This window comes from Sanguibacter sp. Z1732 (genome assembly GCF_051020515.1).
Classification (GTDB): domain Bacteria; phylum Actinomycetota; class Actinomycetes; order Actinomycetales; family Beutenbergiaceae; genus CALKWS01.
On the sequence record NZ_CP194857.1, the window covers coordinates 3,666,857 to 3,896,027 of the forward strand.

Consider the following 229,171-nt stretch of genomic DNA (forward strand, 5'->3'; position numbering starts at 1 on the left):
GGAGGTGGGGGTCTACGGTTTACCGACGGCGTTTCGCGCCGGCGCCGGCACGTCCGGCCCTAAGGTGGCGATCCTGGCCGAGTACGACGCCCTGCCCGAGATCGGGCATGCCTGCGGACACAACCTGATCGCCGCAATGTCGACCGGGGCGTTCGTAGTGGCCCGGGACCTGCTGTCTGATGCCCACGACGGCGCCCCTGCGTCGGGTGCCGGCACCGTGGAACTCATCGGCTCCCCGGCCGAGGAGGGCGGTGGCGGCAAGGAACTCATCCTGCGGGCCGGCGGCTTCGACGACGTCGACGCCGCCCTGATGGTCCATCCCGGCAACACCGACCGACTCGACGGGATGTTCCTGGGCATGCGGCATGTGGAGGTCACCTACACCGGGACAGCGGCCCACGCCGCGGCGGCCCCGGAGCGCGGGTACAACGCCCTGGATGCCGTGGTCACCGCCTACCAGTCGGTGGCCCAGGTGCGCCAGCACATCCTGCCGACCGACCGGGTGCACGGCATCATCACCGACGGCGGTCAGGCGCCCAACATCGTCCCGCACCGAGCGGCGGCGCACTTCTACGTACGCTCCGCCGGTGTGGACAGCCTACGTCACCTGTCCGCCCGGGTGGACGCGGCCCTTCGCGGTGCGGCGACGGCCACCGGCACCACCGCCGAGATCGTCTGGGACCGCCAGCCGGCCTACCTGCCGGTCCGCACCAACTCGGTCCTGACCCGGAGCTTCGCGGGTGTGCTCTCCGGTCGGCGCGACCTGGCCGCCAGATCCGGCGGCGGTGCCTCCACGGACATGGGGAACGTGAGCCAGGTGGTCCCGGCGATCCATCCCAGTCTCGACACCACCGGCGCCGACATCCCCGCCCACACCGCCGAGTTCGCCGCCTCCACCCGCACTCCCCCCGCCCGGGACGCCCTGTTGGAGGGGGTGATCGGGATCGCGGGCACCGTGCTGGACGTGCTCAGTGATCCCCAGGTGCTGGCAGCCGCCCGGGCCGAGTTCGCCGAGACCGGCGGGCCCGTGCGCTGGCAGGACTGATCAGTCCACCTCCAAGGAGTCCACCAGTTGTGCGCAGCCGGCCTCGATCACCTCGCGCTCGCTGGTCCACTGGCAGTACAGGTGCAGGAGCTGGTCCTGGGAGAAGAGCCAGTAGCCGAGGTAGTCGTAGTTGCTCAGACTCACCGACTGGGTGATCGCGGGGTGGCCGGCCAGCAGCGTCATCTCCGCCTCAGAGATCTCCTCGGCCCCGATCTGGTCGCGGTAGTCCGCCAGCCGGTCCTCCACGGCCGCCAACGGCACCCGGTTGCACCCGTCGGCGGCGCCATCCCAGTCCAGGCCGTCGTAGATCGCGACATTGACCACGTTCAAGATCACCGGATCCTCCACCGGCTCGGCCACCCACAGGTCCACCAGGTTCTCCACCGGATTGTCCTCGTAATAGGAGAACGTCTCCACGAACCCCTCCGGGGTGGCCCACTGGGCACCGGCCAGGTCCAATGACGCCAGCATCAACCCCTCGTCCTCATCCAGGGCGTCCGGATCCCCGCACTCCAGGAACTCCGGGGGCAGGGTGACGCGATCACGATCGCCGCTGTCATCGCCGTCGGGCTTCTTGGCCTGGTCGGCTCCCGGAGCAGCCCCACCCGGGTCCTGGACCTCATCCTCGGGGGTGCACCCCAGGAGCATCCCGGTCAGCGCTGCCGCAGCAAGCGCCGCTGCCCAGCGGTTCGCGCGCATCACGACGTCCTCCTGTCGACCGATCTCACCGGGCCCTCGGCCCCGCCGATCAGATTAACTCAGTGTCCACCGGAGGATCTGCGGCCCTGGTGAAATGTGTGTCGTGGCACACACGGGTAACCAAGCACCGCTATGGTGGTGCATCTGGCAAACCGTTGACCATCCCCGGCCGCGGTTGTCAGGACACCGACGTCCAGTGCCACGCTGATCAGGAGGCCGAACGAATTATGACCCACGGACGAGGAATGTGGCGCAGAATCGCCGCCACCGCGGGGGCGATCGCCGTAGGAGCGGCCCTCACGGTCCCGGCGGCCCATGCCGCCGGTGAGGAGGAGGTCGAGGACGACCTCGACGAACAGGGCGAGTACGAGGAGTTCGCCGGTGACGACGTCCTGACCATCGCCACCGGCCAGTCCATCGAGAACTGGAACCCCTTCATCCAGATCTACGTGATCGAGCACCAGTTCCGGCAATTGCAGTACGAGCCCTTGGTGCGGATGAGCGCGGAGGACTACAGCCCCACTGAGGGACTGGCCGAAGACTGGGAGGAGTCCGAGGACGGGCTCACCTGGACCTTCCACCTGCGCGAGGCCACCTGGCACGACGGAGAGGAGTTCACCGCCGACGACGTGGTGTACACCTACCACATCATCGAGAACGACCCGGTGATCAGTGCCCGCAATGCCGACGTGGTGGAGTTGATCGAGAACGTCGAGGCGATCGATGACCGGACCGTGGAGTTCACCCTGAGCAGCCCTTCGGTGAACCTGGAGGGCAGCGACCAGGTGATCGTGCCCGAACACATCTGGTCCGAGTACGAGGGTGAGTGGAACGAGTACGGAAACGACGACTTCCCGATCGTCGGGATCGGTCCGTACCAGATGGTCGACTTCTCCACCGACGCCTTCATCCGGTACGAGGCCTTCGATGACTACTGGCAGGGCGCGCCCGGTTTCAGTGAACTGGTCTACCAGTACTACACCGAGCCGGACACCGCGGTCGCAGCCCTGGAGGCCGGTGAGGTCGACCTGGTCGGCGGGTTGAACGAGGCCCAACTGGGCCGGGTCGAGGGCCTGGACCACATCACCACGAACGTGGCCCCGGACCGGCGCTGGCTGGCGTTCCGGTTCAACACCGGTGCCGTCACCCGCGATGGTGAGGAGTTCGGCAGCGGGCACCCCGCCCTGGCCGACCCGCAGGTGCGCCGCGCGCTGCACCACGCGGTGGACAAACAGGAACTGATCGAACGAGTCCGCGGCGGCTACGGCGAGGTGGCCCACTCCATCGTGCCGAACGTGTTCAGCACGATCCACTGGGAGCCCAGCGACGACGAACGGATGGACTTCGACCTCGATGAGGCCGGCCGCTTGTTGGATGAGGCCGGCTATGAGATGGGCGACGACGGCGTGCGTGTCGGTCCCGACGGCGAACCGTTGTCGCTGGTGTTCGGCGTGGACGCCGGCAACGCCGAGCGCGAAGGCACGGCCCAGTTCATCGCCGAGTGGTTCAACGAGATCGGCGTGGAGACCGAACAGCGCATCTCCGAGGACGTCCAGGACGAGTTCGACGAGGGCAACATCGACCTGGCCTTCACCGGCTGGGGCATCAACCCGAACCCGACCTACAACCTGAACCGGCAGAGCTGTGGGCAGTTGCCCGCCGCACCCGGCGACGGCACCACGGACACCTTCTACTGCAACGAGGAGTTCGACTCGCTGGTGCGGGACCAGGAGTCCGAGACCGACCCGGACGCCCGGGCGGAGTTGTTGTTCGAGGCCCAGCGGATCCTGTACGAGGACTCCCCGATCATCTTCCTCTGGTACCCCACGGTGATGGAGGCCTACAACAGCACCGCTGTCGGGGACTTCACCACCCAGCCGGCCGATGAGGGCATGATCATGGGCCAGATCGGCTCCTGGGCCTACCACTCCGCGAGCCCGACCGGCGAGAGCGTCGGCGGGGCGAGCACCGCCGTGCTCATCGGTGTCGGTGTGGTGGTGCTGCTCGGGGTGGCCGTCCTGGTGGTGGTCCTGGTGCGTCGTCGTCAAACCGCCGAGGAACGCGAGTAGATGACGTCCGATGCAACGACCGCGCTGCCGGCCGGGTCCGAGGACGACCCGGCCGGTGGCGCGCCGGACGACGGCGCCCGATCGGGCGCGGGCACGGGGCTGGCGAAGTATCTGCTGAACCGGGTCAGCGGCGCGATCGTGTCGCTGCTGGCGGTGCTGTTCACTGCGTTCTTCATCTTCCGGATCCTGCCCGGGGACCCCATCCAGAACCTGATGACGGACATGCAGTCGGCCTCTCCGGAACTGGAGCGGGCACTGCGGGCCGAGTGGGGTCTGGACGACCCCCTGCACATCCAGTTCTGGTCCTACCTGACCGGAACCCTCAGCGGGGACTTCGGCACCTCGATCCAGTACCAGGTCCCGGTTCTGCAACTGTTCGCCGACCGGGTGTTGCCCACGGTGCTGCTGGGTGGGGTGGCGCTCATCCTGTCTGTGCTGATCGGGTTCTCGCTCGGCGCGAAGTCGGCCTGGCTGAACGGCTCGAAGTTCGACCGGCGCAACGTCAACATCGCGCTGATCTTCTTCTCCGCTCCCACCTTCTGGGTGGCGATGATCGCCATCATCATCTTCTCCCGGGAACTGCGCCTGTTCCCGACCGGGCGGATGGTCTCGGCGCACACTCCGGACCGGTTCTGGCCCCAGTTCCTCGACATCGCCCACCACATGGTGCTGCCCACCATCACGCTCACCGCGATGATTTACGCCGGGTACCTGCTCACCATGAGGGCCTCGATGCTCGACGAGATGGGCAATGACTACATCACCACCGCGCGCGCCAAGGGGTTGCGTGATGTGGTGGTGCGGCGCCGGCACGCGATGCGCAACGCCCTGTTGCCCACCACGACGTTGGTGTTCATGGCGATCGGCAACGTCATCAACGGTGCGCTGGTCACCGAGATGATCTACACCTGGCCCGGCCTCGGCTACACCTTCTTCCAGGCGATCGCGGTGCCGGACTACCCGGTCCTGCAGGGACTCTTCGTGATCTTCGCCTCGGCCACGGTGCTAGCCAACCTGGCCGCGGACATCCTGTACTGGTTCATCGACCCGAGGGCGCGCAAGACATGAGCACCGAGAACGCCGCCGCCACCGTGCGCAGCGCGCGCGCACTGCGTATGCGCCGCTGGCGCCAGTCCATGCGCACCATCTGGAACGACTTCCGCCGGCAGCGATCCGGGGTCGCCGGCCTGATCGGGCTGAGCGTCTTCGTGATGATCGCGATCATCACCCCGATCGTGGTCGCAGAGGAGTCGCTCAGCGTGACGCAGGCGACCGGTGGCCGGATGGCACCGCCCACCTCGGAGTACTGGCTGGGCACCGACGAGTTCGGCCGGTCCGTGCTGCTGCTGACCCTGTACGGCACCCAGGTCACCCTGGTGATCGGGATCGCCGCGGCCCTGGTGGCGATGGTGATCGGCACGTTCGTGGGCATCGTCGCGGGGCACTTCGAAGGCCGCGTCTCCTGGGTGCTGATGCGGATCGCCGAGTGGTTCATGAACCTGCCCACCCTGGTGCTGGCGATCGTGCTCGTGGTTGTGCTGGGACGGAGCATGTGGGTGCTGATCATCGCGATCGGCATTACCTCCTGGGCCGGGACCTCCAGGGTGATCCGGGCGCAGACGCGTGGTATCGAGGGCCGCCCCTACCTGGAACGTGCCCGGGCCCTGGGTGCCGGGCACTGGCACCAGATGGGCCGGCACGTGCTGCCCAACGTCACCCCGCTGGTGCTCGCCAGCACCATCATGGCGATCGCCGGGGCGATCCTGACCGAGTCCACCCTGGCGTTCCTTGGGCTGTACGACCCGAACAACCTTTCCTGGGGCATGCTCCTCAACCGCGCCTGGTCCAACGGTGCGATGAGCGCCGGGGCCTGGTGGTACGTGCTGCCCCCGGGCTTCATGATCCTGCTCGTGGTGCTGAGTTTCACCCTGTGCGGCCGGGCCCTGGAAGTGGCCCTCAACCCCCGATTGCGTCGGTGAGCCTCGTGACACTGCTTCAGATCCAGGACCTGCACGTCACCTACTCCGGCTCACGCGGGACCCTCCCCGCGGTGCGCGGGGTCGACCTGAGCCTGGACCCGGGCCGCACCATCGGCCTGGCCGGTGAGTCCGGGTGCGGCAAGTCCACCCTGGCCGCGGCGATCCTGCGGTTGCTGCCCCCGCAGACCGAGGTGACGGGCAAGATCCTGCTCGACGGCAAGGACGTTCTCGACATGTCCTTCGGCGCGCTGCGCGCGGTCCGGTGGTCCTCGGCGTCGATCATCTTCCAGGGCGCGATGCACGCGCTGAACCCGATGCACAGGATCGGGGCGCAGATCGCCGAACCGATCCTGCTGCACGAGCAGGTCGAGGAGAAGGTCGCGCGCAAGCGGGTGGCCGAGTTGCTCGACCAGGTCGGGCTCCCGGTGTGGCGGTCCTCGAGTTACCCCCACGAACTCTCCGGCGGGCAACGCCAGCGGGTGATGATCGCCATGGCCCTGGCGTGCAACCCGGACCTGATCATCGCCGACGAGGCCACCACCGCGCTCGACGTGATGGTCCAGGCCCAGGTCCTGGACCTGATCAGCAACCTGGTCCGGGAACGTGACGTGGGGATGATCATGATCAGTCACGACCTGTCGGTGCTGGCCGATACCTGCGACGAGGTGGCGGTGATGTATGCCGGCAAGGTGGTGGAGCAGGGCCGCGCGCACGAGGTGTTCGCCGGCGCCCGCCACCCCTACTCCGACGCGCTCGCCTCCGCGTTCCCGGTGATCGGGGACGTCGAGGCCCGGCACCGCCCGCGCGGTCTGGCAGGGGACCCGCCCGATCCGACCGACCTGCCGAGCGGGTGCACGTTCCACCCGCGCTGCCCGGTGGCCCGGGACGACTGCCTCACCGTGGTCCCGCCGCTGGAGGCCCTGGCTGAAGATCCGCAGCGCCGCAGCGCCTGCCACGTCGCCCAGGACGGTCTGCCGATCCGCACGCCCGCTCCCGTCCGACTGGAGGAGTCCACCACGTGAGTGACCAGATCCTGTCCGCACGCGACCTGCACGTCACCTTCGGCCTTCCCGATGGCCGTGAGGCCAAGGCGGTTGCCGGGGTCAACCTCGACGTGGCCCCCGGGGAGATCGTGGCCCTGGCCGGTGAGTCCGGTTGTGGCAAGACCACGCTGGCGCGCACGCTGCTCGGGCTGGAGGCGCCCACCGCCGGCACGGTGACCTTCGGTGGCAGGCCGCTGGGCACCAAGGTGCGGGAGTTGCGTGCCTTCCGGAAGAAGGTGCAGTTGGTACTGCAGGACCCCACTGGCGCCCTCAACCCCCGGCACACCGTCTACGACGCGGTCGCCGAGGGTCTCCGGATCCACGGGATCGACGACGACGAGCACACCCGGGTCTGCGAGGCACTCGCCCAGGCCGGGCTGCGCCCGCCCGAGCGGTTCCTGCTGTCCTACCCGCACGAACTCTCCGGCGGCCAGCGTCAGCGGGTGGTGATCGCCGGGGCACTGGCACTGGATCCGGCCATCATCATCGCCGACGAGCCGGTGGCCTCCCTGGATGCCTCGGTGCGCGGGGAAATCCTGGCGCTGCTGCTGCGCCTGCGCCGGGACTTCGGCCTGGGCGCCCTGGTCGTCACCCACGATCTCGGTCTGGCCTGGTCCATCGCGGACCGGATCGCGGTGATGTATCTGGGCCGGATCGTGGAACTGGGCGATGTGGAACAGATCCTCACCGACCCCCAGCACCCTTACACGAAGGCGCTGGTCTCGGTGCTGCCGGACTCCCCCGTCGGCGATCACATCGTGCTCGCCGGTGAGCCACCCGATGCCACGTCGGTGCCGGGCGGGTGCCGGTTCCACCCGCGCTGCCCGGTCCTGGCCAGTGGTGAGGCGGACCAGGCCGGGGTCGCGTCCGACTGCCGCACCGTGGATCTGCCGGTGCTGGCCGCCCACTCCTCCGAGCGGCAGGTGGCGTGTCACTACGCCCATCGGGTGCTCGGAGCGAGCCTGGGTCCGGGTGCCGGTTTGATCGAGCAGGTGCGGGCCGACCTGACCTGACCTGCCCGCGTCCACCGACTCAGGCCAGGGCCGGTTCGTACAGGTGGATCCCGGCGTCCTCGACCCCCGCGCGCACTCCCAGCGGGACCGTCGCCGAACGGGAGCCATGACCGAACCCGACGTCGGTCAGCACCGGCACACCGAGTGGGCTGAGGCGGTCGATCAGGACCTCATCGACCCCGTCCTCGCAGTCGTGCCAGGACCCAGCGACCACCGCGGCGACGCCGGTCAGCCAGCCCGATCGCAGGAGTTCGGTGAGCATCCGGTCGATCTGGTAACGCTTCTCATCCACGTCCTCGATCACCAGGATCGACCCGGCCGCGCTCGGTGGTCCGGTGGGCCCACCCACGCCGCTGGCGAGCAGGCTCAGGCATCCGCCCATGGTGATCCCGCCGGCCCGTCCGCCGATCAGGGCACGGGCTCCGGTGGCGCTGATGGTCCGGACCAGTTCGGGTTCGAAAAGCATTCTGCGCAGCATCGCCCTGGTGGGTTCGTCGCTGGTGAAGGGTTCGGCACCGATCATCGGGGCGTGCAGGGTGACCACACCGAGGCGGGTGCCGATGGCCTGGTGCAGGGCTGTGACGTCGGAGTACCCGGCCAGGATCTTGGGCCGGGCCCGGCCCATCGCCTCGAAGTCCAGGAGGTCCACCATCCGGAAGGCACCGTACCCGCCCCGGGCACAGAGGATCGCATCGATCCGGGGATCGCACCAGGCGGCCTGGAAGTCGCCGGCCCGTTGGGCGTCGGTGCCGGCGAGGTAGTCCAGTTCGGGGTGGGTCGCCACAGCATGGGGGGCCACGGCCACCTCCAGGCCCCAGGAGCGCAGCACCTGCACGCCACGCTCGAGCCGGTCGGGCGGGACTGGGCCGCTCGGGGACACCACCGCCACGGTGTCCCCGCGCCGCAGCCGGGGCGGCCGGATGCGCTCGGGCTCCACCTCAGCCGTACCGGTGCTCGGTGGCCGCAGAGACCAGCGTGCAGACGGCCTTGAAACACCGGATCATGTCGTAGGCCGTGGCGCTGGTGAACTCCACGGTACGGTCCCCGGTCCGCACCACCGTGGGCACCACTGTCGCGGCCTCGGCGAGTTGGGTGGCATCGGTCTCGACCTGCACCGTGAAGGGACCCTGGTTCACACCCTCGACCTGCCCGGCGAGGGACATCGCGGCGGCGGCGGACTCCTTGATCTGGGCGTGGGTACGCGCGGGCGGCCGGCAGTCCGCGGTGTACCGAGCCACGTGGTCCTTGACCGCCACCGTGCGCGCCGCCGGCGCGTACGTGGCGGCATCGGCACAGGTGCGATCATCACCGGTGATCAGCACGACCGGCACGCCGTACGCGGCTGCGACGTGGGCATTCAACAGCCCCTCACTGCCGATCCGACCGTTCACGAGCACGTTGGTCAACGACCCGGGGATGTAGGTGTGCGAGAGCACGCCCTGGGTCCCGGCCGCGGTGTGATAGCCCAGGAAAGCCACGCCATCCACCGCGCCGCGCTGGATACCCTCGACCATCGTCAGTTCCTTGTGCCGCCCGGTGATCATCGTGGCCCGTGGGTCCAGTTCCTCCAGGAGCAGGTTGCGCATCGTCGAGTGGGCCTCATTGACGAGCACCTCGCTCGCGCCCCCATCGAAGAATCCCTCGATAGCGGCGTTGACGTCGGAGGTGAACAAGGGTCGGCAGCGTTCCCACTCGGGCGCCCCCGGTTCGCAGTCCGCGGGCCAGGTGACGCCGGTGGCGCCCTCCATGTCCGCCGAGATCAGTATCCGCATCGTCCCACCGTAGCCGCGCACCCTTCGCCGTTTGGTTCAGCGCGCGGGGAACTCCTCCCCCACGGTGTGCAACCGGATGGAGTTCGTGGTGCCCGATTTCCCGGGGGGCATTCCGGCGACGACGACCACCTGGTCCCCGTCCGCGGCGAGGTCATCCCCGCGTAGCACGCTGTCGAGCTGGTCGACCATGTCGTCGGTGTGCTGGACCTGGTCCACGGTGAAGCTCTGGATTCCCCAGGACAGTGCGAGTTGGTTCCGGACACCTTCATCGGGGGTGAACGCCAGCAGCGGGATCGCCGAACGGAGCCGGGACATCCTGCGCGCGGAGTCACCGGACTGCGTGAAGCAGGCCAGGTACTCCGCCCCCAGGGTCTCTCCGATCTGGGCGGCGGCCTTGGTGATCACACCCCCTCTGGTGTGCGGTGTGGCCCGTAGCCGGGTGACCCGTTCCAGGCCGTGCACCTCGGTGTTCGTGATGATGCGTGCCATCGTCTCGACGCACTCGATCGGATACTGGCCCACCGAGGTCTCCCCGGACAGCATCACCGCGTCGGCGCCGTCCAACACGGCGTTGGCGCAGTCGGAGGCCTCGGCGCGAGTGGGCCGGGGCGCGGAGATCATCGACTCCAGCACCTGGGTGGCCACGATCACCGGTTTGGCGTTGCGCAACGCCAGTTCGGTGGCGCGCTTCTGCACCAGCGGCACCTGCTCCAGCGGGAGCTCCACGCCCAGGTCGCCGCGGGCCACCATGATGGCGTCGAAGGCATCGACGATCTCCGCGAGGTTGTCCACCGCCTGGGGCTTCTCGATCTTGGCGATCACCGGCACGGTGCGTCCCTCCTCGTCCATGATCGCCTTGACGTCGTCGTAATCGGCTGCGGAGCGCACGAAGGACAGCGCGATCATGTCCGCCCCCAGGCGCAGCGCCCAGCGCAGGTCCTCGGCGTCCTTCTCCGAGAGCGCCGGAACGTTCACCGCGACCCCGGGCAGGTTCAGTCCCTTGTTGTTCGACACCGGGCCGGGGACCTCCACGCGGGACACCACGCGCGGGCCGTCCACCTCGGTGACCCGTACCGCGACCCGGCCGTCGTCGATGAGGATCCTGTCGCCGGCGTGCACGTCCCCGGGCAGGCCCTCGAACGTGGTGGACACCAGATCCTTGGTGCCCGGGACGTCCTCGGTGGTGATGGTGAAGACGTCACCCTCGTCGAGGTCGTGGCCGCCCTCGACGAAGCGTCCGAGCCGGATCTTGGGACCCTGCAGGTCCACCAGCACCGCCACCGCACGCCCCGAGGCCCTGGCCGCAGCACGCACGTTGGCGTACACCGCCTCGTGGGTGGCGACGTCGCCGTGGCTGCGGTTGATCCGGGCCACGTCCATCCCGGCATCGACCAGTTTCTGAACCATGTCCATCGATTCGGTGGCGGGACCCAAGGTGCACACGATCTTCGCTCTTCGCATGGCTCCAACCCTATTGTGTCTGCGGGGTGGCTCGTGCCACTGCCCCGGGCCGCTCACCCGACTTTCATCGCTACCGTGCCGGCCGCGATCGGGGCGGGAAGTTCGGTGTGCCCACGCAGGTAGGAGTCCACCGACGCCGCCGCCGATCTGCCCTCCGCGATCGCCCACACGATCAGGGACTGCCCGCGGCCACAGTCGCCGGCCACGTAGACGCCGGGCACGCTGGTGCCGAAGTCCTCACCGCGGACGATCCGGCCCCGCTCATCGACCTCCACCCCGAGTTGGCTCAGCAAGCCGTCGGCGGGCACACCGGTGAAGCCCATCGCCAGCAGGACCAGTTGTGCCGGGATCTCCCGCTCGGTCCCCTCGATCGGCTCCAGGCGTCCGGAACTGAGGTCCACCTCCACCACCCGCAGCGCCCGCACCCGGCCGTCGTCGTCGGCCAGGAACTCCGCGGTGGAAGTGGCGTAGACGCGTTCTCCACCCTCCTCGTGGGCGCTGGAGACGCGGTACAGCATCGGGTGGGTCGGCCAGGGCTGGTTCTCCGGACGTTCGACCGGTGGCTGGGGCATGATCTCCAGTTGCAGCACCGAGCGCGCTCCCTGACGGTGCGCGGTACCCACGCAGTCGGCGCCGGTGTCACCGCCGCCGATCACCACCACATCGGCGTCGGTCGCCAGGATCTGATCGGGGACGTCCTCACCCACAGCGGCCCGGTTGGCCTGGGGCAGGAACTCCATCGCCTGATGGATCCCGGCCACGTCGCGCCCGGGTACGGGAAGGTCGCGGGCCAACTCGGTGCCCATGGCCAGCACGACCGCGTCATACCGCTCACGCAGGTCGGCGCCGCTGAGGTGGCCCGGACCGCCAATGTCCACCCGGGGACGGAACCGGGTTCCCTCGGCCTCCATCTGCGCCAGCCTGGCATCCAGGTGACGCTTCTCCATCTTGAACTCCGGGATCCCGTAGCGCAGCAGCCCGCCGACCCGGTCCGACCGTTCGAAGACCGCCACGGTGTGCCCGGCCCGGGTCAGTTGCTGGGCGGCGGCGAGCCCGGCAGGGCCGGAGCCGATCACCGCCACGGTGGAGCCGGTGAGTCGGTCCGGGATCTGCGGGGTGACCAGGCCCTTGTCGAAGGCGACGTCGATGATGGTCTGCTCGATGTTCTTGATCGTCACCGGCGGCTGGTTGATCCCGAGCACGCAACTGGTCTCGCAGGGCGCGGGGCACAGTCTCCCGGTGAAGTCGGGGAAGTTGTTCGTGGCGTGCAGCCGCTCGATCGCCTCGTCCCACCGGCCGGTGCGGGCCAGGTCGTTCCACTCCGGGATCAGGTTGCCCAGCGGGCAGCCGTTGTGACAGAAGGGGATGCCGCAATCCATGCAGCGGCTCGCCTGCCGGGTGAGCATCGCCGAGTCCTCCGCGCGACGCTCTTGCACCTCCTTCCAGTCCCGGATCCGCACCGGTACCGGGTCGGCTGGCGGGCAGTTCGCGTTCGCGCACCCGCAGGAAGCCTCGGGGATCAGCCATGGGTCGCCTCCAGCACTCGGTTCCAGATATCGGGTTCACTCAGGTCCGCGCCGGCGGCCTCGACCTCGGCGAGCACGTCGGTGACGCGGGTGAAGGCCAGCGGCACCACCTTGGTGAAGCGACGGGCCAGGTCTTCGGGATCGGCCAGGAGGTGTTTGGCCACCGGGGAGTCGGTCTGCTCGGCGTACTCGGTGAGCAGCGCGGTCAGTTCCGCCACGTCCGCAGCGCTGACACCGGACAGGTTCAGGTCCCCCGACGCCAGGGCCTGGGCGTTGATCAGCTCCGCCTCGAGGTCCAGCACGAAGGCCGTCCCCCCGGACATGCCGGCGGCGAAGTTGCGCCCCGTTCCGCCCAGTACCACCACCGTGCCGCCGGTCATGTACTCACATCCGTGGTCACCGACGCCCTCGACCACGAGGGTGGCGCCGGAGTTGCGCACCCCGAACCGCTCCCCGGCGGTGCCGCGCAGGAACACCTGGCCGGAGGTGGCCCCGTAGGCGATCACGTTCCCGGCGATGACGTTCGCGGCGGCGTTGAAGGTGGCCTCGGCCGGTGGCCGTACCACCACCCGTCCACCGGACAGACCCTTGCCGACGTAGTCGTTGGCGTCCCCGAACAGGCGCAGGGTGATCCCCGGCGGCAGGAACGCTCCCAGGGACTGCCCGGCCGATCCGTACAGGGTGACGTCGATGGTGTCCCGGGGCAGACCCTCGCCCCCGTAACGGCGGGTCACCTCGTGACCGAGCATGGTGCCCACGGTGCGGTTGATGTTGCGTACACCGACCTCGATCTGCACCGGTTCGCCCCGTTCCAGGGCGGCGTCGGCGCGGGCGATGAGGTCGACGTCCAACGCCCGATCCAGCGCGTGGTCCTGGCTGATCCGTTGCCGTGGATGGGACCCCGGCGGCAGTGACGGCTTGGCCAGGATCGGGGTGAGGTCCAGTCCGGCGGCCTTCCAGTGGTCCACCGCGGCGGAGGTGTCGAGCAGGTCGACCTCTCCGATCGCCTCATCCAGCGACCGCAGCCCGAGTGAGGCCAGGATCTCCCGAACCTCCTGTGCCACGTACTCGAAGAAGGTGACCACGTCCTCGGGTCGGCCGGTGAAGCGCGCGCGCAGGTCCGGGTTCTGGGTGGCCACCCCCACCGGGCAGGTGTCCTGGTGGCACACGCGCATCATCACGCAGCCCGAGACCACCAGCGGGGCGGTGGCGAACCCGTACTCCTCCGCGCCCAACAGGGCCGCGATGACCACGTCCCGGCCCGTCTTGAGCTGGCCGTCGGTCTGGACCACGATCCGGTCCCGCAGGTTGTTCAGCACCAGGGTCTGCTGGGTCTGGGCCAGGCCGATCTCCCACGGCGCCCCGGCGTGCTTGAGCGAGGTCAGCGGGCTCGCACCGGTACCGCCGTCATGGCCGGAGATCAGCACCACGTCCGCGTGCGCCTTGGACACGCCGGCCGCGACCGTGCCCACGCCGATCTCGGAGACGAGTTTGACGTGCACCCGGGCCGCGGGGTTGGCGTTCTTGAGGTCATGGATGAGTTGGGCGATGTCCTCGATCGAATAGATGTCGTGGTGGGGTGGCGGTGAGATCAGCCCGACCCCGGGGGTGGCGTGCCGGGTCTTGGCCACCCAGGGATAGACCTTCGCCCCGGGTAACTGCCCGCCCTCACCGGGTTTGGCGCCCTGGGCCATCTTGATCTGCAGGTCCTGGGCGTGCACCAGGTACTCCGAGGTCACCCCGAACCGCCCGGAGGCGATCTGCTTGATCGCGCTGCGTCGTCGTGGGTCGAGGAGTCGCTCGGTGTCCTCCCCGCCCTCTCCGGTGTTGGACTTGGCTCCGAGCCGGTTCATCGCGATCGCCAGCGTCTCGTGGGCCTCGGCGGAGATGGATCCGTAGGACATCGCCCCGGTGGAGAACCGTTTCACGATCTCGCTGACCGGTTCGACATCGTCGATCCCGATCGGCGCGCGCCCGGAGTCGGCGAAGGTGAACAGCCCTCGCAGCGTCATCAACCTGCTGGCCTGGGAGTCCACCCGGTGCGTGTAGTCCTTGTACAACTCATAGTTGCGGGTCCTGGTCGAGTGCTGCAGACGGAAGACCGTCTCGGGGTCGAACAGGTGGGGTTCGCCCTCGCGGCGCCACTGGTACTCCCCTCCGATCTGCAGCCGCCGGTGCGCCGGGGCGATACCACTTCGGGGATAGGCGGTGGCGTGCCGGGCCGCCACCTCGGCGGCCAGCACCTCCAGGCCCACCCCACCCAGGGGCGTCGAGGTCGCCGTGAAGTAGCGGTCGACGAGGTCCTGGGCCAGCCCGAGTGCCTGGAACACCTGGGCACCACGGTAGGAGGCCATGGTGGAGATGCCCATCTTGCTCATCACCTTCAGGACTCCCTTGCCCAGTCCCTTGATGAGATTGTGCACGGCCCGTTCCGCGGAGATGTCGCTGAGCACACCGGAGTGGACCAGTTCCTCCACCGACTCCATCGCCAGATACGGGTTCACCGCGGCGGCGCCGTATCCGACCAACAGGGCCACATGGTGTACCTCGCGCACGTCACCGGCCTCGACCAGCAGGCTGATCCGGGTGCGGGTGTGCTTGCGCAGGGTGTGGTGGTGCACGGCCGCGCACAGCAGCAGGGACGGGATCGGAGCCAGGAGGGCGTCCGAGTCACGGTCGGAGAGCACCACGAAACTGCTGCCCTGCTCGATCGCGGCGTCGACTTCGGCGAAGATCTCCTCCAAGCGGGCCTGCAGCGCGCTCGCGCCGCCCTCCACCCGGTACAGCCCGGAGATCGTCACCGCGGCGAAGCCTCGCCCCGGGCCCGGGGTGCGGTGGACGTTCTTGATCTTGGCGAGTTGATCGTTGTCGATGACAGGGAAGGGGAGCACGAGTTTGCGGGCATGCTCGGGGGTGGCCTCCAGCAGATTGGGCTCGGGACCGATGGCCCCGCCGACGGCGGTGACGAGTTCCTCGCGGATGGCGTCCAGCGGCGGGTTCGTCACCTGGGCGAAGAGCTGGGAGAAGTAGTCGAACAGCAGGCGGGGGCGCTCGGAGAGGACCGCGATCGGCGTATCGGTACCCATCGACCCCAGTGCCTCCGCACCGGTGGCCGCCAGCGGCCGCAACAGGATGCGCAGTTCCTCCTCCGTGTATCCGAAGGTTTGCTGCCGGCGCAGCACCGAGGACCGGGAGTGCGCCACGTGCTCCCGCTCGGGCAGGTCCTCCAGGTTGATCTGGTTGTCTGCCAGCCACGTCTGGTAGGGATGGGCCCGGGCCAGTTCGGACTTGATCTCCTCATCCTCGATCACCCGGCCGGCGCCGGTGTCCACCAGGAACATCCGGCCCGGGGCGAGTCGTCCCTTGCGCACCACCTCGGCGGCGGGCAGGTCGAGCACGCCGGACTCGCTGGCCAGGACCACCAGTCCGTCGGCGGTGATCCAGTACCTGCCCGGGCGCAGCCCGTTGCGGTCCAGCACCGCGCCGATGTAGCGCCCGTCGGTGAAGCACATCGCCGCAGGTCCGTCCCAGGGCTCCATGAGGGCGCCGTGATAGGCGTAGAACGCGCGTCGCTGCGCGTTCATCGAGGTGTGGTTCTCCCACGCCTCGGGAATCATCATCAGCACCGCGTGCGGAAGGGACCGACCCCCAAGGTGTAGCAGTTCCAGCACCTCATCGAAACTGGCCGAGTCGCTCTGCTCCTCACGGCACACCGGCATCAGCGGCGCCAGGTCACCGAGCGCAGGGGAGGCCAGGGTGCCCTCCCGGGCAGCCATCCAGTTCCGGTTCCCGCGCACGGTGTTGATCTCCCCGTTGTGCGCCACCGCACGGAACGGTTGCGCCAGTGGCCAGGAGGGGAAGGTGTTGGTGGAGAACCGGGAGTGCACCAGCGCGATCTCGGAGGCGAATCGCGGATCGGATAGGTCGGCGAAGAACGGTTCCAACTGGGGTGGTAGTGACCATGCCCTTGTACACCAGCGTGCGGGATGACAGGGAGGCGAAGTACACCCCGGCCTCGTGCTCGGCCCGCTTGCGCAGCCGGTAGGTCCGCCGGTCCAGATCCAGCCCGTGCAGGGCGCCGGCCGCATCGGCGACCACGAGATGGCGGAAGGTGGGCATGCAGGCCCGGGCGGTGGGTCCGACCAGGCCGTCCTGCACCGGCACATCCCGCCAAGCGAGTACGTCCAGGCTCTCCTCGGCGGCGATCCGCTCCACCTGCTCCGCAGCACTGTCGGCGCCGGCTGCGTCCAGCGGCAGGAACGCCATCCCGATGGCGTAGTACCCGGCGGCCGGAAGTTCCGCCTCGATCACCGCTCGCACGAACGCGTCGGGGACCTGGGTCAGAATGCCCGCGCCGTCGCCGGAGTCCGCCTCGGCGCCGACCGCGCCCCGGTGGTCCAGGTTCGCCAGTGCGCGAAGTCCGGCGTCGACGATGTCGCGACCGGGCGTGCCCCGCAGCGTGGCCACGAACGCAACTCCACAGGCGTCACGTTCGGCGGCGGGATCGTACAGTCCGTGCGCCGGAGGGATGGCGCTGTACGTTGCGTAGGGTCCTGCGTGCTGCGGGCTACCGCTCATCCGATCATCCTTGCCGCCACCAGGTCAGATCATCTGGTGGACTTTACCGACTCTTGAAGGTTGGGCAAGATAAGCCCATAACGGATTTACAGTACCTATGCTGTCAAGCCGTGAAGGGTCACTAGGCCCTACCCACGTCCTCCGGATCGATCGTGGAGGCATCGGGGTCGATGTGCGCCCCCGTGCCCCGACCGGGGCTCGTCCCCGCCGCGGTGTCGTCGTCTGTCGACCCGCCGTCACCGGGTGCCTCGTCGCCGGGTGACGACTCGCCGTCACCCGGTCCCTGGTCGCCGGGTGACGGCTCGCCGTCACCGGGTGCCTCGTCGTGGTGAGTCGGCTTGCGGTCGCCGGATGCCTCGTCGTCGTGGCCCTCGCCCACCTCTTCGTCCGCGGGCTCGCGCCCCGGCAGCCACACACTCGTGTCGTGGTGGGAGCCCCGCCTGCGCAGTACCACGAACGCGATCAGCGCCGCCACCGCCAGGCCGAGGGCAGCCCAGGCGTTCAGCCGGATACCGGCGAACTCCAGGGCCGGGTCCATCCGCAGCCCCTCGATCCAGAACCGCCCCGAGGCGTACATCAGCACATACAGGGCGAACACCTGGCCACCGCCGAGCCGCAGACGCCGGTCCAACAGCACCAGCAGCGCCGCCATGAACAGGTTCCAGATGAGTTCGTACAGGAACGTCGGGTGAACCAGCGTGCCCGCCTCGAGGCCGTGCGCGGCCAGGATGTGCCCGTCGATCTGCAGGCCCCACGGCAGGTCGGTGGGACCACCGAAGAGTTCCTGGTTGAAGTAGTTGCCCAGCCGGCCCACCGCCTGGGCGACCAGCAGCGCCGGCGCGATGGCATCGGCCATCGGAGCCAGGCGCAGGCCCTTGCGACGCAGTACCAGCCAGCCGGCCAGGGTGCCCAGGGCGATGGCACCGATGATCGCCAGACCCCCGCGCCAGATGTACAGCGCCTCCAGCGGGTCCGCACCGGGCCCGAAGTAGGAGGGGTAATGGGTGAGCACGTGGTAGATCCGGGCACCGATGATGCCCGCCGGGACGGCGACGATCAGCATGTCCGCGAACGCCCCGTCCGGGCCGCCCCTGGCCCGGTATCGCCGGATGGTGATGATGCTCGCGAGCAGGATCCCGGTCAAGATCGCCAGCGCGTAGGCGCGCAACGGCAACGGCCCGAGGTACCAGACCCCCTGAGCGGGACTCGGGATACCCGCGGTGGCGAGCAACTGGCCCATCAGTGCTCCCGACTCACGGGCGACCGGTCAGCCGCGCGCACGCCCTCGGCGAGCTCAGCGGTCAGCGCACTCAGGTCAGCAAGGCCCGCGTCCCGGTCACCATCGGTGCGGACCAGGGTGCGGACCAGTGCCGAACCCACGATCACCCCGTCGGCGTAGGCCGCCACCTGGGCTGCCTGCACGCCGTTGGAGACCCCAAGGCCCACACACACCCGGCTCGCACCGGCGGCGCGGGTCGCAGCGACGAGATCCGCCGCGCGCGCCCCGACTTCGGCCCGGGCGCCCGTCACCCCCATGGTGGAGGCGGCGTAGACGAAGCCGCGGCACGCCGCCGCCGTCATCGCCAGACGCTCGGTGGTGGAACTGGGCGCCACCAGGAACACCCGGTCCAGGTCATGCTCCTGCGCCGCACTGATCCACTCCTGGGCCTCATCGGGAATGAGGTCCGGGGTGATCAGGCCCGCTCCCCCGGCGGCCGCAAGGTCCCGCGCGAACTCGCGCAGCCCGTACCGCAGCACCGGATTGTAGTACGTCATCACGAGCGTGGGGGCGCCGGTGGCGGCGACCTCGCGGACGGCGTGCAGGACGTCGGTGGTGCGGGTGCCGGAGTCCAGGGCCGCTTGCACACGGTCTGCTGGATGACCGGCCCGTCCATGCCCGGATCGGAGTAGGGCAGTCCGAGTTCGATGATGTCCGCCCCGGCCGCCACCGCGGCCTTGGCCGCGGCGATCGAACCCTCCAGGTCCGGGTAGCCCACCGGCAGATAGACCATCAGTGCGGCCCGGCCCTCGGCCCGGGCGGCATCGAGTACAGCAGCGGTGGCGCTCATTCGGCGTCCGGCTCCTCATCGATCAGGCCGAACCAGTCGGCCGCGGTGGCCACATCCTTGTCACCACGCCCGGACAGGCTCACCAACAGGGTGGCCTCGGAGCCGTCGCCGGCCGCCTCGGCCAGTTCAGGGCCCAGTTGCAACGCCCCGGCCAACGCGTGGGCGCTCTCGATCGCCGGGATGATGCCTTCGGCGCGGCACAACAGCGCGAAGGCGTCCATGGCCTCGGTGTCACTGATGGGGCGGTACTGCGCACGCCCGATATCGGCCAGCCAGGAATGCTCCGGGCCAACCCCCGGGTAGTCCAACCCGGCCGAGATCGAATGCGAGGGCAGGGTCTGACCGTCGGCGTCCTGCAGCAGATAGGAGTGTGCGCCATGGAAGACGCCCGGTGAGCCCTTGGTGATGGTGGCAGCGTGCCGGTCGGTGTCCACCCCGTCACCGGCCGCCTCGCAACCGATCAGGCGCACCTGAGCATCATCGAGGAAGGCGTGGAAGATGCCCATCGCATTCGATCCGCCACCTACGCAGGCCACGACCGCATCGGGGAGTACCCCGTAGCGCTCCAGCACCTGGGCCCGGGCCTCGGTGCCGATGATCTTCTGCAGGTCCCGCACCATGGTGGGGAACGGGTGCGGGCCCGCCACCGTTCCGAAGACGTAGTTGGTGGTCTCGACGTTGGTGACCCAGTCCCGGAAAGCCTCGTTGATCGCGTCCTTCAGGGTGCGGGTGCCGGTGCGCACCGGCACTACCTCCGCTCCGAGCAGGCGCATCCGGGCCACGTTCAACGCCTGGCGCCGGGTGTCCTCCTCGCCCATGTAGATCGTGCACTCCAGGCCGAACAGGGCAGCCGCCGTGGCCGTGGCCACGCCGTGCTGCCCGGCGCCGGTCTCGGCGATGATGCGCTTCTTGCCGACCATCTCGGTGAGCAGGGCCTGGCCGAGCACGTTATTGATCTTGTGGGAGCCGGTGTGGTTCAGGTCCTCACGCTTCAGCAGCACCCGGACTCCACCGGCATGCTCGGCGAACCGGGGCACCTCGGTGATCGGGCTCGGCCGGCCGGTGTAGTCGGCGTGCAGGGCGTTCAACCGGGCGGCGAAGTCCGGCTCCGTTCTGGCCTTCTCCCAGGCCGCGGAAAGGTCGTCCAGCGCGGCGATGAGAGCCTCGGCCACGAACCGGCCGCCGAAGTCACCGAAGTAGGGGCCCACGGCCAGGCGCAGTTGCTCGGCGCGATCCCGCAGGGTCATCGGGACCGGACCGCACGCAGGGCCGGGTGCGAACCGGCGGCCACCATGTCCGCCACCGCCGCCCGGGCATCTTCTCCGGTCACCAGCGCCTCCCCGACCAGCACCGCGTCGGCACCGGCGCGGGCGTACTCGAACACGTCGTGCGGCCCTCGCACACCCGAAGCCGCGACCTTGACGATGCCGGAGGGCACCAGGGGGGCGAGTTCGTTGAACCTGTTCCGGTCCACCTCCAGGGTGTGCAGGTTCCGGGCGTTGATGCCCAGCACCGAAGCCCCGGCGTCCACGGCGCGGTCCACCTCCTCGGCGGTGTGCGCCTCGACCAGCGCGGTCATCCCCAGCGAGTGGATCCGCTCGGTCAGGGCCGTGAGCACGTTCTGCTCCAGTGCCGCCACGATCAGCAGCACCACGTCGGCACCGTGGGCCCGGGCCTCCCACACCTGGTAGGGCGTGACGATGAAGTCCTTGCGCAGTACCGGTACGTCCACCACGGCCCGTACTGCGGACAGGTCGTCCAGGGAGCCACCGAACCGGCGGGACTCGGTGAGCACGCTGATCACGCACGCTCCCCCGGCCTCGTACTCAGCGGCCAGTTTCGCCGGATCGTCGATCGGCGCCAGGGAGCCCTTGGACGGGCTGGACCGCTTGACCTCGGCGATCACCGTGACGGCATCGGTCTTGGCGATGACCTCGCGGGCCTGCATCGCCGAGGGGGGCGCGCGTCCGCGCGCTGCTTGAGCTCATCGAGGCTCACGTCGGCCTCGCGTGCGGCGAGATCCTCACGGACCCCTGCCACGATCTCCTCCAGAACAGTCACGCTGCACTCTCCTCCCGGTCCCATCGTAGGGGCCCGAGGTCGTGTGGATGACCGTGGGCCCGACCCGACGCCTCCGGATGGGAACGCGTGAGCGTCGGACTACCTGTCGGCGTCCTGCGCCTCGGCCTCCCGGTTCTGACCCCCGTCGCCCTCGGCGGACTGGACCTGGGCGGCCGGGGACTTCCCGTCGTGAGCCTCCGGTGCCTCGGGAGGGGCGCCCTGCAGGTCGGACTTGCGCGATTCGCGGCGATCGGACCGGGGCTGCGTAGGTGCGCCAACTCGTCATCGGGGTCCGGCCTCGCGGGCTGGCTCGGTTGACCCATCCCCAATCCGCGCAGCACCAGTGAGATCACCGCACCGACCACCAGCACGATCACGCCGGCCAGGATCACCGGGTTGGACGGCAGGATGATCCCGATCGCCACGATCACCGCACCCACGGCCGACACGCCCATCAACGCCCAACCCGCCGGTGTCCCACCGTGGTTGGCGTGCGGGGCGTGCGACGGCGGTTCGGACGGTGGCAACGGCGGGTACTGGGACGAGTTCGACATGGGTGCAGATCCTCCTGGAATGTGGCTGGACACAGCCTATCGCTCCCGACCGGAGGCATCGCGCCCAGCGCCCCGCTCGCCGGGCTCGTCGTGCCCGCTATGCCCGCTGTGCGCATCGTCGTCGGTCGCGCTGGGATCCAGGCCACTACTGAGCGCATCCCAGTCCGCCCGGGAAGTGGCCTGTCCGTCGCAGCACCGCTTGCGCGCGTCCCGGCCGGCCCAGCACCCTCGGGACGCACCACAGCGCGCTCATATCTGGCCGCCGCCGGCGCCCAGGTACCGGCCCGGAACGGCAACACCAGGGCCACCAGGACGGTCGATGCCAGCAGCACCACCACCACCCAGGGCCACACGGTCAGTTCGGCCGCGCCGGTGATCTCCCGGACCCCGCCGACCTCCCCGGCCGCCGAGCGCGCCGCCGGGTCCGGGTCGGCGATCAGCACGAGCCCGGCGATCAGCGCCACCACCGCCGCCAGGGCCGCCGCTGCCGGTGCGAGGATCCGCACCACCGGGCCGGACAGACCCACGGCCAGTCCCGCGACCACCACGACCAGGGCCGCGCTGGGCACCACGGGCGCCGCTCCGGCACCGGAGACCCGCACCGGCTGGGGGCCCAGTGTCGTCACCGCCTCGGCACCGACCCAGGTGAGCAGGCTCAGGCCGAACGCGCCGGCGCCCAGCAGCACCGCACCAGGACCATCCGGCCGCGGCTCATTCCCTCGCCCCGGCCACCACGGTCCGCACCCCCGCGGCCCGCTGCACCGCCCGGACAGCCGCCGCCGCCTTGTTCCGGGACTCGACGTACTCGCTCTCGGGGTCGGAGTCGGCCACGATCCCACCGCCGGCCTGCACGGTGGCCCGCCCGTTCTTGATCACGGCGGTGCGGATCGCGATCGCCATGTCCATGTCCCCGGCGAAGTCGAAATAGCCCACCGCACCCCCGTAGATCCCGCGGCGCGCCGGTTCGAGCTCGTCGATGAGCGCGATCGCCCGTGCCTTCGGCGCGCCGGAAAGGGTCCCCGCCGGGAAGGTGGCGGTGAAGGCCTCCAGCGCCGTGGCGTCGGGCCGCAGATGCCCGGTGACGGTGGAGGCCATGTGCATGATGTGGCTGTAGCGCAGCACCTGCATCAGTTCCACCACGGTGACCGTGCCGGGTTGGCACACCCGGCCCAGGTCGTTGCGGGCCAGGTCCACCAGCATGATGTGCTCGGACCGTTCCTTGGGGTCGGCGAGCAGTTCCTCGGCCAGTTCCTTGTCCTGCGCCGGGGTGGCTCCCCTGGGCCTGGACCCCGCGATCGGGAACCCGGTCACCTCGCGGCCCTCGACCTTCACCAGCGTCTCCGGGGAGGAGCCCACCACATAGAAGTCCTCCCCTTCGGTGTCGGCCAGGTGCAGGTAGTACATGTACGGGCTGGGGTTGATGGTGCGCAGCACCCGGTAGACGTCCAGCGGGTCGGCGGGGCTGTCCAGGTCGAGTCGCTGGGACAACACCACCTGGAAGACCTCCCCGTCCACGATTGCCTGCTTGGCGGTGCGCACCCCGGAGAGGAAGTCCTCCTTGGGGGTGCGGAACCGCAAATCGGGCTCGACGGCGGCGTCACCGGTGACCAGTGGCTGGGCGGGCGCGGGCGCGACCATGGCCTCCTGCATGGCGTCCAGGCGAGCCACGGCGTCGTCGTAGGCCTCCTCGACGCGGGCGTCGGTGTCATCGAAGTTGATCGCGTTGGCGATCAACCACACCGACCCCCCGGCGTGGTCGACGGCGGCGAGGTCGCTGACCAGGCCCAGGCACACCTCCGGTACGTCGAGCTCGTCCGGGGCGTGCCCGGGCAATGAGGGCTCCCATTGATGGATCACGTCCCACCCCATCGAGCCGACGAGGCCGCCGGTCAGCGGCGGTAGGCCCTCGATGGCGGGCGTGTGCAGTTTCTCCAGCGCCTCACGCAGCACCTCGAGCACCGGACCGGTGGTGGGGATGCCGGCCGGGACGTCACCGCGCCAACGGGCCCGGCCCTGGTGGCACGTCAGTACCGCCCGGGCCCGGACGCCCACGAAGGACCAGCGCGACCAGACCCCGTCGGCACCGGCCGACTCCAGGATGAACGTGCCCTCCCGTCCCGCGCTGAGCCGGCGGTACAGGCCCACCGGGGTCACGTCGTCGGCCAGCAGCCTGCGAACCACCGGGATCACCCTTCGGTGGTCGGCAGCCATCGTCAGGAAGTCCTCCCGGGTCGGCCAGGTGTGGCCCCAGGGCAGGTCGGTGGGCGAATTGGGTGTGCCCGGGGCGGGCGCGTTCATGCCCGCACCGCCGAGAGTGCACCGCCGGCGTCGAAGCAACTGTGGGTACCGGTGTGACAGGCCGGGCCGTGCTGGCGTACCTGCACCAGCAGCGCGTCGCCGTCACAGTCCAGTTCCACCCCGCGCACTTCCTGGACATTGCCCGAGGTGTCACCCTTGCGCCAGTACTCGCCGCGGGAGCGGGACCAGAACGTCACCCGCCCGGAGGTGAGGGTGCGATGCAGGGCCTCATCGTCCATCCAGCCGACCATCAGCACCCGTGCGGTGCTCTCCTCCTGGATGACGGCGGCCACCAGGCCCTGGTCGTCTCGTTTCAATCGCGCGGCGACCTCGGGCGCCAGCGTTGCGGGGGATTCTTCAGGCACGGTGTCATCCTCCCACGCCCGCGGCGGTCTTCCACGCCCGCGCTCAACTGCTCTGCACCACCCAGGAGGCGTACATGTCGGCGTACCGGCCGCCGGCCTGCACCAGTTCGTTGTGCGGCCCGAACTCCACGATCCGTCCGGCGTCGACCACCACCACCAGATCGGCTGCCTCGGCGGTGGACAGCCGGTGCGCGATGGCCACCGAGGTGCGTCCGGCGGTCAGGGAGGCCAGCGCCCGGCTGATCCGGGCCTCGGTGGCAGGGTCGACGGCGGAGGTCGCCTCATCCAGGATCAGCACGTCCGCATCGGCCAGGTAGGCGCGGGCGATCGCGACCAGCTGGCGCTCCCCGGCGGACAGGGACTCCCCCCGCTGGCCCACGTCGGTGTGCACCCCGTGGGGCAGGGTGGCCAGCCAGTCGTCCAGGCCCAGGTCCCTCATCGCGGCGGCGACCCGTTCGGCGCCGGCGCGGGTGCGTCCGTACGCGACGTTCTCGGCGATGGTGCCGTCGAAGAGGAACCCCTCCTGGGGCACGATCACCACCCGCTGGCGCAGATCGGCCAGCGCGATCCGGCGCAGGTCCACCCCGTCCAGGCTCACCGTGCCGGTGGCCGGATCCATGAACCTGGTGAGGAGTTTGGCCAGGGTGGTCTTGCCCGAACCGGTCTCCCCCACTATCGCCACCCGGGCCCCAGCCGGAATGTCCAAGTTGATGCCGGTCAGCACGGGGTCACCACCGGGATAGGCGAAACTCACGTCGGTGAAGTTCAGGGCCGCCGGGCCGCGCGGCCCGAGCGGAGCGGGTTCGGCAGGCTCATCGATATCCAGCGGGGTGTGCACGATCGCGATCACGCGCCGCCACCCGGCCACGGCGTTCTGTAGTTCGTTGAGCACCTCGGTGGCGCTCTGCACCGGGCCCACGAAGATCTGCACCAGGAACAGGAACGCGAGCAGGACGCCGATGCTGATGCCCCCGTCCAGTCCCAGGTACACCCCGGCCACCACGACCCCGCCGAGCGCGACCGAGGACAGCAGCACCCCGGAGGAGAAGGCGATCGAGGCGTAGGTCTGGGCGCGTACCGCGGCGTCGCGGTGGCTGGTGATGGCCTGCTCGATGCGGCCCCTGGTCCGCTCACCCGCCCCGTAGGCGCGGATGGTGGAGGCACCCACGACCGCCTCGGAGACCGCAGCCAGCATGGCACCGACGCGTACCCGAACCTCGCCGTAGGCCTTGGAGAGGGCCTTCTGCGCCCGCGGCGCCAACAGCATCATCGGCACGAACGCGGCCCAGACCAGCAGGGTGAGTTGCCAGGAGTAGACCAGCATCACCACGGTGGCCCCGAGGATCTGCAGCGAGGACAGGATGAGCATCAACCCGCCCCACTGCACGAACAGCGAGATCGTGTCCACATCCGAGGTGACCCGGGAGACCAGCGACCCGCGGCGCTCGGTGTTCTGGGTCAGGGAGGACAGATCGTGGATGTGCCGGAAGGCGCGAACGCGTAGTTGGGCCAGGCCACCCTCTCGCTGCGCGGAACAGCCGGTAGTTCACCCAGGACGTGCACGCTCCGGTCAGCAGCAGTCCAACCGCGGCGATCGCGCACAGGCGCATCACCAGGCCCACGTCCACCCCGCCCGGGGCCAGGATGCCGGCATCGGTGGTGCGTTGCACCGCCAGCGGCACGATCAGGCGACCCGCAGTGGCCACCAGGGCCAGGGCCAGGGTGAACCCGATTCCGACGCGCATGGCCGGGGAGAGTCGGATCCCTTCGGCGACGGTGCCGAAGACACCGAGTTCGGAGGCCTCGGAGATGCGTGCGGAGGCTCTCTGCTCGTTCATGGTCACTCCCCCTCCCCCTCGCGCTCCTGGCGTTGCACCTGGTAGGCGGTGACGATCTGGCGGTAGCCGGCATCGCGGGTGAGCAGTTCGGCGTGGGTGCCCCGATCCACCACCTGCCCGCGCTCGAGGTGCAGCACGGAGTCGGCCATCGCGATGCTCGCGGTGCGGTAGGCCACCAGCACCACGCTGACACCGCCCACGTGCTCACCCAGGCCGCGCAGGATCTGCTGCTCCACCATGGGGTCCACCGCCGAGGTGGCATCGTCCATGATCAGCAGCCGGGGGCGGCGGATCAGGGCGCGGGCGATCGCGAGGCGCTGGCGCTGCCCCCCGGAGAGGCTGGAGCCGCGCTCGCCGATCACCGTGTCCAGGCCCTCGGGCAGGTCCTTGATGAACCCGTCGGCGCGTGCCACTTCCAGTGCGGACCACACGTGCTCGTCGGTCCATGCCGACGACTGTTCGAGGGTGACGTTGTTACGGACCGTGTCCTCGAACACGAATGCCTGCTGGGACACCAGGGCCACCGCCCCGGTGCGATGGGCGGTGGACACCTCGCGGGCGTCGAGGCCGTCGTAGCGCACCACCCCGGAGGTGGGGTCGCTGAGCCGGGCGAGCAGGTCCACCAGCGTGGACTTGCCCGAACCCGTGGAACCGACCACCGCGAGGATCTGGCCGGGCTCGACGGTGAAGGAGGCGTCCTTGAGCAGGTCCTGGGTACCGGCCGAGCCGTCCGCGTCGCGGCGCGGCACCGTCAGTGTCACGCACTCGGCGGACAGGTGCATCCCACCACCGGCGGTGAGCACACCGGTGCCCTCGCTCAGGTACCCGCGGGCGTCCACCACCCGGGAGATCCGGGCGTGCCCGACCAGGGACCGCGGCAGGTCACCGAGCACGAACCCGATGGCCCGTACCGGGAAGGTCAGGATGGTCAGCAGGTACGCGGTGGTGACCACCCCGCCGGTGTTCATCAGGCCTGCCTCGATCCGGACCGCACCCACGGCCAGCACCCCCAGCGTGGCCAGGGCGGGCAGGTACTCGATCGCGGGATCGAACACCGAACGGATCCGACCGACGCGCACGTTCGCCGCCCGCAGGTCGTCTGCTGCCGCGGCGAACCGCTCCTCCTCCAGCGCCTCGGTACCTAGCGCCTTGACGACGGCGGCGGCCTCGAAGCTCTCGTGCGCGGAGTCGGCGACCACCGCTCGCTGATGCTGCACCTCGGTGACGGCTGGGTTGACGAAGCGCCGGTAGACGGCGTTGAGCACCAGCACCATCGGGAGCACCGCCACCCCGATCAGCCCCGTGACCGGATCAGCGATCAGCATCGCGGCCGAGGCGATGGCGATCATCACCAGCACGCCCAGCGCGAACGGCAGGGCCTGGAACACCCCGCCGGCGGCCTCGGCGTCGGCGTTGGCGTTGGAGAGCAACTGTCCAGCCGGGTGCCGCCGGTGCCAACTCATCGGCAGGCGCAGGTACTGCCGGGTGACCAGGCGGCGGTGACCGGCCTGCACATCCATGGTGCCCCGCCCGGCGAAGACGCGGCGGAGCGCCACACTCAGGGCGGTGACCAGGCCGATGCCGAGGAGCACCAGACCCGCGATCCAGATGCGGGCTGTCGGGACGGCGGACCCGGACAGTGCCGGTACCACCACGGAGTCGGTGATCTGACCAAGTGCCCATCCCGAGCCCACCAGTGCGGCCCCGTAGACGGCGCTGGCGGTGATAGCGACGGCGAACGTGCGTTTCTGCGACGCGATTCCCCGGCCGATCAGCAGCAGCGAGCGGCGCAGCGCGCCACCGGGAAGTGCGTACGCCCGAGAGCTTGCTGCCTCAGGCGGTCCTGCCATGACGGGGTCTGCTCCTCGATGGTGATGTGCGCACCATCGTCCCACACGCCCTCTACCGCCATGTACAACGACACTGTGACGTGGGTCCTGTTGTGCGATCGTGAGGGATGGACTGGTATCGCTGGGAGCAGCGCGAGTTGGCGAACACACTGCGGGCGGTTGGCCCCGACGCCCCCACCCTGTGCGAGGGGTGGCGAAGCCGCCACCTGGCCGCCCACCTGTACCTGCGGTTGCACCGCCCGGGACAGTTCCTCGCCGGACTCCTGCCCGGACTGACCGATGCGGGCACCCGCACCATGGAGTTGGGTGAGGCCCATGCCGATCCGGAGGCTTACGAGGGATTGCTGGATCGGTTCCTGGCCGAGCCTGCCGCCTGGAACCCGATGGCACTGGCCGGGGATGCGATCCACCTGCTGGAGTACGTGGTGCATCACGAGGATGTCCGCCGCGCCGACGGGCCGGTTCAGCCGCGCGATCTGGCGCCGGAACAGTTGTCTACCCTATGGGTGCAGGTCCGCCGGGCAGGCAGGACCACCCAGACCCGGGACCGCACCGGGATGGTGCTGGTGGTGCCCGGTGGACCCAGGGCGGTGGTGCGCCGCGCACGGCACAGCATCGCCGTCACCGGCGATCCGGTGGAACTCGCGCTGTACCTGACCGGTCGCGCCGAGCAAGCCGACGTCGACGTCGTCGCGGTCGCAGCGCAGCAGCCGACGCTGTGAGCAGTGATCTGCAGTCAGCGACGCACGGTGAACCCGGCCCCGGCCAAGGCGTCCTTGACCTGACCGATCGTGAGGCTGCCGTAGTGGAAGACGCTGGCCGCCAGCACCGCATCGACTCCGCAGTGGGCGACCGCAACGAAGTCCTCGACGCTGCCGGCGCCTCCGGAGGCGATCAGCGGGACGCTGACCCGCTCACGCACCGCCGTCGTCATCTCCAGGTCGAATCCGGCTGTGGTGCCGTCGGCGTCCATGGAGTTCAACAGGATCTCCCCCACCCCTGATTCGGCCGCCCGCACCGCCCAGGTCACCGCGTCGATGCCGGTGCCGCGCCGCCCGCCATGAGTGGTGACCTCGAACCCAGATCCGGTCGTGGTCCCCTCGGGCGACCGACGGGCGTCCACGCTCAGCACCAGCACCTGGGACCCGAACCGCTGCGCGATCTCCTCGATCAACTCCGGACGCTGGGTCGCGGCTGTGTTCACCCCGACCTTGTCCGCTCCAGCGCGCAGCAGCGCATCCACGTCGGTGACGGTGCGCACGCCACCGCCGACCGTCAACGGCACCGACACCTCCTCTGCGGTGGTGCTGACGACGTCCACGGTTGTGGCCCGGTCCTCGGTGGAGGCCGAGATGTCCAGGAACGTCAACTCGTCAGCCCCCTCGGCCACGTACCGCTTGGCGAGTTCGACGGGGTCGCCCGCATCGCGCAGATTGGCGAAGTTCACCCCCTTGACCACCCGTCCGCCGTCCACATCCAGGCACGGGATCACCCGTAGCGCCACGCTCATCCGGTGTCCTCCTCCTCGTTGCCGCCGTCCTCGCCGCCGTTCTCGCCGTCCTCGCCGCCGTCCTCGCCGCCGTTCTCGCCGCCGTTCTCGCCGTCCTCGGGGTCCTCGCCGTTCTCCTCCATCGCCGAGACCGCGAGCACATCGATGAGGAACACCAGCGCCTCGGTGCCGAACGCCAGTTCCGGGGGCGTCACCAGGATCAACCGGGATCCGACCTGCTCATCGACCAGCCCGTTCTGCCAAGCCGGGATCAGGCCGGTGAAGGGGATCGTGGTGGGCAACATGCCCTCCCCCCAGAGGGTGTCGGTGATCTCGCCGGTGCTCCAGGAGTAGGTGGAGTAGCGCACCGTGACGGCCTGCCCGTCGCGGACCTGGGGGCCGTCACCACGCAGTACCGGAACCACCTGCAGGTCCGCCGGTGGGTCGGCATCAGGTACCTGCACCACGGGGATCCCGTCGTCGTCGGTACCGACCTGCGGGGTCTGGTCGTCGTTCTTGGGTGCCGGAACCGGTTCGCCCCAGGCGGTGGTGTGGCGGATGTCGTACACCAGCACGGTGGGGTTGGGCCGTTCCCGGGTACCAAGTTCCACCCGGAGCAACCGCGAACCCTCGGTGCGTCCGAGGAGTTCGGCATGCAACACCCCGGCGTCCTCACCGAGCACCATGATCTCCGGGGACTCCTGGTAGTTCTCCCTGATCGTCTCCCCGGTCACCGCGTCGATGGCGAGGTAGGACAGCATCACCGCGGCGGCATCGCGCAGTTCGGTTCCCTCGCCGGTGATGATCTCCTCGGTGTAGGGCGCCGAAATGCTCAATGGCGTCTCGAAGTCGACCCGGGGCATCGTGCCGAACTCCCCGGAAACCCAGACCTCGCCGTCAGACTCCGGATCCGGTTCCTGCCGGCAGGCCACGGCCGCACCGAGCGTGGCCAGGCTCAGCGCACTCAGGACGGTTCGGCGGGATGGCAACACAGATCCAGAGTCTACGGCTCCCGAGCCACTGCCTCAGATCACCGGCATCGGACCCGGGTGGGCCTCATCCATGCTGGCGATCAACCGGTCCACCCGCTCATCGGAGGAGCGGAACGGGTCCTTGCACAGCACCGTGCGGCCGGAGTAGTCGTTCAGTTTCAGGTGCACCCAATCCACGGTGAAATCCCGGCGGCGCTCGGTTGCGGCACGGACGAAGTCGCCCCGGAGCTTGGCCCGGGTGGTCTGCGGCGGTGTGGTGGTCGCCGTCTCCACCTCCTCCACCGAGACCATCGTGGCGGCCAGGCCGCGGGCCTCCAGTTTCGGGAACAACCCGTGCCGCGGTGAGATGTCGTGATAGGCCAGCAGCAGCCGGCTCACCCGGGCGTCGGTCAGCGGCAGGTTCTTCCCGGCCAGGTACCGGTCCAGGAGCCGTTTCTTGATCACCCAGTCGAGTTCGGTCTCAACCGGTTCGAGGTTCCCGGTGCGCAACCCCTCCAGCCCACGCGACCACAGGTCCAGCACCCAGCCGTCGTAGGGGCCGTGCTGGTCGCTCTCGGACAGGTAGGTGCGGGTGCGCTCCAGGTAGTACTCCTGAACTTCCAGGGCACTGGCCGTGGTGCCGTGCGCCAGCGGAACCTGGGTGGAGGTGGTCAGGTCGTGGGAGATCTGGCGGATCGCCCGCACCGGGTTGGCGAAGGTGAAGTCACGCAGGATCACCCCGGCTTCCAGCATCCGCAGGATCAGGTCGGTCATGCCCACCTTGAGCATCGTGGTGGTCTGGGACATCGAGGAGTCCCCGCTGATCACGTGCAGGCGGCGGTACAGGTCGGCGTCGGCGTGCGGTTCGTCCCGGGTGTTGATGATCGGGCGGGACCTGGTGGTGGCCGAGCTGGTCGCCTCCCACATGTGGTCGGCACGCTGGGAGAAGCAGTACCGGGCCCCACCGCTCCCGGGCAGCACGTGCCCGGCGCCGGTGAGGATCTGGCGGGTGATGAGGAACGGGATGAGCGCGTGGGCGGTACGGCTGAAGTCCGAGCGCCGCCGGATCAGGTAGTTCTCGTGGCACCCGTAGGAGTTCCCCGCCGAGTCCAGGTTGTTCTTGAACATGTGGATGGTGCCGTCGATACCGTCGGCGGCCATCCGTTCCTGGGCGTCGGCCAACAGCCCGACCATTATCTGCTCGCCGGCCTTGTCCTGAATGAGGAGCTGGCGGAGGTCATCACACTCGGCCGTGGCGTACTCGGGGTGGGACCCCACATCGAGGTACAGGCGCGCACCGTTGCCCAGGAACACGTTCGACGACCGGCCCCAGGCCACTACCTTGCGGAACAGGTACCGGGCGATCTCCTCGGCCGACGGCGTGCGTCCCGAGGTGGTGTCCGAGGTGATGCCGAACTCGGTCTCCAGGCCGAAGATGCGCGCGGTCATTCGTTCAGCAACGATTCCAGGGCACTCGCATCGAGCCGACGGAACGCCCGGCGGAGCCGAGTCCGGTCCAATACGGCCGCTTCCAGGCCGGTAGCGGGTATCCGGCGCCGTTTCCCGCCCTCCTCGACCTCCGCATCCGGACTGCCCAGGGCGCTCACCGCCAGGCGCATCACCTCGCTCAGCTCCAGGCCGGTGCGCCACTGCTCGGCCACGATCCGGCCGAGCCGGTCCGCCGCACCACCCATGACCACGAAGCCGTGCTCGTCGCTGACCGACCCGTCGTAGGAGAGCCGGTAGATCTGGTCGGTGTCCTGATCCGCGCCTACCTCGGCGACGGCGATCTCGACCTCCAGTGGCTTGGACTCGGTGGTGAACACCGCCCCCAGGCTCTGCGCGTAGGCGTTGGCCAGGCCCCGGGCGTTGACGTCGGTGCGGTCGTAGGAGTAGCCACGCAGGTCCGCGTAGCGGATCCCGGCCACCCGCAGGTTCTCGAACTCGTTGTACTTGCCCACCGCGGCGAAGGCGATCCGGTCGTAGATCTCGGAGATCTTGTGCAATGCCCTGGAGGGGTTCTCGGTGACGAAGGCGATCCCGCCGACGTAGCCCAGTGCCACCACCGAGCGGCCGCGCGCGATGCCCTTGCGCGCGAAGTCCGCCCGGTCCTTCATCAGTTGTTCCGGGGAGACGTAGTACGCCTGCGTCATGACCGGTCTCCTTCCTCGGTCTCGGCGAGCCGGGCGTTGATCTCCTCGGCGTGTCGGCCCAGGTCCGGCGCCGGGATCCGGGTGAACCCCTCGACGTCGATGCGCACCACGACCGGGTAGATCTTGCGCAGCAGGTCCGGGCCGGCCGTTGCCGAGTCGTCATCCGCCGCGTCGACCAGGGCCCGCAGCGCGGTACGCACCGCGGCGTCGGGATCGAGGTCGGGTTGCCAGAGCTTCTTCAGTGAACCGCGGGCGTAGACCCCGCCGGATCCGACGGCGTGGTAGTCACGTTCCTCATACCGCCCGCCGACGACGTCGTAGGAGAAGATCCGACCGGTCCCCTCGCCCTGGTCGTAGCCGCCGAACAGCGGGATCGCGGCCAGACCCTGCAGTGCCAGGGGGAGGTTGGAACGGACCATCGTGGCCAGCCGGTTCGCCTTCCCCTCCAACGACAACAGCGCACCCTCGATCTTCTCGAAGTGCTCCAACTCGAGTTGGAACAGGCGCACCAGTTCCACTGCGAGGCCGGCGGTGCCGGCGATCCCGATCGCGGAGAACTCGTCGGCGGAGAACACCTTTTCCATCCGCCGGTGCGAGATCTGGGAACCCATCGTGGCGCGCCGGTCCCCGGCCATCACCACACCACCGGGGTAGGTCAGCGCGACGATGGTGGTGGCGTGGGGGGCCGGTAGCGAAGCCACGTCCAGTTCCTGCCCGGCATAGCGTCGCCCGGGAAGGAGTTCGGGTGCCGCCTCAGCCAGGAATTCAGTGAACGAGGCGCTGCCCGGACGGGTGTAGACCGCCGGCAGCCGGTCCCCGGCTGCGCCGGTCACTGGCCGCCCTTCTGCACGAAGCCGCGAACGAACGTCTCCGCGTTGGTCTCCAGCACCTCATCGATCTCATCGAGGAGCGCATCGACCTCGGCATCCTGTGCGCGGGCACCCGCGCCGGTCGGGGCCGGAGTGGGTACGTCGTCGTCGGGCGGGTCGGACGGGCGCTTCTGCTCGAACTGGCGGGCCACCGATGCCTCCTAGTTATGCCGGGAGAACTGTTGCCTCGATCCTACGACGCGCGGGCTCGCCCCGGCGTCATGGATTGCCGAGTGCGGCAATCAGATCCTCCGCCCGCGGGTGCGCAGCCAGCAGATCACCCACGTGCTCGGCACTGCCCCGGTAGGGGTCGGAGGTCGGCACCCGCGTCAGGTGTGCCCGGCCGGGCAGGTCGAAGACCACCGCGTCCCAGTTCGCCGCCTCCACCTGGGGACCGTACCGCCGGAGCGTCTCGCCGCGGAAGTAGGCCCGGGTGTCCGACGGAGGGTTGGCGATGGCGTGCTCCACCTGCTGGTCGTCGACCAGGATCTCCACTCCCCCCGCTGCGGCCAGGCGGGCGTAGACACCCTTCTCCGGGCGTAGATCGGACCACTGCAGATCCATCGCGGCCAGGCGGTGGTCGTCCCAGTCCGTCCCCCGGCGGGCGCGCATGCCCTCCAGCAGGCGGAGTTTGGCCACCCACTCCACCTCCCGGGCGCACTGGGCCGGGTCGGTGGCCAGCCTGGACAGCACCTCGCGCCATCGCACCAGGACGTCCCGGGTCTGCTCATCGACCCGGCCGCGCTCGTGCAGCGCCGCCCCGATCACGTCCGCGTAGATCTGCTGGATCTGTACCGCGGTCATGCTGCGGCCATCCTCCAGGTCCACTTTCTCCCCCAGGGTCAGGTCCCGGCTGATCGTGCGGACCGCCGCGACCGGGTCGGCCAGTCGGAGCGCGGACAGTTCCAGCGGGACCTGCCCGGTCTCCAGCAGCCAGAGCAGGAGCGCGGTGGTCCCGAGCTTCAGGTAATTCGACACCTGGACCAGGTTGGCGTCACCGATGATCACGTGCAGGCGCCGGTAGTCGCGGGGATCGGCGTGCGGTTCGTCCCTGGTGTTGATGATCGGGCGGCGCAGGGTCGTCTCCAGGCCGACCTCCGCCTCGATGAAGTCGGCCCGCTGGGAGATCTGGTAACCGGGGTTCTCGCCATGCTGACCAAGGCCCACCCGGCCCGCACCGCAGAAGATCTGCCGGGTCACCAGGAACGGGGTGAGGTAGTCCACGATGTCACCGAAGGGCACCCGGCGGTCCACCAGGTAGTTCTCGTGGGTGCCGTAGCTCGCACCCTTGCCATCGGTGTTGTTCTTGTACAGGGTCACAGTGGGCATGCCGGGGATCTGGGCGAGCAACCTGCTGGCTCGCAGCGCGATCTCGTCGCCGGCCCGGTCCCAGGTCAGCGCTGCCAGCGGTCCGGTGGTCTCGGGTCCGGAGTACTCCGGGTGGGCGTGGTCGACATAGAACCTGGCTCCATTGGTCAGCACGGCGTTGGCCACCAGCCCCTGATCCGGCTCCGGCGCGCCGCGGCGCTGCTCCCGGATGGCCGGCAAGTGTGCCGCCAAAGCGGCCCCGCTCGCCTCGGATCCAGGGGTATCGGTGAGTTGGCTCGGATGGGCCGCCCCGCGCTCCAGCCGCCAGCCCCGGGCATCGTTGAGCGGATCCTCATCGGAGTAGTCCCACCGCGGTGAGGTGCCTTCCGGGAGCGCGTGCCGGGCGTAGGCGGTGACCACCTGGGCCGACATCAGCATCGGGTTCAGCCCGGGACTGTCGCCCATGATGCCGAACTCGGTCTCCATGCCCACGATCCGCCGCACACTCACCCACCCAGCCTAAGTGGCCCCGCCGGTCGGCTGCGCTGCGCGGCTAGAGGTACTGGCCGGTGGGGCGCACGGACTCGATGGTGCGGCCGGCCTCGGGTGAACCCTTGTGCTGAACGATCGTGCGGATGAACACGATCTGCTCACCCTTCTTGCCCGAGACCCGCGCCCAGTCGTCGGGGTTGGTGGTGTTGGGCAGATCCTCGTTCTCCTTGAACTCCTCCATCGCGGCGTCCAGCAGGTGTTCCACGCGGATGCCCCGCACCCCGGAGGCGAGCAGGTCCTTGATGGCCTTCTTCTTGGCCCGGTCCACCACGTTGGCGATCATCGCCCCGGAGTTGAAGTCCTTGAAGTACAGGATCTCCTTGTCCCCGCTGGCGTAGGTGACCTCGAGGAACTGGTTGTGCGGTTCGGTGGCGTACATCCTGCCCACCACCTGCTCGATCATCGCCGCCACGGCACAGTCCGCGTTGCCGTCGTGCTCGGCCAGGTCGTCGGGGTGGATCGGCAGGTCGGCCGTGAGGTACTTGCTGAATATGTCCCGCGCGGCCTCGGCGTCGGGTCGTTCGATCTTGACCTTCGCGTCCAACCGCCCGGGCCGCAGGATCGCCGGGTCGATCATGTCCTCCCGGTTGGAGGCACCGATCACGATGACGTTCTCCAGCCGTTCCACACCGTCGATCTCGCTGAGCAACTGGGGCACGATCGTGGTCTCCACGTCCGAGGACACCCCGGTGCCGCGGGTGCGGAACAGCGACTCCATCTCATCGAAGAACACCACCACCGGGATCCCCTGGGAGGCCTTCTCCCGGGCCCGGGAGAAGATGAGGCGGATGTGCCGCTCGGTCTCCCCGACGAACTTGTTCAGCAGTTCGGGGCCCTTGACGTTGAGGAAGTAGGACCGCGCCCGACCGGCGGCGTCGGTTTCGGCGTCCTGGGCGGTGGCGGTCCTGGCCAGCGAGGTGGCCACCGCCTTGGCGATCAGGGTCTTTCCGCACCCGGGCGGGCCGTACAGCAACAGCCCCTTGGGGGGTTTGAGACCGTGTTCGCGCGGAACAGTTCCGGGTGGGCGAACGGCAGCTCCACGGCGTCCCGGATCTGGTCGATCTGGGCCGCCAGGCCACCGATGTCGGAGTAGTCCACGTCCGGGACCTCCTCCAGCACCAGGTCCTCCACGTCCGAACGCAGGATTCGCTCGAAGGCGAACCCGGTGCGCCCGTCCACGGTCAGGGTGTCCCCCACCCGTACGTGCTCGTCCTGCAGCGACCCGGCCAGTCGCACCACGCGCTCCTCATCGGAGCGGCCCAGCACCAGAGCCCGGTCCTTGTCGAGCATCTCCCGGACCGTGACCAGTTCCCCGGCCGGCTCGAACCCGCCGACGCCGACCACGGTCATCGCCTCGTTCAGTTGCACCTCCTGGCCCAGGGTCAACTCCTCCAGGGCCACCGAGGGTGAGACCCCGAGCCGCAACTTGCGGCCGGCGGACATCACATCGGCGGTGCCGTCGGAGTGCGCGCGCACGAACAGTGCATAGGACCCCGGCGGCTTGCTCATCTCCTCCAGTTGGGTGCGCAACTCCACCAGTTGGGAACGCGCAGCGCTCAGTGCCTCGACCAGGCGTTCGTTCTTGCCGGCGAGGTCGATCGCCTGCTGGCGCAGTTCACGCTCGCGCCCCGAGGGCGCCCCACCGGTGTCCACTGAGGGCATCGAAACCTCCTGGTCACCACTGTAAGCCAGGACCGACGACGACGTCGCAGCGGAGTCGGCCTGGTGGCCGCACCCTGATCAGGGGGCTGGGTCTTGGTCAGGGGCTGGGGCTGGGTCGGCCCCGGCACCGGATCGTTCTTCCGGTGGGTTCGGGGAGTCGGCGGCGGCCGCGCGCCGGCGCTGCTCGCGGCGCACCTTGCGCAGTCGCTTCGCGCTCAGGTCCCGCTCGGCCAGGTCAGCGGAGAGAGCGGCCTCGTCGAAGTCGGCCGCCGGTTCGGAGTAGGCCCCCGGCGCCGGACGACGACGGCGCAGCGGTGCCGGGGTGCCCGGTGCCATCCGCCCTGGTGGTGAGCAGGAATCCGGTGTGGCCGATCATGCGGTGCTCGGGCCGCACCGCCAGGCCCTCCAGGTGCCAGCCGCGCACCATCGACTCCCAGGCCACCGGCTCGGTGAACCGCCCGTCGGCCTTCAGGTCCTCGGCCAGCCGGGAGAGTTGGGTGGCGGTGGCCACATAGGCCAGCAGTACCCCACCGGGGGCGAGCGCGACGGCGCACACCTCCAGGTTCTCCCACGGCGCCAGCATGTCCAGCAGGATCCGGTCCACCGAGCCCGGTTCGGCGCGCTCGGGCAACACCTCGGCCAGGTCCCCTACCGCCAGTTCCCACGCGGGGTGGTCACCGGCGAAGAAGTCGGTCACGTTGCCCTGGGCGATCTCGGCGAAGTCGGCGCGACGCTCCACCGACAGCAGCGAACCGTGATCACCCACCGCCCGCAGCAGCGACAGGGTCAGCGCCCCCGAACCCACCCCGGCCTCCACCACGCGCGCCCCGGGGTAGATGTCGGCCTGGGTGACGATCTGCGCGGCGTCCTTGGGGTAGATCACCGCGGCACCACGGGGCATGGACAGCACGTAGTCACTCAGCAGTGGTCGCAGCGCCAGGTAGGCCACCCCGCCACTGGTGGTGACCACGCTGGCCTCGGGCGCACCGATCAGTTCGTCGTGGGCGAAGGAGCCCCGGTGGGTGTGGAAGACCTTGCCGGTCTCGAGCACGATGGTGCTCAGCCGTCCCTTGGGGTCGGTCAGTTGCACCTTGTCGCCCGGTCGCAGCAGGCCTCGGCGGACCTGGGCTCCGGTAGGGATGTCGTGGCTCACGGCCGGTGAGTCTACGCGCCCAGCGCGTCGATGACGTGCTTCACGTCGAGCACCCCGCGGATGCCGGTCCGCCCGCTCGCCGGCGCGCCGAGCACGACGATCGTGCCGGCACCTGCCTGTGCAGCCCTGGCGACCTGGGCGACCGCCTCACTTCCGCGGGTGGTGGAGATCACCGCCACCGGGGGCACCGGCACCGAGACGGCGCCGAGCGTGGTGTACGGCCGGGACGGCGCGGGCACCGAAGCGGCGGCCTGGTGCTGGACCAGTCCGGTCGGGGCGCCGTCGGCGGCGGTCAGCACGGTCACCGTGTGGCCCCCGCCGGCGCGGTCCCAGTCGGTCAGGCTGGTGGTCTCGGGCAGCACGAGCGCCGGTTGCACCAGGGCGCTCAGATCCACTCCGGCGGTGGCTCGTTGGGCCTTGGCCCGGCGCACCTCGGCCTGCGCACCGAACCACAACACCCCGGCGATCAGCACTGCCCAGACCAGGCGGAACGTGCCGGCTGCGCCCAGCAGCAACGGCCACAGGCCCCAGAGGGCCACCCCCAGGGCCAGCACCTGGCCGCCACGGGCGGCCACCATCGTGCCGCTGGCGCGGTTGCCGGTGAGTTTCCAGACCGCCGCCTCCAGGATCCGGCCCCCGTCCATCGGCAGGCCCGGGAGCAGGTTGAACGCCGCCAGGACGGCGTTGACGTACACCACCGCGGAGAGCATCACATCGGCGTCGCTTCCCCGGCCGGCTGTGATCGGTATCCACATGAGCCCGGCGATCAGGGCGTTCGCGGCCGGTCCGGCCACCGAGACCACAGCCGAGCGGCCCGGCCGGTCCAGGCCGTGGTCGAAGGCGGTGTGCCCGCCCCACAGGGTGAGCACGTACTCGGTCACGGGCACCCCGTAGAGCCGGGCGGTGAGCCCATGAGCCACCTCGTGGACCAGGATCGAAGCCAGCAGACCCGCCGGCAGCAGCGCCGCGATGAGATAGGTCCGCGGCGAGTCGCCGAGCAGCGCCTGGAAGGTGGGCAGGAAGAGCACATACAGCACCGCCCCGAGCACCACCGAACCGGGCCCGAGGATCAGCGGCGTTCCCGCGATCCGCCCGATCCGCCAGCCCCGGGTGCGTGAGCGTCTCATCCCCGCCTGGTGCTTCCGGGCATCCTCACCGGCGCTGCCGGCAGGCGGTGAGGATCTGGCGCAGGTGGTGTACCGATACCCCCTCGAGGGTGTCCAGCAGGACCCTCCCGGGTGCGGCGGGGATGGGCAGCAGCGCCGGAACCCCGATGGTGCAGGCGCCTGAGGCCTGCGCGGCGGTCAGCCCCGGGACGGAGTCCTCGATCGCGATCGAGCCGGCGGCGCTGACGCCCAGCCGGTCCATCGCAGTGAGATAGGGCTCGGGGTGCGGCTTTCCGTTGCTGACGGTGTCACCGGTGACCACGGCGGAGAAGGTGCCCTCGGGCAGGGAGTCGATGAACACCTCGGCCAGTTGCGCGTACGACATCGTGACCAGTGCCAACGGCACGCGCCGGGCGCGCAGTTCGTGCAGGAGTTCGGCCGCCCCGGGTCGCCATGGGATGCCGCCGTCCGCGACCCGGAGGGTGACCCGGTCCAGCAGGGTCTGCACGATCTCCTCGGTGGTGCCGCGGATCCCGGCCCGTTCGCGCAGGTGCTGGGCCGAGACCGACAAGGGCAGCCCCACCAGTTCCAGGGCGAGGGACTCATCCCAGGTTCCCCCGTGTTCGGCGCACAGTTCCTGCTCAGCGGCGAGCCAGTGCGGCTCGGAGTCCATCAGGGTGCCGTCCATGTCCCATAGGACCGCTTCCAGTGGGTACCGCGGCTCAAGGGTCTCCTGACCTGCGAGAACGCTCTGAGAAGGGACATCCAAGGTGGGCTCCAGCCGTCGTCATCCGCGAAACGATGTGCAGGAACAGGCTAGTCGCATCGAAGTGCCCGGTACCGCCACCGGATCAGCCGTGGTCGAAATGCTCGTGACGTGACCCCACCTTGCGGGCCACCGTCAGATGGCCCCCGAGTTGACCTGCGGCTGCCAGGGCGCCATTGGCGAGCACGCTGAGCGCCACACCGGCACCGTGACGACCGCGGCGGCGCAGCAACCAGGAGGCAGCGTGCAGCCCGAGGGCCACCGAGTTGGCGCCGGCGTGTACCAGGCCCACCCGCCGGCTGCGGGTGTCGGTGCCGGCCCACTCGGCCCACCCGGTGATCGCGGTCGGCAGCGCTGCCAGGATGCCGAAGCCCAGCAGTCGCCTGGCGGCGGGGCGGGCGCGGGCGCCGCCGGTCACGTCCAGCACCGCCGTGCTGAGCCAGGCGCCGATCGGTGCGTCGCTGAGCAGGGGATGCAGTGCGTGTCCCAGTGCATGACCGTGCAACATCCGCCGCCGGCCCGCATCGGCGACCAGTGCATCAGCCAACGGCTGGACCGAATCGGCGTAGTCGTCCAACACGTCGGCTTCTTCGATCCGACTCATCATGCGGACCAGCGTGGGCAGTTGTGCGTCAGGGGTGCCCCACGTGCATCCCGGGCAATCCGGTAGGCGTGACCGAGCGGGCCGTTGAACTGGCTCGCGCCGCGGGCCGGATAGGACCGTCTCACAGCGGCCGGGGCATCCCGATGCGCACGTGCACCAGTGGGGAGAAGTGCACCACCGGTGGCGCGTGCGGGTGCGGTAGTGCGTTCGCGGCGAACAACGCGGCCGGATCACACCTGGCCCGCGCGGTGTGCAGCGGCCAGGGCTCGTGCTCGATCGGGGTGCGCCAGATCCGACCCCACGCATGGCTGTACCCGTTCCACCTCCCGGTGAGAAAGTCCTCGAGCGGGCTCGGATCCTCGATCCGCTCGCCGGCCTCCACCTCCGCGCCGAACCACCCATGGCCCGCTCGGCGCCGGGAGGTGTACTGCACCACGCGGCCGCGCTCACGCTGATCCGTGGTCGAGCGCTGGTAGGGCAGGCCGAGTTGGCGCAGCAGCACGGTGACGGGCAACCGTGAACACTCCAGGGAGAAGAACCAGACCCCGTCGTGCCCGTCTTCGTCGCGTACGTATGTACGCACGTTCACCTCGGTGAAGTCCGGCACGAGCGCGAAAGCGCCCTCCGGTGCACCGAAGTACTGCATCCGGAAGGGCGTGATGCTCACCCATGCGGCGTCCTCGAAGGTGTCCACCGCCAGATCCGGCGGTATCAACGCCTGCAACCTCGCCGCCTCGATGGGCCAGTGCAGGAAGGTCAGGTCTCGCCAGTGCTGAACATTGACCGCGACGGGTACCCGGTGCTCCGGATGTCGACTGGGCATCGTGATCCTCCGCCTCTGCCGGTGCCACCGGATCCGCAGATGCTGAGCAGTACGGGACGGCTTAGCCTCGAATATGGTTTCTCACGCCAACTCCGACCGCAACCCCGCACCCGAGGTTCCGTCCGCCTCCCTCCTGGACGGGCTACGTGCGCTGACCCGGGTTCTGATGCCGGTGGCGGCCGGCGGTGCGATCGTGCGCCGCCCGCGGATGATGCTGCTCTCCCAGAAGGCGGGCCTTGACAAGCGAGCTGTGCGCACCATGCAGCACCTGCGAGACCGTTACGGCCCCGGACCGGTTCAGGTGCGGATGCCCTGGCGCCGGTTCACCTTCCTCCTGGAACCGGACCAGGTGCACCGGGTGCTGAACGAGTCACCGGAACCGTTCTCCCCTCCACCCGCGAGAAGCGCGGGGCCCTGGGTCACTTCCAACCCGAGGGGGTGCTCATCTCCTCCCCCGAGGAACGCACCGTCCGCCGCCCCTTCAACGAACAGGTCCTGCAACCGCAGCGCCGTCCCCATGAGCACGGGCAGCGGATGCACGAGGTGGTCGCCGAGGAGATGAACGCCCTGCTGGACCATGCCCGCCTCAGCGGCACCCTGGACTGGCCGGTGTTCGCGACCGCCTGGCACCGCATGGTCCGCCGCGTCGTCCTCGGCGATACAGCCCGCCGCGACCACGCCGTCACCGACGATCTGCTGCGCCTGCGCAAGGACGCCAACTGGTCCTTCCTCAAACCTGCCCGAACGAGGCGCCGGCAACGGTTCCTGGAGCGGCTGGCAGACTACGTGGAGCGGGCCGAGCCGGGCAGTCTGGCCCAGATGGTGGCCCGCACCCCCGGCCCCGAGGGCACCGCCAAGCACCACCAGATCCCGCAGTGGCTGTTCGCCTTCGACGCCGCGGCCTGGGCCACCTACCGTGCGTTAGCGCTCCTGGCCACCCATGACGGGCATGCGGGCACCGCCCGGGAAGAGGTCGAAGCCGCGGGGGCCGGCGCTGACTTTCCGTACCTGCGTGCCTGCATCCTGGAGTCACTGCGCCTGTGGCCCACCACCCCCGCGATCCTGCGAGACACCACCCAGGCCACGACCTGGGCCGGCGGGATGCTCCCCGCCGGTGCCTCCATCATCGTGTTCGCCCCGTACTTCCACCGCGACCACGCCCGCATCTCCCGCGCGCACCGGTTCACCCCGGACCTGTGGCTGCGCGCGCGCACCGACGAGGACTGGCCGCTGGTGCCGTTCAGCGGTGGGCCCGCGATGTGCCCGGGGCGGAACGTGGTACTGCACACCGCCGGCGCGGCGTTGGCGCAGCTGGTCAGCGCCGAGGAGTTCACGCTGGTGGATCCACCGCTGAGCCCCCGGCGGGCACTGCCCGGTGGGATCAGCCCGTTCCACCTGCGATTCCGGCTCTCCGGGCCGTGACGACGTAGGCTATTGGGGTGAGTTCCGTCCCCCGCCACCGCCGTAGCGAAGAGCCCGACCCGGCCGATGAGATCCCCCCTGCCATGATGCTGGCCTCCTTCGAGGGCTGGAATGACGCCGGTTCCTCGGCGAGCACCGCGCTGAAGATGATCGCCGATGCCTGGGACGCCCGGGAGATGCGCGAGATCGACCCGGACTCCTACCACGACTTCCAGGTGAACCGACCGGTGGTCCGACGCACCCCGGACGGCTCCCGCGCGCTGACCTGGCCCTCCACCACCATCTCGGTGACGGTGACCCCGCAGACCGGTCGGCGCCTGGTGCTCGCCCGCGGCACCGAACCCTCACTGCGTTGGCGGGCCTACTGCAACGAGTTGCTGGACGCCGCCGAGGACCTGGACGCGGGCACCATCGTGTGCGTGGGCGCCCTGCTGGCCGACGTGCCGCACACCCGGCCGATACCGGTGCAGACCAGTTCGGACGACCCGCGCGTGCAGGCCCTGCTCGGGGTGGAGGACGGCGACTACGAGGGACCCACCGGGATCGTGGGTGTGCTGGCGCAGATGGCGCTGGACCGCGGCCTGCACTCCTTGTCCATCTGGGCCGCCGTTCCGCACTACGTTGCCCAGCCCCCTTCCCCGAAGGCCACCCTGGCCCTGCTGACCGCTCTGGAGGAACTCCTCGGTGAGCCCGTGCCCACCGGGGACCTGGTAGAGGACTCCCGGGCCTGGCAGGACGGGGTGAATGAACTCGCCGAGGAGGACCCGGAGGTGGCCGAGTACGTGCGCCAACTGGAGGAGGCCAAGGACACCGCCGACCTTCCCGAGGCAAGCGGTGAAGCCATCGCGCGCGAGTTCGAGCGGTTCCTGCGCCGCCGCGACACCGGCGGCGGACCCATCTCCGGGAGTTGACCCCGGTTTCAGCCTGCTACTGCGCCCCCACCGGCGCGCAGGTCCACACCGAGCAGAGCATCGACGGCGTCCGCCACCAGGGCGGCATCGGCGGCGGTGGAGGTCCCGTCCGCCCAGGCGTCCACGGCCGCGAGGGCAGCCGGCGTGTCCAGATCCTCGGCGAGCGTCGAACGGACGCGGGCGAGGACGTCCTCGCCCGCCGAGCCCGCTCCCGAACCCGGCTCGCGGCCGGTGGCCTCGGCGCGCTGCAGCGCCCCCTGCCAGCGCTCCAAGCGCCGGGTGGCTTCGGTGAGCAGTCCGGTGGTGTACTCCCAGTCCACGGAATAGTGGTTGGCCAGGACCGCCAGGCGGATGGCCGCCGGTGGTACGTCGTCCAGCAGGTCGGAGACGAATACCAGGTTGCCCAGGGACTTGCTCATCTTCTCGCCCTGGTAGGCCACCAGGCCGGTATGCACGAACGACGACGCCGGCTCAGGAGTCCCTGTCAGCACCCGCAGGTGGGAGGTGCTCATCTCGTGGTGGGGATAGATCAGGTCGGTGCCCCCGCCCTGGACGTGGAATGGCACGCCCAGGAAGCGCTCGGCGATCACCGCGCACTCGATGTGCCAACCGGGGCGGCCCCGGCCCAGCGGACCGCCGTCGAAGTCCGGTTCGTCCGGGCGGGCGGCGCGCCACAGCAGTGGGTCCCTCGGGTGCTTCTTGCCGGGCGCCTCCGGGTCACCGCCGCGTTCGGCGAAGTAGCGGTCCATGGTGGCCTCATCGAGCCGCCCGACACTGCCGGCCCGGTCATCGGCGGCGATGTCGGCGTAGATGTCCGGTCCCCGCTCGTCGTCCCGCGGATGTACCCGGTACGCCCCACCGGCCTGCAGCATCCGCGCGACCGCCTCGGCCACCAGGTCCGTGGTCTCGGCCACCCCGATGTAGTGATCCGGGGCCAGCACGCGCAGCGCGCTCATGTCAGAGACGTACAGGGCCACCTGGTCCCGGGCCAGTTCCTGCCACGACACGCCGGTCTGGCGGGCCCGCTCCAACAGCGGGTCGTCCACGTCGGTGACGTTCTGCACGTAGTTCACCTGCAGGCCGGCATCACGCCAGGCGCGGACCAGGGTGTCGAAGGCGATGTAGGTGGCTGCGTGGCCCAGGTGGGTGGAGTCGTACGGGGTGATTCCGCATACGTAGATCCGCGCCTGCTCCTCCCTCACGGGTTGGGCCAGGCCACCGGTGAGGGTGTCGCGAACCCGGGGCGCGATACCGCCGGCAGGAAGGGTGGGCACGAGAGGGGAAGACCAGGACTGCACGTACCTCACCCTATCGGCGAAATGAGGGCATCCTCCGGCAGCGCTGTCAGCACCCCGGCGGCCAACAGACCGAACACCACCGCAGCCAGGATGATCCGGTAGATCACGAACGGCAGGTAGGAGTAGGTGGACACGATGCGCAGGAACGCGATGATCACCACGTAGCCCACCACTGCGGCCACGAGGGTGGCGAGTGCGGTATTCGCCGGCCCCGCCTGACCGCCGGTGCCGGCGGAGCGGATCAGCTGGAAGAATCCCGAACCCATCACCGCCGGGATCGCCAGCAGGAAGGAGTACCGCGCGGCCGCCTCCCGGGTGTAGCCCATCAGCAGCCCCGCGGTGATGGTGCCGCCGGACCGGGACACCCCCGGGATCAGCGCCATCGCCTGGGCCAGGCCGAACAACAGCCCGTGCTTCCAGGTCAGTTCCCCCAGGGTGCGCCGCTTGGCTCCCACCCGGTCCGCCCAGCCCAGGATCAGGGCGAAGATGGCCAGCACGGCGGCGGTGATGTACAGGTTCCGCAGCGCGTATTCGATGGTGTCGGCGAACGTCAGACCGGCGATCACGATCGGCAGGGAACCCAGAATGATCAGCCAGCCCATCCTGGCGTCGGGATCATCGGTGGAGGTCTGCCGCCGCCAGGGCCCGATCGGCAGCGATTTGAACCAGTGACGGATAATCCGGGCGATGTCCTTGCGGAAGTAGACCAGCACCGCGGTCTCCGTGCCGATCTGGGTGATCGCGGTGAACGCAGCACCCGGGTCGGTGCCGCCGGGCAACAACTCCCCCACGATTCGCAGGTGCGCGCTGGAGGAGATCGGCAGGAACTCCGTGAGCCCCTGCACCAATCCCAGAATGATCGCTTCCCACCATGTCACGACGCCCAAGACTAGACGTCCCGGACCGGTAGCCTTCACTGCCATGGACCTTCGGCGTGTGGGCAACAGCGGACTGCGGGTGGCCTCTGTCGGCCTGGGCACCCTTACCTGGGGCCGCGACACCGATGAACACGAAGCCGAGGAGCAGCTCCGGGCCTACCTCGATGCCGGCGGCAACCTGGTGGACACCTCGGCCACCTATGGCGACGGCACGGCCGAGGAGGTCATCGGCGCGCTCCTGGAACGCAGCGTGGACCGGGAAGAGGTGCTGCTGTGTTCCAAGGCCGGGGTGCGCACCGATGCCGCCGGCACCCGCCCGGACACCTCTCGCGGGGCGCTGCTGGACTCCCTGGACGCCTCGCTGGACCGGCTGGGCACCGACCACCTGGACCTGTGGCTGGTGCAGGCCCCGGACGGGAGCACCCCGTTACGGGAGACGCTTTCGGCGCTGCGTGCGGCGGTGGCGTCCGGGCGCACCCGGTACGTGGGGCTGTCCAACTTCCCGGCCTGGCAGCTGGCCCGGGCGGCGACCCTGCTGGACACCGACGAGACGTTCCTGACCGCTGCGCAGATGGAGTACTCGCTGCTGCAGCGCGGCATCGAGCGGGAACTGGTGCCGGCCGCCGATGCCTGCGGCGTGGGCATCCTGGCCTGGTCCCCGTTGGGACGTGGGGTGCTGTCGGGCAAGTACCGCCGCTCGGTGCCGGCTGACTCCCGGGGAGCCTCTCCGCACCTGCGGGGCTTCGTCGAGCCGTACCTGACCGCTCACGCCCGCTCTGTGGTGGAGGCCGTGTCCACCGCCGCCGAGGGGCTGGGCCGCTCCCCCATCGAAGTAGCCCTGGCCTGGGTGCGGGATGCACCCGGGGTGGCCTCCGCCGTCGTCGGGGCTCGTAGCCCGGCACAGTTGCGCGGTTCGCTGGCCGCATCCGACCTGGAACTACCCGGGCAGATCCGGCAGGTGCTCGATGAGGTCACCGAGGTGGAGTTCGGCTATCCCGAGCGACGATGATCGCGCCCGCGCGTTTCTCAGCGGTCGGCGTCGGGTTCGTCGAGTTCGTCCACCGCCGGCAGATCGTCGTCGTCATCGTCGTCCACATCGATGACGACGACGTCGACGTCCCAGTCGTCGTCATCGTCGTCGCCGTCGTAGACGACGAACGGGGTGTCCACCTCGTAGGCGTCGTACAGCGCCTCGTCATAGGTGTCGAAGGCGTCCATGAGCGTGTCGGCGGCGTCGATGACGGCCGGAGCGTCGCCGTCCCGGGCCCCGGCGACAGCGTGCAGGTGCGCCGTGAAGGCAGCGAAGAGCCGGTCCAGGGCGGCCTGCGGGTCAGTTGCCATATGCGCACGGTAGCGCGCATTGACCACGGGCGACAGACCTATAAGGTGTGCCCATGCAGGACGTGTCGATACTGCCGGCGCAGGCCGGCTCGGCTCATTACGAAACGCGGGTGTTCACCCTCCCCGCCCGATCCAGCAGGCACGATGTGCGCCGGTTGCTCACCGAGCACGCCGAGTACGGGCGCTGGGAACTGGCCCGGTTGTGCCTGTACGCCGGCGGGGAGCGCAAGGTGTGGCTTCGCCGCAAGATCTACCGGGTGCACTCCACGCTCTGAGCGGGCTCAACAGGTGCGCAGGAACCGCTCCAGCACGCGCACCCCGAACTCCAGCGAGGCCACCGGTACCCGCTCGTCCACACCGTGGAACATCCCGGCGAAGTCCAGTTCGGGGGGCAGCAGGAGCGGGACGAACCCGTACCCGGTGATGCCCAGTTTCGACAGGGCCTTGTTGTCGGTACCGCCGGACAGCATGTACGGCAGCACCACCGCACCGGGGTCCTCGGCGTCCAGGGCGGCGATCATCGCCTCGACCAGGTCTCCTTCGAAGGGGACCTCCAACGCGGTGTCGCGGTGGATCGGCTCCACCCGAACGTGCTCACCGGCAAGTTCGGCGATCTTGTTCACGGTGGCTTCCTCCTGTCCGGGCAGGAACCGCACGTCGATGGTCGCCTCGGCGCTGCCGGGGATCACGTTCGCCTTGTACCCGGCGTCGAGCTGGGTGGGGTTGGCGTTGCCGGACAGGGTGGCTCCGACGAACTTGCTCGCCCCACCCAGGGAGTTGATCAGGACCTGCAGGTCCTCGGGGTTGTCCGGGTCCACGGTGGTGCCGGTCAGTTCGGCTACGCCGTCCAGGAGTTTGCGCACGGTGGGGCCAAGGGTGATGTCCCACTGGTGCGCCCCGATCCGGGCCACGGCCGCGGCCAGGTGGGTGACGGCGTTCTCGGTGTTGATCTGCGAACCGTGGCCGGCGCGGCCCTCGGCGATCAGCCGGGTCCAGGCGATGCCCTTCTCGGCGGTCTGCAGCAGGTAGGCCCGGCGCCCCCGTTGACCTCCACACTGAAACCGCCGACCTCGCTGATCGCCTCGGTGGCTCCCTCGAACAGTTCGGGCCGGTTGTCCACGCTCCAGTGCGACCCCCACACCCCGCCGGCTTCCTCATCGGCGAAGAAGGCCACCACCAGGTCCCGGGGCGGGCGCCAGCCGGTGCGCTTCATGTCGCGCAGGACCGCCAGGATCATCGCGTCCATGTTCTTCATGTCCACGGCTCCGCGGCCCCAGATCATCCCGTCCATCTCGTCACCGCCGAACGGGTCCATCTTCCAGTCCTGGGCTTGGGCGGGCACCACGTCGGTGTGCCCGTGCACCACCAGCGCGGGCCGTTCCCGGTCGGTTCCCGGGATGCGCAGCACCACATTGGCACGCCGGTCGGTCGACTCGAAGTACTCCGGGTCCCAGCCGACCTCGGTCAGCTTCTCCATCACGAACTCACCGGCCTCCCGCTCCCCCGGGCCGGACCCATCGCCATAGTTGGAACTGTCGATCCGGATCAGCGAACGGCACAGGTCCACCACATCGAGTTCAGGGGTCATCTCTTCCACCAATCCACGTCGTTCCGGCACGGGTGGGCACAAGGCCGCATCTGTTCGCACGATACCGGTCGCGGGTGGGGCACCGCCGACGGCGATCGGAGGCTGCCGTATCCGGCGTGTCAGTATCCGAAGGCCAACGGCGCCTCGTCGTCGGTCTCCACCCACATCGACTTCGCCTGGGTGTACTCCGCCCGTCCGTCGGTTCCGCTGGAGCGGCCGAACCCGCTGTCGGCGAACCCACCGATGGTGACATCACGCCCAGTTTTCGCGCGCCGCGGCGCGGATCGAACCCAGTCTGGCCACCACTGCGACGTTGCGCAGAGCACGGTCATCGAGCACTCGCCGAGTGTGACACAGCCCACGGGGGCACCTGGGGGTCTCAGGGGCGCCCAGACCTGTGCGGCGGATCGGCGCGGATTGCCGCTCGAGGCCGCAGGAGCCCAAGTTCACGCCCACCGAAGGCGTGTGAAGTTCCACGGCCGACACGGCGCCACCATGTTGAGTACGGGTTAACACCTTGTACACTGGTCACCGCCGGGAAAGAGTCCCCGTCCCCCTCGGAGACGTTGAGATCCCGGCTAAGTCGCGACGGCCGAACGGCCCCCCTCTGAACGGCCGGTCGCGCGACGGCCCCGAGGCCTTGCCTCGGGGCCGTCTTATGTCTGCGGCCGCCGATGTGACCGGTTACCCGCCCGAGGACGACGCAGCAGGCCGGGTGCACAGGTGTGCGCAGGCCGCAATGGAAGCCGCGGCGAGGGTGTCCCGCACCACGCCCGCGGCAGTGTGCGCGGGGCGTCCGGGACCCTGTTCGCGTGATATCTTGGCGGGCGTCGTTTGGAGTTCACAGGACACGAGCGACACCCAGGTCCAGGTGGCGGAATTGGCAGACGCGCTAGCTTGAGGTGCTAGTGCCCTTTATCGGGCGTGGGGGTTCAAGTCCCCCTCTGGACACTCACATCTAGACACATCTAGACCCTTCTCGTAGCAGTAAACCGCATCATTTGGCGGTTCTCGCGGTCTTGGTTTCGCATCCTATGGCATCTAGTTCCACGGCGATACCCCCGCTGCGCAGCACACTAAATGGCACACCGATTAGCACACCAGCCGTAGCGGGGCACCGCCAACTGTCCCCCATCACCGAGGACGTCGAGGTGGCCCCAGGGCTGGTTTACCGGCCGCCCCGGAAAGCGGGACTAGTTGAGGGTCAAGCACCGCGAAACCCGTGAGTCATCTGCCTGCGCATGGGTCTAAGCCTGGATCCACCGATGTAGAAGCGGCGTTGGTGAGCGTGGGGGCATGAGAATGCCCCTCTGACCTGGGAAGATGCGACTTATCTAAGGTCCGTATCGCCAGCTCAAGAGGGGCATCTCGTAGATGCAACTGTCTCATACCCATTCCGTGACTTCCGCGAGGTTCGACGAGCCCAATCTCGTATCGTCAGCCGGCCTGGTCCCGCTGGTCGCGCTGGCTGACAGAGCCGGTCTACGCGAGTTGGGCGATGAGCACCTGAGCGTGCCGGGTGACAAGGGCGCCAACGCGGGCCTGAAGCTGTCCTCGCTGGTGGCGGGCATGGCCACCGGCGCCGACAGCATCGATGACATGGCCGTGCTTCGCCACGGCGCGATGGGCAAGATCTTCGACCGCCCCTACGCGCCCTCGACGTTGGGCTCGTTCCTGCGCACGTTCACCTTTGGTCATGTCCGCCAGGGCGACGCGGTGGCATCCCGGTTCCTCATCAACCTCGCCGCGGACAGCGCACTGCTCGGCGACCAGCAGGAGGGCAGCGACACCGTGATGGTCGATATCGACGACACCATCATCGAAGTCCACGGCTACGCCAAACAGGGCGCATCGTTCGGCTACTCCGGAGTCCGGGGCCTGAACGCGCTGCTGGCAACCGTCTCGGCCGGGGACTTCGCGCCGGTGATCGCCGCCCAGCGACTGCGAAAGGGCAGCGCTGGCTCGGCGCGTGGCGCGGCCCGGCTGGCCATCGACGCACTGGCCCTGGTGAGCCGCACCCAACTCGCCGGCCGTGACGTGTTGGTGCGCACCGACTCGGCGTTCTACTCCCACGCGATGGTCGCCTCGGTGCTCGGCACCGGGGCTCAGGTATCGATCACTGCGCGGATGGACCAGCCTGTCAAGCGAGCCATCGCAGCCATCGCCGACGACGCCTGGCAGCCGATCAAGTACACCGAGGCCATCTACGACCAAGACACCGACCGGTGGATCTCTCGGGCTGAAGTCGCCGAGATCCCCTTCACTGCGTTCTCCTCCCGCAAGAAGGCCGAGCAGATCCCCGGCCGGCTGGTGGTCCGTCGCATCCCCGAGCTCAACCCCAACAAGAGCGACGGCCAGGCGACACTGTTCGACCTCTGGCGCTTCCACGCCTTCTTCACCACCACCCCGTCCACCGAGCGCGACACCGTCGTTGCCGACCAGGTCCCCGCCGCCGTCACGCGATCATCGAGAACGTCAACGCCGACCTCAAAGCCTCCGCGCTGGCCCACATGCCCTCGGGAGTGTTCAACGCCAACGCCGCCTGGCTCATCTGCGCCGTGATGGCCTTCAACCTCACCCGCGCCGCCGCCACCCTCACCCAGACGCCCTCACTGCTGCGAGCCACGACCCCCACGATCCGGCGCAAGCTCATCAACATCCCCGCCCGGGTCGCCAGCACCGCGCGACGACTACATCTGCACCTACCGCTCAACTGGCCATGGGCACAGGCCTGGGTCGCGCTCTACGACGCCGTGTTCCCCGCCCGAGCCCCGGCGCCTTGACCCCCTCTTCCTGCCCCTCCGACCGAAAGCCAAGTGGAAATGCCGGACAGACCGGCTACTGCCGCGCGCCTTCAACCGCCCACATCACGCCAGCGCCGATTCAGGACCCGGCGCCCAGCCCATCGGTGGATCGAGGCTAAGTAGACCGCTATTGCGTGCCAGCGGTCCGCAGGTGCGCACCATCCGCACCGCAACGGCCTGCTACTCCTCGCTGTACCGACGTGCCGGCGGCCCTCCAGCGGTCTGTTTGTTCGCCATGACTCCATCCTCGCTTCCAAGGTCTGGAGTCTCCACCGAACCCAGTACGGTTCAGTTGCAAAACCCGCTGAACTGCGCCCACCCGCTTGGGACCGGATCCCACTGAAACCGGCGCTCCAGTCCAATGAGGCCGACGAGGGACGTGTGCTAGATGTGATAAATGTGAATATCGGTGTAGATGTTCACAAAGCTATTGGTGTGCCCTACGGTGTGCATGTGACAGGTCAACACGACACGCCGAAGCACTAGGCGCAGTTTCTCTCGGGATGGAGCGGTATGGGTTCAGCGCGGCCCGCACGTCGTGGTGTGGCATTCGTTTCTGCGCTTCTGTTGGGCGTCGGGCTCGGTGTCGGCTCAGCGGCTGCTAGTCCGCAGATCCCCAGCGAAGATGAGATCGACCAGTCCTGGCGGCAGGTCGAGGGTACTGCCGGGCAGGTAGCACAGCTTGAGGTACAACTGGCCGCCAACGCGGCTGACGTGGAGACCGCGCAGCAGGACGCGGCGATCGCCACCGACCAGTACAACCAGGCCGTGGTCGACCTGCAGGACGCCGAGGCCGCTGCGCAAACTGCCGCCGCCGACGCCGAGCGCGCGGATGCCGAGTTGCTGGTGGCCAGCCAGGACGTGGCCCGCCTGGCCATGGCCGCCTATCGCGACAACGGTGGGCTGGGCCACCTGGAGATGTTGGTCTCCTCCAGCGGAGTCAGCGATGTGCTCTACCGGGCCTCCGCCTTCGATCGGCTTGGGGGCGGTGCAGACGATGCGTTCCAGCGGTTGGACGCCGCTGAGATCATTGCCGCGCTGATGCACCTGCGCGCCGAGGAAGCGCTTGCCGAGCAGGCCGAGGTGGCGGCCGAACTCGAGATCGCCCACGACGAGGCCGAGCAGGCAGTCGCACACGCCGAACAGACCCAACAGGACACCCAGGCCCAACGCGGCGTGCTGATCGGGGAGTTGGCGCAGTTGCGCCAGACCTCCTACGAACTCGAGGAGCAACGTCAGGATGGGCTGGAGCAGCAGCGGCGGGAGCGGGAGAATGCCGCGGCAGCCGCAGCGCTGAACGTGCAGCCGGCGGCATCGGAATCGGATGTCTCCGCAGACGCAACTGGTGAGGACTCCGGTGGTGTCGACTCTGCTGATGAGGGCTCTGCTGCTTCCGACGACTCCGCGGACTCGGGACGTGCTGAGTCCGAAGACGACAGTTCCGATGGCCCCGGGGACTCCACCCCTTCACCAAGTCCGAGCCCAAGTCCAAGCCCGAGTCCGAGCCCGAGCCCAAGTCCGAGTCCGAGCCCGACCACCCCTCCTTCGGACGATGGCGGCTCCGGTAACGGTGACTCTGGCAGCGAGGACTCGGGTAACAGCGGTGGCAGCAATGGCGGCACCGGCGGGTCCGCTGCCAGCACCGGCCAGGCCGCGCTGAACTGGGCCATGGGCCAACTTGGTACGCCCTACCAGTGGGGTGGTGCCGGCCCGAACGGATATGACTGCTCCGGCCTGACTATGCGGGCATACCAGAACGCCGGGGTCAACCTGCCGCGTACCTCCAGGGAACAGTACGACGCCGTCAACAAAGTGCCTTTGGACCAGAGGCGACCCGGCGATCTGATCTTCTACTCCAACAACGGGCAGGCCAGTGGCATCTACCACGTGGCAATCTACGCCGGGAACGGCATGCGGGTGCAGTCTCCCCGGCCAGGTTCAACGGTAGAACACGTAACGGCATGGTGGACCAACGTGCTGCCGATGGCCGGCCGCCCCTGACCGGGCACAAGTTCAACTCGAGTTCGATAACGGTCGAGTTCGATGACTTGTGTTAAGTCGCAGGACATCGGTGCCGAAGACCAGCCGCACGGCGTCGGAGTCGGTTGACAAAGCCCTGGGCAGTTCGGCCTGCATGCTGGCCGGCCAGGTGTGCGGACCGGACCGGCACGTGCCACATGCGGGCGGCTATGTGCGGGACTGTCCAAGTTCGACACTTCTGTCATAGGCGGTACGCACCTGCTCCAGGTCCACACCGGCCCGCACGCAGTCGGCGATGCCGGCGGGGCCGAGGTTGCGGTCCAGGTAGGCCCCGAAGTCGGGCTCGTCTTTACCGGCCGGCACCCACCGGGCGCACTCGGTAGCGTTGTTGCCGGCGAAGGTTGCCGCCGTCTGCAGGTCTCCTGCCAGTCCGATTTCGTCCAGGTGTGCAAGTTCATCGGCGTCGAGTCCGCGGTTCCAGCGCTGGATGCAGCCTTTGCGCCATCCGGGTCCGCGACGGGCCATCGGCTCGGGCAAGTCGTACGGCATTTCGGAGGGGTGGGCGCGGGTCAGTTCACTGCCCGCCCAGTGGGAGTCCTCACCGACGAAGCCGAATGCTCCCCGGTATGGGTCGTGCCAGGCGCGGGCGTCGGAGGCCAGCCACGCCGGCGACGCAGGTGCGTGGCACCCAGTGGGTAGCCGAGTGCACCACGGCCAGGGGCTTGCGGGCGGCTTGCCCCGGTGAGCGGTCAAACGGGGACTCTTGTGACATGTGCGCTGCGATGTCCGAATCGAGTCATCTGCCGACGACGGTGGCTTAAGGCGCAAGTTGCAGGGCCACATCTGAGGTGACGCGGGGCAACTCGGCGAACTGGCCACCGCTCGGTTGGCCTAAGCCTCGATCCACCGATGGGCTGGGCGCCGGGTCCTGAATCGGCGCTGGCGTGATGTGGGCGGTTGAAGGCGCGCGGCAGTAGCCGGTCTGTCCGGCATTTCCACTTGGCTTTCGGTCGGAGGGGCAGGAAGAGGGGGTCAAGGCGCCGGGGCTCGGGCGGGGAACACGGCGTCGTAGAGCGCGACCCAGGCCTGTGCCCATGGCCAGTTGAGCGGTAGGTGCAGATGTAGTCGTCGCGCGGTGCTGGCGACCCGGGCGGGGATGTTGATGAGCTTGCGCCGGATCGTGGGGGTCGTGGCTCGCAGCAGTGAGGGCGTCTGGGTGAGGGTGGCGGCGGCGCGGGTGAGGTTGAAGGCCATCACGGCGCAGATGAGCCAGGCGGCGTTGGCGTTGAACACTCCCGAGGGCATGTGGGCCAGCGCGGAGGCTTTGAGGTCGGCGTTGACGTTCTCGATGATCGCGTGACGGCGGTGGACCTGGTCGGCAACGACGGTGTCGCGCTCGGTGGACGGGGTGGTGGTGAAGAAGGCGTGGAAGCGCCAGAGGTCGAACAGTGTCGCCTGGCCGTCGCTCTTGTTGGGGTTGAGCTCGGGGATGCGACGGACCACCAGCCGGCCGGGGATCTGCTCGGCCTTCTTGCGGGAGGAGAACGCAGTGAAGGGGATCTCGGCGACTTCAGCCCGAGAGATCCACCGGTCGGTGTCTTGGTCGTAGATGGCCTCGGTGTACTTGATCGGCTGCCAGGCGTCGTCGGCGATGGCTGCGATGGCTCGCTTGACAGGCTGGTCCATCCGCGCAGTGATCGATACCTGAGCCCCGGTGCCGAGCACCGAGGCGACCATCGCGTGGGAGTAGAACGCCGAGTCGGTGCGCACCAACACGTCACGGCCGGCGAGTTGGGTGCGGCTCACCAGGGCCAGTGCGTCGATGGCCAGCCGGGCCGCGCCACGCGCCGAGCCAGCGCTGCCCTTTCGCAGTCGCTGGGCGGCGATCACCGGCGCGAAGTCCCCGGCCGAGACGGTTGCCAGCAGCGCGTTCAGGCCCCGGACTCCGGAGTAGCCGAACGATGCGCCCTGTTTGGCGTAGCCGTGGACTTCGATGATGGTGTCGTCGATATCGACCATCACGGTGTCGCTGCCCTCCTGCTGGTCGCCGAGCAGTGCGCTGTCCGCGGCGAGGTTGATGAGGAACCGGGATGCCACCGCGTCGCCCTGGCGGACATGACCAAAGGTGAACGTGCGCAGGAACGAGCCCAACGTCGAGGGCGCGTAGGGGCGGTCGAAGATCTTGCCCATCGCGCCGTGGCGAAGCACGGCCATGTCATCGATGCTGTCGGCGCCGGTGGCCATGCCCGCCACCAGCGAGGACAGCTTCAGGCCCGCGTTGGCGCCCTTGTCACCCGGCACGCTCAGGTGCTCATCGCCCAACTCGCGTAGACCGGCTCTGTCAGCCAGCGCGACCAGCGGGACCAGGCCGGCTGACGATACGAGATTGGGCTCGTCGAACCTCGCGGAAGTCACGGAATGGGTATGAGACAGTTGCATCTACGAGATGCCCCTCTTGAGCTGGCGATACGGACCTTAGATAAGTCGCATCTTCCCAGGTCAGAGGGGCATTCTCATGCCCCCACGCTCACCAACGCCGCTTCTACATCGGTGGATCCAGGCTAAGGGCTGGCGTGCGATGTCCTGATTTCTCATGGTCATCATGTGTGCGGGACGAGTGGAGACGTCGAGGTCACGAGCGGGTGGCCTACTGGTGCCGGTTGTCGTCCAATGGTCCCCTGCTCAGCCAGCAGTACGTGCATTGCCGGGCTCGTGGTGGAGCACCCGCATGGGTACCGATCGCGACGGGGTGAGGTCCAACTTGTCAGAGTTGCAGCCAGGCATGGGGAAACCGTGTTCAGCCAGTCGATGGCCAACCCTCGGCGCGGGGATGATGTGGTCGATGAAGACTCGATGAAGATTCGCCGGTCTCCGATCGTGGCGGCCTGTCCCCGCGTGCGGCGTGGTTAGCCTGGACGAAACCCCTCAAGGGGACGACCCTGCGGCTGGGAGGTTGCTGCGGTGCTCATGCCCGCCGGCCCGGGTCGAACGAAATTCACTAGATCTTGGAGAGCCGTGCCACCCACCACCCGACTCACCACAGTTGTGGGTGGGATTTCGCTTGCCATAACTCTGGCCGCGTGCGGCGATAGCGGGGTTACCCCGTCGAGCGAGCCAGCCAGCGTTACCGCCGTCGAGACGACTGACAGCCCACCGGGAATCGATGACCACGGTTGGCATAACGACGACGACACGATGTTCGCTCAGATGATGATCATCCACCATGAGGGTGCCATCGAGATGGCTGACCTGGCCGTGGAGCGGGCCGACAGCCAGCAGGTGCGTAGTTTGGCTGAGGGCATCTCTGCGGCTCAGGGTCCTGAGATTCGACAGATGACTTCGTGGCTGGAGTTTTGGGACGAAGAGGTCTCCCCGCCGGCGCACGACGTTATGGCTCATGAGGGCATGGAGATGGAGGGTATGAACCAGCAGGAGGCCATGTCCGAGTTGGAGTCGCTCTCGGGTGCTGGCTTCGACCGGCGCTTTTTGGAACTCATGATCGCTCACCATCGTGGTGCGGTCGAGATGGCCGAGACCCATGTGTACGCGGGACAAAACCGCGAAGCGCTGGAACTCGCAAAAACGATCATCATTGACCAGCAAGATGAGATAACCCAGATGGAAGAACTTCTTGAAGGACTCTGACGCCTTGGCTTCGGCGGATAAGTTGCTCCGGCTCCTCCGCTGGTCTCTGATCCCGCTCTCCGGAAGGCAGCAGGCCATCCCGGCTAGAAAGGGCATATACCACCCGAGGGTCCCCGCCGGCGGTCGGAGTGATGTGAGTTCATGATCGAGCCCATTGGACAGACGGTCGCGAGCAAGGCACGCAAACCGCGAGCGTACGCCGCCGGTAAGAGAGTTGGCCGTGCTCGCGTACTAACGCCGAGGGGATGGGTCCTGAGTGTCGTGATGGTTCTGGCGTTGGTGGCTGGATGCACGAGCGCCGATGGCGGGAGCGGCGACGCCGCATCCGATGTCGCGGGTGCCGGATATGTCGCCGGGGATGGCAGCGTGGAGACGTGGGCGGCTGCGGACCGCGGTGCAGCGGTGGACTTGTCCGGGGTGTCCTATGACTCCGAGGACATCGACCTGGCGGACCTGCGTGGTCAGGTGGTGGTGGTGAACTTCTGGTACGCCAATTGCCCCCCGTGCCGCAAGGAAGCCCCCGACCTGGCTGAGTTGTCCGAGCAGTACGAGCCCGACGGCGTGCGGTTCCTGGGAGTGAATCACATCGACGCACCGGGTACCGCTCAGGCTTTCGAGCGGCGTTTCGCCATCCCTTACCCATCGCTGCATGACAGTGAGTCTGCTGGGGTGGCCGCCATGCAGGGGGTGGTGCCGTTGCGGGCGATGCCTACCACGGTGGTGCTGGACCGCGAGGGCCGGGTGGCCGCCCGGATACTGGGGTTGGCCGAGCGCAGCGTCTTGTCCACGCTGATCGCAGAGACGCTGGAGGAGTAATGGGCTGGCTGGAGCAGTTGGGCGCTGATTTCGCCCAGACCATCTATAGCGGTCCGGTGCTGGCCGCGTTGCCGGTGGCGCTGCTGGCCGGACTGGTCTCCTTTGCCTCCCCCTGCGTGCTGCCGTTAGTACCTGGTTACGTGGGTTACGTCTCTGGGATGAGCGGGGCCGATACGCCGGGTCAGGGTGAGGCCGGGCGCGGTTCCAAGATGCGGCTGCTGTTCGGGGTGGGCCTGTTCATTCTCGGGTTCACCGCGGTGTTCGTCGCCCTGACGATGGCGCTGAGCACCGCCGGGTTGTGGCTGGTGCGCTGGCAGGACCTGATCACCCGGCTGCTGGGGGTGCTGGTAGTGGTGTTGGGTTTGGCGTTCATCGGCAAGGTTGGGTTCCTGCAACGGCAGTTGCGTCTGCCGGTCAGCCCCAGGGCTGGGGTGTTGGGCGCTCCGGTACTGGGCGTGGTCTTCGGGTTGGGCTGGACCCCGTGTATGGGTCCCACCCTGGCTGCAGTGCTGGCCCTGGCCCACGACGCCGCTGACCCCGGCCGGGCACTCGTGCTGGTGATCGCCTACTGCCTGGGTCTGGGAGTGCCGTTCGTGATGGTGGGCTTGGGGATGAAGTCCTCGGAGAAGATGATGGGATTCATGCGTCGTCACCGTGTGGTGATCATGCGCACCGGGGGAATCATGCTGGTGCTCATCGGCCTGGCTCTGGTCACTGGGTTGTGGGGGGCGTTGACGCAGTGGATGCAGGGCTACATCGCCAACTTCGAGACGATCATCTGATGCCCGGCTACATCCCAGAGGGCCTGCGCGGCTCGGAGCAAGACGACTCCGGCCTCCCAGCACCGCACGGCCCCGCCCCGTCGGCGGGCAGTGCCGGCGATGCCGTTAAGACCGCGCAGACGTCCGGGGCAACCAGGACCGACCTGGCTGCCCATCAGCGGTCTGCCACGGCAAGTGCGGGCGGGCGAGTTGCGTCGTCGTCGGGTCGTTCCAAGGGATTAGGGGTACGTGGCTGGGCGCGTTGGATGTGGCGCCAGTTGACCAGCATGCGGGTGGCGTTGCTGCTGCTGTTGCTGTTGACGGTGGTGGCCATGCCCGGGGCGTTCTTTCCCCAGCGGCGGGTCGACCCCAACCTGGTGAACCAGTTCTATGCGGACAATCCGACCCTGGCGTCCTGGCTGGACCGGGCGTACATGTTCGATGTGTTCTCCTCGCCGTGGTTCTCCGCGGTCTATCTGCTGTTGTTCACTTCCCTGATCGGGTGCATCGTGCCGCGAAGCATTGCCCATGCCAGGGCGTTGCGGGCCGAACCGACCAAGGTGCCGGCTCGGTTCTCCCGGTTTCCGGTGCGCTCCCAGCGCTTGGTGCACGCAACTCCTGAACAGGTGCGTGCGCGCCTGCATGAAGGCATGGGACGGCGCTACCGGACCAGATTGGGCACCGAGAACAAGCCCAGGCAAGGCGCGGTGCATACTATCTCCGCTGAGCGCGGGTACGGCAAGGAGACCGGCAATATCATCTTCCATCTAGCGTTGGTGGGGCTGCTGGTGGTCACGGCCTGGGGGGAACTGGTGCATTACCGGGGGCAGGCGATGATCACCGAGGGATCCACCTTCGTCAACTCTGCGCTGGACTATGATTTCTTCGAGGCCGGGGGCGTTGTTCGACGTCGATGCGGTGGACCCTTACCGGATCCGTCTTGATGAGTCGTCGTGCCGGAGTTTACCGTCGATGCCCAGGCCCGGGACTTCACCGCCTACGTCACCTTGTTCGAGACCGACGGTACCACCAGCGAGCCGACGATCCGGGTGAACCACCCCCTGAGCGTGGGCGGGTCGCGGGTGTATCTGATGGGCAACGGGTTCGCCCCGGACCTGACCATCATCGATGCCAGCGGGCAGGTCGCCCACGACGGGCCGGTGCCGTTCATTCCGGCCGATGATGACCCGGGGTATGGCTCCACCGGGGTGGTGATGGTGCCCTCTGCGAATGACGGGGAGTTGCAGTTGGCGTTCAATGGCTCGCTGCTGCCCACCGCAGCGCAGGATGCGGAGGGTGCCTATGTGTCCTCGATCCACCCGCTACCGATGGACCCGGTGATGCTGCTGCAGATGTACACCGGGGACTTGGGCCTGGACGAGGGCGTGCCGCGCAATATGTTCGTGCTGGACACCGATGGTCTGGAGCAGGTCATCACTACCGGGCAGGACGGCACCGAAGGTCCGGTGCAACTGGAGCTGCGCCCGGGCCAGAGCGTGGACCTGCCCGACGGGCAGGGTACGTTGACCTTCAACGACCTGCCCCGGTTCGTGGCGTTGGACCTGCGTTATGACCCGGCCCCGCTTTGGCAGGGGATCTTCGCCACGCTGGCTTTCGGCGGGTTGATCGCCGCGCTGTTTCTGCCCCGGCGGCGGATCTGGGTGCGTCTGGTGCCCGGGGAGCGGGGCACGACAGTGGTGCATGCCGCAGCATTGGCGCGCAATGACGACTCAGGTCTGCGCGGTGAACTTGATCGGGTCCTGAGTGTATTGCCCGGTCCGGGCGCAAGGGAGAAAAAATGAACGAGCAACTGGGCACGATTAGCACGTTGTTGATTTACGGCACCATCAGCGCCTACGTGGTGGCGATGGTGGGCTTCGCGGTGGACCTGTCCGGGTTCGGCAAGGGGGCAGACCCGGGCCGGGCCCGCAAGGCGGTGGGCATCGCGATGAGCACCAGTTGGCTCGGGCTGATCTTTCACGTCGGGGCAGTGGTGCTGCGCGCGATCGCCGCCGAGCGGGTGCCGTGGGCGGACATGTATGAGTTCACCCTGATGTCGACGATGTTCACCATGGTGGTGTTCATGGTGGTCAACCGGCACAAGGATGTCCGTTACCTGGGGACGCTGGTCTTGCTGATCAACGTGGTCGCGCTGCTCATTGCTATCACGCTGCTGTACACCGTCGCCGACGGGGTGCAGCCGGCACTGCAGTCCTACTGGCTGGTGATCCACGTATCGGTTGCCTCGCTGGCGACCGCGTTGTTCTGCGTGGGCGCAGCACTGTCAGTGCTGCAACTGGTGCGTGGAGGTGACGAACGACGGCGGGAAGCCGAGCATGCCCAGTCCGGCGGATCAAGGCGGCAGCCGTTAGGCGGCCGCGGTGTCGAGGGCCGTAGCGGTGCGCACGGTGCTCGCACGGGCAGTGCTAGCGCAGGCGCCGACGGCACCCGGGGTGCCACGCTGGTGGCGCAGGAGGCACAGCCCACCGAGGGTGAAGTCGCATCGATGGACCTGGGCGGACAGGAGCCACAGACGTTGCCGGCCCGGCCCACGTTCTGGTCCCGGCTGTTGGACGCCTTCCCCGCAGAGGAGACCCTGGAGCGATTGTCCTACCGGCTGAACGCCGTGGGCCTAGTGGGCTGGACCTTCGTGCTCATCACCGGATCGATCTGGGCCGAGTACGCCTGGGGCCGGGCGTGGGGCTGGGACCCCAAGGAGGTCGTCTCGCTGATGGTGTGGATCATCTATGCCGCATACTGCCACGTGCGGCTGACCACCGGCTGGAGCAAGAAGGCCTTCGCCTACTTCTCCCTGGCCGGGTTCGCGGCACTGATGTTCAACTACTACGGCGTGAACATTTTCATCAACTCCCTGCACTCCTACGCCGGGGTCTGAGCGGGCAACAACTGCGTTCGTCGGGTAGGGGCCAATGGCGGTGACATGGCGGGTCAGTGACGAGGGGCCAGTTCGTCACCGGCGCCACAGCCGCAACGCTGCCTCCAGTGGGCCGCGGGAGAAGAAGTGCCGCCAGGCCACCGCCGCTCCTACCAGCACCAGTGCCATCACCGCGGTGATGGCCAGACCGTCCTGGGCGGTCTGCGGCCCGGGACGCACCACCTGCGCGATGGCGAACAAGTGGACCACATACACCGTCAGCGCCAACTGCCCCGTGGCCACCAGCGGCCAACCAAAGCGGCCCAGGTAAGGCAGCACCAATAGTGTCAGGGCCAGCACCGCCACGGCCGAGGCGCTGCCCCGGATCAGCCACAACGGCATCTGCGAATGCGCCGCCGCCGAGAGGAACCAGTCCACAGCCGGCTCTCTACCGGGCCGCCCCAGGAACACTTCCAGCACCCGGGAGCCGAGTTCGGCAATCAAGGTCAGCACCACTGCCGCCACAGTCAGCCGTATCTGGACCCACCGGTCGTGCAGCCGCAACCGGCCTAGCCACATCCCGAATAGGAACGGCGCGAGCCAGGTGATCACCGGGTAGGGCCCGGTCAGCAGTGTCGAGGCCACGATCTGCCCCGGCGCGTCCAGCATCGTGGCAGGCTCGCGGTCGAAGACCTCACCGGTTCGCAGTTGGACACCCAGCCACACCAGTGGCCCAGCGGCAACTGCCACGATCGAGGCGGTCAGCAGCAGCCCGGACGGTGCCCGCACCACCACCAGTCCCACGAGGAAGAGCACCGCATAGGTGGTCAGGATGACATCAGAGCCATGACCCGCTAACTGAGTACTCAACCCGATCAGGCTCAGCAGAACCGTCCGCCACAACACCTGCCCCCACGGCAGCGCGCCACCGTCACGGGCTCGCCGGGTCAGCAACGAGTACCCGATCCCGGCCAGCAGCACGAACAACAATGAGGCCCGCCCGTGCGGCAACCGCATGACGAGCCCAGCAATGCCGTCGTCATACAGCGGACCGATGTTGACCGCGACCATGCCCACGATGGCCAGCGCCCGTGCCGCGTCCAGCCCGGTGACCCGGCCATGGGGTGCGCTGGCATCCGGGGAGGCGCCTGCCGTGTGCGCCGCGCTCACCGATGCGCCATCCTGCTGCTCCGCCCTGGCACAGGTTGTGACCGCGCCCATCCAAGTGTCATGTCGACCCGGTGAAGGGACCCTGGGCCGACTAGGTGCGAGGCCCTCTGAGCCCCTCCGCGGCCGGCCCGGGCGTTCCTACGTCAGTTGGAGGGTGGTGAGGCAGGTCGCGCCCTCGTCGGTGGTGGAGAAGTCGGCTGACCCGGTCAGGCCGTCATAGTGAACCTCAATGGTGCCCTGGACATCGCGCGGCAACCAGAAGCCGGCGAAGCCGTTCGCATAGGTCGTCACCTCTTCATCGATGAGCACCTCGCCTGTTGCATCGTCGAGGATCCGCACCTGGAGGTCCTCGTCGGTCAGCTCACCCTGGCATGTGGTCAGGCTGTGGTAGAAGCACTCGTGAGTCTGGTTCACGTAGGGGGCTACGGAGAGGTAGAAACGGTCCTCGGGCATGGGCAGGGTAAGTTCTTGCTGCCCATCGGAGAACATCAGTTCATCGGCTCGGATGGAGGCCATGTAGTCGGTGGGGCGTTCGGGCCCACCGAGTCGATCGAGGTGGTCGATCATCTCCGCGACCTCCATGCCGGCCAGGTCATGGGTGGCGAGGAACTCGGCTTCATCACCCTCGGTGGTTGGCTCGGAGGCCGGATCCGCCGAGGAGCAGCCGGCGAGGATCAGCACCAGCGCCCCGACGATCGCCGCAATTCTTTTCACGTTCTTCCACCTGTCCTATCAGTCCCGGCGCATCTTCTGACCAGCACGGCAGCAGGTCATACTTACCAAGGATTCTTGCCGATCAACTGGGTCATCGTAGGCAACTGCTGCTGCCGAGAGTTTAGGTCTTTCGTCCCGGACCCAGGCGGAGCCTTCCTGCGGCGCCTATTTGAATCGCCCCAGCAGGCCGTTCTGGGCCGGCGCGGGCGCAAGTAGCCCTGTCAACTGATGGTGGCGAGGAGTTCGTTGCAGGCTTCCTCGCAGGCTCGGCACGCCTCTGCGCAGATGCGGCAATGGTCATGGGCCTGTGCGTGACGGGCGCACTCATCGCCGCAGGACTGACAAGCCTGGGCGCAGGCCTGCAACTGAGCACGGATGAGGTTAGCGTCATGACCGGTTTGTCGGGACAGCATGCGGGCCGTGGCATCGCAGATGTCGGCGCAGTCCAGGTTGGTACGTATGCACGTGCGCAACTCGGCAACCATTTCCTCGCTCAGACAAGCGTCTGCGCAGGCGGTACACGCCTGGGAACAGGCCACGAGGGCATCGATCGTTCGGGCCAGTAGATCCCGGTCCAGAGTGATCTGGGCAGGGTGGGTATCCATCATCTCTGCGGTTCTCATTGTCGCTCCCGTTTCGATAACCATCACAGCATTGGCTCTCGACGTTACGACAGCAGCGGCAGGCATGCAGCCGGCGAGGCGGGGTGTGACGATGAAGGTTTGATGAAGTATTCCGGTAATCCCGTGATCAAACCGTGATCTGAGGATTTGCGGTATGTACTGTCACTCTTGCTCCCGCCGTGCGGGAAGCCCACAAGCGGACGCCGAACCCTGCCACCGCACCGTGGTCACCGATCAACGCCGTGGCAGGGGCGGGGGACCCAACCGTCGGTGCGCGAGCACCTAGGGGTGAAGTCCCGCCTGGGAAGCCAGGTGAGACCGGGTGAATCTCCAACCCGAACCCGACAACTGACCTCGTAGGCGAACTGGAGAACCGAATTGACTGAACCAACAACCGGCGCCCGACACCGCGCGGCCTGCCGCCCCTCCACCCCACTGACCGTTCTTGGTCACGCAGTCACTGGGACCACCGGCAGACGGGCGCTGGCCGTCTTTGCCTCCTCCGGCTTGGCGCTCACCATGGGCGCCTCCAGCGCTGTAGCCCTCCCCCAGGTGTCGAGTTCGAGTTCCGGCGTTGGCTCCCTGGCCAACGTGGTGCTCGACGCCGACCTCGACAAGGTGACCACCTCACCGACCGTCTCGGTCGATGCAGACATCGCCTGGGACTTCGCCGCCGCCGAGGTCTCCTCCGAAGCCCCGCCCCCTCCCCCGCCGCCAGAGCCGGTCATCACCGCGCCGCAGCGCCCCACCCAGGACGCCGCCCCGGCCTCCCGCACCGGGCAGCGCACCGAGCAGCCGGCTCAACAGCCGGAGCAGCAGGCCGAGGAGCAGGCCGGGGAAGGCTCGGGCGGGTCCAGCGAGCAGGTCGCAAGCACCTCTTCCGGTTCTGCGGTCGTGGACGTCGCCCGCCGCTATGTAGGCACCCCGTATGTGTGGGGCGGCTCCACCCCGGCGGGCTTTGATTGCTCGGGCTTCACCGCCTACGTCTTCGCCCAATTCGGGGTAAGCCTGCCTCGGACATCCGGTGCCCAGGCGGGCGCCGGACGCATCGTCTCGGCAGCCGAAGCCCAGCCCGGCGATCTGGTGGCGTGGCCCGGTCACGTGGGCATCTACACCGGCAATGGCAACAACATCGCCGCCCGAAACCCCGGCACCGCGCTGTACGAGGGACCCATCTTCCATAACAACCCCACGTTCATCCGCGTGCTCTGACCGCAGATCTCAGCACTCTGCATCGGCCCGCCCTGCCCCAGGGGCGGGCCGATGCTCGTGCTGTGGGTGCCGACGAGGACGCATCCCTTGAGGTGCCCATTGGAGTTGATATCAAGCCTGTGAATGCTGACGACTTAACGGCAGTTCGATAGTGAACACCGCGCCGTGGCCAAGCCCCGCGCTGTCCGCTCTCACACTGCCCGCATGGGCCTGGGCGATGGAGTGGCTGATGGCAAGGCCGATCCCCGACCCTCCGTGCGCGCGGTCACGAGCAGCATCGGCACGGTAGAAGCGCTCGAACAGGTGGGGCAGATGCTCGGCGGCTATTCCGCTGCCATTGTCCTGCACCCACAAACGCAGGCGCGATCCAATCCGGTCGGCGCCCAACTGGACCTGACCTCCCTTGGGGGTGTGCCGCACGGCGTTGTCCAGCAAATTTGTCAAGACCTGCCCGAGCCGGTCAGGGTCGGCGGTGATGACCGCCTGGCGTTCTGACCTTGTGGCCACGATCGCCAGGTCAATGTCCTTGCTAGTGCACTTCACGCTTGCCTGTGCTGCGGCGTCTTCGAGCAGGTCACCGACCCGCACCAGCTGCCATCGCATTTCTAAGCGTCCCTCGCTAGCGGCAGTCACCAGGGCCATGTCCTGGGCCAGACGGGCAAGTCGTGCCACCTGCTCACGCAGCATGACTATGGTCGGTTCATCAGCCGGCACGACACCGTCCACAATCCCTTCGAGGTAGCCATCCAGCGTCGCCACCGGGGTGCGCAATTCATGAGCCAGGTCGCCCAACATGCGAGTGCGGGTCTGTTCGATCCCACCAAGGTCGGTGGCCATGGTGTTGAACGCGCCGGCGAGGTCATCGAACTGCGCACCCATGCGGACCGCTGGCACATGGACGTTGTAGTCACCGCTGGCGACCTTCGCTGCTGCTTGGCGGAGGCGTTCTAACGCCATGGTGATGCGTCGAGTAAGGAAAATGCTGACCAGCACTGACGTCAGGAGAGCGACGAGGAGCGCCAGGGACAGAGACAGGGTCCATGCCGCGGTGAAGGCTTGCCTTGCGTGCGCCACGACCTCGGAGTCAGCGGGCTCGGCCATGAGCATGTGATCGTGGAAGATCATCGGCCCGATCACCGAGGCCACAGCCCATGCTGTCCCGGCGGCCACCAACAGGACCGCGACGATCGCTGCCAGGAGCCGAGCACCCAGCCCCCACTGTTTTCGCGGCCGCTTGTTCATGAACCCGTCCCCATTCGGTAGCCGACCCCCCGCACAGTGCGGACGAACCTCGGCGCGGATGCCTTGTCGCCGAGTTTGCGCCGCAGATGCCCGATGTGAACATCGACAAGGTTGTCATCGCCCACCCAATTGGGCCCCCACACCGTCTCGATGAGTTGGCGCCGGGAAAAGACCATGTCCGGGCGCCCCGCCAGCGCTGCCAGGACGTCGAACTCAGTGCGCGTCAATTGGACACTCTTTCCGTCGAGGAACACTTCCCGCCCCAGAGCGTCAACGGTCAATGGCCCGAACGACGCCACTGCGCCATGGTGGCCCGGTGAGTTCTGCCGCGGACGACGCAGCATCGCCCGCACCCGTGCAACGAGCTCACGCGCGCTGAACGGCTTGGTCACATAATCATCGGCGCCCACCGACAGGCCGATAAGTTTGTCTACCTCCTCCACGCGAGCGGTGAGCATGATGATGTAGCAATCAGAAAACACCCGCACCCTCCGGCACACCTCGATGCCATCGAGACCGGGCAGACCAAGGTCCAGCACCACCACCCCAGGGCGCCACTGTCGCGCACGCTGTACCGCGTCATCACCGTCCCCGCAGGTCTGGACCTCGAAGCCATCGCGCTCCAGATAGTTCGCAACCAATCGCGCCAAGGGGGCTTCGTCATCGACGACCAGAACCCGGGGCAGGTTCACTTCCGAATGAGCAAGTGAAGTCATGACGGCTCTTCAACTTTGAGCGTGGTGTGCCGTTGAGGTAGGGGCTCGTGGCCCTGATCCAACATGGGTGTTGTCAAAGCATCCAGTTGGAGAAGGGACCACGAGCCTGTGTGCCACGATACGCACCGGCGCGATGCTGCGTCGATTCTGTTCAACCTGCCCGGTTACCGGGTGATCACCGCCTCGCGGCGTGCCGATGGGCAGCGGGTGGTGCTGATCGAAACCACTGCCGGCGAGGACGGGTGTCCCTCGTGTGGGGTGATGTCGAACCGGGTGCATTCGCGCCCGGTCCAGCAGGTCAGAGACGTCAGTTGCGGCGGGCAGCCGGTGGTGGTGCGGGTGCGCAAGCGCCGATACCTGTGCGCCGAGCAGGTTTGCCCGCGGGGCACGTTCACCGAGGTCACCGAGGAGTTGCCGGCCCGGGCCAGGGTGACTACGCGCTTGGCTGCGACGGTGGCCGGGGCGCTGCGCACCGAGCCGCGGGCGGTCTTGGGGGTGGCCGGGGAGCATGGGTTGTCGTGGACCACAGTGATGCGCCTGGCCACCCAGACCTTGGATGTAGACGGGCACGCCGATTCGCGCCTGGTGCGCCGGCTGGGGATCGATGAGCACCGCTTCCGCAAGGTGCGCTATGTCCGAGACGCCGACATCGGGGCCACGGTGCGAGTAGAGCCGTGGTCGGTCGTATTCACCGACCTGGACACCGGCGCGATCCTCGACGTCGTCGACGGACCCCGGGCGGCCGCAGTCAAGTCCTGGTTGCGGGCCCGGCCGCGGTGGTGGCGCAAACGCGTGGAGACAGTCGCCATCGACATGTCCAGTGAGTTCCGCTCCGCCGTTCGCGAGGTGTTGCCGAAAGCGAAGATCAGTGTCGATCACTGGCACGTGATCCGCCTGGCCAACCAGATGCTCACCGACGTGCGCCGACGCCGGGCCTGGGAGGTTCATGGCCGGCGGGGCCGGTTGATCGACCCGCCCTGGCGGTATCGCAAGTTGCTCACCTGCGCCGGGGACCGACTCTCGGTGCGCCAGCGAGAACGTCTCCAGGAGATCCTGGAGGCCGACATCGAACTGGCCGTGGCCTGGGGCATCAAGGAACACGTGCGCCAGTTGATGGCCACCCGCGACACCGCAGCGTTCCAACGGGCCTGGTCGGAGTTGGAGAAGGCGGTGCGGGCCACCCGCCTGCCCGAGCCGCGCCGGCTGTTCAAGACGTTGTCTGCGTGGCGCCGGGAGTTGCTCACCTTCTGCCGCACCCGCACCACCAACGCCCGAACCGAGGCGGCGAACCTGACCGCCAAGACCTTCAAACGCATCGGACGCGGGTATCGCAATCATGACAACTACCGCTGCCGCATAATGGCCTACACGACGTCACCAAAGGCGGCGTGAAACACCCCTCACCACGCTGAAAGTGGAAGAGCCGTCATGACTCCATAGTGAACCAAGTAGACCGTCACTAAAAGCGTGAGTGTCCCCACCATCCTCGGGCAGCACCGAGGCGATGACGGCCTGGAAGGCTGGAGTGAACGTCGCCGATGCCAACTGGAGCAGGAAGATGAGGATGTAGATCTGCCAGGCCTCCGCCACAAACGGAAGGGGACACGGCGACCGCGGCCAGGATCAGGTCCGTCCTGCCAGGTTCAGGAGATCAGTGCGGGTTCACGATCGTGTCGTGTGATGGACAGGCCTATCGGCCGTGTCTTGATGGGTTGCGGTTTCGTGCTGTAGTTCGTCGATGAGGACCCTGGTGTTCTCGGAGTAGTCCACGGGCACGGCGAGGAGTTGCACTCCGCCCTGTGTGAATGCGTGCTCCAGGGCGGGGCCGAGTTGTGCAGCGTCGGTGACGTGGGTGCCGGTCGCGCTGTAGGCCTGTGCATAGGCGACGAAGTCTGGGTTGTCGAACGTCATTCCGTAGTCGGTGAACCCGTCGACGGCTTGCTTCCAGCGGATCATGCCGTAGGCGTGGTCTTCGAGGATCACGACGACGAGGTTGAGGCCGAGCCGCACGGCGGTTTCGAGTTCTTGACTGTTCATCATGAACCCGCCATCGCCGCAGACGGCCATCACGCGACGGCCCGGGTGCAGGAGCGAGGCCATGATCGCAGACGGCAGTCCGGCTCCCATTGCGGCTAGTGCGTTGTCGAGCAGAAGCGTGTTCGCTGTGATGGTGCGGTAGTTCCTGGCGAACCAGATTTTGTACATCCCGTTATCCAGGGCGACGATGCCGTCATCCGGCATGACCTGACGGACCTCGTGCACGATGCGCTGCGGGGTCAGCCGATCTTCGGTCGCCCGGTCGGCGACGTTCGCGAGGATGCCTTCACGCAGCGGGAGCAGCGCTTGGGCGTGGGGCACCTTGCCATCCAGCCGGTCTGTGAGGGCGTGCAGGGTGTGTGGAGGTCGCCGATGACCTCGACCTGCGGGACATAGACCTCTTCGATGGTGGCGGGCTGGTAGTCGAGATGAACGATGGTCTGCCCGCGGGAGTGCATGGTGAACGGGGGTTTTTCGACGGTGTCGTGGCCGATGGTGATGATCACGTCGGCCTGGTCGATGGCCTCGTGCAGGTAGTCGCCCTCGGTCAGGGCCGCGGTGCCCAGGTAGAGGTCGGTGCACCCGGAGACGGTGCCCTTACCCATCTGCGTGGTGAAGAACGGGATCCGCATGCGCGCAACGAACTCCGACAGGGCGTGGGTGCATCGTGGCCTGGCGGCGGCAGCACCGAGCATGATCAAGGGGCGCCTGGCGCCCGAGATCACGTCCGCGGCTGCGGCGATCACGTCGAGGCTGGCGACGGGAAGAGTCGCAGGGGTGGGCGGGATGAGATCCACCTGAGGTGCGGTGGCGGCGGCGATATCCTCGGGAAGTTCGAGGTGGACCGGGCCGGGTCGTTCGCCTGTGCGACTCGGAAGGCCTCTCGGATCACGGTGGGGATGGTGGGAGGCGAGGTTATCTGCTTGGTCATCTTGGTCACGGGTGTCATCGCGGCGATCGTGTCGACGATCTGGAACCGTGCCTGCGCGGCGGTGAGGATGCTCTTTTGCCCGGTGATCATGACCATAGGCATCGCACCGAGCAGCGCGTATGCCGCGCCGGTGGAGAGGTTGAGCGCTCCTGGGCCGAGGGTGGTCAGGCACACCCCGGGACGGCCGGTCAGGCGTCCGTGGGTGGCGGCCATGAAGGCGGCTGCCTGCTCGTGGCGGGTCAGTATCAGTTCGATACCAGAGCGGCGGATCGCTTCGAGGAGGTCGAGGTTCTCTTCGCCCGGTATTCCGAAGATGCGCTCGACGCCTTCGTTCTCGAGAGCTTTGACCAGCAGGTCTGATGCGGTGTGTGTGTTGGGCATGATGCGGCTGTCCTCCTTGGCTTCGTCAGGTGAGTTGCAGGGTGGTGAGGCTGTGGAAGTGGCAGTCATGGGCCTGCTGCAGATACGGGGCGAGGGAGAGGTAGAACTCGTCCTCGGGCAGCGGGATCGAGGATTCGTTCCCCTCGCCGTCGAAGGGCACGAGCGAATCGGGTTCGACCGAGGCGATCAGACCCTCGAGGCGGATCGCATCGAGGTGCTCGGTGATCTCTCGCCCGTCGAGCCCGTTGAGCTCATACTCGGCAAGCCAGCTCTCGGCGATGTCGGTGGTGGCCGAGGCGGCGCCGGTGGAGCAGCTGGCGGTGAGCAGCGCTGCTAACAGGACCGCGATGATCGTGGTGACGGTTCGGGTGGTGGACTGTTGAGGCATAGGTCTGCGCTCGTGTCTGACTCAGGCGGGCACTACGGGGTTGTGGGTTCGGGTGGCTGGTGCAGGCGGGGTGCCCACTCGCGGACGAGCGCGACGGCGTCGAGTCCTGTGGCCGCGACCGGGGCGCCCTCGTGTTCGTGGATGACTAGCACCGGGTCGGTGAAAGCCAGTCGTGTTGTGGTGCCAAGGCCAGTGTGGCCGGCTCCGGCGAGGATGTGTCCGTAAATGCTGGAGGTAAACGTCGAGAACGGCCGATAGACACCGGGGGCGTCACCGAGGCCGTGGTCGTGCAGCAGGGTGCGTGCGGCGTGGGTGCCTTGGGCTGCGGCATCGTCCCAGTGGTCAATCCGGTAGGTGCCGAGGCTGGGGTGCTCGTGGAGGGCGACGCCGCCGGCGGCGTAGATACGCTGCCCTGGTGCTTCGCGCAGGCGGAGCTGGTCGTCGACCGGTATTCCTTCTGGTCTGTTCCAGGGTGAGGGGGCTGTCGGGAGGGTGCCGTGGGCGATGATCGCCAGATCGCCTTCGACCCGCTCGCCACTGTCGAGAACGATGGTGATGTGGTCGGGGTGGGTGCGCACGGCTTGGATGGTGGCGCCCAGGTAGGTAGCGCCCCGAGCGCGATGCAGTTCCAGGAGTTCACCGGCGATGTGCTCACCGAAGGTGAGGAGCCAGGCAGAGTTGAGCGGCTAATCAGTGCGACTTCGTGCCCGGCGGTGCTCAGCAGTGAGGCGGTCTCTGCCGCGAGCAGTCCACCGCCGAGGATCAGGACACGGGCCGAACTGTGGAGCGCGGCGATCTGGTCGCGGACACCGGCGGCATCGGCGAGCGAATGCAGGGTGGTGAGCCTGCCGGTGGCCATGGCCTCGTCGCGCCCAAGGACATTCTCGCCCAGGGTGCGCGGCCTACTGCCGGTGGTGACGATGAGACCGTCGTAGGTGCGGCTGTCGCCGGAGGAGAGGTCGACCTGGCGGGTGCGCGGGTCGATACCACGCACGGTGTCGGCCACCAGAGTTGCGCCGGTCTTCGGCAGTGCGCTCTGCTCGGGTGTGAGCAGACCGATGGCCACCCCCTTGTTGACCAGGGTGCGGTTGAACGGTTGCTCCCCGGTGCGGGTGAGCAAGTCAATCTGCGCTTCAGGTACGGCGGCTTGCAGGGACTTTGCGGCAGCGGCTCCTGCCGCGCCCGCTCCGATGATGCCAATAGTTTGCGGCCTCATCGCGGTTCCTGCGGCTGGGCGTTGGTGAAGGCGGGCAGCAGGATCGCGCCAATGAACCAGGGGGCGTCGTCGGGGCTGAGTCTTCCGGTGCGTACTTCCTCGGCGGCACCATTGAGCACGACGTGGGTGGTGGTCAGCAGCCACGACACGGGCAGGTCGGCGCGGAAGGCACCCTCGTCCTGGCCGCGCAGCAGTAGGCCGCGCATACGGGCCTCGGACTTCTCGTGCAGTTCACGGATACGGGCCGCGGACAACTCCTTCTGGGCCGTGGCCAGCAACGCGCGGGATTGGTCGACGAACACCCAGCTGGAGGTCACCAGCCGCTGAAACGCCTCGCGGGCATCCCCGTCGAGCGGCACCTCGCTGAGCACGTCCTCGGCGCGTTCGAGACTCTCCACCAGGGCGGCCTCAATCAGTTCGGCACGGTTCTGGAAGTGCCCGTAGAGGGTCTGACGGCCCACGCCGGCCTCGGCGGCGATATCAGCGACCGAAGCATCGGGGTTCTTCCGAATCGCGGTGACGGTACCGGCCAGGATCTTGGCTCGGTTGCGCAGGGCATCAGCCCGCTGGTTCGCCGCGCCACGCCTGCCGGCACCGGTCGGCGGGCGCTCACGATTCGTGGTGGTCTTCTTCGTCACCATTGCTCCACCTTTTATCTCAGACAGGAATGTATGAGATAGTCTACCCGTTACAAGTCGTACGCGCATGTATGAGTTTGCGTGTGGGTGAGCCGACAGGTCGCTCGAGACAGGCAAGGAAGGAGCACGAGAGCCATGAGAACGACAATCACGACACGCGCAGGAGTTGAGCGATCATGAACCAGACCGAAGCACCGGCTCCCACGGCGGGAGCGAAGCAGTGGTGGGGGCTGGCCGTGCTGGTCACACCCTCGACGCTGCTGTTCATGATGCTGACGATCCTGTTCCTGGCAGCGCCGAACATGGCCGCCGATTTGAATCCAACGAGCACGCAACTGCTGTGGATTCTGGACATCTACGGGTTCGTCATGGCCGGGTTCCTGGTCGCCATGGGCGTGCTCGGAGACCGGATCGGTAAGCGTCGATTGATGGTGATCGGCGCGATCCTCTTCGCGGGCACCTCGATCGCGGCCGCGCTCACGACCAGTCCGGAACTGATGATCGCCTGGCGTGCGCTATTAGGCCTGGCCGCCGCCATGATGATCCCAGCCACCCTGGGGTTGATCTTCGTGCTGTTCGCCGATGCGAATCAGCGCGGCGTCGCCATCGGAGTGTGGGCCGGCGGCATCTCCGCCGGTGTGGCGCTTGGCCCGCTGCTTTCCGGCCTGCTATTGGAGGGCTTCGGCTGGCAGGCCACGTTCTTGGTGGCGGTGCCGATCATGGCGCTGGTGGTCATCGGTGCTCCGCTGCTGCTGCCCGAGCACAAGGACCCCACAGCACGGATCGATCTGTTCAGCGCCCTGCTGCTGGTCGGCGGTCTGCTGGCGATCATCTACGGCATCAAGCGCTTCGCCGCCCAGGAGCCTGCCGGCCCTTCGGTCGCCCTGTTGGTCGCAGGTGCCCTGGTCGGGTTGTGGTTCGTCATCCGTCAGCTGCGGGCCGAGAAGCCCCTGCTGGATGTGCGGCTGTTCGCCAACCCCACCGTGAGCGGAGCGCTGGCGGTGTTCTTGCTGTCCGCGGCGGCGCTGGGTGGGGTGTACTCACTGTTCACCCAGTACCTCCAGCAGGTCCAGGAACTCTCACCCCTGCAGGCAGGGCTCTCGATTCTGCCGGCGGCGGCGGTGCTGATCGTGGTCGCCACGCTCTCGCCGGTCTTCGCTCGCAAGTTCCGGCCCGGCAATGTGATCGCGATTGGCCTGTTGACCCAGGTGGTCGGTTACATCCTATTCACCCAACTCGACGCCAGCACCGGGCTGGCGCTGGTGATCGCGAGTTTCGTGATCACCTACCCCGGCGTGGCCCCCTCGATGGCGCTCACCACGGACCTGGTGGTCAGTTCCGTGCCGCCGGAGAAGGCCGGTGGCGCTTCCGGGCTTGCGACCACGGCGAATGATCTGGGCATCTCACTCGGTGTCGCGGTGATCGGTAGCGTTGGTATCGCCGCTTACCGGGGTCAGATCGGCGGGCTTCTGCCCGATGGCCTGCCCGCCGATGCTGCCGCGGTGGCATCGGACAGCGTCGACGGGGCCATGGCCACCGCAACTGAGTTGCCCGGCTCGCTGGGCGAGCAGCTCATCGCAGCCGCGCAGGAAGCCTTCACCGGCGGACTGAACACCGCCGCGATCGTCTCCGCCGTCATCGCCGCCGTGGCGGCAACCATCGCGGCCACCCGCCTGCGCCACGTCCGCCCCACGGGAGAGGCACAGCAGGCCGAGGAGATCAGCACCAGTTGACCCATACCCCCTATAGGTATAATCTCGAACGACCCGTACACAGATGAAGGAGTTACATACTATGGCAACCACGACCGAGTACCAGGTGACCGGGATGAGTTGCGGGCACTGCGAGACCGCGATCGGCGCCGAGGTTTCCGAGATCGCCGGGGTGACCGGGATCGAGGTCAGTGCCCAAACCGGGCGTCTGGCGGTGACCGCCGAGCAGCCCGTCGAAGATGCCGCGGTGATCGCCGCCGTTGACGAGGCCGGCTACACCGCCGTCAGAAACTGAGCATGAAGGCCCCTGCACGGCTGGGCCTGTACGGGCTGGTCCTCGTGGTCGTGTTCGCCGTGGCTGGATTCACGGCGAACGCCGTCATCCCCGAGGACACCGTGCAGGCCTGGGTCGAAGAGACACCAGAAGACCATCATGGACAAGGAGACGATGAGATGAACAGCGGCGGGCACGAAGCTCATGGGGCTGACGCAGCCTCTCTTGGCCTCGGCCTAGCCCAGGACGGCTACCAACTCACGGAGGTGGGCACACCCGACCATACCGGCACCGAGGACGAACTGACCTTCGCGCTGACGGACCCGACGGACAGCCAGTGACCGACTTCGAACTCGAGCACGAGCAAGAGATGCACCTGATCGTCGTCCGCGCTGACGGGCAGCATTTCCGCCACGTGCACCCCAAACGTGACGAAGCCGGCACCTGGTCGATCCCTTGGGAATGGGCCGCCGCCGGCACCTACCGGATCTTCGCCGACTTCGTACCGGCCCAGACCGGCGAGGGCATGACCCTGTCGACCGCGGTGCAGGTTGCCGGTGACTACGACCCGGCACCGGCCGATCACCCGGTCACCGAGGCCGCGGTGGACGGTTTCGATGTGGCCGTCGAGGGCGACCTTGTTGCCGGGAGGGCCTCCGACCTGACCATGACGATCACCCGCGAAGGTGAACCCGTCACTGAACTGGAGCCCTACCTGGGTGCCTTCGGGCACCTGGTGGCCCTGCGTGATGGGGATCTGGCCTACCTGCATGTCCACCCGCACGGGGATGCTCCCGAGGCCGGTGAGACATCGGGTCCGGAGATCGTCTTCGAGGCCACCGCGCCCACCGCGGGCCGGTACCTGCTGTACCTGGACTTCCAGGTCGACGGGCAAGTCTACACCGCCGCCCTGGTGATCGACACCACCACCGGCGATACCACTGGCAATAACACCGACAGCGGCGACTCGGACACCGGCGAGGAAGGAGCCGACCATGACCACTGAGCACACCAGCACCGAAGTGAATCTCACCGGCGTTGAGTTGAAGATCGGTGGCATGACCTGCGCCTCGTGCGCGAACCGAGTCGAGAAGAAACTCAACAAACTCGACGGGGTCCATGCGAGCGTGAACTACGCGACCGAGAAGGCAACCGTCACCGCTCCTGCCGGCTATGACCCCCAGTTGCTGATCGCCGAGGTGGAGAAGACCGGCTACACCGCCGAACTCCCACCCTCTGCCAAGGACAACTCCAGCGCCTCTGGTGATGAGAGCGAGTCGTCCGAGGATGCTGAGATCAGGGTGCTCAAGCAGCGCCTGATCGGCGCGGCGGTCCTGTCGGTGCCGGTCATCGCGATGGCGATGATCCCGGCGTTGCAGTTCGACTACTGGGGCTTCGCCTCCCTGGTCCTGGCCACACCGGTGGTGGTGTGGGCGGGCTGGCCCTTCCACAAGGCCGCCTGGGCCAACCTTAAGCACGGGGCGGCCACCATGGACACCCTGATCTCGGTGGGCACGACCGCCGCGTTGATCTGGTCGATCATCGCCCTGTTCTTCGGCACCGCCGGGCAGCCAGGCGTGGTGCACCCCTTCGAATTCACGATCTCCCGCTCCGATGGCCTCGGGCACATCTACCTGGAGGTCGGGGCCGGGGTGATCACCTTCATCCTACTGGGCCGCTATTTCGAGAAGCGCTCCAAGCGTCAAGCTGGGGCAGCCCTGCGTGCCCTGATGGAACTCGGGGCGAAAGAAGTCTCCATCCTGCGAAACGGGCAGGAGGAGCGGGTCTCTATCGATGAGCTCTCCGAAGGCGACGAGTTCGTGGTCCGTCCCGGTGAGAAGATCGCCACCGACGGGGTGATCACCTCGGGTAACTCCGCAATTGATGCTTCGATGCTGACCGGCGAGTCCGTGCCGGTGGAGGTCACAGTGGGTGACCCGGTGACAGGGGCCACGGTCAATGCTGGTGGCCGCCTCGTGGTCAAGGCCACCCGGGTGGGTTCGGACACTCAGTTGGCGCAGATGGCCAAGATGGTCGAGGACGCCCAGTCCGGCAAGGCCGAGATCCAACGGCTGGCCGACCGGGTCTCGTCGGTATTCGTGCCCGTGGCCATTGCGGTCGCGATCGCCGCCCTGGGTGCCTGGCTCGGGGCCGGGTTCCCGGTCAGCGCCGCCTTCACCGCCACGGTCGCGGTGCTGATCATCGCCTGCCCCTGCGCCCTGGGCCTGGCGACACCGACCGCGCTGCTGGTCGGCACCGGGCGTGGCGCGCAGATGGGCGTGCTCATCAAGGGCCCGGAGGTGCTGGAGTCCACCCGAAAGGTCGACACCATCGTGCTGGACAAGACCGGCACCGTCACCACCGGCAAGATGACCCTGACCGAGACGATCACCGCCGACGGGGTGGACCGCGAGGACCTGCTGCGTATCGCCGGCGGCCTGGAGGACTACTCCGAGCATCCCATCGCCCGGGCCATCGCCGCCGGAGCCACCGCGCAGGTGGGCGAACTGCCAACCCCGGAGTCCTTCGAGAACATCGAGGGCAAGGGTGTCCAGGGCGTGGTCGATGGTCACGCGGTGCTCGCCGGCCGCGAGACGCTGCTGAATGACTGGTCGATGTACCTCGACGAGCACCTCAAGGCCGCCAAGCAGGCCGCAGAGGCCGAGGGCAAGACCGCGATCGCCGTCGGCTGGGACGGTGCCGCCCGGGGTGTGCTGGTCGTCTCCGACCAGATCAAGCCCACCAGCGCTGAGGCCATCTCTCAGTTCAAGGAGTTGGGTTTGACTCCGGTGCTGCTGACCGGGGACAACCAGACCGTGGCCGAGCAGGTCGCCTCCGAGGTCGGCATCGACCAGGTCATCGCCGAGGTGTTGCCCAAGGACAAGGTCGACGTCGTCGCCCGCTTGCAGGACGAGGGCAAGGTCGTGGCGATGGTCGGTGACGGGGTGAACGACGCCCCGGCTCTGGCGCAGGCTGACCTCGGTCTGGCGATGGGCACCGGGACTGACGTCGCGATCGAAGCCGCCGACATCACCCTCGTGCGCGGAGACCTGCGAGCTGCCGCGGATGCGATCCGCCTGGCACGCAGGACGCTACGCACGATCAAGCAGAACCTGTTCTGGGCCTTCGGGTACAACACCACCGCGATCCCGATCGCCGCCTTCGGACTGCTCAACCCGATGCTCGCCGGCGCGGCCATGGCCTTCTCCAGCGTGTCCGTGGTCACCAACAGCCTACGGCTGCGCAGGTTCAAGGCCAAAGCCGACCAGCACACCACCCCGGACGCCTCCGAAACCGCACCGGCACGCGAGCCGGTGAACACCTGACGCATCGTCGTCGACACCAGAGAAGGGAACACAGAAGATGACTGCACACGACCACCACGCCCACAACCACGGCGACCACAGCCACGGGGATACTTCTGGCGGCTGCAGCGGACACGCGCCCAAGACCGAAGACCTCGCCGCAGCGCAGGGTGACGATGTTACCGAATGTCTAGTGATGCCCGGGACCCCGGTGATCAAGTCACAAGCCGAAGAGGCAGGGCTCTACCGCGACTACCAGGGCCAGCGGTATTGGTTGTGCTGTGACGCCTGCGGGCCGCTATTCGACGCCGATCCCGACCGGTACGCGAACGCGGCTTGAACAATCAGTATGAGCGATTCCGGGCTTGCCGAGGTGACAGATCGGCCCCGATTCCTCGGTATTCGAAGAACACCGGACCACGGCGGTGATCACGGTGATGAGGACACCGACCCTCACGAGGATATGGACCACCTGGCAGACGGCGGGCCGGTGCCCGAGGGCATGACCGAGCCCGCCGACCCCGAATACCCGGTGGGCAGCGAAGTGAGGTGGACGGCTGACCACATGGAAGGCGTGGAGGGAGTGACGGCCACGATCGCATCATCAACCGAGGAGACCGGCTACGTCGTCAACCATGAAGCTGACGGAATGACGAGGACCAACCACAAATGGGCCGTCGAGAGCGAGATCGACCCCGATGCCCGAGCGGGCCCCGCACAGAGCCAGTAGCGCTCTGTGATGAGGTGCCAGCCGTGCATCGAAGAGGAGGAATGAGACCGGTATGAGCAACCAGCACAATGCGCACGCCCAGCACGAGGGGCAGCCCGATCACCACAACCACCGGGCCAATCCCGGTCACGACCACCAGCATGAGGCTCACCACCAGCACGAGAATACCCACGATGGGCATACCGGGCATGAACACCACGGCGGTCACGACCACGAGGGCCACGAAGGTCACGGGCACGAAGGTGAGCACCACGCTGGTCATGAAGCACATGGCGGGCACGCGGGGCACGGCCACGGCGATCACGGTGACCATGTCGGGCAGTTCCGGCGGCTGTTCTGGATCATGCTCCTGCTGGCGGTGCCGGTCGTGGGCTTCAACCACATGTTCGCCGACTTGCTCGGCTACCAGCTGCCCGATGCCGCGTGGGTGTGGTGGGTCTCCCCGGTGCTGGGCACGATCATCTATGTCTGGGGTGGTCAGCCGTTCCTGACCGGCGCGGTCTCAGAGATCCGCGCCCGCCAGCCTGGGATGATGTTGTTGATCGGGTTAGCCATCACGGTGGCGTTCATTGCCTCCTTAGGTGCAAGCCTTGGCCTTCTGGACCACGAACTGAACTTCTGGTGGGAACTGGCGCTGCTGGTGGTCATCATGCTGTTGGGCCACTGGATCGAGATGCGGTCGCTGGCCCAGACCACCTCGGCGCTGGATTCCTTGGCTGCGCTGCTGCCCGATGAGGCCGAGAAGCTTCAGGGTGATGACATCGTCAAGGTGGCACCGGGCGACTTGGTGCTCGGCGATGTGGTGATCGTGCGGCCCGGATCGTCGGTGCCGGCTGATGGCAGGATCGTGGACGGTTCGGCCAGTATGGACGAGTCGATGATCACCGGTGAGTCCAAGGCGGTGCGTCGTGATAACGGTGACCAGGTGATTGCCGGCACCGTCGCTACCGATTCCGGCCTGCAGGTAGAGGTCACCGCCATTGGCGATGACACCACCCTGGCAGGGATCCAGAAACTGGTTTCCGATGCCCAGTCCTCCTCTTCGCGGGCGCAGCGCATCGCCGATACGGCCGCGGGTTGGCTTTTCTGGTTCGCCCTCGGTGCGGGCCTGATCACTGCGATCGTGTGGTCTTTGCTGGGCGTGCCGGATGCTGCGGTGGTCCGGACCATCACCGTGCTGGTGATCGCCTGCCCGCACGCTCTGGGTCTGGCGATTCCGCTGGTGGTCTCGATCGCCACCGAGCGTGCCGCACGCGGTGGGGTGCTGGTGAAGGACCGGCTCGCGCTTGAGTCGATGCGGACAGTGGATTCCGTTCTGTTCGACAAGACCGGGACCCTGACCAAGGGAGAGCCCACGGTCTCCGGCGTCGAACCGGTCGGGCAGCGCAGTGCAGATGAGGTGCTGGCACTGGCAGCGGCCGCAGAGTACGCAAGTGAGCATCCCTTGGCCAAGGCGATCGTGGGCGCCGCACGCGACCGCGACCTGCACCTTGCCAGTGCCCAGGACTTCTCCTCCTCTCCGGCAGTCGGAGTTAAGGCCACCGTCGAGGGCGCTGCCATCGAGGTGGGAGGCCCGTACTTGCTGGACCAGCACAGCCTGAGCGAACTGGCTGTCGTAGAGGACTGGCGAGCCGAGGGTGCCATCATCCTGCACGTGATAGCCGACGGGGAAATCATCGGGGCACTGCGCCTTGATGATGAGATCCGCCCGGAGTCCCGTGATGCTGTCGATGCGCTGCACGCTGCAGGTGCTCAGGTGGTGATGATCACCGGGGACGCCCCCAGGCGGTTGCCGATACGGTGGCCGCTGAACTAGGCATCGACCGGGTCTTTGCAGGTGTGCGACCGGAAGACAAGGCAGCGAAGGTCGAGGAACTGCAGAGCGAGGGCCGTAAGGTGGCGATGGTCGGGGACGGTGTCAATGATGCCCCTGCACTGGCTCAAGCAGACGTGGGCATCGCGATCGGTGCCGGGACCGATGTGGCGATCGGGTCCGCAGGGGTGATCCTGGCCTCCTCCGATCCCCGTTCTGTGCTTTCAGTGATCGACCTGTCCCGAGCCAGTTATCGCAAGATGAAGCAGAACCTGTGGTGGGCTGCGGGCTACAACCTCGCCGCAGTCCCCCTGGCCGCTGGTGTACTCGCACCGATCGGGTTCGTGCTGCCGATGAGCGTCGGTGCCATCTTGATGTCTGCGTCCACCGTCGTGGTGGCGCTCAATGCCCAACTGCTACGCCGCTTGGACCTGGAGCCGGCTGTCAGCACCGCCAAGTTCCTCGACCAGGCCCCGGCCGAACGATCGGCCACCAACACCAGTGCAAAGACTCATCAGGAGCAGAGATGACTACCACAGCAACCTCACCGCAGTCCCGAGAAGAACCTGGTCACGGCTACATCAGCGACAAGCACCGCTACCTCGCCCGTCTCAAGCGCATCGAAGGGCAAGTCCGCGGCATCCACCGAATGGTCGACGAAGAGATCTACTGCATCGACATCCTGACCCAGGTCAGCGCCGCAACCTCCGCCCTGGAAAACGTGGCGCTCGGCTTGCTGGAAGACCACCTCAAGCACTGCGTCGTCGGTGCGGCCAAGGCCGGCGGAACCGAGGCCGAAGAGAAGATCAAAGAGGCCTCGCAAGCGATTTCCCGACTCGTCAAGTCCTAGAAGGAGGGCTCGTGGGCACCACCCGCACAGTTCTCAGCACCCTCACTGGACTCCTCACCAACGCGTTGGCGACTGAACTCTTCAGCGCGGCACCACGAGCGTCTCGAAACGGCTGCGAATCCAGCATCACGGCAGTTCCAACGCATTGGGCCCTCGAGATCACGATCCGCGCCAGGGCGCGTTGTTGACCCCATCCCGGTGCACCTGACACAGGCGTGGGCGAGCCGTAACCCTACTCAGGTCGATCGTGACCAAGCCAGCCTCAGTTCATCCAAGCCCGACCGAGTCGTGCTGCTTGGAGACCCGATTCGCGGGGCGCGATGCGCGTACCCACGCCACGACAGCCAAGACGGTTCCGAGAACGCCTATGACGCCCAGAACGAGGGCGATCGCGGGCATGCCGATGCTCGCGCCAAGGATGCCTGCCAGGGGGTAGGTGATAAGGAAGCAGGCGTGGGATAAAGAGAACTGCGCGGCGAACACCGCGGGCCGGGTCTGCTCGGTGCTATTGCGGCGCAGCAGCCGCGCGGAGGGGGTGAGGATGGCCGAGGTCGCGGCCCCGAGCAGTACCCACACCGTCAGTAGCGCGAGCCACTGCGCAGTGCCGTCCATCCACGCGATCACCCCCCCCCGGTGAGCAGAATGAGCGGCAGGGCGATACCGCCAGTGAGCATGACCCGTTGGTCAGGCAGGGTGTCGAGGAGTTTGGGCATCCCGAGGGCGACAAGCATCGAACCCCCGCCGTAAGCGCCGAGCATCAGGGCGACATCGGCTTGGGAGCGGCCCAGATCGCCCTGGACGAGGACGACGGTGTTGACAATCACCATCGCGGTGGTGGTCGCGACGACGAGGTTTAGCCCCATCAGGCCCCGCAGTTCGCCGCTGGCCCAGAAGGCGCGCGCACCCCGGGTGAGGCGCTCGAAGAACGGCGAGGGTGGCGGTGCTTCGATGTGCGGGAAGCGGGAGGCGATCACCAGGGCCGCCGAGGCGAGGAACCCGAGCACGGTTCCGACGAAGAGGTTGTGGTAACTGATGACTGTGAGCAGGAGGGCGGCGAGCATCGGACTCACGAGTGATTCCAGGTCGTAGGCCAGCCGTGACAGCGAAAGCGCGCGAGTGTACTCCCCCTCATCGGGCAGCACCGAGGGGATGACGGCCTGAAACGCTGGAGTGAACGTCGCCGACGCCGACTGGAGCAGAAAGATCAGGATGTAGATCTGCCAGGCCTCCGTCACGAACGGAAGAGATACGGCGACCGCGGCCCGGATCAGGTCGGCCCCGATGAGCAGTGCTTTGCGGGGCAGACGCGCGGTCAGTGCCGTAGCGATGGGCGAGACGGCGACGTAGGCGACCATCTTGATCGTCATTGCTACCCCCATCACGATCCCGGCGTCACCGCCGGCGATGTCGAAGGCGAGCAGCCCGAGCGCAACGGTGAGCAGGCCCGTGCCGAGCAGTGCGATGACCTGCGCGCTGAACAACTTCGCGTAGGTCGGGTTCCGCAGGACGGCGATCATGAGGTCGGGCCTAACAGGTCGAGAATGAACAATGCGACAGCCCTACTGCGGGGGCGGGTGATGGTGCGGCGGGATCTGTCCGTTCGCCACGGCGTGCTCGGCCTGCTTGATCGCCTCGACCACCAGTGCCACGGCATGCTCATCGGTGAGGCGGTAGAGCACGCTCGTGCCCTCCTGACGGGTCGTGACCATCCGCGCCATCCGCAGCCTGGCGAGGTGCTGGGAGACCCCGGACGGCTTCTTACCCACCAGTTCGGCCAGCGCGTTCACCGGGAGCTCCTCAGCCTGCCGCAGCGCGAGCACGATCCTGATTCTCGTCGGGTCGGACAGGATGCCCAGCACCTCAGCCGCCAGGTCGACGTACTCCGATGACGGGTCCATCCCGCAAGACTTAGTGCCTGCATTCATACGCAGACACTAACACGCGCCGTGTGGCACTGTCCGCGGACGGGGATCCCTTCGTACCACGTTCCATAACTCTCCCCCTCGGACGAAAACCTGGCAACACGCTGACATCGGGGTTCTACCGTGAATTCGGCGGCGATCGAAACCAATCTCCGGAGCGTCCGGCGTGTTTTCTCCAGCGATGTAAAGGAATCAGGCAACGGGGCTTGTCCCACGCAACGGTGTGCTACCCGGGCGCGATCCAACTTATGCCACCCGTATGAATCCACCGAAGACGAACCTTCTAGTTACAACGACGCGGGTGCTCGGCTTCGCAGACTGCACGGAGAACGGGTCGCTGGCACACAAGCCGTACCCCGTGGGGAATTTCGTGCCCCATCGGCTGTTTGCGTCGGGCGCGGTTGTCGCGGGCCGTTAGTCCCAGGCCTTTGCTCTCCGTTGCCCGTAGCCTGGAGGCATACGACCACTTTGGGATGTGACACCATGACGACCTTCGACGTCCAGCCCGATCTCCAGCCCGCGTGGCGTGGGTTCGCCGAGGGGCCGTGGACACGGACGATCAACGTGCGCGACTTTCTCGCCCGTAACTACGAGCCGTACCACGACGGGCCGGAGTTCCTGGCCGGTCCCACCACCAAGACCAGTGATCTCTGGGAGACCCTGGAGCGCGACTACCTGTCGGTGGAGTTAGAGCGGCGGGTCTATGCGGTGGACACCACCACCCCGGCGGACATCGACGCGTTCGCTCCCGGGTACATCAGCGCCGACGATGACGTCATCGTCGGGCTGCAGACCGATGTCCCACTGAAGCGCGCGATGATGCCGGCCGGCGGCTGGCGGATGGTGGAGACCGCGATCGGTGAGGCCGGCGGCGAGGTTGATGAGCGGATCAAGGAGATTTTCACCAAATACCGCAAGACCCACAACGACGCGGTGTTCGACATGTACACCCCGCGGATCCGCTCGGCGCGTACGGCGCACCTGATCACCGGGCTGCCGGACGCCTACGGGCGCGGCCGGATCATCGGTGACTACCGGCGGGTGGCCCTGTACGGTGTCGATGCGCTGATCGCGCAGAAGACCCAGGCGCTAGCGGATCGGGACGGAGATGGATTCTCCGAGGAGTGGGCCCGGTCCCGGGAGGAGCACGCCGAGCAGATCAAGGCCCTCCGCAAGTTGATCACGCTCGGCACCCAGTACGGATTCGATCTGACCCGCCCTGCGGCCGATGCCCGGGAGGCGGTGCAGTGGACCTACCTGGCCTATCTGGGGGCGATCAAGTCCCAGGACGGCGCGGCCATGAGCTTCGGGCGGCTGTCGGGATTCTTCGACATCTACATCGCCCGGGACATCGCCGCGGGCGTGCTGACCGAGAGCCAGGCCCAGGAACTCATCGATGCCCTGGTGATCAAGTTGCGGATCGTGCGGTTCCTGCGCACGAAAGCCTACGATCAGGTCTTCTCCGGCGACCCCTACTGGGCCACTTGGACCGACGGCGGGCTGGGTGAGGACACGCGGACCATGGTCACCCGCACCTCGTTCCGGCTGCTGCAGACCCTGCGCAACCTGGGCCCGGCACCGGAGCCGAACATCACGGTGCTGTGGGACGAGTCGCTGCCGTCGGCCTACAAGGACTTCGCCGCAGCGATCAGCGTGGAGACGTCCTCGCTGCAGTACATCTCCGATGCCCACGTGCGCGAGCATTTCGGTGACGACGCGGCGATCGCCTGCTGCGTCTCGGCGATGCGCATCGGTCGGCAGATGCAGTTCTTCGGTGCCCGGATGAATATCGGCAAGACGTTGCTGTACGCGCTGAACGGTGGCCGTGACGAGAGGTCCGGTCAGCAGGTGGTGCCCGGCTTCGAACCGGTGGCCGGGACCGGACCACTGGACTTCGAGGAGGTCTGGGCGAAGTTCGACGCCATGCTCGGCTGGGTGGCTGAAACCTACGTCGAGGCACTGAACATCATCCACTACAGCCACGACAAGTACGCCTACGAGGCGATCGAGATGGCCCTGCACGACAGCGAGATCGTGCGCACCCTGGGCTGCGGGATCGCCGGGTTGTCGATCGTGGCGGATAGCCTCGCGGCCATCCGGTACGCCCAGGTCACCCCCGTGCGCGACCGGACCGGGCTGATCACCGACTACCCGACGACAGGGCACTTCCCCCGCTACGGCAACGACGACGATCTGGCAGATGACATCGCCCGGCGGGTGGTCACCACGGTGATGAACAAGATCCGCGGGTTGCCCCGCTACCGTGACGCGGTGCCCACCCAGTCGGTGCTGACGATCACCTCCAACGTGGTCTACGGCAAGGCCACCGGCTCCTTCCCGTGTGGGCACCAGGCCGGTACCCCGTTCTCCCCCGGTGCCAACCCCGGCAACGGCCGGGATACCCATGGGATGGTCGCCTCGATGCTGTCGGTGGCCAAACTCCCCTACGGCGATGCGCTGGACGGGATCTCCCTGACTAACACGATCACCCCTTCCGGGCTGGGGCAGACCAAGGACGAGCAGGTGGCGAACCTGACCGGGGTGCTGGACGCCGGGTTCGGCTCAGGGTTGTTCCACGCGAACATCAACGTGCTGAACAAGGACACCCTGACCGATGCGATGCAGAACCCGGAGAACTACCCGAACCTGACCGTCCGGGTCTCGGGCTATGCGGTGAACTTCGTCAAACTCACCCGTGAGCAGCAACTCGATGTGCTGTCCCGCACCTTCCACTCCTCGTCATGACGACCCTGAAAAGCTCGCGCGGTGCAGCCTTGCCGGGCGACGAGGGCTTCATGGCCCCACGGCAGCGGCTGGCCGGCGCCGGCCTGGCCGGGCTGCCTGAGTCGGCATTGGAACACGGTGAGCGCTTCGCGGCAATGCGCAGTGGCGAGTTGGGCTCGGTGCACTCCTGGGAGTTGTCTACTGCGGTCGACGGGCCGGGCACGAGACTGGTGGTGTTCCTTGCCGGGTGCCCGCTGCGCTGCCAGTTCTGTCACAACCCCGACACCGTGCGGATGGAGGACGGGCACGCGGTGATGGCCGACGACGTACTCGCGCTGGTGCGCCGGTACCGCAAGGTTTTCGCTGCCACGGGCGGTGGGCTGACCCTCTCCGGCGGTGAGGTGCTGATGCAGTCGGCGTTCGCGGCCCGCATCCTGGCCGGGGCCAAGCAGATGGGCGTTCATACCGCGATCGACACCTCCGGGTACCTCGGCACGGCCTGCACGGAGGCGATGCTGGGCGATGTCGACCTGGTGCTGCTGGATGTGAAGTCCGGTGATGAACAGACCTATGAGCGGGTGACCCGCGCGTCACTGGCGCCCACGCTTGAGTTCGGCGATCGGCTGGCCGGCGCCGGGGTGGAGATCTGGGTGCGTTTCGTGCTGGTGCCCGGGCTGACCGATGCTGCCCAGAACGTGGATAACGTGGCCGGCCACGCGGCCCGATGGGACACCGTGAGCCGGGTCGAGGTATTGCCGTTCCACCAGATGGGCCGGGACAAGTGGACCGCCCTGGGCCTGGATTACACACTCGCGGACACCGAGCCGCCGTCGCCAGAAATGACCGAGCGGGCGCGCGAGCAGTTCCGGGCCCACGGCCTGACCACGTACTGAGTAGTCAGCCGGTTTCGCTAACGAGGAGCGGATGCAGGCCGATAGGAGGGAGTAGACGACGAACGGAGGACGGTGGACGGGATCCTCGCCATCTCTCATCGCGTGGCGCAGATCGAGGCGACCCTCGGCTCGGTCGCGGCCCCACGCGTGCAGCCCTCCGCAGCACCTGCCGCATCATTCGCCGAAGTCCTCGCCAACGCCGTCGCCGACACGACCCCGACTGTGACCGCAGCATCTTCCAACCTTGGACCATCTGGGTTCCAGGTCAATACCGACGGCATACCGGTCGATCTCGCGGCCTACGGAAACGGCCGCATCCCTCGAGACGCTCTCGAACCAGTGGGCAACACCGGCCACAGACTGTGGGCACCCGCCGCCCAGTCCTTCGAGAAACTGCTGACGGCGGCTGCGGCCGACGGCGTGACCATCGGCGTCACCGACTCCTACCGCCCCTACGACGTGCAGGTCGACGTCGTTCGACGCAAGGGCCTGTACTCCGAGGGCGGCCTGGGCGCCAGGCCGGGCACCAGCCAACACGGCTGGGGAATGGCCGTGGACCTCGACCTGAACGCACCGGCGCAAGCATGGATGCGCACAAACGCCGCACAGTTCGGATTCGTCGAGGACACCCCGCGCGAGCCCTGGCACTGGGCATTCCAACCCTCCTAAATACGGAGATCCGGTACCCGCCGATTTCAGCCCACACTCTGGGTGTTGCACGCGCCGGTAACGCTTGCGGATGACTGCCCGCGAGCCTGGGACCAATACCTGCGCCGACCGCGAGAATGAAGGACATGAATTCGGAACCTTCTGACGTGAACCTGCCCCGAGTACTTGTCGTAGACGATGAGCCACCGCTGGCACGACTGGTCGCGAACTACCTGGAACAGCACGGTTTCGAGGTACAGGTCACTGGTGACGGCAGCGACGCGATCCAGCGGGCTCGCCAGTGGCATCCCGGCGTGATCGTGCTCGACCTCGGCCTGCCGGGAACAGATGGTGTCGAGGTTTGCCGCGCGGTACGCACCTTCTCCGACTGTTACATCATCATGCTCACCGCTCGGGCGGAGGAGGTGGACAAACTCATCGGGCTGTCGGTGGGCGCCGATGACTACGTCACCAAACCCTTCAGTCCGCGTGAGTTGGTCGCCCGGGTGCGGGCCATGCTGCGTCGCCCACGCCAGGACACCGGGCCGCGCGGGGCGGGCGTGTCCTTCGGCTCGCTGAGCATCGATGTCCTGAGCCGGGAGGTATACATCGAGGGGGAGCCCGTAGGGCTGACCCGCACTGAGTTCGACGTCCTCGCGGCGCTGGCGGAGCGCCCGAACATGGCCTTCTCGCGCCGTCAACTCATCGAGACAGTGTGGGGACCGGGGTGGGTGGGTGATGAGCGCTTGGTCGATGTCCACATCGCGCAACTGCGGCGAAAACTCGGGGATGACGCCTCGGCGCCAAAGTTCATCAGGACGGTGCGGGGCGTGGGCTACCGGATGGGCCGCGGGGAGTGATCCCCGCACCGCGCGGTCGGTGGGGTCTCGGCGCCCGGCTCCTGGCCACCCTGAGGCTGTCGGTGGCAGCCGGATCGCTGCGGCACCTACCGTATCTCTTCGAGCGCCTCTACCGCGCCGAGGCGGCTTGGGACCGCGCCTACGAGTGGGCAGGAATCGGGCTCGCCATCAGTCACTCCATCGTCCGAGCCCACGGCGGCACCGTGACCGTGGACAGCGCAGGCCCAGACCACAGCGCTGTCTTCACCGTCGAACTGTCCCTGGTCGCCTCGAACCGGCCGCAGCCCCGCTCAACCTGACGGCGCGCTCTCCTTGGCGATCCTGATCGGGCAACTCGGGAGCCGATCGCGTCTCGTCGCGTGCCTCGGCGCCGGGAAAGAGAGCTCTGATGGCCCACATGCCAAGGGCCATGAAGACCAGGCAGATCGCGAGAAGCGGTATCCAAACGCCGATATCCATGACGGGTCCTCCTGCCTGTCCCGGTCCGGTCACCTGACGGGTTCAGGCACGCCCGGCTCGGGGACCACGTGGTCTGCAGACCACTGATGAGTGCCGCTGCGAACAATCAGCGCGATGCTGACGGCGATGCTGACCAGGGCCCACAACTGGGGCTGTGTCAGGCCAAGGATGACCGGGTCGTTGGTCCGCAGGAACTCCACCAGGAAACGTGACAGGCCCGACAGGCCCAGGTACGCCCCAAAGACTGCCAAGGGCGCCCACCGCCGGACAAGCACCACCAGGACGGCGGCGGCAACCGCTGCCAGGATCGCCTCATACAGCGGGGTGGGGTGGACAGGCACATCTGTGGCGACCACGCCGGAGGGGAAGGCCATCCCCCACGGCAGATCGGTGGGACGCCCGTAGGTTCCATCACCACTGACGAAGCAGCCCAGTCGGCCGATGCCGTACGCCACCGTCAAGGGGACGGCGACCGCCCCAGCGACGATGTCCACCGGTAACTGGTGGCGCCGAATGACGACTAGGGCCGCAATGACGCCCCCCACCAGTCCGCCGTACCAGGTGAAGCCCATCCCGCCCAGGTCGTGCACGGTGATGGCGGGATATTGTTCGAGCAGGTAGTAGATCTTCGCGCCGACGAACCCCCAGAGCGTCGCCCACAGCACCAGCGCGTGAGCGGAGTCCTTCTTCAGCCCCCGCCGTTCGAAGGCCCGACCCAGCAACCACGCAGCCACCAGGGCAGCGGCCGCCTTGCTCACTCCGTAACTTTGCACATCGATCCCGAGGATCGTGAACAATTCCGGACGCATGCTCTCCCCACTTCTCGTGTCACGCATCACCGCTCCGCCGGCGGTGTCTTTCACACCACGATGACCGACGTTCACGAAGAAGACTTGCGCCGTTGGATGAAGGTTCGCTGAAGACACTGAACGCCCGCTTTGAGTAGTCACGGGCGAGTTGCCGCGCGACTGCGCCCACCAGGCCCTCGAGCCCTTCGGCGCCTCCCACCGCGGGGCGGCGGTCGCTTCTTCGAAGGTTCTTCGCTCTGAATTCTCGAATGGGGGTCTGGCCGTGGCCCGGAGGCACCGCTCCCCCGTTCCTTCAAGCCGTGCAGCAACCGCCACCACGTCTTCATGGTTTCTTCATCGTCCCTTCGGCGGTATGGACACATTCGGGTGGTTATCTGGTACGCATACCCAGCAGGGGTATAGGAGGTGTGGGACTGTGAAGACGAAGGTGTATCGAGTGTGGGGGCTGACGTGCGAGGTGTGCCTGGCGCGGCTGCTGGAGCGGGTGCGCAACTTACCCGGTGTGAGGACCGCCGCGCTCGATCTGGTCAGAGATGGTGAGTCGCGTCTGGCGCTCACCGCCAGCCCCGCCCTCCCGCCGCAGGCCGTTCGTGCCGCGGTCGAGGACACCGGGTTCTCCCTGTCCGCCCCGGCTGCCGAGTCAGCAGCATCTACGGAGGTGTGATCGTCATGAGTGTGCTCGATTGGTCAGTGATAGTCGGCGGTGTTGTGTTGACCGCGTTGCTGGTGTGGTACTTCTTCGGCCCGAAGCAGTCGCGCCGCGCCGAAGTCGCCGGCGGCGTGCAGGAAGTGACGGTCACCGTCAGGGGCGGCTACAGCCCCGACCTCATCGAGGTTCAAGCCGGGATGCCGGTGCGGTTGCTGTTCGACCGGCAAGAAGGCGGGGACTGCTCCTCCCGGGTGATGTTCCCCGAGTTCAAAATCAACCAGGGCCTGCCGGCCAACACTGTCACCGCGGTGGAGTTCACCCCCACCTCCGCCGGGGAGTACGGCTTCGCCTGCGGGATGAACATGCTCCAGGGCAGGGTGCGGGTCGTGGGCGAGCCGGGCCACGAGTCCGCTGGCGGGCGCGCGGCAGTTGCGGTGGCCGAACGGCTCGGCCATGACCACGGCGGGGTGGCCCCGCGCATCCAGGACCACCACGGCACTCCGAGCGGCGAGGTCGGGCACGGGGAGCTGGTGGATGGTGTGCAGGTCGCCGAGGTCAGGATCCGTGGCGGCTACCACCCCCAGGTGCTTCGACTGGCGCCCGGTGTGCCGGCACAGTTGGTCCTGGTCAGGCAGGAGAGTGGGGCGTGCTCTGAGCGATTCACCATCCCGGCACTCGACGTGGACGTCGCCGTCCCCGCCTTTGGCAGCACTGTCCTGGACGTTCCCGCCCTTGCCGAAGGGCGGTATGAGTTCACCTGCGGGATGGGGATGCTGCACGGTGCCCTCGAGATCGGTGACCCACCCGGCACAGACACCGGCACCGGCACCGGTTCCACCGGTGCCGAATCCCCGGCCCCGGTGGCGGTTTCACCGCCGGTAGCACCGGAGGAGGACGCTGAGGAGCAGGAGAGAGCCGCAGAGATCACCGACCTGCGCCGGCGGGTGCTGCTGGGGGCCGTGTTGAGCCTGCCGGTCGTGCTGGCGGTGATGGCGGTGGAGTTCTTCGCCGCAGCGTGGGTCCCGGACTTCTTGATGAACAATTGGGTGCAGTTGGCACTGATCACCCCGGTGATGTTCTACACCGGCTGGCCCATCCACAAGACCGGGTGGCTAGCCCTGTCCCACCGCACCGCGGAGATGAACTCCCTGATCACCCTCGGCACGATCGCCGCCTACGGCTACAGCCTGGTGGTCACGTTCGCCCCGGGGCTGCTGCCCGTGGAGACCCGGGAGGTCTATTACGAGGCGGTCGGGGTCATCATCACCCTGATCTTGCTGGGCCGGCTATTGGAGACCAAGGCCAAGGCCGGCACCGGGGAAGCGATCCGGACTTTGATCGGTCTGCAGCCGCGCACCGCCCGGGTGGTGCGCGCCGGGCAGGAGCTGGAGATCCCTATCGATGAGGTCGTGGCCGGTGACGTGGTCGTGGTCCGTCCCGGGGAGAAGCTGCCGGTGGACGGGCAGGTGGTGGAGGGCACGTCCACGGTGGATGAGTCGATGGTCACTGGGGAGCCTATCCCGGTGACGAAGTCCTCCGGTGATGAGGTCATCGGCGCCACCATCAACCAGACCGGTTCTTTCCGGTACGCCGCTACCAAGGTCGGTGCGGACACGATGCTGGCCCAGATCATCAACCTGGTGCGCCAGGCGCAGGGGTCCAAGGCCCCGATCCAGCGCCTGGTGGACAAGGTCTCCAGCTACTTCGTGCCCGCGGTGATCCTCATCGCGATCTGGGCGTTCGTGGTCTGGACCCTCGTGGGCCCCTCACCGGCACTCATCTTCGCCCTGGTCGCCGCGGTCTCCGTGCTCATCATCGCCTGCCCCTGCGCGCTGGGGCTGGCCACACCGCTGTCCATCACCGTGGGCACCGGCAAGGGAGCTACCGCCGGCATCCTCATCCGGTCGGCCGAGGCGCTGGAGACTGCGCACAGACTCGACACGGTGGTGCTGGACAAGACCGGCACGATCACCAAGGGCGCCCCGGCCCTGACCGACGTGCTGCCCGGCGAGGGCTTCACCGACATCGAGTTGCTCACCCTGGTCGCGGCGGTGGAACGCTCCTCCGAGCACCCGCTGGCCAGCGCCATCGTCGCCGGTGCCCAAGACCGCGGCGTGCGGCTTCCCGAGGTGGCCTCGTTCGACTCGGTCACCGGGCAGCGTGCGTGCGTGCCTTGGTCGAGGGCCGGGAGGTCCTCGTTGGTAACCGGCGCCTGCTGGGCAGTGTCGGGGTGCAGCCGCAGACTGACGCCGCGGACCGTTTGGCCGCGGACGGCAAGACCCCGATGTTCGCCGTCGTCGACGGGCGTTTCGCTGGGGTGATCGGCGTGGCCGACACGCTCAAGGACGGGTCGGTGGCCGCCATCGCCGCCTTGCAGAAGCGTGGCATCGACGTGGTGATGATGACCGGGGACAACCGTGCCACGGCTGCGGCCATTGCCCGCCAGGTTGGCATCACCCGGGTGGTGGCCGAGGTCATGCCCGAGCATAAGGCCGCCGAGGTCAAGCGCCTGCAGGGCGAGGGCCGGGTGGTGGGCATGGTCGGTGACGGCATCAACGACGCCCCGGCCCTGGCTCAAGCTGACGTCGGCTCGGCGATCGGCACCGGCACCGACGTGGCGATCGAGTCCTCCGACATCACCTTGATCTCCGGGGCACTGTCCGGAGTGGTCACCGCGGTGGACCTATCTCGGGCCACGATGCGTAACATCCGGCAGAACCTGGTCTTCGCGTGGATGTATAACGCGATGGGGATCCCGATCGCCGCTGGGGTGCTCTACCCCGCCCTGGGCCTGATGCTCAGCCCGATGATCGCTGCGGCCGCGATGGCACTGTCCTCCCTGTCCGTGGTGGCCAACGCCAACCGCCTGCGCGCTTTCACCCCTTCGACTGTCCCCGAGGTCACCAACATCCCCGCCTCCGACCCGGTGGTGGAGGTTGGGCTCGACGACGAACAAGGAACGCAGAACACCATGTCCAACAACTCTGCACAGGTCACCGACCCGGTGTGCGCGATGAGCATCGACCCAGCATCCGCCGCCGACAGCGCCGAGCACGAGGACAACACCTACTACTTCTGCTCCATCCACTGCGCGCAGACATTCCGGGCAGACCCGGCCAGATACGCCACCTCGCTGGCTCCCTAACCCACACACCCCGCGGGCGCCGGCATCACGCCGGTGCCCACGAAGATCCCGGGAGGCGATCACGATGACCACCGACCAGCACACACGGGCCCTGCTGCTCCGGCTGCGCCGGATCGAAGGCCAGGTCCGCGGCATCGCCCGCATGGTCGAGGACGACAAGTACTGCATCGACATCCTCACTCAGGTTTCGGCCGCTTCCCGGGCGCTGCAGAGCGTGGCATTGGTGCTGCTTGAGGGGCACATGGCCCACTGCCTGCTTGACGCCGCACAAGTTGACGAACTCCAGCAGGAAGCCAGGCTCAAGGAGGCCTCCGATGCCATCGCCCGCCTGGTCCGCAGTTGAGGGAGGGGGAAGTTCGTGGCCATCGACTATGACGCCCCACGCCCCCGCGAGGAGGATGGGCCCGACACGATGCCCCTGACCGCGCTGACCCGGGCAGCGCCGGCGCACCAGGAGGAGGCCGACGAGGCCGAGTTAGCCGAGCAGTATGAGTTGCCCGGCGCGGACCTGTCAGGTGAGGAGCTGGCCGTGGCGGTGGTGCCCCCACAGAAGGACGAGTTCCTCTGCACCCGGTGCTTCCTCGTCCACCACCACAGCCAACTGGCCCACCACGACGCTGGCCTGCCGGTGTGCGCCGAATGCGCGTCCTGACCGCGGGGCCATCGAAGGCATGATGACAAGAACGAAACGAAGGAGAGTTGAGATGAACGTTCAGGTAGCCATCAACGGTTACGGCGTGATCGGTAAACGAGTGGCCGACGCGGTGCGGGCCATGCCCGACATGGACCTGGTGGGGGTGGCGGACGTGGCCACCGACTGGCGAGTGCGTACCGCGACCGAGCGGGGCATCCCCGTCTTTGCCGCCACCGAACAGGCCGGTGCAGCCATGGCCCAGGCCGGGGTGCCGATGGCCGGCACCCTGGATGAACTGCTGGCCCAGGTCGATGTCGTGGTAGACACCACTCCCAAGAAGGTCGCCGCCACCAACGCCGAGGTCTACCGCGCTGCCGGGGTCAAGGCCGTGTTCCAAGGCGGGGAGTCCCACGCCACCACCGGGCACTCCTTCGTCGCCCAGGCAAACTACGACACAGCACTAGGCCTGCAGGCCACCCGGGTGGTCTCCTGCAACACCACCAGTATCGTGCGCGTGCTCGGCGCGCTGCAGGATGCGGGCCTGCTCGCCCGTGCGCGTGGGGTGCTGATCAGGCGGTCCACCGACCCCAGCCAGTCCCACCAGCGCGGCATCATGAACACCGTGGTCCCCGAGGACTCCATCCCCTCCCACCAGGGTCCCGACGCCCGCACAGTCCTGCCGAAGTTGGACGTGGTCACCATGGCCGCCAAGGCGGCCCACACCCAGACTCACAACCACTTCTGGACGCTGCAGTTGACCCGCCCGGCCAGCCGGGAGGAAGTCCTGGTCGTCCTGCGGGGCGCACCCAGGATCGCGTTCATCCGCATGGCCGACGGCCTAACCGCCTTGAATACCACCGTCGAACTCATGGGCGACCTAGGCCGGCCCCGCGGTGATATGTGGGAGGTTGCAGTCTGGGAGGACGTCCTGACCGTCGAGGGCGACGAGGCCTACCTGACCTACCAGGTCAACAACGAGGCCATCGTCACCCCCGAGACCATAGACGCGATCCGGGCCCTGACACAGACCGCCACCGACGGTGCAACGTCGATCGCACTGACCGATGAAGTCCTCGGGATGCGCCGCGAGTTCCTCCCCAGCCCTGTCCCCGTGACCGACTGACACCAGCCGGTGCTCGGCGCCCAGCACATCACGGCCGTGTGGCCGAGAAGGAGGCGATCATGACCACCACTGGTTCCACGGTCATCGTCACGATCAATGCTCTGCTGCTCAAACGGCTCCGGCTGCCCGCCCAACAAGCCCCGGACGCACCCCAGCGCGCCGTCCGGGAGCCGAAGCCCACCGCACCGGTGCCGGCCGGCACCCGCTGACCGGGGTCGACGTGGAAGTACATTCTGGCACCACCGCTTCGGCCGCTTCGGTAGCCGAAGCGGTGCCGCAGCGGCCGCGGCCGTTGCGGATGCTGTGGATCACCGCAGCCTGGGGGGCGTGCTTCGTGGTGATCGAGTGGGGCCTGCGCGACGCCCCGCTGCTGTGGTACGCCGCACTGCGTGCCCTGGTCGCCGGCGCCGCACTGGTGGCCCTGGGAGCCATCCAGCGCCGTCCGACCCCCCGCAGCGCACGTGCCTGGGGGCTGATCACGGTCCTCGGGCTGGTCAACGTCACGCTCGCCTTCTCAACCATGTTCGCCGGGGTTGCCGGTGGTGCGACCGGCACCGCCGCGGTGCTGGCCAACGCCCAGCCGCTGATGATCCTCCTGCCCGCCTGGTGGCTCTACGGGGAGAAACTCTCCCCCCGGACCACGTCCGCCCTGGTCGTCGGCTTCGCCGGGCTCGTCCTGGTCGCGCTGCCCGGCGGCGGGGGTAGCGGCGCCGCCCTGTCGCTGCTCTCGGCAGTGGCCGTGACCGCCGGCACCCTACTCTCCCGCCGTCTGGTCGGACTGGACCTGGTCACGGCCACCGGCTGGCACCTCCTCATCGGTGGGGTGGCCCTTGCCGGCCTCGCCGCGGCCGTGGAGGGTGCTCCGGTGATCAACTGGACCCCCCGCTTTGTTGTGTCGCTGGCGTTCCTGGCGCTGGTGGGCACCGCGGCGACCACGGTGGCGTGGTTCGGCGAGGCCCGCCGCAGCCGACTGGACACCCTGACCACCTGGACTTTCCTGACCCCCGTCCTCGGCATCGCCCTGGCCGCCGTCCTGCTGGGCGAACGCCCGGGCGGGTGGACCGCTGCCGGGCTCCTCGCCGTGCTGGCAGCCATGTGGATTACCCTGCGGCCACCACGCCGCACCACGACTCCCGCGCAGACCACCGGCCCGCCAGAAGTGGGCTTCGTCCCAGACCCGCGCCCGGGCATATCCGACAGCCGCCAGATGGCCACCGCACCGGACTTACCAACCGAAGGAGAAACGTGACGCACCCGACGACCCACCCGAGCCCGTCACCGGCGGCACCGGCCCCCACCGGGGCGGTCCCCCCGCAGGAGGCGGTGATCTTCGAACTAGACGGGGTAGTGACTGACACCGCCACCGAGCACGGAACCAAGGCTTTCCCCGGTGCCGTGGACCTGCTCAACCGGCTGCGGGCCGGTGGGGTGCCGGTCGCGTTAGTCACCGCCAGCCGCAACACCAGCGCGCTGCTGGAGGCCGCTGGCCTGGCGGGGGTCTTCGACGTGATCGTGGACGGGGACCGTGCTGCCGAGTTGGGCCTGCCCGGCAAACCCGACCCGGCGATGTTCCTCACAGCAGCCGCTGAGCTGGGCGTGAACCCGGCCCAGGTCGCCGTTGTGGAGGACGCTGTCGCCGGTGTCCAGGCGGCCCGCGCCGGCGGGTTCAGCCTGGTCGCGGGCATAGCCCGGGCTGGGCAGCGGGCCGAGCTGGAGGCCGCCGGGGCCCACCTGGTGGTCGAGGACGTCGCCCAACTCGACCTGGGTGCGTTACGCGCCGACCCCTGGACGCTCGTATACGAAGGTTTCGACCCCGCCCACGAGGGCCACCGCGAGGCACTGACCACCTTGGGTAACGGCTATCTCGGCACCCGGGGCGCGGCCCCGGAGCGTGCCGCTGACGGGGTGCACTATCCCGGCACCTACCTTGCCGGTGTCTACAACCGGCTCGTCTCCTCGGTCCATGGTCGCCAGATGGAGGACGAGCATCTGGTCAACGCCCCCAACTGGCTGATCCTCGACCTCGGCCCACAGGGCGCGCAGTCGTGGTGGTCCACCGGCGGCCTCACCGTGTCCGGGGAGAGGCGTGAGTTGGACCTGCGCCGCGGTGTGCTCACCCGGACCGCCGTGCTCACCGACCCGGGCGGGGGCGGCGGCTGCGGCTGCGGCAGCGGCGCCTGGTCTCTATGACCCGGCCGCACCTGACGGCCCTGGAGACGACCATGGTCCCCGACGGCTGGAGCGGGATACTGAAGGTGCGCCGGCATCGACGCTGGTGTCCGCAACGGCAACGTCGCCGAGTACACCGCGTTGGCCGACTGTCATTTGCGCACCACCGGCGCCGAGAAGGCCGGGCCGGGCACCCTTCTGGTGGAGGTGGAGACCGTCCAGAGCCAGGTCCGCATCGCCACGGCGGCCCGTACCACCGTCAACGGGGGCATCCCGGACGCAGACTTCGAGCGCGACCACGAACTGCACTCCCTGGTGCTCAAAGTGCCGGTCACAGACGGTGAACCGGTCACCATCGACAAGGTTGCCGCCGTGTACACGTCCAAAGACCCGGCGATCGCCTCGCCCCGGCTGGCGGCCCTGGGCGAGTTGACTGCCGCCCCGCAAGGGTTCGACGGGCTCCTCAACGAACACGTGGCGGCGTGGCAGCGGCTTTGGGACCGCTACGGGATAGAACTGGAGGCCGACACCCAGACCCGGCTGGTGCTCAACCTGCACGTCTTCCACCTGCTCCAGACCCTGTCCACGCACACCGCCGACTTGGACGCCGGCGTGCCGGCCCGCGGCCTGCACGGAGAGGGCTACCGCGGGCACGTGTTCTGGGACGAACTGTTCATCCTGCCGGTGCTCACCACACACCTGCCACAGGTCAGTCGCGGACTGCTGGACTACCGGTGGCGTCGCCTAGACGCCGCCCGTCGCGCCGCAGCGCAGGCGGAACTCCCCGGTGCGATGTTCCCCTGGCAGTCCGGCAGCGACGGGCGGGAGGAAACCCCCGTCATGCTGTTCAACACCCGCTCCGGACGGTGGATGCCGGACAACTCCCACCGCCAGCGCCACGTTGGCCTCGCTATCGCCTACAACGCCTGGGAGTACTACCAGGCCACCGGCGACCTCACCTGGCTCGCCCGTCGCGGCGCGGACCTGATCATCGAGGTCGCACGGCTGTTCACCGCCCTGGCTACGCACGACCCCAGCACCGACCGCTTCCACATCAGGGGTGTGATGGGACCCGATGAGTATCACGACGGCTACCCCGACGCGCCCGGCGAAGGCCTGACCGACAACGCCTACACCAACGTCCTGGCGGCGTGGGTATGCCAGCGGGCACTGGACGTCCTCCAGACCGTGGCCGGCCACGAGTGCGACGACCTACACGCCCGTCTCGACATCGCCCCAGAAGAGCCCACCACCTGGGAGCACCTCAGCCGGCGCCTGGCCGTGCCGTTCCTGCCCGATGGCCTCATCGCCCAGTTCGCCGGCTATGAAGCCCTCGCCGAGTTGGACTGGGACCACTATCGGCGCACCTACGGCAACATCGGGCGCCTGGACCTGATCTTGGAGTCCGAAGGGGATGCGACTAACCGGTACAAACTGGCCAAACAGGCAGACGTCCTCATGCTCATCTACCTCCTGGGACCCGACGGGCTGCTGAACATGCTCCACCGCCTCGGCTACCCCACCACCCGCCAGGTACTGGCCCGGACCGTGGAATACTACCTCGCGCGCACCGCGCACGGCTCCACCCTCAGCCGAGTCGTGCACGCCTCGGTCCTGGCCCGCCTAGACCCTGCCCGCGGGTGGGCCACCTTCCGTGAGGCCCTTGCCGCGGACCTGGACGACACCCAGGGCGGCACCACCCAAGAGGGCATCCACCTGGGCGCCATGGCCGGCACCATCGACATCCTCATCCGGTCCTTCGCGGGCCTTCACACCCAGGGCCCAACCGTTGTCCTGGACCCCGCACTACCGGCCGGACTGCCCGCCATGCGCTTCCGTATCCAGCACCGCGGCCAACGCCTCCACATCATCCTCGACGAGAACACCCTGACCGTCACCGCCGAGCCGTGCGCGGCCAACCCACACATCCGACTGCGAGTCGGGGAGCACGAAAGCGCCCTACCAGCCGGCACCACCCAGCGCTTCTCTGGGATCCCGGGCGCCGCGGTGACTCGGTTGTCCGGCCTATCTGAATAACTCTGGCGTTGTCTGGCCGGGGTGTGGACAGTCTCGAACGCCAGCGACACCAACACCGAGCCACGTGGCGCCACCGCCGCGCGATCACTCATGTCCCCTGAGCGGTCAGCGTGCGCGGCGCTCGAGCATCCACCCGTGCGGACCCGTGAGACGCTCAGCCTCCTGCGGCCCCCACGAGCCGAGCGCGTAAGGCAACGGGGGCGGGCGCTGGGGGCCCTGCACCGGCGCGAAGGCGGTGAAGGCCGCCCGCAGGCAATGGGAGGTGGTGAACAGCGAACGGTCCCCGACAAGAACATCGTGGAGCAAGGAGGCATAGGCGGAGATCGGCTCCCCGCCCGGCACCTCAGCCAAGTCAAGTTCGGTGTGCGCGAAACTCAACGCCCGACCCGGTCCGGGGGTGCTGACAGTCACACCGACAGCAAAGGCCCCGGGGCCACTGAAGTCGATCTCGATCGTGTTGCGCCCAGTGACGGCCGCGCCCAAAAGGACCCTGGGGCGGACGCATGATCAAGGTGATTCGCTGGGCCTTGCGAGCCATGCGCTTGCCGGTGCGCAGCACGAACGGGACGCCCCGCCACCGGTCGGTGTCGATCCACAGCCGGGCAGCGACAAACGTGTCCTGCCCGGAACCAGCCGCCACCCCGGCTATATCGGTATAGCCCTCGAACTGCCCCAGCACGACGTCCCTGACCGGATCCAGTGGCCGGAACGCCCCGATGACCGCATCCCGTGCGGCCACAACCGACTCCGGGTCCTGCACGTCCGCCGGCGGATCCATCGCCACCTGGCTGGCCACGTGGAACAGATGGGTGACCAGCATGTCCAGCGCCGCGCCGGTAGCGTCGTAGAACCCAGCCCGCTGGGCGACGTCGAGGTCCTCGGGCACGTCGATCTGTACCTGCTCAATCCCGTGGGCATCCCATTGCGAGCCGAACAGCCGGTTCGCAAAGCGCAACGCGTAGATGGCCTGCACCGCCTGCTTGCCGAGGAAATGGTCAATGCGGAAGACCTGCTCCTCGGTGAGCACCTTCTTCACCAGCGCGTCCAACGACTCAAAGTCTGCCAGCGACCTGCCGTAGGGTTTCTCGAAGACCACCCGGGCGCCCACCGCCAAGCCATGACGTCCCAGCCCCCGAGTAATCACCGGATACGCCGCCGGTGGCACGGCCAGAAAGTGCACGACCAACGGCTCACCGCCGCCCTCGGCCGCTAACTCACGCCGCGCGCGAACGAGAACCTCAGGCAGTGCACCGGGGTCGTCATCGGTGAACCCCCCGCCCGCGTAGCCGACCCGCAGGCATACCTGGTCCCAGTCCTCGGGCAGACCCAACTCGCTGCCCAGCAGGGAATCCCTCAGCCGGGCACGGAAGGCCTCCTCATCCAACCGGTCTGTGGAACAGCCGATCAAGCGCCACCTCTGGGGCAGCAATCCGCGCTCGTGCAACTCCACCAGGGCCGGCATCACCATGCGGTGAGCCAGGTCACCAGTGGCACCGAACAACACCACGATCACAGACTGAGTGGTTCCGGTCGCACTCCCGGGCGGTGATAACGATTCCAACTTAGACCTCCGTCAAAGATACCGGCGGAACGCTCAGGTTGCCGTGGTGTAGGCCTGCGGGTCGGCGTCGAATTCGGCGCAGCGCCCGCAGCAGACGCAGTAGCGCTCGCCCTCGAAGTCACAGCAGCACCTTTGCGGACCTCGGCTCATCCCCAAGCACCCTCACCGCAGGAGGATCCTCGACCGGGCACAGTCTGAACCCGGGCGAGGGTAACTGGTTCGAATGCAGTCAGATCAAGGGGAGTTCAGCGATGAACTCGTTGAAGTGGCTGTACCAGATGGTGTGTGCCGCACCGGCAATTCCTCGGACCACAACACCTGAGCGTTCAAGGCTGGCAACGGTCTCGTCGGGAACGTACAGACTAGGCTCCGGGCGGATGACGACGGCCCCAGCGGGCAAGGGCCAGGAGCCACCGGCGGCCGCAGAGACGGCGGCCGCAGTCGCTGGGTCAAAGAGTGCAGCGGCTTCGGCCTCAGTGCGGGCGTCGGCCTCGCTGTAGTAGGGGCGGGTGGCCCGCAGCCAGTCAAACGTGCGCACTCTCGCCTCTTGCGCGTAGCCGGCGTGTGCCTCGTCGCGGTCGCGGCCGCCACGAGCCGAGGTCGGGGCATCCACGATCACCGCGTTCTCGGGCCGGAGCTGTTCAAGGGCGGCTGCGAGAATCGTTCCCCCGTACGAATGGCCGATGGCCAACGTCGGCGCCACTGCTGAATGGTGGCGAGACGTCTCGATCACGGCGGCGACTGCGCCGTCAATAGTGAGGTTGGGGTCCCGAGGGGATCGGCCGTGGCCCGGCAGGTCGAACGCCAGGACGCGATAGCCTCGAGCCGCGAGCACCGGACCGACGCGATTCCAACTGCCCGATGACCCCATCATCCCGTGCAGCAGGATCGCTAGGCGCGCTCCGTGGCCCCATTGACGAGCATGCAGCTCCATGGGGACCACCCTCCCATGACGTGGCGATGCCGAGCGGGGTAGCCAACGGCCGACTGCACGGAGAAGGTAACGACTCTCGGTTGAATTGCCCGCGCCCGCTTGAGGATCCTCCGCCGGACGACACCAGCGCCGCCGTCGAGGAAACGTCCTCACCGCGCCGGAGAGTGAGCAAGGTCGTGGACGTTGGAAGCATGGCTGGGCGTCGTTACGCAAGCCATCATGCGACTGTGGACGTGACTATGAGGGGCGCTGTCGAACTTCCGCGCGCGGTGCTCGTCGCAGGCGACTGCGTCGGACGGGTCCTTCTTGACCTGAGGATCGGTGGAACTGATGTCGAACTGTCATTCCCGACCTTGCCTCGCGAGATATCAAGTACCGGCGTCGACCGCCTGGGGCCCCCTGCGGGAATGGACGACCTGTCTGCAACTCTGGGCGAGCATGGTTGGGGCTACATGGGCTTCGGTGCCACGGCACCCGACTATCCTCCTCCCCTCGCGTCGTGGATGCGCGCGATCGGGATCCGTGCGTCATGGCGCGGAGCCGAGGGCGACGGTACGGAGGAGGCAGAGCACGCGGCTTTATTCGGAGCTGATTTCGACACCTGGTTCGCTCTGTTTGGTCGATGGTTGGAGTTGTGGAGCAGCCAGCGGATCGTGATGGCCGAGGAGCGCGCGTCGGGAACTAGAGGTCAGATGCAGCTCTCAGCTGATTCCCGTCCCGCTATCCGCACCGGCTGGTCCCCTCCGTTCCCACGTGTGACCTTCCACGGGTCTCAGGAAGCGATCCACTACGCAACTGCATCTGCCGCCGCGGCCAACGCATCAGAGGGGATCGAACTTCCGCTCGAGTGGGAACTGTGGCTGCGTGCGAGGTGGACAGATTTCCGCCGCTCTCTGATCGACGCGACAACGGCGGCCGAAACCGGGCTCGCCGCAGCCGTTCGCAGACTCTTGGGCGACGTCGGAGACGCCGCTTCCGAAACGATCATTCAGTCTGCGAATGGGCTCGTAGGCCTGGTAAAGCTACTTGAGTCTCTCCAGCCGGTTGCGAAGAGCCGGATCCCCCGCATCGCGGACCGTCTGGCGGGGCCGCGTAACCGTGCGGTGCACCGAGGTGCCGCTCCGGAACGCGGAGAACTAGAGGCGGCAATCCGCGAGTCGGAAGCCCTTCTTGACTTCTACTCCCCGCGACCGAACCTTCCCGGCGCCTCATAAGCCGATCCTCAAACGGCTGCACCCCGGCAAGCGGAGCGGCTTGCAACGTGGCGATCAGAGATCGTCATTGAGGTCGAGCAAAATCTCGCCGTCCTCCGCGTCACTCTCGGCGACGGCATCAGTCGTAAACGACTCCACCGTTGCGGTGTAGTAGCCGCCGCCCCGTGACACCCGCGTCTCGAAGTAGAACATGCAAGCATCGCCGGTGCTGGAGAGCCTCTGCTCCATCTGGGCAGTTCCCACAATTGATCCGGAGGCGTCCAAAATCTGCACCTGGGGTTCGTCCATCAGATCGGTGACTCGGTCGTGCAGGCTCTGCTGGGGGATCAACGGGAGGCAGTCCCCATCATCAGTCACGAGGGACACGTCCGGTGTGAGTACCAGGCCACCGCGCACAGTGAGCTGCGCTTCGGCCTCGGCACGCGCGCTGGCCTGCTCCTCGGCCAGCCGGTCGAGGATGCCTTCTTCGTATTCCGCCGTCTCGCCATCGGTGGCCGCCTGCTCAGTGGTCGGCGCCTCCTCCGGTGCCTCGTCAACCTGCGACGAGCACCCAGCGGACACGACGAGGGCCGCTGCCCCAAGTACGCCCAGAAGGCGATGCCGCGTCATGCACCTGAGTTTCGCACAGTACGCATCAGGTGACGAGGACTCGCCGGTTTTGCTCGCTGTACACAGTTCCGCAGATGAACAATTTGCGAGTCCGTCCGCACCGCTCGTAGTCCCCCTCGAAGCCGAGGTCAGTTACGTTCCGCAGGGGATTGCCTTGCGGCGTCATCCTGGCTTTGCATAGAGGGCCGCGGTCGGGCAGAGGTCGTTGGGAGAGAGGCTCGATAGGTCAGTGTGCTGTGGTGCTGTATGGTCAGCGCATGCTGACTACTACTTCGCGGCTGGACGTGATGAACCGGTTGGGCCGGGCGATGGCCGACCCGACCCGCTCCCGCATCCTCATGACGCTCCTCGAGGGCCCTGGCTACCCGGCGGTGCTCGCCCGGGATCTGGGCCTGACCCGGTCGAACGTGTCGAACCACCTGACCTGCCTGCGGGACTGCGGCATTGTCGTGGCCGAGCCCGAGGGGCGCCAGACGCGGTACGAGATCGCCGACCCGCACCTGGCCGCGGCGATGACCGCGCTGGTCGAGGTGACGTTGGCCGTCGATGAGAACGCCCCGTGCGTGGATGCCGCCTGCACGGTGCCCGGCTGCTGCCCGAGCGGGACCGTGGCATGAGCGCGACCACCCACGCGCCCGTCGAGGAGCTCGAAAGCGACGACGGCCTGCGCGCCGCACGCGCGCGCTCACCAGCCCGCGCTCGGACGCTGACCCACGGACAACGCGCCCCCCTGACCCACCGCCGCCAGTCCGGCGCGCCCTGAAAGGCACCCGATGGAACTGCTCACCCCGATCCTGCAGGCGATCGGCCTGTTCGTGGCCACGAACATCGACGACATCATCATCCTGTCCCTCTTCTACGCCCGCGGCGCCGGCCAGCGGGGCACCACCCGCAAAATCCTGCTCGGTCAGTACCTCGGCTTCGGAGGCATCCTGCTCGCCGCCGTGGTCGTCTCCCTCGGGGCTCGCTCCTTCCTGCCCGAGGACGCACTGCCCTACTTCGGTCTCATCCCCCTCGCCCTGGGCCTGTACGCGGCATGGCGAGCGTGGCGCAACCGCGATGACGATGACGACGACGAGGAGGCCAAGGTCGCCGACAAGCAGGTCGGAGTCCTGACCGTGGCCGCCGTGACGTTCGCCAACGGCGGGGACAACATCGGGGTCTACGTCCCCGTCTTCGCCACCGCGTCCACCACCGCGATCATCGCCTACTGCCTCGTCTTCCTCGCCCTGGTCAGCCTCCTCGTCCTCGCAGCGAAGTACGTCGCCACCCGGCGGCCCGTCGCCGAGGTCCTCGAACGCTGGGAGCACATCCTCTTCCCGCTGGTCCTCATCGGCCTCGGCATCGTCATCCTGCTCGAGGGCGGCGCCTTCGGCCTGTAGCACCGCGCGGGTGAGTCTGGTAGTCGGCCGCTCCGACGTCGTCAGGACCCCGGGGCGCCTCGGCACACGACCCGCGCCTCTTCTTGGGCGGGAGCAGGGGGAGGTCGGAGCTTCCATGAGCGTTGACCGTCCCGTAGGAGGAACGGTCACCGGGCACTTTCTACCCAGCCCGCCACTGGCGTGATTGCTGCCCTCAGCGGTGTGGACTTGATCAGTAAGTGGCGTGCTTCTGTGAGTTAGTAGGTGGCGTTAGCCGGTGACCAGGGTGCTGGTGGCGGCCTCGATCACTTTGTCAGTGATGAAGTGAGCTGGCTTCTCTTCAGGACGAGGACCATGCTGGCCCGGGTCTGATGCACAGCCTTCGCTGCAGCACGCTGAGCGCCGCACATCGTGACACCCGCGCAGCGGTCCCGGCTCCTTCGGGTTCACCGTGAATTGACGCGATCACGCTAGGTCGTGGTTGCGCCTGGAGGGAGGAACTCGCAGTACGCCGTTAACCGGTGGGATCGCACCTAGCCTCGGAGCTGTCCACTCGCGAAGGAGACGCAGTATGGAGAAGCGCACATTCGGCACCGGCCTGGAGGCCGCGGCGATCGGATTCGGTTGCATGGGGCTCAGTCACGGATACGGCAAGAAGGTCGCGGACGAGCACGGTATCGAGGTGATCCGCCGCGCAGTCGAACTCGGGGTGACGTTCTTCGACACCGCCCAGGTCTACGGCCCGTTCGTGAACGAGGAGCTGGTCGGCAAGGCCCTTGCCCCCGTCCGTGACCAGGTCGCGATCGCCACGAAGTTCGGTTTCGACTTCGTAGGCACCCGCGAGTCCGGGCTGAACAGCACACCGGAGTACATCCGCACGACCGTGGACGCTTCACTGCAGCGCCTCGGCGTGGAGAAGATCGACCTGCTCTACCAGCACCGCGTCGACCCCGACGTGCCGATCGAGGACGTCGCCGGCACCGTCAAGGAGCTGATCGAGGGCGGGAAGGTCGGTCACTTCGGCCTGTCCGAAGCAGGCGTCGCCACGATCCGCAGCGCGCATGCCGTGCAGCCTGTGACGGCGCTGCAGAGCGAGTACTCCCTGTGGTGGCGTGAGCCGGAGGTCGAGATCCTGCCGACCCTGGAGGAACTGGGGATCGGCCTGGTGCCGTTCAGTCCGCTCGGCAAGGGTCTGCTCACCGGAACGGTCGACGGTTCGACCGTGTTCGCTGACGGGGATGTTCGTGCGACGCTGCCGCGGTACAGCGAGCAGAGCCGCGCCGCCGGGGCGCAGCTTGTCGACCTGGTCTCCGAGATCGCCGGGCGCAAGGATGTGACGCCTGCGCAGGTTTCCCTGGCCTGGCTGCTCTCGCAACGACCGTGGATCGTGCCGATCCCCGGCACGACGAAGATCCACCGCCTGGAGGAGAACGTCGGCGCATCTACCGTCGAGTTGAGCGACGAGGAGCTGGCGCAGCTGGCCGAGCAGTCCGCCCTGATCGATACGACGGCTCCGCGCTATCCAGAGAAGATGCAGAAGTGGATCGACCGCTGACCCACCTGAACGCGAAGTGCCCCGCGTGCCGTGAGGCACGCGGGGCACTTGTCTGTGCGGACCCGCCGTCGAGGACATCTCAGCGGCGGCCTGCTGGTCAGGCTTCGGGGATGTCGCGGTGGAAGTTCTCCAGCGTGATGATGTCGGGGTCCGGACCGCTGCGGACGCCGGTGTCGAGTCCGTCGATCCGAGTGAGCTCCTCGTCGGTGAGCTCGAAGCCGAAGACGTCGAAGTTCGCGGCGATGCGCTCGGGCTTGACCGACTTCGGGATCGCGGAGCGGCCCTGCTGCAGGTGCCAGCGGATCATGACCTGCGCCGGGGTCTTGCCGTGCGTGGCCGCGATGTCGCCGATCACCGGGTCATTGAACGTCGAGCGGCTGGAGTCTCCGCGGTAGCTGGTGATCCCGCCCATCGGCGACCAGGCCTGGGTGAGAACGCCATGCTTGGCGTCGGCCTTCTGCACGTCAGGTTGGGTGAAGTAGGGGTGAACCTCGACCTGATTGACGGCCGGGGCGATCTCGGTCTCGGCGAGCAAGCGCTCGAGCACATCGGGCATGAAGTTGGAGACGCCGATCGCGCGGACCTTCCCGTCCGCGAGGAGCTTCTCCAGCGCCTTGTACGCGCCGACCGTCTTGGCGAAGTCCGCGGTCAGCGGCTGATGCAGCAGCAGGAGATCGATCTGGTCCACGCCGAGCTTGCCGGCAGACTTGTCGAAGGAGTGCAGGGCCTCGTCGTAGCCGTAGTCGGAGATCCACAGCTTCGTCTCGATGAACACCTCCGAGCGGTCGATGCCGGAAGCGCGGATCCCTTCGCCGACCTCGCGCTCATTGAAGTACGACGCGGCGGTGTCGATGAGGCGGTATCCGACGCGCAGCGCCTCAGCGACCGAGGCGACGGTCTCCTCGGGCGGGGTCTGGAAGACGCCGAAGCCCAGGGCGGGCATCTCGACGCCGTTGTTCAGAGTGATGGTCATGCTCTCTCCTCGTGGTGCGTGGTCTGGTCGCTGGCGGCGAGGCTTCCCAGCAGTGCCAGGCGGTCCTCGCTCGGGGTCCCGGGTTCGGCGGTGTAGCCGAACATGAACCATTCGGGGTTGGCCGGGAAGTCCATCGCCTCGTACACCAGCTCGAGGTCGCCGACCTCGGGGTGGTGGATGCGCTTGATGCCGGTGCGGTGGTGGCGCACATCGTGGGCTGCCCACCGCACTCGGAAGTCGTCGCTGCGGGTGGCGAGCTCGCCGATCAGGTCGGTCAGGTGCTTGTCCCGGGGGCTCTGCCCGGCGTAGGTGCGCAGCGAGGCGACGATGTTGGTCGCGCTCTCTTCCCAGTCGGGGAAGAAGATGCGGGAAGCGGGGCTGAAGAAGACGAAGCGAGCTGTGTTGCCACGGCTGGCCGGATCCTCCAGCAGCGGCTTGTACAGGGCTCGGCCCATCGGATTGCCGGCCACGAAGTCCATGCGCCGGTCCCGCACCCACACGGGCATCGCGACGGCGTCGATGAACCGCTGCAAGCTCGGCCGGAACGGCTGCTCGGCCTTCTTCCGGCGCCGGGCGGGTTGGGAACCGGCGGCCTCGGCGAGGGCATGGAGGTGGTCGGTCTCGGCCTCGTCCAGGCGCAGCGTTCGTGCGAGGCTGTCGAGAACCTCGCTCGAGACGCCACGGAGGTCGCCGCGTTCCATCCGCGCGTAGTACTCCACGCTGACGCCGGCCAGCATGGCGACCTCCTCGCGACGCAGGCCCGGCACCCGGCGCCGGCTGCCGGGAAGAATTCCTGCCTGCTCCGGCGTGATGCGGTTCCGACGGGTGCGCAGGAAGTCTCCGACCTCGTCCTTCTGGTTCATGCCCTCCACGCTACGGACCGCCGCCGCTCCGAGGGAGGAACTGGCAGTGCACGGATAAGCAGGCCCTCCCGGAAGCAGCTGAGCGCCTGTGGACTGGCACCGTGACCGAGATCAGCCGAAGGACCCTCGTGGGCGCGACCGGACTTGCCGGGCTCGCGACCCTCGCCGGTTGCGCGCCGCCGGATGACTCTCGCTCCGCCGACCCACCGCAGACACCGGATGAGAGTCCCGACATGACACCCAGCGCTGCACCGTCCTCCGGCGCGAGCACCCTGCTCGTCTACTTCTCCCGGGCCGGCGAGAACTACTGGGAGGGCGGACGCCGTGACCTCGAGGTGGGCAACACCAAACGTCTTGCTCAGATGATCGTCGAACGAATCGACTGCGACGAGTTCGAGATCCGCGCCGCCGACCCGTATCCAGAGGCCTACGACCCGACCGTCGAGCGCAACCAGCGCGAGCAGAACGACGATGCCCGCCCTGGCCTCGCGGGAGAGCTCCCGGACGTCAGTGGCTACAACGCGGTGCTGCTGGGCAGTCCGGTGTGGAATGTCCGTGCCCCGATGATTCTGTCCACCTTCCTCGAGGGCGTCGATCTCTCTGGCATGCGGATCCTGCCGTTCGTCACCTACGCCGTCTCTGGCATGAGCGAGATCGACCAGGACTACCGTGACACCCTGCCCGAGAGCAACGTCGCAGACGGTCTCGCTGTCCGCGGAGAAGACGTCGATTCCGCCGCCGCCGACCTCGAGGCCTGGCTCCGGACGAACGGTCTGATGTAGGGCCATCCGCTCGGGAGGGGTGCACTGCCAGTGCCTTCCTCGGCCACCGTCGCGCTGATGCGATGAGGGAGACCGGCCCCAACACAACCGTAGGAAGACTCGAGCCTTGGCAGCACACCGAACTCCCGTCGCATCGTCCGGCATGGGGACAGTCACCTCCCGTGCCACCCGGAGAGCCGCCCTCACTGCAGAGCTCAGCTCACACTCGCTTCCCACCCCTTCCTGAACCTTGATGGAGCGCTCCCCCGGGCACGGTCCTGGGTTGGTGCGTGGCGTCTGCCGCAGCTCAGCCGTGACAGCCAAGCACCCACAGGTGATCACCCGATATCGAAGTCGCGAAAAGCTACAGTTTTACGAGACGCCCCGCTCGACGAGCATGGCGCCGGCACGATGTGAATGTCCGAAGTCGTCTGCACAGGCGACCTGTATGTTCGAGGCAGTGTGCAGCGGAGTTTGATCGCCCGGCGTGTCCGTACCCGTGTGCACGGTCGGCTTGTTGTTCCATAGTCCTGTGCACGACGAAGCGGTCGCTGAGGACCGGGTTCCTGAGCGTGGTCTGCTGACCGTCCCCGATGCCGTGTGGGCGGTCGCAGTGCGCCGGGCGGAGGTGATCGGCCCGCTGGCCGAGGCCGGGACAGCCGGTGAGGAGGTGGTGGAGGCGGCCGCCGAGCAGCTGGGCATCTCACGCCGGCAGGTCTATGTCTTGCTGCGCCGGTGGCGCGAGGGCCAAGGCGTGGTCTCCGATCTGATCCCGGGGCGCTCCAGCGGTGGCCGCGGCGGCCAGCGGCTGTCGGCCGAGGTCGAGGCGGCCATCCGCGAGGTCGTGCGCAAGCACTACCTGACCCGGCAACGGAAGACGACCGCCGCGGTACACCGCGAGATCACGCGGGTATGCCGTACCCGCGGCCTGCCAGTGCCTTCACTCGGCGCGATCACGCGCCGCATCGCTGGCCTTGACCCGCGCGCCGAGACAACAGCCCGTCAGGGAGCAGACGCGGCACGGTCGCTGGAGTCGGCCGGTGGGCAGGTGCCACCGATCACCGGGGTGTTGGAGCAGGTGCAGATCGACCACACCGTGGTGGATCTCATCGTGGTCGATGAGCACCACCGTCTACCGATCGGGCGGCCGTACGTGACGGTCGCGATCGACGTCTTCTCTCGGTGCATCGTGGGCCTGGTGATCACCTTGGAGGCACCCTCGGCGCTGTCGGTGGGGTTGTGCCTGGCGCACATGGTCACCGACAAGCGGGCCTGGCTGGAGCGCCTGGGGATCGAGGTGAACTGGCCGATGGCCGGCAAGCCTGGCGAGCTGTATCTGGACAACGCCGCGGAGTTCAAGAGCGAGGCCCTGCGGCGAGGCTGTGAGGAGCACGGGATCACGCTGCGCTACCGCCCCCTGGGACGTCCGCACTACGGCGGGATCGTCGAGCGGGTCGTCGGCACGCTGATGGAGATGGTCCACGAGCTGCCCGGCACGACGTTCTCCAACCCGGCCCAGCGCGGCAGCTACGACTCCGATGCCAAGGCCACCTTGACGGTCGCGGAGCTGGAGAAGTGGCTGGCCCTGGCGGTGGCGAACTACCACGGGACGGTTCACGGCACGACCGGGCAGACGCCGCAGGCCCGCTGGGTCGCCGGCGCGGCCCAGACGCCGGCGGTGGCCGTGGCCAACGAGACCGCGTTCTTGGTGGACTTCCTGCCGGTGATCCGCAGGACGCTGACCCGCACCGGGTTCGTCATCGACCACGTGCGCTACTTCAGCGACGCGCTCAAGCCATGGATCGCCCGCCGCGGGCAGCTGGACCGGTTCGTGATCCGCCGCGACCCGCGCGACATCAGCCGTATCTGGGTGCTCAACCCCGAGGGCGAGTCCTACCTGGCGGTGCCCTACCGGACGCAGTCCCATCCGGCGGTGAGCGTGTGGGAGCACCGCGCCGCGGTGGAACGGCTCCGGGCGGAAGGCCGGGCGCAGGTCGATGAGGAGGCACTGTTCCGGATGGTCGAGCAGATGCGCACCATCACCGACACCGCTAGGTCCACCACGCGCAAGGCCCGCCGCGACGCTGAACGCCGCAGGAAAGCGGGGGCCGCAGACTCTTGGGACAAGCCCGCCGCGGCGGGCCCGCCTGACGACACCCTTGCTGATGGTGCCAGCAGGGCCAGCGCCTCGGATACGGCGTCCGTGGCGCCGTTCGAGGTGATCGAGCAGTGGTGAGCCAGGGCCAGGACCGGACAGTCGAGGACATCGCGGGTGACGGCCTGGATCATCTGCACGAGAGCGCCCGGCCGGTGGCCCGGCTGCGGCGGAGGAGCGGGTGCGGCACGTGCGCGCCGACCGGTGGATCGGCTACTCCCGCGCCACCGCGGCGCTGGAGCGGCTGGAGACGCTGTACGCGTGGCCGGGCAAGCAGCGCATGCCCAACCTGCTGCTGATCGGGCCGACGAACAACGGCAAGTCGATGATCATCGAGAAGTTCCGCCGACTCCACCCGCCCACGTCCCACGCCGATCGTGAGCAGATACCGGTGCTGGCGGTACAGATGCCCTCAGAGCCCTCGGTGATCCGGTTCTACGTCGCGCTGTTGGCCGCGATGGGAGCACCGCTACGCCCGCGCCAGCGCCTGGCCGACCTGGAGCAAGCCACCTTGGCGCTCCTGCGCGCGGTCGGGGTGCGAGTCCTGGTCATCGACGAGCTGCACAACCTCCTGGCCGGGCGCGGCGAGACCCGGCGCGAGTTCCTCAACCTGATCCGGTTCCTGGGCAACGAGCTGCGCATCCCGCTCGTCGGGGTCGGGACCCGCGAGGCCTATCTGGCGATCCGCTCCGATGACCAGCTGGAGAACCGCTTCGAGCCATTCACCCTGCCCCGCTGGGAACCGAACGAGGAGACCCGCACACTGCTGGCCAGCTTCGCCGCCGCCTTCCCGCTACGGCGCCCCTCGACGATCGCCACTGAGGACATGGCCCGCTACCTGCTCTCCCGCAGCGAGGGCACCATCGGAGAACTCACCCACCTCCTCACCGACGCCGCGGTGGCAGCAATCGAGTCCGGCGAGGAGGCGATCAACCAACGCACTTTGCTCATGGCGCCCTACGTTGGCCCCACCGAACGACGCCGGATGTTCGAACGCGAGCTGGCATGACCGCTCGCTGGCCCCTGCACCCACCACCGGGTGAGGGCGAGGCGCTGACGTCCTGGCTCAGCCGACTGGCCGAGGTCTACGGCTTGAGCGTCGAGGAACTCATCCGGCACAACCTCGCACCGGACCTCGATCTTCCCGACCACCACACCAGCACCCTGGACCTGAACCCACCCGCAGTGGTGCTTCCCGCGCTGACCGCCCGCACCGGCGTACCGCTGGACCAACTGCGCCAGATGACGATCGCCGGCCAGGTGCCCTGGCTCCTGGACACACTCGATTCCGAGCCAGTGCCCGGGGAAGCGTTCGACACCTACGTCCACCAGGACTCGGTGCTCCTGACCGCCAAGGAACGCCCCCGGCGGGAGGTGCCCGGCTGGCGTGCCTGGTTGCCGACCGACCCCAAACGCGGGCCGCTGCGCCGGGCCTGCCCGACCTGCCAAAGAACCTCCGCGGCCGGCACCTTCGGATTCACCCTGATCTCCCAGCTCCCGCTCACGCTCAGCTGCCCGCAACACGGCTGCTACCTCGACCCCGCCTTCGGCGGCCTTGGCGCCTTCGCCGCCTGGGAGAAGCAGGACACCCGCGCCCGCACTGCACCGGCCGCGGTCCTCGTCATGGACGCACGCACCCACCAGGCCCTGCACACCGGCACGGTGACCCTGCCGCGCCGATCCGTGCACGCGGGAGTGTGGTTCCGGCTGCTACGCACCCTCATCGACGAGCTCTCCGGCCCCGTCTCGGCGCTGCGCACCCGCTCCCACCGAAGCGTCCGGCGCATCTGGCACACCGCCGGTCACCCCGTCCGCGCCGGCATGGTCGCTCCCTGGCACCCCTACGAATCGCTGCCCTGGCCCCGACAGCAGATGCTTCTCGAAGCTGCCGCCGCCACCCTTAACCTCATCGAGACCGGCGAAGTCACCGCCCACGGCACCCTCGCATCTCTCCTGAGTCCTGAGCCTCACCGGCCCGTCCCCGACGGCACCCCACCCGACCGGCACTACTGGCAGGAAGCCGAGGACGCACTCAACACGGCGATCGCGCTCGCCCAGGAAGACCCCGTCGCCGCCCGCCAGCTGCTGGCCACCCTCACGGCCCTGACTCGCAGCGAGGCGACCTTCCAACGTGCTCGCGATGACCTAATCGCCCTCGGCATCCCGGACGACCACCTCCCACGGACGCTGGCGGAGCAGCGTGCACGCCAGGTGCCGGCCGGGCCGGAAACGACTGTCACATCTTGACAGATGGAGACCGTTCGCAGGACGTAGAATAGATGACGGGTTAAGTGACATGGACGCTCCGGACAGCCGTCACGCTGCGGACTGTCACGCAATCGGTCGTATAAGTGATGGGTGGGAGGCGCCTCGTGCTGGTCGGCTACATGCGGGTCTCGAAGGCCGACGGATCGCAGACCACGGACCTGCAGCGCGATGCGCTCCTGGCTGAGGGTGTCGACGCCGAGGCTCTGTACGAGGACCGGGCCTCGGGCAAGAAGGAGGACCGTCCCGAGCTTGCGGCGTCCCTGAAGTCCCTCCGTCGCGGGGACACCCTGGTGGTGTGGAATTGGATCGGCTCGGCCGCGACCTGAGACACCTGGTCAATATTGTCCATGACCTCACCCAGCGTGGCATCGGGCTGAAGGTCCTCACCGGGCAGGGCGCGGCCATCGACACCACCACCGCCTCCGGCAAACTCGTCTTCGGCATCTTCGCCGCCCTCGCCGAGTTCGAACGCGAGCTCATCTCCGAACGCACCATCGCTGGCCTCGCCGCCGCTCGCGCCCGCGGCCGCAAAGGCGGGCGCCCCTACAAGATGACCCCCGCCAAGATCCGCCTCGCCATGGCCTCCATGGGACAACCAGACACCAACGTCAGTGACCTGTGCAAAGAACTCGGCATCACCCGACAGACTCTCTACCGCCACGTCTCGCCCACGGGCGAACTCCGCGAGGCCGGACACAAGCTCTTGGCGCAGAGCCGGCGCAAGTGACAGGCCAACCTCGACTCCTGGGGCCGGGCCAAGCGCGGGATGACGATGGCAGCGTGTTGCGCTGGGGGTACACCCGCGCAACAGATCCGTTGCAAACGGTCTAACACCCCAACGCAACAGAGTCGCCCGCCATGCGGTGCCACGGGCCCGTGACCTTCGGGGTCACAGGTAGCGGCAGACATTCTCGGGGGAGCACGTGGCCGGGTCGCCGGCGGCGGCGTGGTCGCGCAGGGCGGCGATCGTGGTGCGTAGCTGATCGAGCTCGGCGAGCTGTCGCTCGATCACCTCAAGGCGGGTGTCGAGCAGGTCGGTGACGTGCTGGCAGGGGGCCTGCCCCCGGTCGCGGATGTCCAGCACCTGACCGATCTGGGCCAGGGTGAGCCCGGCGGCTTGGCCCCGGCGGATGAAGTCCAGCCGGGCGAGCACCTCGGGGCCGTAGTCCCGGTACCCCGCCGGGGTCCGGTCCGGGTCGGGCAGCAGCCCGACTTCTTCGTAGTACCGCAGGGTCTTGGTTGTCGTGCCTGACGCCTGGGCCACCTCACCGATCCGCATGCCACTCATTCTGCCTTGACCTTCCAGTGCACTGGAAGGTCGATCCTGAGGACGACGAAGGAGGAGCTCGTGACGGTAACGGCTAGAGGTAGGTCGTATGACCTGGCAGTGATCGGGTCCGGTGGGGCGGCGTTCGCGGCCGCGATCCGCGCCACCAACCTGGGCAGGCGGGTGGTGATGATCGAGCGCGGCACCGTCGGCGGTACCTGCGTGAACACCGGGTGTGTGCCCTCCAAGGCCCTGCTCGCGGCCGCCGAGGCCCGCCACATCACACTCGACGCCACCCGGTTCCCCGGCCTGCCGGCCCCCGACGTCCGGCCGGTGAACATCGCCGCCCTGGTCGCCGGCAAGGATGAGCTCGTCGGATCACTGCGCAGCGAGAAGTACCTCGATCTTGCTGCCGAGTACGGGTGGGACCTCCTCCCCGGGGACGCCATGTTCGTCGGCACACCGACCCAGCCGGCACTTCGCGTCACCGGCCCTGACGGCACGGTGGAGACCGTCCGGGCCGCGCACTACCTCATCGCCACCGGCTCCAGCCCCTGGGCGCCGCCGGTCCCCGGCCTCCAGGAGGCCGGTTACCTGACCTCGACCACCGCGATGGAGCTGGACCACGTCCCAGAGTCGCTGCTGGTCATCGGCGGCGGTTACGTCGCCATGGAGCAGGCCCAGCTCTTCGCCCGGCTCGGCGCCCGGGTCACCATGCTGGTCCGCTCACGCCTGGCGCCCCACGAGGAACCCGAGGCCGCCACCGCCCTGGAGGAGATCTTCGCCGACGAAGGCATCGAGGTCATCCGCGGGGCGGTGCCCACCGCGGTCCGTCGCGACCCGGCCACCGGCGAGGTCGCGGTCACCGCCACCACCGCCGCCCATGGCTCACAGGAACTGCGGGCGGCCGAGGTGCTCGTCGCCACCGGGCGCCGCCCGGTCACCGGCACCCTCGGCCTCGACACCGTCGACGTGCGCACCAGCGACCACGGCGCGGTGGTCGTCGACAACCACCTGCGCACCACCAACCCGGCATCTGGGCCGCCGGAGACATCACCGCCCACCCGCAGTTCGTGTACGTCGCCGCGGCCCACGGCACCCTCGTCGCCGACAACGCCCTCACCGGCGCCGGCCGTGAGGTCGACCACCGCCACCTGCCCCGGGTCGTGTTCACCAGCCCCGCCCTGGCCGCCGTCGGCATGACCGACCAGCAAGCCTCCGCCGCCGGGATCCGCTACGACAGCCGCGTCCTGTCCCTCGCGCACGTCCCACGCGCGATCGTCAACCGCGACACCCGCGGGCTCATCAAGATGGTCACCGACGCCGACACCGGCCGCATCATCGGCATCACCGCCCTGGCCCAGGACGCCGGCGACCTCGCCGCCGCCGGGGTCTACATCCTCGAGGCCGGCATGACCACCGACCAGGTCGCCAACCTCTGGAGCCCCTACCTGACCATGGCCGAAGGCCTGAAGCTCACCGCCCAGGCCTTCACCACCGACATCACCAAGCTCTCCTGCTGTGCAGCGTGAACCGGCCCCACACTGGGGCACCGATAGGGGACCGACGCGCCCGCGGGCGCGGGACAAGAAGACACCCTCTGGGAGGCCGGCACTAGGTCCGGTGTGGGAGTCACTCGGTTGCGATCGGTTCGAAGGCCACCTTTACGTGCTCGACCCGACGAGGACGGCCGTGGACGACGCGATGACTGCCTTGCGGCGTCACCGTGGTTTTCCATAGAGGGCGGGTCGGACAGAGGTTGTTGGACGAGAAGACACGATAGGCCAGCAGGTGCTGTATAGTCAGCGCATGCTGACTATTGCTTCGCGGCTGGACGTGATGAACCGGTTGGGCAGGGCGATGGCCGACCCGACCCGCTCCCGGATCCTCATGACGCTCCTCGAGGACCCCAGCTACCCGGCGGTGCTCGCCCGCGACCTGGGCCTGACCCGGTCGAACGTGTCGAACCACCTGACCTGCCTGCGGGACTGCGGCCTCGTCGTGGCCGAGCCCGAGGGGCGCCAGACGCGCTACGAGATCGCCGACCCGCACCTGGCGGCGGCGATGACCGCGCTGGTCGACGTGACGCTGGCCGTCGATGAGAACGCCTCGTGCGTGGATGCCGCCTGCGCGGTGCCCGGCTGCTGCCCGACCGGGACCGTGGCATGAGCGCGACCACCCAGGCGCCCGTCGAGGAGCTGGCGAGCGACGACGAGCACGAAGCCCCGTGGTGGGCTGACCGCGCCGTCATGATCCCCATCGCCTCGGGGGCTGCCCTCGTCGCCGGGCTGGCCTGTGAGTGGTCCGGCGCCCCGACGGCAGCGCTCGTTCTGTTCTGGGTCGGCCTGCTGCTCGGGGCATCCACGTTCGTCCCGGGTGCGCTGCGCAAGCTCGCCACGGGCAAGCTCGGCATCGCGCTCCTCATGACGATGAGCGCCACCGGCGCGGTCATCCTCGGCCACGTGGAGGAGGCCGCGGCCCTGGCCTTCCTCTACTCCATCGCCGAGGCCCTGGAGGACCGGGCGATGGACCGCGCGCGTGCCGGGCTGCGCGCACTGCTCAAGCTCGTGCCCCAGAGCGCCACCGTCCTCACCGACGGTCAGAGCGTGACCGTCCCGGCCCGTGACCTGACCGCGGGGCAGGTCATGGTCATCAAGCCCGGTGAGCGCATCGCCACCGACGGCATCATCCGTACCGGCCACAGCAGCGTGGACACCTCGGCCATCACCGGTGAGTCCATCCCCGTCGAGGTCGGCCCGGGTGATGAGGTGTCCGCCGGGGCGATCAACACCACCGGAGCCCTGCAGGTCGAGGCGACCGCGGCCGGCACCGACAACTCCCTGACCACGATCGTGAGCCTGGTCGAACGCGCCCAGGCCCAGAAGGGGCAACGCGCGCGGCTCGCCGACCGCATCGCCCGCCCGCTCGTGCCCGGCGTCCTGGTCCTGGCCGTGCTGGTCGCGCTCATCGGCTCACTCGCCGGTGACCCGCAGACGTGGATCACCCGCGCCCTGGTGGTGCTCGTGGCCGCCTCCCCGTGCGCGCTGGCGATCGCGGTGCCGATCACCGTGGTCTCCGCGGTCGGCTCGGCCAGCAAGTTCGGCGTCATCATCAAGAGCGGGGCCATCTTCGAACGCTTCGGGGACATCGGGCACGTCGCGTTCGACAAGACCGGGACCCTGACCAGGAACCAGCCCACCGTCACCGCCGTCGTCCCCACCGCCGACGTCACCGAGGAGCAGGTCCTGGCCTGGGCCGCGGCGCTCGAGCAGCACAGCACCCACCCCCTCGCCACCGCCATCACCCAGGCCGCCCCAGGAGCCCCCGCCGGTCAGGGCATCACCGAGGAAGCCGGTCACGGCATCCACGGCACCATCGACGGCGGCGAGGTGTGGGTCGGCAGCCCCCGCTGGGTCGACCCCGGCGACCTCACCGACCGAGTGCGTGACCTGGAGGCCCAAGGGATGACCGTAGTCGTCGTCCACCGCGACGGCACGGTCGCCGGGGCGATCGGGGTGCGTGACGAGCTACGTCCCCGAGGTCCCCCAGGTCATCAAGACCCTGGCGGGCCAGGGCATCGGCGTCACGATGCTCACCGGCGACAACCAGCGCACCGCGCAGGCCCTCGCCGCCCGGGCCGGCATCAGTGACGTGCGCGCCGAGCTGCGCCCCGAAGGCAAGTCCGCCGCCGTGGACGAGCTCAGCGTGCGCCGGCCCACCGCGATGATCGGTGACGGCATCAACGACGCCCCCGCCCTGGCCGCGGCCGACGTCGGGATCGCGATGGGAGCCACCGGCTCGGACGCCGCGATCGAGTCCGCCGACATCGCCTTCACCGGCCAGGACCTGCGCCTGCTGCCCCAGGCCATCGCCCACGCCCGACGCGGGCGGCGCATCGTCAACCAGAACATCGTCCTGTCGCTGCTAATCATCGCTGCGCTGCCACCCCTGGCCATCACCGGCGTCCTGGGCCTGGCCGCCGTCGTGCTCATCCATGAGGTCGCCGAGGTCCTGGTCATCCTCAACGGCCTGCGCGCCGCACGCACCCACCAGCCCGCGCTCGGACGCTGACGCCGTGGGCCAACGCGGCCGCACTGACCCACCGCCGGCGGTCCGGCGCGCCCTGAAAGGCACCCGATGGAACTGCTCACCCCGATCCTGCAGGCGATCGGCCTGTTCGTGGCCACGAACATCGACGACATCATCGTCCTGTCCCTCTTCTACGCCCGCGGCGCCGGCCAGCGGGGCACCACCCGCAAGATCCTGCTCGGCCAGTACCTCGGCTTCGGGGGCATCCTGCTGGCCGCCGTGGTCGTCTCCCTCGGCGCCCGCAGCTTCCTGCCCGAGGACGCCCTGCCCTACTTCGGGCTCATCCCCCTGGCCCTGGGCCTGTATGCGGCCTGGCGCGCGTGGCGCAACCGCGGTGAGGATGACGACGATGACGAGGCCAAGGTCGCCGGCAAGCAGGTCGGAGTCCTGACCGTGGCAGCCGTGACGTTCGCCAACGGCGGGGACAACATCGGGGTCTACGTCCCCGTCTTCGCCACCGCGTCCACCACCGCGATCATCGCCTACTGCCTCGTCTTCCTCGCCCTGGTCGGCCTCCTCGTGCTCGCAGCGAAGTACGTCGCCACCCGCCGGCCCATCGCCGAGGTCCTCGAACGCTGGGAGCACATCCTCTTCCCGCTGGTCCTCGTCGGCCTCGGCATCGTCATCCTCCTCGAGGGTGGCGCCTTCGGCCTGTAGCGAGTTCCCAACCGCATCAAAGAGAGGCGGAGCACCTTCGCCGGAGGGGAAGAACCTCCGCGGAGGGTGAGGCTCACCGTTGCAGTGGGGTGCACCCCCTGCAACGCCCTTCCTAAGTGCATAACCGCTGTTGCACCTGGGTCTCGATTTCGGCAGTGCCACACATGAGTCGAATTGGGTCTAGACGTCGCGCTACACACGGGCGGATGCTGCGCCGCCGCCTGGGAGCGATCAACTGCTTCGCAGTTCGAGGAGCGCCTGCTCTTAGCCTTAAAACCAGCTTGGACTCGACGCCGTGCACGCGAGTACGGATATTCGTGCAGCCGAGTTCGAGAATTGACACCACTGGCGTGATTGCTGCCCTCAGCGGTGCCCGGTAGGGCCGCCCGATATTCTGCCCGGTCGAGGCCCCTATTTGAGACAGTGGTGCCCATGGGTTCGATCAAGGTCGGCTACGCCCGGGTCTCCACCGCGGACCAGGATTTGCAGGCCCAGCACGAGGCACTTGTAAGTCTCGGCGTGTCGCCAGAGCGGGTCTATGTGGACCACGGTCTGACCGGCACGAACCGGGACCGCCCCGGCCTGCGGGAGGCGATGGCTGCGTGCCGCGCCGGAGACACGTTGGTGGTGACCAAGTTGGACCGTCTGGCCCGGTCCCTGCCCGATGCTAGGGACATCGCCGATGAACTGACCGCCGCAGGTGTGGTACTGGACATCGGCGGCAGCCGATACGACCCGAGCGACCCGGTGGGAAAGTTGCTGTTCAACGTCTTGTCGATGGTGGCCCAGTTCGAGGTGGACATCATCCGCGCCCGCACCCGCGAGGGCATGGCGGTGGCCCGCGCCAAGGGCAAACTGCGCGGCAGGAAGCCCAAACTCTCCCCCGCCCAGGAACGCCACCTGGTGACCCTGGTGGAAGCCGGCGAGCACACCCAGGCCGAAGTGGCCGAACTGATGGGGGTCTCCCGCGCCACGGTGCACCGGGCGATGCAGCGAGCACAGGCCCGCAAGAAGTCCGCGGGGTCGAGTGTGTAGCGATCGGCGTTCACGGGGCTTTCAGGCCCTCGTAATTCTCGGCGTGTCATCCCTGCTGGTGGCCCAAGAAGCACGGTTCCGCACACCTGATTGACGACCTGGACGCCCAAGGGGCATGGGAGGTGCTAGCGACGTGAGGATCCTGGTGACCGGTTCACGGAACTGGACCGATACCCATACTTTGCAAGCCGCCCTCGATGAGGCACTGACGCAGGCCGACGATCTCGCCGAGGTGGTCCTGGTCCATGGGGACTGCCCCACCGGCGCCGACCGGATGGCCGCGCGCTACTTCGACCGACTGGGGCTGGCGACCGAGGCCCACCCCGCCGACTGGGGCGCCCACGGGCGGGCCGCCGGACCGATCCGCAACGCCCACATGGTCAGCCTCGGCGCCGACCTGGTGCTGGCCTTCCCGCTGGGGGCTTCCCGGGGGACGTGGAACTGCACCCGCCTGGCACAGCGTGCCGGTATCCCGGTGCGCATCATCACCAGCAGCACGGAGCGAACATGAGCGAACTGGTCCAACCCATCGTCCTGGCCTCCGGCGGCACCCACGCCCGGTCCATCCGCCTGGCAGCCCGCGCCGCAGTGTCCGCCCTTCTCCGGCCGCTCCTGACCGGGCAGGCCATCGCCGCCTCCTGGCAGCCCTGGACCGTCGCCGGCCACCCGGTGCTGGTGCGGAGCCTCGACCCCGGCAAGGTCGAAGAGGTGCACCAGTGGGCAATCACGGCCGGTCTGGACAACAGCGGCCGGTGGGATGAGCGGGCCGACCTGGCCGTTGCCCTGCAGCCGATGGCCCGCCGAGATCTACCCCGCACGGTGGCAAGCGCGGCAGATGGGGACCCGGACCTGGACCGGGAGGCCACCACGGCCGGCGAGGAGGACGGGCCGGTCATCGAGGTCCTGTCCACGCTGTCCACCGGCACGGCGGCAACAGCGGCAGCCACCTTGTTGTGGCAGTGGGTGGCGCCGCGGCTGACCGATGCCCCCGAGGGGGTGGCCGAGTGGTTCCGATCCGGGGCCGGGCTGACCATCAAGACTGGCGCCAGCCCCCAAGGGTTGGCCGACGCAGTAGGCGACCTGCACTACCACGACGGTGGGGACAACCTGGTGGCGGTGCTGCGGGCTAGATAACCCTGCGCACTGCGCAAAGGCCAGCCGAGCCGCATAACCTCGCTGGCCAGCAGCGCCCCGACCCCAAGGAGCCGCAGGTGATCCCCAGAAAGCGTGACCGTGCCAGCCTGGCGCAGATGCAGGTGCAACTGGACCGAACCCGGCAGGCCAAGGAGCAGGCCGAGGAGCGACTGGAGCTAGTCCGCTCCGAGCTGCAGGACCTCTACCAAGTTCACCACCCCGACACCAGGCGACTTATGGGTCGCCTCGGGGATGCGATCAAGCCCAGCGATGTGGCCGCCTGCGCCCACTGCCGCACCCCGTGGCCGTGCGAATCCTGGTGTGCGATCCGTCGCCTGCACGCGGCCTCCTACGGTCACGCCGAGTCCGTCCATCCTGTGTACGAGCCGTTGACGCTGGTGCCCAGCACCGACGAGAACCTGGCCGGGTGACGTGGACGCCCCGGACACACCACCAGGTACTGCAAGCAGTAGCCCATGACGGATTGGTGTGGAGACGAATGGGAATCAGAAGCATGCTCGATGCCCAGGTGGCGGTCCTTGGCCCGCTGGCCCGAGCCCACGAGTTGAACCCCTCCCTGGAGGACTTCGCTAGGGCTTATGCGGTCGGGTTCGCCCGCAGCGGCAGCGGGGGTCAGATGGTCCAGGTGGTCCCCGACCGTGCGCTGGTGCGCTACCTGGCGGGACACCACTCGGCGGGTCTGCGCCTATCCCACGCGGGCTGAGGGGGCTGGTGGCACCTGGCCGGCGGGTCCGCACACCGGTAGGACATGAAGCCGATCATTCCCACCGCCGAGCAGCACGCCGACTTCTCCGCATGGCGTGCCGTCGCCCTGTCGCGCATGCCCTACATGGCCGCGATGCTGTTCTCCGTGCGGGTGCTCAACGCCCCCGGGATGGGCACCTTCGCCGTCGATGCCCACCACCGGCTGTACATCGACTTCGATGAGGTCACCGGCTGGGGCACCACCGCCTGCGCCGAGGTCCTGCTACACGAGGTGGGCCACCTGTTCGGTGAGCACGCTTCATTCGCCCGCGACTTCGGCATCAGCAAGGACGACCACGACGTGTGGAACGTTGCCGCCGACGCCAGCTTGAACGACGACCTGGCTGCCGCCGGGTGTGACTACATCGCCGATACCGGCGTGATGCCGGCCCAGTTGGGCGAGCCGGACTACCAGACCGCCCAGCACTACTTCGGCGTGCTGAAGCGCATGATGCAGAAGCAACAGCAACAGCAAGGTGATGGCCAAGGCCGGCAGCAGGGTTCGGGCTGCGGCCAGGACTCAGGGCAGGGCAGCGGCCAGGATGGTGCCAACGGCCCGTTCAGCGGCTGCGGTTCCGGCTCCGGTGGCCGTGCGGCCCCGATGGAACTGGACGCCGACGACGACCTCGACGGGCAGGCACCCGGTGCCTCCTCCGGTGAGCGCAAGCGGCTGCTGGTGAGCACCGCCGCGCAGATCGTGGAGCACGCCTCCCGTGGACTGGGCACCGTGCCCGGCGGGCTGGTGGAGCAGGCCAACCAGATCCTCACCCCCTCCACCACGCCGTGGCAGCGCATCATAGGCTCGATGGTGCGCCGGGTGGTGCGCCGTCGCGCGGGCCAGGAGCGTACCGATTACACCCGCCGCGACCGCCGTCGTCACAACGTGCGCATCGGCGCGAGCGGGTCGAAGGTGGTCTACCCCGGCCGCAGCGCCCCCAAGGTGCGCCTGGCCGTGGTGCGCGACACCTCCGGTTCGATGGGCGAGCAGGAGTTGGAGATCGTCACCAACGAGATCGTGGGAATCTCCCGCCGCCTGCGCATCAAGGGTCGCGACCTGATGGTCCTGGACGTGGACGCCGATGCCCATGCGGTGCGCGGGTTCACCGGAGCGGCGGCGCTGAGCACCGTCCACGGCCGGGGCGGGACCGACATGACCGAGGGCATCGACAAGGCCCTGGAAACTCCGGGAGGCGTGGATGCCGTGGTGGTGATCACCGACGGGGGCACCCCGTGGCCCACCGAGCGCCCCCGCGTTCCGGTGATCGCCTGCCTGGTGGGGCCGTGGGCGCGGCTCACCCAAGAGGACGTTCCCGACTTCATCCCCCACCTGGTGATCGAGGACCCGGCCCAGCAGGGGTCATGAACCAGCGACGACAAGCAGACCAAGGAAGAACAACGATGGACAAGGTTGAGATCAACATCACGCTGACCGACGCAGTGCTGGAACTGGCCGAGATCGAAGAGGCCGAGGAAAGGCTCGACGCCAGGCGCAAGGAGATCCTTGCCCTCGTGGAGCGGACCCGCAGTGGCAGGCTCACCCAGCGCTGAGATTCAGGCTGCGGTGGAGTGGGGCCAGTTCGTCCTACTCGGCGCCGGGCCTTCCCCAGTGAACCGTGCTGTGCGAATCCTGGGGAGTCTCGGCGTGCCCGCACTGACCTCACGCGCCCGACGCGACGGCAGCGCCAGTGCGCGCACCACCGCCGGGGACTTCACCCTGACCGAGGTGCTGGACCTGACCCAGAAGTTGCGCGAGGCCGGGATGCACCTCACCTTGCGCGCGGGCATCATCAGCACCGACCGGCCCCGCCGGCAGGGCAAGCCCCCGGAGTCCGGCTTGTTGCGTGACCGCCAGCGCACGCTGGCCACCTTCACCTTCCCCGACCCCGACACCTACGACCCGCAGACCGTGGACGCCCTGCTGGAGCGCAACGGGTGGCACCAGCACGGCCAGCGGGTGGTGCTCACCTCTTCAGGCGGCGCCCGAAGGGTGCTGGTCCTAGTGGAGTACGACATCGAGGAGCAACTGACCCGCCGGCCGTGGTGGCCCGCGCAGCCGCAGCACCTGGCGCAGGCGGCAGGGCCGCAGCGCGAGGCGGCCTAGTCTTCGTCCACCTCATAGACTCGTGTCGCAGTTTCCTTTGTGCGCTGGTTGTCCAGCAGCGCCTGGTAGGCATCCATGGAGTCCCGCTGCATCGACGGCATCAGATGGGTGTACAGGTCCATAGTGATCTGGTAGGAAGCGTGCCCGAGGCGCTCTTGCACCGCCTTGGGGTGCCAGCCTGCGATCAGTAGCACGCTGGCGTGGGTGTGGCGCAACTCGTGCACCGTGATAGGCGGCAGTGGGTTTCTGGGGTGGTCCAGGTTGTAACGCTCCACCGCCCTGCTCCACCGTCGGTAGACGAAGTTCGGACGCATCTGGTGGCCGTCTTTGGGGTTGGCGAACACCGGCCGGTCGGCACGAACCCGGTTCATGTCAACTGTGGTGAGCCTGCGGCGGTGGTCTCTCAAAGCCAGGGCAACGTCGGTGTTCAGTTCAATCTTGCGCGGATCACCACCCTTGACCTTCTTCGTCAGATCGTATTCAGGCTGACCTTTCCTTTTGATGGTGGCGACCGTCCGGCGGATCGATGCCGACCTCGGCAGGTCCAGGTCCGACCAGCGCAGTGCGGCCACCTCGCCTCGGCGTACTCCCGTGTGTCCGATGAACGCCCATGCGGGGAACATCTCAGGGTCCTCGCGCTCGGCCCACGATAGAAACTCCGTCAGTTGGTCGATTGTCCAGACCGTGATTTCTCCCTTGGCCTCCTTGATCTGTTTGGCTGTCGGGGGCTTGGCTCCTTTGAGCCTGGTCGGGTTGGCGCGGATCATCCGGTCGTCTAGCGCCGAGTCGAGGGCCACCGACAGGGCCTGGTGAACCTTGTGCACAGTGTTGGGTCCCAGTCCCTCGCCGGTCAGTTCGCCCTTATGGTTGCGCCGCCCTTCGGTTTCCAGTCTCCGGTACAGCGCAGCAAGGCGGGTGGAAGTGAGTTTCGCCAGTTCGACCTCACCGATGTAGGGCTTGATGTGTAGTCGAATCACTTTCTGGTATCCGGCCTTGGTGGACTCTCCCACGCGGTGGCCTTCCACCCACTCGTCCATGAACTCGCCCACCGTGATGCCCGCACGGGCGGTGCTTGTTGCTTCTCCGCGGTCTATGGAGCTGAGTTTCTCCCGTAGCCCGACCGAGGCGCTCTTGGCCGTGGGGAACCCGCCCTTTGACCTTCGCCGCAACGGAGAGTCGGGGTCCTCGGGGTCCGCCCGCTCGTACCACTGGATGCGGTACTTGCGCACCCCGGCATAGGTGTAGGCATAGATGCTGCCCTCACCGTGCTTACGCCTGCTCATGCGACGTCGGCACCCAGAAGGGCCATGAGCTTCAGGCGCGGGATGAGCCGCTTGGTGCCGACCTGTAACGAGGGCAACTGCTCCTCGTCTATGGCGCGGTAGACGGTGCGCACGTCCACCCCCAGCAGACTGGCGACCTCCTTGACGGTCAGCGTCGGGCGGTCGGTGGCGAGAGCGTCGGACATCGTGGTGATGGTGTTGTTAGCGGTCATGCCCTCCATGTGTGCGGGCGATGTCTTCTTGTGCCACGGCATGTAATCGCGTGCTCGCTCTGCCCGATCTGGAGCCTGTTGGCACAACAAATGGCACAACAGCGCCATTAGCAGCACGAAGAACCGATGGAAAACGTTGCTATTCTGCGGATGTCCGCCACCCTTGGCGTGGGGGTTCAAGTCCCCCTCTGGACACTCACAGTTGGACCACACTTGTTTCTCAGGGTATCTGAGGCCATCCCCTCCTTCGACACCGAGCCACTGTGCTGGACCTCGGCGGGTTCCGCCGCTCTGAGGAGCCGAAGGTCGCCGCCCTGTCCGTCCTCGACCACCTCTGGGCAACCCGGGAGAGCAGTCGGCCCATCCTCATCGTCATCGACGAGTCCCATAATCTCTGCCCCGCCGAGCCGTTGACGCCGGTGGAGCGGGCGCTGACCGAGCGGATCGTCCAGATCGCGCCGAGGGCCGCAAGTTCGGACTCTGGCTGCTGCTGTCGACCCAGCGGCCGGGCAAGATCCACCCGAACGCCGTCTCGCAGTGTGACAACCTCGCGCTGATGAAGATGTCCTCCCCGCGGGACCTCGTCGAACTCGCCGACCTGTTCGGCTACGCACCCCCGGAGTTGCTCCAGCGCGCAGTCGTTCACTCAGGGCCTCTCACTCATGGCCGGCGGGTTCATCGCCGAGCCGACGGTCGTCCAGATGGGTTCACGGCTCACCGAGGAGGGCGGCTCGGACGTCAGGGTCCCGCTGCGCCGGCCATGAAATTCACCGGCAAGGATCGCTCCTGCGCCTGGCTCCGGCCCGTCGCGGGTGGCCCTCTACCGAGGTCGGTCGTCGTCAGTCGTGAAACCCTCTCGGGTTGCGCGTTCTTCCAGGGTCTCGAGTTCCTGGAAGAAGGTGACTTGCCAGCCAGCCGGACCTTGTACTCGGGCGTTGATCGTGCGGAAAGGGGTGTGCGTCGCAGGTGCCAAGGTCTGCGCGCCATGCTCGCGGGCGGAGGAGACGGCAGCTTCGGTGTCCTCGACCTCCAGGGCGATTCGAAGGGTCGGCCCCGGAGTCGTGGGAGCCTTCTCGATCGCATCGATGGTGCGCACGTGGGTGGGAGTGGCGAGTTCGATCGTGGCGATGCCCGCGTTCAGGATCGACACGCGGTCATCGCCTTCGGTTGCGAAGGCGGGTTGTTCGGCCATCCCCAGAACATCCCGGTAGAACCGGACGGCTTCATCGAAGTCGTCGGTCTCGATGATCAAACGCAGTTGCTGGGTGTATTGGAGCGAGTCATGAGGCCCATCTTGTGGGGTGACATGCGTGTCAGGTGCAAGCCCCAGCCGGACTCGCAGTCGTCGCAGGCCCGCCATCTCAGTCTCGATCGAGCGCTTTTCGCTCTCCAGTCGGGCTTGTGCCGCAACTAATGCCTTGTCCAGAAGCGAAGCATCCTGATCGGGACGGGTGAGGGCGGGGAGCAACTCCTGGATGACAGAACTACAGAATCCAGCCTGGAACAGTTCCTGGATCTGCACGACGCACGCCTCGTGTTCGGCCGTATATACGCGGTGACCTGCCGCGGTGCGATCGGGATCGAGAAGCCCCTGCTGCTCGTAGTACCGAAGCGAACGCACGCTGACACCGGTCCGCGTGGCAAGTTCACCAATTCTCATCGTGGAATCCTTGCTGAGGTGGCTGCTGGTGCGCCGGCGCAAGCAGACTACCCGCCTCTCCAGCCAGCGATACAATCTGCTGTGTTCCATGTGATGTTCTTCGAACCCCGGATCCCCCCGAACACCGGAGCGGCAATCCGGATGTCTGCGGTCACCGGTACCACCTTGCACCTGGTCGAGCCCCTCGGCTTCGATCTATCGGACGCGAAACTGCGCCGTGCGGGACTGGACTACCACGACCTTGCGCACGTGATCGTCCACCCGGACTTCGACGCCGCGATGGCCTGGGTCGGTGAGCACGCCAACGGGACCGTGTACGCCTTCACCGGGCGCGGGCGCACCATGTTCGCCGATATCGCCTACCAACCGGGCGACACTCTGCTCTTCGGCCCCGAGCCGGCCGGTTTCCCCGACCACATCGGCACCGACGAACGCGTCAGCGACACGGTCCGCATCCCGATGCGTCCGGGCCTGCGCTCGCTGAACCTGTCCATTGCCGCAGCGATCGCCACCTACGAAGCCTGGCGCCAGCACGGATACGTCACCGGCGAGTAAGCACCATTCGAAGAGGGCCGGCGGCATTAAAGTATGGGCCGTGACCCAGCCCCCTCCTGCCGTCCCGATCCCCCACGCACTGAGCACCGGAGCCGGCTCCACCCCCCAGGGTGCGGAGTGGATGCGGCGAGTTCCGGAACTGGTGGCACGGGCCGTGCGTCGCTGGTCGCTGCATCTGGGCGAGCCATTCGGCGTGGGCACCGCGTCCTGGACCGCACCCGGAAGGTTGTCCGATGGGACCCCTGTGGTGCTGAAGGTCGCCTACCCCCACTCGGAGGCGCAGTTCGAGGCGATCGCACTGCGGATCTGGCAGGGCCATTCGGCCGTGGAACTGCTCGATCACCACGGCGGTGACTGGGCGCTGCTGATGCGCCGGGCCATGCCGGGCGACCTGCTGCTGAACGACCAGGCACCCCCGGAGCACCGGCTGCGGATCGCGATGGACATCCTGGCCGATCTGCACCAGGCGCCGCTGGCGGAGTTCACGATGCCATCCCTTCGCAGCGTGGCCGCCAACTGGTCCACGACCGCCACCGAGCGTGCCAATACCTGGTCCCACCTGTACGAGGGCTTCCGGTCCGAGATGCAGTACGGACTGGACCTGCTGGCCGCCTTCGCCGACCCAGTTGCCACCCCGGCCCCGACCGTGGCCCTGCACGGCGACCTCAACCCCGGCAACGTGCTCATGGATGCCCCCACCGCCGGTCCGGCCCGGTGGCTGGCGATCGACCCCAAACCGATGGTCGGCGACCCCGGCTACGATCTGTGGCCGATCCTGGCCCAGATCGATGACCCGTTCGCTCATCCCGATCCAGCCGCTGTGCTGGCGCCCCGGATCGGCATGGCTCAGCAAGTGCTGGGGGTGCCGGCCCGGCGCATCTGCGAGTGGGCGTGTGCCCGCACTGTGGAGTCGGTGCTGTGGCGGTTGGAGACCTGGCCCGACCCGGCCCAGCAGCAGCACAACCTGCGCGACCTGCCTGCGGTACGGATCTGGGCGATGCTGGCCCAGCAGTACTGACCTCACCGTCGGATCTGGCTTGAGGTATTTCCATTGCCTCGGGGTCGGTCTGCTGGGAGCGTCATCCGTGTGAGCACAACACAGGTGTCCCCGTTCCACATCGAGATCCCGCTCTCGGCCGTGGCCGATCTGCACGCCCGCCTGGACAACGCACGCTTCCCCACCCCGCTCCCCGGCGATGACTGGAGCACCGGAGTCCCGGTCGAGGTCCTGCGCACCTACACCGCGCGCTGGCGCGAGCACGATTGGAGTGCCACCCAGGACCGGCTCAATGCCCTGCCGCAGTTCACCACTGACATCGAGGGCCAGACCATCCACTTCGTGCACGTTCGCTCCGCGGTACCGGATGCCACCCCGCTGATGCTGGTGCACGGATGGCCCGGGTCGTTCCTGGAGTTCGAGCAACTGATCGGCCCACTGACCGACCCGATCGCCCACGGCGGCCGCGCCGAGGACGCCTTCGACGTGGTCATCCCCTCCCTTCCCGGGTTCGGATTCTCCACCCCCTTGGCGGAGCCGGGCTGGACCACCCACCGGATCGCCTCAGCCTTCACCGAGTTGATGGACAGGTTGGGCTTTCCCAGGTTCGTCGTCCAGGGTGGGGACATCGGCGCCGGTGTCGCGCCCGAGATGGGCAGGGTGGCGCCCGAGAAGGTGATCGCGGTGCACGTCAACGGTGCGCTCGGAGGGTTCGTCGGGGAAGTCGACGACGAGACGTACGCACAACTCTCCGAGGTCGAGCAGGATCGGCTGCGCAGGGTCGGGGAGTTCATGCAGAGCGAGTTCGGCTACATCGCCATCCAGTCCACCAGACCCGGGCTGATCGGGGCCATGGCCGCCGACAGTCCGGTTGCCAGTTCGTCCTCGCCAACGCCTCCCTGTACTGGTTCACCGCGTCGGCGGGTTCAGCAGCCTATGTCGGTTACGGCATGAATGAGGGCTGGGGCGAGGTTCCTGTCGATTCCGGCGTCCCTACAGCAGCGATCCAGTTCGCCCACGACATCGGCATCCGACACGTAGCCGAGACGTCCAACACCATCCGCTGCCCTGGAGGAACCGGAGATCCTGGTCCACGACCTGCGTGAGTTCGTGCGATCAGCACGGTCTAGTGAAAATCCCGGGACTTCGCCGGCACCCGCAGGCTGAGCGGGCTGATCTGATCGGCGGTCAGGTTGGTCACGTTCTCGGCGTACTCCACCACCCCCCGGACCACCAGGGCCGCGCTGGTGCGGGCCACCTTGCGGTACTTGGCCCACACCCCCGGTGAGCAGATCACGTTGATCAGCCCGGTCTCATCCTCCAGGGACAAGAACGTCACCCCCCGGGCGGTGGCCGGGCGCTGCCGGTGGGTGACCACCCCGGCCACCCGGATCCGCTGCCGGTCCAACCCCGCGCAGGCCCGTGCCACCGTGAGCACCCCCTGGGCGTCCAGATCCTCCCGCAGGAACTGCGTGGGGAAGGAGTCCACCGAGACCCCGGTTGACCAGACATCGGCGACGGCGGTACTCACCTCGTCCATCCCGGTCAGTTCGGGCACATCGAGCCCGACGGCGGTCAGCGGCAACACGTCCTGCACCCAGTCCCCGTGCTGGCGTCCGCTCTCGGCTGCCAGGGCCCCGGCCAGCCACAGCGCCTCCCGTCTGGAGTGCCCGAAGCACTCCAGAGCCCCGGCGGTGGCCAGCGCCTCCACCTGCGCAGCGCTGAGGCGTACCCGGCGGGTCAGGTCGGCCAGGTCGGCGAAGGGAGCCTGCTCGCGCGCCGCCACGATCCGCTCTGCGGTCTTCTCCCCGATCCCCCGCACCGGTGCCAGGCCGAGTTGGACCGCCAAGGTGCCGTCATCCTCACGCACCACGATCGCCTGAGCAGCCGAGCGGTCCAGCCGGGCCCGGTGCACGACCACGCCACGCCGTCGGGCATCAGCCACCAGGGACTGCGGTGAGTAGAACCCCATCGGCTGGGCAGCCAGCAGCCCGGCGTAGAACGCCTCGGGGTGGTGCACCTTCAGCCACGCACTGGCGTAGACCAGGTAGGCGAAGGAGAAGGCATGGGACTCAGGGAACCCGAAGTCGGAGAAGGCCTTGAGTTTGTCGTAGATCTGCTCCCCCACCTCCATGCTGATCCCGTTGGCCGCCATCCCGGCCATCAGCCGCTCCCGCAGGGCCTCCATCCGTTCGGCCGACCGCTTGGATCCCATCGCCCGGCGTAGTTGGTCGGCCTCGGCGGGGGTGAAGGAGGCCACGTCCACGGCGATCTGCATCAGTTGTTCCTGGAACAGCGGGATCCCCAGGGTGCGCTTCAGGGTGGGCTCCAGCAGGGGGTGCAGGTAGGTGACCTCCTCCTTGCCGCGGGCCCTGCGGATGTAGGGGTGCACCGAGTTCCCCTGGATGGGTCCCGGGCGGATCAGGGCGACCTCCACCACGATGTCGTAGAAGGTGCGCGGCCGGAGTCTGGGCAGGGTGGCCATCTGTGCCCGCGACTCGACCTGGAAGACCCCCACCGTCTCGGCCGCGCAGAGCAGGTCGTACACCGCCGGGTCCTCCTGACCGATCGAGTGCAGATCCAGTTCGATCCCCTCGATCCGGCCGATCATCGTGAAGGCCAGCCGCAGCGCGGTGAGCATGCCCAGGCCGAGCAGGTCGAACTTGACCAGGCCGGCGTCGGCACAGTCATCCTTGTCCCACTGCAGCACGGTGCGCCCGGGCATGGTGGCCCACTCCACCGGGCACACATCGATCACCGGTCGGTCGCACAGCACCATTCCCCCGGAGTGGATGCCCAGGTGGCGGGGCAGGCGCAGCATCTGCTCGGCGATGTCGATCACCGGTTCGGGGATGCTCTCCAGATCACCACCGGCGGCGTCGGCTGCGGCGACCACCTCCGGCCCGGGCGTCCAGGGACCGTCGCGGCGCAGTCGCTCCTGTTCACTGGTGCGCTCCTTGGGTGCCTCGATCGGCGGGCTGGGTTTGAGACTGCCCCACCGTTCGATGCTCTTGGACCAGGCGTCCTGCTGCCCCACGTCGTATCCGAAGGCACGGGCCGCATCACGCACCGCCGAGCGTGGCCGGTAGGAGATCACGTTGGCGACCTGGGCGGCGTGGGTGCGCCCGTAGCGGGTGTACACATGCTGGATCACCTCCTCGCGGCGGGCCGACTCGATGTCCAGGTCGATATCGGGCGGCCCGGAGCGGCCCGGGGCCAGGAACCGCTCGAACAACAGGGTGTGCTGGACGGCGTCGACGGCGGTGATGCCCAGGGCGTAGCAGACCGCGGAGTTGGCGGCCGAGCCCCTGCCCTGGCACAGGATCTGGTTCTCGCGGCAGAACTGCACGATCTGGTGCACGATCAGGAAGTACCCCGGGAAGCCCAGTTCGGTGATGATGTCCAGTTCGCGGGCGATGGTGGCATAGGCCTTCGGATGCTTGGGAGCATCGGGGGGGCCATAACGTTCCAGCGCCCCACGGCGCACCAACTCACGCAGCCAGGTGGCCTCGGTGTGCCCCTCCGGCACCGGGTACGGCGGCAGATTCGGCGCGATCAGGTCCAGATCGAAGGCGCACTCGGCGGCCAGCGCCGCACTGGTGGCCACCGCCTGTGGATGGCGGTGGTGCCGGGCGTACATCTCCGCCGCCCCGCGTAGGTGAGCCGGGGCGGGTGGACGACGGGCGTCCATCTCCTCCAGGGTGGAGCGCTGGGCCAGGGCGGCGAGCACGTCGGTCAGCGGCTGCTGGTCCGGGCGGGCACAGTGCACCGCACCGGTGGCCACCAGCGGCAGTCCGGCTCGATCGGCGAGTTCGGCGAGGGCGTCCGAGCGCACCGAGTCCCACGGGGCACCGTGGTCGGTGATCTCCACCGCCACGTTCTCCGGCCCGAACGCCTCGGTGAGCTCGGCCAGGGCACGTCTGGCGGCGGGCAGGTCGAACCTTCCTGGCTGGGGTTCCAGGGCCTGACGGACCGCGCCCTGCCGGCACCCGGTGAGCACCAACCAGTTACCGGCGGCCAGGTCGGCCAGTTCGGGGAGGTCATAGGTCGGTGTCCCCTTCGCACCACCGGCCAGGTGCGCCCTGGCGATCCCCCGGGACAGCCGCCGGTACCCCTCCGGCCCACGGGCCAGGGCCAGTAGGTGCTGATCGGGCAGTCCCAGCTCGGCACCGTAGAGGGTGGGCAGCCCCAGCGTCCGGGCCGCCTCGGCGAAGCGCACCACCCCGTACAGGCCGTCGTGGTCGGTCAGGGCCATCGCGGACAACCCCAGCCCGGCGGCTTCGATCGCCAACTCTTCCGGCTGGCTGGCGCCGTCGAGGAAGCTGAACGCCGAATGGGCGTGCAGTTCGGCATAGGCACTCATCCGGCACGCACCAGTACCGCACCGAGGGACCGCTCCAGGATGCTCTCCCGCTGCAGGTCCGGTCCGCGTCGCTGCCTGGGTCCGGGCTGGACCGGGGCGCGCGAGTGGTACCGGTGCCCGGTCGGAGTGCTCAGTTCGGTCTGATGGGAATCCCAGGTGGACAGTGCCCGGGCCCACCATCCCGGGGCCTCCTTGGTGTAGTTGCACCGTTCGCACAGGCCCTGGAGGTTCTGGGCGGACGTCGCTCCGCCCTCCTGCACCCCCCGGATGTGGTCCCGGTGACGCACCGGGGCCTCGCACCAGGGCGTGCGGCAGGTCTGATCCCGGGCGTCGATGAAGGCAGCCAGGCCCGCCGGTGCACGACGGGAACGGGCGTCCATGGCCACCAGTTGCCCGGTGGTGGGTGCGGTGTAGAGGCGGCGGATCCACACCTGGCGCTCATCCGCCGTGCGCACCTGCTCCCGGGCCCACGCCGCGGGCACCACACCGTAGCCGGGTACGTAGGCGGGTTCACCGTCTCCGGACAGCAACGTCCGATCAGTGATCACCAACTGCACCTGGTGGGCGACGGCCTCGGCCTCGGACTGCCCGGTGACCCGCTCGACCAGGGTGTCGGCCATGATCTGGCCGCGCGAACGAGAGTCGCCCCGGCCGCGCAACGTCTCGGCGCGTGCGGTCAGCGCCGCGTACACCGCCACACCCTGTGCCACCGGGAGCAACCCGGTGAGATAGGCCATCGTGTCCGGTGCCGGCCGGATGGAGACGGTACGTTCACTGGTGGCCTTCGAGGCTCGACGGACCTGGGCCGCAGCATCGATCCGATAGGCGATCTTCTTCGCCTCGGCCACCAGCCGGCGGTCCCCGAGGCCTTCCAGATCGAGACCGGCGAGTTCGGCGTCGAGACGACCGCGATCCGCCACGCTCAGGCAGGCACTCTCCCGCACCAGCAACGTGGCGCGCCACTCACTGATCCACCCGTTCCGCAGCGCGCGCCGGGTGTTCGGCATCTCGGCCAGTGCGGTGGCCAGGCCCAGGTAACGACCACCACGAACCGGAGACTCCCGCCGGGCCAGGGCGATCTGGGTGGCCACACCCTTGCTGCGCTCCTCGGCAGGCACCCCGGCAGCAGCACGTTCGGCCCGGGTCGCCTCCAGCAGGTCCACGCTGACCTGGGCCTGGGCTGCGGCCGCGGCGGCCTTGAGTTCCTCCAGGGCGCGGATCTGGTCGATCCGCTCGGCGTTCGAGATCTGCCGATCCAGGCGTCTCAAGGCCTGGGTCCACCCGGTGATCACACCGGCGGCCACGCCCTGATCAGCACCTGATTCGTACATGTGTTTGAGTATATAGCGGTGTACTGACATCGCCCACCGCAGCCCCGCCCGAGGGGCTCGACCCGGTCCCACCGCAGCCGGAGGACGTCGGCCCCGCGACTTCGCAGTAGGCTGCGGTAAGCGCTTGCACCCACCACGTGAAGGAAGCCCGGACCGGATGAACGCCTCCATACCCGCCCCTGGCGAGGCCCTGCGGATCGCGATCGTGGGATGCGGGGTGATCGGCACCCTGCACGCCGAGGTGGCCGCAGCCAGCCCTGACTTGCACGTAGTGGCGGTGGTCGACCCGATCGCCGAGCGCACGGAGAAACTCGCGCACCTGCTCACCGGTACCGAGACCGGCACTGCGAGCCAGCCCCCCCACGCCGGTACGCCGACCTGGACGAGGCTCTGGCACACGGAGGCCTCGACGTCGTCACCGTCTGCACACCCAGCGGCACCCACGCCGCCCTGGCCGGCCAGGCCCTGGAGGCCGGGCTGCACGTCGTGGTGGAGAAACCCCTCGATGCCGACCTCGTCGCCGCCCGTGCCCTGCATGCCGCTGCCGCCACCCGCCCGGAGCAGATGGTCAGCGTGATCAGCCAGCACCGGCACGACCCCTCGGCGATGGCGATCCACGAGGCCCTCGAGCAAGGCCGGCTGGGCCGGGTGACCTCGGCGGTGGCGAACGTGGACTGGTACCGCAAACAGGCCTACTACGACTCCGGGGACTGGCGCGGCACCTGGGCCCAGGACGGCGGTGGGGCGCTGGCGAACCAGGGCATCCACACTCTGGACCTGTTGTTGTGGTTCCTCGGTGAGCCGCTGGAGGTCTTCGCCTACACCGCCCGGCTGGGCCACGAACGCATCGACGTCGAGGACGTGGCCGTGGCGGTGATCCGGTTCACCTCCGGCGCGCTGGCCACCGTGCACGCCTCCACCACGGTGTATCCGGACCTGGGCGTGCGTCTGGGCATTCACGGCACCGACGGTTCAGCGGTGATCGAAGGGGATCTGCTCAGTTACTTCCACGCCCGCGACGCCGAGGGGGCCGCCTGGGTCGCCAATCAGGTGGGCGCCCAGGAGGATGAGAACAAGAACGTGCTCGGCGGGTTCGATCCGGCCGGCTCGCACACCAGCCAGTACGGGGACTCCCACGCCCTGCAGTGGGCTGACGTGGTGCGGGCGATCCGCTCCGGCGGACAGCCCTGGGTGGGGCTGGACCACGGCCTGAACGCCCTGGCCACGGTGCGCGCGATCTACCTCTCCGCCACACTCGGGCAGCCGATCCGGGTGGCTGAGGTGCTCGCCGGGGACTACGACGGCGTGCCGGTGCGGACCGGTCAGGTGCCTCAGGCGTCGCAGACCAGCGGGTAACGGCTGATCCGTGCGTTAATTCGTCGCCGCACCGGTCAGCACGACCAGCACGTCGCGGGCCGAGATCAGCCCGATCACGTCATCGGAGTCGGAGATCGGCAGGTGCCGGATCCCGGCCTCCACCATCTGCCGGGCCGCCTCGGTCACGCTCTGATCAGGGGTGGCGGTGACCAGGTCGGAGGACAGCACCTCCTCGGCAGTGAGGTTCTCCAGGTTCGCCCCGTTGGCCACGTGCTCGACCAGATCACGCTCGGTGATGATGCCCACGCAGCGGGTCTCGGTGGTGACCATGACCGCGCCGATGGCGTTGGCCGCGAGCTCCTCGGCCACATGCCGCAACGAGTCGCCCAGGCTGACCATCGCCACCGGAGTGCTCATCAGGTCCCGCACCGGTGATTGCGGTGTGACGTTGCCGTATCCCATGTCTCTACGGTGCCACGCCCGGGAGGTTTACGGGCTGTATTCGCCCGGTGGGTCCCAGCGCAGTGGTGTCGTCAGTCATAGATGCCCTCCACCCACCACTCTTCACCCTCGGCGCACAGCAGCAGCGCCGGCCCCTCGGTGCACACCACCTGCAGATAGGTGCGTCCGCGCCCGCCGGCCCACCAGCGCTCGCGCACCGGCCACGGTCCGGCCCAACCACTGACCGCCCACCGCCCCGACCAGGACGGTGGCGCCGGAATCTCCACCCGGGCCGGGTCCGCACCGAGCAGTCCGCGAGGGCCCACCCGCACCGGACGATCGCCGGCATCGGCCAACTCCACCTGGATCTTCTCGGTGGGCACCGTGGCCGGCAGCGGGGGCGGGATCTGCCCGGGCCAAGGGGCGTCCGGACGACGACGGGGGCTGGTCTCGTCCCCCCAGGCCACCAATCGCACCCGGCCCCTGGGCGTGCGTCCGCCTTCCAGCACCGGGGCGAGTACCTGTTCGGCCCCGAGCATTCCCTGTACCCGCAACGCGGCCCGGCCGGCGTGCTCCTGTCCCCGGCTGTTGCGCCCCCACAGTCCCTCGCTCATCGCCGCAGCCGGATGCACCTCCTCGGCGGCCAGTTCCAGGTGCACCAATGGAGCACTGGGCACCTCACCACTGCGTCCGCTGAGCCACCCCTCCAACTGCCATCGCACCCGGTCGGTCAGTTCGGTGGCGGTCAGCGCCCCGTCGATACGCCAGGTGCGCTCCAGTTCCAGCCCGTCCTCGGTCCGGGCCAGCACCCGCAACCGGGTGCACACCACTCCGCGGCGCAACATCCGGTTGTTCACCTCCTCCGCCAGGCGACGTCCGGCGAAAGCGGCCACATCCACCCGCTGCACCGGCGGGTCCAGTTCGGCGTGCGCGGTGATGTCGGGTTCGGTGCGGTGAGCCGGCACCGGGTACTCATCCAGGCCCTGGGCCAGCCGGTGCACGGCGGTTCCCAGGGCACCGAACCTGGGCCCGACCTGAGCGGGGCGCAGCGCAGCCATGTCCCCCAGCGCCGCGATGCCCAGCCGGCGCAGCAGATCGATCAGGTCGGTCAGTTCCCGGCGCAACTGCTGGGTGGTGGCCACCATCATCAGTTCCCGCACGTCCCGCCCGGCCAGGTAGGCACGGGCACCACCGCGGGGCACGAGCACGCCGTCCCGGGCAGCCAGCACCGCCGCCAGCAACCCGTCGGCCACGCCCACCTGCGCTTCGGCACCGGTGGCGGTGGCGACCTGTTCGATCAGGTCCGCGGCCACACGTTCCTCCGAGCCCAGGTAACGGGCCGGCCCGTCGGCGGTGGTGAGCATCAGGCCCGGACGCATCACCTGCACCTGGGCCACCACATCCTCGGCGGCCTGCACCAGCGGTTCGAAAGCCCGTACGTCCCGGCCCTCGTCTGTGTGGATCAGCACCAGGTCCGGGCACAGTCCCTGGGCGGTACGCCGGCGCATCCCCCGCCGTACCCCAGCCGCACGGGCCGACGCACCGGCAACCACGATCTGGCGCCCGTCGTGCACGGCGACCGGCTCGTGCGCCCCGACCAGCCCCTCGGCGATCGCGGCCGCCACCGGCCAGTCCGGTACCCACAACACCGCCAGCCTGGTGCCCACCGGAGGTGCTGCGGATTCAGTCAACGCGCTCATCAGCCGACCTCGGCCAGGATCGGGTCGTCGCCGGCCCACGGTCGCCCGCGCTCGTCGGTCTGCTCCGGGATGGAGGAGAGCCCATCGGCCCCGGCGAGCACCCGCACCTGTCGCGCCGGCCCGGCCAACTGCCCCCGGCCCAGGGAGTGCACGACCATCTCCCGCCCGGTGAGCAACCCGTGCCCGTGGCCCACCCCGGACCACACCGCCGGCTGCACCTGCAGCGCCACGTGCGCACCGGGCCAGTGCTGGTCGGTCAGCAGCACCGCTCCTCGCCGGCGCAACCGTCCGGTCAGGGACCGCCGTCCCGCGGGGTTCAGACCCGGACACGCTCCGACCAGGAGCACATCGAACCCGTCCACCAGAGCACCCAGCACAGCGGCCGCATCCGGGCCCGGGTCGGGGACCGCGACCACCCGGCTCAGGTCGAGTCCGGCAGCCGCGGCCGCAGCCCACCCCACATCGGGCATGCCCACCAGCACGCACCAGCGCTCGGCCCCCGCGGCCGACTGGGCGATGGCCAGCAGCACAGTGGTGGATCCGTGTACCTGCGCGATCATGCCTGGGCGCAATCCCCCGGGCAGCAACGGGGCCAGGGCCCCGGGCACCGCCAGACCCTGGTATCCGGGCTGCTCCGCAACCGGCTGCCGCTCCTGCAATTGCCGCCCGGGGACGCCGTCACCGCCACCGCCACCGCTGCCGTCCGCGCCGGTGACCCCGCTCGCGCCGGTCTCGGTGCCCCCACCCATGCCCGTCTCGGCGACCACCCCCACCGCGACCTCTGCGGCGGCGAGCGCCCGCCGGGCGGCGACCATCTTCGCCTGCTTCGTCGTCGCCGTCGTCATCACACCTCCTCCACTCACACCTGACACGGTAGGTGCGACCACTGACATTCATCGAACGTCAGTTCTAGTCAAGGCTGTCGGTGCCGGCCTGTCAAGATCCAAGAGGCACGAACAACCCAGTCGTGGTAGAACCACCGGGAAGAGTTATCCGTACCGAGGAGCCCAGGAGCCCATGGACCTGTCCCGACCCCTCGCCCCGAACCCCTATGACCTGCTGCCCGCCACCGGATCCTTCACCCTGACCAGCCCGGACATCACCGACGGCACCCCCCTGGCCGAGTCCTTCACCGAGGCCGGCGGGAACATCTCGCCGGCACTGAGTTGGTCCGGGTTCCCCGAGGAGACCCAGTCCTTCCTCATCAACTGCTTCGATCCGGACGCCCCTAACCCGGCGGGTTACTGGCACTGGAGCGCGGTGGACATCCCCGTGCAGGTGACCTCCCTCGAGCAGGGCGCCGGGGAGAGCGACCTCGGTCTGCCCGGAGCGGCCTTCCACGTGCGGTCCGACGGCGGCACCTTCGGTTACGAGGGTGCGGCGCCCCCGCCCGGGGACCACCGCACCGGTACATCTTCGCCGTGCACGCCCTGGACACCGAGACCCTCGACCTCAGCAGTGAGCACAGCCCCACCAAGGTGGCCTTCACCGCGCTGTTCCATACCCTCGCCCGAGCTACGTTGGTGCCGACCTATCAGCGGCCATGAATCCCCTGAACCCTGTCGTGAACATCCAGACCACCGAACACATCCACCAAGCCGCCATCTACGACTCCCGGACCGAGTTCCTGCAGATGGTGGTGCCGTTCGTACGGGCGGGCTTCGACGCCGGCGAGCCCACCCTCGTCACCCTCGGCCACCAGCGGGCCGAGTGGCTGCGCACAGCGCTCGGCCCGGCCGCAGCGCACGCGAACTTCCTGGACGGTGACGCGGAGTACCGCCGGCCCTCCAGCACCATCGAAACTCATCTGGAGCACCTGACCGGGCTCACCCGCGGCCACGCGGGCCGGATCCGCGTGGTCGGGCAGGTGCCGACACCGGCGATCGAGAACACCTGGTCCTGGTGGGCACGGTACGAGGCGGCGGTGAATCGTCTGTTCGCCGAGTTCCCGGTATCGCATCTGTGCACCTACGACGCGAACGTGGCAGGCCGGGACGTCCTCGATGAAGTCCGCCGCACCCATCCGTGGCTGGCCGCCACCGGTGCCCGGAGGCTGCCCAGCCCCACCTTCGAACCTCCGGAGGAGTTCTTCGCCCGGCACTCCCCGGCCGCCGACCCCCTCGAGTCCGCGACGCCGCTGGCCGATGTGACCGACCCGAGCAGGAGCGGGGCTCGTGCCCTGGCGCGTGAAGCCGGCTGGCGCAGCGGATGCGAGCGGCGCAAGGTGATGGCACTAGAGATCGCCGTGAACGAGGCGGTGACCAACGCCTTCGAGCACGGCACCCCGCCGGTCCGGCTGCGGGTCTGGTGGGCGCCGGGGCGGGCGGTCGCCACGGTCACCGACACCGGCCCCGGGCCCGATGATCCGCTGGTCGGGCTCGTGCGCACCAGCGACAGCACCACCGGAGGGCTGGGTCTGTGGCTGGCCCATGAGAGTTGTGACTACGTCGCGATCGGGACCGACGAGGGCTTCACGGTCCGCCTGGTCATCAGCGATACCGAGCCGGCCGACTGAGAGACCTCAGGGCCGGGTGCCCAGCGCCACCAGCACCCGGTCCACCGACCCCGCCAGACCCCAACGCTCGCTCAACTCGCGCAGTGTCGCCTCATCGGCCGGCAGTGGGTGGTCCGCGTCCAGACCGGGACGGGCCGAGTCGACCCCGCCCAACGGAAGGTCCCGGGCCACCGCCACCACCTTCGGGGCGACGTCGAGATAGTCCGCCGCCTCGGCGATGCGGGTGCGCTGGGCCGGGGTGAGTGCCGAACCCGGGTCAGCCGCGGCGGCCCGGACCCCGGCCAGGTCGGCGTAGGTGGCCAGCAGGTTGGCCGCGGTCTTGTCCCCCACGCCGCGCACTCCGGGCAGTCCGTCGGAGGGGTCCCCGCGCAGGGTGGCGAAGTCGGCGTACTGGGCCGCGGTGACGCCGTACTTGTCACGCACGACGGCGCCGCTGACCCGTTCGTGCTTGCCCACCCCGCGTGCGGTGTACAGCACGCGGACCTGTGCGTCGTCGTCGACCAGTTGGAACAGGTCGCGATCACCGGTGACCACCTCCACGGCCATGCCGGCGTCGGTGGCCAGGGTGCCGATCACGTCGTCGGCCTCGTACCCGTCCACCCCGACCACCGCGATCCCCAGCGCGGCCAGGACCTGCTGGATCACCGGCACCTGCACCGCCAGGGCATCGGGCACCTCCTCGGCGTCCGGGGCCCCGTCGTGCTCGGCCTCGACCCGGTGCGCCTTGTAGGTGGGGATCAGCTCCACCCGCCAGTCCGGGCGCCAGTCGTTGTCCCATGCGCACACCAGGTGGGTGGGCTGGTAGTCGGTGGCCAGCCGGGCGATGAAGTCCAGCAACCCGCGTACCGCGTTGACCGGGGTGCCGTCCGGGGCGCGCAGGGAGCGGGGCACCCCGAAGAACGCGCGGAAGTAAAGGCTGGCGGTGTCGAGCAGCATCAGGCGGGCCATGGGCGACAAGTCTGGCAGAGGCCCGCCCTCGGCACGAGCATCTGTGCCAGGCTCTTGCCATGGAGGGGTGGTTGAGCACCGGGACGATGTCGCGGCGCAGCGGGCTGAGCATCAAGGCGCTGCGGCTCTATCACGACAACGGTCTGCTCGTGCCCGCTCGGGTGGAGGAGGCCACCGGCTACCGGGGCTACACCAGCGAACAGGTGGAAACCGGGCGCACGATCGGGCTGCTGCGCCGTGCCGGGATGCCGTTGGAGCAGATCGCGCGCGTGCTCGTGGCCGACCCGCTGGCGGCCAGGGAGCAGGTGCTGACGTGGCTGACCGAACGCTCACACCAGGATCAGGAACAGATCGCGAGCCTGCACCGCTATGCCGTCATGGACGCCCCCGGGGCCGGGAGCCCGCACCGGACCCGGCACCGGGAGGTGGGTGAACGGGTGGTGGCGGCAATGCGCGCGGAGGTCAGTGCGCAGGCGCTTCCCGAGACGATCATGTCCACGGTGGCGCGGGTCCGGGCGCACCTGCGCCGGTGCGGGGCCGAGGCCGGTCCGCAGTACTGGGTGTACTACCTGGACCCGATCGCCTCCGGGGCACCCGCCCGGATCGAGACCTGCGTGCCCTACACCGGCGCCGCCGATCCCGCCGGTGCGATCGTGCTCCGCGCCGAACCGGCCGGAACCGAGGTCTACGTGCCGGTCACTGCCGAGCAGTGCCGCTACCCGCAGATCCTGCCCGCCTACGCCCACCTGTACCGACAGGCCGCACAGCACGGCGGCCCGGCGGCCCCGCCCCGGGAGATCTACCCGGTCCCCTGGCCCAGCGACCCCCGGCAGATCGCCGCCGAGGTGGCCGTGCGAGTGGCATCTGCTTGACCCTGCCCCTGGGGCAGGGACCACCGTCGCGGGCATGGACCTGAACAGCTACGCCACCCACAGCCCCTTCTCTCCGAGCCCGCCGGCCACGCCGGCCTGCTGGCCGATGTGCCCGCCGACACCCCCAGTCTGCATCGAGCGGTGACGTGCACGATAGGGCACTACCGCGCAGGCCCGACCCCCTCAGCCCGGCAGTTGGCCGATATCGACACCCGGTGGGTCGATCGGATCTGCGCCACCGCACTGGAGCGCTCCCCCGGCCCACTCACCACCGAGCGTGCAGACCCGGACAAGGTCGGAGGGTGCTGTCGCGACCACACCCTGCTGGCCGTGGCGATCCTGCGCCAACACGGCATCCCGGCCCGCAGCAGGGTCGGGTTCGCCGCCTACCTGACCCCCGGCTTCCACCATGACCACGTCGTTGCCGAGCGCTGGTCGAGGCAGGAACAGCGTTGGATCAGGTTCGACCCGGAGTTCGGCGCCGAGCAGCAGGACGTGCCGATGCACGACCTGCCCCGGGGCGCCGGCGCCCCGTTCCAGACCGCCGCGCAGGCATGGCTGGCCTACCCGACGGACGGCCACACCGACCTGAGCACCTACGGCGTCATGCCCGGACATGCGTTCCTACGCGGTCCGGCCTTCGTCCAGCGGTACCTGCTCAGCGACCTGGCACACCTGATGCGCACCGAACTGCTGTTGTGGGACGTCTGGGGGCCGGGACTGGACGAGCCGGCCGGGTCCGGCGGCGGGGCCCCGATGGGCCTGCCCCATCCCGCGCAGGTGCATACCGAGTCGATCGGGGCCACCGACCGTCTGGCCCGCCTGATCGTGGCGGCCGACGACGGCGACCGCGGCGCCGAGGAAGACCTCGCCACCCTCTGGGCTACTTCGCCCCAGGTGCGCCCGGGTGCGCGCGTGCGCACCGTCTCACCTTCGGGCCGCATCGGGGTGACCGACCTGCGAGCCCGGCGTACGGAGTGGGCGCCGGCAGCGGACCCCGGCCTGGCGGTCCTGCCCTAGTGCGGATGGGCGCATGGCCGGAGAGGAGCCGAGCGAACCGTCGTCTACGGTGGCAGGGCCGACCCACCCACGCCCCCAGGAGACCCGCGAGACAAGTGAACGACGACGGACACGCACCCGCCTTCCGGCGCCACCAACTCCACAGCCTGGGCCTCGCAGCGGCCGCCTTCGCCGCCTCCGCGCCGGGGCAATCGTTCCTCATCTCCGTCTTCGTCGACGACTTCCTGGCCGGCACCGACCTGTCCCGCACCACCTTCTCGATCCTGTACGCGGCGGGCACGGTCATCTCGGCCAGCGCGATGATCCTGCTGGGCCGCGTCATGGACCGCCGCGGCCTGCGCCCATCCTGGATCATCGTCGCGGCGGCACTCGCCGCCGCATGCGGCCTCGCCAGCGTGGCAACCGGAGCCCTCACCGCTTTCCTCGCGCTGGCGCTCCTGCGGACTTCCGGTCAGGGATCCTTCCCTCTCATCGGGACCCTTCTGGTGGCCCGCAGCTTCGGACGCCGACGGGGACAGGCGGTGGCGCTGGCCAACCTCGGCCTGACTCTGAGTTCGATGGCGCTGCCGCCCCTGACCGCGCTGCTCATCGTGCACACCGACTGGCGCACCGCCTACCAGGTGCTCGCCGTGGTGCTGCTCGTCGTGGTCCTCCCCCTGGGGCTGCTGGTGCGTGGTGGACCAGCCCGGGCCGGTAGTGCAGCGACGACTCAGAGCGACACCGTCGCCCACCCCGCTCCGGTACGCCCCGGTCGTCGGGGGCTGCCCGCCCTGCCCAGCGGTCTTGCGGCTCGACTGCTGCTCATCCTCGCAGGGCCACCACTCATCAGCACGGCCGCCACCTTTCACGCCGTGTCCATCCTCGCTGAACGCGGGGTCGACTTTCTGGCCGCCGGCGGCACGGTCGGGATCCTCGGCGCCACATCCGCGCTCGGAGTGGTGCTGGCCGGTCTCATCGTGGACCGGCTCACCACTCGCGCCGCCCTGCTCGGCTCGAGCGCCACCGTCCTCGCCGCCACCTGCGTCCTGCTCGTCCCGAGCGCGGTTGCGCCTATGTCGCCTTCGCGTGCCTCGGGCTCGGCATGGGCGCGACCGGGGTACTGAACGGGACGATCTGGGCTCGCACCTTCGGAACGGTGAACCTCGGCCGCGTCCAGGGCATGGCGCAGTCGGCCACGATCACCGCCGCAGCGATCGCCCCCATGATCCCGGCCGTCTCGGTTGCGTTGACCGGGTCCCACACCGCCGGTCTGCTCGCACTCGCCCTCATCGCCGTCATGGCCAGCGCCGTCGCCTGGTCGCTACGCGACCCCACGATGGTCCACTAGGGCGCGCGGTCAGGACCGCAACCGGGTGGCCCACAGCGCCACGGCGGCGGCCGCGGCCACGTTCAGGGAGTCCACCCCACCGGCCATCGGGATCTGCACGGTGAGGTCACAAGCGGCGATCGTCTCGCGTCGCAATCCATCCCCCTCGGTACCCAGTACCAGGGCGAGTCTGTCCGGCAGGTCCGCCTCCACCTGCACCAGGCTGACCGCGCCGTCGGCCAGCGCCAGAGCAGCGACAGTGAAGCCGCGCGAGCGCAACGCCTCCACCCCTTCCTGGGGACCGTCGCCCGGCCATGGTTCGATCCGGGTCCAGGGCACCTGGAAGACCGTGCCCATCGACACCCGGATGCTGCGCCGGTAGAGCGGATCGGCGCACCGGGGGGTGATCAGCACCGCATCCACCCCCAGCCCGGCACAGGCCCGGAACGCCGCCCCAAGGTTGGTGTGGTCCACCACGTCCTCGAACACGGCAACCCGCCGGGCGCCGGTCAGTACCTCGCTGACCTGCGGTAGCGAGGGCCGGCGCATCGCTGCCAGCGCGCCACGATGCATCCGGAATCCCGTCAGTTCCTGCAGGACGGGCTCCTTCGCCAGGTAGACCGGGACGTCTCCCCCGTCATCGTGACCACCGCAGGCGGCGGCGATGACCGGGCGCATCGACTCCAGCCACTTCGGCGCCATCAGGAAGGAGATGGGCAGGTGCCCGGCCGCGACCGCACGCTCGATCACCAGGGATGATTCGGCGATGTACAGCCCCTTGGCCGGTTCGTGCCGGGAGCGCAGCGCCACATCGGTGAGCCTGGCGTAGGCGGACAGTTCCACCGCGTCCAGGTCGGTGACCTCGACGATCATCGGGTCAGCAACCGCCGCCTCGGGGGGCGGAACCGCTGGGCCCGGTCACGCAGGTTGAAGGTGACCGCGTTGGTGTAATGGCGCAGGATCTCGGCGTTGACCACCTCCCAGGTCCGGTTGGCGGTGGATTCGCGTGCCGCCACCCCCATCACCAGCCGCAATCCGGCGTCCTCGGTCAGGGTGCGCACGTGCCGGGCCAGTTCGGGCAGGCTGTCCGGGGGGTAGAGGAATCCGGTCCTCCCGGGCTCGACCAGGTCCAGCGGGCCCCCTCGGGCCGGGGCCACCACCGGCACCCCGGAGGCCTGGGCCTCCACGATCGTCTGGGCGAAGGTGTCCATCTGGCCGGTGTGGACGAAGACGTCGAAACTGGCCATCATCCGCGGCAGGTCCGGTCCCTGCAGGTGTCCGGTGAAGATGGCGCCCGGCAACGACTGGGCCAGTTTCTCCCGGCGCGGGCCATCGCCCACCACGACCACGCGGATATTCGGCAGATACGCCAGCGCGGCCAGGTCCTCCACCTGCTTCTCCCTGGCCAGGCGCCCGACGTATCCGACGATCACCTCGCCCGGTCCGGCCAGAGTGGCACGCAGCGCCTCGTCCCGGTACACCGGGTCGAAGCGGTCCCGGTCCACCCCGTGCGGCCATACCGCGACCCGGTGCACCCCTCGTTCGATCAGTTGGGCGCATGCGTAACTGGACGGAGCCAGGGACAACGTGGCCCGCTTGTGGATGTGCTCGATCCGGCGCCAGAGCAGGGATTCGATCTGCTTGGCGTGGTACCGCCGGGCGTAGGTGGGCACCTCGGTCTGGTACACCGCGACCGTGGGCAGGTCCAGGGACTGTGCGGCGCCGATCGCCTGCCGGCCCAGAGGAACGGGGCGGCCAGATGCACCACATCCGGATTGAAGTAGCGCAGGTGCTCGGCGAGCGTGCGCACCCGGGGGTTGGACAGGCGCATCTCGGCATATCCCGGCAGGGACACCGACCGGAACCGGTAGACACTTGCGCCGGCGTACTGGTCCACCGCGTCCTCACCGCGGCTCGGTGCCGGAGCCAGAACGAGCACCTCGTCGCCGTGGGCGTCCAGGTACTCCAGCAGCCGGAGCGCGGTCACGGTCACCCCATTGGCCTGGGGTAGGAAGGACTCGGCCACCACGGCGATACGCACGGTGCCATGGTGCCAGATGCACTCCAGCCCGGCGATGGGGCACGCCGCGTTAACTTGAACTGTTCCGGAAACTGATCTACTCTAGAGCCATGTCCACCAGCCACGCCGACATGCTGCGCACCGCGGAACTACGCGTCACCGCACCGCGGCTGGCGGTCCTGGCCGAGGTGGAGGCCCACCCGCACGCCACTGCGGAGACCATCCGTCACGCCGTGCATGAGCGGCTCGGCACCGTCTCCACACAGGCGGTCTACGACGTGCTGCACGCCCTGACCGACGCTCGGCTCCTGCGGCGGATCGAGCCGGACGGGTCACCTGGCCGGTTCGAACTCTACCGCGGGGACAACCACCACCACGTGGTGTGCCGGGCCTGCGACGCGATCCACGACGTGCCCTGTGCCGTCGGCGAGGCACCGTGCCTGCACGCCAGTGAGGATCACGGCTTCACCATCGATACCGCCGAGGTCATCTACTGGGGCACCTGCGCCGACTGCCGCAGTGCTGCCCAGGCGATCCCGGTACACAACTGAACCACCGTTGCCGGGAACGGCACCGGACCTGCATCAGAGAAACCCAGATTCCCGCTAAGGAGCAAGGAATGACCGTAGACAACACCAAGCCCCTGACGACTGCCGCCGGCGCGCCGGTCGCGGAGAACGACAACGCCATCACCGCCGGCGCCCGGGGCCCGATGCTCCTGCAGGACGTGTGGTTCCTGGAGAAGCTGGCCCACTTCGACCGTGAAGTGATCCCGGAGCGCCGCATGCACGCCAAGGGCTCGGGCGCGTGGGGGACCTTCACCACCACGCACGACATCTCCAAGTACTCAAAGGCCGCGATCTTCTCCGAGGTCGGCAAGCAGACCGAGATGTTCGCCCGCTTCTCCACGGTGGCCGGCGAGCGTGGCGCCGCCGACGCCGAGCGCGACATCCGCGGATTCGCCCTGCGCTTCTTCACCGAGGAGGGCAACTGGGACATGGTCGGGAACAACACCCCGGTGTTCTTCCACCGTGACCCGCACAAGTTCCCCGACCTCAACCGCGCGGTCAAGCGTGACCCGCGCACCAACCTGCGCGATGCGGAGAACAACTGGGACTACTGGACCAGCCTGCCCGAGGCACTGCACCAGGTGACCATCGTGATGTCCGACCGCGGTATCCCGGACGGCTACCGGCACATGCACGGCTTCGGCTCGCACACCTACTCCTTCATCAACGCGCAGAACGAGCGCTTCTGGGTGAAGTTCCACTTCCGCACCCAGCAGGGCATCAAGAACCTCACCGATGCCGAGGCGGCCAAGGTGATCGCCGACGACCGCGAGTCCTCCCAGCGCGACCTCTTCGAGGCCATCGAGCGTGGCGACTTCCCCAAGTGGACGCTCTTCGTCCAGGTGATGCCGGAGGCCGACGCGCAGAACTACCGCTTCCACCCCTTCGACCTCACCAAGGTCTGGTCGAAGAAGGACTACCCGCTGATCGAGGTCGGTGAGTTCGAGCTCAACCGCAACCCGGAGAACTACTTCGCCGACGTCGAGCAGGTCGCCTTCACCCCGGCGAACATCGTGCCCGGCATCGGGTTCTCCCCCGACCGGATGCTGCAGGGCCGGCTGTTCTCCTACGGCGACGCCGCCCGCTACCGCCTGGGCGTCAACCACCACCAGATCCCGGTCAACTACCCCCGCGGCGCCACAGTGGTCAACACCTACCACCGCGACGGTCTGGGCCGGGTGGACGGCAACCAGGGCGGCACCCCCGGGTACACCCCGAACAGCTACGGTCGCTTCGAGGCGACCCCGGCCTACGCCGACCCCAGCCAGGCGATCGGTGACACCGCCGCCCGGTTCGACTTCCGCGAGGACGACTCGAACTACTACGAGCAGCCCGGTGACCTGTTCCGCCTGATGACCCCCGAGGAGCAGCAGCGTCTGTTCGCCAACACCGCACGGGCGATCGACGGCGCCTCGGAGTCCACCATCGAGCGGCACATCCACAACTGCACCCTGGCCGACCCGGCCTACGGCGAAGGTGTGCGCCGAGCGATCGAGGCCCTGGCGGCCGGGACCCTGGACTCCCTGGACGCGAACCCGGACAACGAGCCGGTGCACGTCTGAGCCGCGACTCGCTGACCTGAGGGCCCGGGTAACCATCTACGGTCGCCCGGGCCTTTCAGCACGTCGCGCCGATCTCCCTGGCGCGCAGTGGTCACTCCAGCAGATGTGCGCGCCCGAACAGCTCAGCGGTCTGCCGAGCGCTCGGGGTGCCGGCATCGAGGTCCGCGCCAGCGGCCCGCAGCATCGCCACGACCTCGTCCTCGCCCTTGAACAGGGCGCCGGCGATCGGGGACTGGTCCCGGGCGTTGCGTAGGTTCACATCCGCTCCCCGCTCGATCAGGGCGGCCACGGTCCGGGCGTGCCCGTGGTAGGCCGCCAGCATCAGCAGGGTGTTGCCCTCACGGTCCGCGACGTCGATAGGTAGACCCCGATCGACGAACTCCCCCAGTTCCTCGGCCTGCCCCGCGCGGGCCAGGTCCATGGCCAGCGCGATCACCTTGGCGGTCTGTTCCTCCGACAGCGAGCCCATGGCGACCGAGCCTACTCCGACTCGCCCACCTGCGCCCCTGCGGCGAACTGGGACTCGTACAGCCGGGCGTAGGCTCCGCCGGCGCCGAGCAACTCGTCGTGGTTGCCCTGTTCGACGATGCTGCCGGACTCCATCACCAGGATCACATCGGCGTCGCGGATGGTGGACAGCCGGTGAGCGATGACGAAGCTTGTGCGGCCCTGTCGCAGTGCGCCCATCGCCTCCTGCACCAACGCCTCGGTTCGGGTGTCCACCGAACTGGTGGCCTCATCCAGGATCAGAATCGGTGGATCGGCGAGGAATGCCCGGGCGATGGTGAGCAATTGCTTCTCGCCCGCACTGACCGCGGTGCCGCGCACGCCCTCGTCGTCGATCTGGGTCTGGTAGCCGTGCGCCAGCGTCCGCACGAACGGATCCACGTGGGTGGCCCGGGCCGCGGCGACCAGTTCCTCGTGCCCCACCTCGGTGTCGACGCCGTAGGTGATGTTCTCCTCGATCGTGCCCGAGTACAGCCAGGTGTCCTGCAGCACCATCCCGATGTTGGAGCGCACCTGTGCCCGCGGCACCGTGGCGATGTCCACCCCGTCCAGGGTGATCTGACCGCCATCGACCTCATAGAAGCGCATCAGCAGGTTCACCAGGGTGGTCTTGCCCGCGCCGGTGGGCCCCACGATCGCGACGGTCTGCCCGGGCTCGGCCACCAGTGACAACGACTCGATCAGCGGGGTGTCCTCGCGGTAGCGGAAGGAGATGTCGCGGAACTCCACGTGCCCGCGCACCTGCTCCGGGATCGACTCCTCCGCGCTGACCTGCGGGTCGGGCGATTCCTCCGGAGCGCTCAGTACCTCGAAGATCCGCTCGGCCGACGCCGCTCCGGACTGCAGCAGGTTCAGCATCCCGGCGATCTGGGTGATCGGCTGGCCGAACTGGCGCGAGTACTGGACGAACGCCTGCACCTCTCCGATGCTCAGGTGCCCGGAGATCACGCGCAGACCACCGATCACCGCCACCAGGACGTACCCGATGTTGGACATCATCCCCATCACCGGCTGGATGATGCCGGTGATGAACTGGGCGCGGTAGGACGCTTGGTAGAGCGCCTGGTTCTCGCGGGCGAAGGTCTCCTGGGCGGTGCCCTCGTGCCCGAACACCGTGACCAGGGCGTGCCCGGTGTACATCTCCTCCACGTGCCCGTTCAAGGTCCCGGTGCGGCGCCACTGCTCGATGAACTCCGGCTGGGAGCGTCGGGCGATCTGGGCCACGATGAAGCCGGACAGCGGCACCGTGACCACCGCCACGAGAGCCAGCAGCGGGGAGATGATGATCATCATCGTCAGCACCGACAGGATCGTCAGGACCGCGGTGATCAATTGCGACAGGGTCTGCTGCAGTGTCTGGGCCAGGTTGTCCACATCATTGGTCATCCGGGACAGCAGTTCCCCGCGCTGGCGGGCGTCGACGTAGGACAGCGGTACCCGGGAGAGTTTGCGTTGCAGGTTCAGGCGCATCATGTTCAGGGTGCGCTGCACCGCGACCGTGGTGAGCACCCCCTGCGCCCACATCGAGGTCGCCCCGACCGCGTACACCCCGCTGACCAGCACCAGGACCCGGGCGAGTGCGGCGAAGTCCACACCAGCACCACCCAGCATCCCGTCCACCACGATGTCGGTGGCCCTGCCCAACAGCATCGGCCCGGCCGCGTTCAGGATCACGCCCATACCCCCGAGCACGAACCCGGCGATGATCCGTGCCCGCTGGTCACGCAGTTCGCCGATCACCCGGCGCACGGTCGGGCCGAACTGTGCCGGACGCTCCCCCGGCATCCGGCCCGCGCCGCCGTGGCCGGCCGGCCCGCGCTGGGGCGCTCGGTGCCCGCTCATCGGCCCGCCTCGGCGGCGCTGAGCTGGGAGTTGACGATCTCGGCGTAGGTGACGTTGCCCTCGAGCAGTTCGGTGTGGGTTCCCGCCCCTACCAGGCGGCCATGGTCGAGCACCAGGATCTGGTCGGCGTCCCGGATGGTCGCCACTCGTTGGGCCACCACGATCACGGTCGACTGCGATGTTGCCGGCCGCATCGCGCTGCGCAGGGCGGCGTCGGTGGTGTAGTCGAGGGCGGAGAAGGAGTCGTCGAACAGGTAGATCGGCGCCTGCCGGATCAACGCCCTGGCGATGGAGATCCGCTGTCGCTGACCACCGGAGACATTCGTGCCGCCCTGGGCGATCTCGGCGTGCAACCCGCCGTCCATGTCAGCGACGAAGTCGGCGGCCTGGGCGATCCGCAAGGCCTCCCACATCTCCTCCTCGGTGGCCTCGGCGCGCCCGAAGGACAGATTGGAGGCGACCGTGCCGGAGAACAGGTACGGACGCTGGGGGACCAGGCCGATCATGGTGGCCAACAGGTCGGGATCGAAATCGCGCACGTCCACGCCGTCCAGCAGCACCCGGCCGCCGGTGGCGTCGAACAGGCGGGGCACCAGGTTAACGACGGTGGACTTACCGGAGCCGGTGGAGCCGATGATCGCGGTGGTGCGGCCCGGCTCGGCGGTGAAACTCACCTCGTGCAGCACATCGGCGTCGGCGCCGGGGTAACCGAAACTGACCGACTCGAACTGCACCAGCCCGCGCACCGCGCCCGGGCGCTCGGGCCTGGCCGGGGGCGTCACCGTGGGTATGGAGTCCAGCACCTCTTGGATCCGGCCTCCCGACACCAGGGCCCGCGGGGCGAACATCACCAACATGGTCGCGAGCATCACCGACATCAGGATGAACATCAGGTAGGCCAGGAACGCCACCAGCGCCCCCACCTGGGTCTGCCCGGACTCCACCCGGTGCCCGCCGAACCAGATCACCAGCACCGAACCACCGTTGATGATGAACATCACCAGCGGGAAGGCCAGCGCCATGAGTTTGCCGACCTTGATCGCCACGTCCTCCAGGGCGACGCTGGCTACAGTGAAGCGGGCTTCTTCCCGCCGCTCCTTCGCGAACGCCCGGATCACCCGGATCCCACCGAGTTGTTCGCGCATCACCCGGTTGATCCCGTCGATCCGCTCCTGCATCGCCTTGAAGTGCGGGATCGCGCGCCACACCACCAGGCCCATCGCGGTCGCCAGTGCCGGCACCACTGCCACCACCAGCAGCGACAGGCCCGCGTCGGTGCGCACCGCCATGATCACCCCGCCCAGCAGCATGATGGGTGCCATCACGATCATGATCAGGGTGAACAGCACCAGCATCTGCACCTGCTGAACATCATTGGTGGTGCGGGTGATCAGCGACGGAGCACCGAAGACGGAGATCTCCTGGGTGGAGAAGCGCTGCACCCGGGTGAACAGGGCCTGCCGCACGTCGCGGCCCACGCTCATCGCCGCGCGCGCTCCCACGTAGACCGCACCCACGGCGGCGAGCACCTGGATCATCGAGACGCCGAGCATCACCAGACCGAGGCGCAGGATCAGCCCGGTGTCCCCGGGCACGATCCCCTCATCGATGATCCGGGCGTTCAGGCTCGGCAGCAACAGCGCCGCCATGGTCTGGGCGAACTGCAAGACGACGACCAGCCCGATCGCACCCCGGTAAGGCCGCAGGTAGCGGCCCATCAAATCACGCACGCCGTGAGGCTACACCGCCCCGCCCACATCGAGTGTGGACGGGGCGGCTGCGTTCGCGGTGAGCGCAGCGGTGGCGCCGGCTACTGACGCGGCTGCGGGGGCGGGGGGCGGCGCGGCGTCCTCGCCGCCCTCGGGCACCTGGCCGGCCTCGGCCGCACCGGAGAACGGACGCCCGGAGGTCTCCCCGGCCGTGGTCGCCTCGGCGGTGGCCTCATCGACCTGTCCGCGAGCCTCCCGCAGCGCCTCGGATGGGTCCTGCAGCGAGGTCTCCGGGAGTTCCACGTCCAGGCCCTCGATGTGCTCCACGGTGGAGGCGCGCTCCTTCTTCCGCTTCTTCCTCGGCCCGCCGTTCCCGTCGCCGTCGCCGTTCCCGTCGCCACCGTCGTCGTCGTCATCGCCGAAGCCCTCGAACCCGGGCGGGGTGGCGCCGCCGCCGAAGGCGGAGGAGATCGAGCCCAGCGCAGCGGTGAACTCGGTGGGGATGACCCAGAGCTTGGAGGAGGAACCGTTGCGATCTGCGGCAGCATCTGCAGGTACTGGTAGGCCAGCAGCTTCGGATCGGCGTCACCGCGGTGGATGGCGTCGAACACCTGCAGGATGGCGCGGGACTCACCCTGGGCCTTGAGGATCGCGGACTGCGCCTGACCCTCGGCCCGCAGGATCGCGGCCTGCTTCTCACCCTCGGCGGTCAGGATCTGGGACTGCTTGACACCCTCGGCGGTCAGGATCGCCGCACGGCGATCCCGCTCGGCGCGCATCTGCTGCTCCATCGAGCCCTGCACGCTGGCCGGCGGGTCGATCGCCTTGAGTTCGACGCGGTTCACGCGGATCCCCCAGCGCCCGGTGGCTTCGTCCAGTACCCCGCGCAACTGCCCGTTGATCTGGTCCCGGCTGGTCAGGGTCTGCTCCAGGTCCATCGACCCGATCACGTTACGCAACGTGGTCACGGTGAGCTGTTCGATACCGGTGATGTAGTTCGCGATCTCATAGGTCGCGTCCTTGGGTTCGGTCACCTGGAAGTAGATGACCGTGTCGATGGAGACCACCAGGTTGTCGGAGGTGATCACCGGCTGCGGGGCGAACGACACGACCTGCTCACGCAGGTCCACCCCGGCCCGGACGCGGTCGATGAAGGGGATCAGGAAGTGCAACCCCGCGTACATGGTGGACTGGTAGCGGCCCAGCCGTTCGATGATCAGTGCCACGGCCTGTGGCACGATCCGGATCGACTGGCGAATCGCCACGATGACGAAGATGGCGAAGATGACCGCCACCACGATGAAACCGATTTGTGCTCCGGTCACGCTAATTCCCTTGATTGATGACTGGTGGTCGGATCAGTACTGCTGACAGCCTAGGGGCTGGGGGTCAGTATCCGGGCCCCGGCGGGCCGTAGGGCTGGCTCGGGTTGGTCTCCACCGGCAGCGGTTCCACGATCGCGGTGGCGCCCTCGATGCGCACCACGCTCACCCGGGCCCCTACCGGCAGCACCGCCCCGGGCGCCTCGGTGCGTGCGGTCCACACCTCGCCGGTCAGTTTCACGCGGCCGGCCCGGTCAGAGACGTCGGAGACCACGGTGGCGATCCGACCGCGGTGCGCGTCCACGTTGGTGCGCGCCTGCGGGGTGTTCGCCTTGAGTTTGGCCAGGGCCCAGGGGCGCACCAGCACCAGCAGCCCTACCGAGACCACCGCCGCGATGATCAACTGCAGCCAGAACGGGGCTCCCAGCGCCCCGGAGATCGCTGCCGCGGTGGCGCCGCCGGCCAGCATCAGGAACAGCAGGTCCACGGTGAGCATCTCGACGACGCCCAGGACCAATGCCACCCCCAGCCACCACAGCCAGCCCATTCCCATACCTCCCGCGTGTCGTCCCCGTTAGTCTAAACGACTCGTAAACTCTTCGCTGGCCCCTTTCGCCCGGTCTCAGGCGTGCGCACCGCCGCTCCGGGAGCGGTGGGGCCGTCCGCGGGCGCTCCAGCGCTGCCCGTGCCGCTCCACCACCAGATCCAGACCCGAAGGTGCGCGAGAGGTTCTGCTCGGTCATCACCGAGTACAGTTCCCCGGCGGCCTCCACCTTCCCCTCGCGCATCAGCATCGCGTCGGTGAAGCCCTCGGGCACCTCCTCCACGTGGTGGGTGATGAGCACCAGTACCGGCGAGGCCAGATCGCGGGCGAGCTCGGTCAGCGCGCCCATCAGTTCCTCGCGGCCACCCAGGTCCAGCCCCGCGCCGGGTTCGTCCAGGATGAGCAGTTCGGGATCGGCCATCAGGGCACGGGCGATCTGGGTTCGCTTGCGCTCGCCCTCGGACAGGGTGCCGAAACGGCGCTGGGCGAGATCGGCCACCCCGAAGGCGGCCAGCAGATCCATCGCGCGGGAGTCATCCAGTTCCTCATACGACTCCCGCCACCGTCCGGTCATCCCGTAGGAGGCCGTGCGGACCACGTCCAGCACCACCTCACCACCGGGGATCCGGTCCGCCAGCGCCGCACTGGCCAGCCCGATCAGCGGCCGCAACTCGAACACGTCCACCGCGCCCAGGCGCTCTCCGAAGACCTCCACCGTTCCCGAGGTGGGGTGCATCCGGGCCGCGGCGAGTTGCATCAGCGTGGTCTTGCCGGCCCCGTTCGGGCCGAGCACCACCCACCGGTCCCCCTCATCGACCGACCAGTCCACGCCGTCGAGAATGTTCTTGGCGCCGCGGCGCACGGTCACATCGGTCAGGTTGAGCACATCACCCATATCGCCAGAGCCTAGTTCACCTACGGTGGTCACCATGCGCCTCGACATACCCCGTTCCGTGCTGGTCGCCCTGTGGGCGAACCGGCTCGGCACCGCCCCGAGCCCGGAGGAGTTGGCGCAGGCGGCCCGGGCGGTGCGGGCGGTGGCCGACGACGACGGGATGCCGACCGCGGATCTGCTCACCCAGGTCGCCGGTACCGCGGTCCTGGCGGTGACGCCGGTACCGGGCGAGCCGGTCCCGCTGCCGGCCCCGGCGCGCGCGGCGGCGCTGAGGCCGGGCAGGCGCTGATCAGCGGCCCACCCCGCGGCGCCCCGGGGCTGTTGCGGATCGCGGTCCCGGATGAGCGGGCCTTCGGCTCCGAACTCGAACCCGGTGAGCTGCTGGGCTGGCAGGTCTGGACCGAGCCGGTGGACGGGTCGGGGTGGGTGCCGCCGGTGATCACGATGGCCGAGGCCCGCACCGGGCTCGCCGAGGCGCTCGACCTGGCGATCGAGACCCTGCTCAGTATGGATGTGGCCCGGTGGCGGGAGGAGGCCGCCGAGGAGATCGCGATGCTCGGCAGCGACGAGTTGCCCCCGCCGGCCGCCGACCGGATCCCGCCCGGTCTGGATCCCAGGCGCTCGCACGTGCTCTCCCGCGCGGTGCGCCTGCAAGCCATCGTGGACCTGGCCACCCAGGACGACGGCGCCGCGGTGAACTCCTGGCAGGCCGATCAGCGCACCGCCGCTCTGCGGCACGTGGCCGCGGCCGCCCGCGGCGCCCTGTGCGCCGTCAGCGTTTCCGGGTTCTGACCGGCACTAGCCCAGCACGCTGCGGTAGACCTCCAGCGTGCGCTCCCCGATCGCGTCCCAGGAGAAGTGTTCGGCCGCCCGGACCCGGCCGGCCTCCCCCATCGCGGCGGCGCGCTCGGGGTCGGCGAGCATGTCGTTCAACGCCCGGGCCACGTCGGCCACGAAGGCCTCCGGGTCACTCGGGGTGCCGGTGCCGTCGTCGGCCTGGTCCAGCGGCACCAGGGTTCCGGTGACACCGTCGGCGACCACCTCGGGAATGCCACCGGTGGCCGAGGCGACCACCGGCACGCCCAGCGCCATCGCCTCCAGGTTCACGATCCCCAGCGGCTCATAGATCGAGGGGCAGGCGAACACGGTGGAACTGGCCAGCAGTCCGACCACGTCGGCGTGCGGGAGCATCCGGTCGATCCAGATCACGTTCGGGTGGGTACGCCGCAACCGGCCGATCGCCGCACTGATCTCGGCGGCGATCTCGGGGGTGTCCGGGGCGCCGGCGCAGAGCACCAGTTGCACCTCCGGCGGCAGTTGGTGCGCGGCCCGCACCAGGTAGGCCAGGCCCTTCTGCCGCGTGATCCGGCCCACGAAGATCACCGCCGGCACCTCCGGGTCCACCCCGTGGCGCCGCGCGACCTGTTCGCTGACCTGGCGTTGCGGGCGGGCCCAGTTCTGTAGGTCCACCCCGTTGTGCACCACCGAGACCTTCTCCGGATCCACGTCGGGGTAGGCGGCCAGGATGTCGGCACGCATCGCGTGACTGACCGCGATGATCCCGGCCGCGGAGGAGTAGGCGGTGTGCTCGGCCCAGCCGGACAGCGCGTACCCACCGCCGAGCTGCTCGGCCTTCCAGGGGCGCAGCGGCTCCAGTGAGTGCGCGCTGAGCACGTGCGGGATGCCGTGCAGCAGGCCGGCCAGATGCCCGCCGAGGTTGGCGTACCAGGTGTGGGAGTGCACCAGGTCGGCTCCGGCGGCGTCGGCGGCCATCGCCAGATCGACGCCGAAGGTGCGCAGCGCCGGGTTGGCCTGCGCCAACCCCTCGGGTTCGTCGTAACCGTGTACTCCCGCGTCGGTGCGGGCGCCGTCGAAGCAGCGCACCTGCACGTCCACGTGCGCTCGGAGCACCCGGGCGAGTTCGGTCACGTGCACGCCGGCTCCGCCGTACACGTGCGGCGGGTACTCCCTGGTGAGCAGGTCGACGCGCATGGTGAGGCATCCTTCCCCCCACCGGACACCACGGCGGGAACTTGCGGTGCGGAATCGGTGGCTGAACCCGCGTGCTCAGCCTAGGGTTCATGGCATGGCCACACCACGGGTTCTCGCGATTGTCCTGGCTGGAGGCGAGGGGAAGCGGCTGATGCCGCTCACGGCGGATCGGGCAAAACCTGCGGTTCCCTTCGGTGGGATCTACCGCCTGATCGACTTCGCGTTGTCCAATGTCGTCAACGCCGGGTACCTGCGCGTGGTGGTGCTGACCCAGTACAAGTCGCACTCCCTGGACCGCCACATCGCCAAGACCTGGCGGATGTCCTCCCTGCTCGGCAACTACGTGGCCCCGGTGCCGGCCCAGCAGCGGGTGGGCAAGAACTGGTTCCTGGGCAGCGCCGATGCGATCTACCAATCCCTGAACATCATCGACGAGGAGAAGCCGGACATCGTGGTGGTGGTCGGTGCCGATCACGTCTACCGGATGGACTTCTCCCAGATGGTGCACACCCATATCGATTCCGGCGCGGAGATGACCGTGGCCGGGATCCGCCAGCCGATCGAACTGGCGAACCAGTTCGGCGTGGTCGACGCCGACACCGCCGATCCGAGCCGGATCGCGGCGTTCCTGGAGAAGCCGGAGAATCCGCAGGGCCTGGCCGACTCCCCCCGGGAGGTGCTGGCGTCCATGGGCAACTACGTCTTCAATGCCGACGCCCTGGTCGCCTCGGTCCGCGAGGACGCCAGGTCCACCACCTCCAGGCACGATATGGGCGGGGACATCGTGCCCTACTTCGTGGACAAGGGGCAGGCCGGGCTGTACGACTTCATCCACAACGACGTACCAGGCTCCACCGACCGGGACCGGAACTACTGGCGTGATGTGGGAACCCTGGACTCCTACTACGACGCGAACATCGACCTGATCAACGTCGAGCCGGTGTTCAACCTGTACAACGACGACTGGCCGGTGCACACCGGCTACGTGGGCCTGCCGCCGGCGAAGTTCGTGCACTCCGTGGCGGGACGGACCGGGCACGCGGTGGACTCGATCATCTCCCCCGGAGTGGTCATCTCCGGTGGTGACGTGCGCGGCTCCATCCTCTCCCCCGGCACCCGGGTGAACTCCTGGTCCACTGTGGCGGACTCGGTACTGCTCGACGGCGTCGTGGTGCACCGGCACGCGCACGTGCACAAGGCGATCCTGGACAAGAACGTGGTGGTCAGCGAGGGTGCCTCGGTGGGTGTGGATACCGAGTTGGATGCCTCCCGTGGGTTCACCGTCACCGATGCCGGCATCACCGTGGTGCCCAAGGGAACCCGGATCACGCACGGATGAGCCGGCGCCGCCTGGTGGTGCTGGATGTGGACTCCACGTTCATCGCCGAGGAACAGATCGACCTGCTCGCCGCCCACGCGGGGGTGGGCCCGCAGGTGGCGGCGATCACCGAACGCGCGATGGCCGGGGAACTCGATTTCGCTGCGGCGCTGCGCGAGCGGGTGGCCGCGCTGGCCGGCCTGGCGACCTCGGCGATCGACGCGGTGCGGGCCCGGATCAGCCTCAGCCCCGGCGCCGGCGAGCTCATCGCGGGGCTGCATCAGCGGGGCTGGCCGGTGGGCCTGGTCTCCGGGGGTTTCCATGAGATCGTCGACCCCCTGGCCACCGCGCACGGCATCACCCGGGTGCAGGCCAACCGCCTGGAGACCGACGACGACGGCGCCCGCCTGAGCGGGCGGCTGCGCGGGGAGATCGTGGACCGGGCGACCAAGGCGGACTTCCTGCGCGCGTTCGCCGCCGCCGAGGGCATCGACCTGGCCGACACGGTGGCCGTCGGCGACGGCGCGAACGACCTGGACATGGTCACCGCTGCCGGCCTCGGGGTGGGTTACCGGCCCAAGCAGGCCCTGGCCGAGGCAGCCGACGTGGTCCTGACCGACCGGCTGGACGCGCTGCTGGCCGTCCTGGACCGCTGAGCGCCCTCAGGTGCCCGGCTGTGGTTCGGCCAGGTCGGTGAGGGTGGCTGCGCCGCGGCCGAGCTCGGCCCAGGGTCGGTCCACCCCCAGCACGGCGAGCATGGCCGTACTCATTCCGGTGCGGACCCGGGCCATCGCGGCCTCCTGGGAGTCCGGCCCGGCCAGGATCCGGGCGACGTGGGAGATCACCGGTTCGTGCCCCACCACCAGCACCGAGACGGTCTGCGCCGGCGACGCGCGAACCAGGTCGAGCAACTCACCCGCACCGGCCCCGTAGATCTCCGGCGCCCGGCGCACCTCGATGCCGGTGGTGTCCACGTCCTGCTCGCCCAGGCCGGTCTCGATCAGTTTCCACGTCTCGACGGCACGATTGGCGCTGGAGCACAGCACCAGGCCGGGCACCGCGCCGTGTGCGGTGAGCAGCGCCGCCAGCCCCTTGGCCTGGGTGCGTCCGTGCAGGCTGAGCGCCCGGTCCACATCGGCACCGGTGGGGGCGTGGGGTTCGGCTTGGGCGTGCCGCAGCAGGCTCAGCCGGGCCATCACTGACCCATCGCGTGCACGCCGCCGTCGACGTGCACGATCTCGCCGGTCGTTGCCGGGAACCAGTCCGAGCACAACGCGGCCACCGCCCGGGCGGTGGGCTCCGGGTCGTCCACGTCCCAGCCCAGCGGCGCCCGGTCGGGCCAGGCGCCCTCCATCTGGGCGAACCCGGGAATGGACTTGGCGGCAGTGGAGCGGATCGGGCCCGCCGAGACCAGGTTCACCCGGATCCCGTCCGGGCCCAGGTCCCGGGCGAGGTAGCGGGCGGTGGACTCGAAGGCCGCCTTGGCCACTCCCATCCAGTCGTAGACCGGCCAGGCGTAGCGGGCGTCGAAGGTGAGCCCCACCACCGCTGAGCCGGGCCGCAGCATCGGCCGGGTCGCCACCGCGAGAGACTTCAGCGAGTACGCCGAGACCTCCAACGCGGTGGCCACGTCCGGCCACTGCCCGTCCAGGAAGTTCCCGCCCATCACCGACTGCGGGGCGAACCCGATGGAGTGCACCACGCCGTCGAGGTGGTCGGTGTGCTCACCCACGCGCCCGGCCAGGGCCTCCAGGTCCTCGGCGGATGTCACGTCCAGTTCCACCACCGGTGCCTCCTTCGGCAGCCGGCGCGCGATGGCGCGGGTCAGGCGCAGCTGCCGCCCGAAGGAGGACAGCACCACGTCGGCGCCCTCGTTCTGGGCGAGGCGCGCCACATGGAAAGCGATCGAACTCTCCATCAGCACCCCGGTGATGAAGAGCTTCTTTCCGTCCAGAAGTCCCATGCTGTTCTCGCTACCTCTCGTGTTCGTCTCAGTGACCCATGCCCAGGCCGCCGTCCACCGGCAGCACCGCCCCGGAGATGTAACCGGACTGCGGTGCGGCGAGGAACTCCACCGCGGTGGCCACGTCCTCCACCGCACCGAACCGGGCCGCGGGGATGGCCTCCAGGTATTTCGCCTGGGTCTGTTCGGGTAGTTCGGCCGTCATCGCGGTGTCGATGAAACCGGGGGCGACGACGTTGGCGGTAATGCCTCGGGCGCCCAGTTCCCGGGTGATCGAGCGGGCCATGCCCACCAGGCCGGCCTTGGCCGAGGAGTAATTGATCTGCCCGGGTGAGCCGTACAGGCCCACCACCGAGGAGATCAGCACGATCCGCCCACCACGCTGGCGGACCATCCCCTTGCTGACCCGCTTGACGCACCGGAACGTGCCGGTGAGGTTGACATCCACGACGTCGGCGAAGTCCTCCTCGCTCATCCGCAGCAGCAGCATGTCCCGGTTCATCCCGGCGTTGGCCACCAGCACCTGCACCGGGCCCAGTTCGGCCTCGATGGTGGTGAAGGCGGAGTCCACCGAATCGGTGTCGGTGATGTCGGCCCGTACGCCCAGGACCCCCGGCGGCACCTCGCCGCTGCGGTGGATCCCGGCCACCTTCTCCCCGGCCGCGGCGAACCGCTGCGCGATCGCATACCCGATCCCGCGGTTGGCTCCGGTCACCACCACGGTGCGGGGCTGATCACTGCTGTGCTGCTCGCTCACGCTGATCCCTTCGACTAGCAACTGCGCATAGACGGTAGTGCACCGGCGGTCCCCACGGGGAACGGACCGGAGCACGGCCCGGCGAGTCATCATGGCCGCGCGCGGCGTAGGCTGGCAGGTATGCCCGAGGTCCACTCCGTCACCAGCGCCGCGGAACCACTCAGCGTGCGCAACAGCAGGCGGATGCGGCGGTACCTGATCACGATGGGGATCAGGTGCGCCGGGCTGGTCGGGGCCGTCTACACCGAGGGTTGGCTGCGCTGGGTGAGCATCGTCCTGGCGGTGGTGCTGCCCTATGTGGCGGTGGCCCTGGGCAGCGAGAGCGTGGACAAACCCACCGGAGCCACCCCCTATACCGAGCCCGATCCGCAGATCACCGCCTCCGGTCGGGTGGAGTTGGAGCAGCGCCATGACTGACCTGATCTGCAGCGCCAAGGGCTGCCGCGCCGGTGCGCAGTGGGCGCTGCGGTGGAACAATCCGAAACTGCACACCCCCGGACGGCGCAAGATCTGGATGGCCTGTCCGGACCACCGCACCCACCTGGAGAACTTCCTGGGCGCCCGCGGGTTCCACCGGGAGACGGTGGCCCTGGCCGACCTGCCGCCGGAGGAACGACCCGCCGGCCCATGACATCGCGCTACTCCTTCCTGACCAGCCGCCGCTGGCTCGGCCTGATCGCCGCGGCGGTGGCCATCTCGGTGGTCTGCGCCCTCCTGGGGTACTGGCAGTGGTCCCGGTACCAGGGTCGCGCCGACCAGGTCGCCCTCGTCGAGGCGAACTTCGACCAGGACCCCGTTCCACTGACCGACCTGGTCAGCCGGCCGGGTGCCGAGTTGGATCCTGCTCACCAGTGGCGCCCGGTGCAGGTTCAGGGCCGCTATCTCGGGGAGGTGGTGGTGCTGCCCCAGCGCGGGGTTGCGGGCAACCCGGCCGATCACGTGGTGGGAGTGCTGGCCGTGGACGTCGGCGACGGGCCGGACTGGGCTGTGCTGGTGGACCGGGGCTGGTACACCACCGACACCTTCGCCGACCACGCCGCAGCCCAGGAACTACCCAGCGGGCAGGTCACGACCACCATGCGGCTGCGCCCCGCAGAAGGGCCTTCGCCGCGGGAGCTCGACGCGGGGCAGATACACCGGCTGAACCCCACCCAGGCGCTGACGGCAGCCACCGGCACCGAGGAGGATGACAGCGCCGGGTACGTGCTCGCCACGGGGATCTACGGCCAGTTGGCCGCCGAGACCGAGGGAGGTTCCGACGTCGTCCCGGCGGAACTGAACCTGCTCCCCCGTCCGGTCGCGGACCTCGGGTCGCACCTGTCCTACGCGTTGCAGTGGTGGGTCTTCGCCCTCGGCCTCTACGTGGCCCTGGTGATCCTGGCCCGCAGGGAGGCCCGGGACCCGCGCGCACCGGCCCCGGTGCGCCGCCGGGCCGATGCCGACGAGGACGAGGCGATCGAGACCCAGATTCAGGCCAGCGCGACCAGTTCGGCGTAGTCCTCGCTCCACAGGTCCTCGTCGCCATCGGGCAACAGCAGCACCCGCTCGGGATCCAGCGCCGCCACGGCTCCCTCGTCGTGGCTGACCAGCACCACCGCACCGGTGAAGTTGCGCAACGCCTCCAGGATCTCCGCACGGGATGCCGGGTCGAGGTTGTTCGTGGGCTCATCCAGCAGCAGCACGTTCGCGGCCGAGACCACCAGCACCGCCAGCGCCAGTCGCGTCTTCTCACCACCGAGAGAGCACCCGCGCGGGCTTGAAGGCGTCGTCGCCGGAGAACAGGAACGAGCCCAGCACGCTGCGTACCTGGGTATCGGTCAGGTGCGGAGCGCTGCGGCGCAGGTTCTCCACCACGGTGGCACCGGTGTCCAGGTTCTCGTGTTCCTGGGCGTAGTAGCCGATCTTGAGCCCGTGGCCGGGGTTGATCTGGCCGGAGTCGGGCTGTTCCACCTGGGCGAGCAGACGTAGCAGGGTGGTCTTGCCGGCACCGTTGAGTCCGAGCACCACCACCTTGGAGCCCCGATCGATGTCCAGGTCCACATCGATGAACACCTCCTGGGAGCCGTAGCTCTTGGACAGCCCCCGCGCCGACAACGGTACCCGCCCGCACGGAGCGGGGTCCGGGAACCGGAGGTTGGCGACCTTGTCCGCCGTCCGGGTCGACTCCAGGCCGGACAGCATCCGCTCCGCCCGGCGGAACATGTTCTGCGCGGCGACGGCCTTGGTGGCCTTGGCGCGCATCTTCTCGGCCTGGGCGACCAGGGTGGCCGCCTTCTTCTCCGCGTTCGCCCGTTCCCGCCGGCGGCGGCGCTCATCGGTCTCGCGCTGAGCCAGATAGTCGTCCCAGCCCAGGTTGTACACCTCCAGTTCCGCGCGGTTGGCGTCCAGGTGGAACACCTTGTTCACGGTGGCACGCAGCAGGTCGGTGTCGTGGCTGATCACGATGAAACCACCGGGATAGGTGGCCAGGAAGTCACGCAACCAGGTGATCGAGTCGGCGTCGAGGTGGTTCGTGGGCTCATCCAACAGCATCGTCTCGGCACCGGAGAACAGGATCCGGGCCAGTTCCACCCGGCGCCGCTGGCCACCGGACAGGGTGCTCAACTGCTGGGCCAGGACCCGGGTCGGTAGCCCGAGGTTGGAGGTGATCCGGGCGGCCTCCGACTCGGCCGCCCATCCCCCCTGGGCGGTGAACTCGGCGTCCAGGCGGGAGTACCGGGCCATCGCTCGCTCGCGCGTGTCCTCGTCGTCGCTGGCCATGTCGGTCTCGGCCTTGCGGACGCGGCGCAGCAGTTCGTCCAGCCCTCTGGCGGACAGCACCCGGTCCATCGCGACCACCTGCAGGTCCCCGGTGCGTGGGTCCTGGGGCAGGTAGCCCACCTCACCGGTGCTGGTGATCGTCCCGGCGCTGGCCTGATGCTGGCCGGCCAGGGTCTTGGTCAGGGTCGTCTTGCCGGCCCCGTTGCGGCCCACGAGACCGATCCGGTCGCCGGTGTCGACCCGGAAGGTGGCGCCGTCCAGCAGCTGGCGGGCACCGATTCGCAGTTCGACGTCAGTAGCGGTGATCACCGGGCCGAGTGTAGGTGGCCTGATCGGTGTTCCGACAATTGGAATTCCCCGCCCAGGTCGGGCCACGGCGGGCGTCGTGGGCACGGTGGCGGATAAGGTGCAGAGCATGAGTACGGCCGATCCGACCCCGGTACGCGGGGTGCCCAGCCCCGGCACCGCCGTCGATGAGGGCGAGCCGTCACCTGCCACAGCCGGCGCTGGTGGGACCGATCCCGAGCGGTCCGGTGCCACCGAGTCGGCCCGCACCCGCTCCGGTGCATGGCGCCGGGCCGAGGAGGCCCTCGCCCAGGGGTGGCAGCGCAGCACGCCCAAGGCGCGGTGGGTCACCGAGAAGGCGGCTCCGCTCAGCCGGTGGGCCGCACAGGTGAATCTGGTCCAGGTGGCCGCCGGGGTCGCGGTGACCGCCCTGGCCGCACTGCTGATCGCGGTCGCGGCACAGGTGGAGTGGGAGGTCGGGGTGTTGTCCGCGCCGCTGTGGCTGTTCGTGGGCGCGGCGCTGCTGGCCGGGGCCGTGCTGGGACCGTGGCGCGGGCTGCTGGCTGCGGTGCTCTACCTGGTGATGGGCCTGGTGGGTGCCGCCTGGGCCGGCGACGGCACCGCCGCGCATACCGACGGCCCGTGGGCCGGGGTGCTGCTCACCCTGCCGCTGGCGGTGCTGATCACGGGGTGGATCAGCGCCCGCCACGCGACGTTGCGCTCACCGGTGACCTCCGGTTGGTACTTCTTCGGCTGGTTCTTCTTCGCCGCCCTGGCCGGTCTGGTGCTGATCTACGCCGGCGGCTTGTGGACCCTGTTCGACCGGACCGACGTCGGCGGCTGGGCGGTGTTCGCCACCATGTCGGCCCGGTTCCCCTTCGACGTCGCCCAGTGCATCCTGGTGGCGGTGATCGCCGTGGGCGTGCACCGCTTCGTCCCCGGTCTGCTCAGACGTTGAAGCCCAGCGCCCGGAGCTGCTCGCGGCCGTCGTCGGTGATCTTCTCCGGACCCCACGGCGGCATCCAGACCCAGTTAATCCGGGAGCCTTCGGTGATGCCCTCCAGGACCTGGGCGGCCTGATCCTCGATCACGTCGGTCAGCGGGCACGCCGCCGAGGTCAGTGTCATGTCGATGATCGCCTGGTTGTTCTGGTCCAGGCTGACCCCGTACACCAGGCCCAGGTCGACGATGTTGATGCCGAGAGTTCGGGGTCGATCACATCGCGCAACGCTTCTTCCACGTCCGCGGCGGTCGGTGCTCCCGCAGGCGGCTGGTACTCGTTCTCGATCTCGATGTCAGTCATGGTTTCCTCTGCCTCGCTTCCTCACGTAGTGTCCTCGGGCCCGGACGAATCTGCAACCAGCGCCTGCGCGGTGGCATCCCGGAGTGCCATCCAACCCAGCAGCGCGCACTTGATCCGTGCCGGATAGCGGGCCACCCCGACGAAGGCGGTGGCATCGCCGAGTATTTCCGCCCGGGGTTCGGCGAGCGGCCGGCCACGCCCGTCCATCAACGCCCGGAACGCCTCGGTGATCTCATCGGCCCGTCCCACCGGGACGTCCCTGATCAGTTCGGTCAGCACCGAGGTGGAGGCCTGTGAGATGGAGCAGCCCATCCCCTCCCAGGTGACCTCGCCGATCCGGGGCGCGCCGGTGGAGGTGTCGAGGTGAACCTGCAGGCGCACCTCGTCACCACAGGTCGGGTTGACCTGGAATGACTCACCGTCGGCGCGCTCGCGCAACCCGTGCCCGGTGCGCTGCTTGGCGTGGTCGAGGATCACCTGCTGGTACAGCTGGTCCAGGTTGCTCATGCTGCTCCTTCGAAGAAGGTGCGCACCCGGGCCAGGTGGGCGCAGAACTGATCGATGTCCTCATGGCTGGTGTAGACCCCGGCCGAGGCGCGCGCGGAGGACGGCACGCCCAGGTGCCGGTGCAACGGCTGTGCGCAGTGGTGGCCCACTCGGACCGCCACGCCGGCGTCGTCGAGCACCTGGCCCACGTCGTGGGGGTGGATGCCCTCGACCGCGAAGGAGACCACCGCGAGCCGGTCCGCAGGTTCGGTCGGTCCGAGCACGCGCACCCCCTCGATGCGACTCAGACCGGTGAGCAGGTGCTCGGTGAGCGCGGCCTCGTGGGCGGCCAGTGCCGCCATGCCCAGTTCCTGCAGGTACCCGACCGCGGTGTGCAGGCCCACGGCCTGGGCCACCATCTGGGTGCCCGCCTCGAACCGTTGCGGTGGCGGGGCGTAGGTGGTCCCGGTCATCGTGACCACCTCCACCATCGATCCCCCGGTCGCCACCGGGGGCATCGCCTCCAGCAGCTCACGACGGCCGTAGAGCACGCCGATACCGGTGGGGCCGAGCATCTTGTGCCCGGAGAACACCGCGAAGTCCACCCCCAGGGCGTGCAGGTCCAGGGGCAGGTGCGCGGCGGACTGGCAGGCATCCAGCACGGTGAGGGCACCGACCGCCTCGGCGGCGGCCACGACCGGCGCCACCGGGGTGATCGCTCCGGTCACGTTCGAGGCGTGGGTGAAGGCGACCACCTTCGTGGCCGGGCCGATCACGTCCAGGCCTGCCAGGTCGAGTCGTCCCTGGGCATCCAGACCGATCCAGCGCAGGGTGGCGCCGGTGCGGGCACACAACTCCTGCCAGGGCACCAGGTTGGCGTGGTGCTCGGCCTGGGTCACCACGATCTCATCGCCCGGGCCCACCGCCAGCGTCCGGGCCGCGGCGCCGCCGCGGCCGGCGGCGGCATTCGACATCGCGTACGCCACCAGGTTGATGCCCTCGGTGGCGTTCTTGGTCCAGACGATCTCGTCGTCGTCGGCCCCCACGAAGGCGGCTACCCCGGCACGGGCCTGCTCGAAGAGTTCGGTGGCCTCCTCGGCCAGGGCGTGCGCGCCGCGGTGCACGGCGGCGTTGCGGGCGTGATAGAAGTCCTGCTCGGCGTCGATGACGCACTCGGGCTTCTGCGAGGTGGCCGCCGTGTCCAAGTAGATCAGCGGACGGCCACCCCGGACCGTGCGGCGCAGCAGCGGGAAGTCCGCGCGCACCGCCGCCAGTTCGGACTCGCTGAGTCCGCTCCGGTGCTCGATGCGGTGCGCGCTGGTCATCACACCGCCTGCAGGAACCGGTCGTAGCCCTCGGCCTCAAGGCGGTCGGCCAGCTCGGGGCCACCCTCCTCGGCGATGCGCCCGTTGACGAACACGTGCACGAAGTCGGGCTTGATGTGCTGCAGAACCCGGGTGTAGTGGGTGATCAGCACGATGCCGGCACCGGTCTCGGCCTGGGCGGCGTTGACGCCCTCGCCCACGATCCGCAGGGCGTCGACGTCCAGGCCGGAGTCGGTCTCGTCCAGGATCGCGAACCGCGGCCGGAGCAACTGCATCTGCAGGATCTCGTGGCGCTTCTTCTCACCGCCGGAGAAGCCGGTGTTGACGTCCCGCTGGGCGAAGTCGGTGCCCATCCGCAGGCCCTCCATCGCGGTGTTCATGTCCTTGACCCAGGTCCGCAGCGGCGGGGCCTGGCCGTCGATGGCGGTCTTGGCGGTGCGCAGGAAGTTCGACACCGACACCCCGGAGACCTCCACCGGGTACTGCATGGCCAGGAACACTCCGGCGCGGGCGCGCTCGTCCACCTCCATCTCCAGGACGTTCTCGCCGTCCAGGAGAATCTCACCGTCGGTGACCTCGTAGTTGGGGTGTCCGGCGATGGCGTAGGCCAGGGTGGACTTGCCCGAGCCGTTCGGGCCCATGATGGCGTGGATCTCGCCGCTGTTGATGGTCAGGTCCACGCCCTTCAGGATCGGCTTGGGGCCGTCCTGGGTGCCGACGTTGACGTGCAGGTTCTTGATCTCGAGCTTGCTCATGTGCTGGTTTCTTCTCTTCCTTGGTCTGGAGGTTTCTCAGGCGCTGGCGCCGACGGTCACATCAATATCGACGAGGACGTTGTCGCCCTCCACGGAGACGGAGTAGACGGGGACGGGCTGGGTGGCCGGCAGGCTCAGCGGCTTGCCGCTGGCCAGGTCGAAGGTCGACCCGTGCAACCAGCACTCGATCGTGGCCTCCTCCACCTCCCCCTCGGACAGGCTGACCTGGCCGTGGGAGCAGATGTCGGAGATCGCGTGGTAGTTCCCGTCCTCGTCCCGCACGATGGCGATCGGAACGGGCCGTCCGTCGACGTCCTCGAGGTCGGCGCGCATCGCCTCCCCGGGTTCGAGGTCACCGGTGTCGCATACGTACTGGGTGCTCATGCCGAGACAGCCTCGTACTGCCGGATCTCCTCTTCGATCGCTGCGGTGAGACGGTCGGTCACCTCGGGCACCGCGATCTGGTTGATGAGTTCGGCGAAGAAGCCGATCACCACCAGGCGGCGCGCCTCGGTCTCGGGGATCCCACGAGCGCGCAGGTAGAACAATTGCTCGTCGTCGAACCGGCCGGTGGCGCTGGCGTGGCCGGCACCCTCGATCTCGCCGGTCTCGATCTCCAGGTTCGGCACCGAGTCGGCGCGGGCACCCTCGGTGAGCACCAGATTCCGGTTCAGTTCGTAGGTGTCGGTGCCCTCGGCCTCGGACCGGATGACGACGTCGCCGATCCAGACCGCGTGGGCGTCCTTCCCCTGCAGCGCACCCTTGTAGGTCACCCGGGAGATGCAGTTCGGGGCCACGTGATCCACCAGCAGGCGGTGTTCCTGGTGCTGGCCGGAGTCGGTGAAGTACAACCCGACCTTCTCCACCTCACCGCCGGGCTCGGCCAGCTCCACGTCGGGGGTCAGCCGCACCACGTCACCCCCGAGGGTGACGACGATGTGGCGCAGGTTGGCATTGCGGCCCACCCTGGCCCGGTGCGCGCTGATGTGCACGCTGTCGCGCTCCCACTCCTGCAGGCTCACCAGGGTGAGCCGGGCACCCTCGCGCACGTCCACCTCCACGGTCTGGGCCAACTGGGCCGAGCCGAAGTGGTTCAGGATGATCGTGGCCTCGGAGTGCTCCTGCGCCACGACCAGCACGTGCTGGGCGCCTGGTTCGGTGCCGCCGGCACCGGTGATCGCCACCGAGGTGGGCTGATCCGGGGTCGCGTTGGCCGCCACGGTGATCACCGTGGCCTCGGTGGTGTTGTTCCAGGCCTGGGCCGAGACCCGGTCGGTCGGCGCTCCGATGCGGCCGAGCCGCTCGTCGTCGCGCCCCACCTGCTCGCTGTGCACGCCGGGGGCGGCGTCCACGACGACGGTCGGTGCCGGGCCGCTGAACTCATCGCCGAAGAAGGACTGGAACCGGTCCACCGGTGAGAAGCGCCACTCCTCCTCCCTGCCGGTGGGTACCGGGAAGTCCGAGAGCGCGAAGGAGGTGAACCGCTGTCCCGCAGGTTCGGGACCGGCGTGGCTGTGGGCACCGTCGGCGACGGCGAGGGTGTGGTCGGTCTTCATGGATTCCTTGTCTGGTGCGGTGCTGGACTGGACGTCGTTGGTCATCAACCGACGGATCCCTCCATCTGCAGTTCGATGAGCCGGTTCAACTCCAGGGCGTACTCCATCGGCAGTTCCCGGGCGATGGGCTCGATGAAGCCGCGCACGATCGTGGCCATCGCCTCGAACTCCGTCAGCCCACGGGACATCAGGTAGAACAACTGGTCCTCGCTGACCTTGGACACCGTGGCCTCGTGGCCCATCTCCACATCGTCCACGCGCACGTCGACGTAGGGTAGGTGTCGGTCCGCGAGATCGTGTCCACCAGCAGCGCGTCGCACAGCACGGTCGACTTGGCGTGCGTGGCGCCCTCGAGCACCTGCACCAGCCCGCGGTAGGAGGAGCGCCCGCCACCACGGGACACGGACTTGGACACCACCGAGGAGGAGGTGTGCGGGGCCATGTGCACCATCTTGGCGCCGGTGTCCTGATGCTGACCGGAGCCGGAGAAGGCGGCCGAGAGGGTCTCCCCCCGGGCGTGCTCACCCATCAGGTAGATCGCCGGGTACTTCATCGTGGCCTTGGACCCGATGTTGCCGTCGACCCACTCCATGCTGCCGCCGGTGGCGACGGTGGCCCGCTTGGTCACCAGGTTGTACACGTTCTGCGACCAGTTCTGGATCGTGGTGTACCGGACGTTGGCGTCCTTCTTCACGATGATCTCCACCACGGCCGAGTGCAACGAGTCGGTCTTGTAGATCGGCGCGGTGCACCCCTCGACGTAGTGCACCGACGAGCCCTCGTCGGCGATGATCAGGGTCCGCTCGAACTGGCCCATGTTCTCGGTGTTGATCCGGAAGTAGGCCTGCAGCGGGATCTCCACGTGCACGCCCGGCGGAACGTACACGAACGATCCACCGGACCAGACCGCGGTGTTCAATGACGCGAACTTGTTGTCGCCGGTGGGGATCACGGTGCCGAAGTGCTCCTCGAAGAACTCCGGGTGCTCCTTCAGCGCGGTGTCGGTGTCCATGAAGATGACACCCTGGCGCTCGAGTTCCTCGTTGATCTGGTGGTAGACCACCTCGGACTCGTACTGGGCGGCCACACCGGCCACCAGCCGCTGCTTCTCCGCCTCGGGGATGCCGAGCTTGTCGTAGGTGTTCTTGATGTCCGCGGGCAGGTCCTCCCAGGTGGTGGCCTGCTTCTCGGTGGAGCGGACGAAGTACTTGATGTTGTCGAAGTCGATGCCGCTGAGGTCTGCGCCCCACTCCGGCATCGGCTTCTTGTCGAACAGTTTCAGGCCGCGCAGCCGCCGCTTGAGCATCCACTCCGGCTCGTCCTTCAGCCGGGAGATGTCCTGCACAACCTCCTCGCTCAGCCCGCGACGGGCCGAGGCACCGGCGTCGTCTGAATCGCTCCAGCCGAACTGGTAGGCGCCGAAACTCGCGATCGCCTCGTCCTGGCTGAGCTGCTCACGGGCCTTGTCGGCCTCCTGCGGTGTGGTGGTCGTCATGAATTTCCTTCCATGTCGTCATGGTGTGACGGTGTGCTGACCTGCGGAACGCCGGGTGGCACGTGCGTTGTGCACACGTGCTCGCCACCGGCCAGGGTGGCCAGTCGCTGCACATGCACTCCGAGTAGTTCCGAGAACGCACGGGTCTCGGACTCACACATCTGCGGGTACTGGGCCGCGATCGCATGGACCGGACAGTGACCCTGGCACAACTGTATGGCCAGATTCGCACCGACCGGGCGTGTGGACGCGGCGTAGCCATCCGCGCTGAGCAGATCGGCCAGCATCCGGGCGCGATCGGCCGGGTCCTGCCCGGCCGCCTCCACCGCCTGCCGGTAACGGCCCACCATCTCATCGGCCCGCCGGTCCGCGAACTGCTCCACCGCCTCATCACCCAGCCGGTCCCGCAGTTGCTCGATCGCCATCAGCGCAACCCTGGAGTAGCCATCGTCGAGCCTGGGCCGGGCCTCGGCGGTCGCGATGTAGCGCTTGGCGGGCCGGCCCCGACCGCGGGGGTGCAGCGGGCTCTCCGGGCGCACCCTGATCTGCCCCTCGCTCTCCAGGGCGATCAGATGCCGGCGAATCGCGGCGGAGGTCAGGGCCAACTCGGACGCGAGATCCGCGGCCCGCACCGGCCCGCGCTGAACCACCAGGTTCAGCACCCGCTCCCGGGTACTCTCCTCGATCTCACTGGCCTGCTCGCTCACACACATCACCTCCGCCCACCGCTAGGGCAATTACCTCACATTGTCCTTTCCAAATTGGCCCCTGGCAAGCAAGGCTGCCCTAAGTGAGTGTCGTCACAGGCGCGGGCCGCGCGCGCGGCCGGGCTAGGCTGGCGAGCGTGTCCACACCCTGCGTGCACCTGGAGCAGGTGAGCCTGAGTTTCGGCCCCGTGCCGGTGCTGCGGAACCTGTCCTGGCAGGCCGAGGCCGGCCAGGTGACCGCGGTCCTGGGCCCCAACGGCGCCGGCAAGACCACCACGATGCTCACCTGTGAGGGTCTGCTGCGTCCGGACTCCGGACGGGTGCGGGTGCTGGGGCTGGATCCGCACACCGACGCGGCCGCGTTGCGCCCCCGGGTGGGCGTGATGATCCAGGACGGGGGTCTGCCGGTGATGGCCCACGCCCGAGCCCTGCTGGACCATGTGGCCCGGTTGTACGCCCACCCCCACGACACCGGCGAACTGGCCGACCTGCTCGGAATCGGGGAATTCGCCCGGACCGCGGTGCGGCGCCTGTCGGGGGCCAGCGCCAGCGACTGGCGCTGGCGCTGGCGATCGTGGGCAGACCCGAACTGGTGTTCCTGGACGAGCCGACCGCCGGCTTGGACGCCCACGGCCGCGAGGTGGTCTGGGACCTGGTCCGGGGCCTGCGCGCAGCCGGCACCTCGGTGATCCTGAGCACCCACGTGATGGAGGAGGCCGAGTCCCTGGCCGATCAGGTGGTGATCATGGACCGCGGTGTCGTGGTCGCCGCCGGCAGTCCCGGCGAGCTGACCGGCGCGGGCGAGGACGTCAACCGCGTGCACATCACCGGCCCGATCGACGCCGAGGCGCTCGGGGCGCTGCGCAGTGTGGCCACCGAGCACGGACTCGATGTGTCCGTGCCATCCGAGCGGGCCCTGCGCGAGGTGTTCCTGGACCTGACCGGGCCGGAGGAACGATGACCCACACGCTCGGTCTCGCCCCGCATCCCGGTGCCGCGTCGCGACCCCGGCGGGTGCTGGCCCAGGCTTCCTTCGAGGTGCGCACCACGCTGCGGCACGGTGAGCAGCTGCTCATCACCGCGATCCTGCCCGCCCTGTTCATGGTCGTCCTGGCGCGCACCGAGGTCTTCACCCTGCCGGTATCCGGCGGGCAGGAACGGATCGACCTGGTCACACCCGGCGTGCTCGCGCTGGCGGTGCTCTCCAGTGCCTTCACCGGCCCGGCGATCGCCACCGGGTTCGACCGGCGGGCCGGCGCCCTGCGGCTGCTCGCCACCACTCCGCTGGGCCGCGGCGGGCTGCTGGCCGGGCGGATTCTCGGGGTGGGATTCATCCAGGTGCTCCAGGTGGCGCTACTTGCCTCGCTCGCCGTGACACTGGGTTGGCGCCCACCACTGGCCGGTGCCGCGCTCGGGGCACTGCCCTTCGCCGCCGGGACGGCGGCCTTCACCGCGTTGGCGATGCTGGTGGCCGGCACGCTTCGGACCGAGGCGGTGCTGGCAGGGTCGAACCTGCTGTGGGTGCTGATGGCGATCGGCGGCGGCGTGCTGTTACCCACCGGATCGCGCTGGCTGCCCTCGGCCGCGCTGGGCGACGGCCTCCGCGCGGCGATGAACCTGGAGGTGGCCACGGTCGCTGTGTGCACCGCCATCCTGATCGGGTGGGCGGGTGTCCTCACCGCCGGGGCGCTGCGCTGGTTCCGCTGGCATTGAGGCGCCCGCACACCACGTATCCTGGGCGGGTGGACGTCGAACGTGTGCGCCGTTGGATCCCCGTAGTCGCCTGGGCCAATCTCGTGGTCCAGATCGGCATCATCATCACCGGGGGCGCGGTCCGCCTGACCGGTTCGGGGCTGGGCTGTTCCACCTGGCCCAACTGTGAGCCCGGGCAGTTCACCCCGCAACTGCGCGACGCCACCGACTTCCACGGAGCGATCGAGTTCGGCAACCGCGCCCTGGCCGCGGTGGTGTTCGTCGTCGCCCTGTCCCTGGTGGTGCTGCTGGTGGTGGCCGGGCGCAAGCAACCGCACCGGCGCCGCCGCGGGCTCGAGGCGCTCGCTGCCGGCATCGCCGCAGGTGTGCTCATCCAGGCGGTCGTGGGCGGGATGACGGTGTGGTTCGAGTTGCATCCGGCCCTGGTCGGTTCGCACTTCCTGCTCTCCGGTGTGCTGGTGGCCGCCTCGACCTACCTGCTGGCGCGCCTGCGCGAGGGTGATGGCCCGCCCAGGCCGCTCGCGGCCGAGGGTCTGGGTCCGGTACGCACCCTGGTGGTGGTCCTGATGCTGGTGACCGTGGTGCTGGTGGTCCTGGGGGTGATCGTCACCGGCGCCGGCCCGCACTCCGGTGATCAGGACGTCGGCTACCGGTTCGCCGTGGACCCGGTCTCGGTGGCGCGGGTGCACGCCGGTGCGGCCTGGGCATTCACCGCCACGGTGATCACCCTGCTGGTGCTGCTGCACCGGGCCCGGGCGAACGTGGGGGCCGGTGCTGAACTCACCCGAGCGCGCCGCCGCACCTGGGTGCTGCTTGCGGTGACGCTGGCCCAGGGGGTGGTCGGCTACGTGCAGTACTTCACCGGGCTCCCGGAACTGCTGGTGGGGATCCACCTGTTCGCCGCCGCGGTGCTGATCGCCGCGGTCACCTTCACCGTCACCGGACTGCGGGTCCGCGAGCCGGTCCCGGCGACCGAGACGCTACAGGCCGCCTGAGCGCGGCACCCACGCGGCGTCGGCGGGGCGTAGACCGTCCCAGTCGCGGCCGGCCAGGGCGTGGGCGGCCAGTGCGCCCGCGACGGTGCTGGGGTTGTGGATCCGGCCGGCCAGCACCGCATCGGCCGCCTCCTCCAGGGCCACCCACCGGCTGATCATGCCGGCCTCCTCGGCCACCCGCTGGTGCCGGTCGCGCGTGGGCACCTGGTGCAGGTCCCGGGCCAGGAACACCCTGACCGCCTCGTCCGAGCCACCGGGGCTGGTGTAGAAGTCCACCAGGGTGTCCCAGCGAGCGGCGCGCAGATCCGCTTCCTCGGCCAGTTCCCGCGCCGCTGCGGCCACCAGATCCTCTCCCTGTTGATCCAGGAGGCCGGCGGGGACCTCCCACAGGTAGGAGCGCACGGGGTGGCGGTACTGGCGCAGCAGCAGCATCCGTCCGGCCTCATCCAGGGCCACGATCGCTACCGCCCCGGGATGGCGCAGGTACTCGCGCACCACCTGCCCGCCGGGGCCCAGGTCCACGTCCTGGCTGACCAGATCCATCACGGCGCCACGATGGATCTCCACCAGGTCGCCGGTCCGGAGCCGCGCCGGTTCGTCGGCGAATCCGGCCGCCGCGCTCACTCCCCGGCCGCCAGCGGCGCCGGCTCGACCTCGATCAGACGGGTCTGGCGCTGACGGTCCAGTGCTGCCCCGATCAGTCCCCGGAACAACGGGTGGGCCCGGGTGGGCCGGGACTTGAATTCCGGGTGGGCCTGGGTGGCCACGTAGTAGGGGTGCTGCTCGGTGTCGAGCTCCACGAACTCGACCAGTTCGGAGTCCGGGGACCGACCCGAGATCACCAGGCCGGCCTCGGCCAGGTCCCCGCGGTAGGCGTTGTTCACCTCGTACCGGTGCCGGTGGCGCTCGCTCACGTGCTCGGCGTCGTAGGTACGGGCCACCAGGGAGCCCGGCGTCAGTACCGCCGGGAAGGACCCCAGTCGCATCGTTCCGCCGAGTTGGCCCTCCCCGCCGACGTTCTGACGTTGCTCGGCCATCGTGGCCACCACCGGATGGTCCGTCTGGGGATCGAACTCGCTGGAGGAGGCATCGTCGAGCCCGAGTACGTTGCGCGCGTACTCGATCACCATCGCCTGCATTCCCAGGCAGATGCCCAGGGTGGGCACCTGCTGCTCCCGTGACCAGCGCAGCGCCCCGAGTTTGCCCTCGATGCCACGCACGCCGAAACCGCCGGGCACCAGCACGCCGTCGACCCCGGCCAGCGCCTGACGGGCAGCCTCGGGGGTGGCACAGGCATCGGAGGGGACCCACCGGATGTTCACCCGGGCGTTCTCGGCGAATCCTCCGGCGCGCAGCGCCTCGGTCACCGACAGGTAGGCATCGGGCAGGTCGATGTACTTGCCCACGAGCGCGATCTCGACCGCGTGGGCCGGGTGGTGAACCCGTTCCAGCAACGTGTGCCAGGTGTCCCACTGCACGTCCCGGAACGGGATCCCCAGACGCCGGATCACGTAGGCGTCCAGCCCCTCGGAGTGCAGCACCTTGGGGATGTCGTAGATGCTGGCAGCGTCGATACAGGTGATGACCGCCTCGCGATCGACGTCACACATCGCGGCCAGTTTGGCCTTGACCGACTCCGGGATGTCCCGGTCGGCCCGCGCCACGATCGCATCGGGCTGGATACCGATGCTGCGCAGCGCGGCCACCGAGTGCTGGGTGGGTTTGGTCTTCAGTTCCCCGCTGGGACCCAGATAGGGGATCAGCGAGACGTGCACGAAGAAACAGTTGTCCCGACCGATGTCCTGACGGACCTGCCGGGCCGCCTCCAGGAACGGCTGGGACTCGATATCGCCGACGGTCCCCCCGACCTCGGTGATGATCACATCGGGTGCCTCCCGGTCATCACCCGGAGTGGCCTGGGCACGCATCCGGCGCTTGATCTCATCGGTGATGTGGGGGATCACCTGCACGGTGTCGCCCAGGTACTCCCCGCGGCGCTCCTTGGCGATCACCTCCGAGTACACCTGGCCCGTCGTCACGTTCGCCTCGGCGCTCAGGTTCGCGTCCAGGAAACGCTCATAGTGCCCGATGTCCAGGTCGGTCTCGGCGCCGTCCTCGGTGACGAACACCTCACCGTGCTGGAAGGGGTTCATCGTGCCCGGATCCACGTTCAGGTACGGGTCCAGTTTCTGCATCGTCACCCGCATGCCGCGGGCGGTGAGCAACTGGCCCAGGCTGGCGGCCGTCAGGCCCTTGCCGAGGGATGACGCCACACCGCCGGTCACGAAGATGTGCCGGGGAACGGGGGGCAGGTTGCCGGGAAGCCGGTCCGAAGAGATCACCACGGACTCCCACTCTAACGATCAGACCAGGGTTCGGTAGCAGCGTTGTATCTGGGCGAGCGTATCGGCGCGGCTAGGGAGCTCGCCCCGACGGCGACGCGCAGCCGCACCCAGTTCGGTAGCCAGAGCGGCATCGGTCAGGACCGCGCTGACGCGCTCGGCCATCGCGCCGGCGTCCCCGTAGGGCACCAGGAGCGCGGCATCCCCGGTCACCTCCCCGGTGCCACCCACATCGGTGGCCACGATCGGGCGGCCCGCGCGCAAGGCCTCCTGCAGGTTCAGCGGCTGCCCCTCCCAGGAACTGGTCGAGACCACCACGTCGGCAAGGGCGAGCAGTTCCGGGGCGTCGCTGCGGTGACCCAGGACGTGCACCGGCAATCCCGCCTCCCCCGCGCGCCGGCGCAGGTCCTCCAGCATCGGCCCGCCGCCGGCGACCAGCCAGTGCACCTGCGGCACCCGCTCGACCAGCAGCACCGCGGCCTCCATGAGCAGATCCAGACCCTTCTGCGGTGCGAGCCGCGCCAGGGTCAGCACCACCGGCGCGTCCTCGGGCAGGCCCAACTCCCGGCGCAGGGCCATCAGGGCCTCGGTGCCCGGTCCGGCATCGTCGTCCCCGGTGGGTCGCCCCGGGGGGAACGGGGCCGGCACCAGGGCCCGCTCGGCGTAGGCGGCACCCAGGTCCCGGGCGCGGTCCACCAGGTCCCCGCTGACGCCCAGGATCACCTGGGCGCGGCGTGTCACCAGCCGTTCCAGCACGGCGCCCACCGCGCGTACCCGCGCTGACCCGACGGGCTTGTTGTGCAACGTGACCACGAGCCCGGGGCCTCGCCGGCCGGTCAGCGCCAACGCGGCCAGGGCGCCGGCACGCAATCCGTGGGCGTGCAGCACGTCGGCACCACGGGAGAGTGCCCGGATCCGGCCGATCGCCCGGAGATCGGCGGGTCTGGGCCGCTCGGCGATGTCGACCACCCGCGTGGGCGCCTCGGTCGTGGCCACCACATCGGCCGGGCCGGCCAGCACCACCCGGTGGCCGGACTCACGGAGCCCGGCTGTGAGGTCCTGGGCGTGCCGGCCGGCACCCCCGGTGGTGGTGCCGGTCAGTTGCAGAACGTGTAGGTCAGCCACGAACCCTCCGGAAGACGTTGACGGTGCCGCGGTCGCCTGCGGCCACGGCCAGGCCGACCAGCCCCATCGAGACCACCGCCCCGAGCAGACCGGCCATGATCGCCGAGATCAGTGAGTGCCCCGCCAGGTCCAGGACGGCCGCGGTGGCGAACCGCCCGATCAGCGCCCCCACCAGGGTCCCGGCGCCGGCCACCGCCACCGAGCGGCCGATCGCACCGAGTACGCGCCGGTGCACCACGTTCGCGAATGCCCCCAGCAGCGCGACCGCCGCGACCGTCATCCCCACGCTGTGGCCCAGCCCGAGCGCGGCCAGGGTGCCCGGCCCGTCTCCTCCCTCCGGTGCCCAGGCGAACACGCCGACGAGGCAGGCCAGCGAGACCACCGCCCACCCCAGTGAGGTGGCGGCCAGCGCGGCGCGGCTGCGGTCCATCGCGTACAACACCCGGGTGACGTGGAATGTCAGCGACAGGCCCACCACCCCCGGCGCCATCCAGGTCAGCGCCTGGCTCATCCCGGTGGTGTCGTTCCAGGTGGCGAAGACCTGCGCGATCGCCGGGGCTACCGCGATCAGGCCGGCCACCCCGGCGAAGGAGACCGCGAGCACGGCCCGGGTGGAGGTCTCGGCGACCCGGGCGAAGGGGGCCAGGTCGGAGTGGGCGGCTAGTTCGGCCAATCGCGGATAGACGGCGGTGGCCAGCGGCACCGCGAGCACAGCGTAGGGCAACCAGTACACCGCCTGGGACCACTGGAACAGGTTGATGGTGCCGTCCACGCCGCCGTTCAGCGCCAGCAGCATCACCACCACCACCGAGACCTGTTGGGCCAGCAGCGCACCGACGCCGGCCAGGGCGAGTGCGCGGGCCCGTGCGGCCACCCCGGGCGGGAACCGCAACCGCGGACGCAGCCGTACGCCGCAGCGCCAGACCGGGATCAGCAACGGCAGCGCCATCACGGCCACTCCTGCGGTCGTCCCCCAGGCCAGCACCGCCAGGGCGGTGTCGGACAGACGCCCGGGCTCATCCTGCAGCCCGTTCGCCAGGTAGCCGAAGGCGACGTAGGTCGCCATCACCATCAGCGTGGACAGGATCGGCGCCAGCGCGGGGGCCAGGAATCGCTTGTGCGCCTGGAGCACCCCGGTGAGTACCACCCCGATTCCGTAGAGCACCACCTGTGGGGAGAACACGATGAGGAAGTAGGTGACCAACTCCACCTGCGCGGCGCCATCGGCTCCCTGCGGGGTCGGCAGCAGGGTGGCGATCTGGCGGGCGAACAGTCCGAGCAGGAGCGCCACCGGGGTCAGCACCATCACTGCCCAGGTGAGCAGGGCGGAGGCGATCTGGTTCACCTCACCGCGCAGCCGGCGGGCGATGGGCCCGGCCAGCACCGGGATGACCGCTCCGGCCAGAGCCCCTCCGGCGACCACCTCGTAGAGCACGTTCGGCACCAGGTTCGCCGCCCCGTAGGCGGTGCCGGTGGCACTGGCCTGCACGGTGGCCGACTGCACCAGCCAACGGCCGAACCCCAGCACCCGAGAGACCACGGTCAGGGCAGCGATCAGCGTCGCCGCCCCCGCGATCCCACCGATCAGGTAGCGCAGCCTCACCCGGACCGACCCCAGGTGTCCAGTGCGCGCAGCGCCGGCACAGACTCGATCACCCGGGAGAAACTGACCTTCTCACTCAGCAGGGTCAGGCCCACCACCCCGGCCAGCACGCCGGTGCGCAGCCCGGCGCTGGGGTGCAGGGCCAGGGCCGTGCCGACCAGGGCTCCCAGGGCGTTCGCCCCGGCATCCCCCAGCATCGTCTCCTCGGTCAGGTCGGTGTGCCACGAGGCGGCCGTCACCGCCAGCGCACCGGTGGCCAGCGGGGCGCCCGGGCTACGGCCCAGCGCCGGTCCGAGGCTGAGCGCACCGGCAACCTTGAGCGCCCGGCCCGGCCGCAGATCGAACAGGTTGAGCAGATTCGCGGTGCCGGCGATCAGCGCTGCAGAGGTCAGCACGTCCCCGCCCCGGGCCAACCGCCCGGGGGCTGGCCCGGAGCCACGCCGCCCGGCTGCGGTGCCGATCATGGCACCGATCAGCGCGGCGCCGGAGATCCCCAGGAGTTTGGCCCCCCCGGTGGTCAACCGGCCCTGCGCAAGCGCTCGTACGTGGCCGCGCAGTCCCTTGTCCACGCTGTCGGTGTCCCGGTCATCGAGCGCGCCGAGCACACCGGCGGTGCCGGCGGTCACGACCGCGGCCGCGCCCGCGCGACCGCCGGCCCCGGCAGCGCTCGCGACCGCCCCGGCCGCCGTGGACAGCCCACCGGTGAGGCTGACCTGGTTTCCGCGGAAGTTCGATCGGGTCCAGCGCGGCGTACCCGCAGGCAGGGTCGAGCGCAGGATCTCGCTGAGGCTGGCCGTCAGGCCGGCACCGAGTGCGGACGCGGCCAGCCTGCTCATCCCTCGTTCACCCCGTCGGCGCCGGTGTCCTCCTGCCCGGCACCATCGTCCTGCTCGTCGGTGTCATCGGTGCCCGCTGCGCCGTCACCGGCCTCGCCGTCCTCCGCATCCTCGCCGGCCCCGGTGTCCGCATCGGTCTCCGGGGCATCGGGTGAGCCCGGTGCGAAGTCCTCGGGGTCGGGCGGGGGGAGCATGGTGGTGCTCGGGAATCCCTCCTCGGCGCTGTCGGTGGTGCCGTAGGCCCCGCCGGACCCGGCGATGTCAGCGGCCAGGGCCAGCGGGACGGTCACCTGACCGGTGATCAGATCCACTCCGTCCACGGTGCTCATCGCCTCGCTGAGCGCCTCCTGCTCGCGCACCGCGAGCACCAGGTTGCCCTCCTCGCGTGCGGCACCGGCGAGTACGTTGCCCTCCCCGGTTCGGGCCAGCCCGGTGAGGGTGGAGATCAGCACCACGTTGGTCTGGCCGGCCAGTTCGACGTCCTCGACCTCCTCGGTGCCGTCGATCACCACGGTGGCGTAGGCCGGGGCGCTGGGGGCTTCGATCTCCTCGATCAGGTCGGAGGAGATCAACAGGTCATACATCGCCTCGGCCTGCTCGGAGGCCTGGCCGGTATTCTCCGGGTCCCGCAGCGTCAGGGCCTGCCCCAGGGCGGTCCCGAGGATCTGATCGGCGCCGGTGTCGTCGTCCGGCTGGGGGTTGAGGTAGGCGGCGATGTTGCCCGCGATCCCGGACCGGAAGGCGCGCTGACCGGGGTCGGTCCAGCCCTCGGCCAGCACGGTGCGCGAGGTCACCTCGGCACCGGCCTGGTCCAGACGGGCCAGCACGGCATCGACCGCGTCACCCCCGGCGCCGGGCAGTTCCACGACGGCGACGGTGCGGCCCTCGAGCGCCCCGCTGAGCAGCACCGGGCTGGCGGCCGCGACGAACTGCGCGGTTTCGGCGCCGTCGGCCTCGGCCTCGTCCAGAGCCTGGCGCAGGTCCTCCCGCTCCACCCGGAGCTGGTCCACCTGCCCGGACAGTTCCTCGGCCAGGTAGTCCCGCAACGGACCCGCGCCGATCACGATGCCCACGGCCAGTGCCATGAACACCGCGATCAGGGAGACGATGTGGTAGCGGAAATCGATCACGTGCAGTCCTTCTCTCGCATGGCCGGCTTCAGAACATCGCCGCGAACAGGCCGCGGAACCACGAGAGGATGTCATCGAGGCGGGTGAGCAGGATCCCGAAAATGGTCTGGCCGGCGGGGGTGACGGCCAGCGCGGTGATCAGCGCGGCCAGGCCGGCCAGGATGAGGCCGGTGAGTTGCCAGTTGGAGATGCGGTGCTGGTACAGGCGCGAGACGCCCTTGGCGTCGATGAGCTTGCCGCCCACGCGCAGGCGGGTCAGGAAGGTGGAGGCCATTCCGGCCCGGCCCTTGTCGAGGAACTCCACCAGGGTGCCGTGGGTGCCCACGGCCACGATGAGTTCGGCCCCCTTGTCATCGGCGAGGAGCATCGCCACGTCCTCGCTGGTGCCGGTGGCGGGGAACACCACCGGTTCCAAGCCGAGTTTCTCCACGCGCTCCCGGCCCGGGGCCCGGCCGTCCCGGTAGGCGTGCACCACGATCTCGGCGCCGCTGAGCAGGGTCCTGTCGGACACCGAGTCCATGTCCCCGACGATCATGTCGGGTTTGAGGCCGGATTCCAGGATCGCGTCGGCTCCGCCGTCCACCCCGATCAGCACCGGCCGGTACTCGCGGATATAGGACCTCAGCATGCTCAGGTCCTCGCGGTAGTGGTAGCCGCGTACCACGATCAGGACGTGCCGGCCCTCCAGATCGGTGCGGACCTCGGGAACTCCGACCCCGTCCAGGAGCAGTTCGCGCTCGGCCCGCATGTAGTCCATGGTGTTGGCCGCGAAGGCCTCCAACTGGACCGAGAGTCCGGCCCGGGCCTCCTCCATCGCCTCCTCGACCATCGCGGGGGTCTGCTCGGTGCCCTCGGCCACCACTGAGCCGTCGGCGTCGAGGACGGTGTCGGCCTCCAGGCGTACCTTGCTGCCCTCCGAGAGGGTCATCACGTCCGAGCCCAAGTCGTCCAGCAGCGGGATGCCGGCCTCGATCAGGATCTGTGGGCCCAGGTTGGGGTAACGCCCGGAGATGGAGACCGCGGCGTTGAGTACCGCGGCCGGCCGGCAGGCGACGAGCGCCTCGGCCGAGACCCGGTCGATGTCGATGTGGTCGATGACGGCGACCTCACCGGGTTTGAGGCGCTTGGTCAGGGACTTGGTCCGGCTGTCCACGCGCACGCTGAGCAGATCACCCGTCGTGGGCGTGTCGTCGGTGCCGGCGCGTTTGGACAGGGTTCTCATCCGATCTATGGTCGCACGTGCGTGCGGGCCAGCAGGTCAGCGGCATGCTGACGGGCGGCCTGCGAATCTTCCTCGCCGGAGAGCATACGGGCCAGTTCGGCTTCGCGACGCTCACCGTACACGTGCTCGATATCACTGTTGGTCACGCTCTGGGCGTCCGTGCGCTTGGTGACCACCACGTGTTTCTCCGCGAACGCGGCTACCTGCGCCAGGTGCGTGATCACGATCACCTGGGTATGCCGCGCGAGCTCGGCCAGCCGGCGGCCCACCTCCATCGCGGCGCGGCCGCCCACCCCGGCATCGACTTCGTCGAAGACGAACGTGGGCAGCGGCTCGGCATCGGTGGCCCTCGATCGGGCCAGGGCCACCTCGATGGCCAGCATCACCCGGGACAGTTCCCCGCCGGAGGCTCCCTTGCCCAGGGGCCGGGCCGGTGCCCCGGGATGCGGGGTGAGCAGGAACCGGACATCCTCGGCGCCGTGCTCGCCCGGCTCGGTCCGCGGCTGCAGTTCCACCTGCAGTGAGGCCCCGGTCATGGCCAGGCTCGTCAGTTCGGACCGCACTGCCGCGCACATGGTCTCGGCGGCCCGCTGGCGGCCCCGGGTGATGGTGGTGGCCAGCGTCTCGGCGGCCTCGGTCCGCTCGGCCAGATGGGCGACCAGCCCTTCACGCCCCGCCCCCGGTGCGGTGAGATCGGCGATGCGTTCTTCGGCCCGCTCGAGGAAGGCGAGCAGCCGGTCGGCGGCGTCGGTGTCGGCGTCGGCCTCCTGTGCCGGTGCGTAGGTGCGGGCGGCCTGGGCGATCGAGGCGCGGCGCTGGTGCACCAGGTCCAACCGGGCCGGGTCGGCCTCGAGCCGGGCCAGGTACCCGGCGGCTTCGCCCGCCAGGTCCGAGAGCACGTACGTGGCCTGGTCCAGCTGGGTGGCCCAGTCGGCGATATCGGAATCGAAACCCGTGGCCGCCTCCACCTGCCGGTGGGCCTGTTCCAGCAGGGCCAGCACGTGCACGCCCTCAGCGTCCGGGCCACCGGACAGTGCCGCCGAGAGGCTCGTCGCGGCCAGGCGCAGGTCCTCCACGTTGCCCAGCCGTTCCGACTCTGCCCGCAGCCGGGCGTCCTCACCGGGTTGGAGTTCCAGCTCCTGCACCTGCGCCACAGCGCTGCGCAGATGGTCCAACTCGGCTTCCCGCTGCCCCTCGTCGGCGTCCCAGTCCGCCAGTGCCTGCTCGGCCGCCAACCGCTCCCGGTGGGCGCGGGCGAAGGACCTGAGGGTGTCGGCGTGGCCGGCGAAGTCGTCCAGCGCGGCCCGTTGGTGAGCCGTGGAGCGCAGCCGGTGCTGGTCGCTCTGGCCGTGCACGGTGACCAGGGACTCCCCCACCTCGGTGAGCAGTCCGGCCGGCACCGAGCGACCACCCAGGTGGGCCCTGGAGCGGCCGGTGGCCGAGACGCTGCGCGATACCAGGAGGGCGCCGGCGTCCAGGAGTGCGCCGGCGTCGGTGGCCACCCGTAGCGCCGGGTGCCCCGGAGGTGGGACCAGCCGGCCCTCGGCCGTGGCCTGCTCCGCTCCGGGGCGGACCGCGGCGGAGTCGGCCTTGCGGCCCAGGATGAGTGCGAGCCCGCTGAGCACCATCGTCTTGCCTGCTCCGGTCTCTCCGGTGATCACCGTCAGGCCCGGTGCAGGTTCGATCCGTGCGGCAGAGATCACACCCAGGTCGGTGATGGACAGTTCCTCGATCAATTCTGCTGCCCCGTCCCGCGCCAGCCCTGGACGGGCAGGTTGAACTTGTGCACCAGCCGTGCGGTGAAGGGTGCGGTGTTGAACCGGGCCAGGCGGACCGGCCGCTGGCCGCGCAGCACGTCGATGTGGGCCCCTGGCGGCGCGCTCAGTCGCCGCCGGCCATCGCACCACAGCACCGCCTGGGTCAGGCTGCGGGAGAGGACCTCCACCGACATCCTGGAGTTCGGCCCCACCACCAGCGGCCGGGCGAACAGCGCGTGCGCGCTCACCGGCACCATCAGCATGGCCTCCACATCGGGCCAGACGACCGGACCACCGGCGGAGAAGGCGTAGGCGGTGGAGCCGGTGGGGGTGGCCAGCACCACCCCGTCGCAGCCGAAGGTGGACAGCGCCCGCCCGTCGATGCCCAGCGCCACCTCGATCATCCGCTCGCGCTGATCCTTCTCCACCGAGACCTCGTTGACCGCCCATCCCGAGCGGGTGGAGCCGTCCGGATACTGCACGGTGACGTCCAGGGTCATGCGCTCCTCGACGGTGTAGTCCTGCTCGGCGGCACGGCGGACCAGGTCGGTGAGCTGTTCCGCCTCGTACTCGGCCAGGAAACCCACGTGACCCAGGTTGATACCCACCAGCGGGGTGGGCCGGGACCGGGTGAGTTCGACGGTGCGCAGGATGGTGCCGTCCCCGCCGAGCACGATCGCGAGTTCCAGGTCGCCGTCGTCGGCCTGCCAGACCGCCTGGATGCCGTAGCGGCCCAGCTCCTCGGCAACCAGCGCCGCGGCACGCTTGGCCGCGGCACGGTGCGGGTGGGCCTGCACCAGAAAACGTCGTGTCATGGGACCGCCCCAGCCGGCCCGGTCCGGATCGCGGTGTCGATCGCTTCGGCGAGTTCCTCCCCCGCCAGCGCCTCGGCACCCCTCGCGGCGCCGTGACGCAGGTGCAGGAAGTACTCCACATTGCCACTGGGCCCGGGTAACGGGCTGGGCACCACGGCCAGCGCACCCGCACCGAGCCCGGTCGCGCACCGGGCCACCTCGGCCACGGCCCAGGCGCGCAGACTCTCCTCCCGCACCACCCCGCCCGAACCCAGGCGCTCCCGGCCCACCTCGAACTGGGGTTTGACCATGAGCAGCAGGTCCGCCCGGTCGGCACTGAGCGCGAGCAGCGCGGGCAGCACCAGCGTCAGGGAGATGAAGGACAGGTCGGCGGTGATGAGCTCCGGAGGCGGCTGCACCTGATCCGGCATGAGGGTGCGCACATTGGTCCGGTCCAGCACCGTGACCCGTTCATCGGTGCGCAGTTTCCAGTCCAGCTGGCCATAACCCACGTCGACGGCGACCACGTGCGCGGCGCCGCGCCGGAGCAGTACGTCGGTGAATCCGCCCGTGGAGGCTCCGGCGTCCAGCACTCGGCGGTCCCGCACCCGCGGTGCCCGCTCGCCGAGCGCATCCAGGGCGCCGGCCAGTTTGTGTCCGCCTCGGGAGACGTACTCCGGGGCGGCGTCCTGGTCGGCCGGAAGCAGGCGGACAGGCTGGGCGGGCAGCAGTTGTGTGGCGGCTTTGGTGGCGCGTTGCCCGTCCAGCAGCACCCGACCGGCGCCGATCAACTCGGCCGCGTGCTGGCGCGACCGGGCCAGACCCCGGCGCACCAGTTCGGCATCCAGGCGCACGCGTCGCGACACGTCAGTTCTCTGCTTCGGCCAACCGGTCCTGCAGGGCCCGGTACAGCGCCTCGAAGGCGGGAACGTGCGCAGGCAGGTCCGTTTCGGGAAGGTCTGCCACGGCACGCAGCGCTGCCGCGATCTCCGGGTGTTCGGTTGCACTGCTCACCTCCTGCCTCCTTTCGGTGCCCACGCTACCGTGATCGGTGCTCAGCCCTGGTCGACCATGCGCACGTGTGGGAGATCGACGGGCAGGACCGAGTCCACTGCCGCCGCGTCGCTGGCCTCCCAGGCGGCCGCTGCTGCGGCCCGGACCTCATCCACGCCCATCTCGTTCGTCTGCTCCCCGAGCCTCACGTCGCCACCGTCCCGGCGGAGCACCACCGCCTCGCCCTCGATCCGCGCCGCCGCGCCGGCGCAGGTCCACCACCCTTCTGCGCGGGTGGGCTCGGGGTGCACCTGGGCGAGCGCGCGCAGATCCAGGCCGAGGAAGGCGGGACGATGAGCGACGACGGCGCGGATCACCTGGGTGGGTCCGTCCACCCCGGTACACACGTGCAGTCCCGGGATCTGCGCGGCGCGGGCTCCGGCCAGGTCGGTATCGAGCCGGTCCCCCACCACCAGTGGTCGCTGCGCACCGCCCGCCCGGGCGGCTTGGTGGAAGATCTCGGGTCCGGGTTTGCCGGTGCTTCGCGGCTGTTTGCCGGTGGCGGCCACCACCGCCGCCACCAGGGCTCCGTTCCCGGGCGCGAATCCGCGTTCAGTGGGGAGTGAGGCATCCAGGTTGGATGCCACGTGCTGGGCTCCTGCCGCAATGGCATAGGCGGCCTCGGCGAGGTCGTGCCATGCGATCTCGGGGGTGAACCCCTGGACGACGACCGTCGGTGACTGCGTGGCGGATTCCACCAGGTGCAGCCCCTCGTCAGTGATGGCCTGGCGCAGACCCGTGCCACCGATGACAAGAACGCGGGTGTGCTCATCCGCCTCGGCACTGACGAGCGCGGCAGCCGCCATCGCGGCCGTGGTCACTTCCTCGGGGCCGGTCGGCACACCGAGGTCGGTGAGATGGTCGGCCACAGTCTGCGGGGTGCGCGCGGCGTTGTTCGTGACGAACACCGTGCGCATGCCCCCGGCGCGCGCCACCTGAATCGCCGCCGGAGCATGCTCCACCGCGTCGGCGCCGACATAGACCACGCCGTCCAGGTCCAGCAGCGCACAGTCGAAGGTGTCCTGCAACGGCGCGGTGCTCCCGCTCAGGCCGGTCACCGCGGGTGATCCCGGCCGCCGTGCTCCTCCCCGGGTAGTTCCAGGAAGACCACGTCATCATCCTCGGGTTCAGGCAGTTCCGCCTGCAGAGCCGCCGCCTCGGCCTCACGCCCGAGAGCCCGGAGGACGTTGACACGCTGCTCGCTCACCCGAATCTGCTCCGCCGGCCCGCCCACACCTGCGACGCCGTCCAGCGTCAGCAGCGCGGCCTCGGGCTCGCCCAGATCCATCCGTGCACCGGAGGCCACGATCGCCAGCTCCACTCGGTCCACCGCGCTCATGCCCGGCGGTGCCTCGGCGGCCAGGGTCAGCGCCCGCTCGGGCCGGCCCAGACCCCGCTCACAGTCGGCCTCGATGGCCCGGTGGGCGTCCACCCCGCTGAGCCTGCGGACAGTACGCAGTTCACGCAGCGCCTCCGCATAGTTCCCCAACGCATAGGCGGTCAGAGCCACGGCCTCCCGCACCACGTCCACCCGGCCGGCCCGGCGCAGGGCAGCCTGTGCGTGGGCGTAGGCCTGCTGCGGATCGGTATCGAGCAGAGCACCCGCCATCACCAGGTGCTTGGCCACACCCTCGGCATTGTCCTTGGACAGGGTGCGCAACCTGGACCGGGCAGCCCGGTCCAGATCCGTGGCCTCCACGTCGGGATCGATCGGGGGATCGGGAACCCGCTCGGCGCGTTCGGCTTCGCGGGGCCGGCGCGACCGTTCGGATCCGCCCGGGCGTCCTGGACGGGCTGACCCGCCACGAGACGCCCTCGACCCGCCGTCCCCGCGGAAGCCCCCGGGCCGGCTGCGCGAGCCGCCGCCTGTTTGACTTGATCGCACTGTCGCCTCACTGAACCTTCGACTGAACCGGCTACACCCTATCGAGTTGAAACGTCCCCGGAAGCGGATGAAACACCCCTGGAAACGACTGAGGGCCACCCAGAAAAATCTGGGTGGCCCTCAGCGAAAAGTTGTCCGGCGGCGACCTACTCTCCCACGCAGTCTCCCACGCAGTACCATCGGCGCAGAGGGGCTTAGCTTCCGGGTTCGGAATGGATCCGGGCGTTTCCCCCTCGCTATGACCGCCGCAACTCTATGGAGATGTCATCGGTTAACCCGACCGTATCTCGGGAACCGCACAGTGGACGCGTAGCATCATTCAATTCTGAATGAGTAATCAAGTTATCGGCATATTAGTACCGGTCAGCTTCATGAGTCGTTAGTCCTCACTTCCACATCCGGCCTATCAACCCAGTAGTCTAGCTGGGAGCCTCTCGGGGCAAGCCCCATGGAAATCTCATCTTGAAGCAGGCTTCCCGCTTAGATGCTTTCAGCGGTTATCCCTTCCCAACGTAGCTAACCAGCCGTGCTCTTGGCAGAACAACTGGCACACCAGAGGTTAGTCCGTCCCGGTCCTCTCGTACTAGGGACAGCCCTTCTCAAATTTCCTGCGCGCGCAGCGGATAGGGACCGAACTGTCTCACGACGTTCTAAACCCAGCTCGCGTACCGCTTTAATGGGCGAACAGCCCAACCCTTGGGAACGACTACGACCCCAGGATGCGACGAGCCGACATCGAGGTGCCAAACCATGCCGTCGATATGGACTCTTGGGCAAGATCAGCCTGTTATCCCCGGGGTACCTTTTATCCGTTGAGCGACGGCGCTTCCACGAGCCACCGTCGGGTCACTAGTTCCGACTTTCGTCCCTGCTTGACTTGTCAGTCTCACAGTCAAGCTCCCTTGTGTACTTACACTCGACGTCTGATTACCAACCAGACTGAGGGAACCTTTGAGCGCCTCCGTTACATTTTAGGAGGCAACCGCCCCAGTTAAACTACCCATCAGGCACTGTCCCTGATCCGGATTACGGACCGAGGTTAGATATTCAGAACGACCAGAGTGGTATTTCAACGATGACTCCACAACCACTGGCGTGGCTGCTTCAAAGTCTCCCACCTACCTATCCTACACAAGCCGTACCGAATACCAATACCAAACTATAGTAAAGGTCCCGGGGTCTTTCCGTCCTGCTGCGCGTAACGAGCATCTTTACTCGTAGTGCAATTTCGCCGAGTTCGCGGTTGAGACAGCGGAGAAGTCGTTACGCCATTCGTGCAGGTCGGAACTTACCCGACAAGGAATTTCGCTACCTTAGGATGGTTATAGTTACCACCGCCGTTTACTGGGGCTTAAATTCTGAGCTTCGCTCCGAAGAGCTGACCCGTCCTCTTAACCTTCCAGCACTGGGCAGGCGTCAGTCCGTATACATCGTCTTGCGACTTCGCACGGACCTGTGTTTTTAATAAACAGTCGCTTCTCCCTGGTCTCTGCGGCCCTCAAACGCTCCCACCGCTAGGGTGTTCACGCCTCAGGCCCCCCTTCTCCCGAAGTTACGGGGGCATTTTGCCGAGTTCCTTAACCACGATTCTCTCGATCGCCTTAGTATTCTCTACCTGACCACCTGAGTCGGTTTGGGGTACGGGCGGCTAGAACCTCGCGTCGAGGTTTTTCTAGGCAGTATAGGATCGCCAATTTCCAGCATTCGCTGTCACCTTAAGTTCTCAGGCATATGAGGTACGGATTTGCCTATACCTCGCCCTACAACCTTGGACGTGCCAAGCCATAAGACACGCTCGGTTACCTTTCTGCGTCACCCCTGTTAATACGCTTACCTACTACCGGTTCGGGTCGCGCGCTCCACACGGAACAACTCCGAAGAGTCGAACCGCGCTTCGGGCGCTTAGCATCACCGGATTCGGTATGGGCGGTTCTTCGCCGGTACGGGAATATCAACCCGTTGTCCATCGACTACGCCTGTCGGCCTCGCCTTAGGTCCCGACTTACCCAGGGCGGATTAACCTGGCCCTGGAACCCTTGGTCATTCGGCGGACGGGTTTCTCACCCGTCATTCGCTACTCATGCCTGCATTCTCACTCGTATGGCATCCACGGCTGGATCACTCCGCCGCTTCTCTCGCCATACGACGCTCCCCTACCCATCTACACGCCTGGATCCGATGGTCAAGCCATCGGACCGAGCACAAATGTAAATGCCACAACTTCGGCGGTATGCTTGAGCCCCGCTAAATTGTCGGCGCGGAATCACTTGACCAGTGAGCTATTACGCACTCTTTCAAGGATGGCTGCTTCTAAGCCAACCTCCTGGTTGTCTGTGCAACTCCACATCCTTTCCCACTTAGCATACGCTTAGGGGCCTTAGTTGGTGGTCTGGGCTGTTTCCCTCTCGACCATGAAGCTTATCCCCCACAGTCTCACTGCCACGCTCTCACTTACCGGCATTCGGAGTTTGGTTGACGTCAGTAACCTTGTAGGGCCCATCTGCCATCCAGTAGCTCTACCTCCGGTAAGAAACACGTGACGCTGCACCTAAATGCATTTCGGGGAGAACCAGCTATTACGAAGTTTGATTGGCCTTTCACCCCTATCCACAACTCATCCGCCCAGTTTTCAACCTAGGTCGGTTCGGTCCTCCACGCGGTCTTACCCGCGCTTCAACCTGGTCATGGATAGATCACTTCGCTTCGGGTCTAGGGCACGCGACTCAGTCGCCCATTTCGGACTCGCTTTCGCTACGGCTTCCCCACACGGGTTAACCTCGCCACGTACCGCTAACTCGCAGGCTCATTCTTCAAAAGGCACGCCGTCACCCCTGCTATGGAGGCTCCGACGGGTTGTAAGCAATCGGTTTCAGGTACTATTTCACTCCCCTCCCGGGGTACTTTTCACCTTTCCCTCACGGTACTTGTCCGCTATCGGTCATCAGGTAGTATTTAGGCTTACAGAGTGGTCTCTGCGGATTCGCACGGGATTTCTCGGGCCCCGTACTACTTGGGATACTCGTCGAGAGATCACACTATTTCGTCTACGGGAGTGGCACCCTCTGTGCTCGACCATTCAATGTCGTTCGACTATAGCGCGATTTTGTAACTCTCTGTCTGCACGGCAGTACAGACTGACAAGTCCCGCAACCCCGTAAGTGCAACGCCTGCCGGCTATCACACACCTACGGTTTGGCCTGTTCCAATTTCGCTCGCCACTACTCTCGGAATATCTTTTCCTGTGGGTACTGAGATGTTTCACTTCCCCACGTTCCCTCCGCATGCCCTATGTGTTCAGGCATTGGTAACTGGACATGACTCCAGCTGGGTTTCCCCATTCGGAAATCCTCGGATCACGGTTCGTTTGCCAACTCCCCGAGGCTTATCGCAGGCTACTACGTCCTTCTTCGGCTCCTGATGCCAAGGCATCCACCGATTGCTCTTAAAAACTTGACCACAAAAATCAAAGATGCTCGCGTCCACTGTGCAGTTCTCAAGCTACGGGCGGTTCCCGCCGGGCTCCTCCGCTTGCCGGCTCTGAGGCCGGTAGTTCGAAGGTCCGCCGGGACCGACGTACTCCCTGTACAAGCACAGCATTTCTGCTGTTCTCGTACCGGGGTCCGAAGGATGGGTTCTTCACCCGCTCCCTCAGGACCCAACAGTGTGCCATGCGTCGCGAGATCAAGCACCGCGCGTTCCTGACCAACGAAGTGGCCGTACTGACTCGAGCGCTCTCACTCGTTCCTCAATCAATGTTCCACCCGTGAGCACCACCTCAGAACGTACGTCTGAGTAGTGGGCCTGGACGCACCACGTGCAAATACACGCAATGCGCCAGATGCTCCTTAGAAAGGAGGTGATCCAGCCGCACCTTCCGGTACGGCTACCTTGTTACGACTTCGTCCCAATCGCCAGTCCCACCTTCGACGGCTCCCTCCCAAAAGGTTGGGCCACCGGCTTCGGGTGTTACCGACTTTCGTGACGTGACGGGCGGTGTGTACAAGGCCCGAGAACGTATTCACCGCAGCGTTGCTGATCTGCGATTACTAGCGACTCCGACTTCATGGGGTCGAGTTGCAGACCCCAATCCGAACTGAGACCGGCTTTTTGGGATTCGCTCCACCTTACGGTTTCGCAGCCCATTGTACCGGCCATTGTAGCATGCGTGAAGCCCAAGACATAAGGGGCATGATGATTTGACCTCATCCCCACCTTCCTCCGAGTTGACCCCGGCAGTCTCCTATGAGTCCCCACCATTACGTGCTGGCAACATAGGACGAGGGTTGCGCTCGTTGCGGGACTTAACCCAACATCTCACGACACGAGCTGACGACAACCATGCACCACCTGTATACGAGTGTCCAAAGAGACGACTATCTCTAGCCGCTTCTCGTATATGTCAAGCCTTGGTAAGGTTCTTCGCGTTGCATCGAATTAATCCGCATGCTCCGCCGCTTGTGCGGGCCCCCGTCAATTCCTTTGAGTTTTAGCCTTGCGGCCGTACTCCCCAGGCGGGGCACTTAATGCGTTAGCTGCGGCGCGGAACTCGTGGAATGAGCCCCACACCTAGTGCCCAACGTTTACGGCATGGACTACCAGGGTATCTAATCCTGTTCGCTCCCCATGCTTTCGCTCCTCAGCGTCAGTAGTGGCCCAGAGACCTGCCTTCGCCATCGGTGTTCCTCCTGATATCTGCGCATTCCACCGCTACACCAGGAATTCCAGCCTCCCCTACCACACTCTAGTCTGCCCGTACCCACTGCAGGCGCGAGGTTGAGCCTCGCGTTTTCACAGCAGACGTGACAAACCGCCTACGAGCTCTTTACGCCCAATAATTCCGGACAACGCTTGCACCCTACGTATTACCGCGGCTGCTGGCACGTAGTTAGCCGGTGCTTCTTCTGCAGGTACCGTCACTTTCGCTTCTTCCCTACTGAAAGAGGTTTACAACCCGAAGGCCGTCATCCCTCACGCGGCGTCGCTGCATCAGGCTTTCGCCCATTGTGCAATATTCCCTACTGCTGCCTCCCGTAGGAGTCTGGGCCGTATCTCAGTCCCAGTGTGGCCGGTCACCCTCTCAGGCCGGCTACCCGTCGTCGTCTTGGTGAGCCGTTACCTCACCAACTAACTGATAGGCCGTGAGTCCATCCCAAACCGATAAATCTTTCCAGACGCTACAGATGCCTGTGCGTCTCGTATCCGGTATTAGCTCCGGTTTCCCGGGGTTATCCCAGAGTCTGGGGCAGGTTACTCACGTGTTACTCACCCGTTCGCCACTGATCCACCAGAGCAAGCTCTGGCTTCACCGTTCGACTTGCATGTATGAAGCACGCCGCCAGCGTTCGTCCTGAGCCAGGATCAAACTCTCCGTAGATGCTTAATGGCAACTGCGACCTGAGCCGCACTTACCGACATTACGAAGTGGCTCCGTTAAGAGCCGCTTAATGATTCTGGCTGGATCGAATCCCATACGGGGTATGAGTTCGATCTAACCAAACAAATGTTGGCATTGATTGATATGACACACTGTTGAGTTCTCAAGGAGCGGATGCGCACCGTTATGATCCCTCTCGGGCTCATCTCGGGGCAACCTCTTAAGCCTACATCACCTGGGCGATGCTTGTCCAACCGGAGTTCGGTAGATCCTGCTGGATCCGCCGCCCTCGTCATGGGGCTTGTGTTTCCCTGCGCCGGGCCGTTCGCCGATCGGCTTCCGTCCCTCTCGCTGCGGGGCAACGAGAAGTAACATTACGAGCCCCCGGGGCGGGTGTCAAATCTCTGCCGGGGCGCTCCGATCCGACCGGTTTTGGCTTTCGTGCCCGCTCTGACCTGCACAAACGCTCTAATCGCCGCAGGCCGGGCGGGCAGTTGAGGCCGCTGCTCGACGGAAGTATGACGCAGGTCACCCCAGGTTGGCGCCGGGGGCGTCAACCGGCGCGGATGGCCCCGAGATTGCGCCGTCCACGACGCAGGAGGGCCACGTTGCCGGCAAGCAGGTCGTTCTCGGTCAGGACCCGGTCCGGGTCGGTGACCTTGTCGTTGTTCAGGTACGCCCCGCCGTCGGCCACTGTGCGGCGGGCGGCGTTGCGACCGGTGCTCAATCCGGCGGCCACCAAGGCGTCCAGGATCGTTGCCTCGCCCAGGTCGAGGGCACCGCTGGGGATCTCCGCGACGGCGTCGGCCAATGTGGCTGCGTCCAGGTCGCGCAGGTCCGCGCGTCCGAAGAGTGCCTTGCTCGCGGTCATCACCGCCTCGGTGGCGGCGCGCCCGTGCAGCAGCGTGGTCACGTCCTGCGCCAGCACCTGCTGGGCCGCCCTCGCGTAGGGGCGCTCCTGTACGTCCGTGGCCAGGGATTCGATCTCCGCGCGGGTGCGGAAGGTGAAGACCTTCAGGTAGCGCATCACGTCGGCATCGGCGGTGTTCAACCAGAACTGGTAGAAGGCGTACGGGCTGGTGAGTTCGGGATCGAGCCAGATGGCCCCACCCTCGGACTTGCCCATCTTGGAGCCGTCGGACTTGGTGATCAGCGGCGTGGTCAGCGCGTGCGCTGCGACCCCCTCAGCCTTGCGGATCAGTTCCACCCCGGACAACAGGTTGCCCCATTGGTCGTTGCCGCCGCCCACCTGCAGGGTGCAGTTGTGGCGGCGGAGCAGTTCCAGGAAGTCCATACCCTGCAGGATCTGGTAGCTGAACTCGGTGAAACTGATGCCCTCGTCGGAGCGAAGCCGGCGGGCCACGATGTCCTTGGCCAGCATGGTGCCCAGGCGGTAGTGCTTGCCCACGTCCCGGAGGAAGTCGATCGCGCTCAGGTCCTTGGTCCAGTCCAGGTTGTTGACCATCTGCGCCGCTGCCGGGCCGGAGAACTCCAGGAAGGGTTCGATCTGGCCACGGATGCGCTGCACCCACTCGGTGACCACCTCGGCGGAGTTCAGGGCGCGTTCGCCGACGTCGCGGGGGTCCCCGATCATGCCGGTCGCGCCGCCGACCAGCGCGAGCGGACGGTGCCCGGCGTCCTGCAGGCGCCGCATCGTCAGGATGAGCACCAGGTGCCCCACGTGCAGGCTGGCCGCGGTCGGATCGAAGCCGCCGTAGAAGGTCACCTGCCCGCTCTTCAGGGCCTGCCCGAGGGCCTGTTCGTCGGTGGACTGGGCGATCAGGCCGCGCCAGCGGAGATCGGCAAGGATGTCGCTCATCGTGCCTTCTGCGAGGTCGGGGACGCAGGCCGCGTCCGGGTGGAGGTGATGCCGGTCCGAACCCTACCGGGAGCGTCCGGAGCCGGGGTGACCGGCCGGCCGCCCCGGCCGGAAGACCGAGACGTGCCGGTCGCCGGTGATCCAGAAGCGCCACGGGTAGGTCGCCGGGTCCCCTCCGGGGCCGTTCACGCCCACCCGCGCTCCGGTCGATATCGGCACGGACCGGTCCCCGGCGCAGGGCCGGTGCAGTTGCAGCGGTGCGTCGGCGTCCGCACCCAGCCGGGACCCGTTGTGCGCCCCGGTCAGACCCAGGGCCACGGTCAGCCGTCCCGGCCCCCTGGCCAGGTCGACCGCGGACCGACACACCCCGGCCGCTCGCCGTCGCGCGAACGCGATCTCCTCCCCCTCGATCACCTCTCCGGCACGCAGCAGCACGGCCGAGGCGCGTCCGGGTGACCCGGTGACGATGTTGACGCAGTGGTGCAGCCCCATGTGGCGGTAGACGTAGAGGTGTCCCGCGGCGGCGAACATCACCTCGGTACGGGCGGTTCGTCCCCGGTAGGCATGCGAGCCGGGATCGGCCCCACCCTCGTAGGCCTCCACCTCGACCAACCGGACACTCACGGTGTCGGAACCGATCCGGCTGGTCAGCACCGATCCGAGCAGGCCCGGCGCCACCGACACCGCGGTGTCGGTCAGATCGGGCGTGCGATCGGGCCCACCGGGGTCTCTACTCATCGAGCCGGCCCCAGCCATCGAGGCGCAGGTTCGCGCGCTCGGCCGTACGCTCGCGCGCATAGAGCACCTGCTCATCGGCCATGAATGCGCGCCAGTGGCCCTCCGACTGCGGGCCGTCACGCTCCAGGCCCCGCCGCAGTCGCAGGTCATCGGGTGCCCTCACCCAGATCAGCAGACCCAGATGGGGCTGCACCACTGCCGAACCCGCTCCGCACCCCTCCAGGATCAGCACCGGGGTGCGTGGTACGTCCACCCACTCGGCGAACTCGCCGCGGTGCCAGTCATAGCGCTGGTAGCGCCCCTGCTCCCCAGCGGCCATCGGCACCAGGATCTGCTCGTGCAGACGGGTGGAGACCTCCAGGAGGCCGGACCAGCCCTCGTACAGATCATCCATGTGCACCACGTGTGCGCCGGTCCGTCGGCTGAGCCGGGTGGCCAGGGTGGTCTTGCCCGAGCCTGCCGGCCCGTCGATGCACACCAGCGTGAGCGCATCCTCGCCAGGGCCCAACCGCGCCGGGGCATGGCGGATCCTGGAGGTGATCACCTCCAGGGCGGCATCGGTGGCACTCACGGGGACGGTGCGGGCTCCCGTGCCGTGAACGTCCGGCGCCACCGGGCCGACTCGGCCCGGGCCTGGCCGAGCTGCTCAGCCACTCGCACCGGCGCGGTGCCCCCCACGGCGTCGCGGGAGGCCAGCGATCCGGCCACGGTGAGGACCTCGCGCACCTGCGGGGTCAGATGGGGCGAGATCCCGGCGAGATCGGCGTCGGAGAGTTCGTCCAACTCGATTCCGCGCTGCTCGCACACCCGCACGCAGGAGCCGGCGATCTCGTGTGCGGAGCGGAACGGCACACCCTCACGCACCAGCCATTCGGCGATGTCGGTGGCCAGCGAGAACCCGGCCGGGGCCAGTTCGGCCATCCGCTCGGTGTGGAAGGTCAGGGTGGCCACCATGCCGGAGACCGCCGGCAGCACCAGCGCCAGGGTGTCCACGGCGTCGAATACCGGTTCCTTGTCCTCCTGCAGATCCCTGTTATAGGCCAGCGGCATCCCTTTGAGGGTGGCCAGCAGCCCGGTCAGGTCCCCGATCAGGCGCCCGGCCTTGCCCCGGGCCAGTTCGGCCACGTCCGGGTTCTTCTTCTGCGGCATGATCGAGGACCCGGTGGAGTAGGAGTCGTGCAGGGTGATGAAGGAGAACTCCTTCGTCGCCCACACGATCACGTCCTCGGCAAGGCGGGACAGGTCCACCGCGATCATCGCGGCGACGAAGGAGAACTCCGCCACCACGTCCCGTGCCGCGGTGCCGTCGATGGAGTTGGTCACCGGTGCGTCGAACCCCAGTTCGGCCGCGACCTCGGCCGGATCCAGTCCGAGGGAGGACCCGGCCAGGGCGCCGGAGCCGTACGGGGACGTCGCCGCGCGGACGTCCCAGTCCACCAGCCGCTGCACATCGCGCAGCAGCGGCCAGGCGTGCGCGAGCAGGTGGTGGGCCAGCAGCACCGGCTGGGCGTGCTGCAGGTGGGTGCGCCCGGGCATCGGGGCCTGTGGGTGGGCACCGGCCTGGTCGCACAGGGCATCGACCACGTCGAGCACAGCAGCGGCGATCGAGGCACCCTGCTCGCGAAGGTACATCCGGATCAGGGTGGCGACCTGGTCGTTCCGGGACCGGCCGGCGCGCAGCTTGCCCCCCAGTTCGGGTCCGGCCCGCTCGATCAGCAGCCGTTCCAGCGCGGTGTGCACGTCCTCGTCCTCGGGATCGGGCTGCACCCGGCCCGCGGCCACGTCCTCGGCGAGACCGTTCAGTACCTGCAGCATCGCGGTGAATTCATCGGCGGTGAGTAGCCCGGCTCCGTGCAGCACCCGGGCGTGGGCCCGGGACCCGGCCAGGTCGTGCAGCGCCAGGCGCCAGTCGAAGTGGGTGGACACGCTCAGGGCGGCCAGGGCGTCGGCCGGCGCGCCGGTGAACCGTCCGCCCCACAGGGCCGCACCGCCGCCGGCCATCAGTCCGTCCCCGCTTCCATGGCCGCGGCGTCCAGCGCGTCCTGCTCGGAGTCCGCGGCCTCGGGGTTGGCGACGATCCGCTCGGCTCCACCTCCGGGCAGGGCACCGAACAGCGTGCCGTGCTCCACCAGCACCTGGCCCTGGTCCACCGGCTGCTGGGCGTACATCTCCAACTTGGCCCGGGAGTCGGCGATGTCCAGGTTGCGCATGGTGAGTTGCCCGATCCGGTCGGTGGGCCCGAAGGCCGCGCCCTCGGTGCGCTCCATCGAGAGCTTCTCGGGGTGGTAGGACAGGTTCGCCCCGGTGGTGTCCAGGATCGTGTAGTCCTCCCCCCGGCGCAGCCGCAGCGTGACCGTGCCGGTGACGACCGAACCGATCCACCGCTGGATCGACTCCCGGATCATCAGCGCCTGCGGGTCCAGCCAACGACCCTGGTAGAGCAGGCTGCCGAGCCGGCGGCCCTGATCGCGGTAGGTGGCGATGGTGTCCTCGTTGTGGATGGCGGCGACCAACCGCTCGTAAGCGATGTGCAGCAGCGCCATGCCCGGGGCCTCGTAGATGCCACGGGACTTGGCCTCGATGATGCGGTTCTCGATCTGGTCCGACATGCCCAGCCCGTGCCGCCCGCCGACGGTGTTGGCCTCGTGCACCAGCGCCACCGGATCGTCGAACACGCGCCCGTCGATAGCCACCGGCCGGCCCTCGGCGAACTCCACCGTGACGTCCTCGGTGGCGATGTCCACCTCGGGATCCCAGAACCGCACGCCCATGATCGGCTGCACCGTCTCCAGGGAGACGTCCAGGTGCTCCAGGGTCTTGGCCTCGTGGGTGGCGCCCCAGATGTTGGCGTCGGTGGAGTAGGCCTTCTCCGCGCTGTCCCGGTAGGGCAGGTCACGCTCGGTGAGCCACTGGCTCATCTCCGTGCGGCCCCCGAGTTCCGCGACGAAGTGCGGGTCCAGCCACGGCTTGTAGATCCGCAGATTCGGGTTGGCGAGCAGCCCGTAGCGGTAGAAGCGCTCGATGTCGTTGCCCTTGAAGGTGGAGCCGTCACCCCAGATGTCCACGCCGTCGGCCTGCATGGCCCGGACCAGCAGGGTGCCGGTCACCGCCCGGCCCAGCGGGGTGGTGTTGAAGTAGGCCCGCCCGGCGCTGGTGATGTGGAACGCGCCGCAGGCCAGTGCCGCCAGCCCCTCCTCCACCAGGGGGGCGCGGCAGTCGAGGGCGCGGGCCAGTTCGGCGCCGTAGACCTTGGCCCGGCCCGGAATCCCGGAGATGTCGGTCTCGTCGTACTGGCCGATGTCGGCGGTGTAGGTGTAGGGCACCGCACCGGCCTCGCGCATCCAGGCCACCGCCACCGAGGTGTCCAGACCGCCGGAGAAGGCGATCCCAACCCGTTCGCCGACGGGCAGTTGTGTCAGTACCTTGCTCACTGGTTCTCCTTCTCGGGGTGGGTGGTGTCGCCATCGGCGAGGGCGAGGAAGCGTTCCGCCACGGCCGCCGCAGCGCCGGGTTCGGTGTCGGTGACGATCAACAAGATCGTGTCATCCCCGGCGATGGTGCCCAGCACCTGCGGGAGCAGGGACTGGTCGATCGCCGAGGCGAGGAACTGGGCTGCCCCGGGCGGTGTGCGCAGCACCACCAGGTTGCCCGAGGAATCGGCCCCGATCAGCAGATCGGTACACAGCCGTGCCAGCCGGGCCGAGAGGTCCTCGGCGCTGGCCGTGGGGGCCACGCCGACCGCGTGACCCTCCGGCGGCAGTGCGTAGTGCGCCACGCCGTCGGTACCGCGCACCTTGTGGGCCCGCAACTCTTCCAGGTCCCTGGACAGGGTGGCCTGGGTGACGTTGACGCCCTCGGCTTCAAGGTTCTGCAGCAGTTCGCTCTGGGAGCGCACCTGGGTGGCGGAGATGATCCGCCGGACCAGGGCGTGCCGGGCCGCCTTGGTGGTCGGGATCATGCCTCCCCCACCAGGAACTCAAGCACCGCCTTCTGCACGTGCAGGCGGTTCTCTGCTTCCTGCCACACCACCGAGGCCTCCGATTCCAGCACGTCGGCGGTGATCTCCTTGCCGCGATAGGCGGGCAGGCAGTGCAGCACGATGGCCGACGACGAAGCCGCGGCGAGCAGGTCGGCGTTGAGTTGGTAGGGGCGGAAGGGTGCCTCCCGCTGGTCCGCCTGATCCTCCTGGCCCATCGAGACCCAGGTGTCGGTGGCGACCGCATCGACGCCCCGGACCGCCGCCACCGGATCGGTGTGCACGGACACCGACCCGCCGGTGCCCCGGGCGATCTGCTCCGCTCGCGCCAGGATTCGTGCCTCGGGCTGGAAGGCTGGTGGGGTGCCGATCCGGATGTCCATCCCGGCCACGGCTCCGGCGAGCAGGTAGGTGTGGGCCATATTGTTCGACCCGTCGCCGACATAGGCCAGCGAGCGTCCGGCCAGGGCCGGCCGATCGGCAGCGAGGCCGCCGGTGTGCTCGGCCACCGTGACCAGGTCGGCCAAGCCCTGGCAGGGGTGCAGTTGGTCGGTGAGTGCGTTGATCACCGGTACCTGGGCCAGTTCCGCCATCTCCTCCAGGTCGGCCTGGGCGAAGGTGCGCCAGACGATGGCGCGCACCTGGCGACCGATCACACGGGCCACGTCGGCCACCGATTCGCGCCGGCCGATCCCGGCCAAGCGCCCGTCCAGGACCAGGGGGTACCCGCCCATCTCGGCGATGCCGGTGGCGAAGGAGACCTGGGTGCGCAGGGTGGGCTTGTCGAAGATGACCGCGACGGACTCGGGCCCGGCCAGGGCGGTGGAGGCGAACCGGTCTGCCTTGAGTTCCAGGGCGCGGCTGAGCACCCGGTGCTGTTCGGCACTGGTGAGGTCGTCGTCGGTGCGGAAGTGGCGGGTCATCTCTGCTCCACGTGGTCCAGGATGGCGGGCAGGGCCCGGGTGAAGTCGGCGGCCTGGTCGGCGCGCAGGATCAATGGCGGCGCCAACCGGATGGCAGCCGGTCCCACGGCGTTGACGATGAAGCCGTGCTCCAGCGCGGCGGCGGCCACCGCCGGGGCCACCGGCTCGTTCAGTTCGAGCGCGATGAGCAGTCCCTCACCGCGCACCTGGGCGATCATCGGGTGGCCCAATCCGGCCAGAGCGGCTCGCCAGGCGTGCCCGAGTGCGGCGACGTGGGCGAGAAGTCCGTCCCGCTCGATCACCCCGATCGTGGCCAGCGCGGCGGCCGCCGCCACCGGATTGCCGCCGAAGGTGGTGCCGTGCTGGCCGGGGGCGAAGATACCTCCCGCCGCCCCCACGCCCACGAGTGCGCCGATCGGGAAGCCCCCGGCGAGGCCCTTGGCCAGGGTGATCACGTCCGGCGTGACGCCGCCGCCCAGGTGGTCGTGGTGGTGGGCCAGCCAGCGGCCGGTGCGCCCCATCCCGCTCTGGATCTCATCGAGGATCAGCAGCGCCCCGTGCGCACGGCTGAGGGTGCGCGCCAGCGCCAGGTACCCGGACGGGAGCGGGCGCACACCGGCCTCGCCCTGCACCGGTTCGAGGACCACCGCGGCGACCTTGTCGCCGTCGGTGGCGAAGGCCTGCGCCAGCGCGTCGGTGTCACCGAAGGGCAGGTGTTCCACGCCGTCGGGTAGTGGTCCGAAGGGGTCGCGGTAGGCGGCCTTGTGGGTCAGGGCCAGTGCCCCCATGCTGCGTCCGTGGAAGGCACCTTCCAGGGCCAGCACCCGCGGACGCCCCGGTCCGCCGTGCAGCCGGGCGAGTTTGAAGGCGCCCTCGATCGCCTCGGTGCCGGAGTTGGTGAAGAACACCCGCGAGCCCTCAGGCACCTGCCCCGGCAGGGCCACGTCCAGGAGACGCTCGGCCAGGGCCACCTGGGTGGGGGTGGTGAAGAAGTTCGAGACATGTCCCAGCGTGCCCAGTTGAGCGCTGATCGCCCCGGTCAGGGTGGGATGGGCGTGCCCGAGTGCGTTCACCGCAATACCGGCGAGCAGGTCCAGGTAGCGGGTGCCGTCGGCGTCCCAGACGTAGGCGCCCTCCCCGCGCACCAGGACCCGTTGCGGGACACCGAAGGCGTTCATCAGGGCACCGGCGTAGCGGCGCTGCCACACCTGCGCCGGCGCCGTACCGGGATCGGTGAGTTCACTCATGGTCGCCCCTCCACAGGCTCATCGGGCAGCACCATCGTGCCCACTCCCTCGTCGGTGAAGATCTCCAGCAGCAGCGAGTGGGCCCGGCGACCATCGATCACGTGCGCCTGGGGAACTCCGCCACGGACCGCGCGCAGGCAGGCCTCCATCTTGGGCACCATGCCCGAGGCGAGCGTGGGCAGCAACGCGGCCAACCCGTCGGCGCGGACCTGGCTGATCAGTGAGCCGGCGTCCGGCCAGTTCGCATACAGGCCCTCCACGTCGGTGAGCACCACGAGTTTGTCCGCCCCCAGGGCCACCGCCAGGGCCGCGGCTGCGGTGTCGGCGTTGACGTTGAGCACCGCGGCCGAATCGTCCACGTCGGGGGCGATGGTGGAAACCACCGGGATCCGGCCGGCGGCGAGCAGGTCCTGGACGGCCCGGGGGTTCACGTCCACCACGTCACCGACCATCCCGACGTCGATGTTCTCGCCGTTCTCCACCGCGTGGCGTCGTTTCGCCCGGAACAGCCCGGCATCCTCCCCGGACAGGCCCACCGCCAGCGGGATCGTCGGTGTTCAGCGCAGAGACCAGGGTGCGCTGGACCTGGCCGGTCAGCACCATCCGCACCACCTCCATCGTCTCCGGGGTGGTCACGCGCAGGCCGCCGCGGAACTCCGAGGAGATCGCCAACCGGTCCAGCATCGCCGAGATCTGGGGTCCGCCGCCGTGCACCACCACGGGCTGCAGGCCGGCGTAGCGGAAGAACCGCACGTCCTCGGCGAAGGCCCGCTCGAGCCGGGCGTCCACCATGGCGTTGCCGCCGAACTTGATCACCACCACCGCCCCGGCGAAGCGTTCCAGCCAGGGCAGGGCCTGCACCAGGACCGCGGCCTTGAGGTCGGGGTCCAGATCGTCGGGAGTCGTGTCGGCGCTCATGTGGAGTAGGCGCTGTTCTCGTGGATGTAGGCGTGGGACAGGTCATTGGTCCAGACGGTGGCTCCGGCGGCACCGGCGTGCAGTTCGATCTGGATGTGCACCTCGCGGCCGGCCAGGTCCACCTCGGAGCGGTCCTGCGCGGCGACGCCGTCGCGGCACACCCACACCCCGTTGATGGCCACGTCGATGCGGTCGGCCTCGAAGGCGGCCACCTCCGGCGGCACGGTGCCCACCTGGGCGAGGATACGGCCCCAGTTCGGGTCCTGACCGAACATGGCGGTCTTGACCAGGTTCGAGCGGGTGACCGCGCGGGCTACGGCCTCGGCGGCACCCTCGGAGCCGGCGCCGTTGACCTGCACCGCGATCTCCTTGGTGGCCCCTTCGGCGTCGCCGATCAGGGCCCGGGACAGGTCCGCGCAGGCCCGGGTCAGCGTGGCGGTGAACTCCTCGGCGTCGGCCTGCCGGCCGCTGGCCCCCGAGGCCATCAGCACCACGGTGTCGGAGGTGGACATGCACCCGTCGGAGTCGATCCGGTCCAGAGTGGTGGCGGTGGCGCGGGCCAGTGCCGTGCGCGCCGTCTCGGTGTCGATCACGGCGTCGGTGGTGAGGACGCAGAGCATCGTGGCCAGCGCGGGAGCGAGCATGCCCGCGCCCTTGGCCATCCCGCCGATGGTGTATCCCTCGCCGTCCACGGCCACCGACTTGGGCACGGTGTCGGTGGTCATGATCGCCTGCGCTGCGTCGTCGCCACCGGTGCCGCTGAGGTCGCCGGTGGCCGCGGTGACACCGTCGAGCAGGGTCTGGATCGGCAGGAGTTCCCCGATCAGGCCCGTGGAGGCGACCACCACGTCCTCGGGCTCAAGGCCCAGGTGGGTGGCGACGTGCTCGGCGGTGCTGCGGGTGTGCTCGCGCCCCTGTACCGGGGTGCAGGCGTTGGCGCCGCCGGAGTTGAGCACCACCGCGCTGATCACGCCGTCGGCCACCACCTCGCGAGACCACTGCACCGGCCAACCGGTCACCCGGTTGCGGGTGAACACCGCCGCTCCCACCTGGTGCGGCCCGTCGTTGACCACCAGGGCCACGTCCTTGCCCTGCGCCTTGAGCCCGGCGTGCACGCCGGCGGCCCGGACCCCCTGCCGGGGTGGTGATTGTCATGGCGCAACTCCCGTCGTCGGCAGGCCCAGCGTCTCGGGCAGGCCCAGGGCCAGGTTCATCGACTGCAGCGCCGCTCCGGCGGTGCCCTTGACCAGGTTGTCCAGGGCACAGATGGCCACCACCCGGCCGGCCCGGGCATCGTAGGTGAGTTGCACCTGGGCGAGGTTGGCACCCACCGTGGCCGCCGTCGTCGGCCATTGGTCCTGCGGCAGCAGTTGTACGAACGGTTCGTCGTCGGTGGCCTGCGCCCAGGCGGGGCGCAGTGCCGCGGGGTCGGCCCCGGCGGCAAGGGGCACGCTCATCGTGGCCAGGATTCCCCGGGCCATCGGGACCAGGGTGGGCGTGAAACTCAGGCCGACCTGGCCGGCACCGGCGGTGTGCAGGTTCTGTTCGATCTCCGGGATGTGCCGGTGCACCCCGCCGACGGCGTAGGGCTGGGCCGAGCCCAGGGCCTGCGCAGCGAGCAGGTGCGGCGCCAGGGCCTTGCCCGCGCCGGAGTAGCCGTTGGCCAGCACGGCGACCACGTCGGCGGTGTCGATCAGGCCTGCGGCCACCCCCGGTTGCAGACCCAGGGTGACGGCCGTGACATTGCAGCCGGGTACCGCGATCCGGCGCTGCCCGGACAGCAGGTCGCGCTGGTGCGAGGCGTGCTCGTGCCCGGCCAGGATCAGTTCCGGCATGCCGTACGTCCAGGTGCCGACGTGGGCGGTGCCGTAGAAGGCCTCCCACGCGAGGCCATCGCTCAGGCGATGGTCGGCACCGCAGTCCAACACCAGGACGTCCTCGTCCAGATCCGCCGCCAGCGGCCCCGAAGCACCGTGCGGCAGCGCCAGGATCACCACGTCGTGGCCGGCCAGTACCGCAGCGGTGGTGGGCTGCAGTACCCGATCGGCGAGTTCTGGCAGGTGGGGGTGGTGCCGCCCGAGCGGATCCCCAGCACTGCTCTGGGCGGTCAGGGCACCGATCCGCACCTGCGGGTGGGCAAGCAGCAGGCGCAGCAGTTCCCCGCCGGCGTATCCCGAGGCACCTGCCACGGCGACTGATACAGACATTTGCATAACTATACACGCACGTGGCTACGTCCGGGTCACCTGCTCCGCACGATGCGGGACAATGGTGCCCATGACCGACGCCGCCGAGCTGACCGAGGACCCCGCCGACCCCGCCCAGGGTCCGGTGCGCACCCTGCTACAGGGACAGGACGTAGCCGACTTCGGGCCCGTCACTCCGATGGCCCGCCGCGGCAACGTGCGCCGGATCACCGAAATAGGCGAGGACGTGCTGCACCGGCGCTGCCGCAGCATCACCGACTTCGGCACCGACGGCCTCGCCGCCCTGATCGACGACATGTTCACTACGATGCTCGTCGCCGAGGGTGTGGGCCTGGCCGCCAATCAGATCGGCGTGGACGCCCAGCTCTTCGTCTACGACCTCACCGATGCCGACGGCGTGCGGCACGTGGGACACCTGATCAACCCAGCGATCGAGGTCATCTCCCCCGATGAGACCGAGGAGATGACCGAGGGATGCCTGTCCGTCCCCGGCCCGGGGGCGGACCTGTACCGGCCCTACCACGTGCGCGTGCGCGGGGTGGATCAACACGGCGAGCCGCTGACTCATGAGGCCACCGGCTACCTGGCCCGCTGCTTCCTGCACGAGACCGGTCACCTGCACGGACAGATCTACACCGACCTGCTCGCCAAGCGGGTGCGCAAACGGGTCCTGGCCGAGATGGCCGACCTGCGCGAGGAGGTGTTCACCCGGCGCACCGAGGTTGCCCTCCTGCTGGACAAGGAGCCCGCCCGGTATCCCGAACGGAGCGCGCTGGAGGACGGCAGGTAATAGATTGGCCTCATGCAGGTCATCGAAGCGAAAGAACCAGGCGGCCCCGACGTCCTCCAGCTCCAGGAGCGCCCCGAGCCCACCCCGGCTCGCGGTGAGGTGGTGGTGGATGTGGCCGCTGCCGGGGTCAACTTCTACGACACCTACGTCCGCTCCGGGGTGTACTCGGCCGACTTCCCGCTCGTACTCGGCAACGAGGGCGCCGGTGAGGTGATCGCGGTCGGCGACGACGTCACCCACATCGCCGTGGGTGACCGGGTGGCCTGGGCCGGCAGCGGCGGAGGCTCCTATGCCAAGTTCCTGGCGATCGCGGCCACCAAGGTGGTCCCGGTGCCGGACAACGTCGACCTGCGCACGGCGGCCGCGGTCCCCCTGCAGGGGATGACCGCGCACATGCTCGTCGAGGGTGCCTTCAATGTCCAACCCGGCCACGATGTGCTGCTCACCGCCGGCGCGGGTGGGGTGGGGCTGCTGCTCACCCAACTGGCGGTGGCCCGCGGAGCGCGCGTGATCACCACGGTGTCCACCGAGGAGAAGGAACGCATGTCCCGGGCCGCCGGTGCGGCCGACGTGATCCGGTACGACGCCTTCACCGACATGACCACCGAACTGTCCCAGGCGGTGCGCGACCTCACCGAAGGGCGCGGCGTGGATGTGGCCTACGACGGCGTGGGCAAGGACACCTTCGACGCCTCCCTGGCCAGCGTCCGGATGCGGGGCATGCTGGTGCTCTTCGGGGGAGCCTCCGGACAGGTGCCACCGTTCGACCTGCAGCGCCTGAACAGCGCCGGCTCACTGTTCGTCACCCGGCCCACGCTGTTCCACTACATCGCCGAGACCGACGAACTGCGCTACCGGGCCCGGGCGGTCTTCGCCGCCGTGGCCGAGGGCAGCCTCGACGTGCACATCGGTGCGCAGTTCCCGTTGGCCGAAGCCGCGCGCGCCCACCGGGCGCTGGAGGGCCGGGAGACCACCGGAAAGGTGCTGCTGCTCCCCTGACGACACACAGGGCCCCAGATCTCGAACCGGTCAGGCCACCGATGCCCGATCCGCCTGCACGGCGACGCGGCGCGCCCAGGCCTCGATCGTGTCCCGATCGCGTTCATCCTTGCCGTGCGAGCCCATGAACCCGGCCAGCGCCCGTTCGGCCGGGCCGAGTTGGCCGGGATCCACCCGCCCTCCGAAGATCGGGTACTGGCCCCCGAAGTAGGGCGGTTGCTGTGGTTGGGCGTACCGGTCCTGCAGCGGGCTGGCGGTGACGTTCTTCATCCCGGAGGCGAACACCCACACCGGCTTCGGCGCGAACTCACTCTCCAGACGGCGGGCGAACTGACGGGCGTGGGTCAGGATCCGGCCGATGTAGACCGCCGAACCGAGCACCACCGCGTCGTAGTCGGCCAATTCCTCCACCTGCTCCACCGACGACAACGTGACGGAGTGTCCGGTGTCGGCGAGGGCATCGCGGATCCAGCCTGCGAGTTCATGGGTGGCGCCATAGGTGGAGGCCACCGCGACCAAGATCTTCATACCTCCAGAGTGCCCCGCCGACCAGGCGTCTTCCAGGGACCTTGGTCCTCGGGCCCCTCCTCGCAGGCCCCTGGTGCTCAGGTCCGCAGCCGGGCTCCGTGCCGCTTGGCCGCCAGATCCACCACCGCCTCGCGTACGGCCGCGGCATCGGCGGCGGTCAGCGTCCGGTCCGGGGCTCGCAGCCGCAGCGCGAAGGCCAGGGACACCTGCTCGGCGCCGACGGACTCACCGGTGTATCGGTCGAACAGGTGCACCGCCTCGGCCAGGTCCCCGGCCGCCTCCTCGACCGTGGCCAGCACCTGGGCCGCCGGGACATCGGCCGGGACCACCAGCGCGATGTCCTCCTTGGCTGCCGGGTAGGTCGAGAGCGGAGCGAACTGCACCGGCTCCCGCGGTGCCACGCTCAGCATCGCGTCCAGGTCCACCTCGAAGGCCACGGTCCGCTCGGGCAGCCCCAGGGCGCTGACCACCTTGGGGGCCAGTTCACCTGCGTGGCCGAGCACCCGGCCGTCCTCGGCGCGCACCACCGCGCAACGCCCCGGGTGGAACGGCGCGGTGGTGGTCTCGGCCTCGATGCGCACCGGCACCCGGAGGACGTCCGCGATCCGGATCACCGCGGTGATGGCGTCGGTGTGGTCCGCCCGCCGCGCCGCGGTGTACACACCGGGCGGTTCGGCGTTGCCGGTCAGCACCCCGGCGACGTGGCGGGGCTGGTCCGGCACGGCCGCCTCGATCGCCGCCAGGTCCCGCGGTCCGGGCAGTACGCCCAGCGGCGGGAGCGGGCTGGCTTCGCGGGTGCCGGTGCCGACCGTGACCATGCCGACCTCGAAGATGCCCAGATCCGTCAATCCCCGGCCCACGTTGCGTACCGCGGCATCCACGAGCGTGTGCAGCAAGGTGGGGCGCAGGTAGGGCTGGTTGTCCGCCAGCGGGTTGGCCAGGCGCACCCGGAGCCGGCGCTCGTCGTCCTCGGCCAGGCCCAGTTCGTCATCGCGGGAGCCGGCCACGAACGGGTAGGTGAGCACCTCCACCAGGCCGATGTCGGCCAACACCTGGGCCACCCGGCGCCGGCGGCGCTGATCGGTGGTCAGCCCGCGTCCGGGCCGGGCCTGCTGCGGCAGCACCGAGGGAACCTGGTCATACCCGCGCAGCCGGACCGCTTCCTCCACCAGGTCCGCCGCGGCGACCAGATCCGGGCGCCACGTCGGTGGAGTCACCACGAGGTGGCGCTCCTCGCCCTCATCCACCCGGGCTCCGAGTTCGGTGAGGGTCTCGACCACCTGCGTGGTGGTGTAGTCGACCCCGACCAGGCGGGCCGGCTCGGCGGCGTCCAACCGGATCGGCGCCGGCGGCGCCGTGCGGTCCAGGTCGGTGACCGCCGGGTCGGCACGTCCGCCGGCGTGGCGCACCAGCAGGTCCACCACCATCTGGGCGGCGACCGGCGGCAGAGCCGGGTCCACCCCGCGCTCGAACCGCTTGGCGGCCTCGGAAGGCAGCCGGTGGCGGCGTGCGGTCCGCGCGACGCTGACCGCATCGAAGTGGGCGGCTTCGATCAGCACGTCGGTGGTGTCCTGGCTGACCTCGGTCGCGGCACCGCCCATCACACCCAGGCCGAGGATGCGCTCACCGTGGCCACCGGCGGAATCGGTGATCAGCAGATCTTCCGTGGCCAGGTCGCGTCGGACGTCGTCCAGGGTGACCAGGTGCTCGCCGGAGCGGGCCCGGCGCACCACGATCGGGGCGATGAGACTGTCCAGGTCGTAGGCGTGGATCGGCTGGCCGACGTCGAGCATCACGTAGTTGGTCACGTCCACGACCACCGAGATCGGGCGCATCCCGGCCTGGCGCAATCGGCGCGCCATCCACGGCGGGGTGGGCGCATCCGGGTCCACGCCGCGGACGATCCGGGTGGCGAAGCGGTCGCAGCCCGCCCGGCCGTGGATCGGTGCCTCGTCCTTGACCGCCACCTCGAATCCGTCCGGGGTCGGCTCCGGCGGGGCCTGGGCGAGCACCGGGTCGGTGAACTCCGCCCCGGTGGAGTGTCCGTACTCGCGAGCGATGCCGCGCACGCTGAAGCAGTACCCCCGGTCCGGGGTCACGTTGATCTCCAGTACGTCCTCGTCCAGGCCGAGCAGGCCGCGCGCATCAGTGCCGGGGGCGGGTGCGCCCTCGTCCAGCACGATGATTCCTGCCTCTGCCTCGGGCCCCTCGCCCACACCCAGCTCAGCCGCCGAGCAGATCATCCCGTCCGAGACGTGCCCGTAGGTCTTGCGGGCCGAGATGGCGAAGTCTCCGGGCAGCACCGCCCCGGGCAGGGCGACCACCACGGCGTCGCCGACGTCGAAGTTGTGCGCGCCGCACACGATGCCGCGACCCTGCTGCCCGGGCGGGTTGTGCTCACCCACATCCACCTGGGTCCATGAGATGGTCCTGCCGTTGGAGTGCTCCTCCTTGACCAGCTGCGCCACGCGTCCCACCACCAGCGGTCCGGTGATGTCGGGGGTGTGGATCTCCTCCTCCTCCAGGCCCACCCGGACCAGGTCGGCGGCCAGGTCGGCGGCACCGGTGCCGGCGGGCACCGTCACGTGCTCGCGCAGCCACTGCGCGGTGATGTAGGGCATCAGCGGTCTCCCTGCAGCGAGAAGCGGATATCGCCTTCGACCATGTCGTGCATGTCATCGATGCCGTGGCGCAGCATCAGGGTGCGTTCCAGGCCCATGCCGAAGGCGAAGCCGGAGTAGACGTCCGGGTCCACGCCGCAGGCACGCAGCACGTTGGGGTGCACCATGCCGCAGCCACCCCACTCGATCCAGCCGGGCCCGCCCTTCTTCTGCGGGAACCACAGGTCCATCTCCGCACTGGGTTCGGTGAACGGGAAGAAGCTGGGCCGGATCCGGGTGCGCGCATCCGGGCCGAACATCGCTCGGGCGAACTGGTCCAGCACCCCGCGCAGGTTCGCCATCGTCAAACCCTTGTCCACCGCCAGTCCCTCCACCTGGTGGAAGACCGGTGTGTGCGTGGCGTCGAGCTCGTCGGTGCGGAACACCTTGCCGGGGCAGGCCACGTACACCGGCACGCCGCGGGAGAGCATCGTGCGCGCCTGCACCGGGGAGGTGTGCGTGCGCAGCACCAGGTGCTCGTTCTGACCTGGGGTGTCATCGGCGACGAAGAAGGTGTCCTGCATCTGCCGGGCAGGGTGGTCCGGGCCGAAGTTCAGGGCGTCGAAGTTGAACCACTCGTGCTCCACCTCCGGGCCCTCGGCGATGTCCCAGCCCATGGAGACGAAGAAGTCGCCGACCTCCTCACCGAGCACCTCCAGGGGGTGGCGTGCGCCCAGGACGTGCCGGTCCACCGGAATGGTGACGTCGACCGCCTCGGTGCGCAGCACCTGCGCGTCCCGCTCGGCGGTGAGCACCTCCTGACGCTGCGCGATCACCTTGTTCACCTCGCCACGGGCCTGGCCCATCATGCGCCCGGCGGTGGCCTTCTGGGACTTCTCCAGGGAGCCGATCGCGCGGTTGGCCAGGGCCAGCGGGCTGGCGTCGCCGGTGTGCGCGAGGCGGGCCGCCTTGAGCTCATCGAGGTTGCCGGCCGCGGCTACCGCGTCCCTGGCGCGGGCAACGGCAGCACTAATGGCCTCTGCATCCAGAGGTGAGAGCGGGGTGGACACGACGAACGTTCTCCAAATCGTCACTGCAGGGTGGTCTGGGGTTGCCCGCCCGGGGCGTGACTGCGTCGCTCAGCGACCGCGCGCCGGCCCGGAGACGGGCCGGCTAAATCGGCGCGGGAGCATATCCATGGCCCCATCATGGCACAGTCGCGCGCGCCCGCGGCCGGAAGGTGCGTCACACTGGAGCGTGCCGACCTCCTCTGCCTACCCAGCCTCCTCCGGCACCACCGACCCCGCCGCCGGGTACGAGGGTTTCATCGGCTGGGTGCTGTCCCTGATGGAGTCGATCGGGGAAGTCGGGGTGGGCCTGGCGGTGCTGATCGAGACCTTCTTCCCCCCGATCCCCTCCGAGGCGGTGCTGCCCGGGGCGGGTTTCCTGGCCTACGAGGGCCGGATGAGTGCATGGGGAGCCTTCATTGCGGCCACACTCGCCTCGGTGCTGGGGGCATGGTTCTGGTACGGCATCGGGGCCGCGCTGGGTCCGGACCGCACCCGGTCGGTGGTGCGCCGCATCCCGCTGCTGGATACCGGCGACGTGGACCGTGCGGCGGCCTTCTTCGCCCGGTGGGGAGCGATCGCCGTACTGACCGGTCGGTGCGTGCCGTTGGTGCGCAGTTTCATCTCGATCCCGGCCGGTCTGGTGCGGATGAACCTCGGCGCCTTCACCGTCTACACCACGATCGGCTCGGGGCTGTGGAACGCAATCTGGATCGGTCTGGGTTTCGGCTTCGGCCCGGCCATCCAACCGGCACTACAACGCTGGAGCGGAGCGTTGTCCACCCTCACCCTGGTGGCGATCGGGCTCGCGCTGCTGGTGTTCGTGCTGCACCGGCTCCAACGCAGCCGGCGCCGGCGGCGCGAGGAGCCCTGAGGGCCGCAGGACCTCTGACCGCCGGGGGTCGGTGCTGTCGGTAGGGTGGACGCATGGCCGTTGAACCTGCACCGATCTCCTTTGCCCGTGGCGCCCCGTCGCTGGACATCATCGACGTCGACGGACTGCGCCGAGCCGCCGAGCGCGCCTTCAGCAAGGACCCCGCCGGTTCCTTCGCCTACGGCACCGCCGTGGGGTACAAGCCGCTGCGGGCGTGGATCGCGCAGCGCCACGGCGTCGCCGAGGACCAGGTGCTCGTCACCAACGGGTCCATGCAGGCCGACGCATTCCTCTTCCAGACCCTGGTGCAGGCCGGAGACGGTGTGATCGTCGAACGGCCAAGCTACGACCGGACGCTGCTGTCCCTGCGAGGACGCGAAGCGAAGGTGCACCCGGTCGAACTCGAGGCCGACGGGGTGAACGTGAGCGCGATGGCCGAACTGCTCGCCGGCGGGACACCGGTGACGTTGGCGCACATCATCCCCAACTTCCAGAACCCGGCCGGCTACACCCTCTCCGGTGAGAAGCGCCGGGCCCTGGTGGCCCTGGCCCGGGAGTATGACTTCACCATCTTCGAGGACGATCCCTACGTGGAACTGCGGTTCACCGGGACCACCGAACCCACCATGTTGTCCCTGGCCGGTGGCGATGAGGTGGTCTACGCCTCCTCCTTCTCCAAGACCGTGTGCCCGGGGATCCGGGTGGGCTACCTGGTGGGCGACGCGGACCTGATCGCCACGATCACCAAGTTGGCCACCTCCACCTACATCTCGCCGTCGATGGTCTCGCAGTCGATCGTGAACGAGTTCGTCCGGGGTGGCTCCTTCGACTCCTCCATCGAGACGGTCAAGACCGCGCTGTCCCAGCGCGCCAAGCGCCTGGGCGAGGCGTTGCGGGCGGAGTTGCCGCAGGTGAGTTTCGTCGAGCCCGAGGGGGGTTACTTCCTGTGGGTGCAGTTGCCCGAGGGGGTCGACGGCGACGCGCTCACCGAGGCCGCGGCCAAACGCGGAGTCGCGGTGGTCAAGGGCTCGGACTTCGTCACCGACGGTTCCCGGGACGCGATCCGCCTGGCCTACTCCGGGGTCGGCCTGGAGGAGATCAGCGAGGGCGTGACCCGCCTGGCCCAGGCCTTCCGCGAGGTCGCCTGAGCCCGCCGGTGCTGCCCGAGGACGTACCCGCGGCGGCCCACCGGATCGCTGCGCATGTGCACCGCACCCCGGTGCTGACCTCACGGCGTCTGGATGACCGGGTGGGTGCCCGGGTGTTCCTCAAGTGCGAGAACCTGCAGCGCGCCGGTGCCTTCAAGGTCCGGGGTGCCTTCAACGCGCTGCTCCAGCTGGCCCCGGCCCAGGCGGCGGCCGGGGTGATCGCCTACTCCTCGGGTAACCACGCCCAGGCGATCGCATTGGCTGCCGGTGAGTTGGGCGTCCCGGCCACGATAGTGATGCCCCACGACGCCCCCGAGGTGAAGGTCGCCGCGACGAAGGGCTACGGCGCCGACGTGGTGCGGTACGACCGTTACGCCCAGACCCGGGAGCAGCTCGGCGCGGACCTGGCCCGCGAGCGCGGGCTAACGTTGATCCCCCCGTACGACCATCCGCACATCATCGCCGGGCAGGGCACCGCGGCCGCCGAACTCCTGGCCCAGGCTCCCGGGCTGGACGTGGTGCTGGCCCCACTGGGCGGGGGCGGGTTGCTCGCCGGCACCATCCTGGCGGCGCGGGAGGCGGCCCCGGCGGCCCGGATCTACGGGGTGGAGCCCGAGGCCGGGGACGACGGGCTCCGCTCGTTGCGCGCCGGTCGGATCGTGCACATCGACACCCCACGCACCATCGCCGACGGCGCCCAGACGCAGGCGCTGGGCGAGTGGACCTTCCCGATCATCTCCGGCGGCGCCGCCGATGTGCTCACCGTGAGCGACGATGCCTTGCGTGAGGCGATGCGAGTGCTGGCCATGACGACGAAGCTGGTGGCCGAACCCACCGGTGTGCTCGCGCTGGCGGGGCTGCTGACGCACACCGAGATCGTCCGGGGTGGGCGCATCGGGGTGATCGTGTCCGGCGGGAACGTGGACCTGAACCGCTATGCCGCACTGATCGCCACCCAGTAGCGTTTAGCGCATGGCTGCCAAGGCGATCGTGCTGGACGTCCCCGGACCCACTATGCGTCAGGTGCGCCTGTCCAGCCCGGACCGTCTCCTGTGGCCGCAGGAGCAGATCACCAAGGCCGATCTGGCCGAGTACACCATCGCCGTCGGCGACGGTATCCTGCGGGCCGTCGGAGACCGCCCGGTGACGCTGCAACGCTTCCCCACCGGCGTCGACGGGGAGGAGTTCTTCTCCAAGAACCCCCCGCGCGGGGTCCCGGAGTGGGCCCGTACCACGATCTGCACCTACCCGTCGGGGCGGTCCCACCCCCAACTCGTGATCGATGAGGTGGCCACCGCGGTCTGGGCAGTGCAGATGAACACGCTGACCTTCCACCCCTGGCCGGTGCGCTCGGGTGACAACGACCACCCGGACGAATTGCGGATCGACCTGGATCCCCAGCCGGGCCGCACCTTCGGTGACGTGGTCACCGCGGCGATGGCGTTGCGGGAGGTGATGGCCGACGCCGGTCTGGTCGCCTGGGTGAAGACGTCCGGTTCGCGCGGGCTGCACGTGTACGCCCGGATCGATCCGGTCGTGGAGTTCCTCGGCGTGCGTCACGCGGTGATCGCGATCGCGCGGCGCCTGGAGCGGGCGATGCCGGACCTGGTCACCACCGCGTGGTGGAAGGAGGAGCGCGGGAAGAAGATCTTCGTGGACTTCAACCAGGCCAACCGGGACCGCACCATCGCCTCTGCCTACTCCCCCCGGCCCCTGGCCGGGGCGCCGGTGTCGATGCCGGTGCGGTGGGCGGATCTGGACGGGCTGGACCCGGGCCAGTTCACGGTGCGCACCGTGCCCGACATCCTGGCGGCCGACGGCGATGCCTGGGCGGACCTGGACGATCACCTGGGCACACTGGAGGTTGCGATGTCCTGGTGGGAGCAGGACCTCCAGGACGGTCTGGGTGAGGAACCCTTCCCGCCGGAGTACCCCAAGATGCCCGGGGAGCCGCCCAGGGTGCAGCCCTCGAAGAAGCGGCGCGCGGACAGCGAGTACTGAGCCTCAGGAGGCCAGCACCTCGTCGAGGTCGTAGGCCACCGCACGCTCCACCTGCTCCAGGGTCGCCGACTCCGGCTCCCGGTCGGGGCGCCAGCGCAGGAACCTCACCGCGTGGCGGAACCTGTTCCCCTCGAGCTGGTCGAAGGCCACCTCGACCACCCGCTCGGGTCGCAGCCGGACGAAACTGATGTCCTTGCCGGAGCTGAACCGGGAACGGTCGGTCTCCCCCAGGACGGGGGCACCGTCGTCGTCGGTGATCACCCAGGGCCGCAGTTCCTCGACCAGTTCGACCCGGCGTTTATCGGTGAACGCGGCGATCCCGCCCACGTTCACCAAGTCGCCGGCGCCGGAGTACATGCCCAGCAGCAACGATCCGACCCCCCGGCCGGACTTGTGCACCCGGTAGCCCAGCACCACCGCCTCCGCGGTGCGGGCGTGCTTGACCTTGACCATGGTGCGCTTGCCACCCTGGTAGGTGCTCTCCCACGCCTTGGCGACGACGCCGTCCAGCCCGGCCCCCTCGAAGGTGGCGAACCAGTGCCGGGCCACCTCGGCGTCGTCGGTCAGCCGGGTCAGGTGCACCGGGGCACCTGCCCCGGACAGAGCCTGACTCAGGCGGGTACGGCGGGTCCGGAACGAGGCCCCGGTCAGGTCCTGCTCCCCCAGTGCGAGCACGTCGAAGGCGATGAACTCCGCGGGGGTCTGCTCTGCCAGTAGCGCGATTCGGGAGGCGGCCGGGTGCACCCGGGCCGAGAGCGCCTCCCAGTCCAGGCGCTGGGCGCCGGGCTCTCCGGTGCGCACCACCACCTCCCCGTCCAGGACGCACCGGGCGGGCAGGTGCTCACCGAGGGTGTCGGCCAGTTCGGGGAAGTACCGGGTCAGGTCCTTGCCGCTGCGGCTGGCGATCCGGACCTGCGCCCCGTCCCGTGCGATCAGGGCGCGGAACCCGTCCCACTTCGGTTCATAGGCGTACCCACCCTCGATCGCGTCGGCGGCAGGAACTTGTTTGGCGGCCTTGGCCAGCATCGGCGCCGGCGGCCACGACAGCGGCAGATCCATGGGCGAGAGTCTGGCAGGTCCGGCGCCGCTCGCAAAGGCCGGAGACGGTCGATCAGCCGGCGCCCGAACTCTCGCCATGGCCCAGCGGGGCGGTACCGAGCAGTTCATACCGGGGACTGCCGCCCGGGCCGGCGCCCAGTTCGGAGGAGTACAGCCCCACGTCCCGCACCGACCACGCCGGTCCGCGGTAGACCGAGAGGGCCCGCACCAGGCCGGGCAGTTCGGTGCCGTCGGAGCGCCGGCCGGTGCGGGCGACGGTCAGGTGCCCGCGCCGGCGCCTACGGTCCGGCTCGGTGGTCAGTTCGGCGCAGGAGGCCATCAAGCCCACCAACGCCCGCTCGTCGGCCCGGTCCGCACCGGCCACCCCCATCCACAGCGTGCGCCCGGTGAACGAGCCCGCCCCGGACAGCCGCAGCGTGATCGCCCGGCTCATCGCGGCATTCGCGGTCAGCGCCTGCATCAGGTCCGGCACGGACCCATCGGGAACCTGCCCGTAGAACGCCGTGGTGATGTGCCACTGGGCGGGATGCACCCAGCGCAACCGCGACCCGGCAGCGTCGCGGATCACCTCCAGCGCACCGTCGAGGTGCTCGGCGGCCTCGGCAGCGAGGTCGACTGCGGCGAAGACTCTCATCGCCGCCCGACCCGTTGCGCCGGGGATTCCGGTTGCCCTCCTGGGTCAGCGCTGCTGGCGACGTCCGGCTGCTGCCGACGGCGCCACCGTCCCAGTCCCAGGCCGAGGCCGAACAGCACCAGCGCTACCGCCGCGGTGAGCGGCACCACCAGGGTCCAGTCGATCCGCTCGATCACCGGAAGCATCTCGGGTCGCTCCACCGAGGTCTCGGCCAACACCAGCCAGCACGGCGGCATCGGTCCGGATGGTCACCTCGGCCAGGCACTCCCCGGACAGGTTCGGGATGCAGATACGTGCGTCCAGTTCCAGGTGTACCGCGGCGTAGAAGCCCACCGCTGTGGCCGACCCGGTGGCCGCATCGGCCTGCTCGGTGCGGCCCATCCGCACCTGCACCCCGCCACCGGCCTCGAACACCCCGCCCAGGGTCTGCACCAGCGTGGTCAGTCCCGGCACCGCCGTCTCCAGCGCCTCCAGGGCATCGGCCGTGGACAGGTACTGATCGATGTCCACCGGCTCATCGACCGGCAGGGGCACCTGGCGGCCGAAGAACTGCACACTCGGCCGGCCCGCTGAGGCAGTGGGCTCCTCGGTGGGATGAGTGCTCACCTGGGCGTGCACTCCACCGACCCGCAACACATCCAGGCCGAGCAGGCCGACGTCCACCTGACCGGTACGGGCCAGGGCGGACAGGTCGCCGTCCTGGACGCGCTCGGTCCTCGCGCTGATCTCCTCGACGGTGACCAGACCGGGAATCCGGCGCTCCGGCTGGGTCCGGGACTCGGCGCCCGAAGGCGGTTCCGGGGTGTGGACCTGCGCGGCGATCTCCTGGCGGCCCCTCAGGATGGGATCGCGGGTGAGCCGGTCCAGGATCGGCTGCACCGCGGAGATCGCGCCACTGGCGCTGACCTCCAGGCGCACCTCGGGGGCCTGCCCGCGCATCCCGGTGGCCTCCGCGGACCCGCCCAGGCTCGCGTGAGCCGGCGTGGCCAGCACCGTCGCGACCAGCATGGCCACGATGATGCCCGAACCGAGGCGGACCGCCCACGAGCCGGCCTGCTGCGTTCCCATCCAGTGCACGATACTGCCGCCGCGGGGCCACCGGGGCCGTGGGACGGACAACGCGATGTTCCGGCTCACCCCCGAGGTCAGGGCCGCGCCGCCGGCGCCGCGCCAAGGCCGGCCAGGAACCTGCGGGTCTGCCGCGGACTGCGCAGCACCACCACCCGGCCCGCCGGTGGGTCGGCCGCCCAGCAGCGGATCCGGGCTCGTTTGCGGGCGAAGGACCGGCAGTGCCAAATGAGGATCGAATCGCGGGAGAACAGTACCCGGAAGGTTTCGGTGTTGCCGTTGCAGATCGGCCGCCGGTCGATCGCGCGCGCCAGGCTGCGGCGCACCAACCGTCCCAGTGACACCACCCGCGGATAGTCCAGCGCCACGATCACCTCGGTCCGGCCGAGCACCACATCCAGCCAGGCGCCGTAAGCGGTGTCCATCACCCAGGCGTGCTGCGCCACGACCTGCTCGACCAGGTTCCGCTGCTCGCCCGCCGGCCGGCTCACCCACCCCGGCAACCAGCCGATCTCATCATCGACGCTGACCGCGCGCACGCCCAGCGCGCCGGCGAGCTCGCGGGCCAAGGTGGTCTTCCCACTCCCGGTGACCCCGTAGATGAGGATCCGCTGTGCCCGCACCGCCACACCGTACCGGCGGCGCCGCCGCGTGCCAATCCGCGAGAATATCCCCTCGCGCTCCAGCCCCGGCGGCCGGGATCATCGCACCATGAAGAATTACCGGATCATGCCCCTGTCCCCCGCCGATGCCGACCGGCTCACCGCCACCGATGTGCTGGTGTGGTTCCACGACCGGCCCGGGCTCAGCCCGCAGGAGTTCATGGCGACCCTGGACCCGCAGATGGTCTGGGGGGTGGAGTACTCCGGTCCCGAGCCCGTGGCCCTTCCCCAGCCCCGCCCGCTGGCCGCCACTTTCGCCTCGTGGGACATGGATCTGACGGTTCCCGGGCCGGGTGACCAGGTGCGCCGGGTCCCGATGGATGCCCTGACCTGGGTCGGGGTGCACCCGGACCACCGTCGGCGCGGGCTGTTGCGGTCGATGATCTCCCACCAGGTGCACCGGGTGCGTGAACAGGGCCGCGCTGCGCTCGCCGGCCTGCACGCCTCGGAACCAGGGATCTACGGGCGATTCGGGTACGCGGTGGCCTCCCTGGACATCACCCTGACCCTGAACCGCGGCATCACCCTGGCCGCGCCGGAGCACATCGCGCGGTCGGCCGAGGGCATCAGCACCCACCTGTTGCCCGCCTCGGAGTCCGCTGACCTGGTCCAGCAGGTGCACCGCGCCACCACCGCCGCCACGCTGGGGGCGGTGGCCCGCCGCGACGCCCAGGGCGCCACCTGGTGGGTGGACCACGCGACCGAGCGCGGCAGCAAGGAACCGCTCCGGCTGCTGCTGGCCCAGCGCGAGAAGGAGCCGGTCGGATATGCGATCATCCGGCGTCAGGCCAAGTGGTCCAGCGCCGGCCTGCCCGAGGGCAAGGTCCACGTATGGGAGATGGCCGCGGTCGACTCCGCCGCGCTGCTCGCCCTGGGTCGGAGATTGGTGGATGTGGACCTGACCACCGGAGCCGAACTGCCGAACCGATCCCTGCACGATCCGCTGCTGTGGTGGGCCGGGGGGCCCCGCGCGGCCGGGGTGCGCGGGTCGGACAGCCTGTGGCTGCGCATCATCGATGTCGCCGAAGCGCTGTCCCAGCGGGGGTATGCCGCGCCCTGTGACGTGGTCCTGGAGGTCACCGACCAGATGTGCCCGCCGAATGCCGGGCGGTGGCACCTGCAGGTCGGCGCCGACGGCACCGGGCGGTGCCGAAGGACCGACGACGACGCGCACGTGCGCCTGGACGTCTCGGACCTGGCCGCGACCTACCTGGGCAACCGGTCGATCGCCGGCCAGGCTGCTGCCGGGTACGTCACCGAGGTGCGTCCGGGCGCGGTGGCCGAACTGTCCCGCGCGATGCGCACCGACACCGCGCCGTACGGCGCACTGATGTTCTGAGGGCCTCAGACCCAGTCGATGACGACGTCCGCGCGGTCCCGGGTGGTGGCCACCAGGGCAGCGTTGGCAGCATCGGACCCGTCGGTGAAGGCCAGGGCGCGCTCGCGCGTCTTACCTCCGGCCAGGTGCCGGGCAAGGAGTCGCTCGCGCCGGGCATCGTCGTCGGTGCGCACGAACCACGCCTCGTCGAGCAGGCCCGGGACCTGGTCCCAGGGCGTGGTGTCCAACAGCAGGTAGTTGCCCTCGGTCAGGATCACCTGATCGCCGGGGTGAACCGGAACCGCGGAGCCGATCGGCTGTTCCACGGCCCCGCGCAGGTACATCGGTGCGTAAACGGTGTTGGTGCTCTCCTGACGCAGCCGGCGCAACAGCGCGAGATACCCGTGGGCGTCGAAGGTGTCCGGGGCGCCCTTGCGCTCGGCCCGTCCGAGCCGGTCCAGTTCGGCCTGGGCCAGGTGGAAGCCGTCCATGCCGACGACGGCGCAGCCCACCTGCTCGGCGTGCAGTTCCCGCGCCAGGGCCGCGGTGAGAGTGGACTTGCCTGCTCCGGGCGGCCCGCTGACACCGATCAGCACCCGGCCGGAGTTGCACAGGGCGCGGATCCGGTCGACCAGGTGCCCCAGGTCGCCCGGGGAGGCAGTCAGCCTGGCTGGGGGCGTCATCGATGGCGCTGTGCCCGAGCCGAGGCGAACAGGCACAACGTGGCCGCCATGGCAAGGTTGAGCGACTCGGCATGGCCGCGGATTCCGATGCGCACCACCGCATCGGCCATCGCGCGCTCACGGGCGGTCAGGCCGTGGGCCTCGTTCCCGAACACCCACAGGGTCGGCCGGGACAGGTCCCCGGTTCCCGCGGCGTCGGCGAGGTCGTCCAACTCCACCTGCCCCTCGCCGTCGGCCGCCAGCACCTGCATTCCGGCATTGCGAGCCCGCTCGATGGTGCCGGTCAGGTCCGCTCCGGTGGCCACCGGCAGGTGGAACATCGATCCCGCGCTGGAGCGCACCGTCTTCGGGTTGTGCAACTCCACGCTCGCTTCGGAGAGCACCACCCCACCGGCCCCGGCGGCATCGGCCGCCCGGATCACCGTTCCGGCGTTACCGGGATCGCGCACTTGGTGCAGAAAGGCCACCAAGGGCCCCTCGAGCGCCTCCTCCACGGGAACCGGCTCGATCCTGGCCACCACGAGCACCCCCTGGGCGTCCGGGCTCATCGCGTGCAGTACCTGCTCCGAGGCGGTCGTGGTGCTCCGGGCGGCCACCTGCCGGGCGCGTTCGGCGATGTCGGGATGGCGCTCGGCCGCCTGGGGCGTGTGGAAGACCTGCACCACGATGCCCGGTTGGTGCGTCAGCACCGCGCGCACGCTCTGGGGCCCCTCGATGAGGAACTTGGCCTGGCGCCCGCGCACAGAACGCCCGGCCAGCGCGCGGACCCGTTTGACGCGCGGTGCGCGGGCGTCAGTCAGGTCCACCGGGCCGGCCGGGCGTTCGGCTGCGCTCGAGAGTGGGCTCAAGCCGTAGCCGGAGCGTTCACATCCTCCGGCAGGGCGTCCTTGGCCACCTTCACCAGCGCCGCGAAGGCTTCGGTGTCGTTGACTGCCAGGTCTGCCAGGACGCGACGGTCCACCTCCACCTGAGCCAGTTTCAGGCCCTGGATGAACCGGTTGTAGGTCAGGCCGTAACTACGCGCCGCGGCGTTGATCCGCTGGATCCACAGCCGACGGAAGTCACCCTTGCGGGCCCGGCGGTCGCGGTAGGCGTAGTTGAGTGAGTGGTCGACCTGTTCCTTGGCCTTGCGGTACAGCCGGGACCGCTGCCCGCGGTAGCCGCTGGCGCGCTCCAGTGTCGTCCGGCGCTTCTTATGGGCGTTGACCGCCCGCTTGACGCGTGCCACGTGATGCTCCTTGGTTGGGGTGCCGGGCGCTTACTTGCCGAGCAGTTTCTTGGTCTTCTTGGTGTCCGCGGGTGAAACGACCACGTCGTTCACCAGCCGGCGCGCCTGGCGCTTGCTTCGTTCCTGGAACTTGTGCACGTGGCGCGCGCGCTGGCGCATGATCTTCCCCGAGCCGGTCACGCGGAAGCGCTTCTTGGCACCGGAGTTGGTCTTGTTCTTGGGCATGGCCTCTTCCTTGATCTTCCCGGCACGCCGGCCGGGAGGTGGTGCGGACGTCTCAGGACGACGTTGCCGCGTCGTTCTGCTGAGCTTCTTCTCGAGCCTGACGGTCGCGCCGCTGCTGGCTGCGAGCTTCGGACTTCTTGGTGTTCGGGCCGAGCACCATGGTCATGTTCCGCCCGTCCTGGCGCGGCACGGACTCCACGTGACCCAGTTCCTCCACATCCTCGGCCAGGCGCTGCAGCAGCCGCATGCCCATCTCCGGACGGGACTGCTCGCGGCCGCGGAACATGATCATGACCTTGACCTTGTCCCCGCCCTTGAGGAACCGCTCGACGTGGCCCTTCTTGGTGGCGTAGTCGTGTTCGTCGATCTTGAGCCGGAACCTGATTTCCTTCAGGACGGTGTGTGCCTGGTTGCGCCGCGCGTCACGGGCCTTCATGTCCGACTCGTACTTGAACTTGCCGTAGTCCATGAGTTTGGCAACCGGCGGCCGGGCGTCCGGCGCGACCTCGACCAGGTCGAGATCGGCCTCGGCGGCAAGGCGCGCAGCGCGTCTTCGACCCGGACAACTCCTACCTGCTCGCCGCTCGGGCCGACCAGGCGTACTTCCGGGACGCGAATCCGATCGTTGATGCGGGGATCGCTGATGTGTGGCTCCTTCGTGAGGTGATCTTCTTCCACCCACGAGAAAGGCCCCCGCGGGTGTGCGGAGGCCTGTGGTCTGAGCGTCTGCTCGTGCGGACATCAACTGCCCGCGACCGGGACCCAGGCTCTGGTGCGGCGTGACCCGTTCGGTCGAGCAGGGGTGGGAGTGGCTCCGCTTGGTCCGGCCCGTCAGGACCGGTTGGTCAGCGACGAGTCTAACACGCACGCACCCGCAACTGAACGGCGTCGACACGTTCGGCGACAAGATCACATCGTGCCAGTTCCGCACCGGCCCGGGACGTGATCCGGGCCACCTGCGCGCGGGACAGCCCTGCTGGTACCCCCAGGACCACCGTGGTGGCCCCGCCCGGTGCGTCTTCCAGTTCCACCGTCGCGACCCCCCGGCACCTTGCGCAGTGCCGCACCGACCTGCGCGCGCAACTGGTCGTCGTCGGCCGGGGGCACCCAGGGACGGCCCTGCGCCAGCGCCCACACCGCGGGCCGGGGCACCAGCACCGGGACCGGGCCGGCTGGATCCAGCACCAGCAGGCCGTCGGACTCGGTCACGGTGGCCAGGGCTGCCTGCGGACCGGGCACCGGGATCGGGCGGGCGTCCGGGCGCCAGGCGTGCAGGGTCTGCAGCGCCGAGAACACCGGCATCGCCGAGCGACCGTCGGGCGTGGCCACCGTCACCATGGCCGCCGAGGCCTGCTTCTCCCCCGCGATCGGCATGCCCCCGGCTCCGGCGACTTCCTCGGCATGTTCGTCCAGGTGTGCCACGACCGGTACCAGCAGGCGGGCCCGGACCAGGGCATCGACCACGGCCCGCAACCGCTCCTGCGCACCGGTCCGCGCCAGGGCCGCGCCCAGGTGAGGATCGGTGCTGCCGTCATCGCCGCGAAGGCCGACGTCGGCGGCAACTCCCGGGACATCAGGAACGCCCGGCCACATCCAGGGCCTGGCCGAGCGTGAACGCACCGGCGTACAGGGCCTTGCCCACGATCGCGCCCTCGACGCCGATCGGGGTGAGTTCGGCCAGGGCCTCGATGTCGGCCAGGCTGGAGATCCCCCCGGATGCCACCACCGGGGCGTCCGTGCGGGCACACACGCGGGTGAGCAGGTCGGTGTTCGGACCACGCATGGTGCCGTCCTTGGTGACGTCGGTGACGACGTAGCGCGCGCACCCGTCCTCCTCCAGGCGTGCCAGCACCTCCCACAGGTCCCCACCCTCCCGGGTCCAGCCACGGGCGGCCAGGGTGGTGCCGCGCACGTCCAGCCCCACAGCGATCCGGTCGCCGTGCTCCCCGATCACCCTGGCCGTCCAGTCCGGGTCCTCCAGGGCCGCGGTGCCCAGGTTCACGCGGCGGCAGCCGGTGGCCAGGGCGCGCTGCAGCGACTCGTCGTCGCGGATCCCGCCGGACAGTTCCACATCGATATCCAACGCCCCGACCACCTCGGCGAGCAGGTCGGCGTTGGAGCCGCGGCCGAAGGCGGCGTCCAGATCCACCAGGTGCACCCAGGAGGCGCCGTCGCGCTGCCAGGTCAGCGCCGCCTCCAGTGGTGAGCCGTAGTGCGTCTCGGTGCCGGCTTCTCCCTGCACCAGGCGCACGGCCTGGCCGTCGGCCACATCGACGGCGGGGAGTAGTTCAAGTGTGCTCAAGGGTCTCCTCAGGTCAGGGTGTTCAACCAGTTGCGCAACAGGGCGGCGCCGGCGGTGCCGGACTTCTCCGGGTGGAACTGGGTGGCGCTCAGCGATCCGTTCTCCACCGCGGCCACGAAGCGGGTGTTCCGCTCGGAACTGCCGTGGGTGGACCAGGTGGTGCGCAGGTGCGCCGGGGCGGACCGGGCGGCGTAGGAGTGTACGAAGTAGAACCGTTCCTCCTCCAGTCCGGCGAACAGGGCGCTGTCCGGTGGTGGCTCGACGGTGGACCATCCCATGTGCGGGACGACGGGGGCGTCCAGGCGCTCCACCCGGCCGGGCCAGTGGCCCAGCCCTCGGGTGTGCACGCCGTGCTCGAGTCCGTCGCTGAACATCACCTGCAGGCCGACGCAGATGCCCAGCACCGGACGGCCGGCGGCCAGCCGGTCACCGATCATCTGCGGCGCCCCGACCTGCTCCAGCGCGGCCATCACCGAGGCGAAGGCCCCCACGCCGGGCACGACCAGCCCGTCAGCGCCCGCGACCGCCTCGGGCTGGGCGGTCAGGTCCACCCGGGCACCGGCCCGGCGCAGGCCCCGGACCACCGAGCGCACGTTCCCCGACCCGTAGTCCAGCACCGCCACCCGCGGCGCGAGCGGGATCGTCATCGCTTCTTGCGCCGTCGGGTTCCGAACAGGCCCCCGGGGCGCGCTACCTTCGCTGGATCGATCCGTCCGGGTGCATCCAATGGGTCCAGGGCGCCGATCAGCAGGGACTCCAGCACGTCGTCAGCGTTCGCCAGCACCAGTCCGGCGGGCACCTCCTGCCCCGCCTCCCCGCCGGTGTACTCCCGGCCGGTGATGGTGCCGCTGGGCCCGTCCTGCCCGGTGCCGAGGTTCGCGGTGAGCAGCACCACCCCGACCTTGGCGGTGCGGGACAGCGTCTGCGCCAGCTCCACGGCCTCGGCCGGGGCGCCGGTGAGCAGCAGTTCGGTCTCATCGACCGGGCCGGTGATGGTGCGCACGGCCAGCGCCCCGTTCCTGGAGGCGATCACGTGGGCGTCGATGGAGGCCATCGCGCACAGCGCGGCCAGGGCCGCGGCCGAACGGATCGGGGTCAGCACCACCGCGATGATCCGGCGCTGGTCGGTGCTTTCGGTGCCCGCGCTGCCGTCGGCGTGATCAATCTCATCATGGCGCTCGGTCGGCGCGGCGGCGGGGCGGTCGGGTTCGGTGGCCTGACCGAACTCGGCCGCGAAGGCGGCGTCGAAGGCCGCCTGGTCGAAGACGTCGCCGTTGAGGCGTTCGTCCTCGACCCGCTCCTCACGGTCGCCGTCGTCATCCCCGGGCGGTACCGCGGTCACAACGCCCCCTTGGTGGAGGGCACCCCGTCCACCCGCGCGTCGGGTGCGACCGCTGCGCGCAGCGCCCTGGCCAACGCCTTGAACTGGGCCTCGGCGATGTGGTGCGGGTCCCGCCCGGAGAGCAGGTGAACGTGCAGGCAGATTCCGGCGTGGTAGGCCAGCGACTCGAAGACGTGCCCGGTGAGGGAGCCGGTGAAGTGCCCGCCGATCAGGTGGTGGGCCTGGGCCTCCGGCTCCCCGGAGTGCACCACGTAGGGACGCCCGGAGATGTCCACCACGGCCCGGGCCAGGGCCTCGTCCAGCGGCACCAGGGCGTCACCGAATCGAGCGATGCCGCTCTTGTCCCCCAGGGCCTGGCGCAGGGCCTGGCCGAGCGCGATGGCGGTGTCCTCCACGGTGTGGTGGGCGTCGATCTCGGTGTCGCCCTCGGCCCGGACGGTCAGGTCGACCAGGGAGTGCTTGCCCAGCGCGGTGAGCATGTGGTCGTAGAACGGCACCGTGGTGGAGATGTCGGTGGCGCCGGTGCCATCCAGGTTGACCTCGACGCTGACGGTGGACTCCGACGTGCTGCGTTCGACCTTCGCGGTGCGTGAGCTCACCGGCTGGTCACCTCCTTCAATGCGCCGCGGAAGGCGGCCATGTCCTCTTCGGTCCCGATCGAGACCCTCAAGTATCCCGCAGGCCCAGTCTCCCTGATCAACACACCTCGGTCCACCAGCCCCTGCCAGATGCGGTGCCGGTCGGCGAAGGTGCCGAACAGCACGAAATTCGCGTCGGAGTCCGCAACCGTGAAGCCCTGCGCACGCAGCCATGCCACGCACTCATCGCGCACGGCGCGCAGTGCGGCCACGCCCTCCTGGAGGGCCGGAGCGTGGGCCAGGGCGGTGCGGGCCACCGCCTGGGTGATGGCCGAGAGGTGGTAGGGCAGGCGGACCACACGCAGGGCATCGACTACTTCTGCGGCCCCGGCCAGGTAGCCCACCCGGGCGCCGGCGAGGGCGAAGGCCTTCGACATCGTCCTCGCCACCACCAGGTGCGGGTGATCGGGCCGGATACTCAACGCGCTGGCCGTGCCCTCCCGCCGGAACTCCGCGTAGGCCTCGTCGATCACCACGAGGCTCGCGGCGCCGTCCGGGCCGGTGTCGGTGGTCCCGGCGACGATCGCGCGGATGGTCTCGATGTCCATCGCGGTACCGGTGGGGTTGTTCGGGCTGGCGATCAGGACGACGGCGGGGCGCACCTTCGCGATCTGCTCCAGCGCGTGCTCGGCGTCCAGGCGGAAGTCCGGCGTCCGCGTGCCGGCGACGTAGGTGGTGAAGGTGTCCCGGGCGTACTCGGGGTACATCGAGTAGGTCGGTGCGAAGGACAGCACCGTCCGGCCCGGACCGCCGTAGGCCTGCAGCAGGTGCAACATGACCTCGTTCGAACCGTTGGCGGCCCAGATGTTCTCCGCCCGCAGTTCATCAGCACCGG

Annotated in this window: 206 protein-coding genes, 1 tRNA gene, 3 rRNA genes, 25 pseudogenes and 1 riboswitch (2 of these 236 cut by a window edge); of the genes and pseudogenes, 99 read left to right on the forward strand and 136 right to left on the reverse strand. The window is 68.8% G+C overall.

Annotation, left to right across the window (positions count from 1 at the left end):
- A protein-coding gene (locus ACRRRO_RS19085) for an amidohydrolase (protein WP_424797912.1) crosses the window boundary here: on the forward strand, positions 1-1,045 show its 3' portion. 200 nt of this gene lie to the left of the window's left edge; 1,045 of the gene's 1,245 nt are visible here — the last part of the coding sequence; its start codon lies beyond the left edge, outside the window; it ends in the stop codon at positions 1,043-1,045.
- Here ACRRRO_RS19085 and ACRRRO_RS19090 read toward each other — a convergent pair whose 3' ends face one another.
- On the reverse strand, positions 1,046-1,747 hold the full coding sequence (locus ACRRRO_RS19090; protein ID WP_424797911.1) for a hypothetical protein: 702 nt from the start codon (positions 1,745-1,747) through the stop codon (positions 1,046-1,048).
- Between the two features lie 224 nt (positions 1,748-1,971).
- On the opposite strand from ACRRRO_RS19090, the gene ACRRRO_RS19095 reads away from it, so the two are divergent.
- Genes ACRRRO_RS19095 through ACRRRO_RS19115 form a run of 5 tightly spaced genes read left to right on the forward strand, consistent with a single transcriptional unit; the run spans position 1,972 to position 7,848 of the window.
- A complete protein-coding gene (locus ACRRRO_RS19095) occupies positions 1,972-3,813 on the forward strand; it encodes an ABC transporter substrate-binding protein (RefSeq protein WP_434080719.1) in 1,842 nt (613 codons plus the stop codon).
- Positions 3,814-4,881 carry an ABC transporter permease gene (locus tag ACRRRO_RS19100; RefSeq protein WP_424789126.1) on the forward strand — a complete coding sequence of 356 codons (1,068 nt, stop codon included), beginning with the start codon at positions 3,814-3,816 and terminating at the stop codon, positions 4,879-4,881.
- Positions 4,878-5,792, forward strand: a complete 915-nt coding sequence (locus ACRRRO_RS19105; RefSeq protein WP_424797909.1) for an ABC transporter permease — start codon at positions 4,878-4,880, stop codon at positions 5,790-5,792. The genes ACRRRO_RS19100 and ACRRRO_RS19105 overlap by 4 nt, the downstream gene beginning before the upstream one ends.
- Before the next feature lie 5 nt (positions 5,793-5,797).
- Positions 5,798-6,814: an ABC transporter ATP-binding protein gene (locus tag ACRRRO_RS19110; RefSeq protein ID WP_424797908.1), complete on the forward strand. Its 1,017-nt coding sequence runs from the start codon at positions 5,798-5,800 to the stop codon at positions 6,812-6,814.
- On the forward strand, positions 6,811-7,848 hold the full coding sequence (locus ACRRRO_RS19115) for an ABC transporter ATP-binding protein (RefSeq protein ID WP_424797907.1): 1,038 nt from the start codon (positions 6,811-6,813) through the stop codon (positions 7,846-7,848). The genes ACRRRO_RS19110 and ACRRRO_RS19115 overlap by 4 nt, the downstream gene beginning before the upstream one ends.
- 19 nt (positions 7,849-7,867) lie before the next feature.
- On the opposite strand, the gene ACRRRO_RS19120 is transcribed toward ACRRRO_RS19115, so the two are convergent.
- From ACRRRO_RS19120 to ACRRRO_RS19190, 15 genes and pseudogenes are all read right to left on the reverse strand, one after another.
- Positions 7,868-8,728, reverse strand: coding sequence for a S66 peptidase family protein (locus ACRRRO_RS19120; RefSeq protein ID WP_424797906.1), 861 nt, complete (start codon positions 8,726-8,728; stop codon positions 7,868-7,870).
- A 58-nt stretch (positions 8,729-8,786) separates the two neighbouring features.
- Positions 8,787-9,620 (reverse strand): M55 family metallopeptidase, encoded by an 834-nt coding sequence (locus ACRRRO_RS19125; RefSeq protein ID WP_424797905.1) that lies wholly within the window; start codon positions 9,618-9,620, stop codon positions 8,787-8,789.
- 36 nt (positions 9,621-9,656) lie between these two features.
- Positions 9,657-11,081: a pyruvate kinase gene (gene pyk, locus ACRRRO_RS19130; protein ID WP_424797904.1), complete on the reverse strand. Its 1,425-nt coding sequence runs from the start codon at positions 11,079-11,081 to the stop codon at positions 9,657-9,659.
- 53 nt (positions 11,082-11,134) lie between these two features.
- A pseudogene (locus ACRRRO_RS19135) lies at positions 11,135-12,608 on the reverse strand (glutamate synthase subunit beta).
- A pseudogene (gene gltB / locus ACRRRO_RS19140) lies at positions 12,601-17,185 on the reverse strand (glutamate synthase large subunit). Before gltB ends, ACRRRO_RS19135 begins: the two co-directional pseudogenes overlap by 8 nt.
- Positions 17,186-17,306: 121 nt before the next feature.
- On the reverse strand, positions 17,307-18,425 hold the full coding sequence (gene lgt / locus ACRRRO_RS19145) for a prolipoprotein diacylglyceryl transferase (RefSeq protein ID WP_424797901.1): 1,119 nt from the start codon (positions 18,423-18,425) through the stop codon (positions 17,307-17,309).
- Positions 18,425-19,254 (reverse strand): annotated as a pseudogene (gene trpA, locus ACRRRO_RS19150) (tryptophan synthase subunit alpha). The gene lgt and the pseudogene trpA overlap by 1 nt, the downstream one beginning before the upstream one ends.
- Positions 19,251-20,501, reverse strand: coding sequence for a tryptophan synthase subunit beta (trpB, locus tag ACRRRO_RS19155; RefSeq protein ID WP_424797899.1), 1,251 nt, complete (start codon positions 20,499-20,501; stop codon positions 19,251-19,253). Before trpB ends, trpA begins: the two are co-directional and overlap by 4 nt.
- Positions 20,498-21,315, reverse strand: a pseudogene (trpC, locus tag ACRRRO_RS19160) (indole-3-glycerol phosphate synthase TrpC). Before trpC ends, trpB begins: the two are co-directional and overlap by 4 nt.
- A complete protein-coding gene (locus ACRRRO_RS19165) occupies positions 21,312-21,869 on the reverse strand; it encodes an HGxxPAAW family protein (RefSeq protein ID WP_434080720.1) in 558 nt (185 codons plus the stop codon). The pseudogene trpC and the gene ACRRRO_RS19165 overlap by 4 nt, the downstream one beginning before the upstream one ends.
- Positions 21,770-22,555, reverse strand: a complete 786-nt coding sequence (locus ACRRRO_RS19170) for a Trp biosynthesis-associated membrane protein (protein WP_434080721.1) — start codon at positions 22,553-22,555, stop codon at positions 21,770-21,772. The genes ACRRRO_RS19165 and ACRRRO_RS19170 overlap by 100 nt, the downstream gene beginning before the upstream one ends.
- 25 nt (positions 22,556-22,580) lie before the next feature.
- The gene (locus tag ACRRRO_RS19175) at positions 22,581-24,167 is read right to left on the reverse strand and encodes an anthranilate synthase component I (protein WP_424789141.1); all 1,587 of its coding nucleotides are present in this window, start codon (positions 24,165-24,167) and stop codon (positions 22,581-22,583) included.
- Complete coding sequence (gene hisI, locus ACRRRO_RS19180; protein WP_424789142.1) at positions 24,164-24,532, reverse strand: phosphoribosyl-AMP cyclohydrolase; 369 nt, start codon at positions 24,530-24,532, stop codon at positions 24,164-24,166. Before hisI ends, ACRRRO_RS19175 begins: the two co-directional genes overlap by 4 nt.
- 43 nt (positions 24,533-24,575) lie before the next feature.
- Positions 24,576-26,045 (reverse strand): ABC transporter ATP-binding protein, encoded by a 1,470-nt coding sequence (locus ACRRRO_RS19185; RefSeq protein WP_434081607.1) that lies wholly within the window; start codon positions 26,043-26,045, stop codon positions 24,576-24,578.
- Positions 26,046-26,372: 327 nt separating this feature from the next.
- Positions 26,373-28,220, reverse strand: a complete 1,848-nt coding sequence (locus tag ACRRRO_RS19190) for an ABC transporter ATP-binding protein (RefSeq protein WP_424797894.1) — start codon at positions 28,218-28,220, stop codon at positions 26,373-26,375.
- A gap of 107 nt (positions 28,221-28,327) precedes the next feature.
- Between ACRRRO_RS19190 and ACRRRO_RS19195 the strand changes: the two genes are divergently transcribed.
- Complete coding sequence (locus ACRRRO_RS19195; protein ID WP_424797893.1) at positions 28,328-28,942, forward strand: TIGR03085 family metal-binding protein; 615 nt, start codon at positions 28,328-28,330, stop codon at positions 28,940-28,942.
- Between the two features lie 14 nt (positions 28,943-28,956).
- Here the strand turns inward: ACRRRO_RS19195 and hisF are convergent, their stop codons facing one another.
- From hisF to ACRRRO_RS19260, 13 genes and pseudogenes are all read right to left on the reverse strand, one after another.
- Positions 28,957-29,730 (reverse strand): imidazole glycerol phosphate synthase subunit HisF, encoded by a 774-nt coding sequence (gene hisF / locus ACRRRO_RS19200; protein WP_424797892.1) that lies wholly within the window; start codon positions 29,728-29,730, stop codon positions 28,957-28,959.
- Positions 29,727-30,701 (reverse strand): FKBP-type peptidyl-prolyl cis-trans isomerase, encoded by a 975-nt coding sequence (locus ACRRRO_RS19205; protein ID WP_424797891.1) that lies wholly within the window; start codon positions 30,699-30,701, stop codon positions 29,727-29,729. Before ACRRRO_RS19205 ends, hisF begins: the two co-directional genes overlap by 4 nt.
- A gap of 33 nt (positions 30,702-30,734) precedes the next feature.
- On the reverse strand, positions 30,735-32,129 hold the full coding sequence (gene pafA / locus ACRRRO_RS19210) for a Pup--protein ligase (RefSeq protein WP_424797890.1): 1,395 nt from the start codon (positions 32,127-32,129) through the stop codon (positions 30,735-30,737).
- The gene (gene prcA, locus ACRRRO_RS19215; protein ID WP_424797889.1) at positions 32,126-32,833 is read right to left on the reverse strand and encodes a proteasome subunit alpha; all 708 of its coding nucleotides are present in this window, start codon (positions 32,831-32,833) and stop codon (positions 32,126-32,128) included. Before prcA ends, pafA begins: the two co-directional genes overlap by 4 nt.
- Positions 32,830-33,666 carry a proteasome subunit beta gene (gene prcB / locus ACRRRO_RS19220; RefSeq protein WP_424797888.1) on the reverse strand — a complete coding sequence of 279 codons (837 nt, stop codon included), beginning with the start codon at positions 33,664-33,666 and terminating at the stop codon, positions 32,830-32,832. The genes prcA and prcB overlap by 4 nt, the downstream gene beginning before the upstream one ends.
- A complete protein-coding gene (locus ACRRRO_RS19225) occupies positions 33,663-33,854 on the reverse strand; it encodes a ubiquitin-like protein Pup (RefSeq protein ID WP_424789151.1) in 192 nt (63 codons plus the stop codon). Before ACRRRO_RS19225 ends, prcB begins: the two co-directional genes overlap by 4 nt.
- 67 nt (positions 33,855-33,921) lie before the next feature.
- Positions 33,922-35,520 carry a depupylase/deamidase Dop gene (gene dop, locus ACRRRO_RS19230; protein ID WP_424797887.1) on the reverse strand — a complete coding sequence of 533 codons (1,599 nt, stop codon included), beginning with the start codon at positions 35,518-35,520 and terminating at the stop codon, positions 33,922-33,924.
- A gap of 43 nt (positions 35,521-35,563) precedes the next feature.
- Positions 35,564-37,224 (reverse strand): annotated as a pseudogene (arc, locus tag ACRRRO_RS19235) (proteasome ATPase).
- 78 nt (positions 37,225-37,302) lie between these two features.
- A pseudogene (locus tag ACRRRO_RS19240) lies at positions 37,303-38,377 on the reverse strand (tRNA (adenine-N1)-methyltransferase).
- Between the two features lie 11 nt (positions 38,378-38,388).
- Complete coding sequence (locus ACRRRO_RS19245) at positions 38,389-39,504, reverse strand: site-2 protease family protein (protein ID WP_424797884.1); 1,116 nt, start codon at positions 39,502-39,504, stop codon at positions 38,389-38,391.
- 25 nt (positions 39,505-39,529) lie between these two features.
- A complete protein-coding gene (locus ACRRRO_RS19250) occupies positions 39,530-40,252 on the reverse strand; it encodes an HAD family hydrolase (protein WP_424797883.1) in 723 nt (240 codons plus the stop codon).
- Between the two features lie 82 nt (positions 40,253-40,334).
- Entirely contained in the window at positions 40,335-40,856 is a 522-nt protein-coding gene (locus ACRRRO_RS19255) for a DUF2231 domain-containing protein (protein ID WP_434080722.1), read from the reverse strand.
- 118 nt (positions 40,857-40,974) lie between these two features.
- Positions 40,975-41,676, reverse strand: coding sequence for a YqjF family protein (locus ACRRRO_RS19260; protein ID WP_424797881.1), 702 nt, complete (start codon positions 41,674-41,676; stop codon positions 40,975-40,977).
- Between the two features lie 438 nt (positions 41,677-42,114).
- Here ACRRRO_RS19260 and ACRRRO_RS19265 point away from each other — a divergent pair, with 438 nt between their 5' ends.
- On the forward strand, positions 42,115-43,098 hold the full coding sequence (locus ACRRRO_RS19265) for a cytochrome P450 (protein WP_434080723.1): 984 nt from the start codon (positions 42,115-42,117) through the stop codon (positions 43,096-43,098).
- 83 nt (positions 43,099-43,181) lie between these two features.
- A complete protein-coding gene (locus ACRRRO_RS19270) occupies positions 43,182-44,009 on the forward strand; it encodes a PAC2 family protein (RefSeq protein ID WP_424797934.1) in 828 nt (275 codons plus the stop codon).
- Positions 44,010-44,017: 8 nt separating this feature from the next.
- On the opposite strand, the gene mshC is transcribed toward ACRRRO_RS19270, so the two are convergent.
- Both mshC and ACRRRO_RS19280 read right to left on the reverse strand, forming a co-directional pair.
- Positions 44,018-45,307 (reverse strand): cysteine--1-D-myo-inosityl 2-amino-2-deoxy-alpha-D-glucopyranoside ligase, encoded by a 1,290-nt coding sequence (gene mshC, locus ACRRRO_RS19275; protein ID WP_424797879.1) that lies wholly within the window; start codon positions 45,305-45,307, stop codon positions 44,018-44,020.
- Between the two features lie 5 nt (positions 45,308-45,312).
- The gene (locus tag ACRRRO_RS19280) at positions 45,313-46,185 is read right to left on the reverse strand and encodes an undecaprenyl-diphosphate phosphatase (RefSeq protein ID WP_424797878.1); all 873 of its coding nucleotides are present in this window, start codon (positions 46,183-46,185) and stop codon (positions 45,313-45,315) included.
- A 43-nt stretch (positions 46,186-46,228) separates the two neighbouring features.
- Here ACRRRO_RS19280 and ACRRRO_RS19285 point away from each other — a divergent pair, with 43 nt between their 5' ends.
- Positions 46,229-47,194: an aldo/keto reductase gene (locus tag ACRRRO_RS19285; protein ID WP_424797877.1), complete on the forward strand. Its 966-nt coding sequence runs from the start codon at positions 46,229-46,231 to the stop codon at positions 47,192-47,194.
- A 17-nt stretch (positions 47,195-47,211) separates the two neighbouring features.
- Here the strand turns inward: ACRRRO_RS19285 and ACRRRO_RS19290 are convergent, their stop codons facing one another.
- Complete coding sequence (locus ACRRRO_RS19290) at positions 47,212-47,526, reverse strand: DNA primase (protein ID WP_424797876.1); 315 nt, start codon at positions 47,524-47,526, stop codon at positions 47,212-47,214.
- Between the two features lie 53 nt (positions 47,527-47,579).
- Here ACRRRO_RS19290 and ACRRRO_RS19295 point away from each other — a divergent pair, with 53 nt between their 5' ends.
- On the forward strand, positions 47,580-47,801 hold the full coding sequence (locus ACRRRO_RS19295; protein WP_424797875.1) for a DUF5703 family protein: 222 nt from the start codon (positions 47,580-47,582) through the stop codon (positions 47,799-47,801).
- Positions 47,802-47,807: 6 nt separating this feature from the next.
- On the opposite strand, the pseudogene ACRRRO_RS19300 reads toward ACRRRO_RS19295, so the two are convergent.
- Positions 47,808-49,114 (reverse strand): annotated as a pseudogene (locus ACRRRO_RS19300) (M20/M25/M40 family metallo-hydrolase).
- Between the two features lie 119 nt (positions 49,115-49,233).
- The gene (locus ACRRRO_RS19305; RefSeq protein WP_424789167.1) at positions 49,234-49,446 is read right to left on the reverse strand and encodes a hypothetical protein; all 213 of its coding nucleotides are present in this window, start codon (positions 49,444-49,446) and stop codon (positions 49,234-49,236) included.
- A gap of 533 nt (positions 49,447-49,979) precedes the next feature.
- Here ACRRRO_RS19305 and ACRRRO_RS19310 point away from each other — a divergent pair.
- The 3 genes and pseudogenes from ACRRRO_RS19310 to ACRRRO_RS19320 all read left to right on the forward strand — a co-directional run bounded on the left by ACRRRO_RS19310 (position 49,980) and on the right by ACRRRO_RS19320 (position 53,919).
- Positions 49,980-50,065 (forward strand) — tRNA-Leu (locus ACRRRO_RS19310).
- A 423-nt stretch (positions 50,066-50,488) separates the two neighbouring features.
- Positions 50,489-51,897, forward strand: a pseudogene (locus tag ACRRRO_RS19315) (IS1380 family transposase).
- Between the two features lie 564 nt (positions 51,898-52,461).
- Positions 52,462-53,919, forward strand: coding sequence for an NlpC/P60 family protein (locus ACRRRO_RS19320; protein ID WP_424789168.1), 1,458 nt, complete (start codon positions 52,462-52,464; stop codon positions 53,917-53,919).
- A gap of 186 nt (positions 53,920-54,105) precedes the next feature.
- On the opposite strand, the gene ACRRRO_RS19325 is transcribed toward ACRRRO_RS19320, so the two are convergent.
- Together ACRRRO_RS19325 and ACRRRO_RS19330 are read right to left on the reverse strand one after the other, a co-directional pair.
- Positions 54,106-54,447 carry a hypothetical protein gene (locus tag ACRRRO_RS19325; RefSeq protein WP_424789169.1) on the reverse strand — a complete coding sequence of 114 codons (342 nt, stop codon included), beginning with the start codon at positions 54,445-54,447 and terminating at the stop codon, positions 54,106-54,108.
- Positions 54,448-54,930: 483 nt separating this feature from the next.
- Positions 54,931-56,337: an IS1380 family transposase gene (locus ACRRRO_RS19330; protein ID WP_424798336.1), complete on the reverse strand. Its 1,407-nt coding sequence runs from the start codon at positions 56,335-56,337 to the stop codon at positions 54,931-54,933.
- Between the two features lie 576 nt (positions 56,338-56,913).
- Here ACRRRO_RS19330 and ACRRRO_RS19335 point away from each other — a divergent pair.
- The 5 genes and pseudogenes from ACRRRO_RS19335 to ccsB all read left to right on the forward strand — a co-directional run bounded on the left by ACRRRO_RS19335 (position 56,914) and on the right by ccsB (position 62,016).
- A complete protein-coding gene (locus tag ACRRRO_RS19335; protein WP_424789170.1) occupies positions 56,914-57,543 on the forward strand; it encodes a DUF305 domain-containing protein in 630 nt (209 codons plus the stop codon).
- 264 nt (positions 57,544-57,807) lie between these two features.
- Positions 57,808-58,359: a TlpA family protein disulfide reductase gene (locus tag ACRRRO_RS19340; RefSeq protein WP_424789171.1), complete on the forward strand. Its 552-nt coding sequence runs from the start codon at positions 57,808-57,810 to the stop codon at positions 58,357-58,359.
- Complete coding sequence (locus tag ACRRRO_RS19345) at positions 58,359-59,141, forward strand: cytochrome c biogenesis CcdA family protein (protein ID WP_424789172.1); 783 nt, start codon at positions 58,359-58,361, stop codon at positions 59,139-59,141. The genes ACRRRO_RS19340 and ACRRRO_RS19345 overlap by 1 nt, the downstream gene beginning before the upstream one ends.
- A gap of 266 nt (positions 59,142-59,407) precedes the next feature.
- Positions 59,408-60,922 (forward strand): annotated as a pseudogene (gene resB, locus ACRRRO_RS19350) (cytochrome c biogenesis protein ResB).
- Positions 60,919-62,016, forward strand: a complete 1,098-nt coding sequence (ccsB, locus tag ACRRRO_RS19355; protein WP_424790819.1) for a c-type cytochrome biogenesis protein CcsB — start codon at positions 60,919-60,921, stop codon at positions 62,014-62,016. Before resB ends, ccsB begins: the two are co-directional and overlap by 4 nt.
- Positions 62,017-62,091: 75 nt before the next feature.
- Here ccsB and ACRRRO_RS19360 read toward each other — a convergent pair whose 3' ends face one another.
- The 3 genes from ACRRRO_RS19360 to ACRRRO_RS19370 all read right to left on the reverse strand — a co-directional run bounded on the left by ACRRRO_RS19360 (position 62,092) and on the right by ACRRRO_RS19370 (position 64,502).
- Positions 62,092-63,165, reverse strand: a complete 1,074-nt coding sequence (locus tag ACRRRO_RS19360; RefSeq protein ID WP_424789174.1) for a heparan-alpha-glucosaminide N-acetyltransferase domain-containing protein — start codon at positions 63,163-63,165, stop codon at positions 62,092-62,094.
- Between the two features lie 138 nt (positions 63,166-63,303).
- A complete protein-coding gene (locus ACRRRO_RS19365; protein WP_424789175.1) occupies positions 63,304-63,879 on the reverse strand; it encodes a CueP family metal-binding protein in 576 nt (191 codons plus the stop codon).
- Between the two features lie 221 nt (positions 63,880-64,100).
- Entirely contained in the window at positions 64,101-64,502 is a 402-nt protein-coding gene (locus ACRRRO_RS19370; protein WP_424790817.1) for a four-helix bundle copper-binding protein, read from the reverse strand.
- A gap of 228 nt (positions 64,503-64,730) precedes the next feature.
- Positions 64,731-64,880: riboswitch (cyclic di-AMP (ydaO/yuaA leader) on the forward strand.
- Between ACRRRO_RS19370 and ACRRRO_RS19375 the strand changes: the two genes are divergently transcribed.
- Positions 64,881-65,714: a C40 family peptidase gene (locus ACRRRO_RS19375; protein ID WP_424790816.1), complete on the forward strand. Its 834-nt coding sequence runs from the start codon at positions 64,881-64,883 to the stop codon at positions 65,712-65,714.
- Positions 65,715-65,825: 111 nt separating this feature from the next.
- Here ACRRRO_RS19375 and ACRRRO_RS19380 read toward each other — a convergent pair whose 3' ends face one another.
- Together ACRRRO_RS19380 and ACRRRO_RS19385 are read right to left on the reverse strand one after the other, a co-directional pair.
- Positions 65,826-66,956, reverse strand: a complete 1,131-nt coding sequence (locus ACRRRO_RS19380; RefSeq protein WP_424798315.1) for an ATP-binding protein — start codon at positions 66,954-66,956, stop codon at positions 65,826-65,828.
- Positions 66,953-67,672 (reverse strand): response regulator, encoded by a 720-nt coding sequence (locus ACRRRO_RS19385; protein ID WP_424798316.1) that lies wholly within the window; start codon positions 67,670-67,672, stop codon positions 66,953-66,955. The genes ACRRRO_RS19380 and ACRRRO_RS19385 overlap by 4 nt, the downstream gene beginning before the upstream one ends.
- Positions 67,673-67,735: 63 nt before the next feature.
- On the opposite strand from ACRRRO_RS19385, the gene ACRRRO_RS19390 reads away from it, so the two are divergent.
- Positions 67,736-69,064: an ISL3 family transposase gene (locus ACRRRO_RS19390; protein WP_424796914.1), complete on the forward strand. Its 1,329-nt coding sequence runs from the start codon at positions 67,736-67,738 to the stop codon at positions 69,062-69,064.
- A gap of 270 nt (positions 69,065-69,334) precedes the next feature.
- Here the strand turns inward: ACRRRO_RS19390 and ACRRRO_RS19395 are convergent, their stop codons facing one another.
- The 7 genes and pseudogenes from ACRRRO_RS19395 to ACRRRO_RS19425 all read right to left on the reverse strand — a co-directional run bounded on the left by ACRRRO_RS19395 (position 69,335) and on the right by ACRRRO_RS19425 (position 73,266).
- Positions 69,335-69,934: a thiamine pyrophosphate-dependent enzyme gene (locus ACRRRO_RS19395; RefSeq protein WP_434080724.1), complete on the reverse strand. Its 600-nt coding sequence runs from the start codon at positions 69,932-69,934 to the stop codon at positions 69,335-69,337.
- Between the two features lie 14 nt (positions 69,935-69,948).
- The gene (locus tag ACRRRO_RS19400) at positions 69,949-70,455 is read right to left on the reverse strand and encodes a hypothetical protein (protein WP_434080725.1); all 507 of its coding nucleotides are present in this window, start codon (positions 70,453-70,455) and stop codon (positions 69,949-69,951) included.
- A complete protein-coding gene (locus ACRRRO_RS19405) occupies positions 70,452-71,021 on the reverse strand; it encodes a thiamine pyrophosphate-binding protein (protein WP_434080726.1) in 570 nt (189 codons plus the stop codon). Before ACRRRO_RS19405 ends, ACRRRO_RS19400 begins: the two co-directional genes overlap by 4 nt.
- Before the next feature lie 25 nt (positions 71,022-71,046).
- Complete coding sequence (locus tag ACRRRO_RS19410) at positions 71,047-71,409, reverse strand: hypothetical protein (protein WP_424789181.1); 363 nt, start codon at positions 71,407-71,409, stop codon at positions 71,047-71,049.
- Positions 71,410-71,441: 32 nt separating this feature from the next.
- Entirely contained in the window at positions 71,442-72,056 is a 615-nt protein-coding gene (locus tag ACRRRO_RS19415; protein ID WP_434081608.1) for an FAD-dependent oxidoreductase, read from the reverse strand.
- Positions 72,057-72,145: 89 nt separating this feature from the next.
- A pseudogene (locus ACRRRO_RS19420) lies at positions 72,146-72,625 on the reverse strand (FAD-dependent oxidoreductase); the annotation flags it as partial.
- On the reverse strand, positions 72,622-73,266 hold the full coding sequence (locus ACRRRO_RS19425) for a TetR/AcrR family transcriptional regulator (protein WP_424789183.1): 645 nt from the start codon (positions 73,264-73,266) through the stop codon (positions 72,622-72,624). The gene ACRRRO_RS19425 and the pseudogene ACRRRO_RS19420, both read right to left, overlap by 4 nt.
- 173 nt (positions 73,267-73,439) lie before the next feature.
- On the opposite strand from ACRRRO_RS19425, the gene ACRRRO_RS19430 reads away from it, so the two are divergent.
- From ACRRRO_RS19430 to ACRRRO_RS19470, 9 genes and pseudogenes are all read left to right on the forward strand, one after another.
- Positions 73,440-74,996 (forward strand): MFS transporter, encoded by a 1,557-nt coding sequence (locus ACRRRO_RS19430; protein WP_424797672.1) that lies wholly within the window; start codon positions 73,440-73,442, stop codon positions 74,994-74,996.
- A gap of 61 nt (positions 74,997-75,057) precedes the next feature.
- Positions 75,058-75,270, forward strand: coding sequence for a heavy-metal-associated domain-containing protein (locus ACRRRO_RS19435; RefSeq protein ID WP_424789185.1), 213 nt, complete (start codon positions 75,058-75,060; stop codon positions 75,268-75,270).
- Positions 75,271-75,272: 2 nt separating this feature from the next.
- Complete coding sequence (locus ACRRRO_RS19440; protein WP_434080727.1) at positions 75,273-75,590, forward strand: hypothetical protein; 318 nt, start codon at positions 75,273-75,275, stop codon at positions 75,588-75,590.
- Complete coding sequence (locus ACRRRO_RS19445; RefSeq protein ID WP_434080728.1) at positions 75,587-76,255, forward strand: hypothetical protein; 669 nt, start codon at positions 75,587-75,589, stop codon at positions 76,253-76,255. Before ACRRRO_RS19440 ends, ACRRRO_RS19445 begins: the two co-directional genes overlap by 4 nt.
- Entirely contained in the window at positions 76,245-78,575 is a 2,331-nt protein-coding gene (locus ACRRRO_RS19450) for a heavy metal translocating P-type ATPase (RefSeq protein WP_424789187.1), read from the forward strand. The genes ACRRRO_RS19445 and ACRRRO_RS19450 overlap by 11 nt, the downstream gene beginning before the upstream one ends.
- A gap of 175 nt (positions 78,576-78,750) precedes the next feature.
- Positions 78,751-78,894 carry a YHS domain-containing protein gene (locus ACRRRO_RS19455; protein WP_434080729.1) on the forward strand — a complete coding sequence of 48 codons (144 nt, stop codon included), beginning with the start codon at positions 78,751-78,753 and terminating at the stop codon, positions 78,892-78,894.
- 9 nt (positions 78,895-78,903) lie between these two features.
- Positions 78,904-79,284 (forward strand): DUF1541 domain-containing protein, encoded by a 381-nt coding sequence (locus tag ACRRRO_RS19460; protein ID WP_424789189.1) that lies wholly within the window; start codon positions 78,904-78,906, stop codon positions 79,282-79,284.
- Positions 79,285-79,627: 343 nt separating this feature from the next.
- Positions 79,628-81,627: pseudogene (locus tag ACRRRO_RS19465) on the forward strand (heavy metal translocating P-type ATPase).
- The gene (locus ACRRRO_RS19470) at positions 81,624-81,947 is read left to right on the forward strand and encodes a metal-sensitive transcriptional regulator (RefSeq protein ID WP_424789191.1); all 324 of its coding nucleotides are present in this window, start codon (positions 81,624-81,626) and stop codon (positions 81,945-81,947) included. Before ACRRRO_RS19465 ends, ACRRRO_RS19470 begins: the two are co-directional and overlap by 4 nt.
- A 267-nt stretch (positions 81,948-82,214) precedes the next feature.
- Here ACRRRO_RS19470 and ACRRRO_RS19475 read toward each other — a convergent pair whose 3' ends face one another.
- Genes ACRRRO_RS19475 through ACRRRO_RS19485 form a run of 3 tightly spaced genes read right to left on the reverse strand, consistent with a single transcriptional unit; the run spans position 82,215 to position 83,845 of the window.
- Positions 82,215-82,559, reverse strand: coding sequence for an MFS transporter (locus ACRRRO_RS19475; protein ID WP_434080730.1), 345 nt, complete (start codon positions 82,557-82,559; stop codon positions 82,215-82,217).
- A gap of 8 nt (positions 82,560-82,567) precedes the next feature.
- Positions 82,568-83,464, reverse strand: coding sequence for an MFS transporter (locus ACRRRO_RS19480; RefSeq protein ID WP_434080731.1), 897 nt, complete (start codon positions 83,462-83,464; stop codon positions 82,568-82,570).
- 42 nt (positions 83,465-83,506) lie between these two features.
- Positions 83,507-83,845, reverse strand: coding sequence for an ArsR/SmtB family transcription factor (locus ACRRRO_RS19485; protein ID WP_424790811.1), 339 nt, complete (start codon positions 83,843-83,845; stop codon positions 83,507-83,509).
- A gap of 507 nt (positions 83,846-84,352) precedes the next feature.
- On the opposite strand from ACRRRO_RS19485, the gene ACRRRO_RS19490 reads away from it, so the two are divergent.
- The 5 genes from ACRRRO_RS19490 (at position 84,353) to ACRRRO_RS19510 (ending at position 89,293) form a co-directional block, all read left to right on the forward strand.
- The gene (locus ACRRRO_RS19490; protein WP_424797670.1) at positions 84,353-86,614 is read left to right on the forward strand and encodes a formate acetyltransferase; all 2,262 of its coding nucleotides are present in this window, start codon (positions 84,353-84,355) and stop codon (positions 86,612-86,614) included.
- Complete coding sequence (gene pflA / locus ACRRRO_RS19495; RefSeq protein WP_424797669.1) at positions 86,611-87,486, forward strand: pyruvate formate-lyase-activating protein; 876 nt, start codon at positions 86,611-86,613, stop codon at positions 87,484-87,486. Before ACRRRO_RS19490 ends, pflA begins: the two co-directional genes overlap by 4 nt.
- A 72-nt stretch (positions 87,487-87,558) precedes the next feature.
- On the forward strand, positions 87,559-88,155 hold the full coding sequence (locus tag ACRRRO_RS19500; protein WP_424797668.1) for a M15 family metallopeptidase: 597 nt from the start codon (positions 87,559-87,561) through the stop codon (positions 88,153-88,155).
- 125 nt (positions 88,156-88,280) lie between these two features.
- Positions 88,281-88,994 carry a response regulator gene (locus ACRRRO_RS19505; RefSeq protein WP_424797667.1) on the forward strand — a complete coding sequence of 238 codons (714 nt, stop codon included), beginning with the start codon at positions 88,281-88,283 and terminating at the stop codon, positions 88,992-88,994.
- Between the two features lie 62 nt (positions 88,995-89,056).
- A complete protein-coding gene (locus ACRRRO_RS19510; protein WP_424797666.1) occupies positions 89,057-89,293 on the forward strand; it encodes an ATP-binding protein in 237 nt (78 codons plus the stop codon).
- A 189-nt stretch (positions 89,294-89,482) separates the two neighbouring features.
- Here the strand turns inward: ACRRRO_RS19510 and ACRRRO_RS19515 are convergent, their stop codons facing one another.
- Entirely contained in the window at positions 89,483-90,289 is an 807-nt protein-coding gene (locus ACRRRO_RS19515) for a prolipoprotein diacylglyceryl transferase (protein ID WP_424797665.1), read from the reverse strand.
- Between the two features lie 388 nt (positions 90,290-90,677).
- On the opposite strand from ACRRRO_RS19515, the gene ACRRRO_RS19520 reads away from it, so the two are divergent.
- The 10 genes from ACRRRO_RS19520 to ACRRRO_RS19565 all read left to right on the forward strand — a co-directional run bounded on the left by ACRRRO_RS19520 (position 90,678) and on the right by ACRRRO_RS19565 (position 100,019).
- Positions 90,678-90,926, forward strand: a complete 249-nt coding sequence (locus ACRRRO_RS19520; protein WP_424797664.1) for a heavy-metal-associated domain-containing protein — start codon at positions 90,678-90,680, stop codon at positions 90,924-90,926.
- 5 nt (positions 90,927-90,931) lie between these two features.
- Positions 90,932-93,232 (forward strand): heavy metal translocating P-type ATPase, encoded by a 2,301-nt coding sequence (locus tag ACRRRO_RS19525; protein ID WP_434080732.1) that lies wholly within the window; start codon positions 90,932-90,934, stop codon positions 93,230-93,232.
- On the forward strand, positions 93,142-94,056 hold the full coding sequence (locus tag ACRRRO_RS19530) for an HAD-IC family P-type ATPase (RefSeq protein WP_434080733.1): 915 nt from the start codon (positions 93,142-93,144) through the stop codon (positions 94,054-94,056). The genes ACRRRO_RS19525 and ACRRRO_RS19530 overlap by 91 nt, the downstream gene beginning before the upstream one ends.
- Before the next feature lie 64 nt (positions 94,057-94,120).
- A complete protein-coding gene (locus ACRRRO_RS19535; RefSeq protein WP_424789323.1) occupies positions 94,121-94,399 on the forward strand; it encodes a metal-sensitive transcriptional regulator in 279 nt (92 codons plus the stop codon).
- A gap of 15 nt (positions 94,400-94,414) precedes the next feature.
- Positions 94,415-94,708 carry a DUF4193 domain-containing protein gene (locus ACRRRO_RS19540; protein WP_424797662.1) on the forward strand — a complete coding sequence of 98 codons (294 nt, stop codon included), beginning with the start codon at positions 94,415-94,417 and terminating at the stop codon, positions 94,706-94,708.
- Positions 94,709-94,760: 52 nt separating this feature from the next.
- Positions 94,761-95,813: a type II glyceraldehyde-3-phosphate dehydrogenase gene (locus ACRRRO_RS19545; protein WP_424797661.1), complete on the forward strand. Its 1,053-nt coding sequence runs from the start codon at positions 94,761-94,763 to the stop codon at positions 95,811-95,813.
- Between the two features lie 59 nt (positions 95,814-95,872).
- On the forward strand, positions 95,873-96,022 hold the full coding sequence (locus ACRRRO_RS19550) for a hypothetical protein (RefSeq protein ID WP_424789321.1): 150 nt from the start codon (positions 95,873-95,875) through the stop codon (positions 96,020-96,022).
- An 11-nt stretch (positions 96,023-96,033) separates the two neighbouring features.
- Positions 96,034-97,062: a DMT family transporter gene (locus ACRRRO_RS19555; protein ID WP_424789320.1), complete on the forward strand. Its 1,029-nt coding sequence runs from the start codon at positions 96,034-96,036 to the stop codon at positions 97,060-97,062.
- Positions 97,059-98,003, forward strand: coding sequence for an HAD-IA family hydrolase (locus ACRRRO_RS19560; RefSeq protein ID WP_434080734.1), 945 nt, complete (start codon positions 97,059-97,061; stop codon positions 98,001-98,003). The genes ACRRRO_RS19555 and ACRRRO_RS19560 overlap by 4 nt, the downstream gene beginning before the upstream one ends.
- Before the next feature lie 75 nt (positions 98,004-98,078).
- The gene (locus tag ACRRRO_RS19565) at positions 98,079-100,019 is read left to right on the forward strand and encodes a glycosyl hydrolase family 65 protein (RefSeq protein ID WP_434081609.1); all 1,941 of its coding nucleotides are present in this window, start codon (positions 98,079-98,081) and stop codon (positions 100,017-100,019) included.
- Positions 100,020-100,124: 105 nt separating this feature from the next.
- Here the strand turns inward: ACRRRO_RS19565 and ACRRRO_RS19570 are convergent, their stop codons facing one another.
- From ACRRRO_RS19570 to ACRRRO_RS19580, 3 genes are all read right to left on the reverse strand, one after another.
- Positions 100,125-100,430 (reverse strand): hypothetical protein, encoded by a 306-nt coding sequence (locus ACRRRO_RS19570; RefSeq protein WP_424797659.1) that lies wholly within the window; start codon positions 100,428-100,430, stop codon positions 100,125-100,127.
- The gene (locus ACRRRO_RS19575; protein ID WP_424797658.1) at positions 100,372-101,526 is read right to left on the reverse strand and encodes a glucose-6-phosphate dehydrogenase; all 1,155 of its coding nucleotides are present in this window, start codon (positions 101,524-101,526) and stop codon (positions 100,372-100,374) included. The genes ACRRRO_RS19570 and ACRRRO_RS19575 overlap by 59 nt, the downstream gene beginning before the upstream one ends.
- Positions 101,527-101,809: 283 nt before the next feature.
- Positions 101,810-102,514, reverse strand: coding sequence for an alpha/beta fold hydrolase (locus tag ACRRRO_RS19580; RefSeq protein WP_424797657.1), 705 nt, complete (start codon positions 102,512-102,514; stop codon positions 101,810-101,812).
- A gap of 407 nt (positions 102,515-102,921) precedes the next feature.
- Between ACRRRO_RS19580 and ACRRRO_RS19585 the strand changes: the two genes are divergently transcribed.
- Positions 102,922-103,728: a hypothetical protein gene (locus ACRRRO_RS19585; protein WP_424797656.1), complete on the forward strand. Its 807-nt coding sequence runs from the start codon at positions 102,922-102,924 to the stop codon at positions 103,726-103,728.
- A 54-nt stretch (positions 103,729-103,782) separates the two neighbouring features.
- Here the strand turns inward: ACRRRO_RS19585 and ACRRRO_RS19590 are convergent, their stop codons facing one another.
- Positions 103,783-104,337: a hypothetical protein gene (locus ACRRRO_RS19590; protein WP_424797655.1), complete on the reverse strand. Its 555-nt coding sequence runs from the start codon at positions 104,335-104,337 to the stop codon at positions 103,783-103,785.
- Between the two features lie 257 nt (positions 104,338-104,594).
- Between ACRRRO_RS19590 and cmtR (ACRRRO_RS19595) the strand changes: the two genes are divergently transcribed.
- From cmtR (ACRRRO_RS19595) to ACRRRO_RS19605, 3 genes are all read left to right on the forward strand, one after another.
- Positions 104,595-104,954, forward strand: a complete 360-nt coding sequence (gene cmtR, locus ACRRRO_RS19595) for a Cd(II)/Pb(II)-sensing metalloregulatory transcriptional regulator CmtR (RefSeq protein WP_424797654.1) — start codon at positions 104,595-104,597, stop codon at positions 104,952-104,954.
- A gap of 156 nt (positions 104,955-105,110) precedes the next feature.
- Positions 105,111-105,719 (forward strand): cadmium resistance transporter, encoded by a 609-nt coding sequence (locus ACRRRO_RS19600; protein WP_110854002.1) that lies wholly within the window; start codon positions 105,111-105,113, stop codon positions 105,717-105,719.
- A gap of 550 nt (positions 105,720-106,269) precedes the next feature.
- Positions 106,270-107,253, forward strand: coding sequence for an aldo/keto reductase (locus ACRRRO_RS19605; protein WP_424792961.1), 984 nt, complete (start codon positions 106,270-106,272; stop codon positions 107,251-107,253).
- A gap of 97 nt (positions 107,254-107,350) precedes the next feature.
- Here ACRRRO_RS19605 and ACRRRO_RS19610 read toward each other — a convergent pair whose 3' ends face one another.
- Positions 107,351-108,226, reverse strand: a complete 876-nt coding sequence (locus ACRRRO_RS19610; RefSeq protein ID WP_424792962.1) for an aldo/keto reductase — start codon at positions 108,224-108,226, stop codon at positions 107,351-107,353.
- Complete coding sequence (locus ACRRRO_RS19615; protein ID WP_424797653.1) at positions 108,223-109,089, reverse strand: helix-turn-helix transcriptional regulator; 867 nt, start codon at positions 109,087-109,089, stop codon at positions 108,223-108,225. Before ACRRRO_RS19615 ends, ACRRRO_RS19610 begins: the two co-directional genes overlap by 4 nt.
- 233 nt (positions 109,090-109,322) lie before the next feature.
- Here ACRRRO_RS19615 and ACRRRO_RS19620 point away from each other — a divergent pair, with 233 nt between their 5' ends.
- The 5 genes and pseudogenes from ACRRRO_RS19620 (at position 109,323) to ACRRRO_RS19640 (ending at position 115,000) form a co-directional block, all read left to right on the forward strand.
- Positions 109,323-109,871: a flavodoxin gene (locus tag ACRRRO_RS19620; RefSeq protein ID WP_424797652.1), complete on the forward strand. Its 549-nt coding sequence runs from the start codon at positions 109,323-109,325 to the stop codon at positions 109,869-109,871.
- Positions 109,872-110,382: 511 nt separating this feature from the next.
- Positions 110,383-112,086, forward strand: coding sequence for a Mu transposase C-terminal domain-containing protein (locus tag ACRRRO_RS19625; RefSeq protein ID WP_434080735.1), 1,704 nt, complete (start codon positions 110,383-110,385; stop codon positions 112,084-112,086).
- A gap of 100 nt (positions 112,087-112,186) precedes the next feature.
- Positions 112,187-113,014 carry a TniB family NTP-binding protein gene (locus ACRRRO_RS19630; protein ID WP_434080736.1) on the forward strand — a complete coding sequence of 276 codons (828 nt, stop codon included), beginning with the start codon at positions 112,187-112,189 and terminating at the stop codon, positions 113,012-113,014.
- Positions 113,011-114,252, forward strand: coding sequence for a TniQ family protein (locus ACRRRO_RS19635; protein WP_424791524.1), 1,242 nt, complete (start codon positions 113,011-113,013; stop codon positions 114,250-114,252). Before ACRRRO_RS19630 ends, ACRRRO_RS19635 begins: the two co-directional genes overlap by 4 nt.
- 125 nt (positions 114,253-114,377) lie before the next feature.
- A pseudogene (locus ACRRRO_RS19640) lies at positions 114,378-115,000 on the forward strand (recombinase family protein).
- 162 nt (positions 115,001-115,162) lie between these two features.
- On the opposite strand, the gene ACRRRO_RS19645 reads toward ACRRRO_RS19640, so the two are convergent.
- Positions 115,163-115,552 (reverse strand): heavy metal-responsive transcriptional regulator, encoded by a 390-nt coding sequence (locus ACRRRO_RS19645; protein WP_424791522.1) that lies wholly within the window; start codon positions 115,550-115,552, stop codon positions 115,163-115,165.
- Positions 115,553-115,621: 69 nt separating this feature from the next.
- Between ACRRRO_RS19645 and merA the strand changes: the two are divergent.
- The 12 genes and pseudogenes from merA to ACRRRO_RS19705 all read left to right on the forward strand — a co-directional run bounded on the left by merA (position 115,622) and on the right by ACRRRO_RS19705 (position 125,321).
- Positions 115,622-117,072: pseudogene (merA, locus tag ACRRRO_RS19650) on the forward strand (mercury(II) reductase).
- 277 nt (positions 117,073-117,349) lie between these two features.
- Complete coding sequence (gene cmtR, locus ACRRRO_RS19655; RefSeq protein ID WP_424791520.1) at positions 117,350-117,709, forward strand: Cd(II)/Pb(II)-sensing metalloregulatory transcriptional regulator CmtR; 360 nt, start codon at positions 117,350-117,352, stop codon at positions 117,707-117,709.
- Positions 117,706-119,611: pseudogene (locus tag ACRRRO_RS19660) on the forward strand (heavy metal translocating P-type ATPase). The gene cmtR (ACRRRO_RS19655) and the pseudogene ACRRRO_RS19660 overlap by 4 nt, the downstream one beginning before the upstream one ends.
- A 66-nt stretch (positions 119,612-119,677) precedes the next feature.
- Positions 119,678-120,286, forward strand: coding sequence for a cadmium resistance transporter (locus tag ACRRRO_RS19665; protein WP_424791518.1), 609 nt, complete (start codon positions 119,678-119,680; stop codon positions 120,284-120,286).
- Between the two features lie 432 nt (positions 120,287-120,718).
- Positions 120,719-121,321, forward strand: coding sequence for a recombinase family protein (locus ACRRRO_RS19670; protein ID WP_434080737.1), 603 nt, complete (start codon positions 120,719-120,721; stop codon positions 121,319-121,321).
- Positions 121,322-121,454: 133 nt separating this feature from the next.
- Positions 121,455-121,832 (forward strand): DUF2493 domain-containing protein, encoded by a 378-nt coding sequence (locus ACRRRO_RS19675; RefSeq protein WP_424797650.1) that lies wholly within the window; start codon positions 121,455-121,457, stop codon positions 121,830-121,832.
- Positions 121,829-122,455, forward strand: coding sequence for a hypothetical protein (locus tag ACRRRO_RS19680; RefSeq protein ID WP_424797649.1), 627 nt, complete (start codon positions 121,829-121,831; stop codon positions 122,453-122,455). Before ACRRRO_RS19675 ends, ACRRRO_RS19680 begins: the two co-directional genes overlap by 4 nt.
- 77 nt (positions 122,456-122,532) lie before the next feature.
- A complete protein-coding gene (locus ACRRRO_RS19685) occupies positions 122,533-122,886 on the forward strand; it encodes a hypothetical protein (protein ID WP_424797648.1) in 354 nt (117 codons plus the stop codon).
- A 68-nt stretch (positions 122,887-122,954) separates the two neighbouring features.
- Positions 122,955-123,179, forward strand: coding sequence for a hypothetical protein (locus ACRRRO_RS19690; protein WP_434080738.1), 225 nt, complete (start codon positions 122,955-122,957; stop codon positions 123,177-123,179).
- 45 nt (positions 123,180-123,224) lie between these two features.
- A complete protein-coding gene (locus ACRRRO_RS19695; RefSeq protein WP_424797646.1) occupies positions 123,225-124,583 on the forward strand; it encodes a DUF2201 family putative metallopeptidase in 1,359 nt (452 codons plus the stop codon).
- Between the two features lie 35 nt (positions 124,584-124,618).
- Positions 124,619-124,768 (forward strand): hypothetical protein, encoded by a 150-nt coding sequence (locus ACRRRO_RS19700; RefSeq protein ID WP_277051078.1) that lies wholly within the window; start codon positions 124,619-124,621, stop codon positions 124,766-124,768.
- A gap of 94 nt (positions 124,769-124,862) precedes the next feature.
- Positions 124,863-125,321, forward strand: coding sequence for a hypothetical protein (locus ACRRRO_RS19705; protein ID WP_424797645.1), 459 nt, complete (start codon positions 124,863-124,865; stop codon positions 125,319-125,321).
- Here ACRRRO_RS19705 and ACRRRO_RS19710 read toward each other — a convergent pair.
- From ACRRRO_RS19710 to ACRRRO_RS19720, 3 genes are all read right to left on the reverse strand, one after another.
- Positions 125,318-126,604, reverse strand: coding sequence for a tyrosine-type recombinase/integrase (locus ACRRRO_RS19710; RefSeq protein WP_424797644.1), 1,287 nt, complete (start codon positions 126,602-126,604; stop codon positions 125,318-125,320). The two genes, ACRRRO_RS19705 and ACRRRO_RS19710, sit on opposite strands and share 4 nt — an antisense overlap.
- Positions 126,601-126,816 (reverse strand): excisionase family DNA-binding protein, encoded by a 216-nt coding sequence (locus ACRRRO_RS19715; RefSeq protein ID WP_424797643.1) that lies wholly within the window; start codon positions 126,814-126,816, stop codon positions 126,601-126,603. The genes ACRRRO_RS19710 and ACRRRO_RS19715 overlap by 4 nt, the downstream gene beginning before the upstream one ends.
- Positions 126,817-127,636: 820 nt before the next feature.
- The gene (locus ACRRRO_RS19720; RefSeq protein WP_434080739.1) at positions 127,637-128,476 is read right to left on the reverse strand and encodes a MerR family transcriptional regulator; all 840 of its coding nucleotides are present in this window, start codon (positions 128,474-128,476) and stop codon (positions 127,637-127,639) included.
- Between the two features lie 81 nt (positions 128,477-128,557).
- Between ACRRRO_RS19720 and ACRRRO_RS19725 the strand changes: the two genes are divergently transcribed.
- The 3 genes from ACRRRO_RS19725 to ACRRRO_RS19735 all read left to right on the forward strand — a co-directional run bounded on the left by ACRRRO_RS19725 (position 128,558) and on the right by ACRRRO_RS19735 (position 130,982).
- Positions 128,558-129,031 carry a tRNA (cytidine(34)-2'-O)-methyltransferase gene (locus tag ACRRRO_RS19725; protein WP_424797640.1) on the forward strand — a complete coding sequence of 158 codons (474 nt, stop codon included), beginning with the start codon at positions 128,558-128,560 and terminating at the stop codon, positions 129,029-129,031.
- Between the two features lie 40 nt (positions 129,032-129,071).
- Complete coding sequence (locus ACRRRO_RS19730; protein WP_424797639.1) at positions 129,072-130,049, forward strand: aminoglycoside phosphotransferase family protein; 978 nt, start codon at positions 129,072-129,074, stop codon at positions 130,047-130,049.
- Positions 130,050-130,118: 69 nt separating this feature from the next.
- Positions 130,119-130,982, forward strand: coding sequence for an epoxide hydrolase family protein (locus tag ACRRRO_RS19735; protein WP_424797638.1), 864 nt, complete (start codon positions 130,119-130,121; stop codon positions 130,980-130,982).
- Between the two features lie 172 nt (positions 130,983-131,154).
- Here the strand turns inward: ACRRRO_RS19735 and ACRRRO_RS19740 are convergent, their stop codons facing one another.
- Both ACRRRO_RS19740 and ACRRRO_RS19745 read right to left on the reverse strand, forming a co-directional pair.
- Positions 131,155-134,391, reverse strand: coding sequence for an error-prone DNA polymerase (locus ACRRRO_RS19740; RefSeq protein ID WP_424797637.1), 3,237 nt, complete (start codon positions 134,389-134,391; stop codon positions 131,155-131,157).
- Complete coding sequence (locus ACRRRO_RS19745) at positions 134,388-135,722, reverse strand: HNH endonuclease (RefSeq protein ID WP_424797636.1); 1,335 nt, start codon at positions 135,720-135,722, stop codon at positions 134,388-134,390. The genes ACRRRO_RS19740 and ACRRRO_RS19745 overlap by 4 nt, the downstream gene beginning before the upstream one ends.
- A 157-nt stretch (positions 135,723-135,879) precedes the next feature.
- Here ACRRRO_RS19745 and ACRRRO_RS19750 point away from each other — a divergent pair.
- Together ACRRRO_RS19750 and ACRRRO_RS19755 are read left to right on the forward strand one after the other, a co-directional pair.
- Positions 135,880-135,981, forward strand: a pseudogene (locus ACRRRO_RS19750) (hypothetical protein); the annotation flags it as partial.
- A gap of 131 nt (positions 135,982-136,112) precedes the next feature.
- Entirely contained in the window at positions 136,113-137,078 is a 966-nt protein-coding gene (locus tag ACRRRO_RS19755) for a Gfo/Idh/MocA family protein (protein WP_434081610.1), read from the forward strand.
- 15 nt (positions 137,079-137,093) lie between these two features.
- On the opposite strand, the gene ACRRRO_RS19760 is transcribed toward ACRRRO_RS19755, so the two are convergent.
- The 4 genes from ACRRRO_RS19760 to ACRRRO_RS19775 all read right to left on the reverse strand — a co-directional run bounded on the left by ACRRRO_RS19760 (position 137,094) and on the right by ACRRRO_RS19775 (position 140,385).
- Positions 137,094-137,501 (reverse strand): cyclic nucleotide-binding/CBS domain-containing protein, encoded by a 408-nt coding sequence (locus tag ACRRRO_RS19760; protein WP_424787820.1) that lies wholly within the window; start codon positions 137,499-137,501, stop codon positions 137,094-137,096.
- Positions 137,502-137,572: 71 nt separating this feature from the next.
- A complete protein-coding gene (locus tag ACRRRO_RS19765) occupies positions 137,573-139,180 on the reverse strand; it encodes a DNA polymerase Y family protein (RefSeq protein WP_424787821.1) in 1,608 nt (535 codons plus the stop codon).
- Positions 139,180-140,025: a hypothetical protein gene (locus ACRRRO_RS19770; protein ID WP_424787822.1), complete on the reverse strand. Its 846-nt coding sequence runs from the start codon at positions 140,023-140,025 to the stop codon at positions 139,180-139,182. Before ACRRRO_RS19770 ends, ACRRRO_RS19765 begins: the two co-directional genes overlap by 1 nt.
- 204 nt (positions 140,026-140,229) lie before the next feature.
- Positions 140,230-140,385 (reverse strand): hypothetical protein, encoded by a 156-nt coding sequence (locus ACRRRO_RS19775; RefSeq protein WP_434080740.1) that lies wholly within the window; start codon positions 140,383-140,385, stop codon positions 140,230-140,232.
- Between ACRRRO_RS19775 and ACRRRO_RS19780 the strand changes: the two are divergent.
- The 3 genes and pseudogenes from ACRRRO_RS19780 to ACRRRO_RS19790 all read left to right on the forward strand — a co-directional run.
- Positions 140,342-140,524: pseudogene (locus ACRRRO_RS19780) on the forward strand (YbhB/YbcL family Raf kinase inhibitor-like protein); the annotation flags it as partial. The gene ACRRRO_RS19775 and the pseudogene ACRRRO_RS19780 sit on opposite strands and share 44 nt — an antisense overlap.
- Before the next feature lie 77 nt (positions 140,525-140,601).
- A complete protein-coding gene (locus ACRRRO_RS19785) occupies positions 140,602-140,727 on the forward strand; it encodes a hypothetical protein (protein ID WP_434080741.1) in 126 nt (41 codons plus the stop codon).
- A 17-nt stretch (positions 140,728-140,744) separates the two neighbouring features.
- Positions 140,745-141,695 carry an anti-sigma factor RsbA family regulatory protein gene (locus tag ACRRRO_RS19790; protein ID WP_424797634.1) on the forward strand — a complete coding sequence of 317 codons (951 nt, stop codon included), beginning with the start codon at positions 140,745-140,747 and terminating at the stop codon, positions 141,693-141,695.
- A 6-nt stretch (positions 141,696-141,701) separates the two neighbouring features.
- On the opposite strand, the gene ACRRRO_RS19795 is transcribed toward ACRRRO_RS19790, so the two are convergent.
- On the reverse strand, positions 141,702-142,643 hold the full coding sequence (locus tag ACRRRO_RS19795) for a 5'-3' exonuclease (RefSeq protein ID WP_434080742.1): 942 nt from the start codon (positions 142,641-142,643) through the stop codon (positions 141,702-141,704).
- A gap of 71 nt (positions 142,644-142,714) precedes the next feature.
- On the opposite strand from ACRRRO_RS19795, the gene ACRRRO_RS19800 reads away from it, so the two are divergent.
- From ACRRRO_RS19800 to ACRRRO_RS19815, 4 genes are all read left to right on the forward strand, one after another.
- Positions 142,715-143,515 (forward strand): MerR family transcriptional regulator, encoded by an 801-nt coding sequence (locus ACRRRO_RS19800; protein WP_424797632.1) that lies wholly within the window; start codon positions 142,715-142,717, stop codon positions 143,513-143,515.
- 141 nt (positions 143,516-143,656) lie between these two features.
- Complete coding sequence (locus ACRRRO_RS19805) at positions 143,657-144,535, forward strand: transglutaminase-like domain-containing protein (RefSeq protein ID WP_434080743.1); 879 nt, start codon at positions 143,657-143,659, stop codon at positions 144,533-144,535.
- A 95-nt stretch (positions 144,536-144,630) separates the two neighbouring features.
- Entirely contained in the window at positions 144,631-145,638 is a 1,008-nt protein-coding gene (locus tag ACRRRO_RS19810; protein ID WP_434080744.1) for an MFS transporter, read from the forward strand.
- A gap of 32 nt (positions 145,639-145,670) precedes the next feature.
- Positions 145,671-145,862: a hypothetical protein gene (locus ACRRRO_RS19815; protein WP_434080745.1), complete on the forward strand. Its 192-nt coding sequence runs from the start codon at positions 145,671-145,673 to the stop codon at positions 145,860-145,862.
- 9 nt (positions 145,863-145,871) lie between these two features.
- Here the strand turns inward: ACRRRO_RS19815 and ACRRRO_RS19820 are convergent, their stop codons facing one another.
- The 3 genes and pseudogenes from ACRRRO_RS19820 to ACRRRO_RS19830 all read right to left on the reverse strand — a co-directional run.
- Complete coding sequence (locus ACRRRO_RS19820) at positions 145,872-146,714, reverse strand: TrmH family RNA methyltransferase (RefSeq protein ID WP_424797629.1); 843 nt, start codon at positions 146,712-146,714, stop codon at positions 145,872-145,874.
- Positions 146,711-147,529 (reverse strand): glycosyltransferase, encoded by an 819-nt coding sequence (locus tag ACRRRO_RS19825; protein ID WP_434080746.1) that lies wholly within the window; start codon positions 147,527-147,529, stop codon positions 146,711-146,713. The genes ACRRRO_RS19820 and ACRRRO_RS19825 overlap by 4 nt, the downstream gene beginning before the upstream one ends.
- 92 nt (positions 147,530-147,621) lie before the next feature.
- Positions 147,622-147,882 (reverse strand): annotated as a pseudogene (locus ACRRRO_RS19830) (glycosyltransferase); the annotation flags it as partial.
- Positions 147,883-147,971: 89 nt separating this feature from the next.
- On the opposite strand from ACRRRO_RS19830, the gene ACRRRO_RS19835 reads away from it, so the two are divergent.
- On the forward strand, positions 147,972-148,412 hold the full coding sequence (locus ACRRRO_RS19835) for a Fur family transcriptional regulator (RefSeq protein WP_424797627.1): 441 nt from the start codon (positions 147,972-147,974) through the stop codon (positions 148,410-148,412).
- Positions 148,413-148,480: 68 nt separating this feature from the next.
- The gene (locus ACRRRO_RS19840; protein WP_424797626.1) at positions 148,481-149,992 is read left to right on the forward strand and encodes a catalase; all 1,512 of its coding nucleotides are present in this window, start codon (positions 148,481-148,483) and stop codon (positions 149,990-149,992) included.
- Between the two features lie 91 nt (positions 149,993-150,083).
- Here ACRRRO_RS19840 and ACRRRO_RS19845 read toward each other — a convergent pair whose 3' ends face one another.
- The 6 genes and pseudogenes from ACRRRO_RS19845 to ACRRRO_RS19870 all read right to left on the reverse strand — a co-directional run bounded on the left by ACRRRO_RS19845 (position 150,084) and on the right by ACRRRO_RS19870 (position 156,811).
- Entirely contained in the window at positions 150,084-150,461 is a 378-nt protein-coding gene (locus tag ACRRRO_RS19845; RefSeq protein WP_424787833.1) for an ankyrin repeat domain-containing protein, read from the reverse strand.
- Positions 150,462-150,472: 11 nt separating this feature from the next.
- Positions 150,473-152,341 carry an ABC transporter ATP-binding protein gene (locus ACRRRO_RS19850; protein WP_424797625.1) on the reverse strand — a complete coding sequence of 623 codons (1,869 nt, stop codon included), beginning with the start codon at positions 152,339-152,341 and terminating at the stop codon, positions 150,473-150,475.
- Positions 152,338-154,059 carry an ABC transporter ATP-binding protein gene (locus tag ACRRRO_RS19855; protein ID WP_424797675.1) on the reverse strand — a complete coding sequence of 574 codons (1,722 nt, stop codon included), beginning with the start codon at positions 154,057-154,059 and terminating at the stop codon, positions 152,338-152,340. Before ACRRRO_RS19855 ends, ACRRRO_RS19850 begins: the two co-directional genes overlap by 4 nt.
- A gap of 21 nt (positions 154,060-154,080) precedes the next feature.
- Positions 154,081-155,351 (reverse strand): annotated as a pseudogene (locus ACRRRO_RS19860) (SPFH domain-containing protein).
- Positions 155,352-155,439: 88 nt separating this feature from the next.
- On the reverse strand, positions 155,440-155,919 hold the full coding sequence (locus ACRRRO_RS19865; protein ID WP_424791465.1) for an NfeD family protein: 480 nt from the start codon (positions 155,917-155,919) through the stop codon (positions 155,440-155,442).
- Positions 155,920-155,994: 75 nt separating this feature from the next.
- Positions 155,995-156,811 (reverse strand): annotated as a pseudogene (locus ACRRRO_RS19870) (ABC transporter ATP-binding protein).
- Positions 156,812-156,845: 34 nt separating this feature from the next.
- Here ACRRRO_RS19870 and ACRRRO_RS19875 point away from each other — a divergent pair.
- On the forward strand, positions 156,846-157,100 hold the full coding sequence (locus ACRRRO_RS19875) for a hypothetical protein (protein ID WP_434080747.1): 255 nt from the start codon (positions 156,846-156,848) through the stop codon (positions 157,098-157,100).
- A 32-nt stretch (positions 157,101-157,132) separates the two neighbouring features.
- A complete protein-coding gene (locus ACRRRO_RS19880) occupies positions 157,133-157,603 on the forward strand; it encodes a hypothetical protein (RefSeq protein ID WP_434080748.1) in 471 nt (156 codons plus the stop codon).
- 6 nt (positions 157,604-157,609) lie between these two features.
- On the opposite strand, the gene glgA is transcribed toward ACRRRO_RS19880, so the two are convergent.
- On the reverse strand, positions 157,610-158,803 hold the full coding sequence (gene glgA, locus ACRRRO_RS19885; RefSeq protein ID WP_424797622.1) for a glycogen synthase: 1,194 nt from the start codon (positions 158,801-158,803) through the stop codon (positions 157,610-157,612).
- Positions 158,804-158,897: 94 nt separating this feature from the next.
- On the opposite strand from glgA, the gene glgC reads away from it, so the two are divergent.
- Both glgC and serB read left to right on the forward strand, forming a co-directional pair.
- Complete coding sequence (gene glgC, locus ACRRRO_RS19890) at positions 158,898-160,142, forward strand: glucose-1-phosphate adenylyltransferase (RefSeq protein WP_424797621.1); 1,245 nt, start codon at positions 158,898-158,900, stop codon at positions 160,140-160,142.
- On the forward strand, positions 160,139-160,777 hold the full coding sequence (gene serB / locus ACRRRO_RS19895) for a phosphoserine phosphatase SerB (RefSeq protein ID WP_424797620.1): 639 nt from the start codon (positions 160,139-160,141) through the stop codon (positions 160,775-160,777). The genes glgC and serB overlap by 4 nt, the downstream gene beginning before the upstream one ends.
- A 6-nt stretch (positions 160,778-160,783) precedes the next feature.
- Here the strand turns inward: serB and ACRRRO_RS19900 are convergent, their stop codons facing one another.
- Genes ACRRRO_RS19900 through fabG form a run of 3 tightly spaced genes read right to left on the reverse strand, consistent with a single transcriptional unit; the run spans position 160,784 to position 162,841 of the window.
- The gene (locus ACRRRO_RS19900; RefSeq protein WP_424797619.1) at positions 160,784-161,317 is read right to left on the reverse strand and encodes a SixA phosphatase family protein; all 534 of its coding nucleotides are present in this window, start codon (positions 161,315-161,317) and stop codon (positions 160,784-160,786) included.
- On the reverse strand, positions 161,317-162,084 hold the full coding sequence (gene fabI / locus ACRRRO_RS19905; protein ID WP_424797618.1) for an enoyl-ACP reductase FabI: 768 nt from the start codon (positions 162,082-162,084) through the stop codon (positions 161,317-161,319). The genes ACRRRO_RS19900 and fabI overlap by 1 nt, the downstream gene beginning before the upstream one ends.
- Positions 162,085-162,112: 28 nt before the next feature.
- Complete coding sequence (gene fabG / locus ACRRRO_RS19910) at positions 162,113-162,841, reverse strand: 3-oxoacyl-ACP reductase FabG (protein WP_424797617.1); 729 nt, start codon at positions 162,839-162,841, stop codon at positions 162,113-162,115.
- A 120-nt stretch (positions 162,842-162,961) separates the two neighbouring features.
- Between fabG and ACRRRO_RS19915 the strand changes: the two genes are divergently transcribed.
- The 3 genes from ACRRRO_RS19915 to ACRRRO_RS19925 are packed head-to-tail and all read left to right on the forward strand — an operon-like array spanning position 162,962 to position 164,338.
- The gene (locus ACRRRO_RS19915) at positions 162,962-163,258 is read left to right on the forward strand and encodes a DUF3099 domain-containing protein (protein ID WP_424787844.1); all 297 of its coding nucleotides are present in this window, start codon (positions 162,962-162,964) and stop codon (positions 163,256-163,258) included.
- Positions 163,251-163,472: a hypothetical protein gene (locus ACRRRO_RS19920; RefSeq protein WP_424787845.1), complete on the forward strand. Its 222-nt coding sequence runs from the start codon at positions 163,251-163,253 to the stop codon at positions 163,470-163,472. The genes ACRRRO_RS19915 and ACRRRO_RS19920 overlap by 8 nt, the downstream gene beginning before the upstream one ends.
- Complete coding sequence (locus ACRRRO_RS19925; protein WP_424797616.1) at positions 163,469-164,338, forward strand: SURF1 family protein; 870 nt, start codon at positions 163,469-163,471, stop codon at positions 164,336-164,338. The genes ACRRRO_RS19920 and ACRRRO_RS19925 overlap by 4 nt, the downstream gene beginning before the upstream one ends.
- Here ACRRRO_RS19925 and ACRRRO_RS19930 read toward each other — a convergent pair.
- Positions 164,311-165,910, reverse strand: a pseudogene (locus tag ACRRRO_RS19930) (ABC-F family ATP-binding cassette domain-containing protein). The gene ACRRRO_RS19925 and the pseudogene ACRRRO_RS19930 overlap by 28 nt on opposite strands.
- Before the next feature lie 106 nt (positions 165,911-166,016).
- Here ACRRRO_RS19930 and ACRRRO_RS19935 point away from each other — a divergent pair.
- Positions 166,017-166,844, forward strand: a complete 828-nt coding sequence (locus ACRRRO_RS19935) for a biotin transporter BioY (RefSeq protein ID WP_424797615.1) — start codon at positions 166,017-166,019, stop codon at positions 166,842-166,844.
- Here ACRRRO_RS19935 and ACRRRO_RS19940 read toward each other — a convergent pair.
- The 8 genes and pseudogenes from ACRRRO_RS19940 to ACRRRO_RS19975 all read right to left on the reverse strand — a co-directional run bounded on the left by ACRRRO_RS19940 (position 166,834) and on the right by ACRRRO_RS19975 (position 173,519).
- A pseudogene (locus ACRRRO_RS19940) lies at positions 166,834-167,189 on the reverse strand (metal-sulfur cluster assembly factor). The gene ACRRRO_RS19935 and the pseudogene ACRRRO_RS19940 sit on opposite strands and share 11 nt — an antisense overlap.
- Before the next feature lie 21 nt (positions 167,190-167,210).
- Positions 167,211-167,696, reverse strand: a complete 486-nt coding sequence (gene sufU, locus ACRRRO_RS19945; RefSeq protein WP_424797614.1) for a Fe-S cluster assembly sulfur transfer protein SufU — start codon at positions 167,694-167,696, stop codon at positions 167,211-167,213.
- On the reverse strand, positions 167,693-169,000 hold the full coding sequence (locus tag ACRRRO_RS19950; protein ID WP_424797613.1) for a SufS family cysteine desulfurase: 1,308 nt from the start codon (positions 168,998-169,000) through the stop codon (positions 167,693-167,695). Before ACRRRO_RS19950 ends, sufU begins: the two co-directional genes overlap by 4 nt.
- A complete protein-coding gene (sufC, locus tag ACRRRO_RS19955) occupies positions 169,000-169,755 on the reverse strand; it encodes a Fe-S cluster assembly ATPase SufC (RefSeq protein ID WP_424797612.1) in 756 nt (251 codons plus the stop codon). The genes ACRRRO_RS19950 and sufC overlap by 1 nt, the downstream gene beginning before the upstream one ends.
- Positions 169,756-169,791: 36 nt before the next feature.
- Positions 169,792-170,139: a non-heme iron oxygenase ferredoxin subunit gene (locus ACRRRO_RS19960; protein WP_424797611.1), complete on the reverse strand. Its 348-nt coding sequence runs from the start codon at positions 170,137-170,139 to the stop codon at positions 169,792-169,794.
- Complete coding sequence (gene sufD, locus ACRRRO_RS19965) at positions 170,136-171,356, reverse strand: Fe-S cluster assembly protein SufD (RefSeq protein ID WP_424797610.1); 1,221 nt, start codon at positions 171,354-171,356, stop codon at positions 170,136-170,138. Before sufD ends, ACRRRO_RS19960 begins: the two co-directional genes overlap by 4 nt.
- Positions 171,356-172,806: pseudogene (gene sufB / locus ACRRRO_RS19970) on the reverse strand (Fe-S cluster assembly protein SufB). The gene sufD and the pseudogene sufB overlap by 1 nt, the downstream one beginning before the upstream one ends.
- The gene (locus tag ACRRRO_RS19975) at positions 172,803-173,519 is read right to left on the reverse strand and encodes a helix-turn-helix transcriptional regulator (protein WP_424788015.1); all 717 of its coding nucleotides are present in this window, start codon (positions 173,517-173,519) and stop codon (positions 172,803-172,805) included. Before ACRRRO_RS19975 ends, sufB begins: the two are co-directional and overlap by 4 nt.
- 227 nt (positions 173,520-173,746) lie before the next feature.
- Here ACRRRO_RS19975 and ACRRRO_RS19980 point away from each other — a divergent pair.
- From ACRRRO_RS19980 to ACRRRO_RS19995, 4 genes and pseudogenes are all read left to right on the forward strand, one after another.
- Positions 173,747-174,069: pseudogene (locus ACRRRO_RS19980) on the forward strand (ATP-binding cassette domain-containing protein); the annotation flags it as partial.
- A gap of 84 nt (positions 174,070-174,153) precedes the next feature.
- The gene (locus tag ACRRRO_RS19985) at positions 174,154-174,474 is read left to right on the forward strand and encodes a hypothetical protein (protein WP_434081627.1); all 321 of its coding nucleotides are present in this window, start codon (positions 174,154-174,156) and stop codon (positions 174,472-174,474) included.
- Positions 174,471-175,226, forward strand: coding sequence for an ABC transporter permease (locus tag ACRRRO_RS19990; RefSeq protein WP_424797608.1), 756 nt, complete (start codon positions 174,471-174,473; stop codon positions 175,224-175,226). The genes ACRRRO_RS19985 and ACRRRO_RS19990 overlap by 4 nt, the downstream gene beginning before the upstream one ends.
- A 29-nt stretch (positions 175,227-175,255) precedes the next feature.
- A complete protein-coding gene (locus ACRRRO_RS19995; RefSeq protein ID WP_424787858.1) occupies positions 175,256-176,221 on the forward strand; it encodes a COX15/CtaA family protein in 966 nt (321 codons plus the stop codon).
- On the opposite strand, the gene ACRRRO_RS20000 is transcribed toward ACRRRO_RS19995, so the two are convergent.
- The 27 genes and pseudogenes from ACRRRO_RS20000 to argC all read right to left on the reverse strand — a co-directional run bounded on the left by ACRRRO_RS20000 (position 176,207) and on the right by argC (position 207,176).
- Complete coding sequence (locus ACRRRO_RS20000; RefSeq protein ID WP_424797607.1) at positions 176,207-176,845, reverse strand: NUDIX domain-containing protein; 639 nt, start codon at positions 176,843-176,845, stop codon at positions 176,207-176,209. The genes ACRRRO_RS19995 and ACRRRO_RS20000 overlap by 15 nt on opposite strands.
- Complete coding sequence (locus ACRRRO_RS20005) at positions 176,842-178,566, reverse strand: CTP synthase (RefSeq protein WP_424797606.1); 1,725 nt, start codon at positions 178,564-178,566, stop codon at positions 176,842-176,844. The genes ACRRRO_RS20000 and ACRRRO_RS20005 overlap by 4 nt, the downstream gene beginning before the upstream one ends.
- 18 nt (positions 178,567-178,584) lie before the next feature.
- Positions 178,585-179,688: a glycosyltransferase family 4 protein gene (locus ACRRRO_RS20010; protein WP_424797605.1), complete on the reverse strand. Its 1,104-nt coding sequence runs from the start codon at positions 179,686-179,688 to the stop codon at positions 178,585-178,587.
- Positions 179,681-181,291 carry a murein biosynthesis integral membrane protein MurJ gene (gene murJ, locus ACRRRO_RS20015; protein WP_424797604.1) on the reverse strand — a complete coding sequence of 537 codons (1,611 nt, stop codon included), beginning with the start codon at positions 181,289-181,291 and terminating at the stop codon, positions 179,681-179,683. Before murJ ends, ACRRRO_RS20010 begins: the two co-directional genes overlap by 8 nt.
- Positions 181,288-182,127 (reverse strand): hypothetical protein, encoded by an 840-nt coding sequence (locus tag ACRRRO_RS20020; RefSeq protein WP_424787863.1) that lies wholly within the window; start codon positions 182,125-182,127, stop codon positions 181,288-181,290. The genes murJ and ACRRRO_RS20020 overlap by 4 nt, the downstream gene beginning before the upstream one ends.
- Positions 182,124-183,257: a copper transporter gene (locus ACRRRO_RS20025; protein ID WP_424797603.1), complete on the reverse strand. Its 1,134-nt coding sequence runs from the start codon at positions 183,255-183,257 to the stop codon at positions 182,124-182,126. Before ACRRRO_RS20025 ends, ACRRRO_RS20020 begins: the two co-directional genes overlap by 4 nt.
- A 28-nt stretch (positions 183,258-183,285) precedes the next feature.
- Positions 183,286-184,479 carry a putative cytokinetic ring protein SteA gene (steA, locus tag ACRRRO_RS20030; protein WP_424797602.1) on the reverse strand — a complete coding sequence of 398 codons (1,194 nt, stop codon included), beginning with the start codon at positions 184,477-184,479 and terminating at the stop codon, positions 183,286-183,288.
- 5 nt (positions 184,480-184,484) lie between these two features.
- On the reverse strand, positions 184,485-186,215 hold the full coding sequence (recN, locus tag ACRRRO_RS20035; protein ID WP_424797601.1) for a DNA repair protein RecN: 1,731 nt from the start codon (positions 186,213-186,215) through the stop codon (positions 184,485-184,487).
- Positions 186,212-187,051, reverse strand: coding sequence for an NAD kinase (locus ACRRRO_RS20040; RefSeq protein ID WP_424787867.1), 840 nt, complete (start codon positions 187,049-187,051; stop codon positions 186,212-186,214). The genes recN and ACRRRO_RS20040 overlap by 4 nt, the downstream gene beginning before the upstream one ends.
- Entirely contained in the window at positions 187,048-187,896 is an 849-nt protein-coding gene (locus ACRRRO_RS20045; protein WP_424797600.1) for a TlyA family RNA methyltransferase, read from the reverse strand. Before ACRRRO_RS20045 ends, ACRRRO_RS20040 begins: the two co-directional genes overlap by 4 nt.
- A gap of 1 nt (position 187,897) precedes the next feature.
- Positions 187,898-188,044 (reverse strand): hypothetical protein, encoded by a 147-nt coding sequence (locus ACRRRO_RS20050; protein ID WP_424797599.1) that lies wholly within the window; start codon positions 188,042-188,044, stop codon positions 187,898-187,900.
- 41 nt (positions 188,045-188,085) lie between these two features.
- Positions 188,086-189,141, reverse strand: coding sequence for an HAD-IIA family hydrolase (locus ACRRRO_RS20055; RefSeq protein ID WP_424797598.1), 1,056 nt, complete (start codon positions 189,139-189,141; stop codon positions 188,086-188,088).
- Entirely contained in the window at positions 189,138-189,782 is a 645-nt protein-coding gene (locus ACRRRO_RS20060; protein WP_424797597.1) for a hypothetical protein, read from the reverse strand. The genes ACRRRO_RS20055 and ACRRRO_RS20060 overlap by 4 nt, the downstream gene beginning before the upstream one ends.
- A gap of 319 nt (positions 189,783-190,101) precedes the next feature.
- Positions 190,102-190,218 (reverse strand): 5S ribosomal RNA (rrf, locus tag ACRRRO_RS20065).
- A gap of 83 nt (positions 190,219-190,301) precedes the next feature.
- Positions 190,302-193,424 (reverse strand): 23S ribosomal RNA (locus tag ACRRRO_RS20070).
- A gap of 393 nt (positions 193,425-193,817) precedes the next feature.
- Positions 193,818-195,342, reverse strand: a 16S ribosomal RNA gene (locus ACRRRO_RS20075).
- Together the 16S, 23S and 5S rRNA genes form the textbook arrangement of a ribosomal RNA operon.
- Before the next feature lie 553 nt (positions 195,343-195,895).
- On the reverse strand, positions 195,896-197,161 hold the full coding sequence (gene tyrS / locus ACRRRO_RS20080) for a tyrosine--tRNA ligase (protein WP_434080749.1): 1,266 nt from the start codon (positions 197,159-197,161) through the stop codon (positions 195,896-195,898).
- 63 nt (positions 197,162-197,224) lie between these two features.
- Entirely contained in the window at positions 197,225-197,899 is a 675-nt protein-coding gene (locus ACRRRO_RS20085; protein ID WP_424797140.1) for a DNA-3-methyladenine glycosylase, read from the reverse strand.
- Positions 197,892-198,470, reverse strand: coding sequence for an AAA family ATPase (locus tag ACRRRO_RS20090; protein WP_424797141.1), 579 nt, complete (start codon positions 198,468-198,470; stop codon positions 197,892-197,894). Before ACRRRO_RS20090 ends, ACRRRO_RS20085 begins: the two co-directional genes overlap by 8 nt.
- Positions 198,467-199,900, reverse strand: coding sequence for an argininosuccinate lyase (gene argH, locus ACRRRO_RS20095; protein ID WP_424797142.1), 1,434 nt, complete (start codon positions 199,898-199,900; stop codon positions 198,467-198,469). The genes ACRRRO_RS20090 and argH overlap by 4 nt, the downstream gene beginning before the upstream one ends.
- Positions 199,900-201,330, reverse strand: a complete 1,431-nt coding sequence (gene argG, locus ACRRRO_RS20100) for an argininosuccinate synthase (protein WP_424797143.1) — start codon at positions 201,328-201,330, stop codon at positions 199,900-199,902. The genes argH and argG overlap by 1 nt, the downstream gene beginning before the upstream one ends.
- On the reverse strand, positions 201,327-201,857 hold the full coding sequence (argR, locus tag ACRRRO_RS20105) for an arginine repressor (RefSeq protein ID WP_424797144.1): 531 nt from the start codon (positions 201,855-201,857) through the stop codon (positions 201,327-201,329). Before argR ends, argG begins: the two co-directional genes overlap by 4 nt.
- Positions 201,854-202,798 carry an ornithine carbamoyltransferase gene (gene argF / locus ACRRRO_RS20110; RefSeq protein ID WP_424797145.1) on the reverse strand — a complete coding sequence of 315 codons (945 nt, stop codon included), beginning with the start codon at positions 202,796-202,798 and terminating at the stop codon, positions 201,854-201,856. Before argF ends, argR begins: the two co-directional genes overlap by 4 nt.
- Positions 202,795-204,045: an acetylornithine transaminase gene (locus ACRRRO_RS20115; protein WP_424797146.1), complete on the reverse strand. Its 1,251-nt coding sequence runs from the start codon at positions 204,043-204,045 to the stop codon at positions 202,795-202,797. The genes argF and ACRRRO_RS20115 overlap by 4 nt, the downstream gene beginning before the upstream one ends.
- Positions 204,042-204,963 (reverse strand): annotated as a pseudogene (argB, locus tag ACRRRO_RS20120) (acetylglutamate kinase). The gene ACRRRO_RS20115 and the pseudogene argB overlap by 4 nt, the downstream one beginning before the upstream one ends.
- Positions 204,960-206,078, reverse strand: a complete 1,119-nt coding sequence (gene argJ / locus ACRRRO_RS20125; protein WP_434080750.1) for a bifunctional glutamate N-acetyltransferase/amino-acid acetyltransferase ArgJ — start codon at positions 206,076-206,078, stop codon at positions 204,960-204,962. Before argJ ends, argB begins: the two are co-directional and overlap by 4 nt.
- A 36-nt stretch (positions 206,079-206,114) precedes the next feature.
- On the reverse strand, positions 206,115-207,176 hold the full coding sequence (gene argC / locus ACRRRO_RS20130) for an N-acetyl-gamma-glutamyl-phosphate reductase (protein WP_424797149.1): 1,062 nt from the start codon (positions 207,174-207,176) through the stop codon (positions 206,115-206,117).
- Between the two features lie 64 nt (positions 207,177-207,240).
- Between argC and def the strand changes: the two genes are divergently transcribed.
- The gene (gene def / locus ACRRRO_RS20135; protein WP_424797150.1) at positions 207,241-207,960 is read left to right on the forward strand and encodes a peptide deformylase; all 720 of its coding nucleotides are present in this window, start codon (positions 207,241-207,243) and stop codon (positions 207,958-207,960) included.
- A gap of 12 nt (positions 207,961-207,972) precedes the next feature.
- Complete coding sequence (locus tag ACRRRO_RS20140; protein WP_424797151.1) at positions 207,973-208,959, forward strand: quinone oxidoreductase family protein; 987 nt, start codon at positions 207,973-207,975, stop codon at positions 208,957-208,959.
- A gap of 30 nt (positions 208,960-208,989) precedes the next feature.
- Here ACRRRO_RS20140 and ACRRRO_RS20145 read toward each other — a convergent pair whose 3' ends face one another.
- From ACRRRO_RS20145 to pheS, 3 genes are all read right to left on the reverse strand, one after another.
- Positions 208,990-209,487, reverse strand: coding sequence for a flavodoxin domain-containing protein (locus ACRRRO_RS20145; RefSeq protein WP_424797152.1), 498 nt, complete (start codon positions 209,485-209,487; stop codon positions 208,990-208,992).
- Between the two features lie 77 nt (positions 209,488-209,564).
- Entirely contained in the window at positions 209,565-212,108 is a 2,544-nt protein-coding gene (gene pheT / locus ACRRRO_RS20150; protein WP_434080751.1) for a phenylalanine--tRNA ligase subunit beta, read from the reverse strand.
- Positions 212,108-213,157 (reverse strand): phenylalanine--tRNA ligase subunit alpha, encoded by a 1,050-nt coding sequence (gene pheS, locus ACRRRO_RS20155; protein ID WP_434080752.1) that lies wholly within the window; start codon positions 213,155-213,157, stop codon positions 212,108-212,110. Before pheS ends, pheT begins: the two co-directional genes overlap by 1 nt.
- Before the next feature lie 187 nt (positions 213,158-213,344).
- Between pheS and ACRRRO_RS20160 the strand changes: the two genes are divergently transcribed.
- Genes ACRRRO_RS20160 through ligD form a run of 4 tightly spaced genes read left to right on the forward strand, consistent with a single transcriptional unit; the run spans position 213,345 to position 217,177 of the window.
- Positions 213,345-214,028 carry a DedA family protein gene (locus ACRRRO_RS20160; protein ID WP_424797155.1) on the forward strand — a complete coding sequence of 228 codons (684 nt, stop codon included), beginning with the start codon at positions 213,345-213,347 and terminating at the stop codon, positions 214,026-214,028.
- A 53-nt stretch (positions 214,029-214,081) separates the two neighbouring features.
- Positions 214,082-215,176: a PLP-dependent aminotransferase family protein gene (locus ACRRRO_RS20165; RefSeq protein ID WP_424797156.1), complete on the forward strand. Its 1,095-nt coding sequence runs from the start codon at positions 214,082-214,084 to the stop codon at positions 215,174-215,176.
- A gap of 8 nt (positions 215,177-215,184) precedes the next feature.
- On the forward strand, positions 215,185-216,138 hold the full coding sequence (locus ACRRRO_RS20170; RefSeq protein WP_424797157.1) for a threo-3-hydroxy-L-aspartate ammonia-lyase: 954 nt from the start codon (positions 215,185-215,187) through the stop codon (positions 216,136-216,138).
- A gap of 10 nt (positions 216,139-216,148) precedes the next feature.
- On the forward strand, positions 216,149-217,177 hold the full coding sequence (ligD, locus tag ACRRRO_RS20175) for a non-homologous end-joining DNA ligase (protein WP_424797158.1): 1,029 nt from the start codon (positions 216,149-216,151) through the stop codon (positions 217,175-217,177).
- Between the two features lie 3 nt (positions 217,178-217,180).
- Here the strand turns inward: ligD and ACRRRO_RS20180 are convergent, their stop codons facing one another.
- The 4 genes from ACRRRO_RS20180 to ACRRRO_RS20195 all read right to left on the reverse strand — a co-directional run bounded on the left by ACRRRO_RS20180 (position 217,181) and on the right by ACRRRO_RS20195 (position 220,561).
- Positions 217,181-218,236: an ATP-dependent DNA ligase gene (locus ACRRRO_RS20180; protein ID WP_424797159.1), complete on the reverse strand. Its 1,056-nt coding sequence runs from the start codon at positions 218,234-218,236 to the stop codon at positions 217,181-217,183.
- A gap of 52 nt (positions 218,237-218,288) precedes the next feature.
- Positions 218,289-218,870, reverse strand: a complete 582-nt coding sequence (gene thpR / locus ACRRRO_RS20185) for an RNA 2',3'-cyclic phosphodiesterase (RefSeq protein ID WP_424797160.1) — start codon at positions 218,868-218,870, stop codon at positions 218,289-218,291.
- 45 nt (positions 218,871-218,915) lie between these two features.
- On the reverse strand, positions 218,916-219,938 hold the full coding sequence (locus ACRRRO_RS20190; protein WP_434080753.1) for a hypothetical protein: 1,023 nt from the start codon (positions 219,936-219,938) through the stop codon (positions 218,916-218,918).
- A gap of 77 nt (positions 219,939-220,015) precedes the next feature.
- The gene (locus tag ACRRRO_RS20195; protein WP_424797162.1) at positions 220,016-220,561 is read right to left on the reverse strand and encodes an AAA family ATPase; all 546 of its coding nucleotides are present in this window, start codon (positions 220,559-220,561) and stop codon (positions 220,016-220,018) included.
- An 88-nt stretch (positions 220,562-220,649) separates the two neighbouring features.
- Here ACRRRO_RS20195 and ACRRRO_RS20200 point away from each other — a divergent pair, with 88 nt between their 5' ends.
- Positions 220,650-221,939, forward strand: coding sequence for a GNAT family N-acetyltransferase (locus tag ACRRRO_RS20200; protein ID WP_424797163.1), 1,290 nt, complete (start codon positions 220,650-220,652; stop codon positions 221,937-221,939).
- A gap of 5 nt (positions 221,940-221,944) precedes the next feature.
- Here ACRRRO_RS20200 and ACRRRO_RS20205 read toward each other — a convergent pair whose 3' ends face one another.
- From ACRRRO_RS20205 to ACRRRO_RS20255, 11 genes and pseudogenes are all read right to left on the reverse strand, one after another.
- A complete protein-coding gene (locus tag ACRRRO_RS20205) occupies positions 221,945-222,601 on the reverse strand; it encodes a nucleoside/nucleotide kinase family protein (RefSeq protein ID WP_424797164.1) in 657 nt (218 codons plus the stop codon).
- On the reverse strand, positions 222,598-223,449 hold the full coding sequence (locus ACRRRO_RS20210) for a TrmH family RNA methyltransferase (RefSeq protein ID WP_424797165.1): 852 nt from the start codon (positions 223,447-223,449) through the stop codon (positions 222,598-222,600). The genes ACRRRO_RS20205 and ACRRRO_RS20210 overlap by 4 nt, the downstream gene beginning before the upstream one ends.
- Positions 223,446-223,829, reverse strand: a complete 384-nt coding sequence (gene rplT, locus ACRRRO_RS20215) for a 50S ribosomal protein L20 (RefSeq protein WP_424791404.1) — start codon at positions 223,827-223,829, stop codon at positions 223,446-223,448. The genes ACRRRO_RS20210 and rplT overlap by 4 nt, the downstream gene beginning before the upstream one ends.
- A 30-nt stretch (positions 223,830-223,859) precedes the next feature.
- On the reverse strand, positions 223,860-224,054 hold the full coding sequence (gene rpmI, locus ACRRRO_RS20220; protein ID WP_424787903.1) for a 50S ribosomal protein L35: 195 nt from the start codon (positions 224,052-224,054) through the stop codon (positions 223,860-223,862).
- A 52-nt stretch (positions 224,055-224,106) separates the two neighbouring features.
- A pseudogene (infC, locus tag ACRRRO_RS20225) lies at positions 224,107-224,732 on the reverse strand (translation initiation factor IF-3).
- 231 nt (positions 224,733-224,963) lie between these two features.
- Positions 224,964-225,647: an SseB family protein gene (locus tag ACRRRO_RS20230; protein WP_434080754.1), complete on the reverse strand. Its 684-nt coding sequence runs from the start codon at positions 225,645-225,647 to the stop codon at positions 224,964-224,966.
- The gene (priA, locus tag ACRRRO_RS20235) at positions 225,628-226,356 is read right to left on the reverse strand and encodes a bifunctional 1-(5-phosphoribosyl)-5-((5-phosphoribosylamino)methylideneamino)imidazole-4-carboxamide isomerase/phosphoribosylanthranilate isomerase PriA (RefSeq protein ID WP_424797168.1); all 729 of its coding nucleotides are present in this window, start codon (positions 226,354-226,356) and stop codon (positions 225,628-225,630) included. The genes ACRRRO_RS20230 and priA overlap by 20 nt, the downstream gene beginning before the upstream one ends.
- 8 nt (positions 226,357-226,364) lie before the next feature.
- Positions 226,365-227,003, reverse strand: coding sequence for an imidazole glycerol phosphate synthase subunit HisH (gene hisH / locus ACRRRO_RS20240; RefSeq protein WP_424797169.1), 639 nt, complete (start codon positions 227,001-227,003; stop codon positions 226,365-226,367).
- Entirely contained in the window at positions 227,000-227,698 is a 699-nt protein-coding gene (locus ACRRRO_RS20245; protein ID WP_424797170.1) for a hypothetical protein, read from the reverse strand. Before ACRRRO_RS20245 ends, hisH begins: the two co-directional genes overlap by 4 nt.
- Entirely contained in the window at positions 227,695-228,297 is a 603-nt protein-coding gene (gene hisB, locus ACRRRO_RS20250; protein ID WP_424797171.1) for an imidazoleglycerol-phosphate dehydratase HisB, read from the reverse strand. Before hisB ends, ACRRRO_RS20245 begins: the two co-directional genes overlap by 4 nt.
- Positions 228,294-229,171 carry the 3' portion of a histidinol-phosphate transaminase gene (locus ACRRRO_RS20255; RefSeq protein WP_424797172.1) on the reverse strand. 229 nt of this gene lie beyond the right edge of the window, so only the last 878 of its 1,107 coding nucleotides appear in the window; its start codon lies off the right edge, out of view; its stop codon occupies positions 228,294-228,296. Before ACRRRO_RS20255 ends, hisB begins: the two co-directional genes overlap by 4 nt.

Bases quoted from the DNA above. Each gene is read 5' to 3' on its own strand.
- ACRRRO_RS20040 (WP_424787867.1), bottom strand. From the start codon at position 187,051: ATGACACGACGTTTTCTGGTGCAGGCCCACCCGCACCGTGCCGCGGCC.
- ACRRRO_RS19340 (WP_424789171.1), top strand. From the start codon at position 57,808: ATGGTTCTGGCGTTGGTGGCTGGATGCACGAGCGCCGATGGCGGGAGC.
- ACRRRO_RS19975 (WP_424788015.1), bottom strand. From the start codon at position 173,519: ATGTGTGTGAGCGAGCAGGCCAGTGAGATCGAGGAGAGTACCCGGGAG.
- serB (WP_424797620.1), top strand. From the start codon at position 160,139: ATGAGCCGGCGCCGCCTGGTGGTGCTGGATGTGGACTCCACGTTCATC.
- fabI (WP_424797618.1), bottom strand. From the start codon at position 162,084: ATGGGACTTCTGGACGGAAAGAAGCTCTTCATCACCGGGGTGCTGATG.
- prcA (WP_424797889.1), bottom strand. From the start codon at position 32,833: ATGACGCAGGCGTACTACGTCTCCCCGGAACAACTGATGAAGGACCGG.
- ACRRRO_RS19610 (WP_424792962.1), bottom strand. From the start codon at position 108,226: ATGACCATCACTCTGAACAACGGCGTCGAGATGCCCGCCCTGGGCTTC.
- ACRRRO_RS19665 (WP_424791518.1), top strand. From the start codon at position 119,678: ATGGAACTGCTCACCCCGATCCTGCAGGCGATCGGCCTGTTCGTGGCC.
- ACRRRO_RS19875 (WP_434080747.1), top strand. From the start codon at position 156,846: ATGCGCCTCGACATACCCCGTTCCGTGCTGGTCGCCCTGTGGGCGAAC.
- sufD (WP_424797610.1), bottom strand. From the start codon at position 171,356: ATGACCAACGACGTCCAGTCCAGCACCGCACCAGACAAGGAATCCATG.
- ACRRRO_RS19435 (WP_424789185.1), top strand. From the start codon at position 75,058: ATGGCAACCACGACCGAGTACCAGGTGACCGGGATGAGTTGCGGGCAC.
- ACRRRO_RS19440 (WP_434080727.1), top strand. From the start codon at position 75,273: ATGAAGGCCCCTGCACGGCTGGGCCTGTACGGGCTGGTCCTCGTGGTC.
- ACRRRO_RS19490 (WP_424797670.1), top strand. From the start codon at position 84,353: ATGACGACCTTCGACGTCCAGCCCGATCTCCAGCCCGCGTGGCGTGGG.
- ACRRRO_RS19480 (WP_434080731.1), bottom strand. From the start codon at position 83,464: ATGATCGCCGTCCTGCGGAACCCGACCTACGCGAAGTTGTTCAGCGCG.
- pflA (WP_424797669.1), top strand. From the start codon at position 86,611: ATGACGACCCTGAAAAGCTCGCGCGGTGCAGCCTTGCCGGGCGACGAG.
- ACRRRO_RS19475 (WP_434080730.1), bottom strand. From the start codon at position 82,559: ATGGACGGCACTGCGCAGTGGCTCGCGCTACTGACGGTGTGGGTACTG.
- trpB (WP_424797899.1), bottom strand. From the start codon at position 20,501: ATGACCCTGCGGGATCGCGCCGAGCAACTGCGCCTGGCCGTGGGCCCC.
- ACRRRO_RS19635 (WP_424791524.1), top strand. From the start codon at position 113,011: ATGACCGCTCGCTGGCCCCTGCACCCACCACCGGGTGAGGGCGAGGCG.
- tyrS (WP_434080749.1), bottom strand. From the start codon at position 197,161: ATGAGCGACATCCTTGCCGATCTCCGCTGGCGCGGCCTGATCGCCCAG.
- ACRRRO_RS19855 (WP_424797675.1), bottom strand. From the start codon at position 154,059: ATGGGCCGCTACCTGCGGCCTTACCGGGGTGCGATCGGGCTGGTCGTC.
- ACRRRO_RS20200 (WP_424797163.1), top strand. From the start codon at position 220,650: ATGAAGAATTACCGGATCATGCCCCTGTCCCCCGCCGATGCCGACCGG.
- ACRRRO_RS19455 (WP_434080729.1), top strand. From the start codon at position 78,751: ATGCCCGGGACCCCGGTGATCAAGTCACAAGCCGAAGAGGCAGGGCTC.
- ACRRRO_RS19935 (WP_424797615.1), top strand. From the start codon at position 166,017: ATGAGTACGGCCGATCCGACCCCGGTACGCGGGGTGCCCAGCCCCGGC.
- ACRRRO_RS19740 (WP_424797637.1), bottom strand. From the start codon at position 134,391: ATGAGTGCCTATGCCGAACTGCACGCCCATTCGGCGTTCAGCTTCCTC.
- pafA (WP_424797890.1), bottom strand. From the start codon at position 32,129: ATGACCGCGCGCATCTTCGGCCTGGAGACCGAGTTCGGCATCACCTCG.
- ACRRRO_RS19670 (WP_434080737.1), top strand. From the start codon at position 120,719: ATGGGTTCGATCAAGGTCGGCTACGCCCGGGTCTCCACCGCGGACCAG.
- ACRRRO_RS19745 (WP_424797636.1), bottom strand. From the start codon at position 135,722: ATGTACGAATCAGGTGCTGATCAGGGCGTGGCCGCCGGTGTGATCACC.
- ACRRRO_RS20085 (WP_424797140.1), bottom strand. From the start codon at position 197,899: ATGAGTAGAGACCCCGGTGGGCCCGATCGCACGCCCGATCTGACCGAC.
- argH (WP_424797142.1), bottom strand. From the start codon at position 199,900: ATGGCCGGCGGCGGTGCGGCCCTGTGGGGCGGACGGTTCACCGGCGCG.
- ACRRRO_RS19990 (WP_424797608.1), top strand. From the start codon at position 174,471: ATGACCCACACGCTCGGTCTCGCCCCGCATCCCGGTGCCGCGTCGCGA.
- ACRRRO_RS20190 (WP_434080753.1), bottom strand. From the start codon at position 219,938: ATGGGAACGCAGCAGGCCGGCTCGTGGGCGGTCCGCCTCGGTTCGGGC.
- ACRRRO_RS19345 (WP_424789172.1), top strand. From the start codon at position 58,359: ATGGGCTGGCTGGAGCAGTTGGGCGCTGATTTCGCCCAGACCATCTAT.
- thpR (WP_424797160.1), bottom strand. From the start codon at position 218,870: ATGAGAGTCTTCGCCGCAGTCGACCTCGCTGCCGAGGCCGCCGAGCAC.
- hisF (WP_424797892.1), bottom strand. From the start codon at position 29,730: ATGAGCGTGGCGCTACGGGTGATCCCGTGCCTGGATGTGGACGGCGGA.
- ACRRRO_RS19720 (WP_434080739.1), bottom strand. From the start codon at position 128,476: ATGAGAATTGGTGAACTTGCCACGCGGACCGGTGTCAGCGTGCGTTCG.
- ACRRRO_RS19645 (WP_424791522.1), bottom strand. From the start codon at position 115,552: ATGCGGATCGGTGAGGTGGCCCAGGCGTCAGGCACGACAACCAAGACC.
- ACRRRO_RS19765 (WP_424787821.1), bottom strand. From the start codon at position 139,180: ATGAGCGCGTTGACTGAATCCGCAGCACCTCCGGTGGGCACCAGGCTG.
- ACRRRO_RS19925 (WP_424797616.1), top strand. From the start codon at position 163,469: ATGACATCGCGCTACTCCTTCCTGACCAGCCGCCGCTGGCTCGGCCTG.
- ACRRRO_RS19285 (WP_424797877.1), top strand. From the start codon at position 46,229: ATGGACCTTCGGCGTGTGGGCAACAGCGGACTGCGGGTGGCCTCTGTC.
- ACRRRO_RS19295 (WP_424797875.1), top strand. From the start codon at position 47,580: ATGCAGGACGTGTCGATACTGCCGGCGCAGGCCGGCTCGGCTCATTAC.
- ACRRRO_RS19370 (WP_424790817.1), bottom strand. From the start codon at position 64,502: ATGAGAACCGCAGAGATGATGGATACCCACCCTGCCCAGATCACTCTG.
- argR (WP_424797144.1), bottom strand. From the start codon at position 201,857: ATGATCCCGACCACCAAGGCGGCCCGGCACGCCCTGGTCCGGCGGATC.
- ACRRRO_RS19690 (WP_434080738.1), top strand. From the start codon at position 122,955: ATGGGAATCAGAAGCATGCTCGATGCCCAGGTGGCGGTCCTTGGCCCG.
- ACRRRO_RS19585 (WP_424797656.1), top strand. From the start codon at position 102,922: ATGGACGACCTGTCTGCAACTCTGGGCGAGCATGGTTGGGGCTACATG.
- argC (WP_424797149.1), bottom strand. From the start codon at position 207,176: ATGCAAATGTCTGTATCAGTCGCCGTGGCAGGTGCCTCGGGATACGCC.
- ACRRRO_RS19820 (WP_424797629.1), bottom strand. From the start codon at position 146,714: ATGATCGTCGAGGTCACCGACCTGGACGCGGTGGAACTGTCCGCCTAC.
- ACRRRO_RS19915 (WP_424787844.1), top strand. From the start codon at position 162,962: ATGCCCGAGGTCCACTCCGTCACCAGCGCCGCGGAACCACTCAGCGTG.
- ACRRRO_RS19125 (WP_424797905.1), bottom strand. From the start codon at position 9,620: ATGCGGATACTGATCTCGGCGGACATGGAGGGCGCCACCGGCGTCACC.
- pheT (WP_434080751.1), bottom strand. From the start codon at position 212,108: ATGCCCTACATCACCGCGCAGTGGCTGCGCGAGCACGTGACGGTGCCC.
- ACRRRO_RS19165 (WP_434080720.1), bottom strand. From the start codon at position 21,869: ATGTCGAACTCGTCCCAGTACCCGCCGTTGCCACCGTCCGAACCGCCG.
- glgA (WP_424797622.1), bottom strand. From the start codon at position 158,803: ATGCGCGTCGACCTGCTCACCAGGGAGTACCCGCCGCACGTGTACGGC.
- ACRRRO_RS20180 (WP_424797159.1), bottom strand. From the start codon at position 218,236: ATGGATCTGCCGCTGTCGTGGCCGCCGGCGCCGATGCTGGCCAAGGCC.
- ACRRRO_RS19700 (WP_277051078.1), top strand. From the start codon at position 124,619: ATGGACAAGGTTGAGATCAACATCACGCTGACCGACGCAGTGCTGGAA.
- ACRRRO_RS19405 (WP_434080726.1), bottom strand. From the start codon at position 71,021: ATGCCCAACACACACACCGCATCAGACCTGCTGGTCAAAGCTCTCGAG.
- ACRRRO_RS19550 (WP_424789321.1), top strand. From the start codon at position 95,873: ATGACCACCACTGGTTCCACGGTCATCGTCACGATCAATGCTCTGCTG.
- ACRRRO_RS19920 (WP_424787845.1), top strand. From the start codon at position 163,251: ATGACTGACCTGATCTGCAGCGCCAAGGGCTGCCGCGCCGGTGCGCAG.
- ACRRRO_RS19600 (WP_110854002.1), top strand. From the start codon at position 105,111: ATGGAACTGCTCACCCCGATCCTGCAGGCGATCGGCCTGTTCGTGGCC.
- ACRRRO_RS19605 (WP_424792961.1), top strand. From the start codon at position 106,270: ATGGAGAAGCGCACATTCGGCACCGGCCTGGAGGCCGCGGCGATCGGA.
- ACRRRO_RS20145 (WP_424797152.1), bottom strand. From the start codon at position 209,487: ATGAAGATCTTGGTCGCGGTGGCCTCCACCTATGGCGCCACCCATGAA.
- ACRRRO_RS19305 (WP_424789167.1), bottom strand. From the start codon at position 49,446: ATGACCGTGCTCTGCGCAACGTCGCAGTGGTGGCCAGACTGGGTTCGA.
- ACRRRO_RS19270 (WP_424797934.1), top strand. From the start codon at position 43,182: ATGATGCTGGCCTCCTTCGAGGGCTGGAATGACGCCGGTTCCTCGGCG.
- ACRRRO_RS20230 (WP_434080754.1), bottom strand. From the start codon at position 225,647: ATGTGGCCGGGCGTTCCTGATGTCCCGGGAGTTGCCGCCGACGTCGGC.
- ACRRRO_RS19380 (WP_424798315.1), bottom strand. From the start codon at position 66,956: ATGAACAAGCGGCCGCGAAAACAGTGGGGGCTGGGTGCTCGGCTCCTG.
- ACRRRO_RS19095 (WP_434080719.1), top strand. From the start codon at position 1,972: ATGACCCACGGACGAGGAATGTGGCGCAGAATCGCCGCCACCGCGGGG.
- ACRRRO_RS19535 (WP_424789323.1), top strand. From the start codon at position 94,121: ATGACCACCGACCAGCACACACGGGCCCTGCTGCTCCGGCTGCGCCGG.
- ACRRRO_RS19485 (WP_424790811.1), bottom strand. From the start codon at position 83,845: ATGGACCCGTCATCGGAGTACGTCGACCTGGCGGCTGAGGTGCTGGGC.
- ACRRRO_RS19430 (WP_424797672.1), top strand. From the start codon at position 73,440: ATGAACCAGACCGAAGCACCGGCTCCCACGGCGGGAGCGAAGCAGTGG.
- ACRRRO_RS19260 (WP_424797881.1), bottom strand. From the start codon at position 41,676: ATGCCCAGTCGACATCCGGAGCACCGGGTACCCGTCGCGGTCAATGTT.
- ACRRRO_RS20205 (WP_424797164.1), bottom strand. From the start codon at position 222,601: ATGACGCCCCCAGCCAGGCTGACTGCCTCCCCGGGCGACCTGGGGCAC.
- ACRRRO_RS19615 (WP_424797653.1), bottom strand. From the start codon at position 109,089: ATGAACCAGAAGGACGAGGTCGGAGACTTCCTGCGCACCCGTCGGAAC.
- def (WP_424797150.1), top strand. From the start codon at position 207,241: ATGACCGACGCCGCCGAGCTGACCGAGGACCCCGCCGACCCCGCCCAG.
- ACRRRO_RS19695 (WP_424797646.1), top strand. From the start codon at position 123,225: ATGAAGCCGATCATTCCCACCGCCGAGCAGCACGCCGACTTCTCCGCA.
- rpmI (WP_424787903.1), bottom strand. From the start codon at position 224,054: ATGCCCAAGAACAAGACCAACTCCGGTGCCAAGAAGCGCTTCCGCGTG.
- ACRRRO_RS19505 (WP_424797667.1), top strand. From the start codon at position 88,281: ATGAATTCGGAACCTTCTGACGTGAACCTGCCCCGAGTACTTGTCGTA.
- ACRRRO_RS19105 (WP_424797909.1), top strand. From the start codon at position 4,878: ATGAGCACCGAGAACGCCGCCGCCACCGTGCGCAGCGCGCGCGCACTG.
- ACRRRO_RS19865 (WP_424791465.1), bottom strand. From the start codon at position 155,919: ATGGGCTGGCTGTGGTGGCTGGGGGTGGCATTGGTCCTGGGCGTCGTC.
- steA (WP_424797602.1), bottom strand. From the start codon at position 184,479: ATGAGAACCCTGTCCAAACGCGCCGGCACCGACGACACGCCCACGACG.
- ACRRRO_RS19290 (WP_424797876.1), bottom strand. From the start codon at position 47,526: ATGGCAACTGACCCGCAGGCCGCCCTGGACCGGCTCTTCGCTGCCTTC.
- ACRRRO_RS19580 (WP_424797657.1), bottom strand. From the start codon at position 102,514: ATGGAGCTGCATGCTCGTCAATGGGGCCACGGAGCGCGCCTAGCGATC.
- ACRRRO_RS19770 (WP_424787822.1), bottom strand. From the start codon at position 140,025: ATGACGACGGCGACGACGAAGCAGGCGAAGATGGTCGCCGCCCGGCGG.
- ACRRRO_RS19950 (WP_424797613.1), bottom strand. From the start codon at position 169,000: ATGACCAGCGCGCACCGCATCGAGCACCGGAGCGGACTCAGCGAGTCC.
- ACRRRO_RS19715 (WP_424797643.1), bottom strand. From the start codon at position 126,816: ATGACCGCTAACAACACCATCACCACGATGTCCGACGCTCTCGCCACC.
- ACRRRO_RS19835 (WP_424797627.1), top strand. From the start codon at position 147,972: ATGTCCACCAGCCACGCCGACATGCTGCGCACCGCGGAACTACGCGTC.
- ACRRRO_RS19795 (WP_434080742.1), bottom strand. From the start codon at position 142,643: ATGGCCCGCCTGATGCTGCTCGACACCGCCAGCCTTTACTTCCGCGCG.
- hisH (WP_424797169.1), bottom strand. From the start codon at position 227,003: ATGACGATCCCGCTCGCGCCGCGGGTGGCGGTGCTGGACTACGGGTCG.
- ACRRRO_RS19390 (WP_424796914.1), top strand. From the start codon at position 67,736: ATGGGTGTTGTCAAAGCATCCAGTTGGAGAAGGGACCACGAGCCTGTG.
- ACRRRO_RS19545 (WP_424797661.1), top strand. From the start codon at position 94,761: ATGAACGTTCAGGTAGCCATCAACGGTTACGGCGTGATCGGTAAACGA.
- glgC (WP_424797621.1), top strand. From the start codon at position 158,898: ATGGCCACACCACGGGTTCTCGCGATTGTCCTGGCTGGAGGCGAGGGG.
- cmtR (WP_424797654.1), top strand. From the start codon at position 104,595: ATGCTGACTACTACTTCGCGGCTGGACGTGATGAACCGGTTGGGCCGG.
- ACRRRO_RS19175 (WP_424789141.1), bottom strand. From the start codon at position 24,167: ATGAACGCGCCCGCCCCGGGCACACCCAATTCGCCCACCGACCTGCCC.
- ACRRRO_RS19680 (WP_424797649.1), top strand. From the start codon at position 121,829: ATGAGCGAACTGGTCCAACCCATCGTCCTGGCCTCCGGCGGCACCCAC.
- ACRRRO_RS19410 (WP_424789181.1), bottom strand. From the start codon at position 71,409: ATGCCTCAACAGTCCACCACCCGAACCGTCACCACGATCATCGCGGTC.
- ACRRRO_RS19385 (WP_424798316.1), bottom strand. From the start codon at position 67,672: ATGACTTCACTTGCTCATTCGGAAGTGAACCTGCCCCGGGTTCTGGTC.
- lgt (WP_424797901.1), bottom strand. From the start codon at position 18,425: ATGGGCCAGTTGCTCGCCACCGCGGGTATCCCGAGTCCCGCTCAGGGG.
- ACRRRO_RS19525 (WP_434080732.1), top strand. From the start codon at position 90,932: ATGAGTGTGCTCGATTGGTCAGTGATAGTCGGCGGTGTTGTGTTGACC.
- ACRRRO_RS19775 (WP_434080740.1), bottom strand. From the start codon at position 140,385: ATGAGGAAGGACTGGGTCTCCTCGGGGAACCCGGACCAACTCAGTGCC.
- ACRRRO_RS19760 (WP_424787820.1), bottom strand. From the start codon at position 137,501: ATGGGATACGGCAACGTCACACCGCAATCACCGGTGCGGGACCTGATG.
- argF (WP_424797145.1), bottom strand. From the start codon at position 202,798: ATGACCCGCCACTTCCGCACCGACGACGACCTCACCAGTGCCGAACAG.
- ligD (WP_424797158.1), top strand. From the start codon at position 216,149: ATGGCTGCCAAGGCGATCGTGCTGGACGTCCCCGGACCCACTATGCGT.
- cmtR (WP_424791520.1), top strand. From the start codon at position 117,350: ATGCTGACTATTGCTTCGCGGCTGGACGTGATGAACCGGTTGGGCAGG.
- ACRRRO_RS19900 (WP_424797619.1), bottom strand. From the start codon at position 161,317: ATGGCCCGGCTGAGCCTGCTGCGGCACGCCCAAGCCGAACCCCACGCC.
- ACRRRO_RS19960 (WP_424797611.1), bottom strand. From the start codon at position 170,139: ATGAGCACCCAGTACGTATGCGACACCGGTGACCTCGAACCCGGGGAG.
- ACRRRO_RS20140 (WP_424797151.1), top strand. From the start codon at position 207,973: ATGCAGGTCATCGAAGCGAAAGAACCAGGCGGCCCCGACGTCCTCCAG.
- ACRRRO_RS19190 (WP_424797894.1), bottom strand. From the start codon at position 28,220: ATGGCAGGACCGCCTGAGGCAGCAAGCTCTCGGGCGTACGCACTTCCC.
- ACRRRO_RS19195 (WP_424797893.1), top strand. From the start codon at position 28,328: ATGGACTGGTATCGCTGGGAGCAGCGCGAGTTGGCGAACACACTGCGG.
- ACRRRO_RS19515 (WP_424797665.1), bottom strand. From the start codon at position 90,289: ATGCGTGACACGAGAAGTGGGGAGAGCATGCGTCCGGAATTGTTCACG.
- ACRRRO_RS19450 (WP_424789187.1), top strand. From the start codon at position 76,245: ATGACCACTGAGCACACCAGCACCGAAGTGAATCTCACCGGCGTTGAG.
- pyk (WP_424797904.1), bottom strand. From the start codon at position 11,081: ATGCGAAGAGCGAAGATCGTGTGCACCTTGGGTCCCGCCACCGAATCG.
- sufU (WP_424797614.1), bottom strand. From the start codon at position 167,696: ATGAGCAACCTGGACCAGCTGTACCAGCAGGTGATCCTCGACCACGCC.
- ACRRRO_RS20020 (WP_424787863.1), bottom strand. From the start codon at position 182,127: ATGAGCAGGCTGGCCGCGTCCGCACTCGGTGCCGGCCTGACGGCCAGC.
- ACRRRO_RS20115 (WP_424797146.1), bottom strand. From the start codon at position 204,045: ATGAGTGAACTCACCGATCCCGGTACGGCGCCGGCGCAGGTGTGGCAG.
- ccsB (WP_424790819.1), top strand. From the start codon at position 60,919: ATGAACGAGCAACTGGGCACGATTAGCACGTTGTTGATTTACGGCACC.
- ACRRRO_RS19850 (WP_424797625.1), bottom strand. From the start codon at position 152,341: ATGAGCGGGCACCGAGCGCCCCAGCGCGGGCCGGCCGGCCACGGCGGC.
- ACRRRO_RS19590 (WP_424797655.1), bottom strand. From the start codon at position 104,337: ATGACGCGGCATCGCCTTCTGGGCGTACTTGGGGCAGCGGCCCTCGTC.
- ACRRRO_RS19425 (WP_424789183.1), bottom strand. From the start codon at position 73,266: ATGGTGACGAAGAAGACCACCACGAATCGTGAGCGCCCGCCGACCGGT.
- ACRRRO_RS19460 (WP_424789189.1), top strand. From the start codon at position 78,904: ATGAGCGATTCCGGGCTTGCCGAGGTGACAGATCGGCCCCGATTCCTC.
- ACRRRO_RS20165 (WP_424797156.1), top strand. From the start codon at position 214,082: ATGGCCGTTGAACCTGCACCGATCTCCTTTGCCCGTGGCGCCCCGTCG.
- ACRRRO_RS19255 (WP_434080722.1), bottom strand. From the start codon at position 40,856: ATGATGAGTCGGATCGAAGAAGCCGACGTGTTGGACGACTACGCCGAT.
- ACRRRO_RS19100 (WP_424789126.1), top strand. From the start codon at position 3,814: ATGACGTCCGATGCAACGACCGCGCTGCCGGCCGGGTCCGAGGACGAC.
- ACRRRO_RS19840 (WP_424797626.1), top strand. From the start codon at position 148,481: ATGACCGTAGACAACACCAAGCCCCTGACGACTGCCGCCGGCGCGCCG.
- ACRRRO_RS19620 (WP_424797652.1), top strand. From the start codon at position 109,323: ATGACACCCAGCGCTGCACCGTCCTCCGGCGCGAGCACCCTGCTCGTC.
- ACRRRO_RS19710 (WP_424797644.1), bottom strand. From the start codon at position 126,604: ATGAGCAGGCGTAAGCACGGTGAGGGCAGCATCTATGCCTACACCTAT.
- ACRRRO_RS19325 (WP_424789169.1), bottom strand. From the start codon at position 54,447: ATGCCGTACGACTTGCCCGAGCCGATGGCCCGTCGCGGACCCGGATGG.
- ACRRRO_RS19845 (WP_424787833.1), bottom strand. From the start codon at position 150,461: ATGGGCTCGCTGTCGGAGGAACAGACCGCCAAGGTGATCGCGCTGGCC.
- ACRRRO_RS19330 (WP_424798336.1), bottom strand. From the start codon at position 56,337: ATGCAACTGTCTCATACCCATTCCGTGACTTCCGCGAGGTTCGACGAG.
- sufC (WP_424797612.1), bottom strand. From the start codon at position 169,755: ATGAGCAAGCTCGAGATCAAGAACCTGCACGTCAACGTCGGCACCCAG.
- ACRRRO_RS19245 (WP_424797884.1), bottom strand. From the start codon at position 39,504: ATGAGACGCTCACGCACCCGGGGCTGGCGGATCGGGCGGATCGCGGGA.
- ACRRRO_RS19470 (WP_424789191.1), top strand. From the start codon at position 81,624: ATGACTACCACAGCAACCTCACCGCAGTCCCGAGAAGAACCTGGTCAC.